Below are 167,986 nucleotides of genomic sequence, written 5' to 3'. Positions count from 1 at the left end.
GGATGGGAAATATGGTTCCAAGTAGAATTTGCCTCGTTTTTAAATGATCATACATCAATCGTTGAATGGGAACGAGAAAAAGGGTTTAGAACAGATAAAAGAAAAGTTAGTGCAAAAGAAAAAGTAATAGTTGATTTTGTTATTAAGCAAAAATATGCAAAGAAAACAAATTACATAGCCTTAGAACTAAAGCAACATAATAGTATGGCAACTTGCATAAAAAAAATGCAAGAAGATATCGGAAAAATACAGTTTGCTTTAAAATCAGATGCCTCATTTAGAAGTTTTTGGAATATTGGAATACATCGGAAAGAGGCAATAGATAAAATGAACGCAAAATTAAAGCAAATCGAACCTAATATGCTAAGGAACTGTATAAAAGTACAAATAATTGAAGAAACAGAGTTTGCATATACAATTTTTTAAATTACATACATATGTAATTTACTCATACTAAAATCAAAAAGAATAAAAGGCGAAAGAAATGAACCAAAGTGATTTAAATACACTCTTAAATATATGTAAAAAAAGGATTGATGATGGAAAAAATTATGATGATATTAAAAGTAAAAATCACCCCGATGTCTTTGTACAAATCGAAAATGAATTAGAAGCTTACAAGAGTAAAAAAACGCCTAAATCTATAAATTTTTGGCAAATCAAAGCATCTATGCGTGCATGGGAAAAGAACGATCCGGACGAATTTATAAATCATACAAATGAGGGTAATGAATTTAAGCAAGAAAAAGTATCTCATGGATTGAAAAACAATATTGATGATATTGTCTTTTATTACAACGGAGCGACTCATACCACTGCGAAGTATCCGACCGTTGGAATTTACTTGATTTGTAAAATTATCTCAGAAGCAGATCATAACGGGGACATAAAGCTAAAAGTCATTAAGAATTTAAAAGACAACCCTTTTGTCTTAGAAGAAACCGAATTTTCAGAACTTGAAAAAAAGATCAATGCGTTGGGAATAAACGGGAAAAACTATAAATTCCTCGATAGCGAAAATCCGCAAGCTTTGTATGATTTAGCAATTAATTCATGATTATCTTAGATTAGGATAATGTGAATAACATAACTTTGTAATTTACTAAAAGTATACTTCTTTAAAGGAGTAGCCTATGACAACGATACACTATGATTTTAAACTTATGCACAAATGCGGCAACAGCGGAACCGTTACGGATATGAGGGGAACGTCTATCCGATTGAAAAAAGACCGTGATAATGTCGCTTATAGTGTCGAAAAATGCCAAAGTATTAATGGCGTGATCGATACGATCAAAGCAAAAAGTGACCTCTTTGACATCCACGGTCATTTTTCACTCAAATGTCCCTACTTTCGGATTTATGTATCGATAGACGATCACACCTATAGACTCTCATCGGAATTAAAAATCATCTCGGGTGAAGAAGAAAAGCGACTAATTTTTGAACCCCGTATCGAATATGATTTGGATGTGAAAGATATACGTGCAGAGACAATACAACCTTTGGAATGTCATTTATTGGGTAAAAAAGTAGAAGAGCAAATAAGAATTATCGAAGAGTATATCAAAAAGCCGTCTCAACGATTTAAAAAGTGGGAGAAGAAGCCGCGCAAGCTTTATCTCTACCACTCATTCGGGGAAGAAGCAAAAACGTTTGAGATTGTCTATAACTGACCCGTTACCCTTCGACAGGCGCAGAGCGAACGGAGGGATAAAAACTACCCTACTAACTTTGCCAACTCCTCTTTTACTTTCGCCACATGATCTTTCACTTTTACATTCGTCCATGCTGCTCGCACGATCCCTTTAGGATCAATAATATACGTTGAGCGTACAATCCCCATATACTCTTTGCCGTAATTTTTTTTCATTGCCCATACGCCGTAATCTTGCATCATTTGAGTCGTCGGATCACTTAAGAGTGTAATCTCAAGATTTTGTTTAGCGATAAAATTGCGGTGTGATTTGGTACTATCCGCGCTTACACCTAAAATAATAGCCCCCATGTCATCATACGTATCCATTGCTGCACTAAACTCGCATGCTTCTGTGGTACATCCGGGAGTCGAATCTTTCGGATAAAAGTAGAGGACAATCCATTTGCCGCGCAAATCGCGAGAACAGATCTCTACATCGTCTTGGTTACTCAAACAAAAATCAGGGGATACACTTCCAATTTCTAACATATTATTTTCCTTTTTTATAAAATGACTACCGATTTTATTTCGGTAAACTCCTCAATCGCAAAACGTGGTCCTTCACGTCCTACTCCGCTCAGTTTCACTCCGCCATAGGGCTGAATATCAAAACGAAGTGTCGGCATATCATTGATAACGACCCCTCCCGCTTCGCACTCATCGATCACCTTTTTGGCATGGGCAAGATTGTTGGTAAATACCGAAAACTGCAATCCGTACGGTGAATTATTCATCCTCTCAATTGCATCATCGATTCCATCCACACGTACCAAACTCACGATAGGAGCAAAAACCTCTTCGCAAACGATTTTCATCGACTCAGTCACATCCGCCATAACACACGGATAAAAAATCCGACCCTCTCTATGAGGAGGAGTGAGCGCTCGAGCCCCCTCTTCTATTGCACTCTCAACCCAATTCATTGCTCTCTGGGCTGCTTCGTCATTGATCAACGGCCCCAAGAATGTTGCCTCGTCATACGGTGAACCTACAACCAGCTTTGCCGTTGTCTCTGCCATTTTTTGAGCAAAACTATCGTAAATACTGCTCTCAACATAAATTCGTTGGAGTGAAATGCACACTTGCCCTGAGTTGACAAACGCTCCGATAGCACATCGTGATGCTGCATATTCCAGATCAGCACTTGTATCAATGTACGTTGCCGCGTTACCGCCCAATTCAAGAGAGATTTTTTTGATCCCAGCACTGCGGGTTATGATATTCCCTACCCCTACCGATCCCGTAAAACTAATAACACGAGGAATGTCGCTTCCTACCAATGCAGCACCCACTTCAGCATCTCCATAAACAACACTAAGCGCATCAGGGGTTGCAAAAGAGCTTTCGATAAACAGCTGTGCAAGTTTGTAAGCACAAAGCGGTGCTTCAGGAGTCGGCTTAAGAACAACCGTATTCCCGGCAACCAAAGCAGGTGCCAGCTTGTGCGCAACAAGATTGAGAGGAAAATTAAACGGCGTAATCGCTACCACAACTCCGACAGCTTCTCGACGCCAATAGGCATGTGCACTTCGACCGCTAGCCATCGCGTCGGTATTGATCGTCTCACCGTGCATCGTCCGCACCGTCTCTGCAGAGAGAGTAATCGTCTCGATACACCGATCCACTTCTATACGGGCGTAGGTAATCGGTTTTCCTACCTCATCACACAACGTTTTTGCAAATTCTTCTCGTTGATCTCGGAGTTTTGAAGCCACATCAAGCAACCATGAACATCGCTGATGCAATGGTATTTTCCGAGCTAGTTTTACCCCATCTTGTGCTATACGCAAAGCATTTTGTGCATCTTCGGCACTGCACACGGCCGAGCGTGAGACAAGTCGTCCATCATAGGGGCTAAAACGCTCTATGTAACTTTTAGACACAATTTGACGGGACCCCATCCAAACGTGTGCGTCCATATTTATCTCCTCCATGTTACTTATGTTTCAATTATACAAATCATCAGCTAAAAAGAGGGGAAAAGAGATTTTTTAAGCTCTTTCTTTTCATCTTCTCTTTAGAATATGTCTCAAAAATACGCAGAGGATCATCATGCTCGAACTCAAAATTACTGACGGTGTTTTAGGGGTTCGCCCTCCCGTTGCCAAGCCGCATCCAGGCTTTTTCTTTCAAGTTGGAGAAGAGCGTTTTCGAAAATTGGTCGACGATCATTATGAGTTGATTCGTAACAGTGATATCTCTTTTTTATTCCCCGTCAATGATGAGGAAGATTTTGCAAACGCGAAAAAACATGCTGCCGATTTTTTAATCCAAATTTGCGGTGGACCCGATTATTTTAACCAAACACGCGGAGAACCGCGCATGGTAGGACGCCATGCACCCTTTCGGATTGACGAACACGGACGTCGCCGCTGGCTTGAATTTTATGCCGAACTTCTCCCCCCGCTCGAAAACGAAGGGGTAAGTCCAGAATATATCCAATCCTTTTGGGATTATCTCGATGTATTCTCCATCTGGATGATCAACACTCCAAGTCATTAAACTCTCCTCTTTGGGGAGATAAAATGCCCTTGGTCTAAATTCTCACACTTAATATAGCTTAAATCACATCTTCGCTAAAATCTCCCAATTTTTATTTTGGAGATCTTCCCTATGAATGAAGCCAAATATATTTGGATGAACGGTAATCTTGTTGCATGGAATGATGCAAAAATTCACGTCCTTGCTCACACATTGCACTATGGTAACGGTGTTATCGAAGGGACGAAGGTTTATAAAACTCCAAAAGGGTACGCTATTTTTCGTTTGAACGACCATACAAACCGCTTGATCGAATCGGCAAAAATGACCCTTCTCAATGTCCCATACTCATTGGAAGAGCTTAATCAAGCGCAGATCGATCTCATTCGCAAAAATGAATTTACCGGTGAAAATGTTTATCTTCGCCCAATCGTTTATCTTGGATACGGTGTTATGGGAATCTATCACAAACAAGCACCGGTAGAAGTTGCAGTTGCTGCATGGGAATGGGGTGCATACCTCGGCGAAGAAGGGATGAAAAAAGGGATTCGTTTGAAAATCTCATCATTCAGCCGTCCAAATAACAAATCAAACATGGGTAAAGCCAAAGCGGTCGGAAACTACCTCAACAGCCAAATGGCAAAATTCGAAGCTGTCGAAGCGGGATACGATGAAGCTCTTTTGCTCGATGATGAAGGCTACGTTGCAGAAGCAAGCGGTGCTGCATTTTTTATGATCAAAAACAATGAAATTATCACCCCGCCAAACGATAACTCATTGGCTTCTATTACCCAGAAAACCGTCATCGAAATGGCTGAAAAAATGGGATATACCGTAACACGTCGCCGTATCAGCCGTGAAGAGATTTATATTGCGGATGAAGCATTCCTGACCGGAACTGCGGCTGAGCTCACTCCAATCCGTGAAGTCGATGCACGTGTTCTCGGTGCAGGAGGACGCGGACCGATTACAGAAAAACTCCAAAGCGGCTATTTTGACATCGTATACGGACGTAATCCTGATTATGAGCACTATTTAACCTATATCAACTAAGGATTTTGCATGGCAAGTGATATGAACGATTACTTTAACAAAAAGAAAAAAGAAGAACAGAAAAGCAATGGATTTCAATCGCCGAAACCGCCAAAAATGGACTTCAACATGAACTCTCAAAAAGCTGGGATGCTATGGGTCATCGGTGGGTTTATTTTGCTTCTCCTTTTAGCCAAACCGTTCGTTATCATTACTGAAGGGGAACGCGGTATCCTCTCCACCAACGGGAAATACAGTGATGAAGCATTGATGCCGGGTCTGCATTTTATGATCCCGTTAATCCAAAAAATCTATATTGTTGACACCAAAGTACGTATTATCAACTATTCCGATAAAGTTGATCGGACATCAACTGTCGGTGATGGCATCGTTTCCAAACCGGCAATCATGGTCTTGGATAAACGTGGACTCCCTGTAGCTATCGATATCACCGTTCAATACCGTCTCAATGCACAAGTAGCGGCGAAAACTATCTCTACTTGGGGATTTAGCTGGGAAGACAAAATTATCGATCCGGTAGCACGAGATATCGTTCGAAATGTGGTCGGTCAATATGAAGCGGAAAATCTTCCTATCATGCGCAATGCAATAGCTACCCAAATAGAAGCAGGAATTCGAAAAATGGTAGAACGCCAAAAGAATGCTCCTGCACAACTTGAGTCGATTCAACTTCGTGAAATCGGCCTTCCTCAAAAAGTAAAAGATCAAATTGAGCGTGTTCAAGTTGCAAAACAAGAGGTTGAACGGGCACAACAAGATGTAGAACGTGCAAAACAAGAAGCATTCAAAAAAGAGACTGAAGCCCAAGGTGCCGCAAATGCGATTACAATTCAAGCGCAAGCACAAGCCAAAGCAAATCAGCTTATCGGAGCATCTCTCACACCGGGCTTATTGAAATTGGAGCAAATCCAAGTTCAAGGGAAATTCAACGAAGCACTCAAAGAAAATAAAGATGCTAAGATTTTCCTCACACCTGGGGGGTCAACACCCAATATTTGGCTCGATACCAAAAGTGGCGACACTCAAAAAATAAGCTCTACAGGAAAATAAACAATGAATCTTGATCAAATCGACTGGGCAAAATCAGAGCTTCTCCCTGTTATCGTTCAAGACTCTACGACTCTTGAAGTGTTGATGATGGCATATATGAATCGTGAAGCATTAGAATTGTCCCTTTCGACGCGAGTAGCCCACTATTTTTCACGTTCCAAACAACGCCTTTGGAAAAAAGGGGAATCAAGCGGTCATCTGCAGCATATTGAGCGTTTTTTACTCGATTGCGATAACGATACACTATTGATCATGGTACGACAAGAAGGGGTAGCATGCCATACGGGGCGAAAATCGTGTTTCTTCACCGATATCGAAACCGATCAAGCGATTAGCACTCCACAAATTGATACAACCGCTACTTACGGGGTGATCGATGAACTTTACCACACTATCCTAAATCGAAAAAACGCTGATCCGGAAACTTCATGGACTGCAAAACTCCTCAGCAAAGGGGATAACGCTATCCTCAAAAAAGTAGTAGAAGAAGCTGGAGAGTTCAGTTTTGCGATTAAAGACGGGAACGAAAATGAAATTATTTACGAATGTGCCGATTTAGTGTATCACGTCTTGGTTGCACTGGGACATAAAAACATCTCTCCCGATCGAATCAAACAAGAGCTTGCCCGACGATTCGGGATGAGCGGGATTGCGGAGAAAAACGCTAGGGAAAAATGAAAGCAAGAATAATCGATTTTATCCACCATCTCATAATTTACGATTATTTTCTTTTTGGTGGCATTTTTGTCCTATTCCTACTCTTTTTGGTTTTAGCCATTGCTTTGCGGCATAAAATGGCTATTGCCGTTACTTTTGTTATACTTGCCTTCGGTATTTTAACAGTTGGTCCTATCGTCGGATACATACAACTTCACCATTATCTTTTCAAAAATAAAATCATTCTTCATAAAGTACAAGCCCTTGAATTTACCGACGCTTTGTTGATCAAAGGTGACGTCAATAACACCTCAAAACGCCCCTTTACCGAGTGCAGTATATATGCGGGTGTTTACAAAGTATCCCATTATCGATACCTCGATCAACTCTACCCTTACCTCCCTTTTAAAAAAGGATCTATCAAAATCATCAAAGATATTCCTCCCGGTGAATCGGCCCCTTTTAAACTTTTTGTCGAACCATTCCGATATAACAAAGACTTTAATATTACTATAAAGGCTGAATGCAGATGAGCCCGCTTACAACTTGGCATTATCTTTTAATCGTTGTTTTGATTCTCTTGTTTGTTCTCGCCATCGCGGTATCTCTGCGGACAAAATATAAATTTTCTATTCTGGCAACACTGACACTTATTATAGTTCTTATCGGTACATTTAGCTGGAAAGCAATTAATGAAAAAGCATATATTGTAGAGGTTTCTAATCTCGACAAAGAGAGATACTATCAATCTGAACAGATTATGATCAAGGGGACCGTACGTAATGTCGGACCATTCCCTGTTGCACATGTTGTCGCAACAATACGTCTAAGTAATGCTCATGGCGGGGTGAGCGGCAAAGAATCGATATTTACGCAGCCATCCGTTTTTGCAGAAATTTATCAAGATAAGAACCCCGATTTTAAACGACAAAATATTATGGAAGAACACGTTATTGCTGATTCTCTAGATCCAGGACATTCCAAACCATTCACTATTCTCATGAAATATCCGCCATATTTCACCAACGCTTCTTATACTGTAGAAGCTAAAGCAAACTAATACTTTAACCCTACCGAACACAATGCGTCGTTAATGACGCGCAATTGGGTATTTTTATCTCTGCACCATGATGGGGCGATAAGTGTTTCATCATCAATACCGGCACTGACTCTTTGCACACTCACATTTGAAGGCTTTAACAACAGCGCTTCTTTGAGTACGTCCACATAGAGTTCTTCACTTATAGGTTCAAACTCTCCGCGCGCATACTCATTGGCCAAGGCCGTCCGTTTCACAACATAAAGGGGATGGTATTTAACTGAATCGATTCCAAGACCATACGCTGCTTTTGCGGTCTCGAGCATCATCTCTTTGCTCTCTCCGGGCAAACCGAAGATTAGGTGTCCACAAACATTTAAACCATATGATTTTGCTTTGATAATGGTCTCTTTAACATTAGCACTGTTATGCCCTCGATTGATACGCTCCAGCGTCTTATCGTAAATCGATTGAATCCCGAACTCTACCCAAATCTCTGTTTTTTGAGAGAGTTCATATAGATACTCGAACGTCTCGTCACTGATACTGTCTGAACGTGTCCCAATACTCAATCCTATAACATTATCAAAACTGAGTGCTTTATCATAAAGTGCTTTTAGGGTTTCAAATGGGGCATAGGTATTGGTAAAGCTTTGGAAGTAAACCATAAACTTTTGGGCACTATTTTCCTCACGAAGTCGTTTTGAGAGTGCATCAAATTGCCATTCGAGCTGTTGGATTTGTTTATCCAAATGGGGATTTTGCGTAGATTGCAAATTGAGGAAAAACCCTTTTAATTCACGGGCACGATCTAAACTTGGGCTGAATGAATCGTTTTCACAAAAGGTACATCCACCTTTCGCTACTGTTCCATCAATATTCGGACAGGTAAATCCTGAAATGGAGACGGGAACTTTAGATACCTTTGCTCCAAATTTGCGATGCAGATATTGTCCGAATGTAAAAATCTGCTCGCGCATAAAATGCTCTTTAAATAACGTATTTGCCGGTAAAGCAAGCCGTACAGAAATTCTCTTCTTTTCCGTTTACACTGCTGAGCAGCGCTTCGTTACTCAAATACCCTAAAGAATCAGCTTCGATAAATTCACAAATCTCTTGAATACTCATATTGGCCGCAATGAGTTTTTCTTTGTCCGGCGTATCAACACCATAGTAACACGGATCGGTTGTCGGTGGACTTGAAATTCGCATATGCACTTCAGATGCCCCTGCCGCTTTGAGCATACGAACGATTTGGCGGCTCGTCGTTCCGCGAACAATCGAATCATCGATCACGATAAGGCGTTTTCCACGAATTAAATCATTAATCGGAGAGAGTTTCATCTTGACTTTCAAATCACGCATCTCTTGCGTCGGTTCGATAAAAGTACGTCCGATATAGTGATTACGCATAATCGCCATCTCATAAGGGATGCCGCTTTGCTGCGAATAACCGATTGCCGCAGGAACGCCGCCATCAGGAACCGGAACAACCATATCGGCTTCCACAGGCTGCTCTCGAGCAAGAGCTTTCCCCATCGCTTTACGCATTTCGTACACATTCTGCATGTAGACGTTTGAATCCGGGCGCGCAAAATAGACATACTCGAAAATACAGTGTTTCGGAGTCGCATCGAATACTTTGATCGATTTAGGAGCTTTTCCTTTTTCAAATATGAGCAATTCTCCCGGTTCTACATCACGGATATATTCCGCACCGATAAGATCAAATGCACACGTTTCAGACGCAACGACATAACCATCGCCCACGCGTCCAAGACTAAGTGGACGGAATCCATGCGGATCGCGCATTGCAAACATTTTGGTTCGGCTGAGGAACACGAGAGAATATGCCCCCTCGATCTTTTTAACCGCATCAATGATACGATCTGTCAAATGGTGTTGATCGCTTTTCGCGATCAAATGGATCAGATTTTCGGTGTCCATATAAGTTTGGAAAATCGCCCCTTTTTTGATCAGAGCGTCCCGCACCTCTTTTGCATTGGTAAGATTTCCATTATGAACAATCGACATCTCTCCCAAATCATAGCGGGCAAAAACCGGTTGAGCATCAAGGATTGAATCATCTCCTGCTGTCGAATAACGGGTATGGCCAATTGCCATATGTCCCTTGAGGGTATTGAGTTTTTGAGTATCAAATACCTGCGTTACCAATCCACGATCTTTGATCGTGTAAAGTTTTTCCCCATCGCCCGTACTGATCCCTGCAGCTTCTTGACCACGATGCTGAAGCGCATGAAGAGAGAAATAAGCAAGTTTTGACGCCTCCGGATGATCAAAAATACCGACTACCGCACATTTTTCATTTAAGCTACGCACTCTTGTTTCCTTATGCTAGTTCTAAACAGTCTTGGATACTGTAAAGGCCGTTTGGTTTTCCGACCAACCATTTCGCAGCACGAATGGCACCTTTTGAGAACGTGTTACGGCTTGTTGCAGTATGATGCAACTCGATAAATTCACCGTCATTATAAAATCCGACCGTATGACGCCCGACGATATCACCGCCCCGCAAAGCCATAACGGCAATCTCATCTTTGGTACGTTCGCCGATATTGCCGTTACGTCCGCTCACACGAACCGCGTCCAAATCAAGATTTCGTCCGGCTGCTGCAGAATGCGCCAATGTCAATGCCGTACCGCTCGGCGCATCTTTTTTATGACGATGATGCTGTTCGACGATCTCGATATCGAACCCTTCGAGCGTTTTAGCGGCCGTATTGACTAGCTTGTTTAACAACGCAACTCCCAAGGACATATTCGTCGCATAAAGAATCGGCATTGACTCGCTTGCCGTTTTGAGAAGATTCATCTGATGGGTATCAAGACCGGTAGTTCCGATAACCAAAGCCCTTGGGTGTTCAATCGCTTTTTCGAGTAAAAGCTGCGTTGCTTCCGGCAACGAAAAATCGATGATTACATCACTGCCGTTCAGCAATGTCCCCATATCGTTGGTTACCAATACGGACGGATCAATCGAAAAATTGAGCTCATTGCGAACATAAACCGCCGCAAGAGAGATTTCGCTCTCATGATGCAAATCTTCAATCAACAGCTTTCCGACACGTCCGCCGGCCCCGAATACTCCTGCTCTAATCATCTGTAGCATCCCTGTTTAAACATAATGTGAAGATATTTTACCCTCTTCGTGTTTAAAGAGCCGTTAATGCCCATCCACAAATGCAATTGCCTGCAATGCCGCCACGGCACCATCACCCGCAGCACAGACAACTTGTTTCGGTGCAGATTCGCGCATATCTCCTGCCGCAAAAAGTCCGGCAATAGAGGTTTTCATACTCAAATCCACTTTAACTTCACCCCACTGTGTCATTTCACACAGAAAACTTCCGTCTTCTTGGATCAATACTTGGTTATTTACATTGTTCCCGACAAAAACAAAAACACCGGGGACATCGATTTGACGTGATGAACCGTCTTGCAGTTTGACACGTATTCCATCAACACCCATGGCTCCGCCAAAAACCTCTTCGGGAATTGCATTAATGACAAGTTCGATATTAGCGGTATTTTTAACCCTCGCTATCGTATTAGGAGCTGCACGAAATGTCTCTCGACGATGAATCAGATAAACTTTGGTACAAATTTTTGCCAAATACAGAGCCTCTTCCAATGCCGTATCTCCGCCGCCGATAACGGCTACCTCTTTATTCTTGTAAAAAAATCCATCGCACGTAGCACATGTACTGACACCGCGTCCAAAGTAGATATCCTCACCTGCAAATCCGGCACGCTTTGGAGCCGATCCGGTACATACAATGACACTTTTAGCCTCATCGACAGAGCCATCTGATTTATGAATCGTGAAAATACCGTCCTCACGACGAGAAACACGCGTTACTTCCGACATCTCGTGTTTCAAACCGAAACGCTGGCATTGTTCCTGCCACGGTGCCATGAAATCCATTCCACTCAAATTATGCGCTGTCGCACCGGGATAATTTTCAATCTCCGAACTCATCGTGATTTGACCGCCCGGAAGCCCCTTTTCAAACATCGTGACATTATCCAAACCACCCCGTGTGGTATATAATCCTGCAGTAAGTCCGGCAGGACCACCCCCGATAATTGCACAATCCAACATCCAAAGCCTCCGCTTTTTTATTTGGAGTATCATACTCTTTTGTGGTTAAACACTGCCAAAAGGGAGTTATCAGAAAAATCGTTTTAGAAAAGTTTTAGAGAACGAATAAAGAAAGGGAAAGATAAAAATACGAAGTCTAATGAATAGGGGTTACTATCAGAAAAATGAAGTGTTATCGAAGCTAAAGGGCCTATAGCCCTTGAGCATCAATCATTATAGTAATGCGTTTAGTTTGTCAGCGAACGCTTGTTTAGACGCAGCACCAACCATTTGCTCAACGACTTGACCGTCTTTGAAGAAAAGGATTGTCGGGATAGAGCGGATTCCGTATTTTACAGCTATATCTTGCTCTTCGTCGGTATTCACTTTACAAATTTTTGCTTTACCGTCAAAATCAGCCGCCAACTCTTCAATTACCGGAGCGATCATTCGGCATGGTCCACACCATGGAGCCCAAAAATCGACCAATGCAACACCTTCTTTGGTTACTTCGTCAAAATTCGATACAGTTAATTCTACGTATTTACCCATTGTAATTCCTTGATTGCGAATATTTATTGAAGCTATTATAACGCCGCAATCTTTAAAATGACTTATTACATAACTCTCACATTATTTCTCAGGAAAACAACCCTATAGGGTGATATTTTCAATCCATTCAATCCCCTCATCACTGACAATCAGTGCATCGATACAATAATCCAAATTGAGCCGTTTTTGCTGAAGATAGGTGTGGATTGCTCGGCGCAGTTTTTGAAGCTTCGAGGGGGAAATATTGTTTACTGCTTGCTCATAACTTTGAGCGCTTTTGACTTCGACAAAGTGGAGCACATTATCGCGAATAGCAATGATATCGATCTCACCAAAGCGGTTATAGACGTTCCGATCGACTATGCGGCACCCTTTGTTTCGCAGATACTCACACCCGCATTCTTCGGCAAGATTGCCTTTGGCACGGGTGTGCACGCATCAATCCAGATAGTCGGGTTTTACCACCTCGACTTTGATCGATTTAAACCGGGCCGTTTTGATCAGTTCGTCACTCTCATCCCCGAATAAAAAGTTAATGTTGCTTTTGGCGTGATGGAACGTTGTGAACAATGTCCCTTTTTTGATGGTGGAGCTCACTTTTACCCTCAATGGAGCACTTTGTCCATACTCGCTTTTGAGAACGACAAAATCTTTAAACTCAAAAAACTCTTCATCGTCTACACTCACCAATAAAATATCTTCACTGTGAGATTTGTGTAATTTATCACATGCATTTGTTTGTGCTCCATTATTATAATGGACTAAAATACGACCCGTTGTGAGGTAATACCCCTCATGTTTGTTTGCTTTTACCAGTTCTTCAATCTGACCTCGCGGCGAGTATTGATGGTAATTAAATGTTGCCAATCCATCAGGTGTTCGAAATTGACCGATATGCAATACCGGCATATCTTCTTCTTGTACCGGCCATTGCAATCCGCGCAACCGATTGGCTTCAAGTTTTTCATAGCTGGCGCCTCCAAAACGTACCGGTGCATCCACTCGTACACGTTCCCAAACATCGCGTGAGCTTTTGAATCCGTAATCAACTCCGTAGCGCTTTGATATTTCAGCGATGATTTCCCAATCATCAGGCATCATCACATTGATCAACGGTTGGGAAAGATGAAGTCTTCGCTCTGCATTGACATATACTCCCGTCTTTTCGTACGCACTTTTCACACCGAAAATGATATCGGCGAATTTGGTAATCTCATTGTCAAAAAGCTCATTGACCACCAATAAATCGAGATTTTCTAATGCTTTGTGGATTTTATTTTGATTCGGATGTATATGGGCAATATCTTCACTGATATTATAAAGTGCTTTGATTTTCCCATCAATCATTGCATCGATGAGATCGGGAGTCATAAGCCCAATCTCTTTGGGTTCTTTGTAATCAGGATCATAATACGGCAGCATCCCCACATCACAGGTACCTTGAACATTGTTCTGACCTCGAAGCGGCATTAACCCCGCACCCCTTTGCCCGATATTTCCTGTCAACATCGCCAAATGGGTGATCGCCATTACCGCATATGACCCATCCAAATGCTCCGTAATTCCAAGGCCCCAGAAAAAGAGACTCTTGCGGGTTGCGTACTTGCGGGCAACCGTGCGAATTTCGTTCATCAGCGACTCATATCCCGGAATTTGGAGTAAAAATTCCGGATTGGCATACGGATCGTTCAAAATGGCATTCTTATACTCTTCGTACCCTTTTGTTCGCGTATTCACGAACTCCGTATTGACCAAATTCTCAGAGATAATCACATAGGCCATCATATTGAGAATCATCAGATTCGCTTCATAGGGGATACTCAAATGGTGCGTTGCCGATTTTGAGAGCTGAATGCGGCGAACATCTAAAACTGCAAGTTCAACTCCGTTATTTTTGATCACATCAAGCATCCGGTTTGCAACGATTGGATGACCTTCGGTAGTATTGGAACCCATAACTACCATAAATTCAGTATCGTAGATATCGTTGAACGGATTGGTCATTGCCCCTTCACCGATGGTCGTACGCATCCCTTTAAGCGATGGGGAGTGACAGACACGCGCGCAGTTATCGACATGAGGAGAACCTACAACGTGTCGGGTAAAGTGCTGAAACAGATAAGAGCCCTCGCAGCTCGTACGGGCACCGCCGATAGCGGCAAAGCTACGCGGTCCGTATGTATCGATAATTGATCGAAGTTTTCGGGCAACAAGCTCGTACGCACTCTCATAACTTATCTCATAAAAATCGTGATCGACCGGCTCGAGATAATCCATATCGATATCGGCAAAAAGTGCCGCATTTTTTGCCCAGAACGATTTACGGACACGTGCATTACGGAGACGTTTTGGATGAGAGACAAAATCCCACCCTTGTTTCCCTTTGATACACAATCTCCCTTGTGAAACCATCCCCTCTTCTTTTGCGAAGATTCTTTGAATTTTATTATCTTCCACGTCAGCGGAAATATCGCATCCTACGCCACAATAGGTACAAACACTGTCGATTGTCATCGGATACTTCCCTCAGATCTCAGGCTTATTGCCCTTTTTAAAATTAGTGAAGTTTACAATTTTGTCTCTTAAGGACTGCGGAAAGAGTAAGACAATTCGAATCATTAAGTAAAATCTAAAAGGGAAAGCATAACGCACTTTTTTTCTCCCAATTGCCTCAGTAATCCGAGCTATCCCTTTTTCGGTTGGCATGAAAAATGGCATTTTAAATCGGTTCTTTCGGGTCATCTCCGAATCAATAAATCCGGGCATAATCGTCATCACATCGATACCATAGGGTTTGAGCTGATAATGAAGCCCTTCTGCATAGGCGTTAAGCGCCCGTTTGGAACTGCTGTACGCGATAGAAGTCGGCATAGTAAGCAGTGAGGCGAGCGAGGAGATAAAAACCACCTCTCCCGATTTTTGCTCCATCAACTTTGGAATAATCGGCTCCAACAGTGCATGAACACTTAAAAAATTTGTTTTAAAGAGCCGCTCAAAATCTTCAAACGGGGTTACCCCACCGCCATGACCGACCGATATGCCTGCATTGAAAATGATCCGATCGATTGGCTCTCGCGTGAGTTCTCTCCCCACTTCCCGCATCCGAGCAAAATCACTGATATCAGCAATGATTGTCTCCACCTCTGCTCCTTTGCTTCGGCAGGATTCTGCAACTTCATACAGACGCTCTTCACGACGCGCAATCAAAATAAGTTTATTTTGAGGATTTGCATAATGAAGTGCCAAACCTTTTCCAAGGCCGCTGCTTGCTCCTGTGATCACAATTCTCATTTTTTCTCCTGCAAGCAAATAGTCGATATAATTATACCCATGAATGAAACACTAAAAATCGGGGAGATCAATATCCTCGTTATCGACCGCTCTACCGTCCCAGGATTATACCTGCGTGCACTCGATGAGAGCGACATACTGCTACCCAACCAATACGTCACTGAGGCAATGCACGTCGGCGATACCATCGACGTATTTGTCTATACCGACAGCGAAGACCGCCCCGTAGCGACAACGCTGAAGCCCAAAGCGATGGTGAATGAAATTGCCTTTGTCGAAGTACTCGACACCAACAGTATCGGTGCGTTTGTCGACTGGGGATTGCCAAAAGACCTCTTTGTCCCGCGTGCCCTTCAAAAACGACCCTTTGCCGTCGGTGAAAAACGGCTTGTACGCGTAATACTGGATGAACAAACGAACCGCCTCGTCGGAACAGAGAAGATCAGCGGGGCATTAGAGATGCCGCCGAAAAGCTTTTATCCCAATACCCCCGTTAGTTTTATGGTGATCGCCAAAACGCCGTTAGGGTACAAAGTAATCGTGGATCACCGCTATGAGGGGATGATTTATGCCAACGAGATTTTCGAGGACGTTCGTGTCGGACAAATCAAATACGGCTTTGTCAAACAGCTCCGAAGCGATGGTAAACTCGACCTCTCTTTGCAAATGATAGGGAAAGCAAAATCTTCAAACGCCGCTGATAAAATCCTCTCGATGATAAAAGCCAACGGAGGGATGTTGCCCTATAACACCAAAAGCGATCCCGATCTCATCCAAAAAACTTTTGCCCTAAGCAAGAAAAATTTTAAAGCCGCCGTCAATCAGCTCGTAGAAGCGAAAAAAATCATCGTCAAGGAGAACGGACTTTATGGGATATAGACCACTAAAACGTAATGCCATCATCCAACTTGCTCCTCGTAAAATCAGCTACGAAGAGGGGGGGCGAACCATCACGCTCATTTCGATGAAACGAGAGAGTATGGATTTGGAAGTGGAAGTCAAAGAGGGTGGTGAAACCAAAATCATCTCTGATTTTCCCTTTGCCCATCTCCCTAAAAAGATCAAGAAAGAGATCAATCCGCTATAATTGCGCCACTATTTTAAAAGGAAACCCATGTCACAATTTACCAATGTCACTGCCGATAAAAAAGCCAATATCTATTTTGACGGCAAAGTTACTAGCCGAACCATCCACTTTGAAGATGGAACGATCAAAACTCTTGGAATCATGTTACCGGGTGAATATACGTTTAATACCGGTGACAAAGAAATTATGGAAATATTAAGCGGAGAGATGGATGTTCAGCTTCCAGGCTCAGACGAGTGGGTTAGCATTGTTGGACCACAAGATTTCGAAGTTGCTGCAAACAGTGCTTTTCATTTAAAAGTCAAAACTGTCTCTGATTACTGCTGTCATTTCGTCAAATAATCTCAGCGTCGAATATCGACGCTGTTCTCATGTATCCATCCCTCGTATTGATAGGGTTCCCACCCTTTTTTTGTAGCTATCCCGCTGATTTTATAATACGCTCCGTTTTTACTCATTGATGTTACAGTAGTATTTATTTTGTACGGTGTACACTGATTGTTCTTATCACACATCATTGCATCTGCTTTTGTTATCAATGTTACGGGTGTTATGAGGACAGTAGGTTCACGTTTATCATGATCAGAATTTTGCGTACTTTTCGTTTTATGCTCATCCAATTCGCCGTCAATAAACTTTAACAATAGTTTTCGAGACTCTTTGTCTTTTTGCTTTGCGGCAAGAGCTAACCACATCATAGCAGCCCCTTCATTCACCTCCACACCCCGCCCTGTAGCGTACATGATAGCAATATTGTATTGTGCGTCAACATACCCTTGCGAAGCTGATTTTTCATACCAAAATGCGGCTTTTGACTGATTGGAATCGGTTCCGATTCCCCTTTCATAAATCACACCGACTTGAAACTGAGCAATTTTATCTCCACGAAGTGCGGCTGTATAGGTTTCCCAAAATGATTGTTGTGTATCTGAAGCAAAAACTAATGCGGCAAAAAGGAGAATAAGGAATAACTGTTTTTTCATAAATCTTTTCCTTTATCAAAAAATAGTTATGTATCTTCCCGTAAAGGAAGATTTATTTATAACGATAAGTGATTCGACCTTTGTCCAAGCTGTATGGAGTCAACTCGATTTTTACCGTATCTCCTGGGAGAATTTTGATGTAGTGCATACGCATTTTTCCTGCGATATGACACAAAATTACATGACCATTCGGCAACTCAACACGAAACGTTGCATTCGGTAGTGCCTCAATAATCTTTCCGTCTACTTCAATGACATCATCTTTTGCCATTATTCTTCCTTTACGCGATTGATAATATTTCAGCTCTACCGTTGATAATTGCAACCGTATGCTCGTAATGAGAGCCTCGCAGCCCATCTGTACTGACCACATCCCAGCCATTTGCCAAGATTTTGGAAGTTCCCTCTTTTTGACAAATCATCGGCTCCAAGCAAAAAACCATTCCATTTTTTATTTTCGGACCTGCTTTGGCATTGGTTCCGTCCATATAATTTGGAATTTCCGGTTCTTCATGCGGTTTTTTACCGATCCCGTGACCACAGAATCCGCGCAAAGGGACAAACCCCCGAGCAAGGATAAACTGTTCAATCTCATAGGAAAGCTCTTTAAAGCGCATACCGTCGCGGATAATGTCGATCGCAAAATAAAGAGCATCTTTAGAACACGCTATCAAAGCCTCATCTTCGTGAGAAATTTTCCCCACACCGAGTGAGATAGCAGCATCCCCAAAATAACCGCCTTTTTTTGTACCTACATCATATCCAACAATATCGCCCTCTTGAAGTACATAATCGGTCGGAATTCCGTGAATAATCACTTCATTGACAGAGGTACAAACTGCACTTGGAAAACCATAGAGCCCTTTAAAAGAAGGGATTGCGCCCTGGCTTCGGATAAAATCCTCACCCATAGCATCAAGCTCCTTTAGGGTCATCCCCGGCTTGGTATGAGAAGCTAACAACTCCAGAGTCGCACCGACGATTTGATTCGCGGCACGAAGTGAAGCAATTTCATCATTTTTGCGTAGCGCAATCGCCATTGTTATAGGCCAACCGCGCTAAGGGTTTGATATTTGCTCATATATACTTGTGCCTCAATACGACGCATCGTATCCAAAGCAACTTGTACTACGATAAGAACGGCTGTCCCTCCAAAGAAGAACGGAACACCCATCGCTTTTACGATTACCCATGGTAATGTTGCAATCAAACCAAGATATATAGCTCCCGTAATGGTCAAACGCCCTGCAGTATCATTCAAAAACTCTTTGGTTGATTCTCCTGGACGAACTCCCGGAATAAACCCGCCTTGACGTTTTAAATTGTCTGCAATATCTTTGGCATTGAATACAATCGATGCATAAAAGAAAGCAAAAAATACAACGAACAAGAATTGCAAAATATTAAAAAAATAATGATTCGGGTTCAATACATCCGCGATTGCTTGAATCGTCGGGTTAGTGCTTGATGACATTACCGTCATAGGAAACATCAAAATTGCCGAAGCAAAAATAACCGGAATAACACCTGACAGGTTTACTTTCACCGGAATGTAATTCATAACCCGTTTATTTTGATTTTGCATCATCGTCTTTTTGGCATAAGTTACCGGAATACGGCGTTCACCCAGCTCTACATAGATAATGACTAAAATTGTGGCAACAATCAATGCAATAATTCCGATCAACGACAAGAAGCCCATTGCACCGGTGTTAACCATCGTTACCGCATGCGAAATCGCACTTGGAATTGCCGATACAATACCGGCGAAAATGATCAATGAGACCCCGTTTCCAATACCGCTTTGGGTAATCTGCTCACCAATCCACATCAACAACATAGTACCTGCTAGCATAGAAACAACTGCTAGAGTCATAAATGTACTGTGATCGACCAAGATCGCACTGCTGCCATCTTTGCCCGTCATACTCTGCAATCCGACACTCACACCGATCGCTTGCACAATTGTGATCGCAATCGTCGCATAACGGATGATTTGCATGTATTTCACCATACCATCACGCTCTTTTTTCATTTGCGCTAAATTCGGAAATGTAGCTGCTAAAAGTTCCATGATAATTGATGCGGTGATATAAGGCATGATACCTAAAGAAATAATGGAGAGACGTTCGACGGCATTACCGCTAAACATATTAAACAGACCTAATGCGTCAGCTTGATGAGAGTTAAAAAATGACGCGATTACAGCCGTGTCAACACCCGGTACCGGCACGTATGCCAGTAAACGGTAGATAAAGAGAAAACCGATCGTAATTAAGATCTTGTTTACAAGTTGTTGGTTCATTATTTACCAGTTGTTGTAACGTTTTCGTCTTTGATTTTAGATGCTAAATCTTTAGCGCTTGCACCAACAAGTTTAACGCTAACGACAGATTTTGGCAATCGGTGAACACCACGGATGCTTTCCATTGTAATTTCAGCAAGATTCGCGATCTCTTTTACTTTTTCAACGTTAATTGTGGTTGGTTTTACAACACGTGATTGAAAACCGATTTTTGGCAAACGGCGAGCAAGTGGTTGTTGTCCACCCTCGAAGTTACGTTTTTCATTGTAACCTTTACGTGCTTTTTGCCCTTTGTGACCTTTACCGGCTGTTTTACCTTGGCCACTTCCTTGACCGCGGCCAAGACGTTTTTTGCTGTGGGTTGAACCCTCAGCAGGGGTAAGATTTTCGAGTGCCATACCTTATCCTTTGATACGTGATAGCGCATCGATTGTTGCACGTACCACAGTGTTTGGATTGTTAGAACCCAAAGACTTCGTCAAGATGTCTTGGATCCCCGCAAGCTCAAGTACCGGACGGGTAGCGCCACCGGCGATAACCCCTGTACCTTCTGATGCAGGTTTAAGCAAGATACGACTTGCATTGTATTTAACTTCGATATCGTGAGCGATGGTTGTCCCTTTGATCTTCACTTCTGTCAAGTTTTTGAATGCTTCGTCAACCGCTTTACGGATAGCGTCTGGAACTTCTTTCGCTTTCCCAACTCCGTAACCTACGGTCCCTTTTTTATTTCCCACAACGACTAGAGCGGTAAAACGGAAACGTCGACCACCCTTTACAACTTTAGTTACACGACCGATGTTTACAATCGCTTCTGAAAATTCTTCTCTGTTAATCGCTTGCATCTCGTGACCTTAAAACTTGATTTCATTTGCACGAAGAGCTTCGGCAAACGCTTTTACAACACCGTGATACAAAAATCCGTTACGATCGAACGTAACTTCATTGATTCCGGCATCTTTGAGGTTTTTAGCAAATACAGCTGCTGTTTTTTCAGCATCCGCTTTGTTTGCTTTTAAACCCAAAGTTTTTGAGTGTACTGCTGCCAACGTTACCGCTGCTTCGTCGTTGATCGCTTGAGCGCTGATATAGCGGTTAGAGCGGAAAACAGACACACGCGGCAAAGAAGCGCATCCTGAAATTTTAGAGCGAATACGGCGTTTACGTTGAACACGTTTCGCCGATTTATTTTTTAGTGTTTTAGCTGTCATTTCATCGCTCCTTATTTCTTAGATGTCTTACCGGCTTTACGCAGGATAGTCTCATCAGAATATTTAACACCTTTACCTTTATACGGTTCCGGTGGACGGAATGAACGGATTTCAGCAGCAATTTGACCAACTTGTTGTTTGTCAGCGCCTTTGATGCTAATAACGTTTTTCTCAACAGCCATAGTGATTCCCGCAGGAATATCGTAGTTGATGTCATGGCTGAAACCGAGTTGAAGATTCAAAACGTTTCCGTTTACCGCAGCACGGTAACCAACCCCGTTGATCTCCAATTTTTTCTCGAAACCAGTTGTTAAACCGGTAATGATATTCGCCGCCAAAGCACGGTAAGTACCCCAAAACGCACGATCCGCACGTTGATCAGAGTTTGTGCTGAACGTCAAAGTGTTATCTTCAAGTGTAACACCACAGTTACCGCGAGTATCCAATACTTGAGTTGTTGAACCTTTCACGAAAGTGATGACAGCTCCATCAAGTGTTGCTTTTACATCAGCTGGGATAGAAATAGGAAGTTTTCCAATACGTGACATCTTATCTCCTTACCAAATTGTACAAAGGACTTCACCGCCAACGCCAAGCTCATACGCTTTATCGTTAGGAAGAACCCCTTTAGAACTACTGACAATGATGGTACCGTAACCGTTTTTGAAACGTTTTAGTTCATCTTTACCTTTGTAAATACGACGTCCCGGTTTAGAAACACGTTTTACTTCATTGATTACTGTACGACCTTTTTCATCGTATTTCAATACGACATTGATCGTTTTTTTAACGCCGTCTTCAACAACGTTAAAGCTCTCAACATAACCTTTGTCTGCCAAAATGGCAACTACCGCTTCTACAACTTTTGAGTGCATCAATGTTGTAGAATCCAAACGACGCATAGCCGCATTACGGATACGAGTCAACGAATCCGCGATCAAATCATTAATCATTTAATATTCCTTATCTAATCATTAGGAGTATCAGGCTGGAATTACCAGCTTGACTTTCTAACGCCTGGGATTAACCCTTCGTTTGCCATTTTACGGAAGCAAACGCGACAAATTCCGAAATCACTGATGACAGAGTGTGGACGACCACAGATCTGACAACGTGTATACGCACGGACTGCAAATTTAGGTTTACGCGCCGCTTTGGCGATCATTGACTTCTTAGCCATTATTCTCTCCCTTTAGCAAACGGCATACCGAGCATTTCAAGAAGCTTGAATGCATCTTTGTCTTGCGTAGCAGTCGTTACCACAGTGATGTTCATCCCGTGGATTTGCATGATATCATCGTAATTGACTTCAGGGAAGATCAATTGTTCAGTAATACCGAAGTTGTAATTTCCGCGACCGTCAAAACCGTTACGTGGAATACCACGGAAGTCTTTAACACGTGGAAGTGACAATGAAATCAATTTATCCATGAAATCGTACATTTGAGCACCGCGTAGTGTTACTTTAACACCAACTGGCATCCCTTCACGTACTTTAAATCCAGCAACCGATTTACGTGCAACTACTACAGATGCGCGTTGACCAGCGATGTTGCTGATAGTATCTTGGATACTTTGGATCAATTTGTTATCTTTCATGGCAAAACCACAACCGACAGAAATGATCACTTTTTCCAAAGCCGGAACTTGCATAACGTTTGCAATTCCGAGAGATGATTGAAGCTCTGGTTTAAGAGCCAAATATTTATCTTTTAGTCGTGCCATGATTACGCCTCAACTTTACGGACATTTGATGCATCTACAGGCATTTCTTTGCTCAAGAATCCGCCTTGTGGATTTTGCTCGCTAGGTTTGATTGCTTTTTTCGCAACACGAACACCTTTAACGATCACTTTGTTTTTCTTAGGCATAACCGCAAGCAATTCTGCTTTTGTACCTTTATCATCACCGGCGATCACTTCTACGATGTCGCCTTTTTTGAAATTAAATTTTGCCATCATACAACCTCTGGAGCAAGTGATACGATTTTCATGAAACCTGCATAACGAACTTCACGGCTTACAGGTCCGAAAATACGTGTACCGATCGGCTCACGTTTTTTATCAAGGATTACGGCTGCATTTTCGTCGAAACGGATCAATGAACCGTTTTCACGGTGAACCTCTTTTTTCGTACGAACAACTACTGCTGTAACAACTTGACCTTTTTTGATCTTACCAGTTGGAGCCGCTTTTTTAACAGAAGCGATGATAACATCACCTACTGTTGCATAACGACGTTTTGAACCGCCAAGAACCTTGATACACATGAGCTCTTTAGCCCCTGTGTTATCGGCTACAACAAGACGAGTAAAACTTTGAATCATGCGTTCGCTCCTTTAACAAGAGTTTTAAGACGGAACGATTTGCTTTTTGAAAGTGGGCGGCACTCGATCGCAACCACTTCATCACCAACGTTAAGTTGGTTGTTTTCATCATGAATCATGTATTTTTTGAAACGTTTTACCGTTTTGTGGTAACGTGGATGCATAACACGGCGCTCAACAACGATAGTTGCTGTTTTGTCGCCTGCTTTTGTAACTACGATACCTTGAATTTCACGTTTATGTGTCATAGCTTAGCCCTTACTTCACTGCGTTCATAGCAGTGTTAATGCGTGCAATGTCTTTTTTAGCCGCGCGAAGTTCGCTCGTGTTAGTCAATTGCATCATTTTTTGCTTAATTTTCAAAGTGAAAAGCTCAATTTTTTTCTCTTTGAGCATCCCTTGAAGTTCAGCAGCTGTTTTGCCGTTCAAATCAGTATATTTCATTGCTCATCTCCGCAGTTACAATTTTGGTTTTGAACGGAAGTTTTTGCATCGCAAGCGACAAAGCTTCACGAGCAAGAGTCTCTTCAACACCACCCATTTCAAAAATGATACGGCCTGGTTTGATGTTCATTACCCATTGGTCAACAGAACCTTTACCTTTACCCATACGCACTTCAAGTGGTTTGGCAGTCAATGGTTTAGCCGGGAACACGCGGATCCAGATTTTACCTTGACGTTTGATATGACGGTTTGCTGCAATACGAGCCGCTTCGATTTGACGAGAGTTAATACGTCCCGCTTCCGTTGCTTTGAATCCGATTGAACCGAAATCAAGTTTGTTTGCATTCGTAGCGTAACCACGGTTACGCCCTTTCATTTGTTTACGATATTTCGTACGCTTTGGCATTAACATGATTAGTCAGCCTTTCGACGAGGACGACGTGGTTTCTCTTCACGACCCTCTTCTTTAGATTCTTTTGCTTCTGGTTGGATACCTTTTGTGAGAACTTCACCTTTGAAAATCCAAACTTTGATACCGATTACACCGTATGTGGTGTGAGCTTCTGCAAAACCGTAATCGATTTTTGCACGAAGTGTATGCAACGGTACGCGACCTTCAAGGTACCACTCAGTACGAGCGATCTCAGCACCGCCAAGACGACCTGCAACTGAAACTTTAATACCTTTAGCGCCTGCACGTTGTGCATTTTGCATAACTTTTTTCATCGCGCGGCGGAAAGCAACACGTTTTTCAAGTTGAGTAGCAACATTTTCTGCAACAAGTTGTGCAGAAGCTTGTGCTTTTTTCTCTTCTTTGATATTAACCGCTACTGGTTTACCGATAAGGTTTTGAAGAGATTCTTTGATTTTTTCAATGTCAGAACCTTTCTTACCGATAATGATACCCGGACGAGCTGCAATGATTGTAACGCGAAGACGTTTCGCAGTACGCTCGATTACGATATTGCTCACACCGGCATAGTAGAGTTCTTTTTTCAAATAGGTACGGATTTTATGGTCTTCGCCCAATGAAACCGCAGCTGTTTTAAAGTTTGGAAACCAACGAGATTCCCAGTTGCGGTTGATACCGAGACGAAGTCCGATAGGATTAACTTTATGACCCATAATTATTTACCCTCTACTTCTACCAAAATGTGTGCTGTCGGTTTGCGGATACCTGAAGCGGTACCACGTGCACGCTGCATAAAACGTTTCAAAACCGGACCGTTATCAACACGGCAAGATGTGATAACACAATCTTGTGCGTCGATACCGCTGTTAGCAACTGCTGATGCTACCACTTTGGCAATGATACGTGCGGCTTTGTTTGGAGTGAACTCCAATGCTGCCATTGCTTGCTCTGCATTCATTCCTTGAACTTCGCGAGCGATCAAACGAGATTTAGTCGGAGATACGCGAACGAATTTTAATAGTGCTCTTGCCATATCTCTTCCTTATTTCCCGATTTTCTTTTGTACAGAACCTTTATGGCCCTTAAATGTACGTGTTGGTGCAAATTCACCAAGTTTGTAACCGATGTGGTTTTCCGTTACGAAAACCGGAACAAACTGACGGCCATTGTGAACGTTAAACGTCAAACCGATCATGTCTGGCAATACCACGCTGCGGCGTGACCAAGTTTTGATTGGTTTAGTGTTTTTCGTCTCTTTGGCAGCAATCACTTTTTTCATAAGGTGTCCATCAACGAATGGGCCTTTTTTTACTGATCTAGCCATGATTAGCCTACCCTTTTAGCATTTGGTTTACGGCGAGTAATAATAAGTTTATCACTTGCTTTCTTCTTACGTGTTTTAGCACCTTTAGTCGGTTTACCCCATGGAGTAACCGGGTGACGTCCTGAGTTTGTTTTACCTTCACCACCACCGTGCGGGTGATCGATAGGGTTCATAGCAGAACCACGTGTTTGAGGACGGATACCCATATGACGAGTACGACCCGCTTTACCGAATACGACGTTGATGTACTCTTCGTTACCTACAGTACCGACAGTTGCCATACATTCGCCAAGAACATAACGCATTTCACTTGATGGAAGACGAAGTGAAACATATTTCCCTTCACGACCCATGATTTGTGCAGATGTACCAGCTGAACGTACGATTTGTCCGCCTTTACCTGGTTTAAGTTCGATATTGTGAACCGTTGTCCCTACAGGGATATTCATCAATTTCATTGCGTTACCCGCTTTAATGTCCAAACCGCTTTCAGCAGCCATAACGCTATCACCCACTACTAAACCTTTTGGTTGGAGGATATAACGTTTGTCACCGTCAACATAGTTGATCAAAGCGATACGACAGTTACGATACGGATCGTACTCGATTGCTGCAACAGTTCCGGCAACACCGAATTTGTTACGTTTGAAATCGATGATACGGTAAAGCTTTTTAGCTCCCGCTTCTTTATGGCGTGATGTGATACGACCGTTGTTGTTACGTCCAGCAGCTGCAGGAAGTTTTACCAACAATGAACGAACTGACGCTTTTGCCGTGATGTCCGAGTTGTCAACGTTTGTATAGAAACGTCGGCTCGGGGTGGTTGGTTTATACGTTTTGATCGCCATATTACACCGCCAAACTATCGATTTGTGCGCCTTCTGGCAATTTCACATAGAACTTTTTAAAGTCGTTTTGTTTACCAGCAAGACCACGGAAACGTTTTACTTTTCCGTCTTGGTTTAGTGAGTTAACGCGAGCCGGAACGATTCCGAAATACTCTCTAAACACCTCTTTAAGAGCGTTTTTTGTCATACGTGGAGACGTTTGAACAACAATAACACCCTCTTCTTGAAGACCAAGAGTCTTCTCTGTATACAGGATTGATTTGATATCAGTAATATCTGCCATCTTAGCTCTCTTTAGTCAGATTTTCCCATACCGCTTTTTCGATTACAACCGAGCGGTATGTCGCAGCCAAAAAGGCGTTGAGTTCATTCTCTTCAACAATGTACGTTTTAGAGATGTTACGGAATGCCAAATACGTTTTTTCGTCAAGGATTTTTTTGACGAGCAATGCATCACGTACGTTCAAGTTATCAAACAATACTTTTGCATCTTTTGTTTTTCCGCTTGGAACTTCGATCGTATCAACGATGAATAGTTTCCCTGCTTGAGCCAAAGCATCCAACGCACATTTAAGCGCCAATTTCTTTTGCTTTTTATTGATTTTTTGATCGTAGTTACGACCAGTATTTGGACCGTGTACAACAGCTCCGCCTACCCATACAGGTGAACGACGTGAACCGGCACGCGCTCCACCTTTACCTTTTTGTGCCCATGGTTTTTTACCACCACCGCGCATTTCACTGCGTGTTTTAGCTGACGCAGTATCTGCACGAAGACCTGCTTGATACGATTTAACGTACAAGTAGAGGTTATGCGGGTTGATACCACTAAAGCTCTCCGGCAATGCTGCTTCTGAGGCTTTTTCGAATTTTTCGTTCAGTACAATCGCGCTCATTATTTAACAACCTTTACTCGACCTAATGCACCGTTTGCTCCTGGGATTGAACCCACAACAACCAATACACCGTTTTCTGCGTCAAATGACATAACTTCGTTTTTAACGGTTACTTGCTCGTTACCGTATTGTCCTGACATTTTACGCCCTTTTTGGACTTTACCCGGCCATTCACGGTTACCGATAGAACCACTTGTACGGTGGAAACGGTGACCATGTGCACCAGGACCCCCAGCGAAGTTCCAACGTTTCATAACACCGGTAAAACCGCGACCTTTTGTATTGAAAGATGACTTAACCGTTTGTGCATTTGCCAAAGGAGCCATATCCAAATCACCAGCTTCGGTATTTGATACTTCCAATGTTGCAAATTTGTTGAATTCAGCAGAAAGATTATATTTCTTTTGTTGACCTTCAACCGGTTTATTCATCGATTTACCTTCGCTGTATGCTACAAGAGCAACACCGTCGTTTACTTCACAAACTTTCGCTTCTTTTACTTTTAAAAGAGTTACTACTTTGCTTGTAGCACCGATTGTTCGGCTCATGCCGATTTTTTCTACAATGTATTCCACACCCTACTCCTTACTTGTCCATAGAGCGAACTTCTACGTCCACTTCCGGAGCCAAGTCAAGCTTCATCAACGAATCAACTGTATCTGGCGTAGCCGACACGATGTCGATCAAACGTGCGTGCATGCGGATCTCAAATTGCTCACGTGAGTCTTTATTGACGTGCGGAGATTTAAGAACCGTATACTTACGAATCTTGGTTGGCAAAGGGATCGGTCCGCGGATTTCCGCACCCGTTCGCTTTACAGCTTCAACAATAGAGGCAACTGAACGATCAAGAACACGATGATCGTATGCTCTAAGTTTCAAACGAATTTTTTCCATAATTTTTCCTTAGATAAAAGAACTCGTCAGTCGAACTGACTATATAAGGCGGCGAAATTATACCGACATCGTCTCTTTGGGTCAAGGATTTTAGGGGTAAAAAACGGTTACTAGCTAAAATTTACTTCCTTTTAAAAAGGAAATTACATTTTTAGGATATGATTATCAGCATGAATACTTTATTAGATGAATACTACCGATACGATTTACATAATGCCGGGTTTATAGAACGTAAGTTTACAATTGATGAAGAACATACTCTGATTTACGGAATATCTCAATCAGGAAAAAGTGCTTTGCTCAAAAACTATCTCCTGTCCCGCAAAAAATCGACCTACCTTTATCTCGATTGTCGCGATATGCGTCTGAACATCGATGAACTCAATGCAACGTTAGCGCCGTTTTGCCGAGAAAATAAGATCTCGATCCTTGCACTGGACAACTATCATGATTCCATACAGCTTTTTGAGATCGATCAAATTCTTCTTACTTCCGAAACGCCGCTTGAACTTCCGTTTCAAACACTTCAGCTCCCATTGCTTGATTATGAAGAGTTTCTCGCTTTTGAGAGCAAATTCGATTCTACTGCTCTAAACCATTTTTTTCAATTAGGTGGATTTCCTGCAATGCATCGTATCCCAAGTGAAGAGAGAGCCCTTTACATTCAAAACACACTCAAACGCGTATTAGAACCGATCGAATTCTCCATTCTTACTCAAGCTTCAAAAATGGTGACGCAAAAAGTCTCTGCATTCAATCTGTACGAACGGCTCAAAAATGAGCGAAAAATTTCAAAAGATAAACTCTATTTGCATCTGCAATCTATGTATGAAAGAGGTTACATTAAAAGTCTTTCAAAGTACAACCACCCCAATGCGGTCAAAAAGCTCTATCTATGTGACATTGCGATCAAACATGCCCTTATAGTTCAGAAGCATTTCGGACGCCTCTTTGAAAATCTTGTCTTTTTAGAATTGGATAAACACCAAATCGAATGTTATTACGATGAAGGGATCGATTTTTATCTACCGCAGCGGCAGCAAATTATCATTGCTTCACCGTTTGCGAATGAACACGCGCTTTTCAAAAAAGTAGAGTCTTTAGAAGCATTTATCGTATCGAATCGTGTTTTAGAAGTTATTGTCGTAACGATGAATCTGGAAAGTACCCTCTCTCATCCGGTTTCACGGATTGAGATGATTCCGTTTGAGAGATGGGCATTGAGTGATGATTAAAAACGATATCCTATTCCGATAAACGGGCCTTGGATTTTCAAAGTCGAATAGATGTCGTTTTCATCCAGTTTGAGTGATTCATAGCGGTATCCGGCAACCGCTTCTAAGGCGGCAAACACTTTCCAAGATGCTTTGATACGAATATCGCTGATCGAATTACCGCTATAACCGACATATTTTAAATCCGCATCAAGCCGAATAGGAAGAACTGGAAGTTTTACCCCTGCCGCAACATATCCCATCGGTATAAGAACGTTAAAGCTTTGATTAACGGCTCCCGAGACATTGCCTTGAACATATTTGCCGCTTACCCCAAGATCCAAATCAACAACATTATCTAAAAGTTCATAATATAACGTCGTATCGGTTTGAGAAAATTTAACCGTATTCGTCCCTGCACCACTGATATTGTCACCTACAAATGATGTTTCAGGAGTAAAATCGACTCGTATATTAGGAAGCATCGGAATCGGATGTTCCAAATATAGACCTAATTGATAACTGCTTTCGTTTGTTCCGTTAAAACGGGTTGATGTTGTCACTCCATTATCCGTATAACGGAAATCTCCTTTTGCCTCCGGAGAATAATAATCTGCTTCAACTCCAAAACCAAGAAGTGTCGATGCTGATGCAACAACGCTTCCCGCACACAGCGCAAGTAATACTTTTTTCATAATGATCCTTTTTGATTCTATGCTAATATGCCATTATACAAAAGAAAAAGGTGGATTAATATGGTTTTATGTGGAATTGACGAAGCTGGACGAGGTCCTTTAGCTGGATCGCTAATGATTGCCGGTGTCATTTTGCATAAACCGATTAAGGGCCTAAACGATTCCAAAAAACTCTCAGAAAAAAAACGGGAAGAACTGTTCGATATTATTTGTGAAAATGCTTCTTATCATATTGCCCACTTCAGTGCAAAGCAAATCGATGATTTGGGATTATCTGAATGTCTTGCAACAGGCTTACGGGAAATCATCCACGCACTCGGTGATGCTGATTATCTCTACGATGGTAATTCAAAATTTGGTGTAAGTCAAATTCGCACTATGGTAAAAGCCGACGCGACAGTTCCTGAAGTAAGCGCCGCTTCCATTTTGGCAAAAGTGACTAGAGATCGTGAAATGATCATGTTTTCTTCTCAATATCCCCAATACGGCTTTGCCAAGAATAAAGGATATGGCAGTGATGCGCATATCCAAGCAATACGCCAATACGGCTATAGCGAAATCCATCGTAAAAGTTTTAAATTAAAAGCACTCCAACCTTCGTTATTTTAGAATCAGACAGCTATAATCCATCAAAAAGGGGATATTATGGTTTCGATCACTCACATAGAAACAGCACTTGCTGCGGTGGATGCAGAAGTCAAAGCATTGATCTACAATCAATCACTTTCCCAGAATGAAAAAGATGAAAAGATGTTGCCGTTATTACGAGAAAGTAAGGTTTTAAAGCAAGCGCATGAAGATTTATGTTATTTGAGAGACAATCCGCCAAGCAGCCAAAGCGGCTGCAAAGCAGGACGCTATCGGAAAGAGTAAATCTTCCCGAACTATTATTAAAACTTAGTGGCTAAGTTCTACTTCAATACGGCGATTTTCTGCACGCCCTTCTTTTGTTTTATTGGTAGCAACCGGTTGTGATTCACCTTTGCCTGATGCGCTCAAACGTGATGCGTCAACACCGCCTTTAATCAACATATCTTTGACAATCTCAGCACGTTTTTCTGAAAGTTTTTGATTATACGTATCCGATGCGGTACTGTCCGTATGTCCAACAATGCTTGCTTTGTATGCAGGGCTCTCTTTTAAGAAAGCTCCGAAAGCGGCAACTTTTGCATTTCCTGCAGCATCCACTTTATTTGAGTTGGTTGCGAAATTAAGATGCAATGTTGCTTTAACCGGACATCCATCAGCATCAACTTTGAAACCAGCTGGAGTTGCAGGGCATTTATCTTGCGGATCAAAGACACCATCTTTGTCGCTGTCAGTCGGAGCTGCTGCTTTTACAACTTGAGGAGCCGGAGCCGGGACTACTACCGGTTTTGGTTCTGGTTTCGCCTCAGGAGCAACAACTGCTGCAACTACAGGAGCGGCAACTGCTGCCACCACCGGTGCTGCTGCTTTTTGATCAAAACTAAATGTTAGTCCTGCCAATGCTGCTATATTGTGTACTTCGCCATTGCTTCCATCCACACCGTTATTGTTCATTTTATACATATAAAGAGCTTCTAACTTCAATGCGATTTGTTTCGTAATTTCAGTTTTTAATCCGACTCCCGCATCTACCAATAATCCGTCAAAATCACTTGGATGCGTATTGGTATACCACTCATACCCGAAACCGGCTTTTGCAAACGGAGTTAATGTACTATCGACCGGCATTTCATACACACCGTTCAACATCGTTGTTAGTACACCCGTTTTTCCGCTTTGGCCTGCAACTTTGTCACGCCCGTATAGCACAGAGATTTCCGGCTTAACGGTGTTACAAACGTTATTTATTTGTACTTCCGCACCATACACTGCGTGATTTTGGACGCCGCCCATCGCACCGCCGTTGTTTACATTGGTTTCATTGGAAGTACTGTTCCAAAGATATCCTATTACTGGTGATACTTCGTAGTTATAATCACTTGCTCCCAGTAATGTTGCTGCAAGCAAGCTAGAAAATACCAATTTTTTCATTGTAAATCTCCTTTGGACAATATTTAAGATTGTTAATTATAGCATAAGAGAGAGATATAGATTTTGCTAAAAAGTAGTTAATTGTTTTTTTTAATTATTTCGAATTGTTTTTGCATAGAGTTCAGCATAGAATAAATCTCTTGATTTAGCTGTTCTTCCGCCGCGTCAATTTTGTCTAAATGTACCTGTTTTAGCGCTTCTAATTTTTGAAGAGTATTTTGAAACAATTGCTCATCATCTGTTAACAAAACAATCTCTTCTTTAGGGGCCCATTTACGCTTAACCGTATCATTCACGCGAAACTCAAAGATGATATTTTGTGAATTTTGTGAGCTTATATACCGCGGAACAGTATACGCAACATAGTGCTTTTTAGGATCGCCGTGGTGTTTTTGAATTACATAGTACATCTAATAAGTATAACATAAATTGAATTTTATCGCTATTTTGTGATACAGTATGGAAATTATGAGGAGCACCTATGGAATATCAATACGAATTAGCCATTATTGGAGCAGGTCCTGCTGGCATTGCAACAGCAATTGAAAGTTATGCGGTAGGTTTACGCAATATTATTCTCCTCGAGAAAGATGACAACCACAATGCAACGATACGTAAATTTTACAAAGATAATAAACGTGTTGATAAAGATTGGAAAGGACAAAAGGTTGAGTTAGATGGAACCATCTATTTTGTCGACGGCACGAAGGAATCGACACTCGATTTTTTTGATCAGCTCTTAGATCATGACTCTTTAGAGCTTCGTACCCATACCGAAGTCCAAAAAATTGTCAAAAATGAAACAGGATTTGAGGTCTTTATTGCCGGAGGCTCCATTCATGCCAAATATGTTGTCGTTACGATCGGACGCATGGGAAAACCCAATAAGCCTGATTACAAGATACCCCCATCCATTAAAAATCAGATCCATTATACCCTCGATGGATGTGGTTCAGGAGAGAAAATCATGGTCGTCGGCGGAGGTGATTCCGCAATTGAGTATGCCGTTGAACTCTGCACTAAAAACGAAGTCTCTATCTGTTACCGACGCGGGACGTTTCGACGTGCCAATCCAACCAACCAAGCCGATATCGAAAGAGTCGTGCAAAATGGCTCGGTGAGAGCACTGCTCAATACTGAAATTACCGAATTGGAAAGTGAAAGCGGAAAAGTAAAAGTACTCTTTAATGATGGAACTTCTGAGTTATACGATAGGATTGTTTATGCTATCGGAGGGACCACACCAAGCGGATTTTTATCAAGCAGCAATATCCGTGAAGAAGACGGAAAACCGGTACATGATGAAAATTACCAAACTAACATTAAAGGGCTCTTTGTTGCAGGAGATATCACTCAAGAGTCCGGCGGCTCTATCGCATTAGGGCTAAATCACGGCTTTGCCATCGCCAACTACATCAAATCGATCTAAATCAATCTTTTAGGATCGGTTCGCTTTGATGGCTTAATTCTCCATCCGAAGAGAAAATGGTTAGTTTTATTGTTGTGTGCAGATATTCTGACGTAACGATCGGGTCAAAGTTTTCATCTAAAAATGCTGCCGCTTTCGCATTGTAAATGATATCTTCGAGAAGCGATTTATTCGCATTCAATGTTTTTGCATCGCCTCGGACTTTATTCCCTAAAAATAAAGTGATTTGTGTTGCCATAGGCTCTGACAAAAGGGGGTACTGTTCAAGCAGTTCTTGGCGGTTGATCGTATTTTGCCCCTGTAGTACCTCTTCAATAGATGCACGGGCAATGGTTAATAAAACAGATTGAGACATATTTATTAACCTCCTCCAACAATCTATATTACGTTATTATAACTTACTTATCCTCAGGTGTTAAGGCAATTTCAAATCCAAGTTCTTGCAACATCATCAAATCGGCATGCGCTTCACGACCGGCTGTAGTGAGATAGTTTCCGATCACGATGCTATTCGCACCCGCTTCAAAAATTTCATGCTGGCGTTCTTTAAAGGTAATTTCTCTTCCTCCAGCGATCATGATCCGATCCGCTTGATCGATGATGCGACGTGCAAGGGTAATGAGTTCCAACGATTCGTCGATCGACAAAGGATTGGGCTGCAACGGCAATGCCGGATTATGATGATAAAAATTGAGCGGAACAGAAACTGGATTCAATTCATTCAAAGAGTGTAACATGCTGATGCGATCTTCATGTGTTTCACCCATCCCGAATATCCCGCCGCTGATTAGCTTTAGTCCCGATCGATTGACATTTTCACACGTCTCAAAGCGTTCTTCCCACGGATGCGTCGTACAAATTTTTGGATAAAACTCCCGACTCGTTTCGAGATTGTGATTATAGGCACTCACACCCGCACGTTTGAGTTCACCCAATTGTTCCAGTGATGCTGTTCCATTACACGCAATAAGGCGAAGACGGGGTACTTCACGTTTCAGAGTCGAGGCAACATTGCAGACGAATTCAAGCGTTTTATCATCGAGCCCTTTTTGTGCTGTAACAAGACAAAATCCCAACGCACCCAATGCTTCAAGGCGACGTGCTTCTTCTAAAATTTGCTCCATCGGCTTTTGTTTATAGCGCTCTATATCGGCTTTGTATTTAACGCTTTGGGAGCAGAATTTGCAGTCTTCGTTACATGTGCCGCTGTTGATGTTACAAATTGAGCAAAGAAATATTTTTTTGGACATATTAGGATCTTTCAAAAGTGTAGTGACGTTCATCGAAGCTATCGCTTCCTACGGCACGGGAATAATGGGTAACGATCAAAGAGGTATCGGTAATCTCCAGCATCGCACATGATGAAAAAGGCTCATCCCTCGCACACGCTTCTCCCGGATTAAGAAAAAGGGTGCGGTTTTTAAAATCACACTCAAAGACATGGGTATGCCCGAAAATGACCACTTCGGTATCCCCATTCATATAAAACGGCAGATGCATGAGCTTAAAACTTACTCCGCCAAGTTTAAAATAATGCGGTTCTTGCACAAGATTATACTGTGTGTGATACTGAACCAATCCGGCATCATTATTGCCATAAACAGCGACATACCGTAGAGCGCTATTTTTAAGTTGCATCAACATTTCGGGTTTCACAATATCACCCGCGTGGATCAAAAACTCAGCACCCTGAGCTTTGAGATGATCAATAATACGTTGTGATCGTCCCTCTTTTTTATGCGTATCGGAGAGCAACCCGATTTTCACGCATTTTCCTCTCTTGGGGTACGGTCTTTACATTTGACACACTCGTACACCTCTTTATTACGGTACGTTCTCGGAGCCAATGCTCCTCCGCACCCTTCTACCTGACATTTTTTGGTTGAAGGTTCAAATTTTGAGATAAATTTACATTTCGGATAATGTTCGCATCCCCAAAATGCTCCTCGACGTGATTGACGCCACAATAGTTTTCCGCCGCAATCGGGACACGGTACTTCGGAGAATTTGGTCTCTTGGTTAAGTGTTTTGGTATTTTTACATTTCGGATAACCGCTGCATGCCAAAAATTTTCCGTTTCGTCCGTTTTTAACGACCATTGGGCTACCGCACTTTTCACATACCTCATCGGTCACTTCATCAGGTGCTGCAGCTGTATTTTCATTTTGGTTCTCTTCGGTTTGTTCGGTATATTTACATTTTGGAAAACCGCTGCATGCGATAAACTCTCCAAAACGTCCGGAACGAAGCAATAATTCACTCCCACACTGAGGACAATTGCGTCCAAGCGGTTTTGCCATTTTAAGACTCACGATATTCGTTTTTCCCGCCTCAATTTTTTCAATGAACGGATAGTAAAAATCGAGCAAAATTTTGTGCCATGATTTTCCGCTCTCGCTGATCTCATCAAGGGTTTCTTCCATCGCTGCGGTAAATCCTGCATCAACGATTTCGTTGAAATGGTTCTCCAACATCTCGGTCACGGTAAACGCGATTTCTGTCGGAGCAATGGCACGCTTATCGATCTCGATGTAATTACGCGCCTGCAGTGTACTGATCGTCGGTGCATAGGTTGATGGACGACCGATCCCTTCAGATTCGAGTTTTTTAATCAAACTCGCTTCAGAATAGCGCGATGGCGGCTCCGTAAAATGCTGTTCCGGGACAATGGACTGTATGTCAATCGCATCTCCCGTCGTAAGCGTTGGGAGCAATTTGTCTTTGTCATCACTCCCGGCCACACGATAAAATCCGTCAAACAAGAGTTTACGCCCAGTTGCACGGAACTGCGCATTGGAGGATTCAAAGGTAATACTTTGCTGCTCAAACCGTGCATCGTTCATCTGACACGCCAAAAAGCGATTATAAATGAGGCGGTAAAGTTTAATCTCATCGGGTTTGAGATACGTTGCCGCTACTTCGGGAGTAAAAGCAAGCATCGTCGGACGAATCGCTTCGTGCGCTTCTTGGGCTCCTTTGGACTTTTTTGTATACACTTTCGGCTGTGCAGGGAGATACTCTTTACCGTAACGATTTACAATCAGCTCACGCGCCGCTTCAACCGCTTCCGCTGCAAGATTGAGTGAATCGGTACGCATATAGGTAATAACACCCGATGTACCTTCTGGTGTTTTAACCCCCTCATACAATGCTTGGGCAATCATCATCGTCTTTTTGGGAGAAAACCCGAGCGAAGAAGAAGCACTTTGTTGCAGGGTAGAGGTCATAAACGGCGGAGGAGTAGAGCTTTTACGCTCTTTCGTCTCAATCTCACCGACCTTGAAACTTTCTTTTTTCAGTGCCTCAACAATCTTTGTTGCTTGATCACCGGTTTTGATTGTTAGTTTATCGATTTTCTCATTCTCAAAACTGACCAATGTTGCTTCGATATCTTTTTTAAAGAGGGTATCTATCGTCCAGTATTCCTCAGGGACAAATGCACGGATCTCCCGCTCACGATCTACCACAATTTTGAGGGTTGAGGATTGAACACGACCTGCGGAGAGTCCTTTTTGAATTTTATTCGCCAATAATGGAGAGAGTTTATATCCGACAATACGATCCAACAAGCGGCGTGCTTGCTGAGCATCCACACGGTCCATATCGATCGTACGCGGTGTTTCAAGCGCATGAATGATCGCATTTTTAGTAATTTCGTGAAAGACGATACGCGGTAATTTTTCCGGATCTTTATTGATGGCATGAGCGATGTGCCATCCGATCGCTTCCCCTTCACGGTCTTCGTCGGTCGCGATAAAGATTTCATCGCTTTTTTTGGCCAATTCTTGAATTTGTTTAACGGTAGCAGTACTGTCTTCACTGATTCGATATTCAGCAACGATTTTTTCGTTATCGATTTTAATACCGAAACGATTTTTAGGAAGATCACGAATATGCCCTTTGGAAGCAATAACTTCATAATCTTTGGTAAGGAAGTTTTTAATAGTCTTGGCTTTAGCCGGTGACTCGACAATAATGAGTTTCAAAAGAGTGAATCCTATATATTATGGATGAATTTTGAAAGTGTAACAAAAAAAATTCAAAATCGAGCCATATAAAAAAGAGTGTTACCCTCTCCAAGCTCTTACTTTCCATGTATCCACATGCACAAAACTCGAATAGATACCTATACCGGAACCTCCGCATAAACGAAGTAATCGTGCCAAATAATCTTCGGGTATACCTTCAATTTTGATATCTGCAGCTTTTCCATACAAGTGCATTGAATTAAATGCCGCCCCTTCCGTCATCGCATTAGTATGTTCCGTTCGGTAACCTGACGTCAATATAATGGGACGCTTAATTTGATTATTAGAGAGCCATTGCTGAGCTTGTGAGAGGACAATGAACAAATTTGGATCCATTTGCACGGCAACTCCTGCACGGACATCTGCAAAAATACGACACAAATCAGTATAACCGTTTTCTTCTAGTTTCCCGTTTCGCATAAAAGGGATAGTGTACTCATTTCCATTACGAATGAGATGCAAACTTTGATTATTAAATTTATTGGATGCATAAAGAGTTCCCGAAACACTAAGAGCTAGTGCACTTTTAAAAAAAGTTCTCCGACTCGGATCAATAAGTACATCATTCTGTTCTGTTTTTTGCATTTTTACTAATTGAACTCGTTTTTAAAAATTCTAATCATTAACAATTGTGTAAGCAATTTATAGTCCATTTTTACTCTAAAATAGAAGTTTAAACAATGGAACACTTATTGCTTTTAAACACAAAATTATCTCTATGAAAGTGTCGGTATGAACTATTTTTGGTCATTTCTTTTCCTTACACTTTCGCTAAATGCGGCCTACAACCCGTTTTTTCGCGAAAGTGTAAAACCGAAGAAAACTCCGGTTGCAACGTCAGAAGTACGTCCTATGCCTCTTCCTCCGTTGCTCGCACCACCTATTGTACCGACCGAAAAACCGGCAACTTTTGACCTGTCAAAGTTGGTATACAACTGTTATTTAGAGACAGAAAAAGGGAAATTTATCCTTCTCAAAATTGGTGATAACAAAGTCGTTCTCAAAGAAGGAGACCCTTTTTATGCCAATAATAAAAAATATTTCATCCGAAATATCACCAGCAACTACATCACGGTAGATGATTCCGGACGAATACAAACAATCTATTTTACGACAGGAGGTCAATAATGCGCTCTTTATTTCTCGCTGCCGTACTTTTGGGACTGACCGGATGCAGTGTCGCAACCAAAAAAGAGACACTGACTCCTGAAATGCATCTCAAAGAATTAGACAAAAATATTACACAAATACAAAAAAATGAACCTTCTGTGCAAGTGGTCGAAGTGAATGCCGATAATTTCCACATTGAACCGCAAGCGATACCTGATAAAGAGATTATTAAACGGGCCAAAATCATGGGAGCTGAATTACGTGATGTCATTGCTCTGCTCACTGAAGCTACCAATGAAAATATCGTTTTTCAGCTTCAATCCGAGGCGATGACAACCAAAAATCAGATTCTAACGACTCAAGGGGGCACCACGAACCCTTATGCAGGGAAAAATGAATATCTTCTCTCGGAAAGTAAAATAAACCTTTCTGCTTCCAATATCTCCTTTGGAAAAGTGCTTCAAAAAACCGTAGGTGATAAAATCGGAGTCCAATACAACGATGGAACCTTTTATTTGGGTAATACCAGAACTACTACCGTTAAGATTCCTCCGATCAGCGGTCTTGCAAATATCCTAAAAACCAGCCTTGATTCTATGGGAGCCACCAACGTCAGTTATGACACGATAACCTCGTCGGTTAGTTTTTCTGCACGCGAAAAAGAGTACAACGATATTATGAAATATCTTGAAATACTCCGTAACAATCTCTACGTTATTGAATACGAAATTTCTATTTATGATGTCGAACTCAAAGACAATTATGCCTTGGGAATCGACTGGAGTTTAGTTCCTACTCTAGCGAAGAACGGTTTGAATTTTGTTGCTTCCGCTTCAGGAAGCTTAGGTTCTGCCGGTGCATCTGCTCTTCCTCTGACATTCGGGATGATCATGAAAAATGATACCTATAACGGTCAAGCACTCGTCAATGCGTTGGAAAATTTTGGAAAAGTCGAAAGTGTTCAACGACCGAAACTCTTAGGCCTAGCCGGAACAAATGTAAAACTGACTGACGGAATTGAAGCACCATACATCAGTGGAATTCAAAATACAGCTGTAGGAAACGGCACATCTCAAGTCTCTACGACCAGTGCGACAGCACTGAGCGGATTAGAAATCAATCTTAACTCCAATATGCTCGATGGAACCGTCATTACCGATATCGGTCTTAAAATCAATGATATCGTCGGTTACACCTCATTTGAAGTGAATGGCAATAAATTTTCTCAACCTCAAACCGTCACCAAGGCAATCAACAACACCATGCGGGTTCAACCGGGTGTTCCGATTGTCATTTCAGGGCTTTTCCGCAATAAAAGCGATAAAGGATGGAGCGGGTTACCTGGTCTTGGAGATAGCGCGGCCGGTGTTGTAGGCGGTGCACGCCATACATCCAGTACAAAAAGCGAGATGGTAATCGTGGTTACCCCTCGTGTTATCAAGTACGTAATGAGATAAGCAATGGCAATTTTTACAGCTGGTTCTCTTGATTTTAACAGTGATATGAACACTATCCGTATGCAGGTATATTCACATGCACGCAGAGATCTCGATTCATCCGCTGTTAAAGTCTCACTCAGAAAGCATCCGGAGGGGATTAATTACATTGCATTTTTGCCAAAAGAGAAAATCGTCTATGAAAACATCCTTTCGCTTGCCGGAAAAAATCAAGGCAGAAGCGTCATCGTTTTCGAACTTGACTATAAAAACGTAGGAGTATTGCTGGAAGATCAAAAAATTATTGACTACATTTTGGATAAACCGGAAGAATTTGCACAAGAAAGAGGATTTTCAATTCTTTATGCGGATAACGCAAAAGGAGAAAAACTTGTTTCCCTCAATCTAGATAAGGAACGCAAAGATACCTGGGTCGGAAGTTTTGTATTGGTCTCAACCGTTGTGCTTACTGTCGGTATTTTCTACGCCGGATACAGTTATCTCAACGCAACTGAAATCAATCTAAGCAATAGGGACGTACTTGTAAAAGAGTATAAACAATTGGTGACTAAAAATTGCCAAACATCATTTGCCATGACCAAGAAAGTGGATATTGTCCATGAACTTGAAAAAATTGAGGAAATGACACAATCTACGGAGTCCACCCTTCAGCAGATCAGCTATCAAAACGATAGCTTATGTGCTGAGGTGGTGACACCAAACCTCAACGCTTTTGTCAGGTTGTTACCACCGGAAGCGAATATCATAAAGGAAGACGTTGCTCAGGGCATCGTTCAATATTGTAATGAAAAGATATAGTCTTGCGGCTCTTTTTATTGTTGTTTTAATAGCAATTTTAGTCGCAACCTACTTCTATTTCCTCAATATTGTCTACGAGGACAAAACGGTAGCCGAAGAGGTGAAAACCTTTAGTGCTTTAAAAACTGCCGTTGAGCAACCAGTTGCTGTGTATGCAGAAGGCGATGTTCTGCGTACTAAAAATGATCAATACAAAGAACTTCTCCAAGAATTTGGGATGGAAGCGGACGTAAAGATCGACCAACAAAAATTAATTATCCAAGGAGGCATTCATGACACCTATTCATACGTACTATTGAAACGGCTTCTGGATGTTGTCAAAAATGATGACGTAGAATTAGTCAGCAGCTGCATCGGACAAGGATGCACAACGGATGAATTTGGTTTTTCAATCATCGTTCATCCATATGTATTAAAGATTCCAAATTAAAAAACCGATCTAGTGGGCAAAGATCCCCCGATCAAAAAAAAGGATAACCAATGAAACAGTACACAGGAATGAGAAAAGGTATCTCTTTAGTGGAGATGACAATTGCGATCGTTTTGTTTGCAGCACTTGCTGCTATCGGACTTAAATATACTAAAGTGTATTTGAATACAGACTTGCAAGCGAAAAAAGCGCGTGTTGCTGCTGCGACAGATCAAGCAAGCCAATTGGTACAAGCGTATCAAATTTATAAAACAGAAATGGGTGTTGAACCGACTTCAATCAACGATTTCAACGGTTCATCATCTATTTTGACAACATGGCCTACAAAAATTAAAGAGATGTCAACAACAGGTTGGGAACTTAATACCTCTACAGGTCTTCCGGGAACAGGTGTAGCATTCCAAATGAAATTGGATAAAAACGTATCAACAACAGATAAAATTGATGCTGTACATTGTGCGATTTTCAACCGTGAGTTCAACACAACTCAAGACTTGAACGTATCTAATTCATTCCAATTCGGAACAGCAGCTGCGAAAAAAGCAACTCAAGGGAATATGTTCTGTTACGGTCAAGCATCTGCAAACAATCCAACAATCATGATTGTTGTACCATAATTGCTTGATTTAATCGCGCTCTTTTTATAATTCTACTGAATCCTTTCCTTCCCCTCGAAAGAGGGGTTTTGGGAGGTTCAATTTTCTTCTTTATCCTAAAATACTTTCAATCTCTCTTCAATCATTAAAGTTTTTTTTTCTATCGCCGATTTAATGGTCTATAACGTGTTATAAAAGGAGTTTGACATGTCGAATCGCTACAATGGAAAGAGAAAAGGGATCTCTTTGGTTGAAATGACTATTGCCGTTATTTTATTCGGTGTTCTTTCAACTATTGCGATGCTTTACTATAAAAGTCTTTTTAATATTGACTTAACCGCTAAAAAAGCCAGAGTTGCCGCATTGATGGACCAAGCGTATCAACTCTCAGGTGCATACGATGTTTTCGTTGCTCAACAAGGGGTTGCCCCAACAGTTGCAAACTTAAGTGAGTTTAATGCAACAAATGTAATGATTCTCCGCTCTCTTCCAAGAGATATCCGTGAAATGACGACAACTGGATGGGAACTTAATACTTCTGCGGTTAATGGACGACCTGCATTTCAATTTCCAATTGATCTGAACGGTACCGGCGGCTGGGATGTCGTCTCAGATGATGATTTTTATTGTGCTATTTTCAATCATGAAATCAATAAAAGCGTTGAGTTAAACGTTACTAACGACATGAACTTTGGAAGTGTCACGACACAACATACACGTTATGGAGATACATTTTGTTACTCTCAACAAGTCGGTGCACACTATAAACATTGGATCATGATTGTTAAATAAGCTCACCATGCGACATAGAGCTTTTACTCTTGTTGAAATTGCTCTCACCATTTTTTTGGTGGGGGTATTAGGTGCTATCGGTTATTATTATTTTAATTTGACAACACTTAACGCACTTCGCTATAAAAGTACCATTGAATCACAAATCAATCTGATTGAATCAATGACATTTCAATGCAAAAGCCTCTCAGAGCAGTTCCCAAAAGAGCTGAACAGCGGAACACAAGCATCCAATACCCTTTTAAGCGATTTAGAATGCAATACTTCCACCCCTTATTCTTTTAATGGAGGGAGAAACGGTTTCGTTCCGCTCCCCCCAAGCGGGTTTTCATCGTATCGGGCAACAGAATCAGGAACTGCTTTTTACATCGTAACCACTGCAGACAACAATTCAACCCAAGACAAAGCGCTCAAAAAGCTGATTGTCAACTACACATCCCAACAAGCGACATTGGATCATAACGCCACGTCAGCACTCTTCAAATTTTATCTCTCACGCTGAACATTGACTTTTTGTGTTATAATTAAACCAAAAAGTACCTAATGAATATCAAAAAGATACTAACGCCAAAGCAGCTAGAAGTATGCCAAAAAGAGCAGTATTACTATCAGCAAATCGGCATTAAAAAACATCTTTTAGATATTGCCCTTTCTCACCATTTCATCCAAAAAAAAGAGAGTACAAAAACCTATAACCTCGAGCTTATGAAAGAGTTTGAGATGGTGATCGCCGAAGAGCGCGATGATGTTCTTAAAATCCTTCGCAAAGAGCTCTTAGGAGAGAAACGCCTCGCTGAACTAAGCGCTCGGGTTCAAAAAAGGGTTGAGCAAAAAAACATCCCTGTCCGTGAATTTCAACAAAAATATTTAGCCTTTTTACGTGTTGATCCAGAGAGTATTGAGCGAAAAATCAAACAGTTCAATGCCATGGATTACGAAGAAGATGAAGTTATCGACATCTTTGAAATGCTTCTCGAGTATGGAATACAACGTTCTGCCAGCGATATTCATATCAATGCATACGAATCATTTTACTGGCTCCGTTATCGGATCGATGGAAAAATCATTGCCCGTTATTTGCTCAATCATGAACTTGCAGGGCGTTTTGCTCTAATCATCAAAGAACGCTGTAATATTGACATGATTAATGTTTTTGCTCCGCAAGGGGGGAGTTTTTCTCGTGATTACGAGGGCAGAACCATCGACTTTCGTATCGAAATCGCCCCTTCTCAATACGGAGAAAATATCGTTTTACGTATTTTGGACAAAGCCAGTAATATCAAATCTCTTAACTCTCTTTTTCCAAAAAACCATCCGATGTCTGAACATGTACATCATTTTGTAAACCAATCCAGCGGTTTTTTTCTCGTAGTAGGACCTACCGGAAGCGGTAAAACCACTACTCTCAATGCAATTTTAAATCAACGTGACCGACTGCACGAAATTATTTATACAATCGAAGACCCTATTGAGTATAAAATTGATTTCGTTACCCAATATCAGATTAATGAGGCAAGTGGATTCACCTTTGCCGAAGGGATGAAATCGATCATGCGTCAAGACCCGGATGTTATCGTCATCGGGGAGATGCGGGATCGTGAATCCATTCTTACAGGGCTCAAAGCCGCACACAGTGGACACATGGTTTTCTCCACACTTCACACACCAAACAGTTTTATGGCAATGGAACGTATTCGTGATGAGGGAGGGGATCTATTTATCCTTGCCTATTCCCTCAGTGGGGTTATTGCTCAACGGCTTGTACCGAAACTCTGTACCTGCAAACAGCCATGCAATGTCGAAGATGGAAAAACGTTTTTTGGAACCGAAAACTATGGGTATGAAAAAGTGGGGTGTATTCGCTGTAACTTCACAGGATATAGCGGTCGTGCACTATTAATGGATATGGTTTTTATTCCCGGTGATATGAAAGTACGTTACCAATTCTATCTTGCTCTGAAAAATAGTACTGTTTTTAAAGCATGGGAGCATTTCATCACTTTTAGCTATTTTCAATCAGCAGCGTATTTGTTTGAATCAGGATTATGTGATTATGAAACCTTATCACACGAATTGCTCTCTTTAGGGTATGTTCATGAAAGCTGATATTCTTACTCTATTAAAAACACTCCAATTATCCCTTGAAAATGGAAAAAGTTTAACAAATGCACTCTCGTTGCTTCAAAAAACCTCTAAAAATAAAGCTGATGCGTCTGCATACGCCAATATTACCCGCTCAATCCAAGAAGGTGCCTCTTTTTCCAAATCTTTAGAGAAATATCTTGCTCCTCCGCCCGATATTATCCAATTTGTTGCTATGGCTGAAAAAGGGGGATCATTTGTCAAAACACTCAAATCAGTCGTTCGCTATTTAGAAGTTAAAAATAAATTCCACCAAGAATCAAACGATAAAATTGCACTCCCGATGATCTATTTTATCTTGACAACCATTATTATCATTTTCGTCCGATTTTTTGCAGTTCCATTTCATATCGAAGAAGCTAAAACCTATGATCCAAACGTTTTTATCATTATTGCAGAGCACTTGGATAGAGCCCTTTTCCTCAGTAATATTTTATTTGGAGCATTGCTCATTTTTGCTCTTTATTTTTTTATGGTGATGTTTGCCCTTTTTAACTATACGGGAATTCTCCAGGGCATTGCCAAAAGAGCCGCATCGATGCTTCCCATGTCATCTAACATTATCGAATACTTTGAAAAATTCATTTTACTCAGTTTGCTCAGTGCGATGTTAAAAAATGGTGTATCCCTTAAAACCTCACTTCAAACCGCTGCCAACAGTACTCTTGTCCCTCGTATTCAAAAGCAATTTCAAGGGATACTGACACAAGTCAGCCGTGGAGAGAAAAACTTTTGGGCTATCCCTTTTTTTGAAGATATTGAACAACATCTTCTTTCAGGAGCCGGTACAGTCACACAATTAGGCGATATTTTAGAACAATTTGCCGATCGTGCACGTCTCAATGCACTCACTATGGCAACTAAATTCTTTCGCATTATTACCATTTTAGCGATTCTCTTACTTGCATTTGCCGTATTTGTTGAGTTCTTTACGATTGTCTTGACACAGGTATTGATACAACAAGAAATTATCAATCAGGCAGGAAAAGCATAATGCGAAAAGGGATGATGCTCGTTGAAGTAATGATCTCTATCATTATGGCCGGAATTTTAGCAGCTGTTTTGGCAACAATGGGATACTATACTATTATTCAGGGGAATACGCTAAAACAGCAAAATAGTAAAACAATGCTGGAAGTTATCCGGAGCCGTTTGTTAAATCAAGCTTCAAATCCTGATAACGATGCCTATTTTGAATTACTGAAAGAAGCCGCTGACAATACTGTTCCTGTCTCAATAGGTCTTGGAAAAGATGCATGGGGCCGTAATATTTTCTACAGTACTTTTGATTTCGGAATGCACAACACCAATGCAACGTATGCTGATAATAATTCAACTTCCATTTCACCCAATTCAAACGTCTTGGGCCGTCTTATCAGTAAAGGTGAAGACGGAGTATTACAAACCCTCTCAACCGATGCAACAGCGCAGGGAGATGATATTCTACTTGAAATCGGTATCGGAGAAACCAACCATTTAAAGCTTTACAATGGATCAGAAGTCGCAACACAAACACGTGGATATAATAGTGCAATTATCTCTTCGAGCGCACCTTCATCCCCTTTAAACGGAACTTTGTGGTATTGTGATACAAATGCCACTTTAAATATGTACAATGCCTCAACCTCACAATGGACTCAAATTTCTCCCTAATCATTAAAGATTTCAATTCTGCGGCCGATATAGTCTTTATCAGCAGGGATGCTGAATCAACTTAGGGGCGAAATGCTCTTGCGATAAAAGGATTTATCATGGGTTTTAAAATTAACACTAACGTAGCGGCAATGAATGCGCATACAGCATCATTAAGCAACAATAGAAGTTTGGACAATTCATTGGCTAAACTCAGTTCTGGTCTTCGTATTAATACGGCGGCAGATGATGCTTCAGGTATGGCGATTGCCGACTCTCTTCGTGCACAATCAAGTTCATTGGGTCAAGCCGTTTCCAATGCAAACGATGCAATCGGTATCGTTCAAATCGCTGACAAAGCGATGGATGAGCAGCTTAAAATTCTTGAAACCATCAAGGTAAAAGCAACTCAAGCAGCTCAAGACGGTCAAAGTGCTGATTCTCGTAAAGCGTTGCAAGCCGATATTTCTCGCCTTATCCAAGGTTTGGACAATATTGCCAACACAACCAACTATAATGGTCAAAACCTCCTTTCAGGTTCATTTACAAATAAACAATTCCAAGTCGGTGCATACTCAAACCAAACCATCGATGCAAGCATCGGTGCTACTCAAAGTACTAAAATCGGGAATGTGAGTTACTATACCGGTCTTAGTATGTCAACTGCCGGTACATCAACATTGACATTCAGTGCAAACGGTAAAAGTATTGCCCTCCAAGCAGTTGCAATCGACTACAGTGCAGGAAGCGGTATCGGTAAACTTGCTGATGTTATCAACAATGCATCCGATCAAACCGGTGTACGTGCTTCATATGTAGTTGAAACTGTAATGTCAGGAAATATCGCAGCTAATACCGATATCTCAGGTCTTACGATCAACGGTGTTAACTTAGGTAACTTCAGCCAAATCGCACAAAACGATAAAGAGGGTGTATTGGTCAATGCGATCAATGCCGTCAAAGAACAAACCGGTGTTACCGCTACGATTGATACTCAAGGTCAACTTCACTTGAAATCAAATGACGGCCGCGGTATACATGTATCAGCTGGAACCGGTTCCGTTACAGGATTCGTTGAAGGCGGAAACTACGGTAAATTGACCCTTTCTCGTTTGGATGCACGTGCAATCGTTGTTTCTAGTGCTGCAAATGATGGTGCGGGGCTCTCATCCGGAGGAAATCGTGCAAATATGAACCTTGCGTCAACATTGTTCGGTACTGGTTCAACAGTTGCCGTAGCAATCGGTGGTTGGGCATACTCTGCAGCCGGTACCAGTACAGCCGCTATCTCAGGAATGGGTGCGGGTGTAACAACACTTAAAGGGGCAATGGCAGTTATGAACATCGCTGAGTCAGCTCAAAAATTGCTTGACTCTATCCGTTCAGACCTCGGTTCGGTTCAAAATCAATTGACCGCAACCGTTAATAATATCTCTGTTACTCAAGTAAACGTGAAAGCTGCTGAATCTAACATCCGTGATGTTGACTTCGCCGCTGAATCAGCTACATTTGCTAAGTATAATATTCTTGCTCAATCGGGTTCATACGCGATGAGCCAAGCGAATGCTGTTCAACAAAACGTGCTTCGTTTGCTACAATAGTAGCAATCTCAACTAGCAGCCTTTTGGCTGCTTGATACTCTTTTCTAAGATCATCCTCTATCCTCGTGTTTATTTACCCATTCAACTTTTTTCTAAAGTATCCGATATACATTCTAACAGCAAGGACGCTGAATCAACTTAAGGGCGAAATGCTCTTGCGATAAAAGGATTTATCATGGGTTTTAAAATTAACACTAACGTAGCGGCAATGAATGCGCATACAGCATCATTAAGCAACAATAGAAGTTTGGACAATTCATTGGCTAAACTCAGTTCTGGTCTTCGTATTAATACGGCGGCAGATGATGCTTCAGGTATGGCGATTGCCGACTCTCTTCGTGCACAATCAAGTTCATTGGGTCAAGCCGTTTCCAATGCAAACGATGCAATCGGTATCGTTCAAATCGCTGACAAAGCGATGGATGAGCAGCTTAAAATTCTTGAAACCATCAAGGTAAAAGCAACTCAAGCAGCTCAAGACGGTCAAAGTGCTGATTCTCGTAAAGCGTTGCAAGCCGATATTTCTCGCCTTATCCAAGGTTTGGACAATATTGCCAACACAACCAACTATAATGGTCAAAACCTCCTTTCAGGTTCATTTACAAATAAACAATTCCAAGTCGGTGCATACTCAAACCAAACCATCGATGCAAGCATCGGTGCTACTCAAAGTACTAAAATCGGAAATGTCAACTATTTTACCGGTGCCAGTATGTCAACTGCCGGTACATCAACATTGACATTCAGTGCAAACGGTAAAAGCATCACGCTTCAAGCAGTTGCAATCGACTACAGTGCAGGAAGCGGTATCGGCAAACTTGCTGATGTTATCAACAATGCATCCGATCAAACCGGTGTACGTGCATCGTTCGTCGTTGAAACCGTAATGTCTGGTAACATTACCGCAGGTGCAGACATCTCATCTCTCAACATTAATGGTGTTACAATCGGAAATTTCAGCGGTTTGGCACAAAACGATAAAGAGGGTGTATTGGTCAATGCGATCAATGCCGTCAAAGAACAAACCGGTGTTACCGCTACGATTGATACTCAAGGTCAAATCCACTTGAAATCAAATGACGGCCGCGGTATCGTTGTCTCCGCAAACGGTGGGGTTACAGGATTCTCAGATAACAGTAACTTTGGCCACTTAACTCTCTCTCGTTTGGATGCACGTGCAATCGTTGTCTCCGGAGCTGCAACCGATGCTTCCGGTATTTCCACAGCAACCCGCGTCAATTTGAATCTTGCGTCAACATTATTCGGTACTGGTTCTACAGCTGCCGTAGCAATCGGTGGTTGGGCATACTCTGCAGCCGGTACCAGTACAGCCGCTATCTCAGGAATGGGTGCGGGTGTAACAACACTTAAAGGGGCAATGGCAGTTATGAACATCGCTGAGTCAGCTCAAAAATTGCTTGACTCTATCCGTTCAGACCTCGGTTCGGTTCAAAATCAATTGACCGCAACCGTTAATAATATCTCTGTTACTCAAGTAAACGTGAAAGCTGCTGAATCTAACATCCGTGATGTTGACTTCGCCGCTGAATCAGCTACATTTGCTAAGTATAATATTCTTGCTCAATCGGGTTCATACGCGATGAGCCAAGCGAATGCTGTTCAACAAAACGTGCTTCGTTTGCTACAATAGTAGCAATCTCAACTAGCAGCCTTTTGGCTGCTTGATACTCTTTTCTAAGATCATCCTCTATCCTCGTGTTTATTTACCCATTCAACTTTTTTCTAAAGTATCCGATATACATTCTAACAGCAAGGACGCTGAATCAACTTAAGGGCGAAATGCTCTTGCGATAAAAGGATTTATCATGGGTTTTAAAATTAACACTAACGTAGCGGCAATGAATGCGCATACAGCATCATTAAGCAACAATAGAAGTTTGGACAATTCATTGGCTAAACTCAGTTCTGGTCTTCGTATTAATACGGCGGCAGATGATGCTTCAGGTATGGCGATTGCCGACTCTCTTCGTGCACAATCAAGTTCATTGGGTCAAGCCGTTTCCAATGCAAACGATGCAATCGGTATCGTTCAAATCGCTGACAAAGCGATGGATGAGCAGCTTAAAATTCTTGAAACCATCAAGGTAAAAGCAACTCAAGCAGCTCAAGACGGTCAAAGTGCTGATTCTCGTAAAGCGTTGCAAGCCGATATTTCTCGCCTTATCCAAGGTTTGGACAATATTGCCAACACAACCAACTATAATGGTCAAAACCTCCTTTCAGGTTCATTTACAAATAAACAATTCCAAGTCGGTGCATACTCAAACCAAACCATCGATGCAAGCATCGGTGCTACTCAAAGTACTAAAATCGGGAATGTGAGTTACTATACCGGTCTTAGTATGTCAACTGCCGGTACATCAACATTGACATTCAGTGCAAACGGTAAAAGTATTGCCCTCCAAGCAGTTGCAATCGACTACAGTGCAGGAAGCGGTATCGGTAAACTTGCTGATGTTATCAACAATGCATCCGATCAAACCGGTGTACGTGCTTCATATGTAGTTGAAACTGTAATGTCAGGAAATATCGCAGCTAATACCGATATCTCAGGTCTTACGATCAACGGTGTTAACTTAGGTAACTTCAGCCAAATCGCACAAAACGATAAAGAGGGTGTATTGGTCAATGCGATCAATGCCGTCAAAGAACAAACCGGTGTTACCGCTACGATTGATACTCAAGGTCAACTTCACTTGAAATCAAATGACGGCCGCGGTATACATGTATCAGCTGGAACCGGTTCCGTTACAGGATTCGTTGAAGGCGGAAACTACGGTAAATTGACCCTTTCTCGTTTGGATGCACGTGCAATCGTTGTTTCTAGTGCTGCAAATGATGGTGCGGGGCTCTCATCCGGAGGAAATCGTGCAACAATGAACCTTGCGTCAACATTGTTCGGTACAACATCGACAGCAGCTCTTGCGATCGGTAACTGGGTATACTCTGCAGCCGGTACCAGTACTGCGGCAACCTCAGGAATCGGAGCGGGTGTAACGACACTTAAAGGGGCAATGGCGGTTATGAACATCGCTGAGGCTGCTCAAAAATTGCTTGACTCTATCCGTTCAGACCTCGGTTCGGTTCAAAATCAATTGACCGCAACCGTTAATAATATCTCTGTTACTCAAGTAAACGTGAAAGCTGCTGAATCTAACATCCGTGATGTTGACTTCGCCGCTGAATCAGCTACATTTGCTAAGTATAATATTCTTGCTCAATCGGGTTCATACGCGATGAGCCAAGCGAATGCTGTTCAACAAAACGTATTGAAATTACTACAATAGTAAAAACATCATTGGCAACCTATCGGTTGCCCAATGTATTTTTATGATTCTTTTTCTTTCAGACTAAAAATACAATTATTCTATACTATTTTCACTAAGGCATAGCAATCTTTAGATCACTATACCTTATTCCTCGATCAATTTTTTTTCAGGAAAATGAACTCTAGAACGAATCTCTTCCGGCCACGTCATAACCGCTCTTTGAATCACTTCTCGCTCTGCATTGATTTGTCCGGCAAACGAAAACAACCAATAACGGTGGGCCATAACCCATTCAAGCAATTTTGCTTTTTTCTCATCTTCATCTTTCACTACTTTGGCTTGAATAACTGAAAAGTCCAATTCATAATGAAGCAAAGAGGATTGAAGGATTTGAAAATAAAGCTGCATAAAAAGTTCATTTTCCGTTAAAGATTTAACCTCATCAATCCGTTCTGTCAATTCAGTTAACTCTTTCATCGTAATTTTATCTAACTGATTTTCCTGATTATATCGGACAAATCGTTCACACGCTTTTTGTACTTCCAGAAAAATAGTCTCGATCAATTCCTGCTTTTCAATCGAATCTGCGAGCCAAAAATTGATCTTATCCACAATGGTATCGATATGTTTTTTAGCTTCTTCTTCAGGAGTAGGATTGAGGGAAAAGCGATCTTTTGGACGACTATAATCTACCAACGTTTCTGCCACTTCACTAAACGGCATTTCGACCGCACCTGGGATTCTCGCTCCCCCTTCCGTTGCATTAATGGTCTTTTGATCGCCCTCTTGTCTCGCAATCGCCTGTTCAAAATGATTTTTAAACATCATCCAGTAATGGGTAGTGCGGATCTCTCCATTACCCCCATATCTCTCTACATAAAAATCATGTTTACTCGAGTCCTCTTCATTTACGCCAAACGTGTGATCGTTGGCATGCGATGTATTATCATCCCCAAAAGCCAGATCTTGCCCGATTAAAACAATATTTTTAAATTTAAGCCCCATTCCCAATTCATGTGCAAGGTTAGCAGCACTCATCCCTGAACCAAGATACCCGTAATCATCGAAACCAAAATATTTTGTATAATCATGTGGACGCATTTGAAGTACCATAGTCCCACCACGAACTGCTTTTAGAATATCCTCATGAACAATCGACACACATACAAAAATCACATCGTCTTGAAACTCTTTGGCATTATTTTTAAAAAAATTAGCCGTTTCGGGGATTCGTTCAAGGACGGTCACAAAATCCGGTTTTATCCCGTGTTTTTCTAGAATCGGAAAACTTGCATCGACACAAATAATCGTTACGTAATCTTGAATTTTTTTGAGTACTGGAATCTGTTTTGTAAGACTCGGACCGGTTGAAACAACGATAGCAATATCCGGATGTTTTTGTTTCGTCAAATCAATAATTTTTGGCCCCTTCACCATAGCCGGTAAATTTTTCACATGATGTTCAATTCCCATCAAAGAATCGATTGCACAGTTACCGTATCCTAGAATAGTTGATTCAAACGCTTTTGCCATGATAGAGACGATCTCTTTCATCTCGCCTGAATAGTACTCGTCGTAATATGGCGAAGTGGTTTCCAATTCAAATAATTTAGCGTAAAATTGCGATTGGGAGCTGGTTAGAAAATAGTCGGCTTTAGGGTAATTAAACTGTTGATACGATTCGATAAACAAGCGATTGTTTAAAATCGTCTCTGAAAAATCCAACATGTGTAGAATAATATACAATACTTCCAGGTTAGGCTCAATCACAATGATACGTTGGATTTGCGGATCTTTCAGAAGCATTTGAATAATGATCCCATTCCCCATACCAAAAAAATACCGATAGGGGATCAAATAATCTTTTCGTGAATTCTCTATAAATTCAACAGTATCTTGAACCGGCGTGTTGTAAAAAACTTTTTCCTTTTCGGTATCGTAGAGATTGATATCGACTGAATCTTTCCCCTGATAAACCTCAAAACGTGTATTTCCCTCTATTTTAAACAAATCGGTCGCGAGATAGGCGTTTTTCTGGAAAAGTGCTTGAAGGTTTTTTTCAAAAACCGGATGCAAAGAGGTTGTAGCGTCACTCATTAAAGTCCTTTTGTAATTGGAGAAATCGGCTGAATATCTTTTAACAAAGCGAGTGTGTGAAGATAGCCTAAAAATTCCAATAATAATTTGTCGTTGTATTTACGCGCGATAACACTGACCCCTATCGGCAAACCATTAACCCCTTTTAATACAGGAAGTGTAGCAATAGGCAATCCCAAATAGGTCCATATCAAATTCGCATCGGGTATATCGGGTGTCGTCAATCCAATAGGTGCTTCATCAGCAGTAGCAAGAGTAATCAAAAGATCATATGACTCCAGCCACTGATCAAATTCACGTGTCTCATGAGATTGTTTATCCAGAGCTTCTTGATACTCTTCTTTTGATATATTCAGCCCTTCTTGAATAATATCGTAGAAAATAGGACTCATAAGCTCATGTTTCGCATACTCTTCTTTAAAATAATAGGCAAGAGATTTATCGTATATCGTCTGATGCGTAGCATGAACCGTATCACAGAATGATGGAAGAGTTGTTTCTTCGATCACTAATCTTGAATCTTGCAGTTTTTCACACCACTTGGAAAATTGTTCTTTGGCATATGGCGATGCTTCGTTCCATTTGGGATGTTTGACAATCCCGATACGATAGGTTTTATTGGGCATTGATTGATAGTTATCGATATATTTGTGAACAAACTCGTAATTCTCTCCATGCACACGAGACGCTTCAAACATCAAATCCAAATCACTCACGCTTCGAGCAAAAAAACCTAATGTATCGAGAGAATCGGTTGTTTTCAGTACACCGATACGAGGTAATACGCCAAAAGTCGGCTTAAACCCATAAATACCGCAATAGCTTGCCGGTCTGCTGATCGAACCCGCCGTTTGGCTTCCCAATGCAACCGGAACCATCCCTGTCGCCACTGCAACGGCTGAACCGCTCGATGACGTTCCCGGTGATCGGGCAAGATCATGGGGATTGCGTGTTTTATCCTGATAATGGACAGCAAACTCGGCCGTTACCGTTTTCCCGAGCATTACTGCACCGGAGCGGCGAAGATAATGGATCATCCGCGCATCATTTCCCGGAGTAAAATCTTTCCATAACAGTGAACCCATTTGGGTAGGCATATCAAAGGTGTTATAGATGTCCTTCACACCGACAGGGATACCGTAGAGAGGATAATCGTCTAGGTTATACGTTTTGATTTTAGCGAGTTGCGCCTCAATTGCGGCTTCGTCAAAATACTCCCAGGCATTAACGGCTGGATCAACTTCACGAATCCGCTCTATACAGCTTTGTGCAATCTCTTTGGGTGTCGCAGCGGACGACTTCAACAGTTCTAATAATTCGGTTGCGGTGCAATCGGTTAACTTCATCGGCTCTCTCTGAATTTTCCTTGGCGCATCGCTTTGAGGACATTATTGTATTCTTCTTCCGTGATGTTTGCCATATCCAAAAATTCATCCAAATAGGCAGGTCGTTGCTGATCGTACTTTTTCGCGATCTCAAATCCCTCTTCACGGGTAAGCAATCCGGCACGTACATCCGCACTCGCCTGATCGGTTCCCCGACCGAATCCGCGCTTCACAAATTTCATGTGATCATGCAGCGTTTCAAACTTGCACTCGTTTCCTTTGAACCCTTTGTAGTGGCCCGGGCGGTGCTCTTCGCGCCAATCGTACTCTTTTTTAATGAACTCCATTTGACGCTCATCATCCCAAAAGAGATAATCTCCCAAGTGCAGTCCCACAACACCGACACGTTCGATATCTTCAAAACTTGGTAATTCAAACGGTTTGAGATCTTTGCGGGTAATCTCTTCATCGATCATCTGCTCAGGGTAGAGTTTGGCAGAGACTTTGGTGAAATAGTCGCGATCAAATTTTTGGACATTATCTCGAAAATCGGCACGACCACTACTCTCACACACCGACTCTCCCCAGATGAGGAGCGGGATGTTGAATTTGACGGCGATTTGGAGCGGAAATGCACCCACACCCGCGTGACAGTGCCAGCATGAATCTCCGATTTTATAAAACGATTTGACAAACAGTTTCTTCACCAGTGCTTTATTTGGAGTAAACATAATATGATCGATTTCAAGTTTTTCGAGGGCATTCTCGAGATTGTAGCGACCGATCTCCGAATACCAGTTATGGTTAAACGTCACGGCAAGCGGTTTCATACCGTACACTTTTTTGAGAACATGAAGCTGGAAAACGCTATCTTTCCCACCACTGATCGGGATAATACAATCGTAGTTGTCTCCCGCTTTCTCTTTGTAGCTCTCTAACGTTTCGCGAAGAACTTCTTCGCTTTTTTTCCAATTTATCCGCATCTTTTGCTCTTGTGCCCGACACGCTAGGCAGATACCGAGTTCATCGAACTGCATCCCCTCGTTCGAACTTGGCATGCAGCATCGTGTACAGTATTGAAGATACTCTTTGTAAAGCGGTTCGCCGTAAGTATCACTCGGTGTATCGGTAAAAATCATTTGTTTGGTCATAAAGTCTCCTTTTCAGAAACGGTGTTGATTAATCCATATTCCACTATATCGGCAAAAATGCCGTTTTTCCAAAGGGCTTCACGACGTCGCCCTTCTTCACTCATTCCAAGCTTCAACGCCAGTTTTTGCATCCCGATATTCTCAGAATGGGTACCGCAATAGAGACGATGAAGCTTCAACGTACTAAACGCATAATCGACCAGGAGTTTTCCGGATTCATACCCCATCCCTCTCCCGTATACCGAGAAATCCCCGATCAAAACAGCCAATTCTGCGTTACGGTTTTTGAGTGAGATCTGCTGTAATGCGATATTACCGACATGACGGCCGTCCTCACGTAAACAAATCGCAAAAACGACCATGCTTGGATTATCGATCACACTCTTTATGTATGATTGTGCCATCTCTTTTGTATACAGAGTATCCCCGTGTGAGTTGTAACGGCATACCTCGGGATCATTCAGCCATGAGGGGTAAACACCATCGGCATCGCTCAGTTCAATCGGACGTAGATATACACGCTCACCCTCTAATCTCATACAAGCTCCGCTCTGTTGTCCCACACCTTTGCAAAGGCATTTACCACATCATCCATATCGGATTTGCTCATTCCCGGACGCATAAACTCATGGGTGATCAGGCGGTTAAAATGCATCTCTTCCGTCACAGGACATAATCCTTTCGGATATGTAACTTCGCTGAGATTAAACGGATAGCCATCCCGTCCAAATGCAATTTTCTCTTGATACAGAGGCTGGAGATAGAGCGGTTTGACATACCCGTAACTGAGCAGTACCACCGACTCCTCACGCAGCAATGTCGGAGGGAGTTCCGCTTTGACCGCATCGATAAAACGGTTACGATGCATTCCTGCCGCCTCTGCATCGAACTGCAACGGATGGACGTAAAAGGCGTGTTTAGCTCCCTGACGAATTATGGTCGGTTTTATGCAGGAGATTTGTGCCAGCTTTTCATTGAGATATTCAGTATTTTCGAGCCTTTTCGTCAATAAAGAGGGAAGTTTTTTGAGCTGACATCGGGCAATTGCAGCTTCTATCTCGGTCATTCGGTAGTTGTAACCGACCATGTTGATAAGTTCTGATTTCTCCTTGATACCCCGTGCAGAGAGGACTGCTTCGGCATGGTTACGAATAAGGCGGATTTTATCGGCAAGAATATCATCATCGGTAACAACAATCCCCCCTTCCCCGCTGTGGATATGTTTGTGGTAGTTGAGGGAATAAACACCGATATCACCAAGTGTTCCTGCAAATTTACCACTTAACATCGCACCCGGTGCTTGCGCCGTATCTTCGATCACAAAAAGATTATGTTTTTTTGCCAATGTATTGATGGCATCGGCATCATAAGGGTGCCCGAAAATATCAACAACAATAATCGCCTTGGTTTTCGGAGTGATCTTTGCTTCGATACTTTTGACATCAAGACAATAAAAATCTTCTTCGATATCGGCAAAAACAGGAATGGCACCGTACACCAACGCCGCAGTAGCCGATGCACTCATCGTATAGGCGCTGACGATCACCTCATCTCCAGGGCTTATTCCGCACGCACCGACCGCGGCATAAAGTCCCGAAGTAGCCGAATTCACGCTGATTGCGTGCTTGACCCCAAAATACTCGCTCCACTCTGATTCTAAAGCGCGCACTTCGGGACCGCCGAAAAAATCATCATGCCATGTCCCTAAAAAAGTAGAGAGTTTTCCGCTACGAAGGACTCGAAGAACAGCATCTTCTTCCTCGGTTCCAATCGTGTTATAAGCCGGAAAAGGGGTTGTACGAAGTTTCTCACCACCGTTAATAGCAAGTTTCATCATGGAAATACCTTGGAAAAAGTTTGAAAAACAATCTTATGAATATGGAGATGTTCACCTAAAATTTGTTTGCATGTCTCTTTATTTTTTTGCAACAAAAACTCTACGGAGTCATACGCATAGTTTGATAGATTCGTCGTCATTGTCTCTTGTAATGCCAGAGAAAAATACCCTTCATACGTCGAAGGAACACGTGAATATATCTCTATTTTATCTCCTCCGTCTAAAATTTTGATCATCCCTTGCTCAAACCAAAATGTTATCTCAAATAAAGAATAGGGAGGGTGCGCAAGAACGGATATTGAACCATCTCCGTTTTCCAAAGAGACCCCAAACTCTCCGCAAAGATCTTCATGACAAAATGAAGCTCGAAACGGTTTGATCGATACCAAACTTCCTAAGAAATGGCTCAAAACCGCTAACATATGAGACCCGTTATGAAGCAACCCTTTTGTGCATACACCCTGAAACCCTAACGATTTTCCAAACTCACCTTTTTGAACCCGCTCGGCCAAATAGATAAATGCAGGGTTATAGCGGCGAATAAAATGAACCAAAATTTTCTTATCACTTTGCAAAAGCAATGTATGGAGGGTGGAGAGTTCTTCTTGGGTTGCTACAAGCGGTTTTTCACAGAGTATCATCGAAGAATCTTGACGCTTTAACAATGTAGTCAGATCATAAAAATGAGATTTTGTCGTTGATGAAATAGAGACAATATCGTAGTGATCATCTGCACCTATCTCATCCACACTGACATAACGATGCACATCTCCCCAGCGTTCCATAAATGCAAATACATTCAGTTCTGAGGGTTCACAGATCGCATAAAGCTCCGTATCTGAATGTTTTTGATAAGCATGTGCATGACTTGCAACTGCTTTGGATGCCGGTGAATCGATAAGCCCGCCGATACTTCCGGCGCCAATAATCAGTGCTTTATACATTTCGCTCTTTTGCCACTATAGTTTTGATAAATAAAGCAAAATCCATACCGAAATCATCACACTTCAGCGAGGAGGGGAGAAGAAGGTTTGAATGAATCTTTGATAGAGAACGAACCTGCCTCTCCTTTGGTAGCGGCAACAAAAATTCCCTATTTTTCGAAGGGAGATACGAAAGAACAGGACGCTCTAAAAGTGCCGCGATATAGAGCGCCATCGTATCAAATCCGATAATCATTTTGGCACATAAAAGCTGATCGGTTAGCTCACATACCGCCGCATCATTGATTTGAACCCGAATATTGGGATAGGCTTTGAGAATTTTTTTATATCCGCTTCCAGTATCGCTCGGATGAAGCCGAATAGTCAGTCCTGCACATCCAAACCGCTCAAAATTTTTCAAAATATCTTCCAGTGCACTGTATTGGGTAAATCCCCAATAGTTTTTATCCCCATAGGTACGCAATGCCACAGCATCGGTCGGCTCGCTCAAAAAAAGGAGATTATTGTTAGGGGAAATCTCTTTTTGACGTGCCTGAACGATCGTATCGCGCAGATAAAAATTTTTTAGTCCCATAGGTTTTGGAAGAGCAAACGACTCCGCTAGAAAAAGAGCTTTTTGATCCGTAACTGCGGTAAAATCACCCAAGTTCTCTTCCCACCCCTCATCGGGAAAACCGAATCGCTCACGATAGTTGCTCCAATGATCCAAAAAAGCAACCGTCGGAATAGCGTTTTCTTTGCAAAAATGGACATAGGGGCGCTCAATCTTCTCCTGCCATCCGGTTCCAAAAAACAGAATATCAGGAGTAATGACTTGGAGCTGTTGTTCAGCATCTCCGATAGGAGTAAAAGAGAGGTTATAGCGTTCACACAGTCGTCCCATAGGACTTTGCGCTATAGCAAAAATATGCCACGAATAAAGATCAAAATACTCACGAATGAGTCCACACAATATTTCTGAACTTCCTGCATCATGAGATACGACGGCAATTGTCATAGGATGTGTTCCCAAGAGAGAGGTGTTCCTTTAGAAATATCCTCTTTGAATTGTTTCCCGATAATAGCTTTGAGATATTTGGGCGGCAATCCGAACCCCGGTCGCACGGATCGGACATTTAAAGAGTTGATCGCATCGCCCGCTTTCACATCTTCGGCAACAAACAGACTGCGTGAAAATTCCCGTGATTTCAAACTTTTCGCCGAAAGATCGTATGTCACTTTCCCCAATAGCTTTTCGGTATCCCGCACCGCATCGACCATCATTTTAAATTCTTGCGGTTCCAGACTAAAGGCGCTGTCCGCTCCACCCATGCCTCGATCAAGAATAAAATGTTTCTCGATCACTCGTGCCCCCAGTGCAACGGCAGCTACAGGTGCGCTGAGACTCATTGTATGATCCGAAAGCCCGACACTTACCTCAAATCTATTTTTCATATCGGCAATCGTCAAAAGATTCATCTCCTCCAATGCGGCAGGATAGGCAGAGGTGCATTTGAGCAGTGTAATCTGATCATTTCCTGCCCGCCAACAGGCATTTAACGCCTCTTCGATGTCATCTTGTGTCGCGATACCGGTGGAGATGATGATCGGTTTTCCTTTGGCAGCAGTGTATTCGATGAGAGGTATATCGGTAATCTCGAAACTGGCAATCTTATACGCAGGAACGTCCAGTTCAGACAAAAAATCAACGGCACTGTTATCAAACGGAGAGGAAAATGCTTCCATTCCAAGACTTTTGGCATGATCAAAGAGGATGGAGTGCCACTCCCACGGCGTCATCGCTTCAGCATAGAGATCATGAAATTTCCGTTTGTCCCACAACGTCCCCTGTGAAATCGTAAACATCTCACTGTCACAATCGAGGGTAATCGTGTCTGGAGTGTACGTTTGGAGTTTCACCGCATCGGCGCCCGATGCCTTCATCGCATCAATCGTTTTTAGAGCTGTATCGAGCGAACCGTTGTGATTTGCTGAGAGTTCGGCGATGATAAATACTTTTTCATCAATATTGTGGTGTCCAATCTTCATTTGCTTCGCTCCATGATAATCATCTCTCTCCCCTTATAAAACGTCCGGTTTGTCTCTGTAAAATCGAATTTTTCGTACAAATGTTTAGCCCGCTCGTTGTCGGTGAAAACGGTCGCAACCAACATTTTTACCCCAAGCGTTGAAAAGCCATACTCGATCAGCGCATGCATTAATGCTTCGCCCACTCCGCGCATATAAGGGTTGGAATAAATCCCGATTTCGGCAGAGTTTTGAGTAATATCGGTAAAATCGATCACTCCGATATAGGCATCTTCGCGCTGAACCAAAAAATAGCGCTTATCCGCTCTATTTTTCAGCGATTCGACAAATTGCAGATGATTTTGCATCGATATCTCATCGTCACTCAGCATCCAATGCCGAATATCGCTATGGTTACGCCAGGCTAATACCGTTGTTAGCATCTCTTTATCAAGCGTTGTAAAATCGAGCAATTGCACCCGCATTCCACTCCTTTAACACGGTATACCCCTCTTTTTCTAAATAGACAAACATATCCTCTTGATTAGCGGCGCTCTGTACTGCGATAAAAGGGATCTCCATAAACAATACCTCATGCACCATGACACTTGGGGTGATAATCGCCAAGCAGCTTTGGTGAAGCAATTGCGCTATCCGTGTAGAATCGATCTCCAATGTCATATTTTTTTTCGTTTTGACAAAAGCCTTTAGTTCATTCACATGAATATTTGCGGATGTCGTTACAACACAGACTCTCATATCATCGCTTAGTGTTGGGAGGATCTTCATCGTCGCATTTGTCGGATCGCTCCCCCCCATCGCAATAAAAAGATCGTAAATTTTTTCTCGTTGGATTTGCTTTTCGGTTTTAAACTCATCGCGTATCAGCGTATACTCCGCACCGCAACGAAGGACGCAATGAGGTGGAACCAATCCTTTGTAGCGAGTCGGATCTGCTGAAACATTATGGTTGAGGAGAATGTCGCAATCGTGAGCCACATAAGTATCGTCAAAAGAGAGAATAGTTACTCTACAAGCATCTTTGACCTTTTTCTCAAAAGCCACATCGATACCATAGTGATCAAACACCACCATATCGATTTTATACTCTCGAATAAGATCTATCAGTTCATCGGGGTCATTGGAACTCAAAATGTGTACGGGATAAGGAATGTGATCGATGATATTGCCGCTCAGATTTTGACAAGCGAACATAACGATATCTTCACTCTGCTGCGCGGCAAATACTATATCACGCATAATGTGCCCCAATCCGATTGTACTCGAAGAATCAGAACGGATAAGGAGGTTCATAGCGCTTGGAGTACTTTGTGCATCAACTCAGCGCGCGTCCAGTCCTCCAGCGTATCGATGTCCTGCACCAGATGGCGAGGTAAGACGATTGTTGTCGCCGCATCGGAGAAGATCGCTTTTCCCTCCACCCATGCATCGCGCGTTCCCCAGTAAAACTGCCCCACATCGTGATACGCCTCTTCGAGATCTTGGGAGCGTGTTTCGAAATGCTCAGGATAAAACATTTCGATATTTCCTTGCGCGTCACGCTTCACACCTCTCTGAATCGGAAACGGGAATGTTGTAACAGGAAAGGCATACTGTTTGTTATGAGTTATAAGGGAGTTATACGCATCGATGATATCTTGAGAGCGGATAAAAGGGGCGGTAGCATAAATACAGCAGGCATAATCGATAACCGAATCGTTTTGAAGTGTTTGGATCGCGTGAGCGATAACGGGAATCGTAGCGGTATGATCGTCACTCAACTCTTTTGGTCTCATAAACGGGATCTCCGCACCGTAACTGCGTGCTACCTCGGCAATCTCTTCATCATCGGTGGTGACCACGATACGATCAAACAGCTCTGATTCCTGTGCGGCTTTGATGCTATAGGCAATGATCGGAAGGTCTGCAAATATTTTGATGTTTTTTCGGGGTACCCGTTTGCTTCCGCCACGGGCTGGGATAATAGCTACACGCATCAATTCTCCTTTAAAAACTGCATCCTCGGTGAGAATAGGCTTCCATCACGTCAAGAACCGTATCGGCAACCATACGGGCATCCTCCAGCGTCATCTTTTGATGACACGGAATAGAGAGTTCACTTTTGTAAAAATGTTCCGTATTCGGCAATCGCTGTTCACCGAAACGCTCTTTATAAAAACTGTTTTGATAAATCGGTTTGTAATGAACCTGCACCCCTAATCCCCGTATTTGCAATTCGCTAAAAATATCTTCTTTTGAGCAGTGTAATGCAGGAGACAGAAGCAGCGGATAAAGGTGGCGTGCACTCTGCTCATCCGAATCAATCGCTATCGTCGTTATGAGTTTATGCCCCGCAAAACACTCATCGTAATAGCGGGCGATTTCATTGCGTGTTTGGAGGAATCGATCGAGTTTATGCAGTTGCGAGAGACCCAACGCGGCGGCAAACTCGGTAAGACGGAAATTATGCCCCAAACTCACCATATCGGAGTTCCAAAGCTGTTTTTTGATGATGCCGTGTGAACGAAAAAGTTTTAACTTCTTAGCGAATTCTTCGTCGTTGGTTACCACAGCACCGCCCTCTCCCGTCGTGATCGGTTTGATCGCATGGAAACTAAATATTGTCATATCCGCAAAAGAACCGATTTTTTGGTTGCCGATACCACTCCCCAACGCATGGGAAGAATCTTCGATGACGAAGAGATTGTGCTTTTTAGCTACCTTTTTGATCGCCTCAATCGCGACTGGTTTTCCTGCGAAATCGACGGGAACGAGTGCACGGGTCTGAGGAGTAATGAGCGCTTCGATCAATGATTCGTCAATGTTTCCATCCATTTTAACATCACAGAAAACCGGTTTTGCACCCAAAGCAATCGCCATATTCGACGTTGCTACAAAACTGATAGGCGTGGTGATTATCTCATCATTTTCTTTAAGCCCGATAGCAGCATATGCACCCAGCAACGCTGATGTCGCCGAATTAAAAGCGACACAAAATCGCGCACCTACATACTCGGCAATCGCTTCTTCAAATGCTTCGACCTTCGCCCCCTGCGTGAGATGCGAACTTTTTAGGACTTCAACAACGGCGGCAATATCATCCTCATCAATCAACTGCGTTGAATAAGGAAGCACGATTATTTCTCCTCATTCTGAGTAAGGGCGATTTTTTCTAACAATGCGTCAGAGGTGAGCCAATCGGTGTTGGTTTCGGAGCTGTATTTAAACCCGTATTCAACCGGTGTTCCGATCTCATCGCAGTTATTTTTTGAAAAGTCCGCTGCTTCGGTAAATTGTATTGTCGGTTTGATCACATAATGGTCGTGAAACTCCAATGTGAGATGGGAATCATCACGCGGACACATTACTTCATGCATTTTTTCGCCCGGACGGATACCGACATGCTTATGCGGAAGGTGCGGAGCGATCGCACGCGCGACATCCACCACTTTCATCGAAGGAATTTTGGGGATAAAGGTCTCTCCCCCATGCATCCGCTCGAAGTTTTTCAATACGAAATCGACCCCTTCTTGAAGAGTGATCCAAAAACGGGTCATTCTCTCATCCGTAATTGGCAGTTCCGTTGCCCCCTCAGCGATAAGCTTTTGGAAAAACGGAACAACCGATCCGCGAGAACCCAAAACATTGCCGTAACGGACAACCGCAAATCGGATATCTTGCCCTCCACGAATGTTGTTCGCCGCAACGAAAAGTTTATCGCTCGCAAGTTTCGTGGCACCATAGAGGTTGATCGGGCTGGCTGCTTTATCGGTTGAGAGGGCAATAACACGGCTAACACCGCAATGGAGCGCAGCATCGATAACGTTTTGTGCCCCATTGATATTCGTTTTGATACACTCCATCGGATTGTATTCAGCAATAGGGACATGTTTGAGTGCCGCCGCATGCACCACATAATCGACACCGCTCATCGCACTCTCAAGTCGTGAAAGGTCACGGACATCCCCGATAAAATAACGCATACACGGATCATTGAACCGCTGTGCCATCTCATATTGTTTTAGTTCATCGCGAGAATAGATGATGATTTTATTGGGTTTGTAGCGTTTTAAAATTGTTTTGACAAACTGTTTGCCGAAACTACCCGTACCGCCGGTGATGAGAATGTTTTTTCCGTTGAGCATATGGCCTATCCTATCAACTTAGATGATAGAATTAAGCAAAATTAGTACCAATACTTTAATTCGAGCTACCGTTTACAGCCATACTGATTTGTTGTTGTAATGACGAAAATTGATTATTGAGTTTACTGATAATCGAATCGTATTGTGTAAACCGTGCCGTCATTGCTTCATAGCGAGCATCCAAAAGAGCCTGAGCACGTGTTTTATTAGCATTAAGCGATTTTAATGCCGTATCCGAACCGGTCGTCAAATTGCTCATAATTCCTTTTGTACCCGTATATCGGGTCATTAATGTTTTTAAGCGAGTAAAAACCCCTTCTTGTTTATTGGTATCATCGGCGACATGACTAAAAAAAGTATTGGACAACGTTACATCTTCTTTATATTTTGTAGTAAACGTTGTACTCTTAAAACTCATTGTCCCCTTTTCGCTAATATCAATCCCAAATTGTGCCAAAGATTTCCCATTGCTGTCCAGTGAGGTCATCAAACGGGTGATTTCACGACCAATCGAATTGATTGAACTATCTCCGTTAAAGACTCCTATTTTCCCTGCTGTCGTATCGGTTGTTGTCATATCATTAAGCTGACTGGTTAACGTATTATAACTATTTACCAAGCTGCTCATTTCGCTAGATATAGCACTGATATCTTGTGTAATCGCTATATTAGCGGTCGATGTGCTGTCTGCCAAAAGATTGATCGTTACCCCCGGTGTAATGTCAGTAATTGTATTAGAGCTTCGGGTGAGTGTAATACCGTTGTATTTGAAACTCGCATCTTGCGCTGCTTGTATCGATTGAACTCCTGTTGGATTCGTCGTTGCATCATAGGCTGAATACAATTTAGAATCCAAACTCCCTCCGCTTGAATCACTCAAAGTAATTGCTTGATTTGCTCCCGTATCAACTGATCGCAGGATAAGTCGATAATCATTTGTCCCGACTTGAAGGGTTGATGCTTTAATCTTACTTCCAGCTTGAGTATTGATCGCATCTTTTAATTGATCCAGTGTCATCGAATTGGTATACGCAATGCCATATGAAATCCCTCCTGATGTCAATGTCATCTTCCCATTCCCAGAAGCTACCGTCGAACTTGTTGAAGTAAATGCACCCGATTCTTTAACATCGTTTAACGCCATTTGCGTATTGGAGATACTAAATGATTGAACACTGACCCCTGATGAAGCAGTGACACTGACATTGCTCGAGTTGCCCGATACACTGCGAGCTTGATACAGCGTATCATTTCCCAACGCGCTAACGCTTGTTTGGAATGTGGACAAAAGACTACTCAGTAAATTGAGGGCTTGCCCTTTTTGTTGCTGCAGAGTGATTTTGTTGGCTATAGGGGTAATCATACTTGCCGTATCTGCCGCTTTGAGCTGATCAATAACGGACGAGGTTAAAACGTTTGAACCGATACCCAATGAACTAATACTACCTGCCATCACAAATCCTTTTGTATTTCAGTATAAACTATATCGACCGATCACGACCAAATATTTAGTAAATACCCCTAAGCAAAAAAAGTTCCCGCTATTGTTTTTTCGTTATTCCAAAGCGTTGAGACCGGATCGTTAATTCGGTAACACAAATGCCATCACGCGTATCTAGAAGATACTGTATCGCTTGCGCGATATCTGACGTCAGCAACTTAGTATCATCCTCTTTTCCGACCCCGAATCGAAAGCCGTCAAAAAACGGTGTTTCGGTCATATCCGGATTGATCGTTATCACCCTCACGCCGCTATTTCGAGTCTCTTCAAACAATGTCAACCCAAATGCCCTTAGACCGGCTTTTGTAGCACTGTAGAGTGCGGAAAATTTAGAGTGACGCGTTGCTTCGATGGAAGTAATATTGATAATCATCCCTTTGCTTTTTTTAAGAGGACGCATAAGAGAGTTAGCAAGAAGTATCGGCGTGGTCAGGTTCAACGCAATCATATCGGTAATCGTTTTTGTGCTCAGTTCTTCATGCGGCTCAAATCGCCCAAATCCCGCAGCATTAACAAGTATCTCAAGATCGTCAATCTCGGAAAGTTTTTTTTGGAGAATATCAACTACTGCCAAATCACTCAGATCACACGGCAAATGATCAAATAAAGGATGATGGATGTCCCCTCTACGGCGGCTCAATCCGATTACCGTATATCCGTTTTGCAATAACACTTGTGCGATTGCTTCACCAATCCCGCTGCTCGTTCCTGTTACTATTGCCGTTGCCATGTTCGAATCCTCTCTTGCGGCAGATACTCGTCTGCTTTGATACCTAGTTGCTCCAAAATATACGTTTCGATCGATTCAGGGTAGGTTGCCATATCATGGCTCACTGCGTAAGGATAAAATGCGACATCGCTTCGGCGAAGTTTTTTGAGGGCACGCAGATGGTTTTGAGACATACGAAAACTCCCCAATGTGAGATGTTCAATAGCCTTTGGATCGATCAAAGAAAATATCCGATCAATCAACGTCGGATAGAGTATATCAAAGTTTTCGGTATAGATTACCGGATCGATACAAAGCCGCACTTTCCATCCCAAAGCAATCGCTTCGATTACAGCATTCAGCCGTTTTTCCAAACTCGGTGTAGTGTGTTCATACCTATCAATGATCTCTTGGGGAGATAGGGTCCATGCCAGCGTCACTCTCGAATTAGGGGTAATCGATTTGAGTGCGTTGATATTTGCACTTTTGGTACGGATTTCAAGATGCAACTGTTCATATTCAGCAGCAAATTCAAGCCATTCTCGTGTTTGATGTGTTAGCGATTCGATCGCCAGCGTATCGGTATCATACGATGTTGCGACAAGCGTGTCTTTACCTAAATATGGGCGCAATTGCTCAAATGCGTCTTCAAGATTGATAAATAACACCGTGTTAGCCGACGGATACAACCCCTGTAAATAGCAATAATCACAATCGTACAAACACCCCATAACGCTGGAAGCGTAAAAAAACTGCTCATGCTCAAATCCATCGCTGTACTGTGAGCCTTCATGCAAAAATTTTCCCTCTTTTCGAGCAAGGATCAACTTTTTAGAGTTGCTTTGAGCCGCAAAGCTCTGAGAAGATCGATTAAACACCTCTTTGTAGTGATCAATCACAATAACCTGTGATTCACTGAATTTAGCACGAATTTTGTGAGTCTTCGGATGATCCAAAATACTCCGTTCAATGTAGAGATGCGAAAAAAGTCTAGTGAGTAAGTGTTTTGATGAGGGCTTCAAGCAGTTGACTCCTTTCACGTTTGGAATCGGGAATATCCGGATAACTCGGTAATCTCTTTTGCGGGTATTTGAGCCGAAAATAACTCAGAGCATCATCCAAAGCAGAGGCTTGTGCCTTGGTAAAATGAGATTTCAACCGTCCAATCTCTTCTTGTTCAGTCTGATCAAACAAAGGATCACTAAGGGACACCTTTTCGACAGCAGCACAAACCTTATCCACATTATGCAGATTGGATCGGATCAGTTCAATCACTCTCTCTTTGGTCACCGTTTCAGGAGTGAAGTGATCGGAAACAATTTTCACAAATGCCATCTGATGCAATTTAAAAAAGCGTGCCGAGGCTTGGAACATTGCACTGCTCTCCATATCGACAGGATACTCATCTAACACACTTTGTACGCCATCAACACATTTTATAGAACTTTCTCGTAATGAGTGCGGATAGAGGATATCCGGATAATAGCGTCGATCCCCTTCGAAAATTTGATGAATTAAGAGTGCTTCACCTATCGGATACGCATCGGGGGCACCGCAAACCCCGATATTGATCAAACAATCTGCTGGATTTGGAATCCGCCATCCCAGCAACGCGCTCACTGCCATGAGAGCATTTGTTTTACCCATTCCGCTCACCAACAATACCATCCGCTCATTTTTATAGAGGGTATAAGGGAGAGTAAAATCTCGTGTCAGATGATAGTGATCGATCAAAGCTCGTGCTTCAGCATCCAGTGCGGTGATAATATAAATCATGAAATTATTATAACATCATCTTGCATTTACAGGTTTAAACGGCTATAATTCGCCAACTCTTCTAGACCTGTGCAAGGGTATGGACGGACAACGTGTCAGGGTAGGAATACAGCAGCACACCCGTTCATGTTTTGTGCCGCAGGTATCTGGAGGAGCCTCTTCTTTACTTCATTTCACTTTATCACTGAATTTTTTCATAAACTTCTCAATTTTTGGGGCGATAACTACATGGCAATACCCTTGCGTCGGGTGTTCGTTGTAATAATTTTGATGATAACTCTCTCCCGGATAAAACTCAGGAGCAGGAGACAACTCCGTAACAATCGGATCATTCCAAGATAGCTGTGCTTGCGCGATAGAAGCTTTGGCTTTTTCCTTTTGAACCTCATCGTAGTAATAGATAACGGAACGGTATTGTGTCCCTCGATCGGCACCTTGGCTATTTAATGTCGTCGGGTTATGAATTTCCCAAAAAATCTCTAAAATTTCCTCATACGCGATAACGGACGGATCATACGTGATCTCTACCACCTCGGCGTGACCCGTGGCTCCACTGCATACTTGTTCATAACTCGGATTTTTTCGAGCTCCACCGGCATAGCCGCTAATAGCACTTTGAACCCCTCTAACACGATTATAAACCGCTTCGATACACCAAAAACATCCGCCGCCTACTAACGCTTTTTCCATGCCAACTCTTTTTAAAGCGATTATCCCGTTGATGGACTATAAAAGGGTTGAAAAATCAACTTTGTTTGAAATGTTTAAGTTACCGTATCGTAATGATTGACCGATACACTACCACTCATAAATCACAAAAAGGAGACCCAAATGGAAAAATTAACCCCGCTTGAAAAAACATTGGTTAAAAAATTACGTCGTTCTAAACGTGCCAGCTGGATGGTTGACTAAATTTTTTAGAGAGTGCTCACAGTGAGCCGTTTCTAATTCCCTCTTTCCTCTATATCCCTTTTTTCCTTCAATGCTTCTCGATTCAAACGGATCTCAAAACATGCCCCTTGTGCGGTATTATAAACACTCAATCTGCCTAAAAAATGTTTTTCGATAATGGTTTTGGCCATATACAAACCTATCCCCGTACCTTGGGATTCGAATTTGGTCGTGAAATAAGGATCAAAAATTTTATCGACAATCGATGGAGAAATCCCTCCGCCTGTATCCTCTATACTAATCGTACAATAACGCTCATCCCTAACGCAACGGATCTCAATCCATCGTTCGTTACCACGGTGATGTTCAATCGCTTCGCGCGCATTATTGACTAGATTGATCAATACCTGCTTGAGTTCATTGGGATAAACCAGCACTTCGATACTCGGATCAATATTTCGTCTAACAATAATTTTTTTGCGTGCCAATAAAGGTCCTAACAGTGTTACTACTTCCGTTGCCAAAGCATCGATATTTACCGGTATCTGACTGCGGTCTTGTTTAAAAAAATTACGAAAATCATCAATCGTTTGCGACATATACTCAATCTGTGCTTCGGCAATCTCAATGACTTTTCCCGATTCGCTTTTACCGTCGATAGAACAACTCAAACTCAGCCGTGTCATCGAAAGTCCCAAGATATTCAGCGGTTGGCGCCATTGATGTGCGATCGATTCGAGCATTGATCCAATCTCTGCCATTTTTGCCTGCTGCATCAAGAGTTTTTCTTGTTTTCGGTTATTTTCAACCGCCTTTTCAATCTCTTCTTGCAGCCGCTGATTAAATGTTTCCAACTCTGTCGTCCGCTGGCGTACCAATACATCAAGCCGATAATTTTTATAGGCGATCAAACCAAATAAAAATACGAAAAATCCGGCAATTCCCCAAATAAATCGGTAATCAAGCGGTTTTTCACTTTCATAGCCAAGCCACCGACCGTGTAGCTCTTCATACTCGGCAGGGGTGATGGAAGCAAGCACCTTATCGGAGATGGATGCCATAATATTCCAATCTTTACGAAACGCAAAGGCAATATCGTATCGAAACGGTGTCTCCCCGACCACTTTGATATTCTTTAGGTTATGCCTCTCAATCAAATAACTCACAACGCTCAATCCCTCGATACAGCCATATACTTCTCCGGAAGAGACTTTTTGTAGCGCTTGAAGTGACGTATCCGTTAATACCGGAATAATTGCGGGATAATTGATACGTAAAAATTCTTCACTGGCATAGGAGCGGACAATGGCAATTTTTTTACCGCGAAGATCACTCAAATCATTGATATATCCGACACGCGAATTGGCCACAATGACCATCGATTGCTTAATATACGGACGGCTAAACGCCATATGCTCACGTCTAGAATCGGTCACAGCCGCAGAGGTGAGCATATCCAACTCTTTGGTCTTCAAAGCACGCAGCGAATCGCTCCAAAGACTACGACTATAATCAACTTCAAAATGGACACCCAAGCGTTTCTCAAGCAAATGCAAATACGATGCACTGACCCCGGTATGTCTCCCTTTGTCATCTATCGATTCGATCGGAGCCCAGTTATGATCGATACCGACACGGATAACCGGGTGTGCTGCTAACCACTGCTTCTCTTGCTCCGTTAATTTTAATTGATCTCGTTGATATAAAAGGGGTGTAAAAGAGGGGAGTGTTTTCACAACACCCATCAAACGATACCCTTGTGCTATCAATTCCAACCGATTCACATCGATTGATCCAAACCCTTTGTTGGGCTGAAAAGCCAGTTCTTTAAGAACTTTTCCTTCGTATATAAGGGCTTCAAGCGATTTGTGTTGAGGGTTATAATCGCGATAGATCAATGCAGCCGTCTCTTCAATATGGTCGAATGCCCAAAGCCATCCTTGGATCGATGCACTGTAAAAAGCTTCTGCACGCTCAGGATGATTGTTTATCTCATCTTGCGTCGTAAATAAAAAATCGCTGTAGTAGTCAAACCCATAATCTTTTGGATGGATGACATGAGGTTCCACTCCCATCGTTTTAAGCGTATAGGGTTCATTGGATGCGTATGCCACCATTGCATCGGTTTCATTTCGGACAAGAGACTTCAAATCATACGAATGGGGCTGTACTTTCAAGTCCTCTATTTTTGAACCTACACTGCGAAGCATTGCCTGAATTTCCGCCCATTGAAGCATATCGTCCGTTAACATTACCCGTTTGTTTTTTAAATCTTTCGCTCCATAAATATGGGCATCTTTACGGGTCAGCAAAACCATTGGCGAGGATTGATAAATTGCTGCCATCAACACGATCGGTGCACCGTTCATGTAGTTTACGATCAGCGAGGAGTGCCCCACCCCATATTGAGCTTTTTTACCCATAACACTTTTAAAAGAACTATCTTTTTTATTGGCATCCAAGATAGTAACATCCAGTCCCGCTTGGTTGTAATACCCTTTTTCTTTAGCAATATAATATCCCGCAAACTGGAACTGATGCATCCACGGCAACTGCAGTGTTACGGCTTCTTTCGCCCATACTGAAAAAGTAAAAATTAGTACCAATAAAAAAAGTTTTTTCATGTTTTAAAGTGTATCTGAACAATTATATTTTCACCCTTAGAAGCGCTTATGCTCCTTTTGGATAGAATCGCGTTATTACTACTTTTACACAAGGTTCTGTTATGTCGGTCAAACAAACACTTCTTGAAACACTTTCCCATCGCCCCCTAATCATCGATGGTGCTATGGGAACGCAACTTCAAGAACGTGCTGATCGTATACCTCAAAGTGCTTGGGAAGGACTTGAGGGGTGTAACGAACTCCTCAACGTTACTTGCCCTGAAGTGATGAGCGATATTTTTCACGCCTATCTCACTGCCGGAGCCGATCTTATCACCACCAATACTTTCGGCTCTTTTAGCTGGGTACTCGATGAATACGGGATCGGTCATCGTGCGTATGAACTCTCCCGCGCCGGAGCTGCCATCTGTAAAGCGGAGTGTGACAAATTCTCGACTCCGGAGCATCCTCGATATGTTCTCGCATCCATAGGCCCCGGAACCAAACTTCCATCACTCGGACATATCCACTACGATGAGATGTACATCGGATATTTAGAATGTGCATTGGGACTTATTGATGGGGGAGCCGATATATTCTTGTTAGAAACGTGTCAAGACCCGCTCCAAATCAAAGCGGCACTTCATGCGTGTGAAGCGGCAAACCGCGAACGAGGATCAAAACTCCCCATCATGGTCTCAGTCACCATTGAACTCGCAGGTTCAATGCTCATCGGAACCGATGCTCAGACAATCGCGACCATCATGGAGCCTTTTGATATTATCAGTCTCGGATTCAACTGCGGTACAGGCCCCGAACAATATACCAAACATGTTCGAACGCTCTCTGAGGTGTGGGCTAAACCGATCTCGGTACACGCCAATGCCGGACTACCGCAAAATCGAGGCGGCTACTCCTACTATCCGATGGGACCTGATGAGTTTGCCCAACTGCAATGTGAGTTTTTAAACTATGAGGGGGTTAGCTTTCTAGGCGGATGCTGCGGCACCACCCCGCAACACATCCGTGCTTTGGTCAATAAAGTCTCCACTATCACCCCTAAAAAACCGACAGGAGAGATGAAGCCCTCCATCGCTTCACTCTTTAATTCCGTCGAATTGATCCAGCAACCCGCTCCGCTTTTGATCGGAGAGCGCTCCAATTCCACAGGATCAAAAGCGTTTCGTGAACTCATCATCGCGAGCGATTACGAGGGAACTCTCAGCGTTGGACAAGCACAGGTGCGCGACGGTGCCCATTGTTTGGACGTCAACGTCGAATTCGCGGGACGTGACGGTGCACTCGATATGGAACACGTCATGCGCCTCTACAATCAAAAGATCCCCCTTCCTCTGATGCCCGATGCCACTCGCGTAGGAACAATGGAAGCGGCACTCAAATGCATCGGTGGAAAACCGATCATCAACTCGGTCAACCTCGAGGATGGCGAAGAGCGACTTGATGCTATCTGTTCACTCGCCAAAAAGTTCGGAACCGCTTTGGTATGTCTTGTGATCGATGAAAAAGGGATGGCAAAAACGACCGAGGACAAAATGCGAATTGCGGATCGGATTTACGATCTGTGTGTCAACCGCCACGGCATCGATCCGCGCAATCTCATGTTTGATATGCTCACCTTTACGGTCGGAAGCGGCGATTTAGAATACCGTGATGCGGCTATCCAAACACTCGAAGCGATCCGCCAACTCCACCAAAAATATCCTGCTGTCGGTTCAACGCTGGGGCTTTCCAATATCTCGTTCGGTCTGAGTATGAATGCCCGTATTTATCTCAACAGCGTCTTTTTACACCACTGTATCGAAGCAGGAATGACATCGGTTATTATCAATGTCAAACACATCGTACCGATTGCCAAAATGTCCCAAGAAGATCGTGCCATCTGTGAAGAGCTGTTGTTCCATCCAGATGATCAGTCGCTGTTCAAGTTTATCGAACACTTCAGTGATAAAACCCTTGATACTACCAAAAATGACGAAGCGTTCGAAGCTTTGAGTACCGAAGAAAAAATTGCAAAACTCCTTATCGACGGAGACAAGGAGCGGATGATTCCACTGGTCGAACAAGCACGCCATACGATCAATCCCGATACGATTGTAAACGAAATTCTCATCGACGCTATGAAAGTAGTCGGGGAACTCTTCGGATCAGGGAAAATGCAGTTGCCGTTTGTATTGCAGAGCGCTGAGACGATGAAAACAACCGTAGATTATCTCAACCCTTTTCTTTCTAAACAAGAAAAAGATACCGATACCACCTTAGTCATCGGAACCGTCAAAGGAGATGTTCACGATGTCGGCAAAAATCTTGTCGACATCATCCTCTCCAACAATGGATTCAAAGTGATCAATATCGGAATCAAAACCGAACTTGAAGAGTATTTGGAAGTAATGAATTCCAAAGAGATTCACGCCATCGGTATGTCCGGGCTACTGGTCAAATCGACCCAAGTGATGAAAGAAAACCTCGAAGCTCTCGCTGCCAAGGGGATCACCACACCAGTACTCTTGGGCGGTGCGGCACTCACCCGCAGCTTTGTTGATGATTTTTGCCGACCGGTCTATAACGGTCCGATCTTTTACTGCCGTGATGCGTTTGACGGCGTCATCGCGATGAGCCGAATCGAAAAATATAATGCTGATCGAAGTATCGGTCTTGATACCCGTTTGGGCGGTGATATGATTGAAAAAGCACCCAAAGAGGTGATCGATATTGTGATCCCTCCGTATCATGAGCTAAAAATGCCCCTCCGTGAAATCAAAATTCCTACTCCGCCGTTTTGGGGGCGCCGAGTATTACGTGCTGAACAACTTGATTTTGATATGGTATGCAGCTGGATCAACAAACGAAGTCTTTTTAAACTCCATTGGGGATACAAACGTGCCGGTATGCCGGTCGATGAGTATAAAAAGCTCTTAGAGACCAAAGTCTACCCAGCCTATGAACGTATCAAAAATGAAATACTCAAACGAGGCTTGTTTGATCCGACCATCATCTACGGCTATTATCCCGTCCGAGGAAATGATAGAGAGCTTCTCGTTTTTGATGAGAGTTATGGGTGGAATATCGATGAGAACGCGAATCGCCAAAACCTTGACGAAGTAATCGGAAATGCTGAATATGTGTTTGAATTTCCCCGCCAGCGCAAAGCGCCGCATCGTGCATTGAGTGACTTTTTCACCCACAAACGCGATGATGTCTTGCCACTAACATGTGTTAGCGTCGGAGCCAAATTCAGCGAGTACGAAAAAGAGCTCTATGCATCTAACCAATATCTCGAATATAACCTCGTACACGGATTCGGGGTAGAACTTGCCGAGGCATTGGCCGAAGTGGCGCACAAACAGATTCGGCTCGATTTAGGGATCGCACATGATGATGAAGGATTCAGCCTCCGCGATGTTCGGCTCAACCGCTACGCGGGAGCACGATATAGTTTCGGATACCCTGCATGTCCTGATTTGGAGCAAAGTCGCATTATTTTTGATTTGCTCAAACCCGAAGAGTTTGGTATTACCCTCTCTGAGACATTCCAAATCCATCCGGAGCAAAGTACGACAGCACTGGTCGTCCATCATAAAGAAGCGACGTACTACAATATTTAAGGGGATTTTTCTCCCCACACCTTCTCTATCCACTCTCCCATCTTCGCTTCGTAACCGCTGTTTTTAAACTCGACAAATTTGAGTGGTTTGGAGAGATACTGTTGTTCTACCCATCCCCCGAAATCATGCGGATAGAGATACCCTTTGTGCTGTTGGCGCAAGTGCTCAGGTATATCGAGTATCACACCGTTTTTTACCGCACTTTGCGCGGCATTGATCGCGTTATACGCTGTGTTCGATTTCGGTGATGCACACAGATAGATCACCGCTTGTGCGAGAATAATGCGTGCTTCGGGATAGCCGATTTGTTTGACGCTCATCATTGCCGAGGTAGTCAGTGTGAGCGCTTGGGGGTTTGCATTTCCCACATCCTCAGAGGAGAGAATCACAAGACGCCGTGCGATAAATTCGGGCGGTTCGCCCCCCTCGATAAGCCGTGCGAGATAATAGACCGCTGCATCAGGATCGGAGCCTCGGATACTTTTGATGAGAGCGGAAGCGAGATCGTAATGAACCCCCGATTCAGAGCTTCCCAGAGACTGTGCAGCAGGTCGAAGCGATTTTAAGAGTTCCAACGTGATGGGTACATTCAACGCTGAGACAACTTCGAGAAGTTTGAGCATGGCACGTGCATCCCCACCTGAACTGGCAATCAGGTATTCTCGTGCATCATCCGTCACCTCTATAGATGTACGGACTAACAAATCTTCTAACGCATCAAAACCGATGGTGTGGAGTTCAAACAACAATGATCGTGAACGCATCGCAGCAGTAAGGCTAAAATAGGGATTTTCAGTCGATGCACCGATAACTAACACACTGTTTTTTTCCATAACGGGGAGTAACACTTCCTGCTGATTCTTTGCAAGGCGATGCACTTCATCGATAAAGATCAATGGTTTGGTAAGAGATCCTTCGTATTGATCAAAAATTTTGCGGAGCTGCTCGATTTTGAGAGAAGTCGCATTGAACTCATAAAACGGTAAATCCATAACAGAGGCAATGATCCGCGCCAATGTCGTTTTGCCGCAACCGGGAGGACCGTAAAAAAAGGAGTGGGTGAGATTGCCGCTCTCACATAAAGATCGAAGCGGAGAATTGGGTGAGCAAAGGTGAGATTGCCCTACTACATCGTCAAACTTTTTGGGACGAAGCAGATAGGTAAAATCAGCCATAAACTTTCTGTTAGCCTGCGATAACTTTGATAATCACTTCGCGTTCTTGACGAGGCCCGTCAAATTCACCGAAGAAAACCCCTTGCCATTTTCCGAACATTGGACGCCCTTCATGCACGGGAATACTAACCGATGCTCCCATACGGGATGATTTGAGATGTGCTGCAGCATTGTCTCCGACGTGTGCGTATTTTACATCGCTTGGAATAACGGTAGAGAGCGCCGCCAACAGATCACGGCGAAGATTTTGATCAGCATTTTCAAATAAAAAAACGCTTCCGGTAGTATGAGGAGTAAATACTACACAGATCCCCTCTTTTACACCGGACATGATTACCGCTTCTTTAACTTCGGCACTGATGTCCATCAACTGTGTTTTATGGCTGGTTGGAAATTTAAGTGTTTTCATTTTTTGTAGTCACCTTTTGTAAATTTTTTTTCGGGGTTGTATTTGTTCGTTCCAAACGATCCATTTGAAGGTTTTGCTTTTGGTTTCTCTTTGGAATGGCTTTTGGGCTTATGCTCTGTTTTTCCCTCTGCTCTTGGTACTTTGGGGAGTGATTTGAGCTTTTGTTTTTCGGCTTTTTCGATCGTCTCCAAAAACTCTCTGAGCGACGCGTATTCACTTCGCTCAAGAAAACGGACTTTTCCGGTAGGGAGGTTATTGAGATCTATACCTCCGAAACTGAGTCTCTTCAAATCGACCACTTCGGCACCGAAATGGGCGAAAAATCGACGTAGTTCTCGGTTTTGTCCCTCACCGATTGCTACTTTGAGTACCGAAAAATCGCCCTGATTTTTTTGAATCTGATAGGCATAAAACGGAGCGAAACTCATTGATTCGATCTCCGAGTGTTCATGCGCTCCGGCACTCGCATCTTCGAGTTCCAACCCTTCACCCATAGCCACTTGCATCGCTTCGCTCACAGGACCTTTGATTTTGATCTTATAGACACGCTCCATTTTGGAGGTCATCAACGCCGTTGCCACACGTGATGCATCGGTCAAAAGAAGGAGCCCTTCCGAGGCAAAGTCCAGCCGTCCAACAGGGATATAATGGCGATACTGCTTTGCCAATGAATCATAAATCGTTTTACGACCCTGCGGATCTTTTTTCGTCACCAGCTCTCCGCGCGGTTTGTTATAGACGATCACCGTAAACTGATCGGTCGGGGTGATTTTATTTCCGCTAATCATCACCGAATCGTATTTTTCATCTACTTGAGTCGCCGGATTGGTTTCAATCTCGCCGTTGATACGGACATATCCGTCTTGAATCGCTTTATCGGCTTCCCTCCGCGAATAGGTAGAGTAGTGAGCTATAAATTTATTGAGACGCATCATGAGATACCTGCTTCCACGAGTGTATGAAGATGCAATGCACCTTGGATCATGCCGTCTTTATCGGTGACGACTAACAACTGTATTTTTTTCGTTTCGATCAGTACCAGTGCATCAGACGCCAGCATCGTCGCATCATCAATCACCAATGGGTTTTTCGTCGCAAACCGCTCTGATGGAGCATCAAGTGAAAACGATTCACTCATCAATGCGCGGCGGATATCCCCATCACTCAACAACCCTGAAAGTCTCCCCGATCCGTCAGTGAGCATCACGGTGCCCAAACGTCCTTCACTGAGCTTTAAAATCGCTTCTTTAAGGGAGGTCTTTTCATCCACGATCGGCAAATCTTCCGTACGCATCAAATCAAACACTTTGACAAAGAGCCGTTTGCCCAAAGCACCGCCCGGGTGAAAAGAGGCAAAATCCTCTTTTTGAAAGTTGCGCGCCCTCATGAGACACACCGCCAATGCATCCCCCATCGCTAATGTCAATGTGGTGGAAGATGTCGGTGCGACATCCAGCGGACACGCCTCTTGGAGGACATTAATATTGATCACCTCATCGCTGTAACGTCCCAACGTAGACTCAGCGTTGCGGGTCATCCCGATGAGGGGAATGTCAAAGCGTTTGATATGCGGGAGAATGGAATTTAGCTCCGGGGATTCCCCGCTGTAGCTGATGGCAAGTACCGCATCTTCACGTCCGATCATCCCCAAATCCCCGTGTAATGCTTCGGTCGGGTGGAGAAAGAAACTCGGTGTTCCGGTCGAAGCAAACGTCGCGGCAATTTTGGCACCGATCAGCCCCGATTTACCGACACCGGTGATGACCAATTTCCCTTTACAAGCCAAAATCATCTCTACGGCACGGGGAATTTCATCCGAAATCCGTTTTTTGGCATCCAGGAGCGCTTGCGCTTCAATTTCAAGTGTGTTGCAGGCTATTGCGATATAATCGTTGTTCATAAATTAGATTATAGCTGAATTGGGCTTTATCCATGCAAAATCTCTATACCGAAGTAACGTCTTTAGACCAACGATGCGTCAGCAAATTCTACCTCAGTGAAGAGGTAATGATGGAGCATGCCGCTCTCTCCATGGCAGATTTCATCCAAAAACGCTTTAACCCTCATTCCTCCGTTTTGATCGTTTGCGGCAGCGGCAATAACGGAGCAGATGGTTTGGCGCTCGCCCGTTTGCTCGAGGGAAAGTATCGCGTATCTCTACATCTGCCGTTCGGAGCCAGTTCAGAGCTTGCGCAACTCCAACGTGAACGCGCCGAGAGTGTCGGTCTCAAAAGCACCTCGATCACAGGAGAATACGATGTAATCGTCGACGCACTGTTCGGTTCGGGATTAAACCGCGTGCTAGGACCGACCGCCATAGAAACCCTTAATGCAATGAACGCTTCCGGAGGGTATAAAATTGCCTGTGATGTCCCAAGCGGTCTTTATACCGATGGGACATTCGATCCGCATCGATTCAAAGCCGATACAACCATTACGATGGGATCACTCAAGCGTGCTTTGTACAGCGATGCTGCCAAAGAGATCGTCGGAGAGATCCTCATTGCCGACTTGGGCGTTCATCGTAATCGCTATGAGATTCCCTCATCATGGAAACTTTTAGAGCGAAACGACTTGATTTTGCCTCACCGTATTCACACCTCCACCAACAAAGGGAGCTACGGCCATCTCGCCGTTGTATGCGGAGAAAAAATCGGTGCCGCAGTGATCGCCGGTGCCGCAGCGCTCCGTTTTGGTACAGGGCTCGTCAGCCTTATCAGCAATGAAAATGTTACCCTTCCTTATGAGCTGATGCAAAATCACTCTATCCCCTCTTCAGCAACCGCGATTGCTTTGGGAATGGGATTGGGGGTAGAGTTTTGCGATGACGAACTCACCGCTTTGCTTGATAATGCGTTGCCTTTGATTTTGGATGCCGATATTTTTGCTCATCCTCTCTTCTTGAAACTCTTAAAACGTGATCGTATTGTTTTAACTCCTCATCCCAAAGAGTTCACCCAGATTTTACGCATTACAGGGATAGCCGATGTCGATGTAGCAACCCTTCAAAACAACCGTTTTAGCTATGTCGAGCAATTTTGCACCGCATATCCAAATGCTGTACTGGTTCTCAAAGGGGCCAACGTCATTATCGGCGCCGGCAAAGAGTTTTATATCAATCCTCACGGAACCGTCGCCCTAGCCAAAGGGGGTAGCGGTGACGTTTTGGGTGGACTTATCGGCGCACTCCTTGCCCAAGGATATGCGCCGCTCAACGCGGCACTTCAGGCATCACTGGCGCATACACTCGCTGCACAGAAATTTGATAAAAACAACTATGCACTCACCCCGTTTGATCTTATAGAAAGAATTTGCACTTTATGAAAAAAATCGTCGCCCTCTTTAGCGGCGAGGGGACCAACCTCGCCAATCTCATCGAAAAAATCCATCTCAAGCACGGTGCGATTGTATGTGCCATCACAAACAATCCCGAAGCGGGAGGTATAGCCAAAGCACGAACCGCGCATATCCCCGTAGAGATTTTGGATCATCGTGACTATGAAAGTCGTGAAGCTTACGATGCTGCATTGGTCGATCTGATCAATGACTACAACCCTGATCTCGTCGTTTTGTGCGGATTTATGCGGATTCTCACCTCCGTTTTTACCTCCCAAGTGCGTGCCATCAACCTCCATCCCTCGTTGTTGCCTGCATTCAAAGGAGCACGTGCCATTGAGCGGAGTTTTGAGAGCGATGAGAGTGTATGCGGCGTGAGTGTTCACTGGGTAAGTGAAGAGCTTGACGCCGGTGAGATAATCTTGCAAAAAAGTTTTACTAAAAATCCTAAGGATACTTTAGAAGAATTTTCGGCTAAAATTCGCGAAATCGAGCATGAAATTTTGCCTCTCAGTGTAATCAAGATTTTAAAGGATTAACCTATGCATACATTACAAATCGGAAAATATACCCTCGGAAGCCGTCTGATTGTCGGAAGCGGTAAATATGATTCGTTCGAGACCACCAAAGCAGCAACTCTCGCATCCGGATCGGAGCTTATCACTGTCGCGGTTCGCCGTCTTAATATCACCAACCCCAACGAGCCGAATCTTCGCGATACCTTTGCGGATACCAATGTCAAATTTCTCCCAAATTCTGCAGGATGCACCACAGCTGAAGAAGCGATCACCCTCTTTCGCCTTACCCGCGAAGCGACAGGGATTGATCTTATCAAACTCGAAGTGATCGGCGACACTCAAAAAACTCTCTATCCTGATGTACTGGAGACGATCAAAGCATGTGAAGTGTTAGCGAAAGACGGCTTTACGATCATGGCGTACACTTCGGATGATCCGATTATGGCACGTCGTCTTGAGGATGCGGGCGCTCACGCGATCATGCCGCTTGCTGCTCCAATCGGAAGTGGTTTAGGTGTCCAAAACAAATATAACATTGTGTTTGTCCGCGAAGCGGTCAAAGTGCCGATTATCGTGGATGCAGGGATCGGGTGCGCGAGCGATGCGGCGTTAGCAATGGAGTTGGGTGCGGATGGAGTTTTGACGAATACGGCAATTGCTCAGGCGCAAAATCCGATGTTGATGGCGGAAGCGATGAAAAATGCGGTCATTGCAGGTCGTTTGAGCTATCTTGCGGGACGGATTCCAAAACGTCCGTATGCAACAGCGAGTTCACCGGTTGATGGGATGATCCAGTTTTAATCATTTCTCTCTACTTTTCTCTTTAGCGAGAAAAGTAGCAAAAGAGCATACCATGATCCAAGAACGCTCGTTCCTCTCGGCACTACTGCCTTTGGAACGGCTCTTTGTATTGGATCACGGAGATTTTATAAATAATGTCACCAAAATATACCTATCACGCTTCGATATAGTCCAAATCCTCATGAAACGTTTCACGCGTAAAATAGAGCGCGACCAAAGCAATCGTAAAGACCACAACCCCAACCGTTGCGGCAGAGCCCAAAACCCCCATACTCTCTTTGAGAAGCATAAAGCTCGATGTAATAGGTACCACTGAACCGCGAACGAAATTTGGAACCGTCGTTGCTACAGTCGCACGGATATTGGTTCCAAACTGCTCTGCAGCCATCGTGATAAAGAGCGCCCAGTAACCGCAAAACACACCCAATAAAAAGACCCCAAAATAAAAAGCTTGTGCACTCGCTCCTGAAAGGGTAAAGTAATAAAGGACACTGGCCACCGAGAGAGCCATAAAGATCGTATAGGCTTGTTTACGACTTCGAAGACGCTGAGAAAGATATCCGCTCGCCAAATCTCCGATCGATAATCCGATATAGGTATACATGAGGGCTTGCCCCGCTTTTACCTCTCCCTCAATTGCAAGTGCCTTCGCAAACTCCGGGGAGAACATTACCAAAATCCCAACAACATACCATAACGGCATACCGATAACAATCGCTTTGATGTATTTACCGAACAGCTTTTTGTGGGTAAAGAGGGCAAAAAACTGCCCCCGCTTCACATCCCCCGAAGCATGGTGTTCAAACATCGCCGACTCTCGGACACGGAACCGAAGAACCAATAGCAAAAAGCCTAAAACACCACCAAAAATATAAGCGTTTCGCCATGCAAAGTGCTCTGCAACGATATTGGCGGCTACTACCCCCAAAACTCCAAATGCCGCGATACTCATGACTCCGTATCCCCGAAGCTCTTTGGGGAGGATTTCGGCAACCAACGTTACTCCCGCTCCGAGCTCTCCCGCCAATCCGATACCGGCGATAAAGCGGAGCAGAGCATACTGTTCGACATTGGTGACAAACGCATTGAGCAAATTAGCAACTGAATAGAGGATAATTGAAGCAAATAGGACTGAAAGACGCCCTTTTTTGTCCCCCAATATCCCCCAAAGAATCCCACCGATGAGCATACCCGCCATTTGAGCATTGAGGATATACGATCCCCACAGGGTAATACCGTCTTTATCCAGTCCCAATTCGGTTAAACTGCTCACCCGCACAACCCCAAATAAAATCAGGTCGTAAATATCGACAAAATACCCCATCGCGATAACGATGACTGGCAGCGTCAAAACCTGACGCCAGATCGATACACTGCTCATTCTTCCACCTTAGCACGCTTTGCGCTGTAATAGACATAAATCAGCATTCCAATGATCGACCAACCCAGAAAGCGAACCCATGTCTCAAACGGCAATCCCGCCATCATAAAAAGGATCAAAATAAAATTGAGCGGCATCAATATTTTGAATGCCGGGACTTTAAAGACCGGCTGAATGATATTTTGACGTCGAAGAACGATAATCGCTATTGCAACCATCAAATAGGCAAACAATGTTCCGATGTTCACCAATTCTGCCAACGTTTTAAGAGGTATTAACCCCGCCATGATACTAAGGATAATACCGCCAATAATGGTTGCTTTATACGGTGTATTAAATTTCGGATGAATTTCACTCAACCCTTTAGGGAGCAGTCCATCACGCGCAAGAGCAAAAAATACACGGGTAAACCCAAGCCCCATAACGATCATTACAGTCGTAATCGTAATGACGGCACCAAGTGCAATCACATTTGCGGCAAAAGGTTCATTCACTTTATAAAGAGCAAACGCAAGAGCGTCAGGAACATTAAGTTCTTGATACGGAACAATTGCCGTTAGAGTGAAACTGACCAAGATAAAAAAGACGACCGATAGCGCTAACGATAAAATCAACCCCAATGGGATATTACGCCCCGGATTTTTGGTCTCTTCGGCTACCGTACTGATCGCATCAAACCCCAAATACGCAAAAATAATCAATGACGCACCATGCCAAACCCCTTCCCATCCAAACGGAAAGAAATTGGAAAGATTTTGAAAATCAACATGTGGCAACCCTACCACCACAAAAGTGACCAAAACGCCTAGTTTGATCAGAACAATCGCCGTATTCACTTTGGCACTCTCTTTGATTCCAATCGCCAAAAGGACGAAAATCGCCAAAATAATCCCAAATGCACTGATATCGATATAGGTTCCCGCACTCGGGTCATACGCTCCGCTGAGTGCCGTCGGGATATGGATACCCATCGAATTTTCCAAAAATCGGCGTAAATATCCCGACCACCCCGTAGCAACGGCTGCTGTAGCTACACCGTATTCAAGCAGCAAATTCCAGCCGACAAACCATGCAAACACCTCTCCAAGCGATGCAAATGTAAAACTATACGCGCTCCCCGCTACCGGATACGCCGAACTAAGCTCCGCATAAATAAGCGCCGTAATACCGATCATGACCGCACCGAGCAAAAACGACAATACAATCGCAGGTCCTGCCATCGTCGCCGCCGCTTGACCCGTAATGACGAAGATTCCGGCTCCGATCACTGCACCAACACCGATGAATGTCACATCCATCAATCCTAGTCTGCGCTGAAATTCTCCGTTCACACCGGACATATCTTTTTTCCGAAAAATATCTTTCACTTCCCCTCCTTATCTCTCACTCACAACACGTTTACACCGCACGTAATTGGGATCTATTATACATTATTTTAGTACGCTGAGTGTTGTTTTTTGGTTGATCGGAGTTTGAAATAAGACAAATCGTTTACGATAGTTACGTAATAGTCTTGACAATATTTGGAATTTTAACTATAATTTCGCCTCACTAATTAGCTCAATTGAGACAATTAGCTGAAGGTCGGGGTGTAGCTCAGTATGGTTAGAGTACTTGGTTTGGGACCAAGGGGCCGAAGGTTCGAGTCCTTTCACCCCGACCATGTTTTTTTCTTTTTTGTATCATTCAAACAGATTCTTTGATTTATAAATGGTGGAATTAGCTCAGTCGGTTAGAGCATCAGGTTGTGGTTCTGAGGGTCGTGGGTTCGATTCCCATATTCCACCCCATTTGTTTCTGGTTTGAAACTCCTTTGATACACGATGTTTTAGAAGGCGATTGTGCGTTCGTAGCTCAACTGGATAGAGTAACGGACTTCGGATCCGTAGGTTATAGGTTCGAACCCTATCGGGCGCACCATAGTAACTCGTGCGTCCTTAGCTCAGCTGGATAGAGCAATGCCCTTCTAAGGCATCGGTCAGAGGTTCGAATCCTCTAGGGCGTACCACCTTAGACTTTTTATGCGGATGTGGTGAAATTGGTAGACACGCCAGACTTAGGATCTGGTGCCTCACGGTGTGAAGGTTCAAGTCCTTTCATCCGCACCATCTTTTATTTAATCTCTCTTAAAACTTTCAAAAAATCAAAATCTTATCTTTTCAACACTTTTATTCTATTTTCATTGTTACTTTTTTCTAGCTGCTTATCCTCGCAAGTCTAGCGACAGCCCTTTACCTGTTAATTGTGCCGCCATTACCGCAAGGTTTTCATCAAAATTACTCTGATTTTTTTGCACTTCTTGTACATTAAATTCTGCGATTGCATCATCTACGGAACGGTTATTTTGGTATACCGATTGTGCAATCTGAGTAGATTCCATCATAGATGGGGTTTGAAGAGAACTATTGACTATAATCATACTTATCCTTTACATACTTATCGTACGTAAAGCATTTGATATTCCACCCTATGATTTTAGCGCTAAAATTTATCCGAAACTACTCCATCGCCGCATCAAATTGATTCACTTTTTCCATAGCTGAAGCAATCAAAGGCTCCAATGAAGCATACTCTAAATCATGTTTTTTCAAAAATAGTTCTATTCCCTCAGAATCTAGCATCTCGATGGAACGTACCATGGTTAAGAGTTCTCCATAAAACCCATCTCCCTCAAACAGTGCTCTCTCTATTTCCGGAGCAACGTTAAGTCGTCTCAATATTTCCCTATGCGGAATATGAAACAATAGATGGATCAAAGAGAGCATTCCGACAAAATACGCTGTCGCTTTCTCCCCTTTTGTCGCTTTTGGTTGAATGAGTTCCAAAAGTTGCGTCATCAGCTCTGTACGATTAACCACCATCAGCATCAACGGGATAGAGTTTTCATCCGATCCCTGAGTTTCTGAAAACAACAACATCATAATCCATTGTGACAATGGTTCACGTCCCATAAGTGTCAAAACATTCCGAACGGAAGAGACTGGATTTTTTAGAGAAAAAACCGCTGAATTTATAAAGCGGATAAGCTTTAAACTGATCATGTGGTTTATTTCAAACGCGCTGACTAATTCATCGATTTCAGCATCGCTCTGGAGCATATTCCACAACTGCATCACGGCCCCATGATCAAGTGAAAATGAAGGGTTCTCAAGGGTTTTCGGCTTGGAGATGAAATACCCTTGGAAATATGTGAATCCTTTGGCAACACACTCAGCATGCATATCGTGCGATTCAATTTTTGACCCTATTACCGTTAATCCTTGAGCCTTTAGTGCTTCTACTTCATCTCGTTGAATCTCTTTGCTTCGAGGAATATCGATCTTGATACACTCCACATACGGGAAAATCGGAGCAAATTTTTCTATATTTTCAGGTGTAAATGCAAAATCATTCAGTGCAAATCGGTACCCCTGGTTTTTCAGTTCTTCAAGTTGGGCACATAATACCTCATCGATGATACTCTCTTCCAATAAAGAATAAATAACCCGCTCTTTTGGCAAAAGTGACAATAAGCCATGAAATACAAATCGATGATCGACACGGATCAAACCAATCCGGCGTCCCAATATACGATCGATTCCAAACGAACTTTGAAGATTATTGATCAATGTGGCTGTTGCCTGAGCATTAACGTTTTGTATAGAAGAGAACAGATCATAATACGCTAATGCTCCACGCTCGGTTACAACAGGTTGTCGTCCAATATAGCTGCTTCCCATCGTTACCTCTCATCTATCAGCATAGGGGATGGTTCATAGAAATAATATCCTTGAGACGCATCAACCCCCATTGCACACACTTGATTATAAATATCCTCGTTGGCAACAAATTCGGCAACAACGGTAATTCCCATCTCGTGTGCGAATTCACAGATGTGCTTAACAAATATCTGTGCGTTGCGATCATGCGGTAAATTTTTGATCAAACTGCCATCAATTTTTAACGTATCGATCGTCAACTTCAATAAATGGTCAAAATTGGAGTATCCAGATCCAAAATCATCAATAGCGAATCGGCATCCGATTGCTTTAAAACGATCCACAAATTCACTTACAGCACTGTAGTTTTCGATCCCTTCACTCTCTAAAATTTCAAATATGAGAAGTTTCCCCATATGATTCTCTTGAATAACTTGCTCTAAATAATTGGCCAAATGCAGATTGATCAAATCTTGCAAAGATAGATTGATACTTACCGGTATCGTCAAGTTTGTAAACACTGCAGCGACTTTTTCTATCATAATTTTGGTCAGTTCAGGATAAAGCTTTGTTTTCTTTGCAATATCTAAAAATTGAGGAGGTGAAATAGCTTTTCCATCGCGCTCAATCAAACGCATTAGTGCCTCGTATTTGATAATTTTTCCGGTTTTATTATCCACAATCGGTTGAAAATAAGGGACAATACGAGACTCCTCTATCGCTTCTTTAAGGCGTTTATACCATGCAATATTATTCTCTTGTTCTTCCTTGGAGGCATTGGAAAAAAGTTCCAAACTGCGGCGGTTGCGTTTTGCTTGTTTCAACGCGGCTGTCGCATGTTCAAGTCCGCGCTCATGGGAGTGTGCAACTCCTATTGTAATGGTTAGATTAATCCCTATTTCATCCACCCAAAAAACTTCTTTTTGTGTCGCAATAATCAATCCGTTCAAAAATACAATAAATCGATCCATATCATCACAATCGACTGCAACCAATACATATTCATCGCTTCCTAGCTTGTACAACTCAATCATATCGGTCATTGCAATTTGCTGTCGAAGCCAATCTCCGTATTTGGACAAAATGGCATCCCCGATTTCAATGCCGTATACTTCGTTAATATCACTGAAACGATCGATATTGATGATTCCCAATGCACATATATTTTCTCTCATCAATGTCTCAACCAATGAAAAACGGTTTGGCAAATTAGTATTGGCATCGGTGGTTAAATGGTATTTCAACGCTTCACGCTGAACAAATGAGTTCACGGCAAACCCTATGTCGCCTGCAAGCTCCTCCAGCATTGCTATCTCTTTGGGTTCAAACCCTCCTGAGCTTTTAATATACAGCGTCATGACTCCTAAAGGCACTGCATCGATTGCGCTGAACAACGGAAGCGCGATCAGAGATCCGAACTGCCCCCTCTCTGCAATCGTGCACCACTCTTTTGATGCTTGTGAATACTCCATATTCTCTATGACTATCGTAGAAGCTTCATTCATTGCTCTTACGATAGGGTTATTTTTTTCATTCTCATTTACCAAAGAAATTTTCATTTTTCGAGAAAGATATCCCGTCGGATCAGATGAATATGCTTCTATACTAAGTGTACTTTCCTCTTTTAATGCAATATGGCACAAACCGTATCCAGAGTGCTCCGCCAATCTATTGCACGATTTTTGCAAAAGTTCATCACTACTTTTGGCCGTGATCAACAACTGATTGATATCGGCAACCGTACGCAATATCCCATCTAAATACAAAGACTCATCCAATGCTGCTTTTAGGCGTATTTGCTGGCTTTGCATTGAATTGATAGCATCACTCAAGGCTTGATCTAATACAGATAGTTCTTCAATAAAATGAGTTTCTGCAATAGGATTCTCTTGTCGTGTACGCAAAGCAATTTTTTTAATCGGTAATGCGATCCATGTATTCACCGTTTTCATAATCACGATCGCAATAATCCCCAAGACCAAAAAGAGAGTCACCCCATAAAACAGTGCAATTTGATTAAGACGTTCAAAAATATAGGATTCATTTAACTCTATGAACAACACCGCATTTTTCTTCGCCGGTCCGATAAAATATTTTAAATCAGCACTATAAGATAAACTTTCATCCTCTGTAAGGCGTTGAAAAATTTGCGATAGGGGAAAATAGCTTCCATCAACCGTTTTACCGATTAACGCGCGTGATGAAGAGACTGCAATCGTTTTACCGTCCAACGAGACGGAAATAACCCCAATCGCATTGTCAATCGCACTTGTTTGATCTAACAACCCCTGAACATTCTCCAAACGATTTTCTTGAAGAGCATTTTCTATATCTTTTTCCAAACCAAAAAAATCTTGATTGATTCTCTCAGCAATATACCGCAACGTCGTATATCGCTCAACGTAATAAAAAATACCCGATAAAAGCCCTACCATCACGAAAAAAGCGATTAAATTAATAAAATTGAAACGTTCTAATTTCACTTGAGAAGCCTATCGCTCTTTATCTGCTGAGTACTGAGATATTCTATGATTTTGGGATCATTTTTTTGGTAAAGCCACTCTATTTGTGTCGTAGCTGCCATAAACTCTTCATAACTCTGCCCCTCTAAATACCCTTTGACCGTTTCGTAATATTCTCGGGGATTGGATCGGAAGCGTTCCACACCAATCGAAAAGAGTTCTTTGAGCTGTGCGAACTCTTTTTCTCTCCCTTTGATTGCATCTTCATCGACAAACAATGCATCGATCACAAAAAAAGACTCCATTGTCCGAGTCGATGCGATAGGTTGATACCCTTTTTTGAGCAGTGTGGACAAATAAGGCTGATAGGAGATGATAATAATCGGTTTATCACTCTCTTTTAGCGAAAGAATATTTTTCTGTGACGCATCAATTTTATGAAGTTTAACCGATTGAAGCCCTTTTTCTTTGATGAACGCATCTAAAAAATCATCATTCAGGGACCCTTGTTCCAAATAAACATCGACGACATCTTTATAGGTCTCAATCTCTTGGATCGATCGGTTGGAGACTATCGCATCAGCCCCGTAAGAGCGATCGATAAAAAACACCGGCTTCAACTTTTCCCATTCATTAAAATGGAGCAGTTCATATTGTGTTGCGGTAAATCCTTGGGTAAACCCCCGCTCGTACAAATGGGAATTTTCATCCAAATCAACAAGCCAAATAAATTTAAACGAGGTTTTCTCCAGCCACCCTTTTTCCTGCGCATAGATAAAAGGGGTAAATCCCACCCATGGATTACTCGAAATATGAATTTTGGTTGTTTCAACTGATCTATTCACATACAAATAGATCATGACGATCAAACTTATAAAAAAGAGCAATATAAAGCTCAAAATCCGCGCTTTTTTCATATCACGTATCTCTCATTACTGCTGTCTGTGCTAGTCGATGATAACATAATTTTTCGAAAAAAATTCATTATCTCTCTTCAACACGGGTTAATGCTACAATTGCACTCTGAAAATCGGAGAACACTATGCGCATAATTACAATTTTAGCCCTTTCTTTTTGGATGCTTTTTGCTATTGAGGGGTATACTGGAAAAAGTACTATTTTGATCTTACCTTCTCCGGCAGGAACGATTTATACCTACGATCGCAACTTCAGTGTTTTAGCCTATCCAAACGATACAACACGGGGAATTGCTATCCTCCCCATCGATTATTATAGCGCTATCGGAGATACGAATCTAACTTGGATCGCTCCCGGTAAAACAACACCAATCTCTCTACATATCCAAGAAGCCCCCTATCCAACTGAAACACTCAGTGTTGACCCCGCCAAAGTGACCCCACCGAGCGAAGCGCTTGAGCGGATTGAACGCGAACGTTTGCAAGCAAAAAAGATCTATGAGCACTTTACTCCCATACGCTATTGGGAGAAAGGATTTATCAAACCTCTCGATTCCAATATTACCAGTGAATACGGTTCTAAACGCACCTACAACGAAACACTAAAAAGCTATCATGGCGGAGTTGATTTCAGAGCCCGAACGCCCATTCCGATCCAAGCTACCAACAACGGCATCGTTGTCTTAGCCGAAGATCGCTATTACTCGGGAGGGACAATTATCCTCGATCACGGAGAGGGGATTTACAGCTGCTATTTTCATCTTAGTCGATACGATGTAAAAGTAGGAGAGTATGTAAGACGAGGAGACGCCATCGCTCTAAGCGGAGATACCGGAAGAATCACCGGGCCGCATCTACATTTTGGGTTTATGGTACATGGAGTTCAAACCGATCCGCTCGATCTGATCGAAAAAATTAATGCTCTTTTTGATTAGTCCTGTTTCATGGCGGCCCAAATGAATCCGCCTAAGCCGGCACCTACGACAACCACTAAAAACCCAACCTGAAACCAATCCATACCGCTCATACTACCACCTCACTTAACTCTTTTTCTTTCAACTGACCGCACGCCGCACTGATATCAAGCCCTTTGGAATCACGGATCGTACACAATACACCGTGTTTGATCAAGTACTCTTGAAAAGCAACCATATCCTCTCGCGTCGGACGCTGATAGTCACTTCCCGGATACGGATTAAAATAGATGAGATTTACCTTTGATTTAATCCCGTGCAAAAGCTTGACCAACTTTTTTGCCGAAGTGAGATCATCATTTTTTCCTTTGATGACCAGATACTCGAACATCACCCGTTTACGGGTATCGATCGGAAACCGTTTCACCGCTTCGATTATCGAAGCGATGTTATACGCTTTGTTCATCGGGATAAGCTCTGTACGAAGTTCATCATCAACAGCATGAAGACTAATCGCTATATGAACCCCCAAATCCATCTCTCCGAGTTTGTCAATTTTTGTACTCAACCCACTGGTAGAGACTGTTTGGCGTTTTCCCGAAATTGAGAGTCCCTCTTCATCTTTAAGAATCGTGATTGCTTTCGCGAGGTTGTCGAGATTATCAAGCGGCTCTCCCATCCCCATGTAGACGATATTGAGACGGCGATGTGCTGCAAGACCATTATCCATTTTTACTGCGAGCACCTGCGCGACAATCTCTCCCGCACTCAGATCACGGGTAAATCCCCCTTTCGCGGTGAGACAAAACGAACATCCTACTTTGCATCCCACCTGTGTTGAGACACAGACGGTAAAACGGGCTTCATGTTCGATATTTCCCTCATCATCAATAGACTCATCTTTCATCTTGAGCCAGACGGTTTCTACCGTTTTTCCATCACTGAGTTCAAAAAGGTATTTGATCGTCCCATCAGTTGAGCACTCTTTTCGGACGATTTTAAGGGGCATGATCTCATAGTCTCTTTCCAACTCTTCACGCATCGCTTTGGGAAGGTTTTGCATCGCTTCAAAGCCGATAGCATACTGATGATAGATCCATCCCCAAATCTGTTTGGCACGGAAAGAGGGTTTAACCATCCCGGCAAGTTCCGATTTCGTGTAATCAAGAATACACTTTTTAGCCATGAATCAGCCCTTTTTCTTTGAGATGTTCACGGAGCAGAACTTTCGCAAATCCATGATTACTGATAAAATCGCGATGGGCATTGGCGTCGCAATAATTGGTGATACAAAACACCCCTCCGGCAGGAATTCCAAAAATCTGAGCGACCCGCATCACGCTGAAAAACTCCATGTTCTCAATCCCTAACCCCAAAGCACGAAATTTTTCCATCGCACTCTCACTAGTAGTGATGTAGTTGGAGCAGTTGACGATCACATCTTTGATATTTTCTGTTTGTGCGGAAACAACATTATCTATCGGTGTGTAGGAACTTTGATCCAAAAATCCTAACTCGATGTTAGCCGCTGTTTTAGATTCAACAATCTCGTTGATCTGATGAGTGCCATAGCTCCCCGCACTCCCGACGAAAAGGAGAAAATCGGGTTTGTTTACCAAACAATGGCGCGTCAGATTGATCGCACTGTCGATCAGTCCCACCCCTATCGGTGTTGCAAAATCAAAGGTCTCGTTGTTACCGGCACAAAGTATCATAAACGTACCGGGATCCCCTCAGAACTGAGGTAACGTTTCAGATCCATAATATCGATCTCTTTGTAGTGAAAAATGCTCGCTGCCAATGCCGCATCGGCCCCTGACTCAAACGCATCTTTGATGTGTTCCATCGTCCCCGCTCCACCGCTGGCAATAACGGGAACATTCACCGCACGGCTGATCTGCTCGGTGATGGAGAGATCAAATCCCGCTTTCGTACCATCCGCATCCATAGAGGTAAGGAGAATTTCTCCCGCTCCTCGATCGACAACCTCTTTGGCCCATTCATATGCGTTAATTCCCGTATCAACCCGTCCGCCGTTGAGATAAACGTTGTACTGATCGCCCGTTTTTTTGACATCAATCGCGACAACGATACACTGACTCCCAAACCGCTTTGCCCCCTCGTTGATAAATTCAGGGCGTTTGATAGCAGCCGAATTGATACTCACTTTATCGCATCCAACAGCAAGAAGACGATAAATATCATCAAGAACGCGGATTCCCCCGCCGACAGTGAGAGGGATAAAGACCTCTTTCGCTACCTGCTCAACGATATGGACAATCGTATCTCGTTCTTCATGCGATGCCGTAATATCGAGGAATGTGAGTTCATCCGCCCCCTCTTCATTATAGCGTTTGGCGACTTCGACAGGATCTCCAGCATCCTTGAGCCCGACAAAGTTCACACCCTTTACGACCCGTCCGTCTTTAACATCAAGACACGGAATAATCCGCTTTGCAAAAAAATTATCCATTTGACACCTTGTGTACAATCATAGTGAAAGTATATCCCCTATTACCAAAAGTAACGATAAATTCCAAAGGGTGATTTTATAGCTTTAAAGGAATACAAATTCACTTTTTTTATGATTTAATAAGGAATTAACACTTTATTGGGTACAATCAAACCAATGCAAAAAGAGCGTGCCGCCATTGCCAAAAAGAAATTTGGCCAAAACTTTTTAAACGATGAGAGTGTTTTACAGCAAATCATCCAATCGATGCCCGATACTCCGTATCGTATCGCTGAAATCGGGCCTGGATTAGGTGATTTAACTAAGTATTTAGTTGATGTCAAAAGTGTCACCGCTTTTGAGGTCGATACCGACTTGTGCAAGCATTTGGAGCACCATTTTGCCGATGCCATCGCTACCAACGCCCTAACCCTCCGCTGCGGAGATGTCCTGGAGCATTGGAAGAGTGAGCTTTTGGATGAACCGTACGATTTAGTGGCGAATCTGCCCTATTACATCGCAACGAATATCATCCTCAAAGCCCTCGCCGATCCGGCGTGCCGAAACTTGCTTGTCATGATACAGCGTGAAGTGGCGGAGAAATTCTCCGCTGCACCCGGAGAGAGAGCTTTTGGAGCACTCAGCGTCATAACGCAGAGTGTGGGCGATGCGGAAATCGTGTTACACGTTCCACCTACCGCATTTGACCCTGCTCCCAAAGTCGATTCGTGCGTACTGCTCATTTCTAAACGTACGAACCGTAATGATGAAGGGTTTGAAGAATTTTTACGCATTGCTTTTACTCAGCCGCGTAAAACCCTCCACAAAAATCTCTCCTCGCGCTATGATGGCGCCATTTTAGCCCAAGCTTTTGAAACGCTTGAGCTTGAAAAAACCATCCGACCTCATCAGCTTTGCACCGCTGACTTTCACCGGCTTTACACCCTTATACAATAACTTTCAAGGGAAGTTAAAGCATCTCAATCTATCAAACCATATACTACGCCTAGAGCGTTAAGAAGGAAATAGTATGTCCGATGAACAAACTGCACCGAGCACACAGCCACAAGGTGAAAATCGTCAGCGACGCAATAACCGTCGTCCGTTTCGAAGCCGAAACGCCAATCGTCCCGAAGGGACGGAAGGGAATCTGGCAGAGAGTCAAAACGTAGAACCGCGTCAAGACAACCGCCCTCCACGTAACGATAACAGACCTCCGCGTCAAGACAACCGCCCGCCGCGCAACGATAACAGACCTCCGCGTCAAGATAACCGCCCTCCACGTGCTCCACAAGCAGAAGGTTCAGAAAACACTGCAACGGATACCGAAACCACCCGCAGTAACCGCGACCGCAATCGTAGTGGACGCCGTGGAAGCCCGAGTACACCTATCGATAACAATTTGCGTGATTTCGTTGTAAAAAATCAAGATGCCCATAAAAATCGTCTCAATCCACATTATAAACTCGATCTCAATAACAATGAAAAAATCCGCATCACTCCGCTAGGCGGGCTCGGTGAAATCGGCGGAAACATCACCGTTATCGAAACCGAAAACGAAGCCATTATCATCGATATCGGAATGAGCTTTCCGGATGAAGAGATGCACGGTGTCGACATCCTTGTACCTGACTTCACCTACCTTCGTGAAATCCGTAAAAAAATCGTTGCAGTCATCATTACCCATGCCCACGAAGACCACATCGGAGGGGTACCGTATTTCTTCAAAGAGATGCAATTTCCGATTTATGGAACACCGCTTCCGTTAGCAATGATCGGTAACAAATTTGACGAGCACCATATGCGTGACTTCCGCCGTTATTTCAACCCGATTGTCAAACGTGTGCCGTACAAAATCGGAAACGATTTTGAGATTGAATGGATGCACATGACCCACTCGATCATCGATTCTTCTTCCTTAGCGATTACTACCAAAGCAGGAACGATTATCCATACAGGTGATTTCAAAATCGATCACACACCAGTAGATGGTTATACTGCCGACTTGCACCGCCTTGCTCACTACGGTGAAAAAGGGGTTCTTTGTCTTCTCTCGGATTCAACCAACTCTTATAACAAAGAGTGGACACCGAGTGAACTGACGGTAGCTCCTGGATTTGATCGTCTCTTTGCAAAGTCTGAAGGTCGTATCATTATGTCGACATTCAGCTCAAATATCCACCGTGTTTATCAGGCAATTTTGGCGGGATTAAAATATAACCGTAAAGTATGTGTTATCGGACGTTCAATGGAACGCAATCTCGAAGTATGTATGCAGTACGATTACATCAAATTGCCGAAAAACATCTTCATCGATGCCGAAGAAGCAAACCGCATGAGTGACAAAGATGTCCTTATCGTCACCACCGGAAGCCAAGGGGAGCCAAGCTCAGCCCTTTTCCGTATGGCGATCGGCGAACACCGCCATATCAAAATCAAACCGACCGATATGATCGTCCTCTCAGCCCGTGCAATTCCTGGGAATGAAGGATCGATTTCGGGAATGCTCAACTATCTCCAACGTGCCGGTGCCAAAGTTGCAAACGATCGCGATATTCACGTCTCTGGTCACGCGAGTATCGAAGAACAAAAATTGATGCTTCGCCTCACCAATCCAAAATTCTTCTTGCCGGTGCACGGAGAATACAACCATATTCAAAAGCATAAAGAGACAGCCGTAAGCTGTGGTGTCCCTGAGCGTAACATTCTTTTGATGAGTGATGGAGACTGTATCGAAGTCAATAGCAAAATGATGCGTAAAGCAAAAACCGTCAAAACTGGTAAAACCTACATCGATAACCAAAACAATCACCAAATTGAAGACGATATTATCATCGATCGTCAAAAAATGGCAGCAGAAGGGATGGTTGTACTGGTAGCTCAAGTGAGTGCTGCCGATTCACATCTCCTCTCAAAACCACTCGTTACGAGCTTTGGTCTTGTTGCCGATCGTCATGACAAAGCGTTTGCCGCAGAGATGGAAGATGTGCTAGAGCATTTCCTCCTCAACATGAAACCGGGACTTATCGAAAATCCGAAAGCGTTAGAAAACGATCTTCGCCAAGTGGTACGTAAACATATCTATCGCAAGATGAAAAAATACCCACTTATCGTTCCGCATGTATTCGTAATGTAAAAATTCTGCCCTCGCAACACACCAAGAGCGAGGTCGCCTGCAGTAGTGCGAAGGCGTACCGATAGCGTCTTGTTGGAGGGCAATTTTCTTTTGATACTTTTCTTATTAAAAAGAAAAGTATATATCTCTTTTCGCTATACTCTCTCAAAATTACTTCCAAAGACACATCCATGAAAGTAACCCTACACCATTACACACCATTAGTAATCTGTTCCGATGCTATCCGCACCTGTTGGCAAAGTTTTGACAAAAGCGATAACGGAGGAGAGGTAGATCGTGCTCTGATTGATCGCGTCGGCAATAAATTCAAACACGCTTCTACGCTAGAGCATATCGTTTATAACTTCTACATTGAGGGGATCAGCCGTGCCCTGCTCCAAGAGCTTGCACGACACCGCATGGCATCGCTTAGTGTGAAAAGTACCCGATACACCCTCAAAGAACTCAAAGATGAAGCTCCCTTTAGTATTGATCACAAAGAACGGGCTGAGAAATATTTGGTCATGACCGATGTCGAGATGGTAGATGAAATGAGCATAAGAGCGCTCGAAAGCCTCCGTATCGTACTTGCAAGCGGTATCAGCAACGATCGTGCGAAATACTGCCTTCCAGAGAGTTACAAAACCGAATTGACATGGTCGATCAATGCTAGAAGTTTGCAAAACTTTATTTCGCTTCGCAGTGACAAAGCCGCTTTGTGGGAAATCCGTGATTTAGCTCATGCCGTTTTTGAAGCACTTCCGGAAGATCATCGTTATCTGTTCGAAAATTCACTCAAAGAGGATCATACATCATGAAAACTATTTTACTTCTCAGCCTCACAGCGACGATGCTACTTCTCAGCGGATGCGCTGAAAAAGAGATCACTATTAATGGTATGATCTGTCCTGCAGGAAAAACGGAAGACCGTATTCGTGCTGATTTTCAAGAGTGTCGCTACTACGATTTAAAAGCTGCCGGCGAAGCTTCAAAAGCCCCAATTACTGTTGAATGTCAAAAATGTCTCGAAAACAAAGGCTACAAAATCGAGCAATAAACAAGTATTCCTTCGGGAATAGTAGAAATTTAAATTGTGCGGTAAAAGAATAAAAAAGAAGAACGAAAGTGGTGAATAAGACCCTTTCGGGCCCTATTATTTAGAGAGCTGCTTTAGCTTGAGCAGTCAAGGCAGTGAATGCCGCTGCGTCGTTCATAGCTAAATCAGCAAGGATTTTGCGATCAAGTTCGATGTTAGCACGTTTAAGGCCGTTCATGAATACTGAATAGCTCATTCCGTTTAGGCGGCATGCCGCATTGATACGGATAATCCACAATTTACGGAATTCACGTTTTTTCTGTTTACGGTCACGGAACGCGTATACGAGTGAGCGCTCGAGTTGCTCTTTCGCTTTACGGAAATGTTTGTGGCGTGCACTGTAGAAACCACGTGCGAGTTTCAATACTTTTTTATGACGTCTGCGTCTTACGACACCAGTTTTTACTCTTGGCATTTTTTTCCTTTCTTGACCCGGTTCATTTCAATTTTAATGACGGGGTGCCGCTTTGCGGACTTGCCCAGCGTTATGCTGGAGAGTTAATAGGTTATTAGCCTACGATCATCTTTTTGATAGCTTTAACATCTACGTTAGCAACCACTTTAGGGGTGTTTTGCTTGCGTCGAGTTCCAGCATCTTGTTTTGTCAAAATGTGGCTGCGGAACGCTGTACCACGTTTGATCTGACCATTTTTTTTCACTTTAAAGCGCTTTACAGCACCTTTAACCGATTTCATTTTTGGCATCGACTTGATCCTTTCGCAAAAATTCTCTAAACGAGACGCGGATTATACCATAAAAAAACTGTAGATTTTATAATGAGATGGAAGGAGGAGAGACCCTCTGAAGGAGAGAGTCTAAAAAGTTAATGTTTTTTCTCGTCTTTTTTCGGATGAATCATCATATTGCAATAACGTCCTTCCATTGCAGGAGCTTTATACATGCTTCCGATATCTTCAACCATCGGCCATACACGTTCTAAAACAGCAACAGCGGCTTCAGGATGTGCCATTTCACGCCCTTTCAAAAAGACACGAAAATGGACATGTTTCCCCTCTTCAAGGAATTCGCGCGCATGTTTTACTTTGTAACCGACATCGTTATCCGCAATTTTTACCGAAAGTTTGATCTCTTTGACCTCTACTTTGGTTTGTTTTTTACGCGCCTCTTTTTTCTTTTTCTCTTCTTGGTAATGAAACTTACCGTAGTCCATGATTTTGGCAACAGGAGGTTTTGCATCCGGAGAGATGAGAACTAAATCGAGTCCCATTTCGTTTGCTTTGTTCATTGCTTCGTTGATCGAAATGATACCTAATGCTTCACCGCCATCAACCACACAGCGTACTTCAGGGACCCTGATATCTTCATTCATCAGGACTCGGTCTTTTTTATTACTCAAAAATGTACCTCATTAATTTTTTGTTTCACTAAGGAGAGGAAATCCTCTTCGCTTAGATTGTATTGTTCACGTGATCGGCGATCCCGAACCGCGATACTTTTGTTGTTTACCTCTTCATCGCCCAAAACGATGATCATAGGTACACGCCCTTTTTCCGCTGTACGGATACGTTTATTAAGACTTTCATTTTTATCAAAAATCTCAAAATCGGCACCCATATCGATCAATTTATCGGCCAATTCACGTGCATATGCTTCGTGCGCAGGGGCGATCGGAACGATAGCCACTTGCGTCGGAGCGATAAACATTGGGAACTCCCCAGCGTAATGCTCCGTCAATATACCAACAAATCGCTCAAACGAACCTAAAATGGCACGATGAATCATCACCGGTTGAATTTTAGCGTTCTCTTCTCCGTTGTATTCGAGTTCGAAACGAGCCGGAAGGTTAAAATCGAGCTGTATGGTTCCACATTGCCATTCACGCCCAATTGCATCGGTGATTTTGATATCGATTTTGGGGCCGTAAAACGCCCCGCCCCCCTCATCAATCTCATAAGCAAGATTATTTTTCTCCATTGCCGCCTTCAGTGCATTGGTCGAAATTTCCCATACCGCATCATCACCGACCGCTTTTTCAGGTTTGGTTGAGATCATCATTTTGTAGTTGAATTCAAACGTTTTCATGATTTTGTCAACGAAATCGACTACTTCGATGATTTGCTGTTCGATTTGATCCGCCGTACAGAAAATATGTGCATCGTCTTGGGTAAATTCACGTACACGGAACAATCCGTGAAGTGCTCCCGTCATCTCATGGCGATGTACTACACCGTACTCGAAATATTTAAGCGGCAAGTCACGGTACGAATGCAAATCGTGCTCGTACACTTTGATGTGACCGACACAGTTCATCGGTTTAACCCCGAATTCCAGTTCATCAATGTTAGTGAAATACATGTTTTCACCGTAGTTTTGGTAATGTCCGCTCACTTTCCACAAATCACTTCGGAGCATTTCCGGACCGCGTACAGGCTCATAGCCCCGTTTACGATGCGCTTTGAAAAGAAGACTTTCCAATCGTGAACGCATACGCGCACCCGCAGGAAGCCAGATCGGGAATCCCGCACCGACCTCTTCACGGAAAGTAAAAAGTTTCATTTCGGCACCGATTTTGCGGTGATCGCGTTTTTCGGCTTCCGCCATTTGATCAAGATACGCTTTGAGCGACTCTTTGTCGGCAAATGCGATACCGTAAATGCGGGTCAACATCTCATTTTTGCTATCACCGCCTAGATAAGCACCTGAGATCTTGGTAAGTTTAAAATGGCGAATCAACCCTACACTCGGCAAGTGCGGTCCTCGGCATAGATCTTCAAATTCACCTTGTTTATAGATCGATACCGTATCGGAAGGAATACGATCCATGACCGCTTGTTTGAGGTGATCTCCGGCAAATTTTGCCCGTGCTTCCTCTTTCGTAATCTCGTAACGCTCAATTTTTTCTTTGCCTTTGGCGATATCGAGCATCTTTTTCTCGATCGTTTTAAGATCATCTTCCCCAATCGTTTCATTGACTTTGAAATCGTAGTAAAAACCCTCTTTGACCGTTGGTCCGACAAAAAATTTCGCATCGGTGTAGAGTGCTTTAATCGCTTCAGCCATCAAGTGGGCACAAGAGTGTCGAATTACTTCGAGCGATTCCGGAGAGTTGTCGTAAACAATCTCTTCTCCCGTAATTCCAAGTGCCCCGGCAGTTTGTAAATCGATTATTTGATCGTCATGTTTGATCGCAATAATATCCATGGGGTATGCCTCGTATGAGAAAATATCGCGGATTATACGTAAATGTTGATTGGATTAGGATTAAATTTAAAAATTTCGGGGAAAATTAAAAGAAGATGGTGGCCCTAACAGGACTTGAACCTGTGACCACTACCATGTCAAGGTAGTGCTCTACCAACTGAGCTATAGGACCTTATCAATTTGCAAGGGTGAAATTGTACCCTTACGGAAGTTAAATATGACTTAACTCTTGCACGTCTGCGGTCGAAAATTTAAAATCATCAGCCACACTACCGCTATATCGATCATCACATCGGCTGCATTGAAGACCGCGAAATTGAATCCGCAATGCCAATACACGTAATCAACAACTCCGCCATGGATAAACCGATCATAAACATTCGAGAAACCTGCTCCTATCATGATTCCGACCGGAAGCACATAACACTTCTTCTTTAACCAAAGTGTATATCCGACAACCCCGATCAAAAGAGCGATTTGTATCCATTTCAACGACTCCTCTAAAAAGGCAAACATTGAAAAAGCAACCCCTCGATTGTAAACGAGGATCAAATCAATACACTCGGTGTAGTAACGAAATCCTTCAACAAAAAGCCATTTGATATTTTGATCGACGATAAAAACTCCCGCAGCGGCTGCTGCAAGAATAAAAAGAGACCTAAGCATTCAGTGCTTTCTCGAAAAATGCAACCAATTTATCCATCGCTTTTTCCATCACTTTGGCATCTTTGCCTTCAAGCAAAAGACGGAGTTTATTTTCTGTCCCAGAGTAGCGGATCAGATGACGCATGTGGGCACTCTCTATTTTGGCCAGTTCTTCACCCAATCCCTCAATTTGATCCAGCGGTTTTTTCGTTTTGACTTTTATATTGACCAATTTTTGCGGATACAGTTTAAACGGTCGGAGGACTTTGCTCGCTTTTTCACCCGTAGTTAACAACAGAGATAGCACTTGCAGCGCACTCACCAGTCCATCACCCGTTTTTGCATAATCAAGCAATACGATGTGACCGCTTTGTTCCCCACCGAAGTTGATCCCGTTTTCACGCATCACTTCGAGTACATATTTATCCCCTACGTTGGAACGGAAGAGTTTGAGACCATTTTCTGCGAGGGTATCTTCAAGCGCCTGATTACTCATCACGGTTGCAACCACAGCATCACCTTTCAATTTACCGTTTTTATGCAAAAAGAGGGCAAGCGCACCGATGATTTGATCTCCATCCACTTCATCCCCGTTTTCATCCACAACGATAAGGCGATCCGCATCTCCATCGAGTGCTAAGCCGATATCCGCACGGTACTGCTTGACCGCTTCGCGCAAATCTTTGGTGTGCATTGCACCGCACCCCTCGTTGATATTAAATCCGTTTGGTTTGTCGTGCAAGACGATCACTTCGGCACCCAATTCATCGAGTACCGTCGGTCCCACTTTATACCCTGCACCATTTGCCGTATCCAAAACGATTCGAAGCCCCTGAAGTGTCAATTCGCGGCTAAACGAGTTTTTGAGCTGTACGATATAGCGGCCGATAACGTCGTCGATCCGCTTTGCAGCACCGATCTGTCTGCCGGTAACCTGCCCCTCTTCGAGGCGTGCCTTGTCCTGAGCGATCGCTTCGATTTGCGCTTCGATCTCTTCGGAGAGTTTATTTCCCTGAGCGTCAAAAAATTTGATCCCGTTGTCTTCAAACGGGTTGTGGCTTGCCGAGATCATAATTCCCGCATCGCAGCGCATATTCAAGGTCAAGAATGCAATCGCCGGAGTCGGCATCGGTCCGATTTCGATAACATCGTATCCTACCGCCGTCAAACCGCTGACAATGGCATTTTCAATCATATAACCGCTTTTTCGGGTATCTTTACCGAGCAAAATCTTTTTCGTTCGGGCATGTTCACTAAAATAGATTCCTGCCGCCATCGCGACGCGCATCGCTAATTCTGCTGTTAAAAATGAGCCGGCTTCTCCCCGTACTCCATCGGTTCCAAAAAGTTTCATAAATTTTTTCTTCCTTTTTGCAATTAGTTTTTATTTTTTATTTCAGATTCTATAAATTTTAACTTAAATTTAATTCTGTTTAAGATAGTATTCTACCCTAAAAAAAATTCGACAAGGATAAATGCCATGGCAAACCATAAGTCAGCATTGAAACGTATCCGTCAGACGGAAAAACGCACTGAGCGTAACCGATTCTATCGCACACGTATTAAAAACATCGTTAAAGCAGTTCGTAGCGCTGTTGAAGCTGGAAACAAAGACGCAGCAAAAGCGGCTCTCGTTATCGCAAACGCTAATCTTCACAAGTATGTTAGCAAAGGTGTCTTGAAAAAAGAGACTGCTGCACGTAAAGTTAGCCGTCTTCACCTCGCTGTTAACAAAATGGCAGCATAATTTTTGCCCTCCGGGCAAAAAACACCTCTTTAGCATTTTCTCAAAACGCCTCTTTTAGGACATACCTATGTTATCCGAAAAACTCACCCCATTCATCAACCGCTATAATGAACTCACCGAACTGCTCAGTTCTCCGGAAATCGGCAATGATATTAAACGGATGACAGAACTCTCCAAAGAGCAATCATCTATCCAAGCGATTGTCAATAAAGCAACCGAATACAAAAAACTCCTCGAAGATATTGAAGAGAATAAATCGCTTATATTCGATCCGGAGCTCGGAGAGTTGGCAAAAGAGGAGCTAAAATCCCTCGAACCGCAAGTCGAGCCTCTCGAAGAGGAGATCAAAAAACTTCTCATCCCCGCCGATCCGAACGACAAACGCAATATCTATATTGAGTTACGTGCGGGAACGGGAGGCGATGAAGCGGCTATCTTTGTTGGGGATTTGTTTAACGCCTATGTCCGATACGCTGATCTAAGAGGGTGGAAAATCGAGTTGATGAGCACCAGCCCATCAGATGCAGGAGGGTACAAAGAAATTATCGCCCTCATCAAAGGGGAGCAGGTCTACTCCCGTCTCAAATTCGAAGCAGGAGTACATCGTGTTCAGCGTGTCCCTGCGACAGAGTCTCAAGGACGCGTTCATACGTCAGCCATTACGGTTGCGATTATGCCCGAAGTTGATGATGTCGAAATCACGATCAACGAAAACGATTTGAAAATCGACGTTATGCGTTCATCCGGTTCAGGAGGACAAAGCGTCAATACAACCGATTCCGCCGTTCGTATCACCCACTTGCCTACCGGTATTGTCGTGACCAACCAAGATGAAAAATCGCAGCATAAAAATAAAGACAAAGCAATGAAAATTCTCAAAGCCCGTTTGTACGATATGCAAATGGAAGAGGCAAAAGAAAAAGAGATGGCGGAGCGTAAGGAGCAAGTAGGATCAGGAGATCGTTCGGCCCGTATCCGAACCTACAACTATCCTCAGAACCGTATCTCGGATCACCGTATCAATCTAACTCTTTATCGTCTTGATGAGATTATGCAAGGGGGATTAATGGATGATATCATCGAGCCTCTGATTGCCGATGCACAGGCACAGATTATGGAGCGGGCGGGACTATAATATCCTCTCATACTTTTTTGTCCCGCCAAAAAAGTATGCAAAAAAACTCATCTCTCAAGCAAATCGCTTGCGCGACTCTCGCACTCCTGCTTCGCGCGCAGCTTTCTAAGGATGCTTGAGAGATAAATTTAATATTTCCAGGTAGTTTCAAAAACCCCTTTCACTTCCCCTTTAAACGTAATGGTCTCGTCCTCTAATCCAAGATAGAGCGTTTCACCGCTCTTTGGATATACACGAGCGGTATCGGCAACCGCATTTTCAATCGATGCACGATAAAAACACGCTGCCATCCCTGTACCGCAGGCTAATGTCTCATCTTCCACGCCACGTTCATACGTACGTACACGAATCGATCCGTTGCTCTCCACATGGGCGATGTTGACGTTGGCATTGTATTTATAGCGAAGTTCACGTGCCATCGCGATATTAAAATCATTCATATCGGCATCAAACGTCACCAAATGGGGAACTCCCGTATCGATAAGCCACCAGCGCATCTCATACTCCGAAATCGCATCGTTGATAACCTGTGGAGGGGTCAAATCACTTTGTACCATATCCCCCTCAACGGAAGCTTTGATCACCCCCGCACCGGTCAAAAACTCCATTTTTTCACCCGCAAGTCCAAAACGATAGGCATAATGGGCGCACGCACGGCTCCCGTTGCCGCACATCGATGCGCTAGAGCCATCAGCATTGTAAAACTCCCATTCAAAATCGTGCACTTCATGCGGAACAAGAACGATCAATCCATCCGCACCGATACCGTTTTGACGATCACATAAAGTTCGCGCAAGTCCTGAACGATCCGCACCGCTAAACGCATGAAAAATGACGAAATCGTTGCCACTGGCACAGTATTTTGCAATTTGGAGCATGAAAAATCCTTTGAATAATTACGAAATTATACCTTAGGTGCCGGATAGAGTGCTTTAATTGTTTCCACAAACTGTTCACACTCTTGCTGAAGATGTTTGAGATTGGAAGAGTTATCAATTACCCACGTAGCACGATTTTTTTTCTCTTCTATATCCATCTGTGTCTCGATTCGACGCAACAATTCTTCTTCGGAAAATCCGTTCCGTTTCATAAAACGCTCCAACTGCAATATTTTTGGGGTATACACAACGACAGAGTGTTTGATCGGATACGACGATGTTTCAAAAAAGAGGGGAATATCAATCAAATAAGGGTATTTGAGACGATCTTGTTTGTCGCTTTCCACTTCGATAGAGGCACGTATTTTGGGATGCAAAAAGGCTTCGAGATCTTTTTTGGCTATCGGATCGGCAAAAATAACTTTTCCCAATGCAGGACGATCGACTTTAGCATTTTTCACAAACTCTTCACCAAAATGCTCACGTACCCAAGCACTGTTCTCGTCCAAAATGCGATGCGCTATTGTATCGGCATCAATGATACGCAATCCATTCAATCCCAGCAAAGATGCAACGGTACTTTTTCCCGTTGCGATCCCTCCGGTGAGTGCAATAGCATACTCAAATGCCATCAGTTGCGAATTACACCGAGATAATTTTTGCGAATGTATTGCGGCATTGCAAACACTCCGATATGAACATCGCAATTGTAAAATTGCTGCCCTTCGAGAAGATCACTGCGTTGCAAAATCAAATCAGCAGTCGGATGATACTCTTTGGAACACAATAGCAATGTCTCACCCGCGCCATTGTAGTAGGGCATAATGATTTTAAAGTAATTCCCTAAAATCTCCATGTGTTTGGTGTTCGCAGCCACATCGTCAAGATTCGGATGTCGACAAACGATCAAAGCATCCTCTTTGATAATACGATTGATGTGGGCGAATGCAGCACTATCATCGTTTATCGTATCCAAAAGTAACACATCAAAACTCTTGTCGGCAGAATTTCGCAATATTCCAAGAAGATCTTTTGTCTCAGCATATTCAACACTGATATCCCGATAACGGGCCATTTCAATTTTTAGAAGATCACTTTGATCACTGATCACCATAACCGTACGGGGATTTTTGTGGGTACACATCGGAACATGTGTCATCATTTCAGGAGCTGCAAATGTTTTCATTAAAAGGTTTCTCTTCTTATACAATCGGGAATTTTTCAGCGATTGTAACACGCAGAGATTAAAACGCATTGAATATTCTCTTTCGTCTACAAAGATTAAAGAAACGGGGCAAAAGATTTGTTATAATTTGTCAAATATATATCACAAAATGGAGTATTTTTAATGTGCGCTGAAAAAATCCAACGCTTTTTGATGGCTATCGTATTGACCATCGCATTATTTTTGTTTGCAAGCAACCAAATGTTGTACGCTATGATTCTCCAAACCCTTGTTATCGTTATGGTTATCGTTTGGGCAATATTTGATTTTTGCCCTTCTTTGTGGATTTTCAAAAAAGTTTTTGGTAAATGTCCTCAAAAAGATTGATTCCCTAAATTTCCCCTAACCACTCTTTCGTTATAATTCCCTCATTACAACAGATGAGGGACTTCATGAGTCAAATCAGCTATAAAGATGCCGGTGTCGATATCGATGCAGGAAACAGTTTTGTCGAAAATATCAAACCGCTTGTAAAATCAACAGTTATCCCGGGTGTACTGGGCGGAATCGGTTCGTTTGCAGGAGCATTCGAGCTTCCAACAGGATACCGTGAACCGGTGATGCTCGCGGCAACCGACGGTGTCGGAACAAAACTCAAGCTCGCTATCGATTCGGGTATTCATGATACGGTCGGGATCGACTTGGTTGCAATGTGTGTGAACGATTTGATCTGTAATTTCGGAACCCCTTCATTTTTCCTGGATTATTACGCTACCGGCAAGCTCGATGTCACTGCGGCAACAGCGGTCGTAAGCGGTATTGCAGAAGGGTGTCGTCAAGCAGAATGTGCGCTTATCGGCGGTGAAACCGCAGAAATGCCGGGGATGTACCACTCCGATGACTATGATTTGGCAGGTTTTGCTGTCGGTATCGGTGAAAAAAGCGAACTCGATCGTACCGATAAAGTGGCCGCAGGGGATATTTTGATTGCACTTCCAAGCTCTGGATTACACTCTAACGGGTTCTCACTGGCACGCAAAGTATTGTTTGAAAAAATGGGGATGAAATTTGAGGATGATTTTGAAGGAAAACCTTTGATCGAAACACTCCTCACTCCTACACGTATCTATGTCAAAACGTTCAAAGCCCTCAAAAACAAGATCCAAGCTCTTGCACACATCACCGGAGGGGGAATCGTCGAAAATTTTCCACGTGTATTGCCGGAAGGGTTACGCGCCGTTATCACCGAATCTTCAATCCGTGTATTGCCGATTTTTGAGTTGATCGGTCAACATGTCGAACGTCATGAAATGTTCCGTGCATTCAATATGGGTGTCGGAATGATCCTAGTCGTCAAAGAATCGGATGTAGCTGATGTCCTAGCTGCAACAGATGGATACGTTATCGGCCATCTTGAAACAGGCAAACGTGAAGCGGTTTTAGTTTAAACCGTTTCCATTCTCACTTCATTAACATGCTATCACCCTTTTTTATACTATAATAAACCAATTTTCAACAAGGATATCCTATGAATATGAAAACCGTCTCTATTGCCGTTATTTTGGGTGCGGTTGCTATCCAATTTATCCCGTATGGAAAAGACCATACTAATCCTCCGATAATGAGCGAAGTGCAATGGGATTCACCGCGTACCCAAGAACTCTTTAACCGCGCATGTGCCGATTGTCACTCCAATGAGACTAAATATCCATGGTACAGCAATATCGCACCTGTCTCATGGCTTGTTGCTCATGATATTGAAGAGGGACGTGAAAAAATGAATGTCTCTATGATCGGTGTTCAAACGAAAAACAAACTAAAAGATGCCGCTGATGAAGTCAAAGAGGGCGAAATGCCGATACCTCCGTATCTGATTGCACATCCCGAAGCCCGTTTGAGTGATGCAGAGAAAAAAGAGTTGGCTGAGGGGCTTGAAAAAACATTCGGAGTAGAAGAGAAATAAGAGAGAGATTACCCTTCTCTCCCATAGAGCTCGTTATACAGTTTCATTGCGTAACGATCCGACATACTGGCAATATAATCACTGATCACTCTGTGAGTGTTTCGCCGTTCACACTGCTCCAGATAATAACGCGGCAACATCTTCGGTTCTTCCATAAGGGCATTAAACAATCCTATAATCGCCTGTTTGCCTGCAAACATTTTGCGCATAATGTGTTTGTGCTGATACAGTTCCTGATACAACAGTTTTTTGAGTTTTTTGATCTGCGTTTCAAGTTGGGTGTCAAAACCGATCACTATCGGTTCCGATGAAGGTATAACCGAGGCTAACACACGGCTGTTATCAATCTTATCACGTGAGTGTTCCAGAAGGGAATAAACGAGATGGTTGATGAGATGGGAGCTGAAGCGATAACGGAACATCTCATCCTCATCTTCACAAATCCCCTCATCGTACACTTTTTGCAAAATAATCTGAATCAGCTCGGAAGATTTCAATGTTTCAAACGTTATCAATCCTGATGCAATCCCATCATCGATGTCATGGCTGATATAGGCGATTTCATCAGCACGATCGACAATCATCGCCTCTATACTTGGGTGCGTATCGAGGGCGAATGCCTCACGTATTGCCTCGGGCAAAAAAGATTTGTTATAAGGATAGGAGTGTTTTAATATCCCTTCTAGTGTGGCATAAGTAAGATTAAGTCCCAAAAATGCTTTATATCGCTGCTCGAGTTTTGTAACGACTCGAAAACTTTGAAAATTGTGTTCGAATCCGTTTGTAAAACCTCGTTCCTTTAAACATTCATCAAGCGTATCTCCACCGATATGTCCGAATGGAGTATGTCCCAAATCATGTGCAAGAGCGATACTTTCGGCTAATGATTCTTCCAAATCCAAATGAGATGCTATCGAGCGGGCGATTTGACTTACCTCAATGCTGTGTGTCAATCTGGTACGAAAAAAATCACCCTGTGAATTTAAAAACACTTGCGTTTTATACTCCAGTCGACGAAAGCTTCCAGAGTGGATAATACGATCGCGATCACGGGCATACGGGGAGCGAAAATCATCACTGATTGCAAAAAAACGTTGGTTTGGCAGCACAAAAACCCTTTTTGTTAGTGTTATGGCATTATAGCAAGGGAAAGCATATTCAAATAAAATATTTTTTTACACAAAATTAACACTTCTTTTTTACAATGTCAACTCGATTCTCCTTCGATAGTTTGACCGAATCCATCTCCTTCGAGATTCGGTTACTATAATGTTTAACTATCTTCCAAATACTTCTCTATATCAACAAAAAACAAGATATAATATATCATCATAGAAAAGAGGTCCTAAGCATGGATAATAAAATTGAAAAAAAGGTCTCCTCGCTCATTAGTGATACAGCTCGAAACAGTGCAAAAGCCTATCAAAATGAGAATCTAAAAACACGGCGCTACAGAGAGGAAGATTTTTTTAATCAATCTCTGGACTATCGTAATTTTCTGATGGTACCCAATGGATATGAAGGGATCGCAATCAGCTTATATATCCTTATCATCCCTTATATTGCAGGTTTGAGTTTTCTCTACCTATTTGTAGCCCGGGCAAGTTATGAATACTTTTTAGCGTTTAACCTAACCTCATTCGCAGTTATTTGGGCAATCGGATATGAAGTATGTGCGGTAACAATTTTGGTAGGTATCTTTTTGGCATGGATCAAACATATCAACACCCGATGGAACCAAGAAAAAGCACGTAAAATTCCACCTAAAGATCGGTATGGTTTCTAAATACCCACCCTTAAGGTATCTTTGGTACAATTTCACTCTTCCAATCAATGGACAGCTGGCCGAGTGGTCGAAGGCGCACGCCTGGAACGCGTGTATAGGGCAACCTATCTAGGGTTCGAATCCCTAGCTGTCCGCCAGAAACTCCCCTATTTGCGGTAAAAACTCTCAGTGACATTATAGTGCCATGTCTTTGACACCATAAATATCTATCGATTTAAAAAATAATACCGTTTTTTTATTACATCTAAAGCAGCAAGCATTGATTTTGCCACAAAATTGCAACATATTTTCATTATAATAACTATCACGAAAATATACAATCAATAATAAATTTTTATTTAAGGCTTATGATGGTAGAGAGAGAGAGAGAGAGAGAGAGAGAGAGAGAGCACTTTTAAATAATAACCACTATCAAAACCTCTCTTCCTTTGTTTTTTACTCTCTCAACTCTTTATTAGTTCAAAAAACTTTCCAATTAATTCATTCTTCGGCTTTAACCACTTACATTATTAGTAAATTTTGGCATCCCAAACTTATACCTGTTAGATACATCATTGTTCTTCTACCTAAAAACTCAATTACACAATAACAAGGAAAAAAATGAATTTCTTAAACAACATGGCTGTCAAAACAAAGCTCATGCTTTTGACAATTATTACGCTAGCAAGTTTACTCGCTGTTAGTTTATCAGGTAATTATGGTATTAATGCGTGTGGAGATGCACTTATTGAAGTCAGTGAAACACGTCTTCCATCTGTACTCGGACTGGAAATCATCAATGAAGGACAAACTGCTATCAAAGCAAATAGTCTCGAAACACCTATCTATGAGCTAAATTACAATGCAAATAAACAATTTGCTGAGATTGTAAAAAAAGATGCTGAAATTTGGTCGCGCATTGAAAATGGATGGAATATTTATGCACCACTGCCACAAACACCGGAAGAAGCTGAATTGTGGAAACAATTTGAAAAAGAGTGGGCAGCATGGAAACAAGATGCACAAGGTTTAACTAAACTAACTCAAAAACTGGCAGATAATACAAACCCAGAAGTTCAAAAAGCGCTATTTGCTCAATACTATGCTGCCTATGAAGCACAAAGGAAAACTTTTGCAGCGGCAGAATCAACTTTAGGAAAAATCATTGATCTAAATATTGAAGTTGCAAAAGTTGCAAATGATGAAGGAAAAGTAACTATTTCATTCTCAAAAAGTTTGATGTTATCTATCGCTGTTATTGCCATTGCGATCAGTATTCTTTTCTCAACACTTATCACTCGTTCTGTTACAGCATCACTTAATTCGATTCAATCAGGACTCAACGCATTCTTCCGCTTCCTGAATCGAGAGAGCACCAAAGCAGAGCTGATCGATCTAAAATCAGAAGATGAGTTCGGGCAAATGGCAAAAGTGATCAATGAGAACATTACCAGTATCGAAAAAGGGCTTGTAGCGGATGCGAATGCAGTAGCCAATGCGGTACAAGTAGCCAACAGAGTCAAAGCGGGTCACTTGAACGAGCAAATCAATGTCGTTCCAAACAATCCTCAATTGGCAGAACTTCGAAGTGTTCTTAATGAGATGCTTACAGGTCTAAACGGCAATGTCGAAAAAGTATTGAGCGTTCTCAAAGTCTATGCAAACAATGACTTCAATCCACGTGCCGATAAAGCATCACTGCAAGGTGAAGTGGCAAGCTTGATTGATGGAGTCAATAACCTAGGAAACGAGATCTCTACCATGTTGGGTGCATCTCTTCGAAACGGTATGGAACTCCAAGGAGATGCAGGCAGTCTCAAACAAGCGGTAGAAGCACTCTCCACTGCAAGTAACGAACAAGCGGCAAGTCTTGAAGAGACAGCAGCAGCTATGGAAGAGATGACCAGCAACGTTCAACAGAATGCTCAAAAAGCAAACGATATGGCATCTATGGCAGCACAAACCGATGCCAGTGCCAAAGAAGGTGCAGAACTGGCACACAGAACTGCAACCGCTATGACAGAGATCCAAGAGGCGACCAACTCTATCAACAGTGCGGTTGCGATTATTGAGAACATTGCATTCCAAACCAACATCCTCTCACTCAACGCAGCTGTTGAAGCGGCAACTGCAGGAGAAGCAGGAAAAGGATTCGCGGTGGTTGCCCAAGAGGTACGTAACCTGGCTAACCGTTCCGCCGATGCAGCCAAAGAGATCAAAGCTCTTGCAGAACAAGCGGCAAGCAAATCAAGCGAGGGTATGTCAATCGCAACCGAGCTTACACGCGGATTTGAAGTAATTGCCGGTAAGATCGAACAAACAACCATGTTGGTTCAAGATGTAAGCAATGCATCCCGTGAACAGATGCAAGGTATCAGTCAAATCAATACTGCTGTTACCCAACTCGATCAAATGACCCAAGAGAATGCAAAGATTGCTGCTGAAGCGGATAATATCGCAAACAGCACTATCGATAAAGCACAAGCAATGGTTACTGATGCATCCAGCAAAAACTTTGTCGGTAAATCGGATATTCAAGCCTCTGGAATGCATCACAATACTGCACGACCTGCGCATAAACCGGCAGCCCGTTCTGCACACAAAGCAGCTCCGGCTGCCAAACCTGCAACTTTCGTCCCAACCGCTAAAAGCGAAGATGACATCTGGGAAAGCTTCTAAGGACTTTCCACTCAGAGCTACTCATCTATTGAGTAGCTCACCTACCAATTCATACATGAGTCTATAAAGATAGATTTACGTATGAATTATCGCTGATATACGTATTGTCAAAAGGAGTCTCATGAAAATATTGCTTTTAGAAAATACCCATAGCCTTGCTCTCTCAATCAATAGTTTTCTTACAACACTCGGACACAGTGTAAATCACTTTGACGGTAAAGCCGATTTCGTCGAAATGATCCGTTCAGGCCCCTACGATATGTTTTTACTCGATCTGGATGCATCCAATGCCATCTCTGCCAATTGTATCAAGGGGATTGTGAAAATATTCCCCCATACTCCGATCATCCTTTTGAGCGCACATCATAATTTGAATGTAATTGAAAAAGGTCTGGAACTGGGATGCACCGATTATCTTAAAAAACCGTTTGAATTCAAAGAACTCGAACTCAAAATACGTCAACACAACAAACATATCTTTCCGATCAAAAGCTCTCTGATTCATTTGAGTCAACACTATACTTTTGATACCCATACATTCAAACTCTATTACAATAAAGAAGAACAGCCTCTGACCAAAAATGAGAAAGCGCTTCTCGCACTCTTTATGCTCAATAAAAATAAAGTGATTACGGAAGAGCAAATATCATTAGCATTGTGGAATATGCCCTTTGGAGAATCAGCGACAATACGCTCTCACATATCCCGTCTGCGCAAAAAACTCAAAGAAGATTTTATTCATACTTATCGAGGACAAGGTTATGTATGGCTAGATAAAGCTTCATGCTAGGATGATGTGTATTTAAGTGATTGAAAAGAGGTAAACTTCTCCTCCAAAAGGAGGAGAAGACTGTTATTTTGACGGATTTGAGAAATCGTATGTCTTGTCAATATTTACAACACTTTTCGGAGCTACATTGCCGACAATGTTTTTAAGATCGGTCGGTTGCGGTGCCGGTGGCATGGTTGCTTTGATAGTCGGTGTAATCGTTAATCCAAAAGGCTTGAGTGCATTTTGTACTTCGATTTGTCCGATACGAGCAAGTTCTGATGCTTGCCCAACTACACGCTGCGCCTCTTGAGGACTGTGGAATCCGGTTGAGTTTTCACTGAAAACAAAATCCCAGCGCATGCTTGCTTTGCGATGTGCGTCAAGTGCTTTTGAGAGAACTTTATTGATCTCTTTTGTTTTTTCATCAGGATCTGAAATGCTTGCAAATTTAGGTTGTTTTTCGAGTAATGCTCGAGCTGCTTTGATGTCCGTGATCAATGCAACAATGCCATTTTCTGCATTTCGAAGTCCGTTTGCTGTTGTTGTCTGAATATAGCGTACTTTTTCTTTTAGCTGTTCTTCGGTTTGACCTGAGTGACAACTGCGGCATGCATTATTCAGATTGTTCATCGGTGATGCGATTTTGTGATTAGATACTTTTTGGCTTCCGACACGTTCATAGGCCATATGACAATCGGCACAACCTACACCGCTGCGAGCATGTACACTGCTGGAATACATTTCGGTTTCCGGATGTTGCATTTTGAGCATAGGTGCTTTTGTCTCTTTATGAGTCCAGTCTTGAGGGAAATCTTTTTTGTTCTTTTCGTAATACGCTTCGATATTCTCGATACGGAGAGGTTCACCTTTTTTCCACTCTGTCCATGGGAACGTCAAGACTTTTTTGTCTCCTTGGAAATAGTATTCAACGTGACATTGTTGGCAAACGTGAGAGCGCATCTCTTGACGGCTGGCCTTTATACCTTTTTCTGAATCGGCTTCATATCCGCGTGTTACCATTGCATTGATATAGGCTTGACGTGTGACACGAAGCGACATATCTTTTGGATTGTGACAGTCTGCACACGTTGATCCCATTTTTGAACCGTGTATTGAATCGCCATGATCTTTTTCAAGTTTTTTGACAATATCCCAATACGGAGTTGAATTGAATTTTTCCCATCCCATCTCTTTGATCAGTTTTGGAGCCCAGCCGCTATGACAGTTCATACAAGCACCCGGCTGTCCTTTGAAAGCAGGAAATCCATGTGCATTGAGATACTCTTTGTTATTGCGTTTGGTTTCAAACTGATCGATTTGAGTGTAAAAGTGTCCGCGTTCTTCGTTAAAATCAGCCGAAAACGGATATCCGGCCCACATTTGCGTTAACTGAGGATAGCGATTGAGTTTGCTGTAAGGATTACTTCCGCCAAAATCGGTCGTTAGGTTCATGTCCTTGGTTTGCTCATACATTTCAAGTTGCGTTGGGAAATTTTGTCCCCATGCAGCAAAATCGACGTTATTATCATCGATTTTTGTCACCATGAAAAGAGGTTTTTCCCCTTCTGCTTGTTTGATATTGATATCTTTATACAACAAAAATGTACCGGCAGAGAGGAGTATACCCGCGCACAGTGTTGCAATAAGCCATTTTTTAGGCACCATAGATTTTCCTCCTAAAAGTTAATGTGCAGGATTTGGATGACAAGACAAACACCGTAACGGTTCTTGCTTATTATCAAGTCCTGCAGGATGAGATGCGATTGAATCATGACAGCGGATACAATTATCCTGTGCTATCTTTTTGGTCGATTCTTTAGCTTCAAAGACTATAGGGAGCTCTTTGTCCAAAGTAAAGGCCTTGCTGTGGTTAAAACCATTGATCGCTTTTGTCGTCCATTTCCCAATAAAATTATGGGGTGTATGGCAATCGTTACAGGTGGCTACATGACGGTGCCCGCCATGAGACCATTTGTCATACACTTGATTCATTGAATGACAATTTATACACGCTTCCGGAGAATTGCTCATGTATGAAAGCCCCTTCGCTTCATAGAAGGTGACACTGCCTGATCCAATAAACCATCCGACAACAAAAAGAGACGCCAAAATCAAAAGAACCTTTTGTTCTGTACCCAACTGTCTCAAACGGATATTTCCTTTGCATGGGATTGGCTTGCTTTCCCAATTGAGGGTTAGAGCAAAGCTTCAAAGAGTGTAGCATGAATGAATATTCATTCACTTGATCTAAGTCAAGAAAATTATTTGTGTTAAAACAAAAGGGGAGAGAAGTTATAGATGGTCAATATATCAGAAAAAAGTGGACACCCAAGTGGTCAATGTATAAAACTTAAAGTGCTTGAAAGTACGGCGAATAGGGATTTTAAAGTGGTGACCCCAAGGGGATTCGAACCCCTATGGCCAGAATGAAAATCTGGAATCCTAACCATTAGATGATGGGGCCACGTAAGTGGCTGATAAGTGGTGTCCCGTGATGGATTCGAACCATCGACCCCCTCATTAAAAGTGAGATGCTCTACCGGCTGAGCTAACGAGACATAAACGCAATAAACTGTTCCAGCACAATTTATGGACGGGAATTATAGCGGTTTGATCCTTTTTTGTCAATAGGAACAAACCAAAATGTGAAATTTAGAAGAGATAATCAGCGATAATCCGAACGTTTGTCTCATCATAGGCTTTGTTTTTGTAAAGGGTGGTACTTCCGCTTACATAATCGATTAGGGCAAGACGGGTGCGTAATCGAAACGCTTTGGTCGGTTGATAGGTGGCATCGATATTGTATTCGTCCGAATCTGGGCGCGGATTGAGTGTCAGAGAATGTGGATCGGATTGCACCGAATCGCTTTGATCGATGTGCATGTATTTGCCAGAGATCTCAAATGTCGATGCCGGACGATAGGTGAGTACACCTCCGTACGCTTGTGCATGGGCATTTTCACTCTCTCCGTCGATTTGCAGATCGGTGTAGGTGATAAATCCTCCCCATCCCATTTTTTCGTATCGTCCTCCGCTCCCGAGCAAACTTTGATCTCCTATCCGGGTGTACAGAGCGCTCAGACTCCATTCACCTTTGCTCACGGATCCGCGCAATCCCAGTAGATAGGTGTCGATATTTCCTGCGACTTTGTTACCGATATTGCGTTCATTCAAATATTGCAATGCTCCCGAGACGGTTGTCCCCTCGGAAGATTTCCATAGCTCGTTATGGATCATTTGTAGATATGGAGCATTCATCACATCACGCACATAGGTGTCATAAAGTTCGATTTTATATGCAGGTATAGGGGAAAAGATCGCTCCGAGCACGGCGATATCGCGATCTACTCCGTACGTATAGGTTGGTGAGACAAAAGTATCGGAGCCTTTGTATTTCCATCCCGTAATGTAGGCTCCTTTGAATATCATGTTCGAGAGAGAACGATTCTCGATACTGAGTGCTTCGAAACTGTTGGGGAGCATCCGATTGTAATAATCATTTGCCAGAGGGAGATCAAGCCTCTGACGACCGTATTTGATCAAAGTATCATGCGCGCTGTATTGCAGATACGCTTCGCCCAGAGTGTTGATGGAACTGCCATCAAGATTGAGGTTATGGGTCTGTCCTGATTCGCTCATGTGGGTAAGGGAGGTAATGCCGTTGCTCGAAAAGAGTGAAACTCCACCGCTAACTCCCTCATACGGAGCCGTTTTATAGCTCAAAATTCCCCCAACGGTGAGTGCGGTTCGGTCGATGCGAAGTTCACGATTCCCGTCGTACCAAAATCCGCGGAGGTTTCCGCTCACTTGTCCCTGGGTGAAAATATTCTCCAAACTCTCTCCTGAACAGACGGTCGTAAGGAGTATCGATACTAAAAGTGAATGTTTAATCATCCTTTATTTTCCTTGTTGCACATCTTTGAGTTTTTGTAAGAATCCTTCTGGAGATGCCCCTCCTACCATCATACGCCCTATTTGCTTTCCGTTTGCATCCAGAAAATAATAGGTCGGTGTGCCAAACACCTGATATCCGTATTTGTCGGGATGTTCTGAAATATCGATTTCAATGGGTATAAAAAAGGTTTTGATGTATTCGGAGACATCGTCATTTTCATAGACGGTTTTTTTCATGTAGTTACACATTTTGCATGTTTTGGATGAAAACATGACCATGAGGATTTTATGCTCTTTTTTGGCTTTTGCCAATCCTTGCTCATACGAAGGTGCCCAATCGAGTTCGGCAAAAAGTGAACTGCTGATGAGCAAGAGGGCTAAGATAATTTTTTTCATAATGGCTCCTTTAGAATGTTAAAACTTTATCGCTTTGAATAACCCAATCAGCTAGGATCTGCATAGTAGATGAAATTGATTCGTCGAAATAAGGGGTATTTTTAAAAAGACCGCAGCGGGCATTGCACGTACTGCACGCCTGCACCGCGACACCATCATTATAGAGTTTTTTGACCATATCGACGAGATCGTACTCGTAACTTTCGGGCTTTTTCGTGATATCACGAGCCAAATCGACGGCGTCGTTCATCAAGAAAAGATTCACTTTTTCGCCGCTTTTATGGAGGGTTTTAAGCAGACGCAGAGCGTTCCACGTCACATCAGAACCGTCGTAAGGTTGATGATTCAAAATTATGGTTGTCATGATGATCTCCTTATTGCTCTTTAGAAAGTAATGTAACCCCTAAGCCGGTCTCGATAGGGTAACCTTCTTCCGCCCATCCTTTAAGACCTCCTTTGAGGTTTGTCGCATTAACAAATCCCAGTTTTTTGAGAGTTTGTGCGGCTAATGCTCCACGGCTCCCGCCACGGCAATAGGTGACAATCACAGTATTTTTGTCTTTGATTTTATTGAGAACTTCAAATTCGAGATTTCCGCGTGTGATCGCCATCGTATTGGGAGCGTAGATTTCCCCCTCAGCCCGCTGGTTTTCCTCGCGTACATCCATGACGATAACTTTCTTTTCAGCATCTAACATCTCTTTGAGCTGTTTCGGTACCATTTCGCCTGCTTGTGCTTTTGCCTCGGCAATCAGTTTTTCAGACTCAGCCTGCCCACCCATTAGTGATGAACCGATTATCAATCCTGCGATGATCGTAACGATATGTGATTTCATTGTAGATACTCCTTTGGATATACTTAGCATATTAGCTAATTAACTAAATAATTGTATCATAGAATAATCACATTTAATTGTCAAGGATTAATGAATCGGGATGTATGAATATCCTTCTTGTTGTTTATCGATCAGTCCGATGGTTGAATTCGGGGTGAGTTTGACGAAATCATAGATGTTGCTTTTATCGATTTTGAGGGTGCGCATTGTCGCTTCGCACATTAAAAACTCCACTTCATACGTCGATGACATCGCTGTAATCCGTTTACTTAACTGATCGTGCACGGTACTTAGCTTTTTATCATTTTTGTAGGGAGAATTTGTGAGATCTTTGACGAAAAACTTATACGCATCACCGTGAATGACGACCGTAGCATCGAGTTTTTCGAGTTTTCCTTCGTAATGAGTTTTATGAAATGCGATCCCCTGTAGCACTTTTTTCTCGAATGTTTCGATACTACCCGTTTTGAGATCGAAGACCACTTTTTTGATCCCCTCTTCGGCAAACAGAGCGGTTGTGAGAGCGAGAATGAGAAGCCATTTTTTCATGCGGTATCCTTTGTGATGAGTTATTTAGAATTGCATTGTAAAAAAAGAGTGTAAAAATAATATAAACGCCTAATTAGCTAATTTCCTAATAAATAACATCGTGTTATAATTTCACATCAACCGTGCAGCAGTACGGAGTAAGGTGTATGAATGCTTGATATGGAACAAAAGCTCAAAATTTTTAAAGCTCTCAGTAATGAGACCCGCTTTTTGATTTTTAAAAACGTTTTTACCGGCGGATATACTTGTTCATTGGATAAAAAACAGCCTGGTGTCGAAGTGAATCCGATCGCAACATGCGTCAGTACCGTGGCCGAACATTTCAATTTTTCCCTTCCGACGATTTCTGCCCATATCAAAGAGCTCAAAGAAGCGAAGATCATCACGGTCGAGAAAAAAGGGAATAAGGTCTATATCGAACCCAATATTGAGACGATTAGAGAGATGGCAGGGTGCTTTACCACATTAGTTAAAAATTTTGATGATCATAGGGAACTTTTTTTTGATGACAAGTTGGCATTAAAATAAGATTTTGTTAAGCACAAAGTGATAGTATTTTGATACTAAAATAAGGAATTATTATCATGAGAGCGTGGTTGATCGGGATATTGCTGGTAGTCGGATTGCATGCCGGAACGATTCAAAATGATGAAGCATTTAAATCGGCGGTGATGTCGATGGGGGGTGACAACAAGCTGATTTTGATGATCTATACGACCGAAGATTGTCCCGAATGTGCCTACATGAAACAAAAAGTGTTTCATGACAAAATGGTGGAACCGTATTTGAGTAAAAACTTTGTCGTGATCGAGAAGAATGTTCACAAAAGCAAACTACCTGATGGATACGATTTTTTCGGGATTCCGACGATGTTTTTTATCGACAAAGCAGGGAATAAAAAAGAGACGATGGTAGGGAGCAAACGGGCTCAACCGTTCTTAAAAGAGTTACACCGTATCCGAGGGATCAAATGAGAGCATTTTTCTTGGCAGCCGCTTTAGGGGTGACGTTGAGTGCTTACGATGCAGCGCATTTGAAAAAAGCATTGGAAGAGAAAGAGTGTATCGGATGTGACCTTCGGGGGGCGAATCTAAGCAAAATCGATTTTAGCGGGGCGGATTTTCATGGGAGTAATCTGAGTGGTGCCGATTTGCATGAGAGCATTTTCGAGATGGGTGATTTGAGTGATTGCAATCTCAGCGGTGCGAATGCTCGGGGCGCACTTTTTTGGAAAGGGACGATGCAGCGCTCCGATCTCACCTACATTCATGCCAAAAGTGCCAATTTCAAAGGGACCCATTTGGAACAGAGCAATCTCGCTCACGCCGATTTTCGCGGAACGAAAAGCTGGAAAGCCAATTTCACTGAAGCCAATCTCATGAAAACCGATTTTACCGGTGCAGAACTGGGGGATGCAAAATTTGTCCGAACCGATCTGCGCAGTGCTAACATGAAAAACGCGCTGTTATGGCGGACTCAGTTTTCCGCATCGGTGATGAGCAAAGCACAATGCGCTCAGGCAAAAAAAGAGGAATCGTTACTCGATAACGACGTGGTGTGTCGCTAAAAAAGCTATAATAGACGTATGAATATTTGGTCGTTTGATTTTGTCTGGGCATTTTTAGCGCTTCCTCCATTGCTCTATTGTTTGCATAAATGTAAAATTGCCTCTCATCCGCGTACATTCCCGCATCTTCATTTTTTTGGTACACCCCGAAAATGGGGAAATTTCGATTGGCTCCTCAAAGCATTGGCCGTGACATTGATGGTTGGAGCGTTAGCGACCCCGGTCATCATCGATTATGCCGATCCGCGTAACCGTAACGGGATTGATATTGTTCTTAGCCTTGATGGGAGCGGATCCATGAATGCATCGGGCTTTAGTACGGAAGACCCGCGAGCCAGCCGATTTGAGATTGTTCAGAAAATCGCCTCTGATTTTGTGATGAAACGGCTTCAGGATAATGTCGGAGTAGTGCTGTTTGGGGATTTCGCGTTTATCGCAACCCCTGTGACCTATGAAAAAGAGATCATCACAGAGATGATCGGTTATCTGAATCACGGAATGGCGGGGCAGAATACTGCTATCGGCGAGGGGATCGCGATGGGTGTGCGGGCACTGCGCGATTCAAAAGCCAAAAGCCGCATTATCATTCTCCTCACCGACGGAGAACACAACAGCGGTTCCATCTCCCCCAAAGAGGCAGTGGCGATGGCACACAAAGAGCACATCAAACTCTACACTATCGGGATCGGTGAAAAAGGGGAATTTGACAACGCACTATTGGAACAGTTGGCGAATGAGGGGAACGGAAAATATTTTACCGCGACCAATCAAAAAGAGCTCAAAGCGATCTATGATGAGATCGATACGCTGGAACGTGCATCGATCAAAAGTAAACAGCACACGTTTGAGGAACACTATTTTCAATGGCTCGGCGGAGGGGCTTTGCTCATTATGATGATGTTGACGTGGCGTAGGAGGATCGGCGGATGAGCTTTTTATCGCCTCTGTGGCTTTTAGGGTTGGCAGGAGAAGCACTCTATCTTTGGATGGTTCGCCGCAAAGGGTGGAACAAACAAGGGTGGCTGCTTCTCTCCATGGCGCTCTTGCTCGTTGCTCTTGCTCGTCCCGTCATCTCTCAAAAACCGATCAGCGTTGATGAATCGGGATCGGACGTTATTTTGGCGGTCGATTTGTCCTATTCGATGCGCGGGACTGACCTCTCTCCGAGTCGGTTGGAGGTTGCTAAAAAACTGCTGCATGAAGTGGTGCGTGCCGATCAAAAAGATCGTTTCGGCGTGATCGGATTTACCACCAATGCGATTGTCCTCTCACCCCTCACCAAAGATACTCAATTGCTCGAACACCTTTTCGCCTCTCTCGATGAATCACAGATCATTACCAAAGGGACAGATGTGATGAGTGCGCTTGAACTGGCGCGAAAAATGTCTCATGCAGAGCATCCCAACGTGATTCTTTTTACCGACGGTGGAGATGAGGTATCCTATGCCAAAGAGGCGGATTTCGTCCGTGAACATAATTTGGCGGTGAGTGTCGTGATGCTCGCATCCAAAGAGGGGAGCACTCTTCCGACATCGGAGGGCTCGCTCAAAGACGATGGGGGTCATATCGTTGTGAGTGCACGTAACGATGCGATCGAAGAGATCGTTTATGATGGGAAAATACTGCACAGCAGCAGTGATATCCTCTCCGTGCTTGAGGATGCAGGGCACAACGATTTTGCAGGAAAAACAACCGTGATGCGCTATCAGGAACTATTTTATATTCCGCTGGCATTCGCTATTTTTGCATTTGTCGCAGCGTTTACAACGATAGGGAATAAAGCGTATCGTCTGTTCATCCCTTTTTTGGCATTGATTGGTATTTCGGCACATGCGGGAGTGGGCGATTTTGTCTATGGGTATGCGGGGAAACACTATTATGCGTCTGGCGAATATACACGTTCAGCACAGATGTATCGCAACATTACGAACGAAAGCGGTCGCTACAACCAAGCTAACGCTCTCTACAAGGCGGGGAAATATTCGGAAGCACTGTCGCTATACCGCTTGATTCGTACGAATGAGCGATCGTTTAAAGCTAATATTTTTTACAATATGGGTAACTGCTATGTCCGTCTGAGTCAGTTTGCCGATGCCCGTGAAGCGTTTCTCAAATCACTCACTCTCCGTTATACCAAAGCTGCCGATCAAAATCTCCGAGCAATCGCTAAGGTGGAAGAACAGCAAACATTAAACGTTCGCAAAGAGAAAAAAGATACGTTTTCAGCCGATGAGAATAAACCTGCGGGAGAGAAAAAGAGTTCGAAAGAGGGGGGAAGTTCCAACATGAAAACCGATACAGCATCCGGAGGCGGCGGAGATGAGGGGAAAAAGACCCAAAGCGATCCTCGTTTTTCGATGTCACAGGGAAAAGCCAAACTGAGTTCCAAACAGTATGAACTGATCAATCAAAGGAGTGTGCATGAGACGAAGCCTTGGTAGGCTGATCGCAGTATTGATGTTGGGTGCAAATCTTTGGGGTTCGACCCATGCTTGGCGTCTTCTCGAAGCACCCAAAAGTCTTTATCTCGGCCAAAGCGGAATTATTCGATATGAATGTACATTTTCAGACAGCGCTGCAGAGTATACGATAGCCTTTAAACCTCAAAATACCTCTGAGTATGATGTCCGAATTCTGACGCAGCAAGACCGGATCTCCCAAGGCAAACGGGTACAGAGTTTCGATGTTCAGATAACCCCAAAACATCAGGGACTCATGGAAATCAATCTTGATGCCTTGATCCGTCATACCACGTTTGCGTCGATTGAAAATGCAACAATCGGTCGCGATAATGTCAAAAAATACGATTTCGAGGATCAAAAAGTATATTTGCCGAAGGCAAGCATCGAGGTTCAAGCCAACAATGCGGCATTGACGGGAAATATCACGATGGAAGCACAGATTGATCAAAATACGGTACACGCACATGAACCGGTTCACTTGAGTGTCATCATCAAAGGATCAGGCAATCTGGAGCAATTCGTTCCGTTTGAACTCAATATCAGCGGTGTGCGGGTATTTTCCGAGCCCCCAAAACAAATACTTTCTCCCTCATCCGATGGAGTAGAGGGGGAAATACGTCAAGAGTTTGCTTTGGTAGCGGACAAATCGTATCTCATCCCTCCGCTCACACTGAGTGTTTTCGATACGGTCCATAACCGTCCCGTCATTCTCAAAAGCGAGGCGATACGCATAGAGATCAAAGAGGGGTATGATCCCGCTTCATTATTGGATGCTCCCGATCTGAGCGATCGTGCAACCCTTAAACGTTATGCGTATAATCTGGGATGGGTCGTTCTTGGGATTCTTCTTGGAGAAACGGTGCGACGGCTATGGAGAAGTCGTCCGCGTCGAAAAAACAAAATGTTTTGGGAGAGTGCGAAGACCCCCAAAGAGTTGGTGCTAGTTTTAGCCCTTTCGGGTGATAAAGAGTATGAACCGATTATTGCCGAACTTGAAGCGGGAAGTATCGTATTAGGTGAAGCTAAAAAGAAACTTGCTAGACTCTCAACAGATAAAAAGGTAACACTATGATAGATATAATTAATCAAATACGTGCTGAAGTGTCCAAGGTGGTTGTCGGTCAAGAGAAAATGATCGACGGATTGTTGATCGGATTATTATGTGACGGACATATTCTGATCGAGGGGATACCGGGGTTAGCGAAAACGACAACCGTCAAAGCCCTCTCCCAAGCACTGGGACTCGGGTTTAAGCGGGTTCAGTTCACTCCCGATCTGCTTCCGAGTGATATTTTGGGGGCAGAGGTTTACGATCCGCAAAACAATGGGTTCAAGATCAAAAAAGGGCCGATTTTTACGAATCTCCTCCTCGCCGATGAGATCAACCGTGCTCCTGCAAAAGTGCAATCCGCACTGCTTGAAGTGATGGCGGAGCGACAGGTAACATTAGGGGATGAGAGTTTTAAACTCTCTCCTCCGTTTCTCGTTATGGCGACCCAAAACCCGATTGAAAACGAGGGGGTCTATCCACTGCCTGAAGCGCAGCTGGATCGTTTTATGCTCAAAATCAACGTCGGGTACAACACTCCTGAAGAGGAACTCTCGATTGCACGGCGTGTCGGATCGGGTCTAAGTGAAGCGATTAACGCTGTGATCGATGCAGAAGCGTTGAATGCTCTCAAAGAGAGGGTCAAGGCGATTCACATCGATGAGGAGGTTGAGCGTTACATGATCAATCTCGTCACGGCAACGCGTGAACCGGAAATGTTCGGTCTTGGTTCCATCAAAGCGTATATCGAATTCGGAGCCTCTCCGCGTGTGAGTATCGATATGTTTAAAGCCGCTCGGGCTGTGGCATTTTTGCGTGGGCGTGAGTTTGTGACCCCAAGTGATATTGCCTCTATTGTCAAAGAGTTGATGCGTCACCGTATCGTTTTGTCGTATGAAGCGGAAGCCGAAGAGATCAAAATCGATGCTTTGATCGAGCAGATCGTTAAAGCCGTTCCGATACCGTAACGATGAAAAACAGCCGCCACATTCTACTCAAAGCTCGTCGCCAGATCATCGGCGATCGGATTGGAAACAACCCTTCGATGTTTCGCGGGGAGGGGTTCGATTTTATCGAACTGCGTGAGTACATCAGCGGGGATGATACACGCCATATCGACTGGAACGTGACGGCAAAAACGGGGCGACCGTTTGTCAAAGTGTTTCGCGAAGAGCGGGAACTGAATGTCTTGAGTGTAGGATTGTTAGGGGGAGGGCTTCATTTTGGTTCCGAGAAGTTTAAAATCCAGAGTGTTGCCGAAGCGGTCGCTCTCATCGGATACTCTGCGGTTGCCAATGGAGATATGTATGGACATTGCAACTATTCGGAAACCCTGCGTGATGAGATCCGTCCGAGTAAAAAGCGCTTTTCGGTCCAGCAAAGTGTGGAGAGTGTGTTAAACGCAGAGATACTTCACCGCCGTATCGATCTCAACCATACGGTAAAAGAGCTGTATCGTCGTATCAAACGGCGTTCTCTCATCGTTTTGATCGGCGATTTTTTTGAGATTCCAGATCTACGGGTTTTGGCACGCAAGCATGAAGTGGTTGCCATCGTCGTTCGTGACCGTGCCGAAGAGACTCCCAGCCCTATGGGATTTACCGCGCTAATCGATCCGGAGAGCGGGGCAGTATTGGAGGGAGATTTTGGAGAGCGGAGCATCAAGCGTTATCGCGAACGGGTGAGGGCACATGATAGTGCGCTTTTTGAGATGTTTCGCACTTCCGGAGTACGGGCGACAAAACTCTATACCGATGCCAATGCGATCGTCACCTTGCGTCGGTTGTTTGAGGGGAGAGTATGAAAAGCCCGAATATACCGCTCAACGATATTGCTCCGTTGGTCGAGATACACGATTATTCGCTATATTACTTTAGTGCACTCGTATTGATCATCACGGCACTGGCTGCGGCAAGTATATTTGCCATCATCAAACAGGTGCGAAAACGTAAAATATCGATCCGCAAAGAGAAGTTAAATGCACTTCGTGCCGTAGCATTTTCGGACCCAAAACATGCTGCGTATACTATCAGCGAGATAGGACGAGTTTTCGCTTCGGACAACGAACGTACATACAAAGCGTATCAGAATCTTTTTGATCGACTGGAACCGTATAAATATGCCCCTCGAGTAGAGATGATTGATGAGGAGACGATAGGATATTATCGTCTTTATTTAGAGATGATCGATGCTTGAGGGGATTTATTTCCAGTTTCCTAAACTCAGCTTTATCCTTTTTTTCTTTTTGGCGTGCGAAGCCCTTTGTCCGCTTCGGCTCAATCCGATCTATTTCCCGCGTACCGCTTTTTTTGGAACAGATGAGACGAAGCCGTCGCTTTGGATTTGGATCGCCAAATGGGCGATGCTCTCTTTTTTTGTAGTCGCGTTGATGTCGCCGGTACGGGAAATCAAAGAAGAAAAATCGGGATATGATATTCTCCTGGTCATCGATCCCTCGACAATCACTACTACCATCATCGATGAAATAGAGTCGTTTATCCGCAGACGTCCTGCGGATCGTTTTGCTATCTATGTTCCTACACCCTCACCGGTTATGATACCGATGAGCGCTGATCATGATGCGCTGGAAAAAATACTTTCACACCTTTCTCAAGGAGAATCGGGAGAGAAAGTGACACGGGAGATAGAGCGTTTTTTTGCTACGACCTCTGAGGGGAGAGGATTAGCGATGATCCTCTCTAGCAATCCGACAGAGTTTGTCCGCTCTCTCCCCGTTGGGGTAGAAGTCAGTGTCATCGAGCCCAACCGATACTGGATGGAGATGAGTGATCGTTCTCATCCCCCTTATGTGCAGATGGCTGAGCGGAAATATTATGAGTATTTTTATATTTATCCTCTCTTTTTAGGATTCTTATCGATGCTCATCTATCTCTACGGCCGTAACCAAAAGGGTCTGGCATGAGTTTTCTCCATAGCGAATTTTTCATTTGGTTGTTGCCTCCAACCTTGGCGCTCTTTTATTTTTGGCTCACTCAAAAACCGCTTCAGCATCGATGGCTGAGTGAAGCAGTCGTTGAAAAACTTCGTGCTCCCAAGACGACGATGGGACTCAAAGCGCGCAATGGTTTATTTTTTATTGCCGCAATATTGTTGATTAGTGCCATGGCTCAACCGGTAATTTTGAACTCAACACCCATAAAAGGAAAAAAACTCCATATTGTGCTTGTTGTAGATCGTGGAGCAGTAGATGCTGAAAAAAGCCGTTCATTAGCACTATCGACACTTTATACTCTTGTAGGGGAAGAGATTGAACTCGCGGCATTTGATAACCGGCTTTATCGCATCGCTCCACGCAGCAATGATGGAATGATTTTGGGGGAGTTGATTCGCCATCTTTCGGTCTCTACCAAACCCTCTAACCTCACAGTGATAGAAGAACCATTGCGTCAAAGCAGTGCTGATATGATCGTCATTATAACTTCCAAAACGGTAGAGAATCAGGGATATTTTGCTGTTGCATCGCCTGCAGATATTGCTAAAGTGCATCAACGATTGCTAGTCTTGAGAGAGAAAACGGTGCTGCAAGAACATATACCCCTCTTTTTTTATCCGCTGGGTACGGCGATGGTATTGATCCTGATTGCGTTATCATCGATGTCGAAACGGCGCAGTGTCAGTGTTGTTACGGTGATGTTCCTCTTGGGATCTTTACCCCATAAAAGTGAAGCGGGACTGTTTGATTTTCAGCTGTTACGTGAAGCGAAAGAGGCGTATGAGAGCGGTGAATATGAAAAAAGTGAACGTTTATACGCTCGGTATCAACTGGAACACGATTCACCGCAGGTTCGCTACAATCGGGCGAATGCACTCTATATGAGCGGTCATTTTGAGCGTTCACGCTACTGGTATGAGAGAGTTTATACGAGTGATCCGCTCTTATCGGAGCGGGTGCGTCATAATTTAGAACAGAGCAAGATGCAGATCGAAAAGCGAGACACGAAGAAAAAACATCACGAATCACATGCTGCCAAAGAGGCTAGTGTAGCGTACGACATACCTTCTCTACTGTCATCCAAGAGAACAGCACCGACTACACGGCTCTTCGAATGGTGATTATTTGAAGATATCGTAGAGCTTGTTTGCCCCTTTCATTTCACGGCGCAATTCGGCATAGTCTTCGCTTTTCAAAGCACTTTTAAGCGACTGCAGTTCAATTTCAAACAGTTCAACCGCTTCGAGAACATTTTCACGGTTTTGGCGGAAAATATCCTCCCACATTGCCGGAGAGCTTTTTGCCAGACGGCTCATGGAACGAAATCCCCCTGCTGCGAGGGTTAGGATGTTCTCTTTTTCTTCTTGGGCAAGTACGGTATTGGCAAGCGCGTAGGAGATGACGTGGGGCATGTGGCTGATAAAAGCGGCATGACGGTCATGTTGTTCTGCTCCCATCCGTCGGATTTGCATCCCGATTGCCTGGAAAATGCGAAGGGCAATATCCCGCTGCGTATCACCACTATGTTCCAAATCACACAATACGACTACTTTTTCGGCATAAAGTCCTTCCAGTGCCGCACTCGGACCGAACTGCTCTGTCCCTGTCATCGGGTGGGCGGCAACGACGTTGGAACGGATCACGGCAGGGATCGCATTGACAATCAGTGCTTTGGTACTTCCTAAATCGATGAGGGTTTTATCACTTCCGGCTAAATCGGTTGATTGTTGTAAAAAAGCGATGACGCCATCAACGGGGATCGCCAAAAAGATAACGTCGCATTGGGCTTTGAGTTCTTCAAAACTTACAAACGATTCGACTAATCCACGTTGCAATGCAACTTCTTGGTGGGCCGGATTATGATCACAACCGGTAATCGAGGAGACAAACGAGAGGTGCTTCAAGGCCAATGCCATAGATCCTCCCATTAAACCTAACCCTACGATACCGATTTTCATAACTCCCCTTTGTGTATAATGGTGCTATTTTAGCCCTTTTAAGTTTAATTTACGCTCCTATTAATCGAGAGAGTGATAGAATAGGAGACTATTTTAATGCAATGGAAGTTTTGGCTTGAAAACAATACCCCTCTCTTTGATCGTTGCGAGTGTTTTAGTACACGCATCGACACAAAACGTACAATCGATTCAATACGAAGGCATGGTTCATATCTCTGAAACGGTTGCGAAACGGCTGAATGAAGTGAAAATCGGCGAACCTTTAGACCCTGTTGCGGTAGACAAAACCGTTAAAAATTTTTTCGATCAGGGGTATTTTCAAGACGTTTGGGCAGATGAGAATGAGGGAAAAGTAACATTCCATTTCAAAGAGAAACCGGTTATTTCGAAAATCGAGCTCAAAGGGTATAAAGAGAACGACGAAGAGGCCAAAAAAACACTGTTGCAAATCGAAAAAGGGTCTCTTTTTGATGAAAAAAGACTCGAAAATGCCAAAAAACGGATTGTCGATGCGTTGAGTCAGGACGGCAAAATCGATTCGGTTGTTGAGGTCAACAGCGAGAAACTTGATAACGGAAGCATGCAGGTAACTTTTGTTGTCAATGAGGGAGAAGAGATTATTATCAAAAAACTCACCTATGCGGGAGTTTTGACGCAAGATCCGGATGATTTTGACAGTATGATCGCCAACAAAGAACATCAATTCATGGGATGGATGTGGGGACGAAACGATGGCAAAATGAAGGTTGCCGAGTTGCAATACGATCCGCTCCGTATCCGTGATTTTTATATGCAGCGCGGATTTTTGGACGCTAAGATCGATGAACCGTTTGTAAGGGTTGATTTTGATCATTATGAAGCGCAAATGAGTTATAACATTTTTGAAGGAGACGTATACCGCGTTAGCGATATTTTGGTCTTTCAAGATACAAAAGTGATCGAAGACCAAGCGCTATTGGACGTTATTGCGTTGGAGAAAAACAAACCGTTCAATATAAAAACATTCCGCGAAGATGCGGATCGAATCAAAACCAAAATCGCCGATTTGGGGTACGCCTACGTACAGGTACAGCCCGATCTTAAAAAAGACAAAGATGGAAAAAGCGTTGATGTTGTCTATCGCATCAATCCGGGTAAAAAAGTTCATATCCGAAACGTAATCGTCTCAGGAAACAGCCGTACTTTGGACCGTGTTGTCCGACGTGAGTTGTTCCTGGCTCCAGGAGATTTGTACAGTTTGAGCAATCTCAAAGACTCACGTAACGCTTTGGGACGAACCGGATATTTTGAGAGTAACACAATTGAAGAGAAACGGATTGATGATGAGACGATGGATCTGATCGTACAGGCGAAAGAAGCACCGACGGGAAATATCCAGCTTGGTGGTGGATACGGAAGCTTCGGTGGTATTTTGCTCAGTGTTGCGATCAGTGATAGAAATATTTTCGGTTCGGGAATCAATGTTGGGTTGCAGCTTGAAAAATCTCAACGTACCCGAAACTATTCTTTTAATATTTCCAATCCTCGCCTCAATGACAGTGATTTCAGCGGGAACTTTTCGGCATTTAACAGCTCGACAAAATATACGAGTTATACCACGTCTTCCAAAGGATTAAGTGTCGGAACAGGTCATCGTTTCAACCGATACGTCAGCGGATATGTAGGGTACAATTATTCCCAAAACACCTATACCGACATTGATTTGAATACGACGGTTCGGGACCCGCGCTATTTCGAAAGTTATGCAAAAAGTTCGGTGGTAGTATCTGCGACGTATGATAATACGGACGATTACTATGTGCCGCGTGAAGGGATCACCGCTTCTCAAAGCATTGAAATGGCAGGAGTCGGCGGAGATGCCGATTTTTGGAAAAGCCGTACGACATTCGGTGCCTATCAGGGTCTTCAAAAATGGACCGATTTTGATTTGATTCTCCGTTATAAAGCGCGATTTAACTATGCTCATGAAAGTGGCCTTCTCCCATTAGGTGAAAAATTCTATATGGGTGGGATCGGTTCGGTTCGCGGATATCAATCGTATTCCCTTTCCCCGACAGATGGAACGTTTGATACTTCCGGCAAACCATTTAAAACCGGTGGTACGGAAACTTTTTCAAATAGTATCGAGTTTAGTGCCCCATTGGTTCCGGAAGCAAAAATGCGTGCGACGATGTTCGTGGATTACGGTATGATTGGAGAAAGCAGCCTGAATGAGATTAAACGAGGCGGTTATGGGGTTGCATTAGAATGGTTCAGCCCAGTCGGTCCCCTGCAGCTTGTCTTTGCAAACCCTATCGGAAGCAAACCTGGAGATGATGTTGCCCACTTTGAATTTACGATTGGTCAGAGATTCTAGGTTACCAACTACTCACCCCTTGGGGTGAACGGAATCTAAGAAAGCAGAGTCTATTTTGAAAATACTTTCCTAATTTTCCCAATTACGCTGATTATTCCCATAACGATTCCACCGGCAATGATTCCACTTAATGCGTCAATGAAAAGAGGAATAACTGCTCCCAAAGCATTTCCTGCAACAGGGATGTTTTTTACAGCATCGATAACAGTTTCAATCATATGATGGGCATCCGAAATACCGTGTAAAAGGATACTCCCTCCGACCAGAAACATTGCAGCTGTCCCGATAATAGTTAGAAATTTCATAAGTTTTGGAGCGAAATTAAGTAATCCCTCTCCCAAAGCTCTTTGGAATGAGCCTTTTTTCCCTTCGGGAGCGTTTTGATAAAGATACAATCCCGCATCATCCATTTTTACAATGGCGGCAACGAGGCCGTAAACTCCTACGGTGATCGCAATCGCAACACTCGAAACGACGAGGGTTTGGGTCATAATATCTTTATCGGCAACCGTACCTAGCGCAATAACAATGATCTCCGCTGAGAGGATAAAATCGGTACGAATCGCCCCTTTGATTTTCTCTTTTTCAAAGGCTTCAAGATCCATATCAGGGTTATGAAATGCCTCGATTAATTTCTGATCTTCATTATCTTCATGGTGCAAAAAAGGGTGCGCAATTTTTTCAAACCCCTCATAACACAGATAGGCACCGCCTAGCATTAAGATTGGTGTAATCGACCACGGAGCAAAAGCGCTAAGCCCTAATGCGGCAGGAACAAGGATGACTTTGTTTTTCAGTGAGCCTTTGGCTACACCCCACACAACCGGAAGTTCTCTTTCCGCCCGAATTCCCATCACTTGTTGAGAATTGAGAGCCAGATCATCCCCTAAAACGCCTGCCGTTTTTTTGGCGGCTACTTTGCTCATGGCGGCAACGTCATCTAGGAGAAGCGTTATATCATCGATAAGTATAAGAAGACTGCTTCCTGCCATTTGTTAATCCTTGAAAACGAGGGTGAGATGTTTCGGTAAAACAATATTTTTAAGCTGTTCGTGCGCTAAATAAAGAGAGGAACCTCCGATAACCAATGCATGCGTGTCTGAATCGATTTCTAATGTAATTTCAGACGCTTTAACCCGCCCTGCCAAAAGGATATGAGAGAGCCATAAAATACTGCTAAGAGTATTAAGGGTGGTATGATCGGGGAGCAATGGCTCGTACGAATTTTTTTGGATAAGCTCCGAAGCGTTTGTCCCTTTTTTGAAAAGCAATAGATGAGAGATTAGAACGATCTGAGAATGGCTTAGAGCATAATCTAATGCACTCATGGCTAAATAGTGGCTGTGCCGCTGATAGGCATAATATCTGACCCCAATACCGATACCGATCAGCTTGGCAGCAATGACAAGCTCATGTTTGTATTTGGGATTGATTTCGAGATGATCGTGTAGCAGATCAAACATCCGTTTGCACAAATGGGAACATTCCAGCGGATGATTGCTGTATTGCGCATAGGTATCCAAGAGATAACGAACACTCGGATTATAATTGGCAGGGAAACGATCTCCCGCATTACGGAGCAGATCAGATAAAAACACCCCTTCACGAACACCTACACCGCTGCACATCAAGGTTTTTGCTTGAGTATAGCGGATAATTCGCTCTAATATGAGTGCACCGGGTTTAATCGTATCAAAACGATCCGGTTTAATAAAAAGGGAGCGGAGCTTTTTTGGAGTCGCTTCTTGTATTTGATCGATAAAGCGTAAAAGCGTATCGTTTTTTGTGGTATACGCATGCAGTTTTTTGAGTGGATATTCCTCTTTTTTCATCAAGGCACGGGTCAGGGCCCGAAACGTTCCCCCGATACCGATGAGGGTTGTGGCTTGAAACGGAGGGAGAGTTTTCAGTGCTTGATCGATATAGGCTATGGCGCCTTCTATATTGTTCGTATCGAAAAAAAGTTCTTTAATCCGTACGGTTCCGATATTCAGAGAAAAAAGCTGTTCAACTTTTCCGTTGCGTATCTGAGTAAACTCGCTCGATCCCCCTCCGACGTCAACACTGATTGCATCGGGAATATCCGGAAGAAGATTGGCACATGCCATCCCTCCGAGATAGGCCTCTTTTTCTCCGCTGATTATTTTGATTGAGAGGTTGTGTTCACGTTGAATACGGGAAATAAATGTCGAAGCATTCGGGGCGTCACGCAATGCGGATGTCGCGACACAAAGGATTTTGCGAGCGCCGAAAGAACGTGCTATTGAGAGAAATTCTCCGATAGCACGCGCTGTACGTTCCATCGGTTCGTGTTGAAGATGACCGCCGTTTTTATAGGCATGTTCACTCAGGCGAACAGAACTTTTGGCCTCGTGAAGAATATGAAAAGCAAAACGGCTGGTTTTTTGAAAGACCGCCATTCGCATGGAATTGCTTCCGATGTCGATAACAGCGGTACATGAAGCCATTCTTACTCCTCTTCCTCCATAAGTTGTTTATGTTTGTAGAGAAGTTCTTGCATGGTTTCGACATTATCTTTGTCCGGTTCGATACAATCAACCGGGCAAACTGCGATACATGCAGGCTCATCATAGGTTCCTACACATTCGGTACAACGGTCCGGATCGATGATATAAATCGGATCACCCTCTTCAATAGCATCCATCGGGCACTCTTCACGGCATGCGTCACACGCTATACATTCATCGACTATAAGTAATGGCATGGTTTAACCTCTAATTGTTTCGTTAGTGCGCGATTTATAGCGAAAGGAACCTTTGAGGAGTTTTAAACGGCTTTATCTTATCGCTGCGGAAGAATACAGCAGAGCTTTGATGGGAGGACAAGCCGTGCAACGGTTCCGTCAATTCCATCATCACGGTTGGTAAGCGTGATCGTCGCTCCTATCGCTTCTGAAGCACTTTTCGCTAAAAAGAGCCCTAACCCTACACCCGACTTGTTTCCTTGGCGTTTAAACGGCGCAAACAGATCGACACTCTCATCAATACCGCACCCCTCATCGATTACTTCGATAACGATTCCAATCTCATTGAGATAGCTTTGGAAAACGATCGTTTTCCCTTCCGGGGTAAATTTGAGTGCATTTTGCAAAAAGTTTTGCAAAATTTGATTTAAAAGGGTTACTTGTAAGATGGCACTGAACGCATCGGGTTCAAAGCAGGTGATCAGTTTTTTGTTTTCGCTATGGGCAAGAAGTTTGAAATCCCCTTCCCATTTTTGGAGAATTTGGATGATATCAACCTGAACGGGGATCTCTAGTTGTGCCCCCTCTTGGCGCCCGATATTGAGGATATCTGCGACGATTTTGTTCATCTCATCGACGCTTTGATTAGTAATTTTAATGGCCTCAATATACTCTTCCGGAGTCCGTTTTTTGATTAACGTGACCTGATTTTTGAGTTTGATGACGGCGAGAGGAGTTTTGAGCTCATGCGCCGCACCGATAAAGAGCTCTTTTTGGTATTTGACAAAGTTTTGAATCCGCCCCATAAGACGGTTAAGCGTTTCGCCAAGAGGCTCGAATTCATCGGGAAGCTGCTCAACTTTTATCGGACGGATCAGGTGTTCGTTCATGTTTGCCAGACGGCGGGTGAGGGCGCTGATCGGAGCGATCAACATTTTTGAAAACGCGATAGCATAAAGGATAATGACGACAAAACCGACGGCATTAATTAAATAGATTGAATTCATAATTTTGCGTAACAGCCGTTTGGTCGGAGTAATATCACGACTGATTTTGAGATACGAAGAGTGTTCAAAATCAAATGGGTAAATAAGTGTAAGTGTTGTTGTTTTGTCTTTGTGCTGCGTCTCATAAAAATCGATCCGTTCATCGCTTTGGTTCAAGGTGATTAATTCAACATTCAATCCCATCAGTGTATCGGCACTGTTTTGCTGCGTTGCGGAGAGAAGCGATTTGTACGATGATATGTTTTCGGCATAACCGATCAATTCAGCTTGTTTCTCATCATAAATAGATTGTTTGATAAAAAGGTACAAAAAAGAGGAGAAGAGGATCACCAATGCCGCAGAAGCGACAATGAGTTGAAAGAGAAAGCGTCGTCTTATGCTTCTTTTGGAAAACAAAATACAACTCCTCTTTTTTTAGATATTTATATAGCATTGAAACCAAACTAATTATGTATTTTTAAATGGCTTTACAGTGCGTTTTGCATTCTTATTGTATGGATATGATTATACAGGATTTTATTACCGAATTGTGATACGGGAAGTCGAAGGAACATGAATTTTTATTTCTTTTGTGTTTGTAATCAAGCATGGAGTTAAATCCGGCCATTTTTGTAACAATTTTTTATCTATAATCTTGTACCTGTTCTGGTTGAAAATAGACGATCATATAAAAACTTTGTTAGAATGACAGAATTGTGATTTTTTAAGAGTATTATTTTTGTGTTTAATTTATAAAAAACAGTAAGTTGGATTATAAAGTGAAAGAATCATACAAAAATGTTCATCGTGCGTTTTTTCGAAAAACAATGAATATTTGGATATTGCTAATTATTTCTATTATTGTGACTTTCTTTGTTTGGTCTAATTCAAAAAATTATTATGATACCCGTGCGAAAAATGTATTTATGTCTCATGTCAATGAAGATGTAGATCATTTGAACCGCCAAATCTTGCGTTATGAAACCGTACTGCGGAGCGGAGTTGCTTTTTTTCAGGGAAGTGACAATGTATCCAGAGAAGAATGGCATAAATTTGTATCTACCCTCCAATTAAACCAGCATTATCCCGGTATGCAGGGGATAGGGTATTCCAAAATGCTTCGTGCCGATGAGATCGCTTCAACCGAAAAGCAAATGCGCTCCGATGGATATCCCTCTTTTAAACTCAAACCGTCTGGCATGAGAAATGAGTACAGCTCTATTTTGTTTTTGGAACCGATGGATAAACGCAATCTTCGCGCTATCGGGTACGATATGTTTTCCGAACCTGTACGACGTTTGGCGATGGAAAAAGCCAGAGATACCGGGCACCCTACATTATCAGGGCGTGTAAAACTTGTACAGGAGATGGAAACGGATATACAGCCGGGTATACTGATGTATTTGGCATATTACAAAAAAAACCTCCCTATTAATACGGTCGAAGAGCGGAGAATAGCAATCGAAGGGTTCGTATACAGTCCGTTTCGTATGAATGATCTTATGCGTGTCATAGCATTGAAAGATCCTGATATAAATTTTGAAATATATGATGTTGATCATCTTTCCAGTCGTAACCTTTTGTATCGTTCATTTAACAAATCATCGTATCATCCAAAATTCACGGCTATAAAAGTTATCGAAATCAATGGTCAAATTTGGCACATCCATTTTTACAGTTCTGAAAAATTTGATGCCGAACACAGTTCAAAATCACCTGTTTTATATACTGTCATCGGATTGCTTGTCTATATTCTTCTTATGTTTATTATATTGGGTTTGATTACGAGCCGTAGAATCATGGCTGAAAAGTCAAAAGAACTCATATCTCATAAAACGCGCCTTCGGACACTGCTTAATTCTGCCACCGATGGTGTGCATATTATCGATATGAATGGCAAAATTATCGAATACAGCCCTTCCTTCGCGAGTATGCTTGGGTATACCAATGATGAGATGGCAAAGTTGAATATCTTTGATATTGACCCAAAATTTTCAATTCAAGAAATTCTTAGTGCCTTTGAGCCATTGCCTGAAGAACCGATTACCTTGGAGACGATGTATCGAAGTAAAAATGGAGAATTCATTGATGTTGAGATCACGGCTCAAAAAATTCTTTTAGATGATGAACGGTATATTTACGCATCTTCCCGAGATATTACAGAACACAAAAAATCGGAAAAAGAGCTCAAAAAACTTTCGCAAGCAATAGAGCAAAGTCCAAATACGGTTATTATCACTGATTTGGCGGCACGTATCGAATATGTCAATAACGCATTTACAGCATCTACAGGGTATACCCTCGATGAAATTATCGGCAAAAATCCCCGTTTTTTGCAATCTGGGAAAACCCCTACCACCGTTTATATTGATCTTTGGGAGAAGTTGAAGCAAGGGAAAAGTTGGAACGGCGAATTTACCAATCTTTCCAAAGACGGTAAAGAGTTTACCGAAGAAGTTACCATATCACCGATCATACAGCCAGATGGGAACATCACTCATTATATGGCAATCAAAGATGATATTACCGAAAAAAAACGTGCTGCTGAACGGATCCATTATTTGGCGAATTATGATCTATTAACCGGTCTTCCAAATCGAAGCCAACTGAATGATCGGATACAGTACGCACTCAACGACGCAAAACGTAACGCTGGAGAAATCGCTTTATTATTTCTAGACCTGGATCGTTTTAAAGATATCAATGATACGTTAGGCCATAGTATTGGTGATCTGTTATTGAGAGAACTTGCCAAACGTGTGAAAAAGCTACTACGAGAAGAGGATACGTTATCTCGTCTGGGTGGAGATGAATTCATTTTTATGCTGCCACATACCAGTACACAAGGTGCTGCATTCGTCGCAGAAAAAATTCTTGATGTTCTTACCCAATCTTTTGATATCAATGAAAATGAACTGAACGTTACTGCTTCCATCGGTATCGCAATATACCCATACGATGGTAGCGATCCGGATACTCTTACTAAAAATGCCGATGCAGCAATGTATGAAGCAAAGCAAAAAGGGCGTAATAACTATCAGTTTTTTACCAAAGCAATGCAAGAGAATGCTTCCAAAAACTTGCAATTGATCAATGGTTTGCGTCATGCAGTTGAGAAAAATCAATTGTCTATCATGTATCAGCCGCAAATAGCGATTGCTGAAAATAAGATTATCGGATTAGAAGCGCTTGTACGATGGGAACACCCTGAATTTGGAAACATTCCCCCTTCAGAATTTATTCCGTTAGCCGAAGATAGTGGTCTTATTTTATCTATAGGCGAATGGGTATTGCGCAGGACAGTTGAACAGGCAAAAAAATGGCTTGATGCTGGCCTTCCGGAAACAATAATAGCGGTCAACCTCTCTGCCGTACAGTTTCGTCATCCCCATTTGCCTGAAATCGTCACAAGTATCTTAGAGGAGTTTGATCTACCTTCAAAGTATCTGGAGCTTGAACTGACCGAAGCGGTTGCGATGCATGATCCCCAAAGTGTTATCAGTATGATGGACAGATTACACGCCAAAGGTATTCGTATGTCCATTGATGATTTCGGGACGGGATATTCATCGTTGAGCTACATCAAAAAATTTAAAGTCTATAAGCTTAAAATAGATCAATCTTTCATAGCGGATATCAGCGATGATTTGGAGGACAAAGCTATCGTTAAAGCGATTATCCGCATGGCACACAGTCTGGGATTGCGTGTAATAGCCGAAGGGGTAGAAACAACCGATCAATTGGCATTTCTAAAAGAAGAATTATGTGATGAAGTACAGGGATATTTATACAGTAAACCTCTGCGGGCAAACGACTATGAATTATTTGTTAACGATTGGAAGTTAAAGCATTAACAAAACCACTCTATAGTAAAAATTGAAGAGAAGAGAGTATAAAATGAATGAAAGCCCTAAAATTGGGCTTTCAATATAAGAGAGAAAGGGGTTATGCTTCTTTTGGAAAACAAAAACGGTATCCTCGGCGGCGCACGGTTTCGATAGTAGTGATACCGAGCGGTTTATCCATTTTTTGACGGATTTGGTTGATCGCGACCTCGATAACGTTTGGTGTAACAAGCTCAGGCTCTTCCCAGATCGCATCAAGCAATTGCTCTTTAGAGACAATTTGATCACGGTGACGTGCAAGATGAGTCAATACTTCAAACGGTTTCCCTTTGAGTTCGATCTCTTTTTCTTTGTAGATGATTTTTTCTTCTTCCGGATTGATGGTCAAATCATCGATTTCGATAATGTTGCTTCCGCCGAAACGCAAACGTGCTTCGATACGTGCTACGAGAACATCGAAATCAAACGGTTTGCGGATATAGTCGTCTGCTCCCGCTTTAAGTGCTTCGATTTCGCTCTCGTTATCATCGCGTGCGGATAGGACAACGACGACAGTTTTTGGGGTATTGCTTTTGATGTCAGGGATGATATCGACACTGTTCCCATCCGGAAGCATCCAATCCATCAAAATTAGGTCATAGTTACGGATATCAAGATAATACTCGCCGTCTTTTAGGGTTTCGACGACATCGCTTTGGTAACCAAATTCTTTGAGCCCTTCTGCAAGGGTTTTATTGAGGGTTACTTCATCTTCAATGATCAGAATACGCATTCAGATTCCTCATGGTACGGAAATTTTGCCGAAATGATACCACACTTTTAGAATTTTTTAAACTTTTTTTCAATTTTTTTTAAAAAATGAAATTTTTTTGAACACCCACGGTGCAATTTGGGAGGATATCAGGCTTGCGTATGGTAAGAGAGAGTGATTGGATTAAGGGGAAATCGTTTTTGAGGATTTGACTCAGATGCCCCAAAGCGGTTTCAAGCAACTCAAATTGCTCTTTTTTCATCGTTGATTCTATCCGCTGGGCGACTTCAGCGTAGTTGATAAAACACTCTTGGGTATAAGAATATTCGATAATTGCATCGATTACTACCCGTTGGGGGGCAGTGCGCTCAAAATCGAGAATCCCGATGATGGTTTCAAACGTAAGGTTCTCGAGGAGGATTCTCATACGACGCGTTTCTCTTCCCCTTTGAAAAGACGGACAAAGTTCGGGATATGTTTATAAAAGAGGATAAATGCGATAAAAAGAACCGGTGCATGAAACATGCTTGGATAAAGGACAAACGAGGCAATGATGAGTCCAAGGAGACCGAGCATTGATGAGAGCGATGAAATGCGGATCGTTTTTGCCGCAACTCCCCAAACAACCAAGGCAATGGCGGTAGGGATAGGGAGCATGACAGCCATAACACCCATTCCGGTGGCAACCCCTTTTCCCCCTTCAAACCACATGTACGGGCTAAAGCAGTGACCCACTACAGCGAGAACGGCAACAAGCCATTGAACGCTATCACTCATACCAAAATATTTGGCGGCGAGAACAACTGCAATTCCTTTGAATGCATCAAGAGCAAGCGTTGCGGCACCAAGTTTTTTAGCCAAAGCAGGGTTAGTCTCTTTGACGACACGCAAAACATTGGTAGCACCTATACTTCCTGATCCGGCATCGGTGATGTTGACACCGGCGAATAATTTGGCGAGGATCAGTCCGAACGGGATACCGCCGAGGAGATAGGCTGCCAAGTAAAATTGTACATTTTGGTTAAATAAAAAATCCATTAGGTTCCTTTAGGGATAAACAGTGGCGTATTATAAATCACCGATGGTTACAACTGGCTAAAAAACTTCTTAAGAACTGGGAGCCTTCAACGATGCAAGGGAGTGAGTAGGTTATAATAATAGCTTTACTGTACGTAACAAGGATAATAGATTTGAATACTGAAGAATTGAAACAAAAAATTATTGATCTAAAAAGCCGTCTCAGCGTCACCGTTGTCGCCCATTTTTATCAGCGTGATGAAGTGTTTGAGATGGGAGATATCACCGGAGACTCCCTTGAGCTTGCCAAGCGTACCATGGCCGATGAAAAAGAGTACGTTGTATTTTGCGGCGTAGGATTCATGGGACAAAGTGTCAAAATTCTCTCTCCTCACAAACGGGTTTTGATGCCGAAAGTCGCCTGTTGCGCAATGGCAAAGATGATTGACGGACTCTATTATGACGAATCGATTACCAAACTCGAGGCAAGCGGTATAGCACAAGAGAATATCCTCCCGATCACCTATATCAACTCGAATGCCGACGTCAAAGCACGTGTCGGAAAAATGGGGGGAATGGTGTGTACGAGCTCGAATGCAAAAACGATCATTACCAAAGCGCTTCAAGAGGGGAAAAAGATCCTTTTTGTTCCAGATCGCTGTTTGGGGCAAAATATTGCCGCTCAGATGGGGCTAAAATCGTGTGTATTGGGTGATGGAAGCGATCCTAAAGAAGCGGACATCATCTGTTATGACGGGTTTTGCTCCGTTCATCAGCTTTTCAGCGTCGATGACATTGAGTTCTATCGCAATAAATATCCGGGAATTTTGATCGCGGTTCACCCTGAATGTGATCCGGCTATCTGTGAAAGAGCCGATTTTGTAGGTTCGACATCACAACTCATCAAATACATCACAGAGTTACCGGCGGATCAAAAGGTGGCGGTAGGAACGGAGTTTAATATGGTCAATCGTCTCCGTCCGAGTAACACTTATGTCCTCTCTTCAACCAAACCCGAATGTCCGACAATGAATGAGACGACGTTGGAAGATTTGTACAATGCACTTAAATCGATCGAGGATGGCGATCCGATCAACGAGATTCAGATTGATGAAGATACGGCACATTGGGCAAGAATATCACTTGAGAGGATGATGGCGCTATGATCGAACAATTTATCCGTGATGTATTGGCCGAAGATGTGGGGCGGGGGGATCTGTATGCGCGAGTATCCGATGCGGTGAGCGCCAGTGCGAAGATTATCGCAAAAAGTGACGGCGTACTCGCGGGAGAAGTGTATTTGCGTGTGTTGGCACAAATGGAGCAATTTGAGATCGTTTGGCATAAACACGACAGTGAATCGTTTGTCAAAGGAGAGGTGCTGATGGAACTCTCCGGCGATTCACACACGCTGCTGCGGATTGAGCGGACGCTGCTCAATATGCTTCTTCATGCCAGCTCTATCGCGACATTGACGCGCAAGTATGTCGATCTCATTGCTCCCTATGGAACGAAACTTCTGGATACGCGAAAAACCCGTCCGATGCTTCGAAACTTCGAAAAATACGCAACCCGTATCGGCGGTGCGACAAACCATCGTATGGGGTTGGATGATGCACTGATGCTCAAAGATACCCACCTCAAGACGATCAGTAATTTAGAGAGTTTTATGGAAGAAGCACGTAAAAAAATTCCGTTCACGTCGAAAATTGAGATCGAAGCGGAAGATTTCGAGATGGCAAAGCATGCTATGCGATGCGGAGCTGATATCGTAATGTGTGACAATATGAGCGTGGAGCAGTTACGCGAAGTTGTCGAATACAAATGGGAACACCACAGCAGTGTGTTGCTCGAAGCGAGCGGTAATATAACGTTGGAGACGATAGAAGCGTACGCGGCAACCGGTGTCGATGCGATCAGTACCGGAGCACTGATCCATCAAGCTTCCTGGATTGATATGTCAATGAAAATGGATTAAGTAAGTGGCTGACGATCAAGAAAAGACCGAGGAACCCACCGCCAAGAAACTCGAAGATGCCCGTGCCGATGGAAATGTTGCCAAGAGTCAGGATATTGTCGGGGTAGTGGTTTTATTTTTCGCGATTTTGGCAGTGCTGATGATGTTTTCATTCATCGCGGATCGGATGCTGAGTCTTTCCAAATACTATTTTTCACTCATGAAGCAGCCGCTTGATCGGGAATTGATGATGGACATGGCCGTCGTGACGATGAAAGAGTTTCTGATTATGGCGTTGCCTGTGTCGATTATTGTCGCAGTTGCCGGTATTTTCGGGACGGTAGCTCAAATCGGATTTAATTTTACAACCAAACCGCTTGTCCCTAATTTTGGAAAACTTGACCCGATCAAAGGGTTTGCCAATTTGTTTAGTCTTCAAAAAGCGATAGAATCAGTCAAAATCACCCTCAAATCGTTAACGGCATTGGGTATCGGATTTCTCTATTTTTGGTACTACGTCGAAGAACTTCCGACGGTGGCACTGTTTAACCTCCAAGATCAACTCGGATGGCTGCGGGATAAAGCGATCGTATTGGCCTCTGTAATGCTGATTGTTATTTTCATCTATGCGATCATCGATTTGTTTTTGGTACGAAAACAGTATTTTGACAAACTCAAAATGTCGCTTCAAGAGATCAAAGACGAGATGAAAAACATGGAAGGGGATCCGCATATCAAAGCGAAAATCCGCCAAATCCAGATGCAGGCGGCAAAAAAGCGTATGATGTCGGCCGTTCCTACCGCCGATGTCGTTATCACCAACCCAACCCACTATGCGGTGGCAATAGTCTATGATGAGACCAAACATAACGCTCCCGTTGTTGTGGCTAAAGGGGTTGATAATGTAGCCATTCAGATCAAAAAAGTGGCGCGGGAGAATGGGGTGCATATCGTTCAAAATCCGCCTCTGGCGCGTTCACTCTATGCTGAAGTAGAGCTTGACCGTCCGATTCCCGATATGTTGTTTGCAGCTGTTGCTGAAGTCTTGGCATACGTTTATAAAATGGGTAAAAAACAAAAAGGGTCACGTTAATGGATCGCTGGTATGGCATTTTAGCCGATAAAAGGATTATAGCCGGTGTATTTTTGGCAATTGCTGTCGTACTAGGGGGAGTCTTATGGTATCTTGAGAAAAAAGCGACGTATCAAACTCTTGAACGCCTTAGTGATCAACTCTCTATGGGGTTGAACAATCAGCTCGAAAAAGAGCGTTCTACCGCACTGCGCTATGCACTGATTCTCTCTCAAAATACTGCACTAAGCGATGCATTGGAACAAGAGGATGAAGATAAAGGGTTTAAGATTCTCTCCGAAGTGATGGAATCGATAAAACTTCATACCGATTCACTGATCCGCTCACAAATCATTACATCCGATTACATCATATTTGCCCGCAGCTGGGACAACTCGTATGCGGGGATGCCCTTGGATTATCATCGTCCCGATCTGCTTTATTTTCAAACACATAAAAATCCGCGCTCTGCCATCGAGGTAGGGAGAAAGCTTGGGGTGAAAGCGACGGTCCCGGTCTATTATCAAAAAAATATGATCGGATTTGTCGAAGTCGTCTCTTTCTTTGAATCGACACAGGAGTATTTTGATCGCTTGGGGATTGATCTATACATACTCATGGATGAACGTTTTTATGAAACAGCGGTCTTTATGCAAGAGAATCCTACAATCGGAAAAAAGTATATTTTAGCCAACCCAAAATATACGCAAAGTGATCTAAAGCTTTTGAACGGGGTTGATTTTAAGACATTGAAAACCGCCCGTGTCATCTTTAGTGGAGGTCGTTATTTGTTTTATGAACCTATGGTGAACGGTGAGGGTGAAAGTATCGGCGCTTTTGTATTTTCACTTTCTCCTAAGCAAGTTAATACGTATGCCCATTCGGACGAAGAGGATATCTCATTTTTGATCCATCTCTCCCGTAATGAACTGTATGATGTAATGGTCAAAAAATCGCTGGACAAAGGGCAGTTTCAAAGCGTATACGACAAAGAGCTGCTTTATTTGAAAGATACGGTTTCGCCTGAGGATAGAGAGGTTTATTTACAAGAGGCAAGAGAACGCTTAAATGCGTATTCCAAAGAAGAGTTGATAGGGATATTGCTCGATTATAAAGTGACCAGAGAGATAAAAGGGGAGATACGATGAGAGTGCTGTTACTCGAAGATGAATATATGTTGCGCGTCAGTATCACGGAATTTTTAGAAGAGATGGGATACGAAGTTGTTGGATTTTCTAATGGAGAAAAAGCGTTCGATGCAATTTATGAGACCCATTTCGATCTCTATCTCCTCGATGTCAATGTTCCAGGAATGAACGGCTTTGAATTGCTTCGCAGTATTCGCAAAGAGGGGAATAAAACTCCCGCTATTTTTCTTACTTCTATGGTCAATGTGAGTGATTTGCAAGAGGGGTATAAATCGGGATGCTGTGACTATGTGCGCAAGCCGTTTGATTTGACCGAATTGCAAATACGGATTATGCACGCATTGAAAAGTTATTACCATGACGGTGAGAGCAAAATCGATTTTGGAAGCGATTTGATTTATGACACGGAAAACTTTACTTTGACACATGGTGGAGAGAACATTTCCCTCTCTAAAACGGAAAAAGAGATTTTTACGGTTCTGCTCAAGCATACCAATCAGGTAGTGTCGGTTGAGATGTTCCAAGATGAGATATGGGGTGAATATGTTGATCCTGCGAATATCCGGGTACAGATTAATAATTTGCGCAAAAAACTTCCGGTGGATATTATTCAAAATCGACGCGGTTTAGGGTATATCATTGAACGATAATCGTTATGCATTGAAAAATGCTTTCATCTATACGATGTTGGTGGCGGTGTTATTATTGATACCGACGTATTTGTATGTCACCTATATGAAGTATGTAACCGAAATACAGTATGAATTCAAACTCAAACGGCAATCACATCTTATTATTCGCGCGATGGAAGAGTTTGATTCCAAAGAGAAGCAAAAATTTGATTATCCGAGGTTCCGTTCTTTTGAGTCAGGCTTGTATGATACTCATTTCAAGCCTATTTTTACACTCATCAAGGCTCCGTTGGACGAGCAAAAACTGGGGTATCATATCCAAAACGGTTATGCCTATGAAGTGATAGCGTTACCGGAGGGGCGTTATTTTGATGCAGCGTATCTTGTGGTAGCCGGTCAGATCTCTTACACACGAATTTATCAGGATGTGGTGATAATCTTGCTGGGAGCAGCCGCTATATTTTTTGTGTTGTCGCTTTATTTTCTTGATCGCTTCGCCTTGCCGTTTCAGCGTCTGAACAAACGGCTGGATCAATTTATTAAAGATTCGATGCATGAGATCAATACACCGCTCTCCATCATCAATGTAAATATCGATCTTTATCACCGAGCCAATCCGAGCAATAAATATCTTCAGCGAATCAAAGCGGCGACGAAAACATTATCGACACTGTACAATGATATGGACTATTTGATCAAAAACGAGCGGCTCTCTTTTGAATATGAAAAGATCGATTTGAGCCGATATGTTCAGGAAAGATGTGATTATTTTCATGAAGTGGCCGCATTGAAAAATATTACCATCGAATCAAAGATCGAAGAGGGTATCGATATCCTCTTTAACTCTACGCAGCTCCAGCGAATCATTGATAATAATCTCTCCAATGCGATCAAGTATTCGAATGAAGAGGGGAAAATAGAGGTGATACTGGAACGACTTGAGGGCAGATGCACTCTTTATTTTCGTGATAACGGTGTCGGCATTGAAGATGTCAACCGGATTTTTGAGCGGTATTACCGAGAAAATCAGGATAAGGGGGGATTCGGAATCGGATTGAACATTGTTAAATCGATTATCGATAAAGCTGGCATTGAACTTCACATAGACTCTATATATGGAAAAGGGAGTACATTCTCTTATACTTTTTACCCTCCGATTTACATCAACTCTTAATATTTGACATTTTTTACATAAATTTTACACTCCTATTTTACAATGCTCCTTGAAATATAACTTTGAGGAGAGTCAATGCGAAAAGTGATCATACTCGGACTTGCTACTTTTTTAAGTGCAGCCGATTTATCGCAGGTGATTGAAAGCCCGGATGCAACGGCTATCTTAAAAAAAGATGCCCTTCCTGTGCCAAAGCAATACATTATGCCTGAAGGTTGTGTCAGCAACGAGAAAGCAGCCATTGCTCGTGGGCAATATCTTTTTCATAATCTAAACGGAAAAGATGCAAAAGAGAATCCGCCTGAGGGTATCAGTCGAAAACTGGCAGATGGAAAAGACAAACAATACGGGAATTGTGTTGCTTGTCATAACATCGAAGGGGCAAAAGGGTACGGTGATATCGGACCGGATATGAGTAAATACAAAGAACTCTACATGGACAGCGGTGTACGCAATGCGCAGTTTATGTATCAAAAAATCGCTGACCCGCGTCTTGATAACCCTCATACGCACATGACGGTAAATCTTGCTAACGGGTTGTTCAGTGAACGTGAAGTGTGTGATTTAGTATCCTATATCAGTGCAATAAAAAAATAATCATCAAGGAGAAACAATGGAAAGAAGATCATTTTTAAAAGGTTTTGGTGCGGCAGCGGCATGTGCGATTGCAATACCGCAAGTGGTAAGTGCGGCAGATGAGAAAAAAAATGGCGGTCCGAACGAAATGAGTTATGAGACGGCAGTTTCTGCTATCACCGGAGGCAAAGCACTTGTGGCTTCAGCTAAAGTCAAAATGGAAGCACCAGAAATTGCAGAAAACGGTGCAGTTGTTCCGGTGAAAATCACGGTAGATAGTCCGATGAGTGAAAAAGATTATGTTAAAGCGATTCATGTTTTGGCATCAAAAAACGGGAATGTTCGTTGTGCGAATATCTATTTGACTCCTGCTAACGGAGAAGCATACTTCGGAACCCGTATCAAACTCGGTGGAACTCAAGATGTTGTTGCTATCGCAGAGATGAGTGATGGAACGTTTTTGAGCACAAAGCAAAATGTAAAAGTAACTATCGGCGGATGTGGTTGAATTATCTCAACCATCACAAAACGATTTAAAGAAATAAGATAAAGGATAACCCATGGCAGAGATGAAAACACTAATTAAAATCAAACCGAAAGATTATAAAGCGGGTGATATCGTAAAAATCGATTTTATGGCAATGCACCCTATGGAAACAGGAATGCGTAAAAACAAAGATACCGGTGAATTGATTCCGGCGAATTATATCGATGAGGTGAAATTTTCATTCAACGATAAACTCATTACCAAAATGGTTATTTGGGAATCACTCTCGGTGAATCCGTTGATGTCAATCAGTTTTAAAGTACCGGGTGCCGGAACGCTCAAAGTTGTCGCAAAAGATAACAAAGGGCAAAGCGTAGAGAGTACGACGCAAATTACACCGAAAGGATAAATGATGCGTACTTTATCAATCAGTGCAGCATTGGTATGTCTGGCACTTTTGAGTTCGGTTCATGCAGAAGAGAAACTCAGTATGTCCGATGCGGACAAAGCAATGTATGCTGAACTCCTTGAAAACAATCCGGCTGAGATGGAAGTAGGAGAGGGCGAACAGCTTTTTAACTCTTTGATCGGATCAGCCGCTTATGCGAAAATGCTGGGCGTGAAAGAGAAAGATCTCCCGAAAACGATTGCAGGTTTTCCACGTTACGTTGAACCGGCAAAAAAAGTAGTGACCCTTTCTCAATCATTGCAAATGGCATTGGCAAATCAAGGCAAAGAAGTCTCTAAACTTGAAAGTCCCGAAATCATTAAAATGACGGCTTATATCAAGTCATTGGCGAATGGACAAAAAACCTCTATCGACGTTAAAGCCAATGCACACATGAAAGAGATGATGGCTCTTGGTCAGCAGGTGTTTGAAGAACGTCGCGGTGGACGAGGTCTATCGTGCAATAACTGTCACAGTGCCGATATCGTGGGACAACGTCTTCGTATGCAACCGCTTCCTGATTTGGGTGCAAAAGTGACGGCTGCAGCGGGAACATGGCCGGCATATCGTATGACACAAGGTCAAATGGTTACGTTGGATAAGCGTATGCAGCAATGTATGGAAAATGCTCTTTTGGCAAAAATTCCTCTTGGATCACGTGAAATGGTTGCGTTGGAAGTGTATGTTACCAACAAAACCAAAGGCAATGCGATCCAAATCCCCGGTTTGAAACGCTAAGGGGGAGAGAATGGATTTATCACGAAGAGACTTTTTTCATATTGCTGCCGCACTCGGACTTGGTGTGCCATCTTTGGCATCGGCCGGCAGTGCCGCAAAGCGTATTGATGAGGTAGGACTAAAAGATATTTATGGATTTAACGCACGCGGCAATGTGACGTTGCTTCATATCTGTGATATGCATGCACATCTCAAACCGCTCTACTGGCGTGAACCTTCAACATTGATTTCCGCTCCGAATCTTACGGGGACACCGGGCTTTTTGTGCGGTGAGTCGTTTTTAAAGCATTACGGCATGAAAGGTAAAACGCTTGATGCGTATTTCGATACGTTTATGAATTTTGATGCACTTGCTCATAAATTCGGGAAAATGGGGGGAATTTCACACATGAAAACCCTCATCAACCATATCAAAAAAGAGCGTGGAGCTGACAATGTATTGCTTCTAGATTCCGGCGATACGTGGCAGGGAACAGGTGTCGCGCTTAAAACGGGCGGTGAAGCGATTGTCAAAGCTCAAAATTATCTCGGTGTCGACGTAATGGTGGGTCACTGGGAATTCACGTACGGTAAAAAACGGGTCAAAGAGCTCATCGAGATGTTAAATGCGAAATTTATCGCTCAAAACGTTATCGGAGATGATTCGTTTGCGGATGATTTCGAAGAGTCGATTTTTGAACCGTATACGATTATGGAGAGAGGCGGAGCTAAGATCGGTATTATCGGTCAAGCGTTTCCGTTTACCTCTACGGCAAACCCGAAAGAGTTTACACAAGGGTGGAGTTTCGGTTTACGACTTGACACACTTCAAACATATGTGGATAAACTTCGTAAGGAAGAGAAAGTGGACTGTGTCGTTGTCCTCTCGCATGATGGGTTCAGCGTTGACCAAGAGGTTGCACGTCAAGTTAAAGGGATCGATTTCATCCTGAGCGGTCACACCCATGATCCATCACCGCAGCCGACAGTCATCAACGGTACGGTGATCGTCATTGCGGGAAGTCACGGTAAATATATCGGACGACTCGATATCGATATCCAAAACCATAAAGTCAAGGGGTATGAGTATAAACTCATCCCGGTGGCATCAAACCTGATTCCGGCTGATCCAGAGGGTGAAAAACTTGTCAAAGAGTTATATTCACCGTATGATTCGGAACTCTCCGAAGTATTAGGTATTACCAAAAATACCTTGTACAAACGTGATACGTTCCATTCGACGTTCGATCAGCTGATCAATGATTCGATCATCGACACTATGGACTCGGATATTTCGTTTACTCCAGGATATCGTTGGGGAACGACGGTTCTCGAAGGTGATTCGATCACCATGGACCACGTTTATGACATGACGGCTATCACCTATCCGAACGTGTATACGTTTGAATTGACAGGAATGCATATCCGAACATTGTTGGAAGACATTGCGGATAATGTATTCAACGCCAACCCGCTTTATCAACAAGGTGGAGATATGAGCCGTTTGGGCGGTGTGACCTATGAAATTCGTATCGGTGCTCCGAGCGGTAAACGGATTACGAATATCATGGTAGGCGGGAAACCTTTGAGTGATACGAAAGTATACAAAGTATCTTCATGGGGCGGCAATCTCCAAAATGCGGGAAGCAATCTCAAAGAACAGCTGACCCGTCCGGTATATGATGTAACCTCTGCATACATTCGTCGGCAAAAAAATGTTAATATAAGTGGTAATAGCAATGTCAAAATTATGGATTATGACTGCGGATGCCCGAAAAAAGGTGCTCGCGGCTGCTAAGCCATGCGCATAATGTAATCAAACTTAAGGAGTTAGGAATGAAATTAGTGAAATTGAGTATGGTAGCAGCGGCTACCTGTTTGTTGGCAACGTCAGCGTATGCACTTAAAACAGAAGATCGCGTGCTCAAAGCAAATTATCAAGTTGAATATACAAAAGCACCGGGTTCAGTAAATTCTTTTACTGAAATGTTTACAGAGGGTGAAGTATATGGCCGGTTACGTTCGAATATGTTCTGGTGGGATTGGGATACTGAAAAAACATCTGGATCAAGCCAAACACGTGATAACAATATGTGGGGACTTGGGGGAAGTGTTGTCTATAAAACCGGTTTTTTCCATGGTTTAGGTGCAACAGCAGGATTTTATGGGACTGTTCCTATGCATAGAGACAATATCGACCCTGCAGTAGCGAATACAAACTTTGGTAAAGCAGGTAAAGATACCTATCATACACGACGTGATGGCACTGAAGGTGCAATGGGGAATTTTGCCGAAGCTTATTTGGAATACAAAAATGGCAAAACGAATGTTAAAGTTGGGCGACAAGGGATCGATAGCATCATGATTGCGACCAACGACACAAAAATGATTCCGAATACCTTTGAAGCTGCTGTGATTGAAAATAAAGATATTCCTGACACGACCATTCGTGCTGGATATATTACGGCTCAAAAATTACGTGATCACCAAGAATTTCATAGTTTAATTGCCAGCGGAGCTGACAGTGCAACTTTAAGTACAGATAAAACGGCATACAATGATGATTCTGGGACACATAAAGGATTGTCTGCATACAATATTCGTACTAAAGGTGGGGGTGATGTTGATCCTGAAATGAAATTGTTGACAGTTTCTAACAAATCAATCCCGAATTTAAAACTTGATGGTGAGTATATCGGACTCCAAGGATTTTTTAATACCGTAATCGGTGAAGCAAATTATCAAATCAAACTGAATGATTCTTGGACATTGACCCCAGGTATTCGTTACTTAAAACAAATGGATGATGGCGCAGGATATATTGGTGGTGCATCGTTAAGCGGAAGCTTAAGAGCTATTCCAGTGGGGACCGCTTCAGGCGGATATAAAGATGCACGTAATGCGGATGGTAGCATTATCATGGCGCGTTTGGTTGCGGCAAGCGGACCGTTAGAATTGTCTGCCGGGTACTCAAAAATCTCGGATGATGCGGATATTATCGCTCCATGGCGTGGATTTCCGACAGGTGGATATACCCGTTCAATGGCGCAAGTTGACTGGATCGCAAACACGAAAAACTGGGCTGTAAAAGCAGTATATGATTTCGGAAAAGCAGGATTGGTTCCAGGATTGCTGGTTGCAGCGGATTATGAAAATATGAATTTTGATGATAAAAAAGCATTTACATCAACATTTACCGACCGTACAATTTTCCATGTAGATGCAACACAAACGTTTAAATCGTTGCCGAACACAGAGTTTAAATTTCGTTTTGCAACTGTAAACGCTGATCCGGCATATACGAGTGCAACAGTTCAAGGAACGGTTGATAATAACTCGTATAACGAATATCGTTTTGAAATGAATTATCTCTTCTAAAGGCTGAATGATGAAAACGTTGTTGGTTGCTTTTCTGTTCACTGTATCGAGCTTGAGTGCATTTGAGTACGCACTTAAACCGGTTCGAGTCACTTCAAACGTGCACTGTTTTTTTGGTGCGCCTGAAGTGATGAATAAAACCAACAACGGCAATATCGTAAACAGCTGTTATGTCGATGCAGGTGAGGGATATATAGTCATTGATACGGGTCCCTCGTATGCATACGCCGAGTCGGCATACAATGCAATGAAAAAAATCAAACCGCTACCGGTTAAACTCGTCATCAATACCCATATTCATGACGATCATTGGCTCGGTAATGGATTTTTTACCCAAAACGGAGTTAGTGTTGTGGGTTCGGATGACTTTTTGCACAATGTAAATGTGCATGAAGCGACACGAATGCAAAGTACTATTTCCCCGGAGGCGTACAAAGGGACGGAGATGAGCCTTCCAAGCGAGATGATTTCGCAGAGTACACGTAAAAAAGTAGGCAATCTCGATGTTGAATTGAAAATCATTCCTAGAATGGCCCATACGACAAAAGATTTAGTGGTCTATTTCCCAAAATTAGGTGTTTTGTTTGCCGGAGACTTGGTATTTAATGATCGACTTCCGTCTGTCAAAGGGGGAAATATCAACGGATGGATTACAACCCTTGAGGAACTTGAAGCGATGGGAGCATTGCACGTGATCGGCGGACATGGACGCAATAGTGACAAGAACAGTTCGAAAATGACCCATGAATACCTTTCACAAATGCGTTCCGAAATCCGTTCGGCGATCGATTCTGGGATGGGTATTGATGAGACAATCAAAAAAGTACAGATGCGCGAATATCGCTCACTAAAACTGTACGATGCAATGCAAGGCGGAAACGTTGAAGCTTCGTATCGGGTTTTGGAATGGGAACAATAATGAAACGCTTTATCGTACTCTTCTCCTTTTTATCGGTACTTGCTTTCGGTGATGTCCGTTTGGCGGAACCGATTCCGACGATGGAAAAACCGCGAGAAGTGGTTATGGGGATCAGTCATGGGGATGATGAAGCAATTCACCACGGTTTGAGTACTGCGAACAATATTCTCAAATTTTACGGACCTGAGAAAATTCACCTGCGTATCGTCGCGTACTATCACGGTATCCGAACGTTGCTTAAAAGTGAAAAAGATATTGCGGTACGCGTCAGAGCGTTGCAGCAATACGGTGTCGAATTCGTTGCATGCGGCAATACGATGGAGACTAAAAAAATCACTCCCGATCAGCTCGATGATGATGTCGAAATTGTCAGTGCAGGGATTGCAGAAGTGATCGAACGTGCCACAGAGGGCGCATTTTATATTCAACCATAGGAGTCAGTATGAAAAACATTGTTTTGTTATTAGTAATAGGAGTTTTATCTCTCTTTGGGGGAGATTTGCATTTGATCAGTGTTCCGAACGCTGATGGAAAAGTCAATGCAGGCGTCATTGAAAAAGCCCTGGAAGCGAACGGTTTTGTGATTTCGGCGAACAGTGAGATGAACGGTCCGTTTATGAAACAATTCGGACAAAGCGATTTTGCTCAATTCAATCTTTTGACGGGATTTCATAAAAAGTTAGCGGCGTCATTGGTGAAATCACATCCTGACGCAGGGATTTTCGTTCCGATGGGATTTGGGATCTATCAACGTAAAGATGACAAGGCTCTTCATGTTTCGGTGCTAACAGCAAAATCGATGAAAAAAATCGCAGGTTTTGATGCTCCTGAATTTGCATTGATCGAAAAAGAAGTCTTGAATACTCTCAAAAAAGCATTACCGAGCGCGAAATTTAGTGTAAGTGAAGCATCTTTACCATCTGAGGGAAAACTATTAACCAAATACGTACGTACAACGAGCGCTGAGAGTTGGTCAGGTGACAAAGAGAACACTGAGATGATGATTGAAGAGGGATTGAAACCGGCTGGATTTGTATTGTCTAACTTTACTGACTATAACTTTATCCTGAACGAAAGCAATACACCAAGTCCATTTAACTTTTATGATACTTACTCAATCTGTAAATTAAAAGTCATTTATACGGTAGCAAAAACGCGTCCTGAAGCCGCAGCTTTTGCTCCGTGTTCATTGATGGTATACAAAAAGAAAGATGCAAACGAAATCGTAATGGGTTTCCCGGGTGTTTATAACTGGATGAGCAGTGCTCGTGTAAATGATGCAGAAGCAAAAGCAGTATTACTTCAGGCGCAAAAAGATTTTGAAGCCGTACTCCAAAGTACGCTTGAATAAGTTAATTTAATTTTTTATTAATACTAATCATCTTATACTGAGACTAAGTGAGGTATAAGATGATCAAGTCTATTTTTATACTCTTTTTAGCTCTTGTCTCTTTGATGGCTTCTGTTGAAGCGCAATCTTCATTATCAAAAAAGCCTACAGCTGTGATAGGTGTTTTAGCGTTTCGTTCTAAAGCCGAGACACTTCACGAGTGGCAGCCTTTAGCCGATTATTTGAATACACAAATTTCTACCCATTCTTTTACAATTCGACCTTTGAGCTATGCTGAGTTTAACGATGCGGCAAAAGCCAATGAACTCGATTTTATGTTCACCAATCCCGAACACTATATCTACCTTTCGACAAAATATGATGCTACACGGATAGCGACATTGATTCGAACAAATATTGGAGGTAAAGAGCTAACAGAGTTTGGAGGAGTGATAATCAGCCGATCTAACCGCAGTGATATCAAAAATCTCAATGACATCAAAGGGAAAAGAGTTGCTGCGGTTGATGAACTCTCACTGGGAGGCTATTTGGCACAGCGGAAACTTTTCGAGGAGAACGGTATTAATATTGTCGATGAAACAACCATTGCTTTTGTTGATATGCCGCACGACAAGGTTGTGTATAGTGTTGAAAGAGGGGCTTCGGATATCGGATTTATTCGAACCGGTGTACTGGAAAAAATGGCAAAAGAGGGGAAAATCAAAAGAGAAGATTTTAAAATCATCCATCCGGTTGATAACTTTCCATTAGCTCTTTCTACGACGCTTTACCCTGAATGGCCATTTGCATCCACCAAAAAAACAAACCATACTTTGGCAAACAAAGTGGTCGTGGCATTGCTCAAGCTCCCTTATGGTTCAGATGTTACTAAAAAAGCAGGATATTACGGATGGAGTATCCCCTTATCCTATGAGGGAATTCGTACGATGATGCAGGAGTTGCGGGTAAAACCTTATGATACGCTTCCCCGTTTTTCTCTTCATGATGTTATTACCCGATATGGTTTATATATCATACTTTCTCTCAGTATGGTAATCATTCTTTTGATTTTTCTGGTGGGTAAAATGAGACAATTGACGAATCGATTGCATTTCAAATCGGTATCACTTGAAAATCAGGTTCAACTTGTTCAAGCACATGAAAAATCATTGCGCCGTGCTGCGGGAGTTTTCCATAATTCGCGAGAAGGTATCGTTATAACCGATACCAAAAAATATATTATCGAAGTGAATGAAGCATTTTGTGAGGTTACGGGGTATGCTCGAGAAGAAGTAATCGGACAAAAACCGGTTTTATTACGTTCGGGAATTCATGAAAAAGAGTTTTATAACAAACTGGACGAAGCGATTCGGGTGAATGCCTCCTGGCGCGGAGAGATATGGAACAAGAAAAAAAGCGGTGAACTTTATGCCGAGTTCTTAAGAATTGATGCAATACGTGACAAAGATGGGAATGTAGAAAACTACATCGGTATTTTCAGTGATATTACCGAGCATAAAATACGTCAAGAGCAGCTACACCATATGGCCAATTATGATCCGTTGACCAATTTGCCGAATCGTCATCTTTTCCTCACATTGGCAGAGCAGATTCTTTCGTTTTCAAAGCGAAACAAGACAAAAGCGGTTATCTCATTTTTGGATTTGGATGGGTTCAAAAATATTAATGATACCCACGGGCATGATGCGGGTGATAATTTATTGCGTCAAGTCTCTCACCGTTTGGAAAAAGAGCTTCGACAAAGTGATGCCATAGCTCGAATCGGGGGGGATGAGTTTGTTATCATTTTTAGTGATATCGCTTCGATCAAAGATGTCCATCCGCTCTTTGAAAGAATCTTAAAAGCGCTTAAAGAACCGTTTTTGGTGAACGGAAAATTTATGAGCATCGGGGTGAGTATCGGCGCGGCATTTTATCCTGATCACGGAGATGAAATTGAGATTTTGGTCCGCCACGCCGATGCAGCGATGTACCTATCAAAAGAGAACGGTCGAAACCAAATAACCTATTTCGATCAAGAAAAAATGGGGAGTGAGATGGTATAATCGGGATATTTTTGCCATCCAGGCTAGTTAGAGTTTTTAATGCCCTCATCCTTGATCGAATCATCGTCACATATCGTTTTAGTTGCCCATATCAATCCCGATGCTGATTCTTTGGGAGCGGCATGCGCTTTTTACTCCTATTTGCTCAGAAGTCAAAAAAAGATAAGCCTATTTTGTACTTCAAACGATATTGATCAACGATTGGCCTTTCTGCCATGGTTTGATAAACTAACGCAACGTTTTCCCGTCGATGCGGATTGCGTGATTTGCTTTGATTGCGGTAGTTACAGCCGGCTTGGTATCGATACGACATTACCGTTGATTAATATCGATCATCATGCAAGTAATGACGGGTATGGAACCCATGCGATTATCGACGTTTCAGCGATGAGTACAACCCAAGTCGTTTATGAGTATTTTGTTGCCAATAGCGTAAAAATCAATGGTAAAATAGCGACTGCGCTTTATGCCGGGCTACTTGATGATTCAAAATGTTTCAGTCTGGGCAAATGCGATGCAAAAACATTTGCAATGGCGCACCACCTGATTCAATCAGGTGCTGATCACGCTATGTGTACCGATTGGCTCTATCGTCGCCGTTCATTGGCATCGTTACGCCTGAAGGGGAAACTGCTGAGTCAGATGAAGCTTTTGAGCGATGGAAGAGTTGCTTTATTTGAAGTGACACTTGGATTGTTGGAAGAGACGGGTGCAACACTTGTTGAGTGCAAACAGATTTTGGATGAAGCTCTTGAGATGAGATTTATTCAAGCGGCTTTAATGATCATTGAACATCCGAGGGGTGGATCAAAAATTTCACTTCGAACCGATGGAGAGGTGAATGCGGCAAAAATTCTAAAAGAGTTCGGCGGTGGTGGTCATGCTACGCGTTCAGGAGCTCGGTATAAACAAAATAATGATAGTGAACTTATCAAAAATTTAATAACCATGATAACAAAGGAGTTGGTGTGAGAAGAGGCCGAAATAATTCGGGATTGATCGGATGGATCATAGGAGCTGCAGTAATAGGGATATTTGCATTTATGGGCTTTTCACCTTTGTTTGAACGTGATGAACCAAAAGTGAGTATTTCGCAACAAGGATATTGGAATTTTAGAGATCCGATTCATGTCAATGTAGAAGATGCAAGCGGTTTGAAATCGTTTAGAGCTACGATTACAACGCCTCATGATGAGTGGGTAGTCTCGGATCAAACAGCTCCTGCAAAAGAGGTCAAACAAGCATTTGATATTCTCCCTCCAAATGGCGTTCGCCGTGTAGAAGCCGCATCTGTTGTACTAAAAATTGAGGCAACGGACAACAGTTTGTGGGGCCTTTTTATGGGGAATACCTATAAAGAAGAATTTACCCTCGTGATTGACCAACATCAGCCGTCTCTCTCAATTGTTGCCAACTCATACAAAATTCAAAAAGGGGGTTCTGCAATCGTCGTTTTCAAAGCTGAAGATGCCAATCTGGAAAGTTTGAAAATTCAGACCAATTTCGGGAAGACTTTTATTGCACAACCGTTTATTAAAAAGGGGTATTACGCTTCTTTGGTCGCTTGGCCGGTTCAAGAAGCAAGTTTCAGTGCGACCGTCGTAGCACGCGATAAAGCGGGCAATGAAGCAAAAAGCGGTGTTCCGTTTCGTTTGAAAGACCATGCTTACAAAGTGTCCAATATTGAACTCAGTGATCAGTTTTTGGAAGGGAAAATTGCCGAACTTGCCAATACCTATGAACAAACGGCGGGAGTGGATGATCGTTTGCAGCAATTTAGCATCATCAATGAAAAAGTGCGTAGTGATAATGAAAAAATTATTCATGATATCACCTCAAAGGTTTCACAAACGTTGATTCCTGATTTTAGACCTGCCCCTTTTTATCCGTTGGTAAACGGTCAAAAAGTTGCCGATTTCGGAGATCACCGTATCTACAGCTATAAAGGTAAAGAGGACCTCTCTAACGCATATCATATGGGCCTTGATTTGGCAAGTGTCCATATGGGGGTCATTACATCATCCAATAGCGGTAAAGTGGTTTTTTCGCAGCCAAACGGTATTTACGGTAATCTACCGATTATTGATCATGGATTGGGATTATTTACGCTATACGGACACTGTTCTGAAGTGAATGTACAAGAAGGCGATACGATTGTGCCGGGACAACAAATCGCGAAAAGCGGCTTGAGCGGATATGCGATGGGAGATCATCTCCATTTTGGAATTTTGGTACAAGGGATCGAAGTACGTCCTGAAGAGTGGATGGATAGCAAATGGATTGCCGATAATATTACAAGTGTAATTGATACTGCGAAGGTTTTTATTAACCAACGCTGAAACACGGTATAATTTTATTATTAAATGTTTATGAACGAGGGAAACACCCATTATGATGCAAACAACAATAGGTAAAAGTGTTGAACTCGTAGGGATCGGACTACATCGCGGATCACCCGTAAAGTTGCGCCTTGAACCGCTTGGTGCCAACAGCGGTATCGTCTTTTATCGCAGTGATGCTGGAATTTCTATTCCGTTGACCCCCGAAAACGTGGTCGATACAAAAATGGCAACCGTCATTGGGCGTGATGGGGTAACGATTTCTACGATTGAGCATATGCTCTCAGCGATCTATGCCTATGGTATTGATAACCTTCGCGTCATTGTTGATGCGGATGAAATCCCGGTGATGGACGGTTCATCCATGAGTTTTTGTATGCTGCTTGAAGAAGCAGGTGTGATCGCTCAAGATGTTGCTAAAAAAATTATGCGGATTAAAAAAGAGGTGATGGTTCAAGAGGGGGATAAGTACGTCAAATTGATCCCTTCTAATGACATGAATTACGATTTTACAATCAAATTCTCTCATCCTGTGATTGACCGTCAAAGCTATGTATTAGCATTTACCAAAGAAAACTACAAAAAAGAGATAGCACGTGCACGAACATTCGGATTCGTTCATGAAGTGCAGTATCTCCGTTCAAAAGGTCTTGCCCTCGGCGGTAGTTTGGAAAATGCGGTTGTATTGGACGATAAAAAAGTTCTCAATCCAGAGGGGCTTCGTTTCGGGGATGAGTTTGTTCGCCATAAAATTCTCGATGCGATCGGTGATATGTCGCTGATTGGGATGAACTTTATCGGAAATTACGAAGCATTTGCGGGGAGTCATGATTTGAACCACAAATTGACTCTGGAACTGCTAAAAGATCCTGAAAATTATGAGATTGTAGAATTAGCGACTGCCGAATCCAAAGAGTTGGCCAAAGCATATGCATGATGCGCTGGTGATTGCGCTGGGTTCTCCTCTTTTAGTCGGTATCTATAAAGAGGGTACCTTGGTAGAAGAGATCAAGCAAGAGGGGATGAGTTCCGATCTGCTTCCTGAAATTTTTGATTCATTGCTCAAAAAATACAGTTTTTCGAATCTGATCTATGCCAAAGGTCCCGGAAGTTTTATGGGGATCAAGGTTACCTATCTTTTTTTAAAAACCCTGAGTATTACGAAAAAAATTCCCCTTTTAGCGACAGATGCGTTTTTTTTCAATCAAAATAGTCCCATCAAAGCAGTTGGAAAGCTCTATTTTGTTAAAAATAGCTCAGTCATTGAGTTAAAACCGATAGAGACACCTGAAATCATTGCGTTTGAACTCCCTAAATACATCGATTTAGAAAATTTTGATGCGGACAATCTTCCCTATTATGGGATTGATGCCGTAGGATAAGGAAATTATTTGTTCGTTAGTGTACCTGCAACAAGTGCCAATTTAGGACCAGGATTCGATTCATTAGGACTTGCTGTTGATTTACGTAACCAAGTAGAATTGGTGCCGTCACGTTTTTTTGCTGTTTCGATCAAAGGAGAAGGGGAAAACAACCCGCGTCTCAAAGGGAACAATCTGTTCGTCTCCATTTTTAACGAGCACTACCGCCGTTTGACGCAAAAACGTCAAAATTTCAAATTTACTTTTTACAACCAAATTCCTATGTCCAGAGGGCTTGGAAGCTCATCAGCAGTCATCGTGAGTGCGATCAGCTGTGCGCATGAAGCGGCAGGGGTAAAAGTTTCCAAACGTCGTATCCTCAATCATGCATTGGTCTATGAATCCCATCCCGACAATATTACTCCGGCTGTTATGGGTGGCTTTAATGCAGCGATGGTGGAGAAACAAAAAGTATTTTCTCAACAAAAACACCTCCCTGATTATCTCAAAGCGGTAGTCGTCATTCCGAATAAACCGATTTCAACCGCGAAATCCCGGACAACGCTTCCTAAATCGTACAGCAAAGAGAATGCGGTATTTAATCTTTCGCATACGGCGGTTACGGTAGGGGCATTTTTTAATGAAGATTGGGAGATGCTTCGTCTGGCTACCCAAGATCGTTTTCACCAGAAAGTGCGGATGAAAATGTTACCGGAACTCTTTGCCGTTCAAAAAATGGCATACGACAACGGAGCTTTGATGTCGACTCTATCAGGAAGCGGATCGACATTTTTTAACATGGTTTACGACCAAGATGCACAAATGTTGGCCGATAAATTCAAATCGGAATTCAGTGATTTTGAGGTTAAAATTTTAAGTTTTGATAATGACGGTTTAGTGGTTGAACGCTAAAAAACGAAGTATAATCTCTCTATTTGAGGCGGCCCATTGCAATCGCAGTTAAGAGGGCTTTGCCTAAACAATGAAAATAAAAGAAAGTATTGGATATAATGGCGCAAAAGTTACATCAGCCTATACGTATGTGTGTGGTTTGTCGTGAGCGTTTTTCGCAATCTTCACTTTTGAGACTGCAGTGCCGAGCAGGTACATTAGAACCTTTCAGTCATCAAGGGAGAAGTTTTTATTTGTGTCGTGACTGTGTAGAACACAAAAAAACTCCGGGCCAACTTGCCCGACAATGCAAAAGCGGCGCGACGGTAGAGCTAATGAATCGGTTAAAGGAGATCATCGTTAATGATGGATAAAGTTAGAGTTCATGAAATTGCCAAAGAGCTTGGTATCAATTCAAAAGAGGTCGTGGATAAAGCAGCCGCAATGGGACTGAATGTTAAAACGGCCTCAAGTTCGGTTTCGATTGAAGAAGCTGAGCAAATCATGAACTATATCATGAGTGGGGCATCAACAGAGACCGCTGCACCGAAGTCATCTCCAAAAACAGCTGTGCAAGAAGAGACACAAACTCCGGTTACTCCTGTAGAAACGGTGGTTACTATGGTGAATACCGCTCCAGAATCACGTGAAGAAGCGGTTCCAGAAACTCCTTCAATCGATGAAGAAGCACCAAAACGCTCTGGTTTGAAAATTGTCAAGAAAAAGCGCCCGCAGGAAGAAGAAGTAGTGGCTCCTGTAGTACAGACAAGTGCATCGTCCGTATCAAGCTACGGAAAATTGAGTGAGCAAGCTCAACGTGAATTAGAAGCAAAACGTGCTAAAAAAGCACAGAATAACAATGCTCCGGTACAGAAAAAAGATCAAGGTGTTAAACTTGACATTTTTGGCGGCGGTATTTCTGATATTTCAATGGATTACGAAGATGACCAAATCGTATTGATGGACTTCAATGATTTGGGCGCTAAAGTTGAACCGGAAGAAGAACAAAAACCGAAAGAGAAAAAACCGATTGGCCGCAATTCCGGTAAAAAACAGGGTGCAAATAGAAATAAACCGCGTCAAGTCTCTCGTGAAGCACGTAAAAAATATACACGTGACGTCAAAGAAGACGAAGTTATTACCCATGTTGAAATTCCTGAAGACATCCGTGTTTATGAATTTGCCGACAAAGTGCGTCAACCACTCTCAGAAGTGATCAAAATTCTTTTCAACCTCGGTATGATGGTAACCAAAAATGATTTCCTCGGAAAAGATGAAATCGAAATTTTGGCAAGTGAATTCGGAATCGAAGTAACCACGATTGACCCAAAAGATGCCTTTAACCTCGAAGAGATGTACGAAGAAGCGACAATCGACGAAGAGGGAATGGAGGAACGTCCTCCGGTTATCACGATCATGGGACACGTTGACCACGGTAAAACATCACTCCTCGATGCGATCCGAAATGCGAAAGTAGCACACGGTGAAGCGGGTGGAATTACACAGCATATCGGTGCCTATTCAGTAGAGCAGCACGGTAAATTGATCACATTCCTCGATACTCCGGGACACGAAGCGTTTAGCTCTATGCGTGCTCGCGGTGCACAATTGACCGATATTATTGTTATCGTCGTTGCGGCAGACGATGGCGTGAAACCGCAAACGCGCGAGTCAGTTAAACATGCTCAAGAAGCAAAAGTACCGGTAATCGTCGCAATCAATAAAATGGACAAACCGGGTGCTAATCCGGATATGGTAAAAGCGCAAATGGCCGAACTCGGGCTTAACCCGGTCGATTGGGGCGGAGATATTGAGTTCGTTGGTGTATCGGCAAAAGCGATGACGGGTATCGATGATTTGCTCGAAGCGATTTTGCTCCAAGCCGAGATCATGGAACTCAAAGCAAATCCAACCAATATGGCTAAAGCCGTCGTCGTTGAATCGACATTGGAAAAAGGACGCGGGCCGGTTGCTACCGTTATCGTTCAAAACGGTACCCTCAAAATCGGTGACAACATTGTGTGCGGAAGTGCATACGGACGCGTTCGTGCATTAATCAATGATCGCAAAGCGCAGCTCAAACAGATTGGACCGAGTGAAACAGCTGTTGTTGTAGGTCTTAGCGACGTTCCGCCATCGGGTGAAATATTGATGGTGGTAGAAGGTGACAAAGAAGCACGTGAGATTGCACAAAAACGATACGAATACGATCGTCACCGTGAACTTTCACACAGTACGAAAACAACCCTTGACGAATTGAGTTCGTTGATTGCGGAAGGACGTTTGAAAGCGCTTAAAGTGGTCCTTAAAACCGACGTTCACGGATCACTCGAAGCAATTAAATCAGCTCTTTCTGAATTACGTAATGAAGAAGTTAAAGTTGAAGTGATTTCGAGCGGTGTCGGTGGAATTACCGAAAATGACGTGGCACTCGTGAATAACAGTGAAAATTGTGCATTGATCGGATTTAACGTCCGACCGACAGGTAATGTAAATGCCCTAGCAAAACAAATGGGAATCAAAATTCAAACGTATTCGATCATTTATCAATTGATCGACGACGTTACGGCAATGTTGACCGGCATGATGGCTCCGCAGTTCCGTGAAGAAAATACCGGTCAAGCAGAAGTTCGCGATACATTCCCGATGCCAAAAGGCGGCGGAACAATCGCAGGGTGTGTCGTTGTTGACGGTAAATTGGTACGTGGCGGAATGGTTCGCGTTATCCGACAGGGTGTTGTTATCCATGAGGGCGATCTCACTTCATTGCGCCGATTTAAAGATGATGTCAAAGAAGTTACCAAAGGGTTTGATTGTGGTGTTGTTCTCAACGGATACACCGATGTCAAAGTGGGCGACGTCATCGAGACCTTTACCAAAATCGAGAAAAAAGTATCCCTGTGACACCGGCGCAAATCAAACTCAAACGGACCGAATCGATCCTAAAAGAGCTGATTCCCGAAGCGATCAGCCAGCTTTCCGATGCGCGTGTGCGTGAGGTGGATGTGATCGATGTTCATTGTTCGCGTGGACGAAGTGATGCAAAAGTGTATCTCGATCCACACGACTATACTGCCCAAGAACAAGCCGCATTTTTGAAACTGCTTGAAAAAGCCCGTCCAATTATCGAAGAACATTGTATGAAGGATCAGGGGTGGTTTCGTAGTCCACGGATGACTTTTGTTTTCGACGATACGCTTAAGCGTAGTCAAAATATTGAAGCGTTGTTTGCCAAAATTGCCAAGGAGAAAAAAAATGAGTCTTGAATCAGATATCAAAAAAATGGTTGAATCAATCGGCTTGTCTTTATACGATGCGGCTATTTTGAATGAAAACGAAAACACTATTTATCGTGTCAGTGTAACTGCACCGGGTGGAGTGAGTTTGGACCAATGTGTCGAAGCAACGCATCTGATCTCTCCGCTTTTGGATGTTACCCCTCCAGTCGGAGGAGAATACCGTCTTGAAGTGAGCAGTCCCGGGATTGAACGTCGCCTCAAAACCTTAGAGCATTTTGCCCAGTCAATCGGGGAAAAAGTTGTTTTTTCAACCGTAAATAAAGAAAAATTTGATGGTGAAATGGTCTCTGCCCAAAACGAAGAGATTACCATCAAAACGAAAGAGGGAGAAACGCATACTGTCCCCTTTCGCTCTATCAGCAAGGCAAAAACTTACTTCGAGTGGTAATGGATACCTCTGTAGCCCACCACGCTATGACCCTCGCTCTTAATGCAGCGTGGGACTATCAACTTCTTACTTTCCCTAACCCTGCTGTCGGTGCTGTTTGCATCGGTGAATACGGTGAAGTTCTATCTATCGGTGCGCATAAATTTGCAGGCGGACCTCATGCAGAAGTCTATGCATTACGCGATGCCTATACGCTTCTCAGCGGTGATAACACAATAGCGCACAGCGATGATTCTCACGCAATACATGATTATCTAAGAGCACATCACAACGGACTATTTCATTCGATCTCAATGGCAGTGACGCTGGAACCGTGTTCACATAGCGGTAAAACTCCTTCATGCGCATTGTTGGTCCGAGATTTAGGGATCAAAGAGGTATTTATAGCATGCATGGACCCAAATCCCGAAGCGGCAAACGGAAGAAAAGTTCTCGAAGATAGCGGGATTAAATGTAGATTCGGTGTCATGGAAACAGAGGGAAAGGTACTATTGGAACCTTTTGTTCAATGGCAAAAGAACCCGTTTGTATTTTTCAAGTGGGCGCAACGTTTAGATGGTACCATAGATAAAGGTATTATCAGTTCAGAATCTTCACGGAACCACGTACATACGCTTCGCGATAAGTGCGATTTGATCGTGATCGGAGGCAATACGGTGCGCAGTGATCGCCCAACTCTCGATGCACGGCTGGTCGAGGGGAAAGCCCCCGACGTCTTGATCTACTCACAAAGCAGTGATTTTGATAGAACAATCCCACTTTTTAGTATCCCTAACCGTCACGTATTTATTGAACCAACATTTGAGCGAATCAAAGAGTATCGTTTGGTAATGATAGAGGGGGGTGCAGGAATGTTTGAAGCATCTCGTGAGGTATGCGATTGGCATTTGAGTTACATTGCACCGAAAATCGGTGGGGGATCACAAACTCTTGGAATGGTGCAAGAGGATTTTGAGGTTCTTAGCGCTAAAATCACCGATAATATTATCCTTTGGATGAAAAATAAACAATAATTTAGAAAGCACGCAAGCGTGCGTGAGCTTTCTGCCGGCGTATAAAGGATCAAAATGACCAAACAAGAAAAAATCGTATCGATGTTTAATGATATAGCGCCGACGTACGATCGAGCAAACCGTGTTTTGAGTATGGGTGTCGATACGTTTTGGCGTCGGCGTGCGTGCGATTTGGCGTACGGTTATTGCAATGCCTCTACGCTTGATTCCATCGTTGATGTCGCGTGCGGTACGGGTGATATGATGGGTTACTGGCGTCGCCAGGCCGATAAAAACGGTGTTGCTGTTTCAAAAATTGTAGGAGTTGATCCATCAGAGGGGATGGTGGGTGTCGGACGGGAAAAATTTCCGGAACTTGCATTTCATATTGCTCCGGCGACTGAACTTCCACAAGGAGGTGCAAGTGCGGATATTATCAGTATTTCGTACGGGATCCGCAACGTAGTCGAGCGTCAAGCGGGGTTGCGGGAGTTTAACCGCGTTCTAAAACCGGGCGGTCTTGTGGTTATTCTTGAATTTATGAAAAATGAAAATCCCTCAATGCTCGGTAAAGTGCGTGATTGGTATATGAATAATGTTCTTCCGCGTATCGGTGGATTGATCTCCAACAACTACGAAGCGTACCGCTATCTTCCCGATTCTATCGAGGGTTTTTTGACGGTTGCGAAAATGAGAGCAGAACTCGAAGAAGCGGGATTTGAGATGCTCTATACGAAAAGCTTCTCGATGGATATTTCGACACTAATGATTGCCCGTAAAAAGTAAACGCAATGGCAACAACCCTT

At 43.0% G+C, this 167,986-nt stretch carries 186 protein-coding genes, 9 tRNA genes and 1 other RNA gene (1 of these 196 running past the window's edge); 94 read left to right on the top strand and 102 right to left on the bottom strand.

Annotation, left to right across the window (positions count from 1 at the left end):
- From CJD30_RS01860 to CJD30_RS01850, 3 genes are all read left to right on the top strand, one after another.
- The coding region (locus CJD30_RS01860; protein WP_294915728.1) for a hypothetical protein at window positions 1-426 on the top strand (426 nt) is incomplete at its 5' end.
- A gap of 58 nt (window positions 427-484) precedes the next feature.
- Window positions 485-1,057 (top strand): hypothetical protein, encoded by a 573-nt coding sequence (locus CJD30_RS01855; RefSeq protein WP_294915726.1) that lies wholly within the window; start codon window positions 485-487, stop codon window positions 1,055-1,057.
- Between the two features lie 76 nt (window positions 1,058-1,133).
- Entirely contained in the window at window positions 1,134-1,676 is a 543-nt protein-coding gene (locus CJD30_RS01850; protein ID WP_294915724.1) for a hypothetical protein, read from the top strand.
- 44 nt (window positions 1,677-1,720) lie between these two features.
- Here CJD30_RS01850 and CJD30_RS01845 read toward each other — a convergent pair whose 3' ends face one another.
- The gene (locus CJD30_RS01845; protein WP_294915722.1) at window positions 1,721-2,188 is read right to left on the bottom strand and encodes a peroxiredoxin; all 468 of its coding nucleotides are present in this window, start codon (window positions 2,186-2,188) and stop codon (window positions 1,721-1,723) included.
- 14 nt (window positions 2,189-2,202) lie between these two features.
- Window positions 2,203-3,618 (bottom strand): aldehyde dehydrogenase family protein, encoded by a 1,416-nt coding sequence (locus tag CJD30_RS01840; RefSeq protein WP_294915721.1) that lies wholly within the window; start codon window positions 3,616-3,618, stop codon window positions 2,203-2,205.
- Between the two features lie 133 nt (window positions 3,619-3,751).
- Between CJD30_RS01840 and CJD30_RS01835 the strand changes: the two genes are divergently transcribed.
- The 6 genes from CJD30_RS01835 to CJD30_RS01810 all read left to right on the top strand — a co-directional run bounded on the left by CJD30_RS01835 (window position 3,752) and on the right by CJD30_RS01810 (window position 8,000).
- Window positions 3,752-4,201 carry a globin gene (locus CJD30_RS01835; protein WP_294915719.1) on the top strand — a complete coding sequence of 150 codons (450 nt, stop codon included), beginning with the start codon at window positions 3,752-3,754 and terminating at the stop codon, window positions 4,199-4,201.
- Between the two features lie 111 nt (window positions 4,202-4,312).
- Entirely contained in the window at window positions 4,313-5,233 is a 921-nt protein-coding gene (locus tag CJD30_RS01830; RefSeq protein WP_294915717.1) for a branched-chain amino acid transaminase, read from the top strand.
- 9 nt (window positions 5,234-5,242) lie between these two features.
- A complete protein-coding gene (locus tag CJD30_RS01825) occupies window positions 5,243-6,283 on the top strand; it encodes a prohibitin family protein (RefSeq protein WP_294915715.1) in 1,041 nt (346 codons plus the stop codon).
- Between the two features lie 3 nt (window positions 6,284-6,286).
- Entirely contained in the window at window positions 6,287-6,961 is a 675-nt protein-coding gene (hisIE, locus tag CJD30_RS01820; RefSeq protein ID WP_294915713.1) for a bifunctional phosphoribosyl-AMP cyclohydrolase/phosphoribosyl-ATP diphosphatase HisIE, read from the top strand.
- A complete protein-coding gene (locus tag CJD30_RS01815; protein WP_294915711.1) occupies window positions 6,958-7,473 on the top strand; it encodes a DUF2393 family protein in 516 nt (171 codons plus the stop codon). The genes hisIE and CJD30_RS01815 overlap by 4 nt, the downstream gene beginning before the upstream one ends.
- On the top strand, window positions 7,470-8,000 hold the full coding sequence (locus tag CJD30_RS01810) for a DUF2393 family protein (protein WP_294915709.1): 531 nt from the start codon (window positions 7,470-7,472) through the stop codon (window positions 7,998-8,000). Before CJD30_RS01815 ends, CJD30_RS01810 begins: the two co-directional genes overlap by 4 nt.
- Here the strand turns inward: CJD30_RS01810 and CJD30_RS01805 are convergent.
- The 8 genes from CJD30_RS01805 to CJD30_RS01770 form a co-directional block, all read right to left on the bottom strand.
- Window positions 7,997-8,959 carry a TIGR01212 family radical SAM protein gene (locus tag CJD30_RS01805; RefSeq protein WP_294915707.1) on the bottom strand — a complete coding sequence of 321 codons (963 nt, stop codon included), beginning with the start codon at window positions 8,957-8,959 and terminating at the stop codon, window positions 7,997-7,999. The genes CJD30_RS01810 and CJD30_RS01805 overlap by 4 nt on opposite strands.
- 10 nt (window positions 8,960-8,969) lie before the next feature.
- Window positions 8,970-10,319, bottom strand: a complete 1,350-nt coding sequence (purF, locus tag CJD30_RS01800) for an amidophosphoribosyltransferase (RefSeq protein ID WP_294915705.1) — start codon at window positions 10,317-10,319, stop codon at window positions 8,970-8,972.
- Between the two features lie 10 nt (window positions 10,320-10,329).
- Window positions 10,330-11,100, bottom strand: a complete 771-nt coding sequence (gene dapB / locus CJD30_RS01795; protein WP_294915703.1) for a 4-hydroxy-tetrahydrodipicolinate reductase — start codon at window positions 11,098-11,100, stop codon at window positions 10,330-10,332.
- 63 nt (window positions 11,101-11,163) lie between these two features.
- Window positions 11,164-12,102 (bottom strand): FAD-dependent oxidoreductase, encoded by a 939-nt coding sequence (locus CJD30_RS01790; protein WP_294915702.1) that lies wholly within the window; start codon window positions 12,100-12,102, stop codon window positions 11,164-11,166.
- A 213-nt stretch (window positions 12,103-12,315) separates the two neighbouring features.
- On the bottom strand, window positions 12,316-12,633 hold the full coding sequence (trxA, locus tag CJD30_RS01785; protein WP_294915700.1) for a thioredoxin: 318 nt from the start codon (window positions 12,631-12,633) through the stop codon (window positions 12,316-12,318).
- Between the two features lie 102 nt (window positions 12,634-12,735).
- A complete protein-coding gene (locus tag CJD30_RS01780) occupies window positions 12,736-13,068 on the bottom strand; it encodes a YraN family protein (protein WP_294915698.1) in 333 nt (110 codons plus the stop codon).
- 3 nt (window positions 13,069-13,071) lie between these two features.
- Window positions 13,072-15,147 carry a molybdopterin-dependent oxidoreductase gene (locus CJD30_RS01775; RefSeq protein ID WP_294915696.1) on the bottom strand — a complete coding sequence of 692 codons (2,076 nt, stop codon included), beginning with the start codon at window positions 15,145-15,147 and terminating at the stop codon, window positions 13,072-13,074.
- A 12-nt stretch (window positions 15,148-15,159) separates the two neighbouring features.
- Window positions 15,160-15,924 (bottom strand): SDR family NAD(P)-dependent oxidoreductase, encoded by a 765-nt coding sequence (locus CJD30_RS01770; RefSeq protein WP_294915694.1) that lies wholly within the window; start codon window positions 15,922-15,924, stop codon window positions 15,160-15,162.
- Window positions 15,925-15,963: 39 nt separating this feature from the next.
- On the opposite strand from CJD30_RS01770, the gene CJD30_RS01765 reads away from it, so the two are divergent.
- The 3 genes from CJD30_RS01765 to CJD30_RS01755 are packed head-to-tail and all read left to right on the top strand — an operon-like array spanning window position 15,964 to window position 17,353.
- Complete coding sequence (locus CJD30_RS01765) at window positions 15,964-16,803, top strand: S1-like domain-containing RNA-binding protein (RefSeq protein WP_294915692.1); 840 nt, start codon at window positions 15,964-15,966, stop codon at window positions 16,801-16,803.
- Entirely contained in the window at window positions 16,793-17,011 is a 219-nt protein-coding gene (locus CJD30_RS01760; RefSeq protein WP_294915690.1) for a hypothetical protein, read from the top strand. Before CJD30_RS01765 ends, CJD30_RS01760 begins: the two co-directional genes overlap by 11 nt.
- Before the next feature lie 27 nt (window positions 17,012-17,038).
- Entirely contained in the window at window positions 17,039-17,353 is a 315-nt protein-coding gene (locus CJD30_RS01755) for a pyrimidine/purine nucleoside phosphorylase (RefSeq protein ID WP_294915688.1), read from the top strand.
- Between the two features lie 2 nt (window positions 17,354-17,355).
- Here the strand turns inward: CJD30_RS01755 and CJD30_RS01750 are convergent, their stop codons facing one another.
- From CJD30_RS01750 to rpsJ, 24 genes are read right to left on the bottom strand one after another with little or no spacing between them, the layout of a single operon-like run.
- On the bottom strand, window positions 17,356-17,994 hold the full coding sequence (locus tag CJD30_RS01750) for a tetratricopeptide repeat protein (RefSeq protein ID WP_294915686.1): 639 nt from the start codon (window positions 17,992-17,994) through the stop codon (window positions 17,356-17,358).
- A gap of 52 nt (window positions 17,995-18,046) precedes the next feature.
- A complete protein-coding gene (gene infA / locus CJD30_RS01745; RefSeq protein WP_013459075.1) occupies window positions 18,047-18,265 on the bottom strand; it encodes a translation initiation factor IF-1 in 219 nt (72 codons plus the stop codon).
- A gap of 10 nt (window positions 18,266-18,275) precedes the next feature.
- On the bottom strand, window positions 18,276-19,034 hold the full coding sequence (gene map, locus CJD30_RS01740) for a type I methionyl aminopeptidase (RefSeq protein WP_294915684.1): 759 nt from the start codon (window positions 19,032-19,034) through the stop codon (window positions 18,276-18,278).
- 2 nt (window positions 19,035-19,036) lie between these two features.
- Entirely contained in the window at window positions 19,037-20,299 is a 1,263-nt protein-coding gene (gene secY, locus CJD30_RS01735) for a preprotein translocase subunit SecY (RefSeq protein ID WP_294915682.1), read from the bottom strand.
- Window positions 20,299-20,697: a 50S ribosomal protein L15 gene (gene rplO, locus CJD30_RS01730; RefSeq protein WP_294915680.1), complete on the bottom strand. Its 399-nt coding sequence runs from the start codon at window positions 20,695-20,697 to the stop codon at window positions 20,299-20,301. The genes secY and rplO overlap by 1 nt, the downstream gene beginning before the upstream one ends.
- 3 nt (window positions 20,698-20,700) lie before the next feature.
- Window positions 20,701-21,144: a 30S ribosomal protein S5 gene (gene rpsE, locus CJD30_RS01725; RefSeq protein WP_013459071.1), complete on the bottom strand. Its 444-nt coding sequence runs from the start codon at window positions 21,142-21,144 to the stop codon at window positions 20,701-20,703.
- Window positions 21,145-21,153: 9 nt separating this feature from the next.
- Window positions 21,154-21,510 (bottom strand): 50S ribosomal protein L18, encoded by a 357-nt coding sequence (rplR, locus tag CJD30_RS01720; protein WP_294915677.1) that lies wholly within the window; start codon window positions 21,508-21,510, stop codon window positions 21,154-21,156.
- 11 nt (window positions 21,511-21,521) lie between these two features.
- Window positions 21,522-22,058, bottom strand: coding sequence for a 50S ribosomal protein L6 (gene rplF / locus CJD30_RS01715; protein WP_294915675.1), 537 nt, complete (start codon window positions 22,056-22,058; stop codon window positions 21,522-21,524).
- A 9-nt stretch (window positions 22,059-22,067) separates the two neighbouring features.
- Entirely contained in the window at window positions 22,068-22,463 is a 396-nt protein-coding gene (gene rpsH / locus CJD30_RS01710) for a 30S ribosomal protein S8 (protein ID WP_294915673.1), read from the bottom strand.
- A gap of 41 nt (window positions 22,464-22,504) precedes the next feature.
- A complete protein-coding gene (locus CJD30_RS01705) occupies window positions 22,505-22,690 on the bottom strand; it encodes a type Z 30S ribosomal protein S14 (RefSeq protein WP_037949667.1) in 186 nt (61 codons plus the stop codon).
- Window positions 22,690-23,235, bottom strand: coding sequence for a 50S ribosomal protein L5 (gene rplE, locus CJD30_RS01700; RefSeq protein ID WP_294915671.1), 546 nt, complete (start codon window positions 23,233-23,235; stop codon window positions 22,690-22,692). Before rplE ends, CJD30_RS01705 begins: the two co-directional genes overlap by 1 nt.
- A 2-nt stretch (window positions 23,236-23,237) precedes the next feature.
- Window positions 23,238-23,468 (bottom strand): 50S ribosomal protein L24, encoded by a 231-nt coding sequence (gene rplX, locus CJD30_RS01695; RefSeq protein ID WP_294915669.1) that lies wholly within the window; start codon window positions 23,466-23,468, stop codon window positions 23,238-23,240.
- Complete coding sequence (gene rplN / locus CJD30_RS01690; RefSeq protein ID WP_294915667.1) at window positions 23,468-23,836, bottom strand: 50S ribosomal protein L14; 369 nt, start codon at window positions 23,834-23,836, stop codon at window positions 23,468-23,470. The genes rplX and rplN overlap by 1 nt, the downstream gene beginning before the upstream one ends.
- Complete coding sequence (gene rpsQ, locus CJD30_RS01685; RefSeq protein ID WP_294915665.1) at window positions 23,833-24,084, bottom strand: 30S ribosomal protein S17; 252 nt, start codon at window positions 24,082-24,084, stop codon at window positions 23,833-23,835. Before rpsQ ends, rplN begins: the two co-directional genes overlap by 4 nt.
- A 10-nt stretch (window positions 24,085-24,094) precedes the next feature.
- A complete protein-coding gene (gene rpmC / locus CJD30_RS01680) occupies window positions 24,095-24,280 on the bottom strand; it encodes a 50S ribosomal protein L29 (RefSeq protein WP_294915663.1) in 186 nt (61 codons plus the stop codon).
- Window positions 24,267-24,692 carry a 50S ribosomal protein L16 gene (gene rplP / locus CJD30_RS01675; protein ID WP_294915661.1) on the bottom strand — a complete coding sequence of 142 codons (426 nt, stop codon included), beginning with the start codon at window positions 24,690-24,692 and terminating at the stop codon, window positions 24,267-24,269. Before rplP ends, rpmC begins: the two co-directional genes overlap by 14 nt.
- A gap of 2 nt (window positions 24,693-24,694) precedes the next feature.
- Complete coding sequence (gene rpsC / locus CJD30_RS01670; RefSeq protein ID WP_294915658.1) at window positions 24,695-25,405, bottom strand: 30S ribosomal protein S3; 711 nt, start codon at window positions 25,403-25,405, stop codon at window positions 24,695-24,697.
- Between the two features lie 2 nt (window positions 25,406-25,407).
- Window positions 25,408-25,725 (bottom strand): 50S ribosomal protein L22, encoded by a 318-nt coding sequence (gene rplV, locus CJD30_RS01665; protein WP_294915656.1) that lies wholly within the window; start codon window positions 25,723-25,725, stop codon window positions 25,408-25,410.
- A gap of 9 nt (window positions 25,726-25,734) precedes the next feature.
- The gene (gene rpsS, locus CJD30_RS01660) at window positions 25,735-26,016 is read right to left on the bottom strand and encodes a 30S ribosomal protein S19 (RefSeq protein WP_294915654.1); all 282 of its coding nucleotides are present in this window, start codon (window positions 26,014-26,016) and stop codon (window positions 25,735-25,737) included.
- A gap of 2 nt (window positions 26,017-26,018) precedes the next feature.
- Window positions 26,019-26,864, bottom strand: coding sequence for a 50S ribosomal protein L2 (gene rplB, locus CJD30_RS01655; protein ID WP_294915652.1), 846 nt, complete (start codon window positions 26,862-26,864; stop codon window positions 26,019-26,021).
- 1 nt (window position 26,865) lies between these two features.
- The gene (locus tag CJD30_RS01650; RefSeq protein ID WP_013459056.1) at window positions 26,866-27,147 is read right to left on the bottom strand and encodes a 50S ribosomal protein L23; all 282 of its coding nucleotides are present in this window, start codon (window positions 27,145-27,147) and stop codon (window positions 26,866-26,868) included.
- Window position 27,148: 1 nt separating this feature from the next.
- The gene (rplD, locus tag CJD30_RS01645; RefSeq protein WP_294915740.1) at window positions 27,149-27,763 is read right to left on the bottom strand and encodes a 50S ribosomal protein L4; all 615 of its coding nucleotides are present in this window, start codon (window positions 27,761-27,763) and stop codon (window positions 27,149-27,151) included.
- Entirely contained in the window at window positions 27,760-28,335 is a 576-nt protein-coding gene (gene rplC, locus CJD30_RS01640) for a 50S ribosomal protein L3 (RefSeq protein ID WP_294915649.1), read from the bottom strand. Before rplC ends, rplD begins: the two co-directional genes overlap by 4 nt.
- Window positions 28,336-28,345: 10 nt before the next feature.
- Window positions 28,346-28,657, bottom strand: coding sequence for a 30S ribosomal protein S10 (gene rpsJ / locus CJD30_RS01635; protein ID WP_013459053.1), 312 nt, complete (start codon window positions 28,655-28,657; stop codon window positions 28,346-28,348).
- Window positions 28,658-28,827: 170 nt separating this feature from the next.
- Here rpsJ and CJD30_RS01630 point away from each other — a divergent pair, with 170 nt between their 5' ends.
- On the top strand, window positions 28,828-29,892 hold the full coding sequence (locus CJD30_RS01630) for an ATP-binding protein (protein ID WP_294915647.1): 1,065 nt from the start codon (window positions 28,828-28,830) through the stop codon (window positions 29,890-29,892).
- On the opposite strand, the gene CJD30_RS01625 is transcribed toward CJD30_RS01630, so the two are convergent.
- Complete coding sequence (locus CJD30_RS01625) at window positions 29,889-30,566, bottom strand: TIGR04219 family outer membrane beta-barrel protein (RefSeq protein ID WP_294915645.1); 678 nt, start codon at window positions 30,564-30,566, stop codon at window positions 29,889-29,891. The two genes, CJD30_RS01630 and CJD30_RS01625, sit on opposite strands and share 4 nt — an antisense overlap.
- Window positions 30,567-30,626: 60 nt before the next feature.
- Here CJD30_RS01625 and CJD30_RS01620 point away from each other — a divergent pair, with 60 nt between their 5' ends.
- Together CJD30_RS01620 and CJD30_RS01615 are read left to right on the top strand one after the other, a co-directional pair.
- The gene (locus CJD30_RS01620; RefSeq protein WP_294915643.1) at window positions 30,627-31,175 is read left to right on the top strand and encodes a ribonuclease HII; all 549 of its coding nucleotides are present in this window, start codon (window positions 30,627-30,629) and stop codon (window positions 31,173-31,175) included.
- Window positions 31,176-31,211: 36 nt separating this feature from the next.
- Window positions 31,212-31,439, top strand: coding sequence for a hypothetical protein (locus CJD30_RS01615; RefSeq protein WP_294915641.1), 228 nt, complete (start codon window positions 31,212-31,214; stop codon window positions 31,437-31,439).
- 24 nt (window positions 31,440-31,463) lie between these two features.
- Here CJD30_RS01615 and CJD30_RS01610 read toward each other — a convergent pair whose 3' ends face one another.
- Window positions 31,464-32,585, bottom strand: a complete 1,122-nt coding sequence (locus CJD30_RS01610) for an OmpA family protein (protein ID WP_294915639.1) — start codon at window positions 32,583-32,585, stop codon at window positions 31,464-31,466.
- Window positions 32,586-32,662: 77 nt separating this feature from the next.
- Complete coding sequence (locus CJD30_RS01605; RefSeq protein ID WP_294915637.1) at window positions 32,663-32,995, bottom strand: hypothetical protein; 333 nt, start codon at window positions 32,993-32,995, stop codon at window positions 32,663-32,665.
- 71 nt (window positions 32,996-33,066) lie between these two features.
- On the opposite strand from CJD30_RS01605, the gene CJD30_RS01600 reads away from it, so the two are divergent.
- Window positions 33,067-34,014 (top strand): NAD(P)-binding domain-containing protein, encoded by a 948-nt coding sequence (locus CJD30_RS01600; RefSeq protein WP_294915635.1) that lies wholly within the window; start codon window positions 33,067-33,069, stop codon window positions 34,012-34,014.
- Between the two features lies 1 nt (window position 34,015).
- On the opposite strand, the gene CJD30_RS01595 is transcribed toward CJD30_RS01600, so the two are convergent.
- The 5 genes from CJD30_RS01595 to CJD30_RS01575 all read right to left on the bottom strand — a co-directional run bounded on the left by CJD30_RS01595 (window position 34,016) and on the right by CJD30_RS01575 (window position 38,627).
- Entirely contained in the window at window positions 34,016-34,369 is a 354-nt protein-coding gene (locus CJD30_RS01595; RefSeq protein ID WP_294915632.1) for an AMMECR1 domain-containing protein, read from the bottom strand.
- A gap of 43 nt (window positions 34,370-34,412) precedes the next feature.
- Entirely contained in the window at window positions 34,413-35,264 is an 852-nt protein-coding gene (locus CJD30_RS01590; RefSeq protein WP_294915630.1) for a biotin synthase, read from the bottom strand.
- A gap of 1 nt (window position 35,265) precedes the next feature.
- A complete protein-coding gene (locus CJD30_RS01585) occupies window positions 35,266-35,781 on the bottom strand; it encodes a metallophosphoesterase (RefSeq protein WP_294915628.1) in 516 nt (171 codons plus the stop codon).
- Window positions 35,778-38,000 carry a type I DNA topoisomerase gene (gene topA, locus CJD30_RS01580; protein ID WP_294915626.1) on the bottom strand — a complete coding sequence of 741 codons (2,223 nt, stop codon included), beginning with the start codon at window positions 37,998-38,000 and terminating at the stop codon, window positions 35,778-35,780. The genes CJD30_RS01585 and topA overlap by 4 nt, the downstream gene beginning before the upstream one ends.
- Window positions 38,001-38,081: 81 nt before the next feature.
- A complete protein-coding gene (locus CJD30_RS01575; RefSeq protein WP_294915624.1) occupies window positions 38,082-38,627 on the bottom strand; it encodes a DUF882 domain-containing protein in 546 nt (181 codons plus the stop codon).
- A gap of 147 nt (window positions 38,628-38,774) precedes the next feature.
- On the opposite strand from CJD30_RS01575, the gene CJD30_RS01570 reads away from it, so the two are divergent.
- The 13 genes from CJD30_RS01570 to CJD30_RS01510 all read left to right on the top strand — a co-directional run bounded on the left by CJD30_RS01570 (window position 38,775) and on the right by CJD30_RS01510 (window position 51,908).
- Window positions 38,775-39,170, top strand: a complete 396-nt coding sequence (locus CJD30_RS01570) for a hypothetical protein (protein ID WP_294915623.1) — start codon at window positions 38,775-38,777, stop codon at window positions 39,168-39,170.
- Window positions 39,170-40,609, top strand: coding sequence for a hypothetical protein (locus CJD30_RS01565; protein ID WP_294915621.1), 1,440 nt, complete (start codon window positions 39,170-39,172; stop codon window positions 40,607-40,609). Before CJD30_RS01570 ends, CJD30_RS01565 begins: the two co-directional genes overlap by 1 nt.
- Window positions 40,610-40,612: 3 nt before the next feature.
- Window positions 40,613-41,407 carry a hypothetical protein gene (locus CJD30_RS01560; protein ID WP_294915619.1) on the top strand — a complete coding sequence of 265 codons (795 nt, stop codon included), beginning with the start codon at window positions 40,613-40,615 and terminating at the stop codon, window positions 41,405-41,407.
- A complete protein-coding gene (locus tag CJD30_RS01555; RefSeq protein ID WP_294915617.1) occupies window positions 41,394-41,837 on the top strand; it encodes a hypothetical protein in 444 nt (147 codons plus the stop codon). The genes CJD30_RS01560 and CJD30_RS01555 overlap by 14 nt, the downstream gene beginning before the upstream one ends.
- A gap of 50 nt (window positions 41,838-41,887) precedes the next feature.
- Entirely contained in the window at window positions 41,888-42,454 is a 567-nt protein-coding gene (locus CJD30_RS01550) for a prepilin-type cleavage/methylation domain-containing protein (protein ID WP_294915615.1), read from the top strand.
- Between the two features lie 186 nt (window positions 42,455-42,640).
- The gene (locus tag CJD30_RS01545; protein ID WP_294915613.1) at window positions 42,641-43,225 is read left to right on the top strand and encodes a prepilin-type N-terminal cleavage/methylation domain-containing protein; all 585 of its coding nucleotides are present in this window, start codon (window positions 42,641-42,643) and stop codon (window positions 43,223-43,225) included.
- A gap of 7 nt (window positions 43,226-43,232) precedes the next feature.
- Entirely contained in the window at window positions 43,233-43,727 is a 495-nt protein-coding gene (locus tag CJD30_RS01540; RefSeq protein ID WP_294915611.1) for a type II secretion system protein, read from the top strand.
- Between the two features lie 41 nt (window positions 43,728-43,768).
- A complete protein-coding gene (locus CJD30_RS01535) occupies window positions 43,769-45,331 on the top strand; it encodes an ATPase, T2SS/T4P/T4SS family (RefSeq protein WP_294915609.1) in 1,563 nt (520 codons plus the stop codon).
- On the top strand, window positions 45,321-46,361 hold the full coding sequence (locus tag CJD30_RS01530) for a type II secretion system F family protein (protein WP_294915606.1): 1,041 nt from the start codon (window positions 45,321-45,323) through the stop codon (window positions 46,359-46,361). The genes CJD30_RS01535 and CJD30_RS01530 overlap by 11 nt, the downstream gene beginning before the upstream one ends.
- On the top strand, window positions 46,361-47,020 hold the full coding sequence (locus tag CJD30_RS01525; protein ID WP_294915604.1) for a type II secretion system protein: 660 nt from the start codon (window positions 46,361-46,363) through the stop codon (window positions 47,018-47,020). The genes CJD30_RS01530 and CJD30_RS01525 overlap by 1 nt, the downstream gene beginning before the upstream one ends.
- Window positions 47,021-47,118: 98 nt before the next feature.
- The gene (locus CJD30_RS01520) at window positions 47,119-48,600 is read left to right on the top strand and encodes a flagellin B (RefSeq protein ID WP_294915602.1); all 1,482 of its coding nucleotides are present in this window, start codon (window positions 47,119-47,121) and stop codon (window positions 48,598-48,600) included.
- 175 nt (window positions 48,601-48,775) lie between these two features.
- Complete coding sequence (locus tag CJD30_RS01515; RefSeq protein ID WP_294915600.1) at window positions 48,776-50,251, top strand: flagellin B; 1,476 nt, start codon at window positions 48,776-48,778, stop codon at window positions 50,249-50,251.
- 175 nt (window positions 50,252-50,426) lie between these two features.
- Complete coding sequence (locus tag CJD30_RS01510; protein WP_294915598.1) at window positions 50,427-51,908, top strand: flagellin B; 1,482 nt, start codon at window positions 50,427-50,429, stop codon at window positions 51,906-51,908.
- 126 nt (window positions 51,909-52,034) lie between these two features.
- Here CJD30_RS01510 and CJD30_RS01505 read toward each other — a convergent pair whose 3' ends face one another.
- The 17 genes from CJD30_RS01505 to CJD30_RS01425 all read right to left on the bottom strand — a co-directional run bounded on the left by CJD30_RS01505 (window position 52,035) and on the right by CJD30_RS01425 (window position 69,382).
- Window positions 52,035-53,987: a 6-hydroxymethylpterin diphosphokinase MptE-like protein gene (locus CJD30_RS01505; protein WP_294915596.1), complete on the bottom strand. Its 1,953-nt coding sequence runs from the start codon at window positions 53,985-53,987 to the stop codon at window positions 52,035-52,037.
- Entirely contained in the window at window positions 53,987-55,333 is a 1,347-nt protein-coding gene (locus CJD30_RS01500) for an amidase (protein WP_294915594.1), read from the bottom strand. Before CJD30_RS01500 ends, CJD30_RS01505 begins: the two co-directional genes overlap by 1 nt.
- Window positions 55,330-56,463 (bottom strand): N-acetyl sugar amidotransferase, encoded by a 1,134-nt coding sequence (locus CJD30_RS01495; protein ID WP_294915592.1) that lies wholly within the window; start codon window positions 56,461-56,463, stop codon window positions 55,330-55,332. Before CJD30_RS01495 ends, CJD30_RS01500 begins: the two co-directional genes overlap by 4 nt.
- Window positions 56,460-57,002 (bottom strand): GNAT family N-acetyltransferase, encoded by a 543-nt coding sequence (locus CJD30_RS01490; RefSeq protein ID WP_294915590.1) that lies wholly within the window; start codon window positions 57,000-57,002, stop codon window positions 56,460-56,462. The genes CJD30_RS01495 and CJD30_RS01490 overlap by 4 nt, the downstream gene beginning before the upstream one ends.
- On the bottom strand, window positions 56,999-58,300 hold the full coding sequence (locus CJD30_RS01485; protein WP_294915588.1) for a DegT/DnrJ/EryC1/StrS family aminotransferase: 1,302 nt from the start codon (window positions 58,298-58,300) through the stop codon (window positions 56,999-57,001). Before CJD30_RS01485 ends, CJD30_RS01490 begins: the two co-directional genes overlap by 4 nt.
- Window positions 58,297-59,244, bottom strand: coding sequence for a Gfo/Idh/MocA family oxidoreductase (locus CJD30_RS01480; protein WP_294915586.1), 948 nt, complete (start codon window positions 59,242-59,244; stop codon window positions 58,297-58,299). The genes CJD30_RS01485 and CJD30_RS01480 overlap by 4 nt, the downstream gene beginning before the upstream one ends.
- Entirely contained in the window at window positions 59,237-60,256 is a 1,020-nt protein-coding gene (locus CJD30_RS01475) for a hypothetical protein (protein ID WP_294915584.1), read from the bottom strand. Before CJD30_RS01475 ends, CJD30_RS01480 begins: the two co-directional genes overlap by 8 nt.
- Window positions 60,238-61,272 (bottom strand): pseudaminic acid synthase, encoded by a 1,035-nt coding sequence (gene pseI, locus CJD30_RS01470; RefSeq protein WP_294915582.1) that lies wholly within the window; start codon window positions 61,270-61,272, stop codon window positions 60,238-60,240. The genes CJD30_RS01475 and pseI overlap by 19 nt, the downstream gene beginning before the upstream one ends.
- Entirely contained in the window at window positions 61,269-61,730 is a 462-nt protein-coding gene (gene pseH, locus CJD30_RS01465) for a UDP-4-amino-4,6-dideoxy-N-acetyl-beta-L-altrosamine N-acetyltransferase (protein ID WP_294915580.1), read from the bottom strand. Before pseH ends, pseI begins: the two co-directional genes overlap by 4 nt.
- Window positions 61,702-62,565, bottom strand: a complete 864-nt coding sequence (gene pseG / locus CJD30_RS01460; protein WP_294915578.1) for a UDP-2,4-diacetamido-2,4,6-trideoxy-beta-L-altropyranose hydrolase — start codon at window positions 62,563-62,565, stop codon at window positions 61,702-61,704. The genes pseH and pseG overlap by 29 nt, the downstream gene beginning before the upstream one ends.
- The gene (pseF, locus tag CJD30_RS01455) at window positions 62,562-63,248 is read right to left on the bottom strand and encodes a pseudaminic acid cytidylyltransferase (RefSeq protein ID WP_294915576.1); all 687 of its coding nucleotides are present in this window, start codon (window positions 63,246-63,248) and stop codon (window positions 62,562-62,564) included. The genes pseG and pseF overlap by 4 nt, the downstream gene beginning before the upstream one ends.
- 10 nt (window positions 63,249-63,258) lie before the next feature.
- Complete coding sequence (pseC, locus tag CJD30_RS01450) at window positions 63,259-64,386, bottom strand: UDP-4-amino-4,6-dideoxy-N-acetyl-beta-L-altrosamine transaminase (RefSeq protein WP_294915574.1); 1,128 nt, start codon at window positions 64,384-64,386, stop codon at window positions 63,259-63,261.
- A gap of 2 nt (window positions 64,387-64,388) precedes the next feature.
- Complete coding sequence (gene pseB / locus CJD30_RS01445; RefSeq protein ID WP_294915572.1) at window positions 64,389-65,396, bottom strand: UDP-N-acetylglucosamine 4,6-dehydratase (inverting); 1,008 nt, start codon at window positions 65,394-65,396, stop codon at window positions 64,389-64,391.
- Between the two features lie 55 nt (window positions 65,397-65,451).
- Window positions 65,452-66,849 (bottom strand): flagellar filament capping protein FliD, encoded by a 1,398-nt coding sequence (gene fliD, locus CJD30_RS01440; RefSeq protein ID WP_294915570.1) that lies wholly within the window; start codon window positions 66,847-66,849, stop codon window positions 65,452-65,454.
- Window positions 66,850-66,937: 88 nt separating this feature from the next.
- A complete protein-coding gene (locus CJD30_RS01435) occupies window positions 66,938-67,627 on the bottom strand; it encodes an SDR family NAD(P)-dependent oxidoreductase (protein ID WP_294915568.1) in 690 nt (229 codons plus the stop codon).
- The gene (locus CJD30_RS01430; protein ID WP_294915566.1) at window positions 67,612-68,628 is read right to left on the bottom strand and encodes a spore photoproduct lyase family protein; all 1,017 of its coding nucleotides are present in this window, start codon (window positions 68,626-68,628) and stop codon (window positions 67,612-67,614) included. Before CJD30_RS01430 ends, CJD30_RS01435 begins: the two co-directional genes overlap by 16 nt.
- Window positions 68,597-69,382 carry a hypothetical protein gene (locus tag CJD30_RS01425; RefSeq protein WP_294915564.1) on the bottom strand — a complete coding sequence of 262 codons (786 nt, stop codon included), beginning with the start codon at window positions 69,380-69,382 and terminating at the stop codon, window positions 68,597-68,599. Before CJD30_RS01425 ends, CJD30_RS01430 begins: the two co-directional genes overlap by 32 nt.
- A 58-nt stretch (window positions 69,383-69,440) precedes the next feature.
- Between CJD30_RS01425 and ffs the strand changes: the two genes are divergently transcribed.
- Window positions 69,441-69,538, top strand: an RNA gene (gene ffs, locus CJD30_RS01420) — signal recognition particle sRNA small type.
- Window positions 69,539-69,550: 12 nt separating this feature from the next.
- Here ffs and msrA read toward each other — a convergent pair.
- Together msrA and CJD30_RS01410 are read right to left on the bottom strand one after the other, a co-directional pair.
- Window positions 69,551-70,072, bottom strand: a complete 522-nt coding sequence (msrA, locus tag CJD30_RS01415; protein ID WP_294915562.1) for a peptide-methionine (S)-S-oxide reductase MsrA — start codon at window positions 70,070-70,072, stop codon at window positions 69,551-69,553.
- Window positions 70,073-70,326: 254 nt separating this feature from the next.
- Window positions 70,327-72,897, bottom strand: coding sequence for an ABC transporter substrate-binding protein (locus tag CJD30_RS01410; protein ID WP_294915560.1), 2,571 nt, complete (start codon window positions 72,895-72,897; stop codon window positions 70,327-70,329).
- A gap of 101 nt (window positions 72,898-72,998) precedes the next feature.
- Here CJD30_RS01410 and metH point away from each other — a divergent pair, with 101 nt between their 5' ends.
- Complete coding sequence (metH, locus tag CJD30_RS01405; protein WP_294915559.1) at window positions 72,999-76,499, top strand: methionine synthase; 3,501 nt, start codon at window positions 72,999-73,001, stop codon at window positions 76,497-76,499.
- Here metH and CJD30_RS01400 read toward each other — a convergent pair.
- From CJD30_RS01400 to CJD30_RS01385, 4 genes are read right to left on the bottom strand one after another with little or no spacing between them, the layout of a single operon-like run.
- On the bottom strand, window positions 76,496-77,674 hold the full coding sequence (locus tag CJD30_RS01400) for a replication-associated recombination protein A (RefSeq protein ID WP_294915557.1): 1,179 nt from the start codon (window positions 77,672-77,674) through the stop codon (window positions 76,496-76,498). The two genes, metH and CJD30_RS01400, sit on opposite strands and share 4 nt — an antisense overlap.
- Window positions 77,675-77,684: 10 nt before the next feature.
- Window positions 77,685-78,083, bottom strand: a complete 399-nt coding sequence (locus CJD30_RS01395; protein ID WP_294915555.1) for a secondary thiamine-phosphate synthase enzyme YjbQ — start codon at window positions 78,081-78,083, stop codon at window positions 77,685-77,687.
- A complete protein-coding gene (locus CJD30_RS01390) occupies window positions 78,080-79,018 on the bottom strand; it encodes a pseudouridine synthase (RefSeq protein WP_294915553.1) in 939 nt (312 codons plus the stop codon). Before CJD30_RS01390 ends, CJD30_RS01395 begins: the two co-directional genes overlap by 4 nt.
- Window positions 79,015-79,983 (bottom strand): KpsF/GutQ family sugar-phosphate isomerase, encoded by a 969-nt coding sequence (locus CJD30_RS01385; protein WP_294915551.1) that lies wholly within the window; start codon window positions 79,981-79,983, stop codon window positions 79,015-79,017. Before CJD30_RS01385 ends, CJD30_RS01390 begins: the two co-directional genes overlap by 4 nt.
- Window positions 79,984-80,015: 32 nt before the next feature.
- Between CJD30_RS01385 and CJD30_RS01380 the strand changes: the two genes are divergently transcribed.
- From CJD30_RS01380 to CJD30_RS01370, 3 genes are read left to right on the top strand one after another with little or no spacing between them, the layout of a single operon-like run.
- Window positions 80,016-81,407 carry an NAD(P)H-hydrate dehydratase gene (locus tag CJD30_RS01380; protein ID WP_294915549.1) on the top strand — a complete coding sequence of 464 codons (1,392 nt, stop codon included), beginning with the start codon at window positions 80,016-80,018 and terminating at the stop codon, window positions 81,405-81,407.
- Window positions 81,404-81,958, top strand: a complete 555-nt coding sequence (gene purN, locus CJD30_RS01375) for a phosphoribosylglycinamide formyltransferase (RefSeq protein ID WP_294915547.1) — start codon at window positions 81,404-81,406, stop codon at window positions 81,956-81,958. Before CJD30_RS01380 ends, purN begins: the two co-directional genes overlap by 4 nt.
- A 3-nt stretch (window positions 81,959-81,961) precedes the next feature.
- Window positions 81,962-82,738 (top strand): thiazole synthase, encoded by a 777-nt coding sequence (locus CJD30_RS01370; RefSeq protein ID WP_294915545.1) that lies wholly within the window; start codon window positions 81,962-81,964, stop codon window positions 82,736-82,738.
- Between the two features lie 154 nt (window positions 82,739-82,892).
- On the opposite strand, the gene CJD30_RS01365 is transcribed toward CJD30_RS01370, so the two are convergent.
- Both CJD30_RS01365 and CJD30_RS01360 read right to left on the bottom strand, forming a co-directional pair.
- A complete protein-coding gene (locus CJD30_RS01365; RefSeq protein ID WP_294915543.1) occupies window positions 82,893-84,119 on the bottom strand; it encodes an MFS transporter in 1,227 nt (408 codons plus the stop codon).
- Window positions 84,116-85,486: an amino acid permease gene (locus CJD30_RS01360; RefSeq protein WP_294915541.1), complete on the bottom strand. Its 1,371-nt coding sequence runs from the start codon at window positions 85,484-85,486 to the stop codon at window positions 84,116-84,118. Before CJD30_RS01360 ends, CJD30_RS01365 begins: the two co-directional genes overlap by 4 nt.
- A gap of 218 nt (window positions 85,487-85,704) precedes the next feature.
- Between CJD30_RS01360 and CJD30_RS01355 the strand changes: the two genes are divergently transcribed.
- From CJD30_RS01355 to CJD30_RS01335, 5 genes are all read left to right on the top strand, one after another.
- Window positions 85,705-85,782, top strand: a tRNA-Pro gene (locus CJD30_RS01355).
- A gap of 50 nt (window positions 85,783-85,832) precedes the next feature.
- Window positions 85,833-85,909: transfer RNA gene (locus CJD30_RS01350), tRNA-His, on the top strand.
- A 53-nt stretch (window positions 85,910-85,962) separates the two neighbouring features.
- A tRNA-Arg gene (locus CJD30_RS01345) sits at window positions 85,963-86,039 on the top strand.
- 11 nt (window positions 86,040-86,050) lie between these two features.
- A tRNA-Arg gene (locus CJD30_RS01340) sits at window positions 86,051-86,127 on the top strand.
- A 15-nt stretch (window positions 86,128-86,142) separates the two neighbouring features.
- Window positions 86,143-86,227: transfer RNA gene (locus CJD30_RS01335), tRNA-Leu, on the top strand.
- 95 nt (window positions 86,228-86,322) lie between these two features.
- Here CJD30_RS01335 and CJD30_RS01330 read toward each other — a convergent pair.
- From CJD30_RS01330 to CJD30_RS01315, 4 genes are all read right to left on the bottom strand, one after another.
- A complete protein-coding gene (locus CJD30_RS01330) occupies window positions 86,323-86,538 on the bottom strand; it encodes a hypothetical protein (RefSeq protein ID WP_294915539.1) in 216 nt (71 codons plus the stop codon).
- A gap of 79 nt (window positions 86,539-86,617) precedes the next feature.
- Window positions 86,618-87,838 carry an HDOD domain-containing protein gene (locus tag CJD30_RS01325; protein WP_294915537.1) on the bottom strand — a complete coding sequence of 407 codons (1,221 nt, stop codon included), beginning with the start codon at window positions 87,836-87,838 and terminating at the stop codon, window positions 86,618-86,620.
- A gap of 2 nt (window positions 87,839-87,840) precedes the next feature.
- Window positions 87,841-90,300 carry a GGDEF domain-containing protein gene (locus tag CJD30_RS01320; RefSeq protein WP_294915535.1) on the bottom strand — a complete coding sequence of 820 codons (2,460 nt, stop codon included), beginning with the start codon at window positions 90,298-90,300 and terminating at the stop codon, window positions 87,841-87,843.
- Window positions 90,297-91,196, bottom strand: coding sequence for a hypothetical protein (locus CJD30_RS01315; protein ID WP_294915533.1), 900 nt, complete (start codon window positions 91,194-91,196; stop codon window positions 90,297-90,299). The genes CJD30_RS01320 and CJD30_RS01315 overlap by 4 nt, the downstream gene beginning before the upstream one ends.
- 125 nt (window positions 91,197-91,321) lie before the next feature.
- Between CJD30_RS01315 and CJD30_RS01310 the strand changes: the two genes are divergently transcribed.
- Complete coding sequence (locus CJD30_RS01310) at window positions 91,322-92,131, top strand: M23 family metallopeptidase (RefSeq protein ID WP_294915531.1); 810 nt, start codon at window positions 91,322-91,324, stop codon at window positions 92,129-92,131.
- A gap of 88 nt (window positions 92,132-92,219) precedes the next feature.
- Here CJD30_RS01310 and rlmN read toward each other — a convergent pair whose 3' ends face one another.
- From rlmN to hisF, 3 genes are read right to left on the bottom strand one after another with little or no spacing between them, the layout of a single operon-like run.
- Window positions 92,220-93,296 carry a 23S rRNA (adenine(2503)-C(2))-methyltransferase RlmN gene (rlmN, locus tag CJD30_RS01305; protein ID WP_294915529.1) on the bottom strand — a complete coding sequence of 359 codons (1,077 nt, stop codon included), beginning with the start codon at window positions 93,294-93,296 and terminating at the stop codon, window positions 92,220-92,222.
- On the bottom strand, window positions 93,289-93,825 hold the full coding sequence (locus CJD30_RS01300; RefSeq protein WP_294915527.1) for a purine-nucleoside phosphorylase: 537 nt from the start codon (window positions 93,823-93,825) through the stop codon (window positions 93,289-93,291). Before CJD30_RS01300 ends, rlmN begins: the two co-directional genes overlap by 8 nt.
- Complete coding sequence (hisF, locus tag CJD30_RS01295; protein ID WP_294915525.1) at window positions 93,822-94,583, bottom strand: imidazole glycerol phosphate synthase subunit HisF; 762 nt, start codon at window positions 94,581-94,583, stop codon at window positions 93,822-93,824. The genes CJD30_RS01300 and hisF overlap by 4 nt, the downstream gene beginning before the upstream one ends.
- A gap of 156 nt (window positions 94,584-94,739) precedes the next feature.
- On the opposite strand from hisF, the gene rsmA reads away from it, so the two are divergent.
- The 4 genes from rsmA (at window position 94,740) to CJD30_RS01275 (ending at window position 98,734) form a co-directional block, all read left to right on the top strand.
- Complete coding sequence (gene rsmA / locus CJD30_RS01290; protein WP_294915738.1) at window positions 94,740-95,519, top strand: 16S rRNA (adenine(1518)-N(6)/adenine(1519)-N(6))-dimethyltransferase RsmA; 780 nt, start codon at window positions 94,740-94,742, stop codon at window positions 95,517-95,519.
- A 73-nt stretch (window positions 95,520-95,592) separates the two neighbouring features.
- Window positions 95,593-97,698, top strand: coding sequence for an RNase J family beta-CASP ribonuclease (locus CJD30_RS01285; protein ID WP_294915523.1), 2,106 nt, complete (start codon window positions 95,593-95,595; stop codon window positions 97,696-97,698).
- Between the two features lie 170 nt (window positions 97,699-97,868).
- Window positions 97,869-98,495, top strand: a complete 627-nt coding sequence (gene thyX / locus CJD30_RS01280) for an FAD-dependent thymidylate synthase (RefSeq protein ID WP_294915521.1) — start codon at window positions 97,869-97,871, stop codon at window positions 98,493-98,495.
- Entirely contained in the window at window positions 98,492-98,734 is a 243-nt protein-coding gene (locus tag CJD30_RS01275) for a hypothetical protein (RefSeq protein ID WP_294915520.1), read from the top strand. The genes thyX and CJD30_RS01275 overlap by 4 nt, the downstream gene beginning before the upstream one ends.
- Before the next feature lie 100 nt (window positions 98,735-98,834).
- On the opposite strand, the gene rplT is transcribed toward CJD30_RS01275, so the two are convergent.
- The 7 genes from rplT to glmM all read right to left on the bottom strand — a co-directional run bounded on the left by rplT (window position 98,835) and on the right by glmM (window position 103,934).
- Window positions 98,835-99,188, bottom strand: coding sequence for a 50S ribosomal protein L20 (gene rplT, locus CJD30_RS01270; protein WP_294915519.1), 354 nt, complete (start codon window positions 99,186-99,188; stop codon window positions 98,835-98,837).
- 94 nt (window positions 99,189-99,282) lie between these two features.
- Window positions 99,283-99,477, bottom strand: coding sequence for a 50S ribosomal protein L35 (gene rpmI / locus CJD30_RS01265; RefSeq protein ID WP_294915518.1), 195 nt, complete (start codon window positions 99,475-99,477; stop codon window positions 99,283-99,285).
- A 119-nt stretch (window positions 99,478-99,596) separates the two neighbouring features.
- Window positions 99,597-100,130, bottom strand: a complete 534-nt coding sequence (gene infC, locus CJD30_RS01260; protein ID WP_294915516.1) for a translation initiation factor IF-3 — start codon at window positions 100,128-100,130, stop codon at window positions 99,597-99,599.
- Entirely contained in the window at window positions 100,127-101,935 is a 1,809-nt protein-coding gene (gene thrS, locus CJD30_RS01255) for a threonine--tRNA ligase (RefSeq protein ID WP_294915514.1), read from the bottom strand. Before thrS ends, infC begins: the two co-directional genes overlap by 4 nt.
- A gap of 96 nt (window positions 101,936-102,031) precedes the next feature.
- Window positions 102,032-102,107 (bottom strand) — tRNA-Val (locus tag CJD30_RS01250).
- Between the two features lie 50 nt (window positions 102,108-102,157).
- Window positions 102,158-102,601, bottom strand: a complete 444-nt coding sequence (gene lspA, locus CJD30_RS01245) for a signal peptidase II (RefSeq protein WP_294915512.1) — start codon at window positions 102,599-102,601, stop codon at window positions 102,158-102,160.
- A complete protein-coding gene (gene glmM / locus CJD30_RS01240) occupies window positions 102,594-103,934 on the bottom strand; it encodes a phosphoglucosamine mutase (protein WP_294915510.1) in 1,341 nt (446 codons plus the stop codon). Before glmM ends, lspA begins: the two co-directional genes overlap by 8 nt.
- A 126-nt stretch (window positions 103,935-104,060) precedes the next feature.
- Between glmM and rpsT the strand changes: the two genes are divergently transcribed.
- Together rpsT and prfA are read left to right on the top strand one after the other, a co-directional pair.
- Entirely contained in the window at window positions 104,061-104,327 is a 267-nt protein-coding gene (rpsT, locus tag CJD30_RS01235) for a 30S ribosomal protein S20 (RefSeq protein WP_294915508.1), read from the top strand.
- Between the two features lie 67 nt (window positions 104,328-104,394).
- Entirely contained in the window at window positions 104,395-105,462 is a 1,068-nt protein-coding gene (prfA, locus tag CJD30_RS01230; RefSeq protein WP_294915507.1) for a peptide chain release factor 1, read from the top strand.
- Window positions 105,463-105,590: 128 nt separating this feature from the next.
- Here the strand turns inward: prfA and dapF are convergent, their stop codons facing one another.
- From dapF to CJD30_RS01215, 3 genes are read right to left on the bottom strand one after another with little or no spacing between them, the layout of a single operon-like run.
- On the bottom strand, window positions 105,591-106,340 hold the full coding sequence (gene dapF / locus CJD30_RS01225) for a diaminopimelate epimerase (protein ID WP_294915505.1): 750 nt from the start codon (window positions 106,338-106,340) through the stop codon (window positions 105,591-105,593).
- Window positions 106,341-106,366: 26 nt separating this feature from the next.
- The gene (coaE, locus tag CJD30_RS01220; RefSeq protein ID WP_294915503.1) at window positions 106,367-106,972 is read right to left on the bottom strand and encodes a dephospho-CoA kinase; all 606 of its coding nucleotides are present in this window, start codon (window positions 106,970-106,972) and stop codon (window positions 106,367-106,369) included.
- Complete coding sequence (locus CJD30_RS01215) at window positions 106,972-107,526, bottom strand: spermidine synthase (RefSeq protein WP_294915501.1); 555 nt, start codon at window positions 107,524-107,526, stop codon at window positions 106,972-106,974. Before CJD30_RS01215 ends, coaE begins: the two co-directional genes overlap by 1 nt.
- Before the next feature lie 162 nt (window positions 107,527-107,688).
- Here CJD30_RS01215 and CJD30_RS01210 point away from each other — a divergent pair, with 162 nt between their 5' ends.
- The 3 genes from CJD30_RS01210 (at window position 107,689) to CJD30_RS01200 (ending at window position 109,468) form a co-directional block, all read left to right on the top strand.
- Entirely contained in the window at window positions 107,689-107,892 is a 204-nt protein-coding gene (locus CJD30_RS01210; protein WP_294915499.1) for a phosphoribosylaminoimidazole synthetase, read from the top strand.
- Window positions 107,893-107,957: 65 nt separating this feature from the next.
- On the top strand, window positions 107,958-108,953 hold the full coding sequence (gene purM, locus CJD30_RS01205; protein ID WP_294915497.1) for a phosphoribosylformylglycinamidine cyclo-ligase: 996 nt from the start codon (window positions 107,958-107,960) through the stop codon (window positions 108,951-108,953).
- A gap of 80 nt (window positions 108,954-109,033) precedes the next feature.
- Window positions 109,034-109,468 (top strand): heme-binding domain-containing protein, encoded by a 435-nt coding sequence (locus tag CJD30_RS01200; protein WP_294915495.1) that lies wholly within the window; start codon window positions 109,034-109,036, stop codon window positions 109,466-109,468.
- An 8-nt stretch (window positions 109,469-109,476) separates the two neighbouring features.
- On the opposite strand, the gene CJD30_RS01195 is transcribed toward CJD30_RS01200, so the two are convergent.
- Window positions 109,477-110,577 (bottom strand): deoxyguanosinetriphosphate triphosphohydrolase, encoded by a 1,101-nt coding sequence (locus tag CJD30_RS01195; RefSeq protein ID WP_294915493.1) that lies wholly within the window; start codon window positions 110,575-110,577, stop codon window positions 109,477-109,479.
- Between the two features lie 242 nt (window positions 110,578-110,819).
- Here CJD30_RS01195 and CJD30_RS01190 point away from each other — a divergent pair, with 242 nt between their 5' ends.
- The 4 genes from CJD30_RS01190 (at window position 110,820) to CJD30_RS01175 (ending at window position 114,702) form a co-directional block, all read left to right on the top strand.
- Window positions 110,820-111,254 carry a hypothetical protein gene (locus CJD30_RS01190; protein ID WP_294915490.1) on the top strand — a complete coding sequence of 145 codons (435 nt, stop codon included), beginning with the start codon at window positions 110,820-110,822 and terminating at the stop codon, window positions 111,252-111,254.
- A gap of 49 nt (window positions 111,255-111,303) precedes the next feature.
- Window positions 111,304-111,391: transfer RNA gene (locus CJD30_RS01185), tRNA-Ser, on the top strand.
- Between the two features lie 463 nt (window positions 111,392-111,854).
- Entirely contained in the window at window positions 111,855-113,912 is a 2,058-nt protein-coding gene (locus tag CJD30_RS01180; RefSeq protein ID WP_294915488.1) for a methyl-accepting chemotaxis protein, read from the top strand.
- Window positions 113,913-114,033: 121 nt separating this feature from the next.
- Entirely contained in the window at window positions 114,034-114,702 is a 669-nt protein-coding gene (locus CJD30_RS01175) for a response regulator transcription factor (RefSeq protein ID WP_294915486.1), read from the top strand.
- 63 nt (window positions 114,703-114,765) lie between these two features.
- Here CJD30_RS01175 and CJD30_RS01170 read toward each other — a convergent pair whose 3' ends face one another.
- The 9 genes from CJD30_RS01170 to CJD30_RS01130 form a co-directional block, all read right to left on the bottom strand.
- The gene (locus CJD30_RS01170; protein WP_294915484.1) at window positions 114,766-116,349 is read right to left on the bottom strand and encodes an ammonia-forming cytochrome c nitrite reductase subunit c552; all 1,584 of its coding nucleotides are present in this window, start codon (window positions 116,347-116,349) and stop codon (window positions 114,766-114,768) included.
- Between the two features lie 18 nt (window positions 116,350-116,367).
- Window positions 116,368-116,832: a cytochrome c nitrite reductase small subunit gene (gene nrfH / locus CJD30_RS01165; RefSeq protein ID WP_294915482.1), complete on the bottom strand. Its 465-nt coding sequence runs from the start codon at window positions 116,830-116,832 to the stop codon at window positions 116,368-116,370.
- Window positions 116,833-117,073: 241 nt separating this feature from the next.
- Window positions 117,074-117,148: transfer RNA gene (locus CJD30_RS01160), tRNA-Glu, on the bottom strand.
- Between the two features lie 18 nt (window positions 117,149-117,166).
- Window positions 117,167-117,242, bottom strand: a tRNA-Lys gene (locus tag CJD30_RS01155).
- Window positions 117,243-117,336: 94 nt separating this feature from the next.
- Entirely contained in the window at window positions 117,337-118,578 is a 1,242-nt protein-coding gene (locus CJD30_RS01150; RefSeq protein WP_294915480.1) for an OprD family outer membrane porin, read from the bottom strand.
- A gap of 3 nt (window positions 118,579-118,581) precedes the next feature.
- Window positions 118,582-118,974: a thioredoxin fold domain-containing protein gene (locus CJD30_RS01145; RefSeq protein ID WP_294915478.1), complete on the bottom strand. Its 393-nt coding sequence runs from the start codon at window positions 118,972-118,974 to the stop codon at window positions 118,582-118,584.
- Between the two features lie 10 nt (window positions 118,975-118,984).
- Window positions 118,985-119,338, bottom strand: coding sequence for a DsrE/DsrF/TusD sulfur relay family protein (locus CJD30_RS01140; protein ID WP_294915476.1), 354 nt, complete (start codon window positions 119,336-119,338; stop codon window positions 118,985-118,987).
- 10 nt (window positions 119,339-119,348) lie between these two features.
- Window positions 119,349-119,810 carry a rhodanese-like domain-containing protein gene (locus CJD30_RS01135; protein ID WP_294915473.1) on the bottom strand — a complete coding sequence of 154 codons (462 nt, stop codon included), beginning with the start codon at window positions 119,808-119,810 and terminating at the stop codon, window positions 119,349-119,351.
- 87 nt (window positions 119,811-119,897) lie between these two features.
- Window positions 119,898-120,359, bottom strand: coding sequence for a DsrE family protein (locus tag CJD30_RS01130; RefSeq protein WP_294915471.1), 462 nt, complete (start codon window positions 120,357-120,359; stop codon window positions 119,898-119,900).
- 150 nt (window positions 120,360-120,509) lie between these two features.
- Here CJD30_RS01130 and CJD30_RS01125 point away from each other — a divergent pair, with 150 nt between their 5' ends.
- The 11 genes from CJD30_RS01125 to CJD30_RS01075 are packed head-to-tail and all read left to right on the top strand — an operon-like array spanning window position 120,510 to window position 129,510.
- Window positions 120,510-120,887 (top strand): metalloregulator ArsR/SmtB family transcription factor, encoded by a 378-nt coding sequence (locus CJD30_RS01125; RefSeq protein WP_294915469.1) that lies wholly within the window; start codon window positions 120,510-120,512, stop codon window positions 120,885-120,887.
- Between the two features lie 56 nt (window positions 120,888-120,943).
- On the top strand, window positions 120,944-121,333 hold the full coding sequence (locus tag CJD30_RS01120) for a thioredoxin family protein (RefSeq protein ID WP_294915467.1): 390 nt from the start codon (window positions 120,944-120,946) through the stop codon (window positions 121,331-121,333).
- Entirely contained in the window at window positions 121,330-121,926 is a 597-nt protein-coding gene (locus CJD30_RS01115; protein WP_294915465.1) for a pentapeptide repeat-containing protein, read from the top strand. Before CJD30_RS01120 ends, CJD30_RS01115 begins: the two co-directional genes overlap by 4 nt.
- An 18-nt stretch (window positions 121,927-121,944) precedes the next feature.
- The gene (locus CJD30_RS01110) at window positions 121,945-122,856 is read left to right on the top strand and encodes a VWA domain-containing protein (protein ID WP_294915463.1); all 912 of its coding nucleotides are present in this window, start codon (window positions 121,945-121,947) and stop codon (window positions 122,854-122,856) included.
- Window positions 122,853-124,367, top strand: coding sequence for a VWA domain-containing protein (locus tag CJD30_RS01105; RefSeq protein WP_294915461.1), 1,515 nt, complete (start codon window positions 122,853-122,855; stop codon window positions 124,365-124,367). Before CJD30_RS01110 ends, CJD30_RS01105 begins: the two co-directional genes overlap by 4 nt.
- A complete protein-coding gene (locus tag CJD30_RS01100; protein WP_294915460.1) occupies window positions 124,348-125,460 on the top strand; it encodes a hypothetical protein in 1,113 nt (370 codons plus the stop codon). The genes CJD30_RS01105 and CJD30_RS01100 overlap by 20 nt, the downstream gene beginning before the upstream one ends.
- The gene (locus CJD30_RS01095) at window positions 125,457-126,404 is read left to right on the top strand and encodes a MoxR family ATPase (protein ID WP_294915458.1); all 948 of its coding nucleotides are present in this window, start codon (window positions 125,457-125,459) and stop codon (window positions 126,402-126,404) included. Before CJD30_RS01100 ends, CJD30_RS01095 begins: the two co-directional genes overlap by 4 nt.
- 2 nt (window positions 126,405-126,406) lie before the next feature.
- Entirely contained in the window at window positions 126,407-127,240 is an 834-nt protein-coding gene (locus CJD30_RS01090; RefSeq protein WP_294915456.1) for a DUF58 domain-containing protein, read from the top strand.
- A complete protein-coding gene (locus CJD30_RS01085; RefSeq protein ID WP_294915454.1) occupies window positions 127,237-127,632 on the top strand; it encodes a hypothetical protein in 396 nt (131 codons plus the stop codon). Before CJD30_RS01090 ends, CJD30_RS01085 begins: the two co-directional genes overlap by 4 nt.
- Entirely contained in the window at window positions 127,625-128,359 is a 735-nt protein-coding gene (locus tag CJD30_RS01080; protein ID WP_294915452.1) for a hypothetical protein, read from the top strand. The genes CJD30_RS01085 and CJD30_RS01080 overlap by 8 nt, the downstream gene beginning before the upstream one ends.
- Window positions 128,356-129,510, top strand: a complete 1,155-nt coding sequence (locus CJD30_RS01075) for a tetratricopeptide repeat protein (RefSeq protein ID WP_294915450.1) — start codon at window positions 128,356-128,358, stop codon at window positions 129,508-129,510. Before CJD30_RS01080 ends, CJD30_RS01075 begins: the two co-directional genes overlap by 4 nt.
- Here CJD30_RS01075 and CJD30_RS01070 read toward each other — a convergent pair whose 3' ends face one another.
- On the bottom strand, window positions 129,511-130,347 hold the full coding sequence (locus CJD30_RS01070) for a prephenate dehydrogenase (protein WP_294915448.1): 837 nt from the start codon (window positions 130,345-130,347) through the stop codon (window positions 129,511-129,513). It abuts the gene before it with no gap.
- A gap of 115 nt (window positions 130,348-130,462) precedes the next feature.
- Between CJD30_RS01070 and bamA the strand changes: the two genes are divergently transcribed.
- Window positions 130,463-132,703, top strand: a complete 2,241-nt coding sequence (bamA, locus tag CJD30_RS01065; protein ID WP_294915446.1) for an outer membrane protein assembly factor BamA — start codon at window positions 130,463-130,465, stop codon at window positions 132,701-132,703.
- A gap of 50 nt (window positions 132,704-132,753) precedes the next feature.
- Here bamA and CJD30_RS01060 read toward each other — a convergent pair whose 3' ends face one another.
- From CJD30_RS01060 to CJD30_RS01045, 4 genes are all read right to left on the bottom strand, one after another.
- On the bottom strand, window positions 132,754-133,695 hold the full coding sequence (locus CJD30_RS01060; RefSeq protein ID WP_294915444.1) for a DUF808 domain-containing protein: 942 nt from the start codon (window positions 133,693-133,695) through the stop codon (window positions 132,754-132,756).
- A 3-nt stretch (window positions 133,696-133,698) separates the two neighbouring features.
- Window positions 133,699-135,171, bottom strand: a complete 1,473-nt coding sequence (locus tag CJD30_RS01055; protein WP_294915442.1) for a Ppx/GppA phosphatase family protein — start codon at window positions 135,169-135,171, stop codon at window positions 133,699-133,701.
- 2 nt (window positions 135,172-135,173) lie between these two features.
- Complete coding sequence (locus tag CJD30_RS01050) at window positions 135,174-135,428, bottom strand: YfhL family 4Fe-4S dicluster ferredoxin (protein WP_294915440.1); 255 nt, start codon at window positions 135,426-135,428, stop codon at window positions 135,174-135,176.
- A gap of 77 nt (window positions 135,429-135,505) precedes the next feature.
- The gene (locus CJD30_RS01045; protein ID WP_294915438.1) at window positions 135,506-136,810 is read right to left on the bottom strand and encodes a HAMP domain-containing sensor histidine kinase; all 1,305 of its coding nucleotides are present in this window, start codon (window positions 136,808-136,810) and stop codon (window positions 135,506-135,508) included.
- Window positions 136,811-137,319: 509 nt separating this feature from the next.
- On the opposite strand from CJD30_RS01045, the gene CJD30_RS01040 reads away from it, so the two are divergent.
- Window positions 137,320-140,247 (top strand): EAL domain-containing protein, encoded by a 2,928-nt coding sequence (locus CJD30_RS01040; protein WP_294915436.1) that lies wholly within the window; start codon window positions 137,320-137,322, stop codon window positions 140,245-140,247.
- Window positions 140,248-140,338: 91 nt separating this feature from the next.
- Here the strand turns inward: CJD30_RS01040 and hsrA are convergent, their stop codons facing one another.
- The 3 genes from hsrA to plsY all read right to left on the bottom strand — a co-directional run bounded on the left by hsrA (window position 140,339) and on the right by plsY (window position 142,027).
- Complete coding sequence (hsrA, locus tag CJD30_RS01035) at window positions 140,339-141,010, bottom strand: homeostatic response regulator transcription factor HsrA (protein WP_294895609.1); 672 nt, start codon at window positions 141,008-141,010, stop codon at window positions 140,339-140,341.
- A gap of 79 nt (window positions 141,011-141,089) precedes the next feature.
- Complete coding sequence (locus CJD30_RS01030; RefSeq protein WP_294915434.1) at window positions 141,090-141,416, bottom strand: dihydroneopterin aldolase; 327 nt, start codon at window positions 141,414-141,416, stop codon at window positions 141,090-141,092.
- Entirely contained in the window at window positions 141,413-142,027 is a 615-nt protein-coding gene (plsY, locus tag CJD30_RS01025) for a glycerol-3-phosphate 1-O-acyltransferase PlsY (RefSeq protein WP_294915431.1), read from the bottom strand. Before plsY ends, CJD30_RS01030 begins: the two co-directional genes overlap by 4 nt.
- A gap of 146 nt (window positions 142,028-142,173) precedes the next feature.
- Between plsY and nadA the strand changes: the two genes are divergently transcribed.
- From nadA to xseA, 28 genes are all read left to right on the top strand, one after another.
- Window positions 142,174-143,172: a quinolinate synthase NadA gene (gene nadA / locus CJD30_RS01020; protein WP_294915736.1), complete on the top strand. Its 999-nt coding sequence runs from the start codon at window positions 142,174-142,176 to the stop codon at window positions 143,170-143,172.
- Window positions 143,169-143,984 (top strand): carboxylating nicotinate-nucleotide diphosphorylase, encoded by an 816-nt coding sequence (gene nadC, locus CJD30_RS01015; RefSeq protein ID WP_294915429.1) that lies wholly within the window; start codon window positions 143,169-143,171, stop codon window positions 143,982-143,984. Before nadA ends, nadC begins: the two co-directional genes overlap by 4 nt.
- A 4-nt stretch (window positions 143,985-143,988) precedes the next feature.
- Window positions 143,989-145,056: a flagellar biosynthesis protein FlhB gene (gene flhB, locus CJD30_RS01010; RefSeq protein WP_294915427.1), complete on the top strand. Its 1,068-nt coding sequence runs from the start codon at window positions 143,989-143,991 to the stop codon at window positions 145,054-145,056.
- Window positions 145,056-146,183: a cache domain-containing protein gene (locus CJD30_RS01005; protein ID WP_294915425.1), complete on the top strand. Its 1,128-nt coding sequence runs from the start codon at window positions 145,056-145,058 to the stop codon at window positions 146,181-146,183. Before flhB ends, CJD30_RS01005 begins: the two co-directional genes overlap by 1 nt.
- Window positions 146,180-146,833: a response regulator transcription factor gene (locus CJD30_RS01000; protein WP_294915423.1), complete on the top strand. Its 654-nt coding sequence runs from the start codon at window positions 146,180-146,182 to the stop codon at window positions 146,831-146,833. The genes CJD30_RS01005 and CJD30_RS01000 overlap by 4 nt, the downstream gene beginning before the upstream one ends.
- Window positions 146,823-147,989, top strand: a complete 1,167-nt coding sequence (locus CJD30_RS00995; RefSeq protein ID WP_294915421.1) for a HAMP domain-containing sensor histidine kinase — start codon at window positions 146,823-146,825, stop codon at window positions 147,987-147,989. The genes CJD30_RS01000 and CJD30_RS00995 overlap by 11 nt, the downstream gene beginning before the upstream one ends.
- Window positions 147,990-148,064: 75 nt before the next feature.
- The gene (soxX, locus tag CJD30_RS00990) at window positions 148,065-148,586 is read left to right on the top strand and encodes a sulfur oxidation c-type cytochrome SoxX (protein WP_294915419.1); all 522 of its coding nucleotides are present in this window, start codon (window positions 148,065-148,067) and stop codon (window positions 148,584-148,586) included.
- A 16-nt stretch (window positions 148,587-148,602) separates the two neighbouring features.
- Window positions 148,603-149,073, top strand: a complete 471-nt coding sequence (gene soxY, locus CJD30_RS00985) for a thiosulfate oxidation carrier protein SoxY (protein ID WP_294915418.1) — start codon at window positions 148,603-148,605, stop codon at window positions 149,071-149,073.
- A gap of 52 nt (window positions 149,074-149,125) precedes the next feature.
- The gene (soxZ, locus tag CJD30_RS00980) at window positions 149,126-149,461 is read left to right on the top strand and encodes a thiosulfate oxidation carrier complex protein SoxZ (protein ID WP_294915415.1); all 336 of its coding nucleotides are present in this window, start codon (window positions 149,126-149,128) and stop codon (window positions 149,459-149,461) included.
- A 3-nt stretch (window positions 149,462-149,464) separates the two neighbouring features.
- Window positions 149,465-150,238, top strand: coding sequence for a sulfur oxidation c-type cytochrome SoxA (gene soxA, locus CJD30_RS00975; protein ID WP_294915413.1), 774 nt, complete (start codon window positions 149,465-149,467; stop codon window positions 150,236-150,238).
- Window positions 150,239-150,248: 10 nt separating this feature from the next.
- A complete protein-coding gene (soxB, locus tag CJD30_RS00970) occupies window positions 150,249-152,015 on the top strand; it encodes a thiosulfohydrolase SoxB (RefSeq protein WP_294915411.1) in 1,767 nt (588 codons plus the stop codon).
- Between the two features lie 38 nt (window positions 152,016-152,053).
- Entirely contained in the window at window positions 152,054-153,595 is a 1,542-nt protein-coding gene (locus CJD30_RS00965) for an OprD family outer membrane porin (protein ID WP_294915408.1), read from the top strand.
- Between the two features lie 10 nt (window positions 153,596-153,605).
- Window positions 153,606-154,514: an MBL fold metallo-hydrolase gene (locus CJD30_RS00960; protein WP_294915406.1), complete on the top strand. Its 909-nt coding sequence runs from the start codon at window positions 153,606-153,608 to the stop codon at window positions 154,512-154,514.
- A complete protein-coding gene (locus tag CJD30_RS00955; protein WP_294915404.1) occupies window positions 154,514-154,948 on the top strand; it encodes a DsrE family protein in 435 nt (144 codons plus the stop codon). Before CJD30_RS00960 ends, CJD30_RS00955 begins: the two co-directional genes overlap by 1 nt.
- An 8-nt stretch (window positions 154,949-154,956) precedes the next feature.
- Entirely contained in the window at window positions 154,957-155,865 is a 909-nt protein-coding gene (locus CJD30_RS00950) for a DUF302 domain-containing protein (protein WP_294915402.1), read from the top strand.
- Between the two features lie 59 nt (window positions 155,866-155,924).
- Window positions 155,925-157,910, top strand: coding sequence for a diguanylate cyclase (locus tag CJD30_RS00945; RefSeq protein WP_294915400.1), 1,986 nt, complete (start codon window positions 155,925-155,927; stop codon window positions 157,908-157,910).
- Window positions 157,911-157,949: 39 nt separating this feature from the next.
- Window positions 157,950-158,882, top strand: a complete 933-nt coding sequence (locus CJD30_RS00940; RefSeq protein ID WP_294915398.1) for a bifunctional oligoribonuclease/PAP phosphatase NrnA — start codon at window positions 157,950-157,952, stop codon at window positions 158,880-158,882.
- Entirely contained in the window at window positions 158,879-160,249 is a 1,371-nt protein-coding gene (locus CJD30_RS00935) for a M23 family metallopeptidase (protein ID WP_294915396.1), read from the top strand. The genes CJD30_RS00940 and CJD30_RS00935 overlap by 4 nt, the downstream gene beginning before the upstream one ends.
- A gap of 52 nt (window positions 160,250-160,301) precedes the next feature.
- Window positions 160,302-161,186, top strand: coding sequence for a UDP-3-O-acyl-N-acetylglucosamine deacetylase (lpxC, locus tag CJD30_RS00930; protein WP_294915394.1), 885 nt, complete (start codon window positions 160,302-160,304; stop codon window positions 161,184-161,186).
- Window positions 161,179-161,631 (top strand): hypothetical protein, encoded by a 453-nt coding sequence (locus CJD30_RS00925; RefSeq protein WP_294915392.1) that lies wholly within the window; start codon window positions 161,179-161,181, stop codon window positions 161,629-161,631. Before lpxC ends, CJD30_RS00925 begins: the two co-directional genes overlap by 8 nt.
- Window positions 161,632-161,640: 9 nt before the next feature.
- On the top strand, window positions 161,641-162,522 hold the full coding sequence (gene thrB / locus CJD30_RS00920) for a homoserine kinase (RefSeq protein ID WP_294915390.1): 882 nt from the start codon (window positions 161,641-161,643) through the stop codon (window positions 162,520-162,522).
- A gap of 98 nt (window positions 162,523-162,620) precedes the next feature.
- On the top strand, window positions 162,621-162,875 hold the full coding sequence (locus CJD30_RS00915; RefSeq protein ID WP_294915388.1) for a DUF448 domain-containing protein: 255 nt from the start codon (window positions 162,621-162,623) through the stop codon (window positions 162,873-162,875).
- Window positions 162,865-165,405 carry a translation initiation factor IF-2 gene (infB, locus tag CJD30_RS00910; RefSeq protein ID WP_294915386.1) on the top strand — a complete coding sequence of 847 codons (2,541 nt, stop codon included), beginning with the start codon at window positions 162,865-162,867 and terminating at the stop codon, window positions 165,403-165,405. The genes CJD30_RS00915 and infB overlap by 11 nt, the downstream gene beginning before the upstream one ends.
- Complete coding sequence (gene rbfA, locus CJD30_RS00905) at window positions 165,402-165,767, top strand: 30S ribosome-binding factor RbfA (RefSeq protein WP_294915384.1); 366 nt, start codon at window positions 165,402-165,404, stop codon at window positions 165,765-165,767. The genes infB and rbfA overlap by 4 nt, the downstream gene beginning before the upstream one ends.
- Window positions 165,757-166,188 carry a ribosome maturation factor RimP gene (locus CJD30_RS00900; RefSeq protein ID WP_294915382.1) on the top strand — a complete coding sequence of 144 codons (432 nt, stop codon included), beginning with the start codon at window positions 165,757-165,759 and terminating at the stop codon, window positions 166,186-166,188. Before rbfA ends, CJD30_RS00900 begins: the two co-directional genes overlap by 11 nt.
- A complete protein-coding gene (gene ribD, locus CJD30_RS00895; RefSeq protein ID WP_294915380.1) occupies window positions 166,188-167,201 on the top strand; it encodes a bifunctional diaminohydroxyphosphoribosylaminopyrimidine deaminase/5-amino-6-(5-phosphoribosylamino)uracil reductase RibD in 1,014 nt (337 codons plus the stop codon). Before CJD30_RS00900 ends, ribD begins: the two co-directional genes overlap by 1 nt.
- Before the next feature lie 54 nt (window positions 167,202-167,255).
- Window positions 167,256-167,966 (top strand): bifunctional demethylmenaquinone methyltransferase/2-methoxy-6-polyprenyl-1,4-benzoquinol methylase UbiE, encoded by a 711-nt coding sequence (gene ubiE, locus CJD30_RS00890; RefSeq protein ID WP_294915378.1) that lies wholly within the window; start codon window positions 167,256-167,258, stop codon window positions 167,964-167,966.
- A gap of 5 nt (window positions 167,967-167,971) precedes the next feature.
- Window positions 167,972-167,986: the 5' portion of an exodeoxyribonuclease VII large subunit gene (gene xseA / locus CJD30_RS00885; protein ID WP_294915376.1), read on the top strand. Its footprint extends 1,239 nt past the window's final position; the window shows 15 of its 1,254 coding nt (coding positions 1-15); the start codon lies at window positions 167,972-167,974; the stop codon falls past the right edge of the window.

The sequence above is a fragment of the Sulfuricurvum sp. PD_MW2 genome, assembly GCF_002633015.1.
In the GTDB taxonomy this organism is placed as follows: Bacteria; Campylobacterota; Campylobacteria; order Campylobacterales; family Sulfurimonadaceae; genus Sulfuricurvum.
The sequence above is the reverse complement of the archived record's forward strand: the minus strand, read 5'-3'. Positions and strand labels throughout refer to the sequence as shown.

Bases quoted from the DNA above. Each gene is read 5' to 3' on its own strand.
- CJD30_RS01390 (WP_294915553.1), bottom strand. From the start codon at position 79,018: ATGATGCGTCTCAATAAATTTATAGCTCACTACTCTACCTATTCGCGG.
- CJD30_RS01760 (WP_294915690.1), top strand. From the start codon at position 16,793: ATGGGATATAGACCACTAAAACGTAATGCCATCATCCAACTTGCTCCT.
- rplF (WP_294915675.1), bottom strand. From the start codon at position 22,058: ATGTCACGTATTGGAAAACTTCCTATTTCTATCCCAGCTGATGTAAAA.
- CJD30_RS01590 (WP_294915630.1), bottom strand. From the start codon at position 35,264: ATGTCCAAAAAAATATTTCTTTGCTCAATTTGTAACATCAACAGCGGC.
- CJD30_RS01630 (WP_294915647.1), top strand. From the start codon at position 28,828: ATGAATACTTTATTAGATGAATACTACCGATACGATTTACATAATGCC.
- CJD30_RS01625 (WP_294915645.1), bottom strand. From the start codon at position 30,566: ATGAAAAAAGTATTACTTGCGCTGTGTGCGGGAAGCGTTGTTGCATCA.
- coaE (WP_294915503.1), bottom strand. From the start codon at position 106,972: ATGGCATTTGAGTATGCTATTGCACTCACCGGAGGGATCGCAACGGGA.
- soxZ (WP_294915415.1), top strand. From the start codon at position 149,126: ATGGCAGAGATGAAAACACTAATTAAAATCAAACCGAAAGATTATAAA.
- rplT (WP_294915519.1), bottom strand. From the start codon at position 99,188: ATGCCAAGAGTAAAAACTGGTGTCGTAAGACGCAGACGTCATAAAAAA.
- CJD30_RS01835 (WP_294915719.1), top strand. From the start codon at position 3,752: ATGCTCGAACTCAAAATTACTGACGGTGTTTTAGGGGTTCGCCCTCCC.
- CJD30_RS01520 (WP_294915602.1), top strand. From the start codon at position 47,119: ATGGGTTTTAAAATTAACACTAACGTAGCGGCAATGAATGCGCATACA.
- infB (WP_294915386.1), top strand. From the start codon at position 162,865: ATGATGGATAAAGTTAGAGTTCATGAAATTGCCAAAGAGCTTGGTATC.
- CJD30_RS01040 (WP_294915436.1), top strand. From the start codon at position 137,320: ATGTCTCATGTCAATGAAGATGTAGATCATTTGAACCGCCAAATCTTG.
- CJD30_RS01310 (WP_294915531.1), top strand. From the start codon at position 91,322: ATGCGCATAATTACAATTTTAGCCCTTTCTTTTTGGATGCTTTTTGCT.
- CJD30_RS01705 (WP_037949667.1), bottom strand. From the start codon at position 22,690: ATGGCTAAGAAGTCAATGATCGCCAAAGCGGCGCGTAAACCTAAATTT.
- rpsH (WP_294915673.1), bottom strand. From the start codon at position 22,463: ATGATTAATGATTTGATCGCGGATTCGTTGACTCGTATCCGTAATGCG.
- CJD30_RS01790 (WP_294915702.1), bottom strand. From the start codon at position 12,102: ATGTTGGATTGTGCAATTATCGGGGGTGGTCCTGCCGGACTTACTGCA.
- glmM (WP_294915510.1), bottom strand. From the start codon at position 103,934: ATGAAACTTTTTGGAACCGATGGAGTACGGGGAGAAGCCGGCTCATTT.
- CJD30_RS01090 (WP_294915456.1), top strand. From the start codon at position 126,407: ATGAAAAACAGCCGCCACATTCTACTCAAAGCTCGTCGCCAGATCATC.
- CJD30_RS01115 (WP_294915465.1), top strand. From the start codon at position 121,330: ATGAGAGCATTTTTCTTGGCAGCCGCTTTAGGGGTGACGTTGAGTGCT.
- dapB (WP_294915703.1), bottom strand. From the start codon at position 11,100: ATGATTAGAGCAGGAGTATTCGGGGCCGGCGGACGTGTCGGAAAGCTG.
- CJD30_RS00925 (WP_294915392.1), top strand. From the start codon at position 161,179: ATGCATGATGCGCTGGTGATTGCGCTGGGTTCTCCTCTTTTAGTCGGT.
- CJD30_RS01810 (WP_294915709.1), top strand. From the start codon at position 7,470: ATGAGCCCGCTTACAACTTGGCATTATCTTTTAATCGTTGTTTTGATT.
- CJD30_RS00945 (WP_294915400.1), top strand. From the start codon at position 155,925: ATGATCAAGTCTATTTTTATACTCTTTTTAGCTCTTGTCTCTTTGATG.
- CJD30_RS01410 (WP_294915560.1), bottom strand. From the start codon at position 72,897: ATGAAAAAACTTTTTTTATTGGTACTAATTTTTACTTTTTCAGTATGG.
- CJD30_RS01615 (WP_294915641.1), top strand. From the start codon at position 31,212: ATGGTTTCGATCACTCACATAGAAACAGCACTTGCTGCGGTGGATGCA.
- thyX (WP_294915521.1), top strand. From the start codon at position 97,869: ATGAAAGTAACCCTACACCATTACACACCATTAGTAATCTGTTCCGAT.
- secY (WP_294915682.1), bottom strand. From the start codon at position 20,299: ATGAACCAACAACTTGTAAACAAGATCTTAATTACGATCGGTTTTCTC.
- CJD30_RS01150 (WP_294915480.1), bottom strand. From the start codon at position 118,578: ATGATTAAACATTCACTTTTAGTATCGATACTCCTTACGACCGTCTGT.
- CJD30_RS01805 (WP_294915707.1), bottom strand. From the start codon at position 8,959: ATGCGCGAGCAGATTTTTACATTCGGACAATATCTGCATCGCAAATTT.
- plsY (WP_294915431.1), bottom strand. From the start codon at position 142,027: ATGGATTTTTTATTTAACCAAAATGTACAATTTTACTTGGCAGCCTAT.
- CJD30_RS01560 (WP_294915619.1), top strand. From the start codon at position 40,613: ATGGCAATTTTTACAGCTGGTTCTCTTGATTTTAACAGTGATATGAAC.
- rplE (WP_294915671.1), bottom strand. From the start codon at position 23,235: ATGGCACGACTAAAAGATAAATATTTGGCTCTTAAACCAGAGCTTCAA.
- rlmN (WP_294915529.1), bottom strand. From the start codon at position 93,296: ATGGCTAAAAAGTGTATTCTTGATTACACGAAATCGGAACTTGCCGGG.
- CJD30_RS01555 (WP_294915617.1), top strand. From the start codon at position 41,394: ATGAAAAGATATAGTCTTGCGGCTCTTTTTATTGTTGTTTTAATAGCA.
- soxY (WP_294915418.1), top strand. From the start codon at position 148,603: ATGGAAAGAAGATCATTTTTAAAAGGTTTTGGTGCGGCAGCGGCATGT.
- CJD30_RS01400 (WP_294915557.1), bottom strand. From the start codon at position 77,674: ATGGCTGATTTTACCTATCTGCTTCGTCCCAAAAAGTTTGACGATGTA.
- CJD30_RS01605 (WP_294915637.1), bottom strand. From the start codon at position 32,995: ATGTACTATGTAATTCAAAAACACCACGGCGATCCTAAAAAGCACTAT.
- CJD30_RS01840 (WP_294915721.1), bottom strand. From the start codon at position 3,618: ATGGACGCACACGTTTGGATGGGGTCCCGTCAAATTGTGTCTAAAAGT.
- CJD30_RS01210 (WP_294915499.1), top strand. From the start codon at position 107,689: ATGTGCGCTGAAAAAATCCAACGCTTTTTGATGGCTATCGTATTGACC.
- CJD30_RS01755 (WP_294915688.1), top strand. From the start codon at position 17,039: ATGTCACAATTTACCAATGTCACTGCCGATAAAAAAGCCAATATCTAT.
- CJD30_RS01070 (WP_294915448.1), bottom strand. From the start codon at position 130,347: ATGAAAATCGGTATCGTAGGGTTAGGTTTAATGGGAGGATCTATGGCA.
- hisF (WP_294915525.1), bottom strand. From the start codon at position 94,583: ATGGATAATTTTTTTGCAAAGCGGATTATTCCGTGTCTTGATGTTAAA.
- soxA (WP_294915413.1), top strand. From the start codon at position 149,465: ATGCGTACTTTATCAATCAGTGCAGCATTGGTATGTCTGGCACTTTTG.
- purN (WP_294915547.1), top strand. From the start codon at position 81,404: ATGAAAAAAATCGTCGCCCTCTTTAGCGGCGAGGGGACCAACCTCGCC.
- CJD30_RS01050 (WP_294915440.1), bottom strand. From the start codon at position 135,428: ATGCCATTACTTATAGTCGATGAATGTATAGCGTGTGACGCATGCCGT.
- rpsQ (WP_294915665.1), bottom strand. From the start codon at position 24,084: ATGACACATAAACGTGAAATTCAAGGTATCGTAGTTACAAAAGCAGGC.
- CJD30_RS01110 (WP_294915463.1), top strand. From the start codon at position 121,945: ATGAATATTTGGTCGTTTGATTTTGTCTGGGCATTTTTAGCGCTTCCT.
- CJD30_RS01380 (WP_294915549.1), top strand. From the start codon at position 80,016: ATGCAAAATCTCTATACCGAAGTAACGTCTTTAGACCAACGATGCGTC.
- rpsE (WP_013459071.1), bottom strand. From the start codon at position 21,144: ATGCAAGCGATTAACAGAGAAGAATTTTCAGAAGCGATTGTAAACATC.
- CJD30_RS01125 (WP_294915469.1), top strand. From the start codon at position 120,510: ATGCTTGATATGGAACAAAAGCTCAAAATTTTTAAAGCTCTCAGTAAT.
- CJD30_RS01095 (WP_294915458.1), top strand. From the start codon at position 125,457: ATGATAGATATAATTAATCAAATACGTGCTGAAGTGTCCAAGGTGGTT.
- CJD30_RS01365 (WP_294915543.1), bottom strand. From the start codon at position 84,119: ATGAGCAGTGTATCGATCTGGCGTCAGGTTTTGACGCTGCCAGTCATC.
- CJD30_RS01770 (WP_294915694.1), bottom strand. From the start codon at position 15,924: ATGAGAATTGTGATCACAGGAGCAAGCAGCGGCCTTGGAAAAGGTTTG.
- CJD30_RS01055 (WP_294915442.1), bottom strand. From the start codon at position 135,171: ATGGCTTCATGTACCGCTGTTATCGACATCGGAAGCAATTCCATGCGA.
- rplX (WP_294915669.1), bottom strand. From the start codon at position 23,468: ATGGCAAAATTTAATTTCAAAAAAGGCGACATCGTAGAAGTGATCGCC.
- CJD30_RS01080 (WP_294915452.1), top strand. From the start codon at position 127,625: ATGCTTGAGGGGATTTATTTCCAGTTTCCTAAACTCAGCTTTATCCTT.
- CJD30_RS00955 (WP_294915404.1), top strand. From the start codon at position 154,514: ATGAAACGCTTTATCGTACTCTTCTCCTTTTTATCGGTACTTGCTTTC.
- rplB (WP_294915652.1), bottom strand. From the start codon at position 26,864: ATGGCGATCAAAACGTATAAACCAACCACCCCGAGCCGACGTTTCTAT.
- CJD30_RS01540 (WP_294915611.1), top strand. From the start codon at position 43,233: ATGCGACATAGAGCTTTTACTCTTGTTGAAATTGCTCTCACCATTTTT.
- CJD30_RS01145 (WP_294915478.1), bottom strand. From the start codon at position 118,974: ATGAAAAAAATTATCTTAGCCCTCTTGCTCATCAGCAGTTCACTTTTT.
- CJD30_RS01510 (WP_294915598.1), top strand. From the start codon at position 50,427: ATGGGTTTTAAAATTAACACTAACGTAGCGGCAATGAATGCGCATACA.
- lpxC (WP_294915394.1), top strand. From the start codon at position 160,302: ATGATGCAAACAACAATAGGTAAAAGTGTTGAACTCGTAGGGATCGGA.
- ubiE (WP_294915378.1), top strand. From the start codon at position 167,256: ATGACCAAACAAGAAAAAATCGTATCGATGTTTAATGATATAGCGCCG.
- CJD30_RS01285 (WP_294915523.1), top strand. From the start codon at position 95,593: ATGTCCGATGAACAAACTGCACCGAGCACACAGCCACAAGGTGAAAAT.
- pseF (WP_294915576.1), bottom strand. From the start codon at position 63,248: ATGCGTGTAGCTATTATCCCAGCCCGTGGCGGAAGCAAACGGGTACCC.
- CJD30_RS01060 (WP_294915444.1), bottom strand. From the start codon at position 133,695: ATGGCAGGAAGCAGTCTTCTTATACTTATCGATGATATAACGCTTCTC.
- CJD30_RS01425 (WP_294915564.1), bottom strand. From the start codon at position 69,382: ATGATTTATATTATCACCGCACTGGATGCTGAAGCACGAGCTTTGATC.
- CJD30_RS01330 (WP_294915539.1), bottom strand. From the start codon at position 86,538: ATGATTATAGTCAATAGTTCTCTTCAAACCCCATCTATGATGGAATCT.
- CJD30_RS01100 (WP_294915460.1), top strand. From the start codon at position 124,348: ATGAGACGAAGCCTTGGTAGGCTGATCGCAGTATTGATGTTGGGTGCA.
- CJD30_RS01505 (WP_294915596.1), bottom strand. From the start codon at position 53,987: ATGAGTGACGCTACAACCTCTTTGCATCCGGTTTTTGAAAAAAACCTT.
- metH (WP_294915559.1), top strand. From the start codon at position 72,999: ATGTCGGTCAAACAAACACTTCTTGAAACACTTTCCCATCGCCCCCTA.
- CJD30_RS01825 (WP_294915715.1), top strand. From the start codon at position 5,243: ATGGCAAGTGATATGAACGATTACTTTAACAAAAAGAAAAAAGAAGAA.
- CJD30_RS01545 (WP_294915613.1), top strand. From the start codon at position 42,641: ATGTCGAATCGCTACAATGGAAAGAGAAAAGGGATCTCTTTGGTTGAA.
- rpmI (WP_294915518.1), bottom strand. From the start codon at position 99,477: ATGCCAAAAATGAAATCGGTTAAAGGTGCTGTAAAGCGCTTTAAAGTG.
- purM (WP_294915497.1), top strand. From the start codon at position 107,958: ATGAGTCAAATCAGCTATAAAGATGCCGGTGTCGATATCGATGCAGGA.
- fliD (WP_294915570.1), bottom strand. From the start codon at position 66,849: ATGGCAGGTAGTATTAGTTCATTGGGTATCGGTTCAAACGTTTTAACC.
- thrS (WP_294915514.1), bottom strand. From the start codon at position 101,935: ATGGATATTATTGCGATCAAACATGACGATCAAATAATCGATTTACAA.
- hisIE (WP_294915713.1), top strand. From the start codon at position 6,287: ATGAATCTTGATCAAATCGACTGGGCAAAATCAGAGCTTCTCCCTGTT.
- CJD30_RS01215 (WP_294915501.1), bottom strand. From the start codon at position 107,526: ATGAAAACATTTGCAGCTCCTGAAATGATGACACATGTTCCGATGTGT.
- dapF (WP_294915505.1), bottom strand. From the start codon at position 106,340: ATGCTCCAAATTGCAAAATACTGTGCCAGTGGCAACGATTTCGTCATT.
- CJD30_RS01130 (WP_294915471.1), bottom strand. From the start codon at position 120,359: ATGAAAAAATGGCTTCTCATTCTCGCTCTCACAACCGCTCTGTTTGCC.
- pseI (WP_294915582.1), bottom strand. From the start codon at position 61,272: ATGAAGATTGGACACCACAATATTGATGAAAAAGTATTTATCATCGCC.
- CJD30_RS01600 (WP_294915635.1), top strand. From the start codon at position 33,067: ATGGAATATCAATACGAATTAGCCATTATTGGAGCAGGTCCTGCTGGC.
- CJD30_RS01595 (WP_294915632.1), bottom strand. From the start codon at position 34,369: ATGTCTCAATCTGTTTTATTAACCATTGCCCGTGCATCTATTGAAGAG.
- pseG (WP_294915578.1), bottom strand. From the start codon at position 62,565: ATGAACCTCCTTATCCGTTCTGATTCTTCGAGTACAATCGGATTGGGG.
- CJD30_RS01200 (WP_294915495.1), top strand. From the start codon at position 109,034: ATGAATATGAAAACCGTCTCTATTGCCGTTATTTTGGGTGCGGTTGCT.
- CJD30_RS01435 (WP_294915568.1), bottom strand. From the start codon at position 67,627: ATGGCAACGGCAATAGTAACAGGAACGAGCAGCGGGATTGGTGAAGCA.
- hsrA (WP_294895609.1), bottom strand. From the start codon at position 141,010: ATGCGTATTCTGATCATTGAAGATGAAGTAACCCTCAATAAAACCCTT.
- CJD30_RS01300 (WP_294915527.1), bottom strand. From the start codon at position 93,825: ATGATACTTTGTGCCGGTAACAACGAGACCTTTGATTTTGCAACACCG.
- CJD30_RS01140 (WP_294915476.1), bottom strand. From the start codon at position 119,338: ATGACAACCATAATTTTGAATCATCAACCTTACGACGGTTCTGATGTG.
- CJD30_RS01490 (WP_294915590.1), bottom strand. From the start codon at position 57,002: ATGAGATTAGAGGGTGAGCGTGTATATCTACGTCCGATTGAACTGAGC.
- CJD30_RS01495 (WP_294915592.1), bottom strand. From the start codon at position 56,463: ATGACCAAACAAATGATTTTTACCGATACACCGAGTGATACTTACGGC.
- CJD30_RS01075 (WP_294915450.1), top strand. From the start codon at position 128,356: ATGAGTTTTCTCCATAGCGAATTTTTCATTTGGTTGTTGCCTCCAACC.
- nadC (WP_294915429.1), top strand. From the start codon at position 143,169: ATGATCGAACAATTTATCCGTGATGTATTGGCCGAAGATGTGGGGCGG.
- infA (WP_013459075.1), bottom strand. From the start codon at position 18,265: ATGGCAAAAGATGATGTCATTGAAGTAGACGGAAAGATTATTGAGGCA.
- CJD30_RS01845 (WP_294915722.1), bottom strand. From the start codon at position 2,188: ATGTTAGAAATTGGAAGTGTATCCCCTGATTTTTGTTTGAGTAACCAA.
- CJD30_RS01325 (WP_294915537.1), bottom strand. From the start codon at position 87,838: ATGGGAAGCAGCTATATTGGACGACAACCTGTTGTAACCGAGCGTGGA.
- pseB (WP_294915572.1), bottom strand. From the start codon at position 65,396: ATGCTCAACGGAAAAAACATTCTCATCACCGGCGGTACGGGTAGTTTC.
- CJD30_RS01085 (WP_294915454.1), top strand. From the start codon at position 127,237: ATGAAAAGCCCGAATATACCGCTCAACGATATTGCTCCGTTGGTCGAG.
- CJD30_RS00965 (WP_294915408.1), top strand. From the start codon at position 152,054: ATGAAATTAGTGAAATTGAGTATGGTAGCAGCGGCTACCTGTTTGTTG.
- rpsC (WP_294915658.1), bottom strand. From the start codon at position 25,405: ATGGGTCATAAAGTTAATCCTATCGGACTTCGTCTCGGTATCAACCGC.
- CJD30_RS01530 (WP_294915606.1), top strand. From the start codon at position 45,321: ATGAAAGCTGATATTCTTACTCTATTAAAAACACTCCAATTATCCCTT.
- CJD30_RS01620 (WP_294915643.1), top strand. From the start codon at position 30,627: ATGGTTTTATGTGGAATTGACGAAGCTGGACGAGGTCCTTTAGCTGGA.
- rsmA (WP_294915738.1), top strand. From the start codon at position 94,740: ATGCAAAAAGAGCGTGCCGCCATTGCCAAAAAGAAATTTGGCCAAAAC.
- trxA (WP_294915700.1), bottom strand. From the start codon at position 12,633: ATGGGTAAATACGTAGAATTAACTGTATCGAATTTTGACGAAGTAACC.
- CJD30_RS01030 (WP_294915434.1), bottom strand. From the start codon at position 141,416: ATGAGAATCCTCCTCGAGAACCTTACGTTTGAAACCATCATCGGGATT.
- CJD30_RS01565 (WP_294915621.1), top strand. From the start codon at position 39,170: ATGCGCTCTTTATTTCTCGCTGCCGTACTTTTGGGACTGACCGGATGC.
- rpmC (WP_294915663.1), bottom strand. From the start codon at position 24,280: ATGAAATATACTGATTTGAACGGCAAAACAGCTGCTGAACTTCAAGGG.
- CJD30_RS01190 (WP_294915490.1), top strand. From the start codon at position 110,820: ATGGATAATAAAATTGAAAAAAAGGTCTCCTCGCTCATTAGTGATACA.
- rplV (WP_294915656.1), bottom strand. From the start codon at position 25,725: ATGGCAAGAGCACTATTAAAATTCGTTCGCGTATCTCCGACTAAATCT.
- map (WP_294915684.1), bottom strand. From the start codon at position 19,034: ATGGCGATTGCGCTACGCAAAAATGATGAAATTGCTTCACTTCGTGCC.
- CJD30_RS01315 (WP_294915533.1), bottom strand. From the start codon at position 91,196: ATGAAAAAAGCGCGGATTTTGAGCTTTATATTGCTCTTTTTTATAAGT.
- CJD30_RS01850 (WP_294915724.1), top strand. From the start codon at position 1,134: ATGACAACGATACACTATGATTTTAAACTTATGCACAAATGCGGCAAC.
- CJD30_RS01005 (WP_294915425.1), top strand. From the start codon at position 145,056: ATGGATCGCTGGTATGGCATTTTAGCCGATAAAAGGATTATAGCCGGT.
- CJD30_RS01815 (WP_294915711.1), top strand. From the start codon at position 6,958: ATGAAAGCAAGAATAATCGATTTTATCCACCATCTCATAATTTACGAT.
- CJD30_RS01500 (WP_294915594.1), bottom strand. From the start codon at position 55,333: ATGAAGTTAACCGATTGCACCGCAACCGAATTATTAGAACTGTTGAAG.
- rplO (WP_294915680.1), bottom strand. From the start codon at position 20,697: ATGGCACTCGAAAATCTTACCCCTGCTGAGGGTTCAACCCACAGCAAA.
- CJD30_RS01275 (WP_294915520.1), top strand. From the start codon at position 98,492: ATGAAAACTATTTTACTTCTCAGCCTCACAGCGACGATGCTACTTCTC.
- CJD30_RS01765 (WP_294915692.1), top strand. From the start codon at position 15,964: ATGAATGAAACACTAAAAATCGGGGAGATCAATATCCTCGTTATCGAC.
- msrA (WP_294915562.1), bottom strand. From the start codon at position 70,072: ATGGAAAAAGCGTTAGTAGGCGGCGGATGTTTTTGGTGTATCGAAGCG.
- CJD30_RS01395 (WP_294915555.1), bottom strand. From the start codon at position 78,083: ATGAAAACACTTAAATTTCCAACCAGCCATAAAACACAGTTGATGGAC.
- rpsJ (WP_013459053.1), bottom strand. From the start codon at position 28,657: ATGGAAAAAATTCGTTTGAAACTTAGAGCATACGATCATCGTGTTCTT.
- rplP (WP_294915661.1), bottom strand. From the start codon at position 24,692: ATGTTAATGCCAAAGCGTACGAAATATCGTAAACAAATGAAAGGGCGT.
- CJD30_RS01570 (WP_294915623.1), top strand. From the start codon at position 38,775: ATGAACTATTTTTGGTCATTTCTTTTCCTTACACTTTCGCTAAATGCG.
- CJD30_RS01000 (WP_294915423.1), top strand. From the start codon at position 146,180: ATGAGAGTGCTGTTACTCGAAGATGAATATATGTTGCGCGTCAGTATC.
- CJD30_RS00950 (WP_294915402.1), top strand. From the start codon at position 154,957: ATGAAAAACATTGTTTTGTTATTAGTAATAGGAGTTTTATCTCTCTTT.
- CJD30_RS01535 (WP_294915609.1), top strand. From the start codon at position 43,769: ATGAATATCAAAAAGATACTAACGCCAAAGCAGCTAGAAGTATGCCAA.
- rplR (WP_294915677.1), bottom strand. From the start codon at position 21,510: ATGACAGCTAAAACACTAAAAAATAAATCGGCGAAACGTGTTCAACGT.
- rpsT (WP_294915508.1), top strand. From the start codon at position 104,061: ATGGCAAACCATAAGTCAGCATTGAAACGTATCCGTCAGACGGAAAAA.
- CJD30_RS00900 (WP_294915382.1), top strand. From the start codon at position 165,757: ATGAGTCTTGAATCAGATATCAAAAAAATGGTTGAATCAATCGGCTTG.
- rpsS (WP_294915654.1), bottom strand. From the start codon at position 26,016: ATGGCTAGATCAGTAAAAAAAGGCCCATTCGTTGATGGACACCTTATG.
- CJD30_RS01830 (WP_294915717.1), top strand. From the start codon at position 4,313: ATGAATGAAGCCAAATATATTTGGATGAACGGTAATCTTGTTGCATGG.
- CJD30_RS01120 (WP_294915467.1), top strand. From the start codon at position 120,944: ATGAGAGCGTGGTTGATCGGGATATTGCTGGTAGTCGGATTGCATGCC.
- CJD30_RS01750 (WP_294915686.1), bottom strand. From the start codon at position 17,994: ATGAAAAAACAGTTATTCCTTATTCTCCTTTTTGCCGCATTAGTTTTT.
- CJD30_RS01775 (WP_294915696.1), bottom strand. From the start codon at position 15,147: ATGACAATCGACAGTGTTTGTACCTATTGTGGCGTAGGATGCGATATT.
- CJD30_RS01175 (WP_294915486.1), top strand. From the start codon at position 114,034: ATGAAAATATTGCTTTTAGAAAATACCCATAGCCTTGCTCTCTCAATC.
- ribD (WP_294915380.1), top strand. From the start codon at position 166,188: ATGGATACCTCTGTAGCCCACCACGCTATGACCCTCGCTCTTAATGCA.
- soxB (WP_294915411.1), top strand. From the start codon at position 150,249: ATGGATTTATCACGAAGAGACTTTTTTCATATTGCTGCCGCACTCGGA.
- CJD30_RS01525 (WP_294915604.1), top strand. From the start codon at position 46,361: ATGCGAAAAGGGATGATGCTCGTTGAAGTAATGATCTCTATCATTATG.
- CJD30_RS01135 (WP_294915473.1), bottom strand. From the start codon at position 119,810: ATGAAATCACATATCGTTACGATCATCGCAGGATTGATAATCGGTTCA.
- CJD30_RS01370 (WP_294915545.1), top strand. From the start codon at position 81,962: ATGCATACATTACAAATCGGAAAATATACCCTCGGAAGCCGTCTGATT.
- CJD30_RS01515 (WP_294915600.1), top strand. From the start codon at position 48,776: ATGGGTTTTAAAATTAACACTAACGTAGCGGCAATGAATGCGCATACA.
- CJD30_RS00915 (WP_294915388.1), top strand. From the start codon at position 162,621: ATGGCGCAAAAGTTACATCAGCCTATACGTATGTGTGTGGTTTGTCGT.
- rplN (WP_294915667.1), bottom strand. From the start codon at position 23,836: ATGATTCAAAGTTTTACTCGTCTTGTTGTAGCCGATAACACAGGGGCT.
- CJD30_RS01650 (WP_013459056.1), bottom strand. From the start codon at position 27,147: ATGGCAGATATTACTGATATCAAATCAATCCTGTATACAGAGAAGACT.
- CJD30_RS01610 (WP_294915639.1), bottom strand. From the start codon at position 32,585: ATGAAAAAATTGGTATTTTCTAGCTTGCTTGCAGCAACATTACTGGGA.
- CJD30_RS01180 (WP_294915488.1), top strand. From the start codon at position 111,855: ATGAATTTCTTAAACAACATGGCTGTCAAAACAAAGCTCATGCTTTTG.
- CJD30_RS01550 (WP_294915615.1), top strand. From the start codon at position 41,888: ATGAAACAGTACACAGGAATGAGAAAAGGTATCTCTTTAGTGGAGATG.
- CJD30_RS01480 (WP_294915586.1), bottom strand. From the start codon at position 59,244: ATGTATAAAGCACTGATTATTGGCGCCGGAAGTATCGGCGGGCTTATC.
- prfA (WP_294915507.1), top strand. From the start codon at position 104,395: ATGTTATCCGAAAAACTCACCCCATTCATCAACCGCTATAATGAACTC.
- soxX (WP_294915419.1), top strand. From the start codon at position 148,065: ATGCGAAAAGTGATCATACTCGGACTTGCTACTTTTTTAAGTGCAGCC.
- CJD30_RS01385 (WP_294915551.1), bottom strand. From the start codon at position 79,983: ATGAACAACGATTATATCGCAATAGCCTGCAACACACTTGAAATTGAA.
- CJD30_RS01170 (WP_294915484.1), bottom strand. From the start codon at position 116,349: ATGGTGCCTAAAAAATGGCTTATTGCAACACTGTGCGCGGGTATACTC.
- lspA (WP_294915512.1), bottom strand. From the start codon at position 102,601: ATGCTTAGGTCTCTTTTTATTCTTGCAGCAGCCGCTGCGGGAGTTTTT.
- CJD30_RS01575 (WP_294915624.1), bottom strand. From the start codon at position 38,627: ATGCAAAAAACAGAACAGAATGATGTACTTATTGATCCGAGTCGGAGA.
- CJD30_RS01855 (WP_294915726.1), top strand. From the start codon at position 485: ATGAACCAAAGTGATTTAAATACACTCTTAAATATATGTAAAAAAAGG.
- CJD30_RS00940 (WP_294915398.1), top strand. From the start codon at position 157,950: ATGCCCTCATCCTTGATCGAATCATCGTCACATATCGTTTTAGTTGCC.
- CJD30_RS01105 (WP_294915461.1), top strand. From the start codon at position 122,853: ATGAGCTTTTTATCGCCTCTGTGGCTTTTAGGGTTGGCAGGAGAAGCA.
- CJD30_RS01485 (WP_294915588.1), bottom strand. From the start codon at position 58,300: ATGATGAAACTTGCTATTAACGGTGGTGAGAAACTTCGTACAACCCCT.
- CJD30_RS00960 (WP_294915406.1), top strand. From the start codon at position 153,606: ATGAAAACGTTGTTGGTTGCTTTTCTGTTCACTGTATCGAGCTTGAGT.